At 46.9% G+C, this 230686-nt stretch carries 216 protein-coding genes and 1 other RNA gene (2 of these 217 only partly in view); 80 read left to right on the forward strand and 137 right to left on the reverse strand.

The genetic code is table 11. From position 1 onward, the window contains the following. Both tolC and lpxL read left to right on the forward strand, forming a co-directional pair. On the forward strand, window positions 1-656 hold the 3' portion of the coding sequence (tolC, locus tag NJR55_RS05960; RefSeq protein ID WP_253618674.1) for an outer membrane channel protein TolC. Its footprint begins 730 nt before the window's first position; 656 of the gene's 1386 nt are visible here — the last part of the coding sequence; its start codon lies beyond the left edge, outside the window; the stop codon is at window positions 654-656. A 100-nt stretch (window positions 657-756) separates the two neighbouring features. Then, a complete protein-coding gene (lpxL, locus tag NJR55_RS05965) occupies window positions 757-1698 on the forward strand; it encodes an LpxL/LpxP family Kdo(2)-lipid IV(A) lauroyl/palmitoleoyl acyltransferase (protein ID WP_253618675.1) in 942 nt (313 codons plus the stop codon). Here the strand turns inward: lpxL and glnE are convergent. Both glnE and NJR55_RS05975 read right to left on the reverse strand, forming a co-directional pair. Further along, window positions 1674-4523 carry a bifunctional [glutamate--ammonia ligase]-adenylyl-L-tyrosine phosphorylase/[glutamate--ammonia-ligase] adenylyltransferase gene (gene glnE / locus NJR55_RS05970; protein ID WP_253618676.1) on the reverse strand — a complete coding sequence of 950 codons (2850 nt, stop codon included), beginning with the start codon at window positions 4521-4523 and terminating at the stop codon, window positions 1674-1676. The genes lpxL and glnE overlap by 25 nt on opposite strands. A gap of 7 nt (window positions 4524-4530) precedes the next feature. Further along, on the reverse strand, window positions 4531-6030 hold the full coding sequence (locus tag NJR55_RS05975; protein WP_253618677.1) for a CYTH domain-containing protein: 1500 nt from the start codon (window positions 6028-6030) through the stop codon (window positions 4531-4533). A 225-nt stretch (window positions 6031-6255) separates the two neighbouring features. Between NJR55_RS05975 and putA the strand changes: the two genes are divergently transcribed. Next, window positions 6256-9423 (forward strand): bifunctional proline dehydrogenase/L-glutamate gamma-semialdehyde dehydrogenase PutA, encoded by a 3168-nt coding sequence (putA, locus tag NJR55_RS05980; RefSeq protein WP_253618679.1) that lies wholly within the window; start codon window positions 6256-6258, stop codon window positions 9421-9423. A 49-nt stretch (window positions 9424-9472) separates the two neighbouring features. Here the strand turns inward: putA and NJR55_RS05985 are convergent, their stop codons facing one another. From NJR55_RS05985 to NJR55_RS06000, 4 genes are all read right to left on the reverse strand, one after another. After that, complete coding sequence (locus NJR55_RS05985; RefSeq protein WP_253618681.1) at window positions 9473-9922, reverse strand: hypothetical protein; 450 nt, start codon at window positions 9920-9922, stop codon at window positions 9473-9475. Next, a complete protein-coding gene (locus tag NJR55_RS05990; RefSeq protein ID WP_253618690.1) occupies window positions 9912-11696 on the reverse strand; it encodes an acyl-CoA dehydrogenase C-terminal domain-containing protein in 1785 nt (594 codons plus the stop codon). Before NJR55_RS05990 ends, NJR55_RS05985 begins: the two co-directional genes overlap by 11 nt. 108 nt (window positions 11697-11804) lie before the next feature. Then, complete coding sequence (locus tag NJR55_RS05995) at window positions 11805-12515, reverse strand: general secretion pathway protein GspB (RefSeq protein ID WP_253618692.1); 711 nt, start codon at window positions 12513-12515, stop codon at window positions 11805-11807. A 12-nt stretch (window positions 12516-12527) separates the two neighbouring features. Beyond that, a complete protein-coding gene (locus NJR55_RS06000) occupies window positions 12528-13946 on the reverse strand; it encodes an ExeA family protein (protein ID WP_253618694.1) in 1419 nt (472 codons plus the stop codon). A gap of 109 nt (window positions 13947-14055) precedes the next feature. Here NJR55_RS06000 and NJR55_RS06005 point away from each other — a divergent pair, with 109 nt between their 5' ends. Further along, window positions 14056-15168: a tRNA nucleotidyltransferase/poly(A) polymerase-related protein gene (locus NJR55_RS06005; RefSeq protein ID WP_253618696.1), complete on the forward strand. Its 1113-nt coding sequence runs from the start codon at window positions 14056-14058 to the stop codon at window positions 15166-15168. Here NJR55_RS06005 and folK read toward each other — a convergent pair. After that, the gene (gene folK / locus NJR55_RS06010; RefSeq protein WP_253618698.1) at window positions 15165-15674 is read right to left on the reverse strand and encodes a 2-amino-4-hydroxy-6-hydroxymethyldihydropteridine diphosphokinase; all 510 of its coding nucleotides are present in this window, start codon (window positions 15672-15674) and stop codon (window positions 15165-15167) included. The genes NJR55_RS06005 and folK overlap by 4 nt on opposite strands. 11 nt (window positions 15675-15685) lie before the next feature. Then, window positions 15686-16069, reverse strand: coding sequence for a dihydroneopterin aldolase (folB, locus tag NJR55_RS06015; RefSeq protein ID WP_253618700.1), 384 nt, complete (start codon window positions 16067-16069; stop codon window positions 15686-15688). Between the two features lie 97 nt (window positions 16070-16166). Between folB and plsY the strand changes: the two genes are divergently transcribed. Next, window positions 16167-16757, forward strand: coding sequence for a glycerol-3-phosphate 1-O-acyltransferase PlsY (gene plsY, locus NJR55_RS06020; RefSeq protein WP_253618702.1), 591 nt, complete (start codon window positions 16167-16169; stop codon window positions 16755-16757). On the opposite strand, the gene tsaD is transcribed toward plsY, so the two are convergent. Next, window positions 16741-17775, reverse strand: a complete 1035-nt coding sequence (tsaD, locus tag NJR55_RS06025; protein WP_253618704.1) for a tRNA (adenosine(37)-N6)-threonylcarbamoyltransferase complex transferase subunit TsaD — start codon at window positions 17773-17775, stop codon at window positions 16741-16743. The genes plsY and tsaD overlap by 17 nt on opposite strands. A gap of 85 nt (window positions 17776-17860) precedes the next feature. Between tsaD and NJR55_RS06030 the strand changes: the two genes are divergently transcribed. Beyond that, on the forward strand, window positions 17861-19459 hold the full coding sequence (locus NJR55_RS06030; RefSeq protein WP_253618706.1) for an amidase: 1599 nt from the start codon (window positions 17861-17863) through the stop codon (window positions 19457-19459). Here NJR55_RS06030 and NJR55_RS06035 read toward each other — a convergent pair. Together NJR55_RS06035 and NJR55_RS06040 are read right to left on the reverse strand one after the other, a co-directional pair. Then, complete coding sequence (locus NJR55_RS06035) at window positions 19437-20477, reverse strand: metallophosphoesterase family protein (protein WP_253618708.1); 1041 nt, start codon at window positions 20475-20477, stop codon at window positions 19437-19439. The two genes, NJR55_RS06030 and NJR55_RS06035, sit on opposite strands and share 23 nt — an antisense overlap. Beyond that, on the reverse strand, window positions 20477-21511 hold the full coding sequence (locus tag NJR55_RS06040; RefSeq protein WP_253618710.1) for a type IV pilus twitching motility protein PilT: 1035 nt from the start codon (window positions 21509-21511) through the stop codon (window positions 20477-20479). The genes NJR55_RS06035 and NJR55_RS06040 overlap by 1 nt, the downstream gene beginning before the upstream one ends. 36 nt (window positions 21512-21547) lie before the next feature. On the opposite strand from NJR55_RS06040, the gene NJR55_RS06045 reads away from it, so the two are divergent. The 4 genes from NJR55_RS06045 to NJR55_RS06060 are packed head-to-tail and all read left to right on the forward strand — an operon-like array spanning window position 21548 to window position 24064. Beyond that, window positions 21548-22258 (forward strand): YggS family pyridoxal phosphate-dependent enzyme, encoded by a 711-nt coding sequence (locus tag NJR55_RS06045; RefSeq protein ID WP_253618712.1) that lies wholly within the window; start codon window positions 21548-21550, stop codon window positions 22256-22258. Beyond that, entirely contained in the window at window positions 22258-23082 is an 825-nt protein-coding gene (proC, locus tag NJR55_RS06050) for a pyrroline-5-carboxylate reductase (protein ID WP_011235203.1), read from the forward strand. The genes NJR55_RS06045 and proC overlap by 1 nt, the downstream gene beginning before the upstream one ends. An 8-nt stretch (window positions 23083-23090) precedes the next feature. Continuing rightward, window positions 23091-23618: a YggT family protein gene (locus tag NJR55_RS06055; protein WP_253618714.1), complete on the forward strand. Its 528-nt coding sequence runs from the start codon at window positions 23091-23093 to the stop codon at window positions 23616-23618. Window positions 23619-23641: 23 nt separating this feature from the next. Continuing rightward, complete coding sequence (locus NJR55_RS06060; RefSeq protein ID WP_253618716.1) at window positions 23642-24064, forward strand: DUF4426 domain-containing protein; 423 nt, start codon at window positions 23642-23644, stop codon at window positions 24062-24064. A 2-nt stretch (window positions 24065-24066) separates the two neighbouring features. Here the strand turns inward: NJR55_RS06060 and NJR55_RS06065 are convergent, their stop codons facing one another. Then, window positions 24067-25791, reverse strand: a complete 1725-nt coding sequence (locus NJR55_RS06065; RefSeq protein WP_253618718.1) for a potassium/proton antiporter — start codon at window positions 25789-25791, stop codon at window positions 24067-24069. A gap of 130 nt (window positions 25792-25921) precedes the next feature. On the opposite strand from NJR55_RS06065, the gene rdgB reads away from it, so the two are divergent. Together rdgB and hemW are read left to right on the forward strand one after the other, a co-directional pair. Then, window positions 25922-26533, forward strand: coding sequence for an RdgB/HAM1 family non-canonical purine NTP pyrophosphatase (rdgB, locus tag NJR55_RS06070; RefSeq protein ID WP_253618720.1), 612 nt, complete (start codon window positions 25922-25924; stop codon window positions 26531-26533). Next, a complete protein-coding gene (hemW, locus tag NJR55_RS06075) occupies window positions 26530-27681 on the forward strand; it encodes a radical SAM family heme chaperone HemW (protein ID WP_253618722.1) in 1152 nt (383 codons plus the stop codon). Before rdgB ends, hemW begins: the two co-directional genes overlap by 4 nt. Before the next feature lie 17 nt (window positions 27682-27698). On the opposite strand, the gene trmB is transcribed toward hemW, so the two are convergent. Continuing rightward, entirely contained in the window at window positions 27699-28415 is a 717-nt protein-coding gene (trmB, locus tag NJR55_RS06080; RefSeq protein ID WP_253618723.1) for a tRNA (guanosine(46)-N7)-methyltransferase TrmB, read from the reverse strand. A gap of 111 nt (window positions 28416-28526) precedes the next feature. Continuing rightward, window positions 28527-29618 (reverse strand): OmpA family protein, encoded by a 1092-nt coding sequence (locus NJR55_RS06085; protein WP_253618725.1) that lies wholly within the window; start codon window positions 29616-29618, stop codon window positions 28527-28529. A 115-nt stretch (window positions 29619-29733) separates the two neighbouring features. Here NJR55_RS06085 and mutY point away from each other — a divergent pair, with 115 nt between their 5' ends. The 4 genes from mutY to NJR55_RS06105 all read left to right on the forward strand — a co-directional run bounded on the left by mutY (window position 29734) and on the right by NJR55_RS06105 (window position 33580). Then, the gene (gene mutY, locus NJR55_RS06090) at window positions 29734-30774 is read left to right on the forward strand and encodes an A/G-specific adenine glycosylase (protein WP_253618727.1); all 1041 of its coding nucleotides are present in this window, start codon (window positions 29734-29736) and stop codon (window positions 30772-30774) included. Window positions 30775-30785: 11 nt separating this feature from the next. After that, on the forward strand, window positions 30786-31058 hold the full coding sequence (locus NJR55_RS06095) for an oxidative damage protection protein (RefSeq protein ID WP_253618729.1): 273 nt from the start codon (window positions 30786-30788) through the stop codon (window positions 31056-31058). 156 nt (window positions 31059-31214) lie between these two features. Then, the gene (proB, locus tag NJR55_RS06100; protein WP_253618731.1) at window positions 31215-32327 is read left to right on the forward strand and encodes a glutamate 5-kinase; all 1113 of its coding nucleotides are present in this window, start codon (window positions 31215-31217) and stop codon (window positions 32325-32327) included. After that, a complete protein-coding gene (locus NJR55_RS06105) occupies window positions 32327-33580 on the forward strand; it encodes a glutamate-5-semialdehyde dehydrogenase (RefSeq protein WP_253618733.1) in 1254 nt (417 codons plus the stop codon). The genes proB and NJR55_RS06105 overlap by 1 nt, the downstream gene beginning before the upstream one ends. 67 nt (window positions 33581-33647) lie before the next feature. Here the strand turns inward: NJR55_RS06105 and waaA are convergent, their stop codons facing one another. Further along, window positions 33648-35663: a lipid IV(A) 3-deoxy-D-manno-octulosonic acid transferase gene (gene waaA / locus NJR55_RS06110; protein ID WP_253618735.1), complete on the reverse strand. Its 2016-nt coding sequence runs from the start codon at window positions 35661-35663 to the stop codon at window positions 33648-33650. Continuing rightward, window positions 35639-36415 carry a glycosyltransferase gene (locus NJR55_RS06115; protein WP_253618737.1) on the reverse strand — a complete coding sequence of 259 codons (777 nt, stop codon included), beginning with the start codon at window positions 36413-36415 and terminating at the stop codon, window positions 35639-35641. Before NJR55_RS06115 ends, waaA begins: the two co-directional genes overlap by 25 nt. Before the next feature lie 123 nt (window positions 36416-36538). Here NJR55_RS06115 and NJR55_RS06120 point away from each other — a divergent pair, with 123 nt between their 5' ends. Together NJR55_RS06120 and NJR55_RS06125 are read left to right on the forward strand one after the other, a co-directional pair. Continuing rightward, on the forward strand, window positions 36539-38095 hold the full coding sequence (locus tag NJR55_RS06120) for a cryptochrome/photolyase family protein (RefSeq protein WP_253618738.1): 1557 nt from the start codon (window positions 36539-36541) through the stop codon (window positions 38093-38095). Between the two features lie 12 nt (window positions 38096-38107). Beyond that, window positions 38108-38644 carry a lipocalin family protein gene (locus tag NJR55_RS06125; protein WP_253618740.1) on the forward strand — a complete coding sequence of 179 codons (537 nt, stop codon included), beginning with the start codon at window positions 38108-38110 and terminating at the stop codon, window positions 38642-38644. On the opposite strand, the gene NJR55_RS06130 is transcribed toward NJR55_RS06125, so the two are convergent. Continuing rightward, on the reverse strand, window positions 38637-40421 hold the full coding sequence (locus tag NJR55_RS06130) for a DEAD/DEAH box helicase (RefSeq protein WP_253618742.1): 1785 nt from the start codon (window positions 40419-40421) through the stop codon (window positions 38637-38639). The genes NJR55_RS06125 and NJR55_RS06130 overlap by 8 nt on opposite strands. Window positions 40422-40764: 343 nt before the next feature. On the opposite strand from NJR55_RS06130, the gene NJR55_RS06135 reads away from it, so the two are divergent. The 9 genes from NJR55_RS06135 to nspC all read left to right on the forward strand — a co-directional run bounded on the left by NJR55_RS06135 (window position 40765) and on the right by nspC (window position 53877). Continuing rightward, on the forward strand, window positions 40765-42207 hold the full coding sequence (locus NJR55_RS06135) for an NAD-dependent succinate-semialdehyde dehydrogenase (RefSeq protein ID WP_253619249.1): 1443 nt from the start codon (window positions 40765-40767) through the stop codon (window positions 42205-42207). Next, window positions 42204-43577 (forward strand): aldehyde dehydrogenase family protein, encoded by a 1374-nt coding sequence (locus NJR55_RS06140; RefSeq protein WP_253618744.1) that lies wholly within the window; start codon window positions 42204-42206, stop codon window positions 43575-43577. Before NJR55_RS06135 ends, NJR55_RS06140 begins: the two co-directional genes overlap by 4 nt. Before the next feature lie 82 nt (window positions 43578-43659). Continuing rightward, window positions 43660-44511: a thioredoxin gene (gene trxA, locus NJR55_RS06145; protein WP_253618746.1), complete on the forward strand. Its 852-nt coding sequence runs from the start codon at window positions 43660-43662 to the stop codon at window positions 44509-44511. A gap of 93 nt (window positions 44512-44604) precedes the next feature. Next, the gene (gene zapE, locus NJR55_RS06150; protein WP_253618748.1) at window positions 44605-45726 is read left to right on the forward strand and encodes a cell division protein ZapE; all 1122 of its coding nucleotides are present in this window, start codon (window positions 44605-44607) and stop codon (window positions 45724-45726) included. A 249-nt stretch (window positions 45727-45975) separates the two neighbouring features. Further along, window positions 45976-47394: a sodium-dependent transporter gene (locus tag NJR55_RS06155; RefSeq protein ID WP_253618750.1), complete on the forward strand. Its 1419-nt coding sequence runs from the start codon at window positions 45976-45978 to the stop codon at window positions 47392-47394. A 1-nt stretch (window position 47395) separates the two neighbouring features. Further along, the gene (locus NJR55_RS06160) at window positions 47396-49234 is read left to right on the forward strand and encodes a tRNA(Met) cytidine acetyltransferase TmcA domain-containing protein (protein WP_253618752.1); all 1839 of its coding nucleotides are present in this window, start codon (window positions 47396-47398) and stop codon (window positions 49232-49234) included. A 65-nt stretch (window positions 49235-49299) separates the two neighbouring features. After that, window positions 49300-51456 (forward strand): prolyl oligopeptidase family serine peptidase, encoded by a 2157-nt coding sequence (locus tag NJR55_RS06165; RefSeq protein WP_253618754.1) that lies wholly within the window; start codon window positions 49300-49302, stop codon window positions 51454-51456. Between the two features lie 72 nt (window positions 51457-51528). Further along, window positions 51529-52728, forward strand: a complete 1200-nt coding sequence (locus NJR55_RS06170) for a saccharopine dehydrogenase family protein (RefSeq protein WP_253618756.1) — start codon at window positions 51529-51531, stop codon at window positions 52726-52728. Between the two features lie 15 nt (window positions 52729-52743). Then, window positions 52744-53877 carry a carboxynorspermidine decarboxylase gene (gene nspC, locus NJR55_RS06175; protein ID WP_253618758.1) on the forward strand — a complete coding sequence of 378 codons (1134 nt, stop codon included), beginning with the start codon at window positions 52744-52746 and terminating at the stop codon, window positions 53875-53877. 34 nt (window positions 53878-53911) lie between these two features. Here the strand turns inward: nspC and NJR55_RS06180 are convergent, their stop codons facing one another. Genes NJR55_RS06180 through acs form a run of 7 tightly spaced genes read right to left on the reverse strand, consistent with a single transcriptional unit; the run spans window position 53912 to window position 63405 of the window. Then, window positions 53912-54538 (reverse strand): tetratricopeptide repeat protein, encoded by a 627-nt coding sequence (locus NJR55_RS06180; protein WP_253618760.1) that lies wholly within the window; start codon window positions 54536-54538, stop codon window positions 53912-53914. 37 nt (window positions 54539-54575) lie between these two features. Continuing rightward, window positions 54576-55364 (reverse strand): type III pantothenate kinase, encoded by a 789-nt coding sequence (locus tag NJR55_RS06185; protein ID WP_253618762.1) that lies wholly within the window; start codon window positions 55362-55364, stop codon window positions 54576-54578. Further along, window positions 55351-56346, reverse strand: a complete 996-nt coding sequence (gene birA, locus NJR55_RS06190) for a bifunctional biotin--[acetyl-CoA-carboxylase] ligase/biotin operon repressor BirA (RefSeq protein WP_253618764.1) — start codon at window positions 56344-56346, stop codon at window positions 55351-55353. Before birA ends, NJR55_RS06185 begins: the two co-directional genes overlap by 14 nt. After that, complete coding sequence (gene murB / locus NJR55_RS06195; protein WP_253618766.1) at window positions 56343-57344, reverse strand: UDP-N-acetylmuramate dehydrogenase; 1002 nt, start codon at window positions 57342-57344, stop codon at window positions 56343-56345. Before murB ends, birA begins: the two co-directional genes overlap by 4 nt. Further along, window positions 57341-60814 (reverse strand): PAS domain-containing hybrid sensor histidine kinase/response regulator, encoded by a 3474-nt coding sequence (locus NJR55_RS06200; protein WP_253618774.1) that lies wholly within the window; start codon window positions 60812-60814, stop codon window positions 57341-57343. The genes murB and NJR55_RS06200 overlap by 4 nt, the downstream gene beginning before the upstream one ends. Further along, the gene (locus NJR55_RS06205; protein ID WP_253618776.1) at window positions 60811-61443 is read right to left on the reverse strand and encodes a response regulator transcription factor; all 633 of its coding nucleotides are present in this window, start codon (window positions 61441-61443) and stop codon (window positions 60811-60813) included. Before NJR55_RS06205 ends, NJR55_RS06200 begins: the two co-directional genes overlap by 4 nt. Before the next feature lie 21 nt (window positions 61444-61464). Next, on the reverse strand, window positions 61465-63405 hold the full coding sequence (gene acs / locus NJR55_RS06210) for an acetate--CoA ligase (RefSeq protein ID WP_253618778.1): 1941 nt from the start codon (window positions 63403-63405) through the stop codon (window positions 61465-61467). A 185-nt stretch (window positions 63406-63590) separates the two neighbouring features. Between acs and NJR55_RS06215 the strand changes: the two genes are divergently transcribed. After that, complete coding sequence (locus NJR55_RS06215; RefSeq protein WP_253618780.1) at window positions 63591-64790, forward strand: DcaP family trimeric outer membrane transporter; 1200 nt, start codon at window positions 63591-63593, stop codon at window positions 64788-64790. A gap of 59 nt (window positions 64791-64849) precedes the next feature. Here the strand turns inward: NJR55_RS06215 and NJR55_RS06220 are convergent, their stop codons facing one another. From NJR55_RS06220 to xseA, 4 genes are all read right to left on the reverse strand, one after another. Next, complete coding sequence (locus NJR55_RS06220; RefSeq protein ID WP_253618782.1) at window positions 64850-66361, reverse strand: Ppx/GppA phosphatase family protein; 1512 nt, start codon at window positions 66359-66361, stop codon at window positions 64850-64852. Continuing rightward, entirely contained in the window at window positions 66336-68426 is a 2091-nt protein-coding gene (gene ppk1, locus NJR55_RS06225) for a polyphosphate kinase 1 (protein WP_253618784.1), read from the reverse strand. Before ppk1 ends, NJR55_RS06220 begins: the two co-directional genes overlap by 26 nt. 124 nt (window positions 68427-68550) lie before the next feature. Further along, complete coding sequence (locus NJR55_RS06230; RefSeq protein ID WP_253618786.1) at window positions 68551-69858, reverse strand: alkaline phosphatase; 1308 nt, start codon at window positions 69856-69858, stop codon at window positions 68551-68553. A 75-nt stretch (window positions 69859-69933) separates the two neighbouring features. Next, complete coding sequence (xseA, locus tag NJR55_RS06235; protein ID WP_253618788.1) at window positions 69934-71244, reverse strand: exodeoxyribonuclease VII large subunit; 1311 nt, start codon at window positions 71242-71244, stop codon at window positions 69934-69936. A gap of 151 nt (window positions 71245-71395) precedes the next feature. Between xseA and NJR55_RS06240 the strand changes: the two genes are divergently transcribed. Both NJR55_RS06240 and NJR55_RS06245 read left to right on the forward strand, forming a co-directional pair. After that, window positions 71396-72304 (forward strand): alpha/beta fold hydrolase, encoded by a 909-nt coding sequence (locus NJR55_RS06240; RefSeq protein ID WP_253618790.1) that lies wholly within the window; start codon window positions 71396-71398, stop codon window positions 72302-72304. Beyond that, window positions 72301-73569 carry an O-acetylhomoserine aminocarboxypropyltransferase/cysteine synthase family protein gene (locus tag NJR55_RS06245; RefSeq protein WP_253618792.1) on the forward strand — a complete coding sequence of 423 codons (1269 nt, stop codon included), beginning with the start codon at window positions 72301-72303 and terminating at the stop codon, window positions 73567-73569. The genes NJR55_RS06240 and NJR55_RS06245 overlap by 4 nt, the downstream gene beginning before the upstream one ends. A 54-nt stretch (window positions 73570-73623) precedes the next feature. On the opposite strand, the gene NJR55_RS06250 is transcribed toward NJR55_RS06245, so the two are convergent. From NJR55_RS06250 to gspC, 13 genes are all read right to left on the reverse strand, one after another. Continuing rightward, window positions 73624-74442 carry a mechanosensitive ion channel domain-containing protein gene (locus NJR55_RS06250; RefSeq protein ID WP_253618794.1) on the reverse strand — a complete coding sequence of 273 codons (819 nt, stop codon included), beginning with the start codon at window positions 74440-74442 and terminating at the stop codon, window positions 73624-73626. An 80-nt stretch (window positions 74443-74522) separates the two neighbouring features. After that, a complete protein-coding gene (locus NJR55_RS06255) occupies window positions 74523-75269 on the reverse strand; it encodes a type II secretion system protein N (protein ID WP_253618798.1) in 747 nt (248 codons plus the stop codon). Further along, on the reverse strand, window positions 75266-75784 hold the full coding sequence (locus NJR55_RS06260) for a type II secretion system protein M (protein ID WP_253618800.1): 519 nt from the start codon (window positions 75782-75784) through the stop codon (window positions 75266-75268). The genes NJR55_RS06255 and NJR55_RS06260 overlap by 4 nt, the downstream gene beginning before the upstream one ends. Continuing rightward, window positions 75781-77001 (reverse strand): type II secretion system protein GspL, encoded by a 1221-nt coding sequence (gene gspL, locus NJR55_RS06265; RefSeq protein ID WP_253618802.1) that lies wholly within the window; start codon window positions 76999-77001, stop codon window positions 75781-75783. Before gspL ends, NJR55_RS06260 begins: the two co-directional genes overlap by 4 nt. Window positions 77002-77004: 3 nt before the next feature. Further along, window positions 77005-77991, reverse strand: a complete 987-nt coding sequence (gene gspK, locus NJR55_RS06270; RefSeq protein WP_253618804.1) for a type II secretion system minor pseudopilin GspK — start codon at window positions 77989-77991, stop codon at window positions 77005-77007. After that, a complete protein-coding gene (gene gspJ, locus NJR55_RS06275; RefSeq protein ID WP_253618806.1) occupies window positions 77981-78664 on the reverse strand; it encodes a type II secretion system minor pseudopilin GspJ in 684 nt (227 codons plus the stop codon). The genes gspK and gspJ overlap by 11 nt, the downstream gene beginning before the upstream one ends. After that, entirely contained in the window at window positions 78654-79046 is a 393-nt protein-coding gene (gene gspI / locus NJR55_RS06280) for a type II secretion system minor pseudopilin GspI (protein WP_253618808.1), read from the reverse strand. Before gspI ends, gspJ begins: the two co-directional genes overlap by 11 nt. Window positions 79047-79048: 2 nt before the next feature. Further along, entirely contained in the window at window positions 79049-79615 is a 567-nt protein-coding gene (gene gspH, locus NJR55_RS06285; protein WP_253618810.1) for a type II secretion system minor pseudopilin GspH, read from the reverse strand. Further along, window positions 79590-80027: a type II secretion system major pseudopilin GspG gene (gene gspG, locus NJR55_RS06290; protein WP_253618812.1), complete on the reverse strand. Its 438-nt coding sequence runs from the start codon at window positions 80025-80027 to the stop codon at window positions 79590-79592. Before gspG ends, gspH begins: the two co-directional genes overlap by 26 nt. A 2-nt stretch (window positions 80028-80029) precedes the next feature. Further along, window positions 80030-81256: a type II secretion system inner membrane protein GspF gene (gene gspF, locus NJR55_RS06295; protein ID WP_253618814.1), complete on the reverse strand. Its 1227-nt coding sequence runs from the start codon at window positions 81254-81256 to the stop codon at window positions 80030-80032. Window positions 81257-81259: 3 nt separating this feature from the next. Further along, window positions 81260-82744, reverse strand: coding sequence for a type II secretion system ATPase GspE (gene gspE, locus NJR55_RS06300; RefSeq protein WP_275978067.1), 1485 nt, complete (start codon window positions 82742-82744; stop codon window positions 81260-81262). Continuing rightward, window positions 82737-84827, reverse strand: coding sequence for a type II secretion system secretin GspD (gene gspD / locus NJR55_RS06305; RefSeq protein WP_253618818.1), 2091 nt, complete (start codon window positions 84825-84827; stop codon window positions 82737-82739). The genes gspE and gspD overlap by 8 nt, the downstream gene beginning before the upstream one ends. Window position 84828: 1 nt before the next feature. Beyond that, on the reverse strand, window positions 84829-85704 hold the full coding sequence (gspC, locus tag NJR55_RS06310; protein ID WP_253618820.1) for a type II secretion system protein GspC: 876 nt from the start codon (window positions 85702-85704) through the stop codon (window positions 84829-84831). Window positions 85705-85854: 150 nt separating this feature from the next. On the opposite strand from gspC, the gene hslR reads away from it, so the two are divergent. Beyond that, window positions 85855-86256: a ribosome-associated heat shock protein Hsp15 gene (gene hslR / locus NJR55_RS06315; protein ID WP_253618823.1), complete on the forward strand. Its 402-nt coding sequence runs from the start codon at window positions 85855-85857 to the stop codon at window positions 86254-86256. A 30-nt stretch (window positions 86257-86286) separates the two neighbouring features. After that, a complete protein-coding gene (hslO, locus tag NJR55_RS06320) occupies window positions 86287-87111 on the forward strand; it encodes an Hsp33 family molecular chaperone HslO (RefSeq protein WP_253618825.1) in 825 nt (274 codons plus the stop codon). A 47-nt stretch (window positions 87112-87158) separates the two neighbouring features. On the opposite strand, the gene der is transcribed toward hslO, so the two are convergent. The 9 genes from der to ndk all read right to left on the reverse strand — a co-directional run bounded on the left by der (window position 87159) and on the right by ndk (window position 96227). Beyond that, window positions 87159-88598, reverse strand: coding sequence for a ribosome biogenesis GTPase Der (gene der / locus NJR55_RS06325; protein ID WP_253618828.1), 1440 nt, complete (start codon window positions 88596-88598; stop codon window positions 87159-87161). Window positions 88599-88601: 3 nt separating this feature from the next. Further along, a complete protein-coding gene (gene bamB, locus NJR55_RS06330; protein WP_253618830.1) occupies window positions 88602-89843 on the reverse strand; it encodes an outer membrane protein assembly factor BamB in 1242 nt (413 codons plus the stop codon). Next, window positions 89843-90457 (reverse strand): YfgM family protein, encoded by a 615-nt coding sequence (locus NJR55_RS06335; protein WP_253618832.1) that lies wholly within the window; start codon window positions 90455-90457, stop codon window positions 89843-89845. The genes bamB and NJR55_RS06335 overlap by 1 nt, the downstream gene beginning before the upstream one ends. A 4-nt stretch (window positions 90458-90461) precedes the next feature. Beyond that, complete coding sequence (hisS, locus tag NJR55_RS06340) at window positions 90462-91739, reverse strand: histidine--tRNA ligase (protein WP_253618834.1); 1278 nt, start codon at window positions 91737-91739, stop codon at window positions 90462-90464. A gap of 72 nt (window positions 91740-91811) precedes the next feature. Further along, the gene (gene ispG / locus NJR55_RS06345) at window positions 91812-92930 is read right to left on the reverse strand and encodes a flavodoxin-dependent (E)-4-hydroxy-3-methylbut-2-enyl-diphosphate synthase (RefSeq protein WP_253618836.1); all 1119 of its coding nucleotides are present in this window, start codon (window positions 92928-92930) and stop codon (window positions 91812-91814) included. 16 nt (window positions 92931-92946) lie between these two features. Continuing rightward, window positions 92947-94032: a RodZ domain-containing protein gene (locus NJR55_RS06350; RefSeq protein ID WP_253618837.1), complete on the reverse strand. Its 1086-nt coding sequence runs from the start codon at window positions 94030-94032 to the stop codon at window positions 92947-92949. A gap of 20 nt (window positions 94033-94052) precedes the next feature. Beyond that, window positions 94053-94508 (reverse strand): tetratricopeptide repeat protein, encoded by a 456-nt coding sequence (locus tag NJR55_RS06355; protein ID WP_253618840.1) that lies wholly within the window; start codon window positions 94506-94508, stop codon window positions 94053-94055. Window positions 94509-94541: 33 nt separating this feature from the next. Next, window positions 94542-95678 (reverse strand): dual-specificity RNA methyltransferase RlmN, encoded by a 1137-nt coding sequence (gene rlmN / locus NJR55_RS06360; protein WP_011235265.1) that lies wholly within the window; start codon window positions 95676-95678, stop codon window positions 94542-94544. A 117-nt stretch (window positions 95679-95795) separates the two neighbouring features. After that, on the reverse strand, window positions 95796-96227 hold the full coding sequence (ndk, locus tag NJR55_RS06365; protein ID WP_011235266.1) for a nucleoside-diphosphate kinase: 432 nt from the start codon (window positions 96225-96227) through the stop codon (window positions 95796-95798). Window positions 96228-96393: 166 nt separating this feature from the next. Here ndk and msrA point away from each other — a divergent pair, with 166 nt between their 5' ends. After that, a complete protein-coding gene (gene msrA, locus NJR55_RS06370) occupies window positions 96394-96939 on the forward strand; it encodes a peptide-methionine (S)-S-oxide reductase MsrA (RefSeq protein WP_420844458.1) in 546 nt (181 codons plus the stop codon). On the opposite strand, the gene NJR55_RS06375 is transcribed toward msrA, so the two are convergent. From NJR55_RS06375 to trmJ, 3 genes are all read right to left on the reverse strand, one after another. Beyond that, window positions 96936-98093, reverse strand: a complete 1158-nt coding sequence (locus NJR55_RS06375; protein ID WP_420844459.1) for an IscS subfamily cysteine desulfurase — start codon at window positions 98091-98093, stop codon at window positions 96936-96938. The genes msrA and NJR55_RS06375 overlap by 4 nt on opposite strands. 30 nt (window positions 98094-98123) lie before the next feature. Further along, window positions 98124-98603 carry a Fe-S cluster assembly transcriptional regulator IscR gene (gene iscR / locus NJR55_RS06380; protein ID WP_253618842.1) on the reverse strand — a complete coding sequence of 160 codons (480 nt, stop codon included), beginning with the start codon at window positions 98601-98603 and terminating at the stop codon, window positions 98124-98126. A 66-nt stretch (window positions 98604-98669) separates the two neighbouring features. Further along, window positions 98670-99392, reverse strand: a complete 723-nt coding sequence (trmJ, locus tag NJR55_RS06385; RefSeq protein ID WP_253618843.1) for a tRNA (cytosine(32)/uridine(32)-2'-O)-methyltransferase TrmJ — start codon at window positions 99390-99392, stop codon at window positions 98670-98672. A 108-nt stretch (window positions 99393-99500) separates the two neighbouring features. Here trmJ and suhB point away from each other — a divergent pair, with 108 nt between their 5' ends. Continuing rightward, complete coding sequence (suhB, locus tag NJR55_RS06390) at window positions 99501-100277, forward strand: inositol-1-monophosphatase (protein ID WP_011235271.1); 777 nt, start codon at window positions 99501-99503, stop codon at window positions 100275-100277. Window positions 100278-100350: 73 nt separating this feature from the next. On the opposite strand, the gene NJR55_RS06395 is transcribed toward suhB, so the two are convergent. From NJR55_RS06395 to NJR55_RS06420, 6 genes are all read right to left on the reverse strand, one after another. Continuing rightward, a complete protein-coding gene (locus tag NJR55_RS06395; protein WP_088767582.1) occupies window positions 100351-100521 on the reverse strand; it encodes a DUF3545 family protein in 171 nt (56 codons plus the stop codon). Window positions 100522-100690: 169 nt separating this feature from the next. Next, a complete protein-coding gene (locus NJR55_RS06400; protein WP_253618845.1) occupies window positions 100691-101143 on the reverse strand; it encodes a hypothetical protein in 453 nt (150 codons plus the stop codon). Window positions 101144-101150: 7 nt separating this feature from the next. Continuing rightward, a complete protein-coding gene (locus tag NJR55_RS06405) occupies window positions 101151-101849 on the reverse strand; it encodes a nuclease-related domain-containing protein (protein ID WP_253618847.1) in 699 nt (232 codons plus the stop codon). Window positions 101850-101925: 76 nt separating this feature from the next. Further along, window positions 101926-102933, reverse strand: a complete 1008-nt coding sequence (locus NJR55_RS06410) for a virulence RhuM family protein/type II toxin-antitoxin system death-on-curing family toxin (RefSeq protein WP_253618849.1) — start codon at window positions 102931-102933, stop codon at window positions 101926-101928. A gap of 123 nt (window positions 102934-103056) precedes the next feature. Beyond that, window positions 103057-103356 carry a Rho termination factor N-terminal domain-containing protein gene (locus NJR55_RS06415; protein WP_253618851.1) on the reverse strand — a complete coding sequence of 100 codons (300 nt, stop codon included), beginning with the start codon at window positions 103354-103356 and terminating at the stop codon, window positions 103057-103059. Between the two features lie 29 nt (window positions 103357-103385). Next, on the reverse strand, window positions 103386-103583 hold the full coding sequence (locus NJR55_RS06420) for a hypothetical protein (RefSeq protein WP_011235277.1): 198 nt from the start codon (window positions 103581-103583) through the stop codon (window positions 103386-103388). A gap of 215 nt (window positions 103584-103798) precedes the next feature. On the opposite strand from NJR55_RS06420, the gene NJR55_RS06425 reads away from it, so the two are divergent. Together NJR55_RS06425 and NJR55_RS06430 are read left to right on the forward strand one after the other, a co-directional pair. Continuing rightward, window positions 103799-105151 carry a serine hydrolase domain-containing protein gene (locus NJR55_RS06425; RefSeq protein WP_253618853.1) on the forward strand — a complete coding sequence of 451 codons (1353 nt, stop codon included), beginning with the start codon at window positions 103799-103801 and terminating at the stop codon, window positions 105149-105151. Window positions 105152-105210: 59 nt separating this feature from the next. Next, window positions 105211-105462: a TIGR03643 family protein gene (locus NJR55_RS06430; RefSeq protein WP_275978062.1), complete on the forward strand. Its 252-nt coding sequence runs from the start codon at window positions 105211-105213 to the stop codon at window positions 105460-105462. A gap of 11 nt (window positions 105463-105473) precedes the next feature. On the opposite strand, the gene NJR55_RS06435 is transcribed toward NJR55_RS06430, so the two are convergent. Genes NJR55_RS06435 through NJR55_RS06445 form a run of 3 tightly spaced genes read right to left on the reverse strand, consistent with a single transcriptional unit; the run spans window position 105474 to window position 107411 of the window. Next, the gene (locus tag NJR55_RS06435) at window positions 105474-105998 is read right to left on the reverse strand and encodes a cytochrome b (protein ID WP_253618855.1); all 525 of its coding nucleotides are present in this window, start codon (window positions 105996-105998) and stop codon (window positions 105474-105476) included. Next, window positions 105991-106971, reverse strand: coding sequence for a catalase family peroxidase (locus NJR55_RS06440; protein ID WP_253618857.1), 981 nt, complete (start codon window positions 106969-106971; stop codon window positions 105991-105993). Before NJR55_RS06440 ends, NJR55_RS06435 begins: the two co-directional genes overlap by 8 nt. Window positions 106972-107012: 41 nt before the next feature. Continuing rightward, entirely contained in the window at window positions 107013-107411 is a 399-nt protein-coding gene (locus NJR55_RS06445; protein WP_253618859.1) for a thiol-disulfide oxidoreductase DCC family protein, read from the reverse strand. Window positions 107412-107605: 194 nt separating this feature from the next. Between NJR55_RS06445 and NJR55_RS06450 the strand changes: the two genes are divergently transcribed. From NJR55_RS06450 to NJR55_RS06465, 4 genes are all read left to right on the forward strand, one after another. Beyond that, on the forward strand, window positions 107606-108481 hold the full coding sequence (locus NJR55_RS06450) for a DNA ligase (protein WP_253618861.1): 876 nt from the start codon (window positions 107606-107608) through the stop codon (window positions 108479-108481). An 82-nt stretch (window positions 108482-108563) separates the two neighbouring features. Next, window positions 108564-108842, forward strand: coding sequence for a type II toxin-antitoxin system RelE/ParE family toxin (locus NJR55_RS06455; protein ID WP_253618863.1), 279 nt, complete (start codon window positions 108564-108566; stop codon window positions 108840-108842). Next, the gene (locus tag NJR55_RS06460) at window positions 108842-109138 is read left to right on the forward strand and encodes a HigA family addiction module antitoxin (RefSeq protein WP_253618867.1); all 297 of its coding nucleotides are present in this window, start codon (window positions 108842-108844) and stop codon (window positions 109136-109138) included. Before NJR55_RS06455 ends, NJR55_RS06460 begins: the two co-directional genes overlap by 1 nt. A gap of 89 nt (window positions 109139-109227) precedes the next feature. Continuing rightward, entirely contained in the window at window positions 109228-109374 is a 147-nt protein-coding gene (locus NJR55_RS06465) for an ATP-binding protein (RefSeq protein ID WP_253619252.1), read from the forward strand. On the opposite strand, the gene NJR55_RS06470 is transcribed toward NJR55_RS06465, so the two are convergent. After that, a complete protein-coding gene (locus NJR55_RS06470; protein ID WP_253618869.1) occupies window positions 109358-109933 on the reverse strand; it encodes a hypothetical protein in 576 nt (191 codons plus the stop codon). The two genes, NJR55_RS06465 and NJR55_RS06470, sit on opposite strands and share 17 nt — an antisense overlap. Window positions 109934-110111: 178 nt before the next feature. Here NJR55_RS06470 and NJR55_RS06475 point away from each other — a divergent pair, with 178 nt between their 5' ends. Next, the gene (locus NJR55_RS06475) at window positions 110112-111422 is read left to right on the forward strand and encodes a methyl-accepting chemotaxis protein (protein ID WP_253618871.1); all 1311 of its coding nucleotides are present in this window, start codon (window positions 110112-110114) and stop codon (window positions 111420-111422) included. 44 nt (window positions 111423-111466) lie between these two features. On the opposite strand, the gene NJR55_RS06480 is transcribed toward NJR55_RS06475, so the two are convergent. Both NJR55_RS06480 and NJR55_RS06485 read right to left on the reverse strand, forming a co-directional pair. Further along, window positions 111467-112609, reverse strand: coding sequence for a DUF819 family protein (locus NJR55_RS06480; protein WP_253618873.1), 1143 nt, complete (start codon window positions 112607-112609; stop codon window positions 111467-111469). 9 nt (window positions 112610-112618) lie between these two features. Next, entirely contained in the window at window positions 112619-113725 is a 1107-nt protein-coding gene (locus NJR55_RS06485; RefSeq protein WP_253618875.1) for a mandelate racemase/muconate lactonizing enzyme family protein, read from the reverse strand. Between the two features lie 192 nt (window positions 113726-113917). On the opposite strand from NJR55_RS06485, the gene NJR55_RS06490 reads away from it, so the two are divergent. Genes NJR55_RS06490 through NJR55_RS06500 form a run of 3 tightly spaced genes read left to right on the forward strand, consistent with a single transcriptional unit; the run spans window position 113918 to window position 118398 of the window. Beyond that, window positions 113918-116182 carry a TonB-dependent receptor gene (locus tag NJR55_RS06490; protein ID WP_253618878.1) on the forward strand — a complete coding sequence of 755 codons (2265 nt, stop codon included), beginning with the start codon at window positions 113918-113920 and terminating at the stop codon, window positions 116180-116182. A gap of 37 nt (window positions 116183-116219) precedes the next feature. After that, window positions 116220-117272 carry an N-acetyltransferase DgcN family protein gene (locus NJR55_RS06495; RefSeq protein ID WP_253618880.1) on the forward strand — a complete coding sequence of 351 codons (1053 nt, stop codon included), beginning with the start codon at window positions 116220-116222 and terminating at the stop codon, window positions 117270-117272. Continuing rightward, window positions 117259-118398: a hypothetical protein gene (locus tag NJR55_RS06500; protein ID WP_253618882.1), complete on the forward strand. Its 1140-nt coding sequence runs from the start codon at window positions 117259-117261 to the stop codon at window positions 118396-118398. The genes NJR55_RS06495 and NJR55_RS06500 overlap by 14 nt, the downstream gene beginning before the upstream one ends. Here the strand turns inward: NJR55_RS06500 and NJR55_RS06505 are convergent. Continuing rightward, window positions 118387-119052 carry a GntR family transcriptional regulator gene (locus NJR55_RS06505; protein WP_253618884.1) on the reverse strand — a complete coding sequence of 222 codons (666 nt, stop codon included), beginning with the start codon at window positions 119050-119052 and terminating at the stop codon, window positions 118387-118389. The two genes, NJR55_RS06500 and NJR55_RS06505, sit on opposite strands and share 12 nt — an antisense overlap. Before the next feature lie 214 nt (window positions 119053-119266). On the opposite strand from NJR55_RS06505, the gene NJR55_RS06510 reads away from it, so the two are divergent. Continuing rightward, entirely contained in the window at window positions 119267-120838 is a 1572-nt protein-coding gene (locus NJR55_RS06510; protein WP_253618886.1) for an amidohydrolase family protein, read from the forward strand. A 64-nt stretch (window positions 120839-120902) separates the two neighbouring features. Then, complete coding sequence (locus NJR55_RS06515; protein ID WP_253618888.1) at window positions 120903-122819, forward strand: serine hydrolase domain-containing protein; 1917 nt, start codon at window positions 120903-120905, stop codon at window positions 122817-122819. A 60-nt stretch (window positions 122820-122879) separates the two neighbouring features. Here the strand turns inward: NJR55_RS06515 and map are convergent, their stop codons facing one another. The 6 genes from map to NJR55_RS06545 form a co-directional block, all read right to left on the reverse strand. Next, window positions 122880-123653, reverse strand: a complete 774-nt coding sequence (gene map, locus NJR55_RS06520; protein ID WP_253618890.1) for a type I methionyl aminopeptidase — start codon at window positions 123651-123653, stop codon at window positions 122880-122882. After that, on the reverse strand, window positions 123646-123852 hold the full coding sequence (locus NJR55_RS06525) for a ParD-like family protein (RefSeq protein ID WP_253618892.1): 207 nt from the start codon (window positions 123850-123852) through the stop codon (window positions 123646-123648). The genes map and NJR55_RS06525 overlap by 8 nt, the downstream gene beginning before the upstream one ends. A 72-nt stretch (window positions 123853-123924) precedes the next feature. Further along, a complete protein-coding gene (locus tag NJR55_RS06530) occupies window positions 123925-124266 on the reverse strand; it encodes a gamma-glutamylcyclotransferase family protein (protein WP_253618893.1) in 342 nt (113 codons plus the stop codon). A 73-nt stretch (window positions 124267-124339) separates the two neighbouring features. Continuing rightward, on the reverse strand, window positions 124340-124651 hold the full coding sequence (locus NJR55_RS06535; RefSeq protein ID WP_034822333.1) for a cupin domain-containing protein: 312 nt from the start codon (window positions 124649-124651) through the stop codon (window positions 124340-124342). An 81-nt stretch (window positions 124652-124732) separates the two neighbouring features. Continuing rightward, window positions 124733-125092: a GNAT family N-acetyltransferase gene (locus tag NJR55_RS06540; RefSeq protein ID WP_338034530.1), complete on the reverse strand. Its 360-nt coding sequence runs from the start codon at window positions 125090-125092 to the stop codon at window positions 124733-124735. Then, window positions 125089-125853, reverse strand: a complete 765-nt coding sequence (locus NJR55_RS06545; RefSeq protein ID WP_253618897.1) for a TetR/AcrR family transcriptional regulator — start codon at window positions 125851-125853, stop codon at window positions 125089-125091. The genes NJR55_RS06540 and NJR55_RS06545 overlap by 4 nt, the downstream gene beginning before the upstream one ends. 17 nt (window positions 125854-125870) lie before the next feature. On the opposite strand from NJR55_RS06545, the gene NJR55_RS06550 reads away from it, so the two are divergent. Beyond that, window positions 125871-126839: an alpha/beta hydrolase family protein gene (locus NJR55_RS06550; RefSeq protein WP_253618899.1), complete on the forward strand. Its 969-nt coding sequence runs from the start codon at window positions 125871-125873 to the stop codon at window positions 126837-126839. 360 nt (window positions 126840-127199) lie between these two features. Here NJR55_RS06550 and NJR55_RS06555 read toward each other — a convergent pair whose 3' ends face one another. From NJR55_RS06555 to NJR55_RS06580, 6 genes are all read right to left on the reverse strand, one after another. Next, the gene (locus tag NJR55_RS06555; RefSeq protein ID WP_253618901.1) at window positions 127200-127850 is read right to left on the reverse strand and encodes a DUF4272 domain-containing protein; all 651 of its coding nucleotides are present in this window, start codon (window positions 127848-127850) and stop codon (window positions 127200-127202) included. Between the two features lie 31 nt (window positions 127851-127881). Further along, window positions 127882-128220, reverse strand: a complete 339-nt coding sequence (locus tag NJR55_RS06560; RefSeq protein WP_253618903.1) for a thioredoxin family protein — start codon at window positions 128218-128220, stop codon at window positions 127882-127884. A 104-nt stretch (window positions 128221-128324) separates the two neighbouring features. Next, the gene (locus NJR55_RS06565; protein ID WP_253618905.1) at window positions 128325-128624 is read right to left on the reverse strand and encodes a hypothetical protein; all 300 of its coding nucleotides are present in this window, start codon (window positions 128622-128624) and stop codon (window positions 128325-128327) included. Window positions 128625-128682: 58 nt separating this feature from the next. After that, entirely contained in the window at window positions 128683-129201 is a 519-nt protein-coding gene (locus tag NJR55_RS06570; RefSeq protein WP_253618907.1) for a DUF4269 domain-containing protein, read from the reverse strand. Between the two features lie 154 nt (window positions 129202-129355). Then, window positions 129356-129895, reverse strand: a complete 540-nt coding sequence (locus tag NJR55_RS06575; protein ID WP_253618909.1) for a ClbS/DfsB family four-helix bundle protein — start codon at window positions 129893-129895, stop codon at window positions 129356-129358. A 510-nt stretch (window positions 129896-130405) separates the two neighbouring features. Beyond that, a complete protein-coding gene (locus tag NJR55_RS06580) occupies window positions 130406-130900 on the reverse strand; it encodes a GNAT family N-acetyltransferase (RefSeq protein WP_253618911.1) in 495 nt (164 codons plus the stop codon). A gap of 239 nt (window positions 130901-131139) precedes the next feature. Here NJR55_RS06580 and NJR55_RS06585 point away from each other — a divergent pair, with 239 nt between their 5' ends. Beyond that, window positions 131140-131487: a VOC family protein gene (locus NJR55_RS06585; RefSeq protein ID WP_253618913.1), complete on the forward strand. Its 348-nt coding sequence runs from the start codon at window positions 131140-131142 to the stop codon at window positions 131485-131487. A gap of 97 nt (window positions 131488-131584) precedes the next feature. On the opposite strand, the gene NJR55_RS06590 is transcribed toward NJR55_RS06585, so the two are convergent. After that, window positions 131585-131869, reverse strand: a complete 285-nt coding sequence (locus NJR55_RS06590; protein WP_253618915.1) for a helix-turn-helix domain-containing protein — start codon at window positions 131867-131869, stop codon at window positions 131585-131587. Between the two features lie 206 nt (window positions 131870-132075). Here NJR55_RS06590 and NJR55_RS06595 point away from each other — a divergent pair, with 206 nt between their 5' ends. From NJR55_RS06595 to NJR55_RS06605, 3 genes are read left to right on the forward strand one after another with little or no spacing between them, the layout of a single operon-like run. Continuing rightward, a complete protein-coding gene (locus NJR55_RS06595) occupies window positions 132076-132291 on the forward strand; it encodes a DUF4177 domain-containing protein (protein ID WP_011235308.1) in 216 nt (71 codons plus the stop codon). A gap of 8 nt (window positions 132292-132299) precedes the next feature. Then, window positions 132300-132524, forward strand: a complete 225-nt coding sequence (gene yidD, locus NJR55_RS06600) for a membrane protein insertion efficiency factor YidD (RefSeq protein WP_253618917.1) — start codon at window positions 132300-132302, stop codon at window positions 132522-132524. A 14-nt stretch (window positions 132525-132538) separates the two neighbouring features. Beyond that, the gene (locus tag NJR55_RS06605) at window positions 132539-132934 is read left to right on the forward strand and encodes a TM2 domain-containing protein (protein ID WP_253618919.1); all 396 of its coding nucleotides are present in this window, start codon (window positions 132539-132541) and stop codon (window positions 132932-132934) included. 7 nt (window positions 132935-132941) lie between these two features. On the opposite strand, the gene NJR55_RS06610 is transcribed toward NJR55_RS06605, so the two are convergent. The 13 genes from NJR55_RS06610 to NJR55_RS06665 all read right to left on the reverse strand — a co-directional run bounded on the left by NJR55_RS06610 (window position 132942) and on the right by NJR55_RS06665 (window position 149589). Beyond that, a complete protein-coding gene (locus tag NJR55_RS06610; protein ID WP_253618921.1) occupies window positions 132942-134267 on the reverse strand; it encodes a type II toxin-antitoxin system HipA family toxin in 1326 nt (441 codons plus the stop codon). Beyond that, the gene (locus tag NJR55_RS06615) at window positions 134264-134584 is read right to left on the reverse strand and encodes a helix-turn-helix domain-containing protein (RefSeq protein WP_253618924.1); all 321 of its coding nucleotides are present in this window, start codon (window positions 134582-134584) and stop codon (window positions 134264-134266) included. Before NJR55_RS06615 ends, NJR55_RS06610 begins: the two co-directional genes overlap by 4 nt. Window positions 134585-134857: 273 nt before the next feature. Next, window positions 134858-135781, reverse strand: a complete 924-nt coding sequence (locus NJR55_RS06620; protein WP_253618926.1) for a hypothetical protein — start codon at window positions 135779-135781, stop codon at window positions 134858-134860. Between the two features lie 102 nt (window positions 135782-135883). Continuing rightward, the gene (locus NJR55_RS06625; protein WP_253618928.1) at window positions 135884-136546 is read right to left on the reverse strand and encodes an HNH endonuclease; all 663 of its coding nucleotides are present in this window, start codon (window positions 136544-136546) and stop codon (window positions 135884-135886) included. A 37-nt stretch (window positions 136547-136583) separates the two neighbouring features. Then, complete coding sequence (locus NJR55_RS13785) at window positions 136584-136979, reverse strand: TIR domain-containing protein (protein WP_420844461.1); 396 nt, start codon at window positions 136977-136979, stop codon at window positions 136584-136586. Then, window positions 136964-137410, reverse strand: a complete 447-nt coding sequence (locus NJR55_RS06630; protein ID WP_253618930.1) for a hypothetical protein — start codon at window positions 137408-137410, stop codon at window positions 136964-136966. The genes NJR55_RS13785 and NJR55_RS06630 overlap by 16 nt, the downstream gene beginning before the upstream one ends. Window positions 137411-137781: 371 nt before the next feature. Further along, a complete protein-coding gene (locus NJR55_RS06635) occupies window positions 137782-138339 on the reverse strand; it encodes a hypothetical protein (RefSeq protein WP_253618932.1) in 558 nt (185 codons plus the stop codon). Between the two features lie 406 nt (window positions 138340-138745). Then, complete coding sequence (locus NJR55_RS06640; protein WP_253618934.1) at window positions 138746-144574, reverse strand: DUF4011 domain-containing protein; 5829 nt, start codon at window positions 144572-144574, stop codon at window positions 138746-138748. 263 nt (window positions 144575-144837) lie between these two features. Further along, complete coding sequence (locus tag NJR55_RS06645) at window positions 144838-145395, reverse strand: hypothetical protein (RefSeq protein ID WP_253618936.1); 558 nt, start codon at window positions 145393-145395, stop codon at window positions 144838-144840. Window positions 145396-145716: 321 nt separating this feature from the next. Then, window positions 145717-146901 carry a DUF3800 domain-containing protein gene (locus tag NJR55_RS06650; RefSeq protein ID WP_253618938.1) on the reverse strand — a complete coding sequence of 395 codons (1185 nt, stop codon included), beginning with the start codon at window positions 146899-146901 and terminating at the stop codon, window positions 145717-145719. Between the two features lie 523 nt (window positions 146902-147424). Continuing rightward, window positions 147425-147721, reverse strand: a complete 297-nt coding sequence (locus NJR55_RS06655) for a hypothetical protein (RefSeq protein WP_253618940.1) — start codon at window positions 147719-147721, stop codon at window positions 147425-147427. Further along, window positions 147711-148379 (reverse strand): hypothetical protein, encoded by a 669-nt coding sequence (locus NJR55_RS06660; protein ID WP_253618942.1) that lies wholly within the window; start codon window positions 148377-148379, stop codon window positions 147711-147713. The genes NJR55_RS06655 and NJR55_RS06660 overlap by 11 nt, the downstream gene beginning before the upstream one ends. Before the next feature lie 385 nt (window positions 148380-148764). After that, window positions 148765-149589, reverse strand: coding sequence for an alpha/beta hydrolase (locus tag NJR55_RS06665; protein ID WP_253618944.1), 825 nt, complete (start codon window positions 149587-149589; stop codon window positions 148765-148767). A 445-nt stretch (window positions 149590-150034) separates the two neighbouring features. Here NJR55_RS06665 and NJR55_RS06670 point away from each other — a divergent pair, with 445 nt between their 5' ends. After that, window positions 150035-152734 (forward strand): ATP-dependent DNA helicase, encoded by a 2700-nt coding sequence (locus NJR55_RS06670; protein WP_253618946.1) that lies wholly within the window; start codon window positions 150035-150037, stop codon window positions 152732-152734. A 372-nt stretch (window positions 152735-153106) separates the two neighbouring features. Here NJR55_RS06670 and gcvP read toward each other — a convergent pair whose 3' ends face one another. The 3 genes from gcvP to gcvT all read right to left on the reverse strand — a co-directional run bounded on the left by gcvP (window position 153107) and on the right by gcvT (window position 157640). Beyond that, window positions 153107-155995, reverse strand: a complete 2889-nt coding sequence (gene gcvP / locus NJR55_RS06675) for an aminomethyl-transferring glycine dehydrogenase (RefSeq protein WP_253618948.1) — start codon at window positions 155993-155995, stop codon at window positions 153107-153109. A 125-nt stretch (window positions 155996-156120) separates the two neighbouring features. Further along, window positions 156121-156510, reverse strand: a complete 390-nt coding sequence (gene gcvH / locus NJR55_RS06680) for a glycine cleavage system protein GcvH (protein WP_153849677.1) — start codon at window positions 156508-156510, stop codon at window positions 156121-156123. Window positions 156511-156560: 50 nt separating this feature from the next. Then, window positions 156561-157640 carry a glycine cleavage system aminomethyltransferase GcvT gene (gcvT, locus tag NJR55_RS06685; RefSeq protein WP_253618950.1) on the reverse strand — a complete coding sequence of 360 codons (1080 nt, stop codon included), beginning with the start codon at window positions 157638-157640 and terminating at the stop codon, window positions 156561-156563. A 141-nt stretch (window positions 157641-157781) separates the two neighbouring features. On the opposite strand from gcvT, the gene NJR55_RS06690 reads away from it, so the two are divergent. Then, complete coding sequence (locus tag NJR55_RS06690) at window positions 157782-158624, forward strand: LysR family transcriptional regulator (RefSeq protein ID WP_034822298.1); 843 nt, start codon at window positions 157782-157784, stop codon at window positions 158622-158624. 171 nt (window positions 158625-158795) lie between these two features. Here NJR55_RS06690 and NJR55_RS06695 read toward each other — a convergent pair whose 3' ends face one another. Genes NJR55_RS06695 through NJR55_RS06710 form a run of 4 tightly spaced genes read right to left on the reverse strand, consistent with a single transcriptional unit; the run spans window position 158796 to window position 163031 of the window. Continuing rightward, window positions 158796-159974 carry an FAD-dependent oxidoreductase gene (locus tag NJR55_RS06695; protein WP_253618952.1) on the reverse strand — a complete coding sequence of 393 codons (1179 nt, stop codon included), beginning with the start codon at window positions 159972-159974 and terminating at the stop codon, window positions 158796-158798. Next, entirely contained in the window at window positions 159971-161137 is a 1167-nt protein-coding gene (gene ubiH, locus NJR55_RS06700; protein WP_253618954.1) for a 2-octaprenyl-6-methoxyphenyl hydroxylase, read from the reverse strand. The genes NJR55_RS06695 and ubiH overlap by 4 nt, the downstream gene beginning before the upstream one ends. Beyond that, window positions 161119-162441, reverse strand: a complete 1323-nt coding sequence (gene pepP, locus NJR55_RS06705; protein WP_253618956.1) for a Xaa-Pro aminopeptidase — start codon at window positions 162439-162441, stop codon at window positions 161119-161121. The genes ubiH and pepP overlap by 19 nt, the downstream gene beginning before the upstream one ends. Before the next feature lie 23 nt (window positions 162442-162464). Then, the gene (locus NJR55_RS06710) at window positions 162465-163031 is read right to left on the reverse strand and encodes a UPF0149 family protein (RefSeq protein ID WP_253618958.1); all 567 of its coding nucleotides are present in this window, start codon (window positions 163029-163031) and stop codon (window positions 162465-162467) included. A gap of 133 nt (window positions 163032-163164) precedes the next feature. Here NJR55_RS06710 and zapA point away from each other — a divergent pair, with 133 nt between their 5' ends. Both zapA and ssrS read left to right on the forward strand, forming a co-directional pair. Then, window positions 163165-163476, forward strand: a complete 312-nt coding sequence (gene zapA, locus NJR55_RS06715) for a cell division protein ZapA (protein ID WP_011235328.1) — start codon at window positions 163165-163167, stop codon at window positions 163474-163476. Window positions 163477-163511: 35 nt separating this feature from the next. Then, a non-coding RNA gene (gene ssrS / locus NJR55_RS06720) (6S RNA) lies at window positions 163512-163696 on the forward strand. 3 nt (window positions 163697-163699) lie between these two features. Here the strand turns inward: ssrS and NJR55_RS06725 are convergent. Then, on the reverse strand, window positions 163700-165271 hold the full coding sequence (locus NJR55_RS06725) for an amidohydrolase family protein (RefSeq protein ID WP_253618961.1): 1572 nt from the start codon (window positions 165269-165271) through the stop codon (window positions 163700-163702). A 50-nt stretch (window positions 165272-165321) separates the two neighbouring features. Here NJR55_RS06725 and NJR55_RS06730 point away from each other — a divergent pair, with 50 nt between their 5' ends. The 3 genes from NJR55_RS06730 (at window position 165322) to serA (ending at window position 167880) form a co-directional block, all read left to right on the forward strand. After that, window positions 165322-165909 carry a 5-formyltetrahydrofolate cyclo-ligase gene (locus NJR55_RS06730; RefSeq protein WP_253618963.1) on the forward strand — a complete coding sequence of 196 codons (588 nt, stop codon included), beginning with the start codon at window positions 165322-165324 and terminating at the stop codon, window positions 165907-165909. A 73-nt stretch (window positions 165910-165982) separates the two neighbouring features. Next, window positions 165983-166654, forward strand: coding sequence for a ribose-5-phosphate isomerase RpiA (gene rpiA, locus NJR55_RS06735; RefSeq protein WP_253618971.1), 672 nt, complete (start codon window positions 165983-165985; stop codon window positions 166652-166654). Then, complete coding sequence (gene serA / locus NJR55_RS06740) at window positions 166654-167880, forward strand: phosphoglycerate dehydrogenase (RefSeq protein WP_253618973.1); 1227 nt, start codon at window positions 166654-166656, stop codon at window positions 167878-167880. Before rpiA ends, serA begins: the two co-directional genes overlap by 1 nt. Here serA and phoU read toward each other — a convergent pair. The 15 genes from phoU to NJR55_RS06815 all read right to left on the reverse strand — a co-directional run bounded on the left by phoU (window position 167877) and on the right by NJR55_RS06815 (window position 183889). Beyond that, the gene (phoU, locus tag NJR55_RS06745) at window positions 167877-168596 is read right to left on the reverse strand and encodes a phosphate signaling complex protein PhoU (protein WP_253618975.1); all 720 of its coding nucleotides are present in this window, start codon (window positions 168594-168596) and stop codon (window positions 167877-167879) included. The genes serA and phoU overlap by 4 nt on opposite strands. 10 nt (window positions 168597-168606) lie before the next feature. Continuing rightward, a complete protein-coding gene (pstB, locus tag NJR55_RS06750; RefSeq protein WP_253618977.1) occupies window positions 168607-169425 on the reverse strand; it encodes a phosphate ABC transporter ATP-binding protein PstB in 819 nt (272 codons plus the stop codon). 46 nt (window positions 169426-169471) lie between these two features. Beyond that, window positions 169472-171127, reverse strand: a complete 1656-nt coding sequence (pstA, locus tag NJR55_RS06755; protein ID WP_253618979.1) for a phosphate ABC transporter permease PstA — start codon at window positions 171125-171127, stop codon at window positions 169472-169474. Between the two features lie 23 nt (window positions 171128-171150). Beyond that, a complete protein-coding gene (locus NJR55_RS06760; protein WP_253618981.1) occupies window positions 171151-173415 on the reverse strand; it encodes an ABC transporter permease subunit in 2265 nt (754 codons plus the stop codon). A 162-nt stretch (window positions 173416-173577) separates the two neighbouring features. Beyond that, window positions 173578-174555 (reverse strand): PstS family phosphate ABC transporter substrate-binding protein, encoded by a 978-nt coding sequence (locus NJR55_RS06765; RefSeq protein WP_253618983.1) that lies wholly within the window; start codon window positions 174553-174555, stop codon window positions 173578-173580. Window positions 174556-174652: 97 nt separating this feature from the next. Further along, window positions 174653-175948 (reverse strand): phosphate regulon sensor histidine kinase PhoR, encoded by a 1296-nt coding sequence (phoR, locus tag NJR55_RS06770; protein WP_253618985.1) that lies wholly within the window; start codon window positions 175946-175948, stop codon window positions 174653-174655. Between the two features lie 17 nt (window positions 175949-175965). Then, complete coding sequence (gene phoB, locus NJR55_RS06775; protein ID WP_011235339.1) at window positions 175966-176652, reverse strand: phosphate regulon transcriptional regulator PhoB; 687 nt, start codon at window positions 176650-176652, stop codon at window positions 175966-175968. A gap of 94 nt (window positions 176653-176746) precedes the next feature. Next, the gene (locus NJR55_RS06780; RefSeq protein WP_253618987.1) at window positions 176747-177664 is read right to left on the reverse strand and encodes an AEC family transporter; all 918 of its coding nucleotides are present in this window, start codon (window positions 177662-177664) and stop codon (window positions 176747-176749) included. A gap of 89 nt (window positions 177665-177753) precedes the next feature. After that, complete coding sequence (locus tag NJR55_RS06785; RefSeq protein WP_253618989.1) at window positions 177754-178728, reverse strand: porin; 975 nt, start codon at window positions 178726-178728, stop codon at window positions 177754-177756. A 135-nt stretch (window positions 178729-178863) separates the two neighbouring features. Then, window positions 178864-180120: a tetratricopeptide repeat protein gene (locus NJR55_RS06790; RefSeq protein ID WP_253618991.1), complete on the reverse strand. Its 1257-nt coding sequence runs from the start codon at window positions 180118-180120 to the stop codon at window positions 178864-178866. A gap of 11 nt (window positions 180121-180131) precedes the next feature. Next, the gene (locus tag NJR55_RS06795; protein WP_153849692.1) at window positions 180132-180740 is read right to left on the reverse strand and encodes an energy transducer TonB; all 609 of its coding nucleotides are present in this window, start codon (window positions 180738-180740) and stop codon (window positions 180132-180134) included. Beyond that, window positions 180741-181148, reverse strand: a complete 408-nt coding sequence (locus tag NJR55_RS06800; protein ID WP_253618993.1) for an ExbD/TolR family protein — start codon at window positions 181146-181148, stop codon at window positions 180741-180743. A gap of 21 nt (window positions 181149-181169) precedes the next feature. Further along, entirely contained in the window at window positions 181170-181700 is a 531-nt protein-coding gene (locus tag NJR55_RS06805) for a MotA/TolQ/ExbB proton channel family protein (protein ID WP_126782485.1), read from the reverse strand. Between the two features lie 2 nt (window positions 181701-181702). Further along, complete coding sequence (locus tag NJR55_RS06810) at window positions 181703-183082, reverse strand: MotA/TolQ/ExbB proton channel family protein (RefSeq protein ID WP_253618995.1); 1380 nt, start codon at window positions 183080-183082, stop codon at window positions 181703-181705. Window positions 183083-183094: 12 nt separating this feature from the next. Then, window positions 183095-183889 (reverse strand): DUF3450 domain-containing protein, encoded by a 795-nt coding sequence (locus NJR55_RS06815; protein ID WP_253618997.1) that lies wholly within the window; start codon window positions 183887-183889, stop codon window positions 183095-183097. A gap of 177 nt (window positions 183890-184066) precedes the next feature. Here NJR55_RS06815 and NJR55_RS06820 point away from each other — a divergent pair, with 177 nt between their 5' ends. Together NJR55_RS06820 and rdgC are read left to right on the forward strand one after the other, a co-directional pair. After that, on the forward strand, window positions 184067-185800 hold the full coding sequence (locus tag NJR55_RS06820) for a sensor histidine kinase (RefSeq protein WP_253618999.1): 1734 nt from the start codon (window positions 184067-184069) through the stop codon (window positions 185798-185800). Between the two features lie 73 nt (window positions 185801-185873). Further along, window positions 185874-186764, forward strand: coding sequence for a recombination-associated protein RdgC (gene rdgC / locus NJR55_RS06825; protein WP_253619000.1), 891 nt, complete (start codon window positions 185874-185876; stop codon window positions 186762-186764). Here the strand turns inward: rdgC and NJR55_RS06830 are convergent. Then, complete coding sequence (locus NJR55_RS06830) at window positions 186761-187609, reverse strand: HDOD domain-containing protein (RefSeq protein WP_253619002.1); 849 nt, start codon at window positions 187607-187609, stop codon at window positions 186761-186763. The two genes, rdgC and NJR55_RS06830, sit on opposite strands and share 4 nt — an antisense overlap. Before the next feature lie 97 nt (window positions 187610-187706). On the opposite strand from NJR55_RS06830, the gene NJR55_RS06835 reads away from it, so the two are divergent. From NJR55_RS06835 to srmB, 8 genes are all read left to right on the forward strand, one after another. Further along, entirely contained in the window at window positions 187707-189371 is a 1665-nt protein-coding gene (locus NJR55_RS06835; RefSeq protein ID WP_253619004.1) for a dipeptidyl-peptidase 3 family protein, read from the forward strand. A 386-nt stretch (window positions 189372-189757) separates the two neighbouring features. After that, on the forward strand, window positions 189758-190489 hold the full coding sequence (locus NJR55_RS06840; protein ID WP_253619006.1) for a metalloregulator ArsR/SmtB family transcription factor: 732 nt from the start codon (window positions 189758-189760) through the stop codon (window positions 190487-190489). After that, window positions 190476-191519, forward strand: a complete 1044-nt coding sequence (gene arsB / locus NJR55_RS06845) for an ACR3 family arsenite efflux transporter (protein WP_253619008.1) — start codon at window positions 190476-190478, stop codon at window positions 191517-191519. Before NJR55_RS06840 ends, arsB begins: the two co-directional genes overlap by 14 nt. A gap of 129 nt (window positions 191520-191648) precedes the next feature. Continuing rightward, window positions 191649-192644, forward strand: coding sequence for an ArsJ-associated glyceraldehyde-3-phosphate dehydrogenase (locus NJR55_RS06850; RefSeq protein ID WP_253619010.1), 996 nt, complete (start codon window positions 191649-191651; stop codon window positions 192642-192644). Beyond that, window positions 192644-193852 (forward strand): organoarsenical effux MFS transporter ArsJ, encoded by a 1209-nt coding sequence (gene arsJ / locus NJR55_RS06855; protein WP_253619012.1) that lies wholly within the window; start codon window positions 192644-192646, stop codon window positions 193850-193852. The genes NJR55_RS06850 and arsJ overlap by 1 nt, the downstream gene beginning before the upstream one ends. Before the next feature lie 270 nt (window positions 193853-194122). Next, complete coding sequence (locus NJR55_RS06860) at window positions 194123-195613, forward strand: SulP family inorganic anion transporter (protein WP_253619014.1); 1491 nt, start codon at window positions 194123-194125, stop codon at window positions 195611-195613. A 17-nt stretch (window positions 195614-195630) separates the two neighbouring features. Then, a complete protein-coding gene (locus tag NJR55_RS06865) occupies window positions 195631-196479 on the forward strand; it encodes a universal stress protein (RefSeq protein ID WP_253619016.1) in 849 nt (282 codons plus the stop codon). A 34-nt stretch (window positions 196480-196513) separates the two neighbouring features. After that, window positions 196514-197743, forward strand: a complete 1230-nt coding sequence (gene srmB, locus NJR55_RS06870) for an ATP-dependent RNA helicase SrmB (protein WP_253619018.1) — start codon at window positions 196514-196516, stop codon at window positions 197741-197743. Here srmB and NJR55_RS06875 read toward each other — a convergent pair. The 4 genes from NJR55_RS06875 to pomA all read right to left on the reverse strand — a co-directional run bounded on the left by NJR55_RS06875 (window position 197740) and on the right by pomA (window position 201317). After that, window positions 197740-198072, reverse strand: coding sequence for a VanZ family protein (locus tag NJR55_RS06875; protein WP_253619020.1), 333 nt, complete (start codon window positions 198070-198072; stop codon window positions 197740-197742). The two genes, srmB and NJR55_RS06875, sit on opposite strands and share 4 nt — an antisense overlap. 18 nt (window positions 198073-198090) lie before the next feature. Next, window positions 198091-199542, reverse strand: a complete 1452-nt coding sequence (thiI, locus tag NJR55_RS06880) for a tRNA uracil 4-sulfurtransferase ThiI (RefSeq protein ID WP_253619022.1) — start codon at window positions 199540-199542, stop codon at window positions 198091-198093. Between the two features lie 66 nt (window positions 199543-199608). Then, window positions 199609-200547, reverse strand: a complete 939-nt coding sequence (locus NJR55_RS06885; RefSeq protein WP_253619024.1) for a flagellar motor protein MotB — start codon at window positions 200545-200547, stop codon at window positions 199609-199611. A 2-nt stretch (window positions 200548-200549) separates the two neighbouring features. After that, window positions 200550-201317: a flagellar motor protein PomA gene (gene pomA / locus NJR55_RS06890; protein ID WP_253619026.1), complete on the reverse strand. Its 768-nt coding sequence runs from the start codon at window positions 201315-201317 to the stop codon at window positions 200550-200552. 202 nt (window positions 201318-201519) lie between these two features. On the opposite strand from pomA, the gene NJR55_RS06895 reads away from it, so the two are divergent. The 3 genes from NJR55_RS06895 to dxs are packed head-to-tail and all read left to right on the forward strand — an operon-like array spanning window position 201520 to window position 204504. Beyond that, the gene (locus NJR55_RS06895; protein ID WP_011235364.1) at window positions 201520-201756 is read left to right on the forward strand and encodes an exodeoxyribonuclease VII small subunit; all 237 of its coding nucleotides are present in this window, start codon (window positions 201520-201522) and stop codon (window positions 201754-201756) included. After that, a complete protein-coding gene (locus NJR55_RS06900) occupies window positions 201753-202640 on the forward strand; it encodes a polyprenyl synthetase family protein (protein ID WP_253619028.1) in 888 nt (295 codons plus the stop codon). The genes NJR55_RS06895 and NJR55_RS06900 overlap by 4 nt, the downstream gene beginning before the upstream one ends. Window positions 202641-202644: 4 nt before the next feature. Continuing rightward, entirely contained in the window at window positions 202645-204504 is a 1860-nt protein-coding gene (gene dxs, locus NJR55_RS06905) for a 1-deoxy-D-xylulose-5-phosphate synthase (RefSeq protein WP_253619031.1), read from the forward strand. Between the two features lie 26 nt (window positions 204505-204530). Here dxs and NJR55_RS06910 read toward each other — a convergent pair whose 3' ends face one another. The 12 genes from NJR55_RS06910 to NJR55_RS06965 all read right to left on the reverse strand — a co-directional run bounded on the left by NJR55_RS06910 (window position 204531) and on the right by NJR55_RS06965 (window position 214763). Further along, the gene (locus NJR55_RS06910; protein WP_253619033.1) at window positions 204531-205013 is read right to left on the reverse strand and encodes a phosphatidylglycerophosphatase A family protein; all 483 of its coding nucleotides are present in this window, start codon (window positions 205011-205013) and stop codon (window positions 204531-204533) included. Between the two features lie 23 nt (window positions 205014-205036). Beyond that, a complete protein-coding gene (gene thiL / locus NJR55_RS06915; protein ID WP_253619035.1) occupies window positions 205037-206032 on the reverse strand; it encodes a thiamine-phosphate kinase in 996 nt (331 codons plus the stop codon). 3 nt (window positions 206033-206035) lie between these two features. After that, window positions 206036-206455 carry a transcription antitermination factor NusB gene (gene nusB / locus NJR55_RS06920; protein ID WP_253619037.1) on the reverse strand — a complete coding sequence of 140 codons (420 nt, stop codon included), beginning with the start codon at window positions 206453-206455 and terminating at the stop codon, window positions 206036-206038. 10 nt (window positions 206456-206465) lie between these two features. Next, a complete protein-coding gene (gene ribH / locus NJR55_RS06925; protein WP_011235370.1) occupies window positions 206466-206930 on the reverse strand; it encodes a 6,7-dimethyl-8-ribityllumazine synthase in 465 nt (154 codons plus the stop codon). 55 nt (window positions 206931-206985) lie between these two features. Continuing rightward, window positions 206986-207579, reverse strand: a complete 594-nt coding sequence (locus tag NJR55_RS06930) for a GNAT family N-acetyltransferase (protein WP_253619039.1) — start codon at window positions 207577-207579, stop codon at window positions 206986-206988. 50 nt (window positions 207580-207629) lie between these two features. Beyond that, window positions 207630-208232 carry a 1-acyl-sn-glycerol-3-phosphate acyltransferase gene (locus NJR55_RS06935; RefSeq protein ID WP_253619041.1) on the reverse strand — a complete coding sequence of 201 codons (603 nt, stop codon included), beginning with the start codon at window positions 208230-208232 and terminating at the stop codon, window positions 207630-207632. A gap of 4 nt (window positions 208233-208236) precedes the next feature. Beyond that, a complete protein-coding gene (locus tag NJR55_RS06940) occupies window positions 208237-209121 on the reverse strand; it encodes a DUF3014 domain-containing protein (RefSeq protein WP_253619043.1) in 885 nt (294 codons plus the stop codon). Window positions 209122-209132: 11 nt separating this feature from the next. Further along, a complete protein-coding gene (gene yaaA, locus NJR55_RS06945; RefSeq protein ID WP_253619045.1) occupies window positions 209133-209909 on the reverse strand; it encodes a peroxide stress protein YaaA in 777 nt (258 codons plus the stop codon). A 39-nt stretch (window positions 209910-209948) separates the two neighbouring features. Continuing rightward, the gene (gene secF / locus NJR55_RS06950; protein ID WP_253619047.1) at window positions 209949-210896 is read right to left on the reverse strand and encodes a protein translocase subunit SecF; all 948 of its coding nucleotides are present in this window, start codon (window positions 210894-210896) and stop codon (window positions 209949-209951) included. An 8-nt stretch (window positions 210897-210904) separates the two neighbouring features. Then, complete coding sequence (gene secD / locus NJR55_RS06955; protein ID WP_253619049.1) at window positions 210905-212749, reverse strand: protein translocase subunit SecD; 1845 nt, start codon at window positions 212747-212749, stop codon at window positions 210905-210907. A 28-nt stretch (window positions 212750-212777) separates the two neighbouring features. Next, complete coding sequence (gene yajC, locus NJR55_RS06960) at window positions 212778-213113, reverse strand: preprotein translocase subunit YajC (protein ID WP_253619051.1); 336 nt, start codon at window positions 213111-213113, stop codon at window positions 212778-212780. A gap of 138 nt (window positions 213114-213251) precedes the next feature. Continuing rightward, window positions 213252-214763 carry a sigma 54-interacting transcriptional regulator gene (locus NJR55_RS06965; RefSeq protein ID WP_253619053.1) on the reverse strand — a complete coding sequence of 504 codons (1512 nt, stop codon included), beginning with the start codon at window positions 214761-214763 and terminating at the stop codon, window positions 213252-213254. A gap of 144 nt (window positions 214764-214907) precedes the next feature. Between NJR55_RS06965 and NJR55_RS06970 the strand changes: the two genes are divergently transcribed. Both NJR55_RS06970 and NJR55_RS06975 read left to right on the forward strand, forming a co-directional pair. Further along, window positions 214908-215522, forward strand: a complete 615-nt coding sequence (locus tag NJR55_RS06970) for a trimeric intracellular cation channel family protein (RefSeq protein WP_253619055.1) — start codon at window positions 214908-214910, stop codon at window positions 215520-215522. A gap of 44 nt (window positions 215523-215566) precedes the next feature. Further along, window positions 215567-216859 (forward strand): GntP family permease, encoded by a 1293-nt coding sequence (locus tag NJR55_RS06975; protein ID WP_253619057.1) that lies wholly within the window; start codon window positions 215567-215569, stop codon window positions 216857-216859. Between the two features lie 9 nt (window positions 216860-216868). On the opposite strand, the gene NJR55_RS06980 is transcribed toward NJR55_RS06975, so the two are convergent. Beyond that, complete coding sequence (locus tag NJR55_RS06980; RefSeq protein ID WP_253619059.1) at window positions 216869-218620, reverse strand: TIGR03545 family protein; 1752 nt, start codon at window positions 218618-218620, stop codon at window positions 216869-216871. Window positions 218621-218622: 2 nt separating this feature from the next. Further along, window positions 218623-219129 carry a DUF2062 domain-containing protein gene (locus tag NJR55_RS06985; protein WP_253619061.1) on the reverse strand — a complete coding sequence of 169 codons (507 nt, stop codon included), beginning with the start codon at window positions 219127-219129 and terminating at the stop codon, window positions 218623-218625. Window positions 219130-219272: 143 nt separating this feature from the next. Between NJR55_RS06985 and NJR55_RS06990 the strand changes: the two genes are divergently transcribed. Continuing rightward, on the forward strand, window positions 219273-220733 hold the full coding sequence (locus NJR55_RS06990; RefSeq protein WP_253619063.1) for a RimK family protein: 1461 nt from the start codon (window positions 219273-219275) through the stop codon (window positions 220731-220733). Next, window positions 220723-221190 carry a GNAT family N-acetyltransferase gene (locus NJR55_RS06995; protein WP_253619065.1) on the forward strand — a complete coding sequence of 156 codons (468 nt, stop codon included), beginning with the start codon at window positions 220723-220725 and terminating at the stop codon, window positions 221188-221190. Before NJR55_RS06990 ends, NJR55_RS06995 begins: the two co-directional genes overlap by 11 nt. Here NJR55_RS06995 and glpQ read toward each other — a convergent pair. Then, a complete protein-coding gene (gene glpQ, locus NJR55_RS07000) occupies window positions 221165-222184 on the reverse strand; it encodes a glycerophosphodiester phosphodiesterase (RefSeq protein ID WP_253619067.1) in 1020 nt (339 codons plus the stop codon). The two genes, NJR55_RS06995 and glpQ, sit on opposite strands and share 26 nt — an antisense overlap. Next, window positions 222177-223229, reverse strand: coding sequence for a cysteine synthase A (locus NJR55_RS07005; RefSeq protein WP_253619069.1), 1053 nt, complete (start codon window positions 223227-223229; stop codon window positions 222177-222179). Before NJR55_RS07005 ends, glpQ begins: the two co-directional genes overlap by 8 nt. A gap of 221 nt (window positions 223230-223450) precedes the next feature. Here NJR55_RS07005 and NJR55_RS07010 point away from each other — a divergent pair, with 221 nt between their 5' ends. The 3 genes from NJR55_RS07010 to cfa all read left to right on the forward strand — a co-directional run bounded on the left by NJR55_RS07010 (window position 223451) and on the right by cfa (window position 226172). Further along, window positions 223451-223789: a P-II family nitrogen regulator gene (locus NJR55_RS07010; protein WP_011235392.1), complete on the forward strand. Its 339-nt coding sequence runs from the start codon at window positions 223451-223453 to the stop codon at window positions 223787-223789. Between the two features lie 10 nt (window positions 223790-223799). Next, window positions 223800-224981 (forward strand): ammonium transporter, encoded by a 1182-nt coding sequence (locus NJR55_RS07015; protein ID WP_253619071.1) that lies wholly within the window; start codon window positions 223800-223802, stop codon window positions 224979-224981. Between the two features lie 75 nt (window positions 224982-225056). Next, window positions 225057-226172, forward strand: coding sequence for a cyclopropane fatty acyl phospholipid synthase (gene cfa, locus NJR55_RS07020; protein WP_253619073.1), 1116 nt, complete (start codon window positions 225057-225059; stop codon window positions 226170-226172). A 21-nt stretch (window positions 226173-226193) separates the two neighbouring features. Here cfa and NJR55_RS07025 read toward each other — a convergent pair whose 3' ends face one another. Beyond that, complete coding sequence (locus tag NJR55_RS07025; protein WP_253619075.1) at window positions 226194-227228, reverse strand: AI-2E family transporter; 1035 nt, start codon at window positions 227226-227228, stop codon at window positions 226194-226196. 111 nt (window positions 227229-227339) lie between these two features. On the opposite strand from NJR55_RS07025, the gene NJR55_RS07030 reads away from it, so the two are divergent. Beyond that, entirely contained in the window at window positions 227340-229028 is a 1689-nt protein-coding gene (locus NJR55_RS07030) for an EAL domain-containing protein (protein WP_253619077.1), read from the forward strand. After that, window positions 229028-230686, forward strand: partial view of an EAL domain-containing protein gene (locus NJR55_RS07035; protein WP_253619079.1) — the 5' portion only. The gene runs 603 nt beyond the window's last position; only the first 1659 of its 2262 coding nucleotides appear in the window; it begins with the start codon at window positions 229028-229030; its stop codon lies beyond the right edge, outside the window. Before NJR55_RS07030 ends, NJR55_RS07035 begins: the two co-directional genes overlap by 1 nt.

Below are 230686 nucleotides of genomic sequence, written 5' to 3' on the forward strand. Positions count from 1 at the left end.
TATGGGTAAAAAAAGCTGAAAATGCTAACTTGAGTTTACTGGAGAGTCAGGTACAGGTAGAAATTGCAGAGCAACAAATAAAACTGCAGCAAAGTGGACACTACCCTACTGTATCTTTAGAAGCACGCTATTCAACAAGTGATAATGAGCGCACAATTACCGGCGATAATGGACAAGAGCAGACAACGAATTTGCCCCGACTCGACAGCCGTTCGATTGGCCTGAATGTCAGTGTTCCTATTTTCTCCGGGTTCCGCACGTCATCTGAAATTGCGCAAGCGCGGGATAACTACGTTGTCAGCAGTCAACAAATGGTGCAGACCCGCCGTAATGTAGAGCGTCAAGTTCGTAACTCTTTTTATGAAGTCTCTGCATCAATTGCCAGTATTAAAGCATTTCAACAGTCAGTTGTTTCTGCCGAAAGTGCTTTAAAAGCGACAGAAGCAGGGTTTGAAGTAGGTACTCGTACTATTGTTGACGTGCTGGACAGTACCCGTAACCTTTACAACGCGAAACGTAACTTGTCAGAAGCGCGCTATGGCTACATCCGCCAAGTGCTGACTCTGGAAAAAGCCGCTGGACAACTGCAGGAACAAGACCTGATGGCGATTAACAGCAGTCTTTCTGAAAACGTACAAGGCACTGCCGCAGACTAGTTGCGCAGACCGTGGCACCGCCTGACTATTGGCGGTGCCTCATTTTAGAATTTTTATGTTACTATCCGCGGCAAATAGCGAATAATAAGCGACATCAGCTGTGATCGAACCTCCCAAATTTAAATTCTACTTTTTACATCCTAAGTTTTGGCTTACCTGGCTCGGTGTTTTCATCCTGTATAGCGTGTCATGGTTACCTTATCGGCTGCAGCTTGCCATGGGTCGCGGGTTGGGCTTGTTGTTTAAAAAACTCATGCCGCGCCGGGTGAATATTGCCCGTACCAATTTAAAACTTTGCTTCCCGGAATACAGCAATGAGAAAATAGAGGCATTGCTAACCGAAAATATGAAAAATACCGGAATAGCATACTTCGAAGTTGGTATGGCCTGGTGGTGGCCGAACTGGCGGATTAAACGTAAATTGCATGTTCATGGTGAAGAACATTTACGTAAAGCGCAGGAAGATGGCAGTGGTGTTCTGCTACTGTTGTTTCACTTCCTTAGCCTTGAAGTTCATGCCCGCTTACATGGCTTTGTGGAGCCGGCTGTAGGTCTTTATCGCCCACATAATAATGCCGTCATGGAGTTCTTACAAACCCGCGGCAGGGGGCGTTCAAACAAATATATGATCCAGCGTCGCGATGTTAAAGCCATGATGAGATCGCTTACCGAAGGTGATATCGCCGGCTACCTTCCAGATCAGGATTATGGCCGTCGTCGCGTCGAGTTTGTTAAGTTCTTTGAAGTACCGGATGCTTCAACAACCTTGGGTACTATGCTGTTTGCCCGCAACCCGAACTGTAAAGTCATGGTAAGCCGTTGCGTCAGACGTGAGGATGGAAGCGGTTACGATCTCTTTTACGAACCACCTCTTGAAAATTTCCCCACGGGCGACAAGAAAGCGGATGCCGAACGCGTTAATGGTTTGGTGGAAGACGCCATTCTAAAAGCTCCGGCACAGTATCTTTGGGTTCACCGCCGGTTTAAAACCCGTCCCGACCCTGACATGCCAAGCTACTATAAGTCATCTTCCAATAAATGATTCCAGCAATTGAGTACAGCCTGACGTTCGCTGTCCAGGTTGTGCTCCTCCAGTAGCTGTTCCCCCTGTAACGCCAGCGAATGGCTTTCACAGCGAAAAATTTGAAATGCACTAATTAAATTTTGAGCATCCACTTCTGTTAGTAAATGTAACTGTTGCGCTTCAGTAAGAAGCCTGACGTTATCACTGTATTTGCATAGCTCTGGATATTTATGCGCATAACGCAAAACCAGATACTGAGTAATAAATTCAATATCAGCGATACCGCCCGGGTCTTGCTTTAAGTCGAACTTCCGACTGTTTCTTTGCGTCAGATGCTCACGCATTTTCTCACGCATACTCACAATATTCTGACGCAGTTCATGTTCATCTCGTTGTTGAGACAGAACACTCCGGCGTATATCCATAACCGTATCCCTTAAAGCCGGCACGCCGAATACAGGCCGCGCGCGCACCAGAGCCTGTAACTCCCAAGTCCAGGCGTCATCGCGCAAATAACGGGCAAATGAATTCACCTGCGTCACCAACAAACCGGCCTGTCCTGACGGCCGCAAGCGTAAATCCACGTCATATAAAATGCCCGCAACAGTACGGGTCGTGAATAAATGCAGGATCCGTTGCGCCAGCCGTAAGTAAAACTGCTGAACTTCAATCGGTCGTTGACCGTCTGTTTGCCCCTGATAGTTGGCATCCGTTACAAAAACTAGATCAAGGTCGGAACCATAACCCAGTTCCTGCCCACCTAACTTGCCATAACCCAGCACCGCAAAGCCCGTATTGTCGAGACAAGTTCCCGCCGGTTTACCGTGTTTTTGAGTCAGATGTTGCCAGGCCAGACCGACCACTTCAGAAATAATGGCTTCTGCAAGCGCACTTAAATGATCACTAACGTTCATCAGTTCTAAAACGCCATTAATATCAGCTGCGGCAATTTTCAGTTGTAGTGCCTGCTTAGCCTGACGCAACGCATCCATCTGCGTTTCCAGATCTTGTTCAGGAATACGCACCAGATACTCGCGCAGCACTGCCGCATAGTCCTTTGACTCAGGCAGGCTGTAAAGCTGCTGCGGGTCAATCAGTTCATCCAGAAGTATAGGGTGCAAAGCCAGCTGTTCAGAGATCCACGGACTGGCCATACATAATTTACAAAGCTGCTCGCGGGCACCGGGGTTTTCCGCCAGCAATTCAATATACGCCGTTCGGCTCATAACCGCTTTAATAATAGAAAGCAGTCTTTCCAGCAAGCGTTCCGGGTGCTGATGCTGAATAGCATGTCGGAGCATTATCGGCATTAACCTTGCTAATGCTGAACGCCCTCTAGGGCCCGAACTGCGACGGCGACTCTCCTGGCGAAAGTTTTTAATCAGAGTCCATAATGCCAGGGGTTCATCAACGCTCTCGCTTTCTATAATTTCTATAGCTGCATCATCATCCAGCATGTCCTGCCATAAAACCTGCAACCCTTGTTCATCCTCGTCATCTTCAGACTCCGCGCCAACTACCTGTTGGAACTCGGCATGAATGCGCTCCATGCACTCGTCAATTTTTCTTTGCAAGGTTTCCCACTCAGGTACATTCAGCATTGTGCATAATCGCATGCGACCAGTTTCATCTGTGGGTAATTGCTGAGTTTGCTGGTCATCAATTTGTTGCAGCCGGTGCTCGATAACCCGCAAATATTCGTAATCTTTTAGTAGCTGTCCGGCACGCTCGGGATCTATCAAGTCCAGTTCCACCAAGCCGTTCATAGCAGTGTAAACTGAACGTGTCTGCAGCGACTTTTCCTGCCCCCCACGGATAAGCTGATGCGCCTGTACAATAAACTCAACTTCGCGAATCCCGCCGGCACCCAGCTTAATGTTATTTTTAACACCCTGTCGGCGGGTTTCCTGGGTAATTAAAAGCTTCATTTTACGCAGCGCTTCAATGGCGCCAAAGTCAATATAACGACGGTAAACAAAAGGTCGTATCAACTGCTGAAACGCTTGCTCATATTGTTCATCAGCCCCTATCATACGAGCTTTAACCATGGCATAACGCTCCCAGTCACGCCCCTGCTCCTGATAGTAATGTTCCAGAGCATTCAAACTGGTTACCAGCGGGCCCGACTGCCCAAAAGGTCTTAACCGCATATCGACCCGGAACACTTGCCCGTCCGCAGTCGTCTCGTCAAGTAACCCAATAAGTGACTGCGCCAGCCGCTTGTAAAAAACCCCGTGCTCCAGATTACGTCCGGGCCCCTGCGTTTCTCCTTGTTCAGGAAAAGCAAAAATAAGGTCAATATCGGACGAGAAATTCAGCTCCTTTCCACCCAGCTTTCCCATGCCAATGACCAACATCGGCATTAGCTGATCATTAGCATCAAGCGGTTTACCGTGGCGTTGAACAAAGCGTTCAAACAACCACTCAAGACTTTTATTGATTGCCGCATCAGCAAAGGTGCTGTAATGGTGTAAAGACTCTTTTAATGACACTTGTTGCAGGATGTCGGCTGCTGCCAGCTTCACCATCCAGCAATGCCGTAGCCTGCGAAGGCACTTTTTTGCCTCATCTTCGTTCGTTATTTGACTCAACGACTCAGCTATACGGTCACCATAACTGTCAGCATCAATCAAACGAACTGTGCTTCCACTGCCGTCAAAAAAATCGGCTACAAGATGCTCAGGGTAACTTTCTGCAACTCTTCCAATGAACGGGCTGACAGCGAATAATGCCCGTAATATTTGCTCCTGTTCAGCTGTGAGTGTAATGCTTTCTGCAACCTCTTTATAACGTTCCCAGGCTGTTTCAGTTTCGCTCATCAATTTATTGTCGGGAGTCAGCATAACCACCTTAGTTCAACCAGTACGGTTCACGTTTCAACGCGGCTTTGCGAGAATATTCAAGAGCTTTTAACAGAGACTCTCGCTGTACTTTTTGCCAGTCCATCAGTTTTTCATCCATTTCGTCGTCGCGGTCCCGAATACGCTCATGTAAAATATGCAATGCGGTAATTTCACGAATACCCCGGGCTAAATCCTGCCACGGCAAGCGGAAGCTTTCTCTCAAATCCGCATCAAACAAATGTCCGAAACAAGTCCCCATCAAAAGGCTATTTTGCAAAGGTGTCAACAGCTTAAGATACCCTTCTTCACTGAGCTTTTCATGCTCAGAAAATGCCGTTTGCACCAGTTGCCAGTCGCTTTTCAAAAGTTGACTGCTCCAGGGCAAAACCGGCTGTTCCAGCTCCTCTGTCATTTCTTCTTTCAACAGAAACTCTGACAACCCCAGTACGGTTTTCTGGTATGCGGCAGAGTGTACCAGTTCAGCAACTTCATTCAGGCGGATAACATCCTCCTGACTGTTGACCAAAGACTCATACAATTTACTGTACCGCTTCAGCGCACGATGATAAGCACCATCTTCAGCCGTTAGCTCATCCAAGCCTTCGAAGCGCTTCAGCCACTGCAGTTTAGCGGTTATTTGCGATATGCCGGTCAGCAACCTCCGTTCACCAACACCGTTCTCAATTAGCTGCTCTAACACAACTCGCACCATTTGCATGCCGTCCGCCATTCCCTGCACCGCCCGGACACTGGGTTGGAAGTCCAGACAAGCTTCATTATGCTGCCAATGACGTAACCCTGACTCCAACGACCGATAAAGCGCCTGGCCAACATTTTGCTCAGAGTGGATTGGTACGTAGTGCATTTGAGTAAAAGGCTCCAGCAAGCTTTTTCCGGCCAGCAGATAGCCTCTTGCAGCTTTACTTAAAGAGCCTACCCGCGCACCGGCTTTTTTCACCAGCTCCTGTGCCAGTCGATAAGCCTCGGTTAAAGAGCCCCCCTGTAACTCCAGTTCAATTTCCGCTATTGGCTCGCGCTGCTCACCCGACTCTATGTGTCCCTCATCAAACACCATTTCAATAATACCTTCGCCACTGGGAAGCCGCCAACGGGTACGGGTAAAATCGGTAACAAACAAGGTGTTCAAATCGCGCTGAATATCATAAACCGGAAAGTCCTCCGGCCATATTTCGTTATCAAAAAGGGTTAAGTCTGGTTTGTCGCTATCAATGTCAATATTATACTCAGGCCTTTGGTGCATGCCGCCCATAACCCGACCAGCCAGTTTCACCGTCTGCTCTTTATGATCTTTATCGCTACGTATCCGTAATCCAATATCGAACTGACGTAAACGTAAATCGGACGTGTCAAAGTAAGCATTTTTGAGTTCAAACTGCTCTTTGCGGGGTTTTGCCTGATGAGAATCCGCCAACGACTGGCAGACTTCGAGCGCTTTTTCTCGCTGTTCTGGAGCAATTAATAATTTGAGCTCAACTTCTTGTGACATAAATCGATTCCGATGCGTTTAATAAGTTAGATTAAAGGTACTGGCTTGGCGGCTAACGGTCAACAAACACGGGCATTTAGTTCACTTGACAGCAAGGGTGAAAAGTTGCAACGTGAGATCCGACCATGAAGGGTCTTTACCCGCGCAAAAATAAGCTTATACTTGCGCCGATTCCCAACTTTGGGGAAGCACGCCGAGCTTCGGCCTGGCTACACAGGAGATGCTATGTTCAAAGCGAGTGAGGTGCTATCCAAACAGCATCAGGCTGAGGACTTAAAGTCCTTACAGCAGGCAATTACTGACAATTATATTGTTGATGAAGACGAATATATGCGTGAGCTGTTGCCGCTGGTTCCTGCCGATGATGATACGGTTAGCGCAGTAACCGAGCGCGCAGCTAAATTAGTTGAGCAAGTGAGGGAACAGGCAGATAACGGCGTCGTCGACGCATTTCTGCAAGAGTACAGCCTAGATACCAAAGAAGGTATTATTTTAATGTGCCTTGCCGAGGCACTATTGCGAATTCCTGATGCTTATACAGCCGACGCGTTAATTCAAGATAAACTCTCCGGCGGAGACTGGCAGAAACATATGGGCCAGAGTGCGTCCTGGTTAGTTAACTCAGGTACCTGGGGGCTGGCACTGACAAACAGTGTGACAAACCCTACGGGTAAAGCCATGGAGACGCCGCGTGGTGCGTTCCGTCGCCTTGTTCGCAAACTCGGTAAACCCATTATTCGCAAGGCTACCTACACAGCCATGCAAATTATGGGTAAGCAGTTTGTACTGGGACGTACCATTGAGGAAGCCTTGAAAGAAAGTCGCGATAACCGTGACAAGGGCTACACTCACGCTTACGACATGCTTGGCGAAGCCGCATTGACAATGAAAGATGCGGAATACTACAAGCAGCAGTACGTCAACTCAATCAAGACGATAACCAAAGAAGAATTCAATAACCCGGATGCGCCGCGCCCGACAATTTCAATTAAATTGTCAGCATTGCACCCTCGTTATGAAGCATCAAATCACGAACGTGTGCTGACTGAGCTGGCCACCACTTTGACGGAATTGGTCAAGCTGGCTAAAGAAGCCGACGTTGGTGTAACCATTGATGCTGAAGAAGCCGACCGCCACGAGCTTTCAATGGAGCTGTTTGAGAAAGTCTACCGCAGCGGCGTCTGTAAAGGCTGGCCACGTTTTGGTTTGGTTGTACAGGCTTACTCGAAGCGTGCACTACCAACCTTGTGCTGGATAACCGCACTCGCCAAAGAGTGTGGCGATGAAATTCCTGTACGCTTGGTAAAAGGGGCTTATTGGGATAACGAAATTAAGTGGACCCAGGAAAATGGTTTGCTTGGCTACCCGGTATTTACCCGTAAGTCACACAGCGATATTTCATACCTGGCCTGTGCCCGTTACTTACTGAGTGACGACACCGACGGTGCTATCTACCCGCAATTCGCGACTCACAACGCGCAAACCTTTATGGCCATTCAACAAATGAATGAGACCCATCAGCGTCGCATTGAGTATCAGCGTTTGCACGGTATGGGTGATAGCTTATACGACACCATAATGGAACAAAATCCAGGTATGGTGGTACGTATCTACGCACCGGTCGGGCCTCACAAAGATTTGTTACCGTATTTAGTTCGCCGGCTTTTAGAGAACGGTGCTAACTCGTCGTTTGTCCACAAGCTGCTAGATGCAGACACCCCGGTCAATGACTTAGTCGAGCATCCGATGAAAACCGCGTCCGGCTACGAAAAATACGCAAACAGCAAAATTCCACTTCCCTCAGAAATGTATGGGGATCGCACAAATTCATTAGGATTGAATATGAATATTCACTCACAAGCAGATGATTTTATTGCAGCGGTTCAACAATACCGTGACAAACAATGGCAAGGCGGCCCCATCGTTGATGGGAAAACCATAGAAACCGACCACCATGTCAGTATTACCAGCCCTCAGGAAACCTCTAAGCAGGTTGGCAGTATCTACTGGGGTGATAAAAAGCTTTCGGAGCAGGCACTGAAAAGTGCGAACGCTGCCTATAAATCCTGGCGTAACGTTCCTACCGAAGAGCGGGCGAAATGCTTAGAAAACTTCGCTGACTTAATGGAAGCGAACCGTAACGAGCTTATCGCTCTGTGCTCGGTAGAAGCAGGTAAAGGCTTACAGGACGGTATCGACGAAGTTCGCGAGGCAGTTGATTTCTGTCGCTATTACGCCAATCAAGCGCGTGAACTCATGGGTGGCCCTATTCAGTTACCGGGTCCAACAGGCGAAGACAATGAGTTATTTGTTGAAGGCCGTGGAACTTTCATCTGTATTAGCCCCTGGAACTTCCCTCTTGCGATTTTCGTGGGTCAGGTTGCAGCCGCTTTGGTTACCGGTAACTCAGTTATTGCTAAACCGGCAGAGCAAACTGGGCTTATCGCATACCGCGCAGTGCAGCTGGCTTTAGAAGCGGGTATTCCAGGTAACGTACTGCACTTTATGCCGGGCAGTGGTGCCGAAGTCGGTAGCTACCTAACCAGTCAGGAAGATATTGGCGGTGTTTGCTTCACCGGTTCAACTTATACCGCTCAGGCCATTAACCGCGCGCTAGCGGCTCGCACGGGCCCAATTGTCCCATTGGTTGCTGAAACCGGCGGACAAAACGCTATGATGGTTGACTCCACCGCTCTGCCGGAACAGGTTGTTACCGATATCGTTGCCAGTGCCTTCCAGAGTGCAGGACAGCGCTGTTCAGCCCTGCGAGTTCTGTTCGTACAGGATGATGTCGCTGATCGTGTTCTCGACTTACTGCGTGGCGCTATGGAAGAGCTGAAAGTTGGTGATCCGCTGTTGCATGAAACCGACGTTGGTCCAGTTATTGACGGCATTGCAAAAACCAACCTGGAACAACACATATCTGATATCCAGCAAGCTGGCCGTCTGATTGCTCGCGCGCCGCTGCCAGATTACGCTATGGGCGGTACCTTTGTTGCGCCGACAGCAATCGAAATTGACAGTATCAGCCAGTTGGTGAAAGAAAACTTCGGTCCTATTCTGCACGTTATTCGCTTTAAAACGAGTGAAATTGACGAGGTTATCGAAAGCATCAATAACACAGGCTTTGGTTTAACTTTCGGTATTCACAGCCGTAACGAAACCTTTGCTCACGACGTGGCTAGCCGTATTGATGTGGGTAACGTCTATATTAACCGTAACCAGATAGGTGCCATTGTCGGCGTACAACCATTTGGTGGTCGAGGCATGTCAGGTACCGGACCTAAAGCTGGTGGTCCACACTACCTTACTCGTTTTATTACCGAGAAGACGCGTAGTGATAACATTACGGCCGTTGGTGGTAACGCCACCTTGTTGTCTTTGGACGATTAAAGACCAGCAAGAGACAAAAAAGCCAGCGAGAAATCGCTGGCTTTTTACTTTATTCTTCGTTTATTTCTTCGTAACGTTTTAGCTCTATCTGGTAATTTTCCAGTTGCTGCCTGAGGCTGTCATTTAAAACGACAATAATTTCCTGCCTGCGCCCTTTTTCATCAACAAAACTCAAACCGGCTAAATCCTTTTCATACTGCTGCAATACCGGCGGGCTTTCCAACTGGTAAGTTCTGGGAGGTAAAATTAAGCGCTTTTCCGTTAGCTCAAGGCCTTTATAAAACGCGGCTGGTTGCAATGGCCTGAACTTCACTACAATTGCCATAATAATAGCCATGGTCAATAGTGCGCCTGTAACGATAATCCACAAGGGAACCGCATCGCCGATGTAAATTGCCATCCATATCGCTAAAAAGAAGCCGCCCCAGGCCTGGGGACGGCGACTATCACGATAAAACGTCAGTGCATTGCTTTCTTTTTTTTCGTTTTTAGAATTCATCGTCACTATGTAAGTAAAGGCTTTCACTACCATCTTTTATCGCAGCTGCCAGGCTATGAATGCGAGGCAAAATGCGGGCAAAATAGAAGCGTGCCGTTTTTGCTTTAGTTGCAAGGTATGGCTTGTCGTTTAACAGTGGTTCTGCGGCTATTGCCATTTTTAACCACAGGTAAGCGTACGAAACATAACCTACCAGATGCAGATACTCAACCGCCACACTGTTCACTAAGTTCTCATCACCAGCCGCTTTTTGCAGTACTTCCTCACTGACACCATTGAGGATATTCAGCGCCTGCTGCAATTGCTCACGCTGCTTTATCCATTCATTGCCAGTAGCGCTTTCATCCAGAAAGCTCTGAATTTCTTCGTTAAACGGCTGCAGTAGCTGGCCTTGTGAACCAAAAACTTTACGACCCAGCAAGTCCAGAGCCTGAATACCATTAGTGCCTTCGTATATTTGAGCGATACGCGTATCGCGAACCAGCTGTTCCTGGCCCCATTCTCTGACATAACCATGCCCGCCAAAAACCTGTTGGCCATGAATGGTCGACTCCAGTCCGGTGTCGGTTAAAAACGCTTTCGCAACAGGCGTCAATAAAGCCACCATGGCATCGGCTTTTTGTCTAACCTTGTCATCCCCGGCGTATTTTGAACGATCGAGCTGCTGCCCCACCCAGGTCGAAAACGCGCGACCACCTTCGGTCAAAGACTTCATGGTCAGCAACATACGGCGCACATCGCCGTGCACTAAAATTGAGTCAGCTTCAGCACTGTCGTTACGAGTTGCTTTTGCACCACGGCCCTGAATACGATCTTTAGCGTATTCCAGAGCATTCTGATACGAACGCTCTGCTGCGCCCAGCCCCTGAATACCAACGCCTAATCGCTCATAGTTCATCATGGTAAACATAGCAGGCAAACCTCGATGAGGCTCACCCACCAGCCAGGCCTTTGCACCATCAAAATTCATCACACAGGTTGCTGACGCGTGAATACCCATTTTGTGTTCAATAGAACCGCAGCTAACATTGTTGCGTTCGGTCAGGTTACCCTGCTCGTCGGATAAAAACTTAGGCACAACAAACAACGAAATACCTTTTGTACCCGCCGGTGCATTAGGCAGTTTAGCAAGCACCAGATGTACAATATTGTCGGTTAAGTCGTGCTCACCGCCGGTAATAAATATTTTGGTACCGCTAAGCGAAAAACTGCCATCCTGCGCAGGAATAGCCTTGCTACGAATAATGCCTAAATCCGTTCCGGCATGCGGTTCGGTCAGGCACATGGTGCCTGTCCATTCACCCGATACCATACGTGGTAAGTAATGATTTTTTAGTTCTTCGCTACCATGCGAGTTAATTGCCATGATAGCGCCGGAGGTTAGGCCCGGATAAAGAGAAAAGGCTATGTCCGCGCTGCAAAGCATTTCTTCGTATTGAGCAGATAAAGATTTAGGCAGACCCATACCGCCAAAATCGGGATTTGCCGTTACACCAACCCAGCCACCTTCAGCCAGCTGGCGAAAATTCTCTTTATAGCCTTTAGGTGTTGTCACCTCCCCGTCCTTAAACTTAACACCTTCTTCATCCGCTTCACGGGCTATAGGCGCGACCAAGTTTTCCGCAACTTTTGCACCTTCATCAAGAATAGCGCCAGCGGTTTCAACGTCCATCATGTCGGCAAGTTCCGGAGTCTGCTGCCAGTCATCAGCAACGCGGAATACATCATGCAATACAAAATCCATGTCGTCGCGGGGAGCTCTGTAGTCAGCCATATCATTACCTCTTGTAGAAATTACAAAGCGTTCAAACTAATAATTTAAACGCCTGTTTAAACTTTATCGCACAAGAGTATGAATCCCTTTGCAGGATGTCAATAATTTCTATGGTTGCCAGTCTTCTAAAGCTGGCTGGGAGAATGCCTGTGAGTCTTTAACCAAAACCACCTTTTGCGGCTCTATTCGCAATATTGTCAGCTGATTTAACGCGTCGCCCTCGTACAGTCTCTGGCCATTCAGTTCAATCCACCGCTGCGACGCGCTGGAACGATACATGTGGCTGTCATAACTAAAGGCTGGTATTTGGCTCTGAAACGAGCGTGAAAGTTCACTTAATGAGGGTATCACACTTGTATCGCCTCTATTATCATCGCTACTACTGGTATCATTCACTGCCGCTTCAAAGCGCTGCAACAAGTCTGGCGAAACAGTCGAGAGATCCAGCGCTTGCCGCTGCGACCTCGCTTGTCCAGTTGGCTCCGATTCTAACGATTGCTGTTGACCACCGCTTTGCGTTACTTCAGGCTCTTCCTCCGGAGCGGGTTCGGGTTCAGCTTCCCATTCAACCAATTCAATACTGGCGGTTTCCCCCCACCGGAAACCTTCCGCTTCAGGACCTTGAGACTGGTTTGTTTCACCAAGCCAAACAGCTCCGGCAGAGCCCAGCACTGCGCCGAGAATAAGCGCCAAAGGCCAAAGTAACCAACTCCAGCTACGGCTATGTTTATCGTTAGCCATAAGCGAGGCATCGAGCACCGAGGTTTGTTTTAATAATGGCGACTGTTGTTGCTTTAACGCTTTTAATAAGGATGACATTACTTGCTCTCTTTACTCGCTTTCTTTACCCAATCGGGGCCCAAAGTCAGACGCGCGTGATGCCAGCCATGCCATTGTCGCTTCATCCAGCTTTCCGGTTACCCGCAGCCCCTGGCTTTTTTGCAGTGCTTTAAATTGTTCAGCCGATGACTGACTTTCCCATTCAGGACTCAAGTGTTTTGCCATCTGTTCACGAACCCACTGTTGATGTGCGTCGCCGTTTTCAGCCAACGGCTGTTGATACAAAATAAGAAAAGCACCGTTCCAGCCATTAGTATCTATCGCCGTACCATCGGTTATTAAATCGGCGCTTTTATTTCGCTTATAAAGCAATGCCGGATAGTTAATGCTGCGCAGCTGCTGCAGGCTCTGGTTTAACTCAAGGCAAGCGAGATCATATTGTTCTACCCACTGACAAAAATCCGCATCTACCGGCGGTTCAGGCAAGCCCCAGACACTAGCCAGCTCCTTTGCGGCCTGATATTGACTGCTGGTAGCATCATCCGACGGTCTTTCCGTATTGTTAATTAGGGTGTAACTGCCAATAGCGCTGGCGACAAGAAGCACAAAAGCCCCCGTCCAGCGCCATAAAGCCGAGTGTGGCTGCCGATTTCTGCTATCGGTAGTGCCATTCAGTTCAATATGCGCTTGCTGTATATGCCTTGGCAACACTTCGCTACTGGATTCCGTATAAGCGGCCAGCAATGCCCGGTCACAATAAAGGTTTAATAAACGGGGAATGCCCTGAGTTAACTGATGTGCCTTCCGCCCTGCAGCTGAACTAAATAACGGACGGTTTGCGCCAGCCACCTGCAGGCGATAAGCAATGTAGCGTTGCGTATCCTGCTCGGTCAGCGGCAAAATATGATACCGGGCGGTAATACGCTGTGCCAGTTGACGAAGCTCCTGCCGACGCAGTAAGTCCTGTAATTCCGGCTGACCAATGAGAATGACCCGAAGTAATTTACGATCATGAGTTTCTAAGTTGGTCAGTAACCTCAGCTGCTCCAGAACCTGTGGTCGCAGATGCTGAGCTTCATCAATAAGCACCACACACTGGCGACCATCATCATTGGCTTTCAGAAAAAACTGGCTGAGCTTATCGGTCAGTGTTTTGCGGGTCGCGGAGCGTTTTTGATAACGGATACCAAATTCATCGCACAGGCTGGCAAGCAGTTCATCTTCATTCAACATCGGGTTGAGGATGAACGCAGTTTCTGTTGATTCAGGCAACTGCTCCAGTAACGCTCTGGAGACTGTGGTTTTACCGGTGCCCACTTCCCCGGTTAACAGAATAAAGCCGCCACTGCCTTGCAGCCCTTGCGTCAGGTGTGCCAACGCCTCCTGATGCCGCTCACTCAAATAAAGGTAATTCGGGTCCGGAGCAATAGAAAACGGCTCTGCCTGAAGACCAAAATAGTTTTGATACATATCGGTCCGCTACTGTGCTGATAGTATTATTTGTTCAACAGTGTAACGACTTGCTTGCACATCGACCAGTGATTCGACATGATCATGCCAAACAAAGTTGAGGTGAACAGTGGACGTATACTTAGTCGGCGGCGCAGTACGCGATAAACTCCTAAAATTACCCGTGCACGAACGTGACTGGGTAGTGGTAGGTTCCCGTGCAGAAGACTTGCTCAAGCAGGGGTTCCAGCAAGTTGGTAAAGACTTCCCGGTATTCCTGCACCCCAGTACCCGTGAAGAATACGCGTTGGCCCGTACAGAGAGAAAGTCCGGCAAAGGCCACACCAGCTTTGACGTTTTTGCCTCCCCCGATGTAACTCTGGAGGATGATTTAGCCCGTAGAGATCTTACTATTAACGCCATTGCGCAAAGTGAGGACGGTGAAATAGTCGATCCATACAATGGCGTTCAAGATATTAAAGAGCGCAAGTTACGCCACGTTTCTGAGGCTTTTACTGAGGACCCGCTACGGGTATTAAGAGTGGCACGCTTTGCCGCACGTTTTGCCCACTTAGGTTTTACCGTGGCCGATGAAACTCTGCAACTGCTGCAAGAAATGTCTGCCAGCCAGGAGCTCAGTCACTTAGTCCCGGAGCGGGTCTGGCGGGAATGGGAGAAGTCGCTGGTAACCCAGACACCAACCGTTTTTTTAACTCTGCTTAAAGACATACAGGGGCTTTCTCAGGTGTTGCCCGGAATAACCGCCGATGATTCACAATTGCAGCGTTTGCAAAGAACATCGACTTACTCCGATTCGGCGACACTGAGATTTGCCAGCTTGTTTATAGAGCAGACAACCCCTGAGAGCCTGAAGCAGTTCTGTCGGCAACTGGCTATTCCGAATCACTACCGTGACTGCGCTTTGCTGGCTAGAAATCATGAGGATTTTATTACTTCACCGGAGCTCCCCGAAAAAGTCCAACTGGCAGCAATACTGAAACAAATTGACTACTGGCGTCGTCCCGAAAAGCTCGAGCAATTACTGCAGTTAAGGCAAGCTGAATATAGTGAATCTACGCAACAGCAAAGTATCGCTGTTCAGCATAAAAAGTTACGTTCGGGGGCAGAACAAGCAGCAGCGCTTAATGCTGAGACTTTGCAGCAACAGGGCTTTACCGGTAAAGCCCTGGGCGATGCCTTACGCGAACAGCGTGAGCAGATACTTGCTGAAGCATTGAATTAGTCATCCAGCCAATGAGTATCACTAATCGGCTCTAATTGTTGCGGCGAGTCTTTATGGGTCTGCTGGTATTGTTCCCACAACTGCTGGTAACTTACATTTAAAAGCGGATGCAGACGGCTTCCGACAATTTCAGCCAGCGGCCAGAGCACAAAAGCATTTTCAAGAATTTCGCCACGGGGTAACTGCGGCTGTTGCTCCCGAATGACGTCATCATACAACAATACATCAATGTCTAATGTTCGCGGACTGAACTTGGCACTGCCCGGAATCCTTCCGTTTTCCTGCTCAATGCGCTTACATTCAGCCAGAACTTCGGTAACAGAAAGGTCAGTTTCTACTTCGACCACCAGGTTGTAAAAATCACTGCCGGAAAACCCCACCGAGGCACTGCAAAAAATTCTGGAGCGTTGCTGCCAGGTAAAGCTCTTTGCAATGGCTTTCAGCCCTGCCCGAATGTGCTTTTCACGATCCGTATTAGAGCCTATTCCGAAAAAAACTTGCGCCACAACTTATCCTCTTACCCAAATGGACTGTCAAAAACGCTTCGGCGAACTGTTACGGCGACCGTTTTAGCATTAGCCACAGCTCCGGGTTTAGCCACCCGAACTTCAACGTTTTGTACTCCAAATTCATTCAAAATGAGGCCGGCAACACCTTCCGCAACCGTTTCTATAAGCTGACGCGGTTTTTCAGTTACCCAGGCAGACACCCGTTCGCTCACCAGTGCATAATCTAAAGCGTCATCGATATTGTCGGTGGTTGCCGCGCGCTGGTTGTCCCAGCTCATCTGAATATCCAGCACCAACTGCTGCTTTTTTTCTTTTTCCCAGTCATAGACACCAATGATGGTCTCTACGGTTAAGCCTTCAATGCTAACGACATCAATATCTGCTTGTTCCATTTGTGTTAACCCGTGGTAATTGCCCAAAAAACCGCTTATTCTAGGGGCATTGACTTTTAATCGCAGTCTACCTTAATCAACGAGGGATTCGTACCCCATGACAGCGCTTACTTTACTGATGATACTTTCAGCCTACCTTCTGGGCTCTATCAGTAGCGCTGTGGTTATCTGCCGACTTTGGGGCTTACCTGACCCGCGCAAAGAAGGCTCGGGCAACCCCGGAACAACCAATGTTTACCGGGTTGGCGGGAAAATCCCTGCGTTATTAACCCTATGGTTTGATGTTTTAAAAGGTATGGTTCCGGTCTGGGGGTCTTATTTTTTAGGTATAGAGCCGTTTTTCCTGGGCCTAATTGCTGTTGCTGCCTGTCTTGGCCACATTTTCCCGCTCTACTTCCATTTTCGTGGCGGCAAAGCAGTTGCTACCGCATTAGGGGCTATGTTTCCGGTAGCCTGGGAGATGGCTTTGCTGCTTATTGCAACCTGGTTACTGGTTTTCCGTATAAGCCGGGTATCTTCTTTAGCGGCTTTAGTAACCGTTTGCCTGGCACCCTTTTATGCCTATTGGATAAAACCCCAATACACGGTGCCGGTTATTATGATTTCACTATTGATACTATGGCGTCACCAGGCCAATATTTTACGTTTGACCTCCGGCGAAGAAAAAGCCTTTAAACGGCGTCGCTAATATTCGCCATCGGTTTCAAATCTGTCATCGGCCATCTTGGATGTGTTTTTACTGCCAATGACTCACGTTCCCCCGCTTGTAAACGCAGAGCGCCAGCTAAGGCGATCATTGCGCCGTTGTCGGTACAAAATTCCGTGCGGGGATAAAACACCTGACCCTTCTGTTTTTCTAGTAAAACTTCAAGTTTTGCGCGTAAATGCTTATTGGCACTAACACCACCGGCAACGACCAAACGCTTGTAGCCGGTTTCTTTTAGCGCCCGGCGACATTTAATCACCAGCGTATCAACCACCGCATCTTCAAATGCCCGCGCAATATCCGCCAGGGTCTGCTCATCACTGTCATTAGCAGCCAAAGTGTTGGCCGCGGAAGTTTTCAAACCACTGAAGGAAAAGTTAAGGCCAGGCCTGTCTGTCATTGGTCTGGGAAAGGTAAAGCGGTCGCTGTTGCCCTGTTCAGCCAAAGCCGCCAGTCGCGGTCCTCCCGGATAATCCAGCCCCATTAGTTTGGCGGTTTTATCAAAAGCTTCACCGGCGGCATCGTCTACTGATTCGCCCAGTAACTGGTATCCGCCTATACCTTTTACTTGTACCAGTTGAGTATGCCCACCTGATACAAGCAAAGCGACAAAAGGAAATTCGGGCTGGTTTTCTTCCAGCATGGGCGCCAGCAAATGGCCTTCCATATGGTGAACCCCAACCGCCGGTAGGTTCCAGCCAAAAGCCAGGCTGCGGCCGATGCAGGCACCAACTAACAACGCACCAACTAATCCCGGACCCATAGTATAGGCAATGCCATCCAGTTGTTGATGTGTGATACCCGCTTCTTTTAGAGCAGCTTTAATCAGCGGTAGGGTTTTACGTACGTGGTCACGAGATGCCAGTTCAGGTACAACGCCACCATAGTCAGCGTGCAGTTTCACCTGCGAATACAACTGGTGTGCTAATAAGCCCTTTTCGGTGTCGTACACCGCAACGCCAGTTTCGTCACAAGACGTTTCAATACCCAATACCCGCATAGTACTAACCAATTCTGCTATTTACCGACAATTGACGCTATTTTACCTGATTTTCATTCTCATGACTCGCCTTACAGGAAAAGTTATGCCACTTTATAAAAAACATAAAAACAACAAAGGCTTTAGCATGAGACAACTCTTTGCATTTCTATTTATTCTGACCTTATCGGCCTGTCAGACATCACCGACAGAGCAGCACAAGTTTTCCTGGCAGGACGCCTCTGTTATCGAATTGCAAAACGCCATGACCAATGGTGATTTAAGCGCCGAACAACTCACACAATATTACCTGCAGCGTATCAATACTCATAATCGTCAGGGTGCTAACTTGCGAGCGGTAAACAGCGTAAATAAGAACGCTCTGACAGATGCTAGACGGCTTGATGAGGAACGCGAACAAGGCAAGATTCGCGGTCCATTACACGGTATTCCTGTTCTTTTAAAAGACAACATTGATACCGCCGACGGTATGGCAAATACCGGGGGTTCATTATTGTTCGCAGAAAACTACCCGGAAGATGATGCATTTCTTGTACAACAACTACGTGATGCCGGCGCTATTATTCTAGGTAAGGCCAACTTAAGTGAGTGGGCGAATTTTCGTTCGACCCGCTCGAGCTCGGGCTGGAGTGCTATCGGTGGTCAGGCGGTCAATCCGTACGACACAACTCGTTCCACTTGTGGCTCCAGTGCAGGTTCCGCTACCGCCGTTGCTGCCGATTTAGTCGCACTTGCGGTAGGTACCGAAACCGACGGCTCGCTAACCTGTCCGGCCGCGGTTAATGGTATAGTTACCATCAAGCCTACGCTGGGCCTTATCAGTCGTGATGGCATCATTCCTATTGCACACAGCCAGGATACCGCAGGCCCGATGGCCCGTAGCGTAGCCGGAGCCACCTTAATGCTGGATGCGATGCAAGCTTACGATCCGGATGACCCCGCGGGCTATCGTACTGAAACGAATTTTGCTTCGCATTTAAAAACAGACGGACTCAAAGGCAAGCGTATTGGTGTGGTTCGCAACTTAATGGGTTATAACGAATTACTAGACCAACAGTTCGAACAACAACTTTCGGTTTTGAAAGCTCAGGAAGCTGAAATTGTTGACGTTGAGATGGCAACCTACGGTGAATATGGCGGTGATGAATTTACCGTGCTGCTGTATGAGTTTAAACAGGATATGGCGGCTTACCTGAGCAGCACGAATCTGCCCTATAACAATTTAAGCGATATGATAGCGGCAAATAATGAATTGCCTGAGCAGGAATTGTCACTATTTGGTCAGGAACTTTTTGAAATGGCAGAGGCTCAGGATGACGAAGCCGCTTACCAGAAAGCGTTGGCCAAAAGTAAAAAACTGGCGGGTAAAGAAGGCATCGATGCCATGCTTCAGGAGAACAATATCGACCTACTAATAGCTCCGACAACAAGCCCAGCCTGGAAAATTGATCACGTAATTGGCGACAACTATTCAGGCTCGGCCAGTTCACCGGCGGCCGTTGCCGGATATCCGCACATATCAGTGCCAATGGGTTATATCCAAATTGGAGACGAACCCGCCCTACCGGTAGGTATCAGCTTCTTTGGTGCCGCACGCTCTGAGGCCACGCTCATAGAAGCGGCATTCGCCTACGAACAAGCGACAAAACACCGTAAACCACCTAATCTGGTTGTAACTGACTAAGGTTGAGTTTACGAGTATCGAGCGGCCGGCCGTCGACATCGCGGAGTGTTAGTTCCAGTTCCGGCTGCTCTTTCCAAATAACTTCAATTTGACCGTAACGGCTTTCAGCATAAGCCTCACCGTCGCGATAACTAGATGAGTAAGGCGTTTCACCATCAAAGTTAATGGACCCAGGCGTCACCTGCCAGAGCGGATAAGACAGGAATTCATCTGACTTAGCGAACTCGCCGAACAAGCGGTCACCACTGGCCAACAGTACCCCCGAAGGCTTCAATTCAGTCAGCAACTCTTTTAAACGTTTCTGTTCACGCAGATAAAGTGCCCAGCTGTCATAGCCGTTAGCAGGAGCTATGACTGGCGTAGAACTCATAATAATGCGGACTTCCGCGGGCTTTTGTAATTGCTCCGCAAGCCACTGCCACTGTTCATCACCCAGCAAATCGCCCGTATTATTAGACTGATAGGGGCCTAGGTCAGCATTAAATCGGCGAGTCTGACGCTCTACCCAGCCCACCTGACTCAGTGGGTCACGGTTCCAGCGACCGTCCAGAACAATAACCTGCACGCGTTGCGGTTCATTACCAAAAATTACGCTCTTTGCAATACCATGACTTTGAAACAGCCGTTCCGAGGTTGCCGGCTCACGCCAAAAGGTCAGAAAGTGGTTGCGAACGGCATAGCGATTGGGGTTATCTTTTCCGCTCTTGCCATCCAGACTGTAATCGTTACGGTTCCAGACCGACATAACCGCAGAGTTGCGCCGCAGAACCCGTGGCCCGCGGTAACGGTTAAACACCTCATAAGCATCCAGTAAATCATCCATGTCACCGGCGTTCTCATCGATAGTATCGCCCAGAAACACAAAGACTTCAGGCTGCGCATGATTAATAGCATCCCAGACTTCCTGTCGCTTGGTATGGTCAATGCAACAGCCAAAAGCCACTCGTGTTGTCTGCTGCGCGGGCGCACTAAACGCCACAGCCAACAGCAGAAGCAGCCAAACGCTCCGTATTAGCATTAGAAATCCTCTTTAGTCACCGCACAGCGGCGTGCCTCTTCTGCATCTATATCGCCACGAGCCAGTAATTTCTTGAGTGCCTGATCTAATGTTTGCATGCCCCGCTCTGCTCCAGTTTGAATAGAGGAGTACATTTGCGCCACTTTGTCTTCTCGAATCAAGTTTTTAATAGCTGGCGATGACAGCATAATTTCATGTGCGGCAACACGACCACCGCCAACTCGTTTTAGCAAGCTCTGCGAGATAACCGCACGTAAAGATTCTGACAGCATGGAGCGGATCATCGGTTTATCATCGCCCGGAAATACGTCAATAATGCGGTCGATAGTTTTAGGTGCAGAAGTTGTATGCAAGGTACCTAAAACTAAATGCCCGGTTTCGGCTGCCGTCATAGCTAAACGGATGGTTTCTAAATCGCGCATTTCACCCACCAGAATCACATCAGGATCTTCACGCAGTGCTGAGCGCAGGGCCGCACTGAAACTGCGAGTATCCCGATGAATTTCACGCTGGCTGACCAAGCTTTTCTGGTTATCGTGCACAAATTCAATAGGGTCTTCTATGGTCAAAATATGCAGCGCCCGGTTTTGGTTCAAATAATTAACCATGGCCGCTAGTGTGGTTGATTTACCCGAGCCGGTCGGTCCGGTTACTAACACTAACCCCCGGTTGGCACTGACAATGTCCTTAAATATTTCCGGAGCATCCAGTTGCTCTAAAGTGGTGACTTCGGCAGGTATCATACGAAAAGCGGCGGCAATGCCTTTGCGCTGGGTAAACACGTTGGCACGGAAACGCGCAACGCCTTCTATTTCAAAGGAAAAATCACACTCAAATTTTTCCTCGAACTCCTGCCACTGGCCTTTGGTCATCACCTCAAACAACATGTCTTTCAGCTCATCCGGCTGATGCTCGGGTTGATTTAGCGGACGAATGTCCCCATCCACTCTAATCATAGGGACACTGCCGGAGGACAAATGTAAGTCCGAGGCATTTTGTTTCACACTGAAGGCCAGTAATTCGTTAACATTCATATATCTTATCCCTGAATAAGTGAGATGCCGGTGGCAATGACAACTAAGGTAGCAGAAAAGATAACAAATAATCTCGCGAAAATACGTCAGCAATTGCAGATTTTATCTGAAGAATCGCCACACCAGCAGTCGGTCAAATTGCTGGCGGTGAGTAAAAAACATTCTTTAGAAGCGATAAAAGCCGCTATTGCCGCCGGGCAAATGCATTTTGGCGAAAACTATGTTCAGGAAGCCGTTGATAAAATTACTCAGCTAAAAGAACAAACTACTGAGCCGGTGCAGTGGCATTTTATCGGCCCGGTTCAGTCGAACAAAACAAAAGACATAGCTCAGCACTTTGACTGGGTACAGAGCGTAGAGCGGGAAAAAATCGCTCGTCGTCTCAATGAGCAGCGCCCCGACGATTCGCAGCAGCTCAACCTGTTATTGCAGGTTAATATTGATGATGACGACAATAAATCGGGTTTAGCTCCCGAGCAGGTTGATGCTTTAGCGGAATACGTTATGAATTGCCCTAAACTAAAGTTACGCGGTTTAATGACTATTCTTAAAGCTGGGACAACAGAAGACGAACGGAAAAAAAGCTTTCAGCACATGTATAAGCTCTACCAACAGTTGCAGCAAACTTATGGCGAGCAAATTGATACCTTATCTATGGGTATGTCCGCTGATATGCGACAAGCGGTGCTTGAGGGTGCTAACATGGTACGTATTGGAACAGCAATTTTTGGAGAACGGGAGTCCTAATGAACGACATTCGGAATATTGCCTTTATTGGCGCAGGAAACATGACACAAAGCATTGTCGGCGGTATGTGCAAAAGCGGTTACCCTGCTGACAAAGTCTGGGTCAGCAACCCCAGTGACGCCAAGTTAGAAAAAATGAAGTCCGAACTGGGTGTGAACACCAGCAACGATAATCTGGAAGTGGTGAATAACGCTGATGCTATCGTACTGTCGGTTAAACCTCAGTTAATGGCAGAAGTTTGTGCTCACTTACGTGAAAACGTGCACAATCTGACTGACAAGCTCATTATCACCATTGCTGCAGGTATCCGTATTCCTAAGTATCGCGAGTATTTAGGCGAAAACATCCGTATTATCCGGGTTATGCCAAATACGCCGTCACTGGTAGGCCAGGGCATGTCAGGTTTAGTCACAGATGACTCTGTTGACGAAGCGGATAAAAACTTTGTAACCGAAGCCTTTAATGGCGTAGGTGAAACACTCTGGGTTAGTGACGAAGATCAACTCGATATTCTTGGCGCCGTAGCAGGCAGCGGACCAGCTTACTTTTTCGAGTTTATGGACAGCCTGGCAAAAGCCGCGACTGAGCTTGGTTTTGATGCAGAAAAAGCGCGCGCTATGGTTCAGCAAACCTGCTTAGGTGCCGCTCAAATGGCCAAGGAAAGTGAATTGTCGCTGGAAGACTTGCGCAAACAAGTCACCAGTAAAGGCGGCTCCACGGCTAAGGGTGTTGAAGCTTATCAAGACTCAGACTTACACGGTATTTCGGAAAAAGCGGTAAAAGCCGCCGTTAACCGTAATCAGGAAATGGCGAAACTCTTTTAGGAGTCATTATGAATAACGCCCTTACATTTTTAGTCGCAACCATAATTGACCTGTATTTGGTCATAGTACTTTTGCGACTATGGATGCAGTTAACTCAAGCTGACTTTTACAACCCGGTCAGCCAGTTTGTTTATAAGGCAACCCAGCCTGTAGTGGGTCCGCTGCGAAGCTTTATGCCAATGCTGGGCAAGCTGGACACAGCTAGCTTAATTTTTGCATTGGCATTAGGCATGCTGAAAGTAGCGGCTCTGGTCTGGCTTAACAATTTAGTTGTCGACCCGCTGGTGATTGTTATTCAGGGAATATTAACGGCTGTAAGCAGTTTGCTGTCAATGTTGTTCTGGGTACTGGTTATTCGGGCAATACTCAGCTGGTTCTCACAGGGGTACAACCCGGTAGAAGCCATGCTACACCAAATCACAGAGCCGTTATTAGCGCCTGTACGTAAAATTCTTCCTCCAATTGGAGGCTTAGATTTATCGGTACTGGTTGTCATTATTGCACTGCAATTTTTACGCATATTAATTGGTGTTTAAAGCTACTGGTGGAGGAAAAAGTGATGAGTAAAACATTCTTTGTTAAAACAGTAATGACTATGTCTTTGCTATTTTCAGGCATTGTTATGGCCGAACAGAAAGAGACGCTCGGCGACTGGGATGTTCACTACAGCGCTTTTAACTCCACCTCTTTATCTCCCGCTATTGCGACGCAATACGACTTAACCCGTAGTGCATCGAAAGGCGTTATCAATATTGCGGTATTGGATAAAAAGACTCAAAAAGCGCAAACACCAGAAGTAACAGGGCAAGTGGTTAATCCGCTGGGACAAATACAGGAGCTCGATTTTCAACAGGTGACTGAAGGTGATGCCAGTTATTACCTGGCTCAGTTTGAGCACTCTAATGCCGAAACCCTGCGTTTTACCATTCAGGTTGGTGAACATCAGTTTAAATTTAACCAGGAGTTCTGGTTAAACGATTAGCTTTAAACCGGCTTAACGCCTATTGACTGAATATCACCTTTATCACTGATTTTCCTTACCGTCAGAATGACATCGCCCAAACGTATCATATCGCCAATCACCACACGGCGGTGGAACTTCAGTAAAAAGTAGTCAGATATCGTGGTGCTCAATAAGCCTTCATTGAGTTCCCCTACGGGATAGAAACTACCAACATCGGCCAGGGTAAGATCTCCCCGTAAGGTGAAATCACCAAAGAAGTCTTTTTCCGATACTTTTAAGCCCTTACCACCTGAAGCTAGAATTCTGCTCACTTCATCAATATCGTTTACCGTCGCGGCGACCAGTAGGCCATCACCCTCCTCCACCATGGGCTGAGTTTCTGGCTGTAACCATTCGCCATCTCGGATGAGCCCCACGAAGGTAGCCGGAGCCGTTAGTTTTAGCTCCTTCCAGGTATGGTCACAAGCTGGCGAGTTTTTGTCGATTTGATAAAGCCAGACTTCCAGGGCTTCCTTACTGGGAACTGAGGATAGTGGCATACGCTGCTGAGGTTTAGCTTTTAACGGTACCTCAAGCCCTAACCAACGCGCTACCGGTGCAATACTCCACCCCTGGATAATGAGTGAAATCATGACCACCACAAAGGCAATATCAAAATACAGTTCTTGATCAGGTACGCCACTCAACCAGGGGAATAACGCCAGTATAATAGGAACCGCACCTCTTAAGCCCACCCAGCTAATAAACACCTGTTCACGCCAGGGAAAGCTAAACGGCAGTAAGCTAACAACGACAGCTAACGGGCGGGCAATAAAAATTAAGGTAAAGGCAATACCAATGGCTACCGGCGCATTAGCCACTAAATGAGAAGGAACAACCAATAACCCCAGAATAAGGAACATGGCTATCTGACTTAGCCAGGCCAGCCCATCCTGCACTTGCAGTATATGCACTAGTTGAGGCAGTCGCGCATTGCCAATAACAAAGCCCATTAAATAGACAGCCAGAAACCCACTGGCATGGAGTTTTGCGGTTAGTGCATAAATGGAAATAGCGCAGGCTACCGCTAGCAATGGAAAGAAGCTGAAACTAAGAGGCAACTTACGTGCCGCAATAATGAATAACCGACCACCTAACCAACCTATGGTCAGGCCGCCAATTAGCTGCCAGATGACATCAAGGCCTACCCAGTACCAGTCAGGGAAGCTGCCACTGGCTACGGCACCGGTCATGGTTAAAGTCAAAATAACGGCCATGGGGTCGTTACTGCCCGACTCTATCTCAAGGGTAGATGCAACCCGCTCTTTAATCTGCAACCCGCGGGACTGAAAGATACCAAACACCGCAGCAGCATCTGTAGAGCTGAGTATCGCCCCCATCAGTAAAGCCGCAGGCCAGGGTAAACCAAACCAATACACCGCTGCAGAAGCCACCAGAGTACAGGTTAATGCAACACCTATGGTCGCCAGACTAATAGCTGGCCAGAGTGCTACCCGAAACCGCTCAGGGTGCGTTCGCATCCCACCATCAAACAAAATAATAACCAGAGCCGCAGAGCCAATAAAAAACGCAATATCCGGATTGTTAAATTCGACACCTAATACACCTTGCTCACCCGCGAGCATTCCAATCAACAAAAAGGTCAGCAGTACAGGTGCACCCAGCCGGTTGGATGCTACAGCAGCTAAAATACTGACAACCAGCAGCAAGCCACACAATAAAATCAAGGTGTTAGCCGAATCCAAATAGAATCTCCTTATCTTTGTCTCTGCTTGTTCATCATAGCAGGTTTCACTTAGAGGCTAATGTTAGATTTCAAATCCCGTTAAAACCCTTTATCCTGTGCCCCTTGATAATTAGGGTACAGGTTCGCTTATGACGTCACAAAAAACCTTAGTGCTGGCTACCGGCAACGCAGGAAAAGTTGCGGAGTTGCGCCACATGTTAAGTCAGACACATGCCACTGCCGACTGGCAAGTTCGTCCGCAGTCAGAGTGGGACTTCGCTGAAGCTGATGAAACCGGCACAACTTTTGTTGAAAATGCCATTATAAAAGCTCGCCACGCTTGCCAGCAAACGGGTTTACCTGCTATTGCTGATGACTCAGGTCTGGCCGTTACGGCTTTAAAAGGCGCCCCCGGGGTTTACTCGGCTCGCTACGCTGGCGGCAATGCCACCGACTCCGACAATATCAATAAACTACTGCAAGCCTTAGAGGGCGTTGAAGAAAGCCAGCGTCAGGCCAGTTTTCATTGTGTACTGGTTTATATGCAAAATGCGGAAGATCCGACACCAATAATCTGCCAGGGTCGCTGGGACGGACACATATTAACTCGCTCGGTTGGAGAAGAAGGCTTCGGCTACGACCCGGTGTTCTGGGTTAAAGAAAAAAACTGTTCCGCAGCGCAATTAAGCAAAACAGAAAAACAAGGGCTCAGCCACCGCGGACAAGCGTTAAAGCTGCTGCTGGAGCAGTTAGCTGAATGACTTCTCCTCTGACTCTTCCCCCGCTGTCTCTGTACATACACATTCCATGGTGTATTCAGAAGTGCCCTTATTGTGACTTCAATTCCCATAAGCTGACCGGTGATGTGCCTGAAGCGAGCTATGTCGGCCGTCTTTTAGAAGACTTACGAGCCGACTTTGACTGGGTTCAGGATCGGGAAATTCAGTCGATATTTATCGGCGGAGGAACCCCAAGTGTATTGTCCGCAAAAGCAATACAGCAGTTAATGGACGGCGTTCGTTCAATAGTGACTTTAAGTTCCGATTGTGAAGTCACTATGGAAGCGAACCCGGGAACCTTTGAGACTGAAAAATTCTCTGCTTTCGTTGCTGCAGGCATCAACCGCTTGTCTATTGGTGTTCAGAGCTTACAGGAACATCAGTTACAACGCTTGGGGCGTATTCACAATCCGCAACAGGCAAAAGATGCGGCCGCGCACGCAAGTGAATTACCGCTATCCAGTTTTAATCTCGACCTTATGCATGGCTTACCGGATCAAACCGTAGAAATGGCATTAGACGACTTACGTCAGATTATTGCCCTGAACCCACCGCATATCTCCTGGTATCAATTGACTATTGAGCCGAATACCTTGTTTGCCAGCCAGCCGCCCGAGCTACCGGATGACGACACACTGTGGGAAATTTACCAGCAGGGTCATAAACTTCTGGAAGCAGCCGGTTATTCTCAGTACGAAGTGAGCGCTTACGCTAAACCAGGCCATCAGAGCAGGCATAACCGTAACTACTGGCAATATGGCGACTATTTAGGTATTGGCTGCGGAGCCCACAGCAAAGTGACTTTGCCCCAGCAAAATAAAATTCTGCGTTGCGAAAAAGTGAAGCACCCCAAAGGCTATTTAGATTTAACCAAGCCTCTGCGTTATCAATTAAAAGAAGTCGCAGTAGATGACCGCTTGTTTGAGTTTTTCATGAACCAATTCCGCTTACTGGAGCCGGTTAGTAAAGGTAACTTTGAACAAACCACAGCTCTTTCTGCAGAGGCAGCCTCAAAGCAGTTAGCGAAAGCGAAAACTCTGGAACTTGTAACAGAAGACGAGCTTAACTGGCAATTGACTCAACGCGGCCACAGATTCTTAAACTCGGTTCTGGATACGCTTCTGGATTAACCCAGAAGCGTGGCAGGTTAGTTGATTTTAAACTGAAGGTCCCAAACGCCATGGCCTTTTCCTTCGCCCCGGCGTTCAAACTTGGTTTTTGGGCGATTGTCAGGACGAGGCACATAATCGCCTGAAGACGACAAATTCGTTAAGCGGGGTTCGTCATTCAGAACTTCCAGCATATGCTCGGCATAGTTTTCCCAGTCAGTTGCAAGATGAATAACACCGCCAGTCTCAATTTTCTGAATTAATAATTGCACAAACTCGGGCTGTACGATGCGGCGTTTATGGTGACGCTTCTTGTGCCAGGGGTCGGGAAAGAAAATTTGAACACAGTTCAGACTTTTATCCGGAATACATTGTTTTAATACTTCAACAGCGTCTTCATGAAACACCCGAAGGTTTTTCACCTCAGCTTCCTCAGCAGCCATAAGACAAGCCCCGACACCTGGTTCATGCACTTCTATACCAATAAAGTCACGCTCGGGGGCATTAGCCGCCATCTCGACTAACGAATGTCCCATACCAAAACCAATTTCCAGAGTTACCGGCGCTTGCCGACCAAAAACACTAGCCAAGTCCAGTCGACCATTTTCCAGCGTTAAACCTACTGAAGGCCACAGACGTTCAATTGCAGCAGCCTGTCCTTTCGTCAGTCTTCCTTCTCTTTTCACAAAACTGCGCACGGTTCTTACGTATTTACCCGCGGCGGCGGCTTCTTCTGCGCTCTTAAAATGGCTCATGACCTTCCTGCAAATTACTCATTAGCTGATACGAAAAAAACAGGCCTGAAAAATCAGGCCTGTTTAAAGTAGAGCTATTATCGCTATTTCAAGCAATCAATACAATCGGTATTAACGAGTTTTAGGTACCCGGTTTACGACTTTCAATGTTGCTTCGATGCGACGGTTGTCTTGACGATCAGCTGCACTGTTTTCGCGAACTTTCGGTTGAGATTCACCGTGACCTTTAAAGTCGACGCGGCTTTTCGCTATACCGTATTTATTCACTAGCGCATTAGCTACCGATTCAGCGCGACGCTCAGATAACCACTGGTTATACTTAGCTTCGCCCGTGCTGTCTGTATGGCCATGAATAGTAATATCCAGCTGTGGATGTTCTTTCATGAAATCGGCCATGTCTTCAATTTGAGAAAATGCATTATCTCGAATTTTCGATGAATTTAAATCAAATTCAACAAGTAATTCCTCAGTAATGGTCTCGTTTTCATAAAGAATACAACCGTTTTCGTCTACCGAATAATTTCTGGGTGTGTTGGCGCATTTGTCTTTTGAGTCAACAACGCCGTCACCATCAGAATCTACAGGTTTAGACTCCGGCGCAGGTGCCGCTTTTTGAGGTTCAGGACGTGGCTCCGGACGTGTTCTTGGTTCAGGGCTGGTATCGCGGCCACCAAAGAACCATTGCAAACCAACGTTTGCGAACATTTCCGTGTAGTCTTCTTCCCAACCACGCTGAGCACCACCTTCTATACGCCAGGCCAGGTTATCGGTAATAAAGCTACGATGACCAAGTGTGGCTCGTGCGGCAACATCCGTAACATCACCAATTTCAGTGTTGTTTACACCTAAACCAGCATAAAAGTTGTTGTTGAAGTGGTATAGCGCATCAACACCGTAGCTGTCGCCGTAGGCATCGCCTGCGCCAACCAGATCAGCTTCCATGTAGTCATAATAAATACGGGCTTCCCATGCTTCAGTAAACATCATGCCCGCTTCGACACCCGAAGTGATGGTTTTAAATCCGTCATCAACGAAAAATGCTTGACCATTTTTTACCGCAACGCGATCATCGTCGGCAGAAAATGCCCCTAAACGCGCGCCCAGATAAAAGTCGTTTTGCTCAACCTCGGTCTGCTGCGCAAAAACTGGAGCGGTTAATCCAGCGGTTAGCAAAGATATAGTGATTAAATTTAAGGTTTTCATTGCAAAGCTCCTTTTAATTGCAATAACAATCATGCTCGGAATATGAGACACTGTGTATGTCATAAAGAGTAGTACATTCTTCAGTTAAGTCATTTTTATTTGCAGAGATTTACAGTTGACTCAGACATTCAGCTCACAGGTTCTCAATTGGTTTCAGCAATACGGGCGTAAGCATCTGCCATGGCAGAAAAACGTCACGCCGTATCGCGTCTGGGTGTCAGAAATTATGCTGCAACAAACCCAGGTCACTACCGTTATTCCGTACTTCGAACGTTTTATGGCAACCTTTCCTACGATTCAGGAACTGGCCTCAGCTCCACAAGACAAAGTATTGAATTTATGGACTGGATTAGGCTATTACGCAAGAGCCCGTAACCTTCATAAAACTGCAAAACTTGTTTGCACTCAATATAACGGTGAATTTCCCAAAAAAGTTCATGAACTCGAACAATTACCTGGGGTTGGTCGCTCAACAGCCGGTGCAATTCGCTCACTTGGACACAGTGAGTACGCACCTATTTTGGATGGCAACGTTAAGCGTGTATTAGCACGTCATTTTGCTGTTTCTGGCTGGCCTGGTAAGGCAGATGTTTTGAAGCAGCTGTGGCAACTGAGTGAACAGTTGACCCCGAAGCAAGACTCCGGCGCATACAATCAGGCAATGATGGATATCGGTGCAATGATTTGCACTCGCAGTAAACCGCTTTGCGAGCAATGCCCTGTCAATAGCACCTGTACCGGCAGAGCAACGGACACAATAGCACAGTATCCGGGAAAGAAGCCGAAAAAGATTAAACCAGTAAAAGCAACCCACATGCTGCTTTTTCGGCATAATCATCAGTTTTTGCTCGAGAAGCGCCCGCAGTCTGGTATATGGGGCGGGCTTTGGTGCTTTCCACAATGTGATGAGGAAACGGATATTCCTTCATTAGTCCAACAATACGGTCTCACTGAACTGGCAAGACAGCAACTACCACCTTTTCGCCATACCTTTAGCCATTTCCACCTTGACTGTAAGCCACTGCTAATTGACGTTGCTCCCTCTGAGACTTTACTTAACGAAGCTCAACACTTATGGGTAAAGGCTGATACCAATCAGGACTTGGGCTTTGCTGCACCAACCGTTAAACTGATGGGGCAGTTAACTACTAAATAGGTGAACACAGCATGAGCCGTACCGTATTTTGTGAGCATTTTCAAAAAGAAGCCGAAGGTCTCGACTTTCAACTCTACCCCGGCGAGCTGGGCGAGCGTATTTTTAACCACATATCAAAAGAAGCCTGGGCCGAGTGGCAGAAAAAACAAACCATGCTGATAAACGAAAAACGTTTAAACATGATGGATCCCACCGATCGTGAATTTCTTGAAAAGCAGATGACAGCCTTTCTATTCGAAGGCGAAAACCCCGAAATTGAAGGCTATACCCCACCAGAGAATTAATGTATTACATTAACGAATTTCCTGACTCGACTCTTTTTTCTTGTAAATCGAAATTATTGTCTAATATATTGACAATAGGTATGGCTTATGAGCCTCGCTGGAGCTTAGACAGCCAATCTGTTAGACTACTAACGAATTCAACAAAAGGGAGTCTCTATGAAAGCGCCATCCTGGCGAAGAGCCGTACTGAAAGTGGGGAGTGCGCTCATCGCGCCAGATGAAACTGGGGTTAGCACCAAATACCTATTACCCATAGCTCGTTTTATTAACGAGTGCCGAGAACGCGGACAAGAAGTTGTCTTAGTCTCGTCAGGCAGTGTTGCTGCCGGCCGCAAACATTTTAACTTCGAACACAAGAAAGTACCGGTTGCCGTGCGCAAAGCAATGTCGGCGGTTGGTCAAAATGAAATGATGGGTTACTGGTCACGCTTTTTCGATTCCCCCTGCGCCCAGTTGCTTATGACCCACAGCGACTTACGCGACCGAGCTCGCTACGTCAGCATTAAAAACACCCTAAACAGATTGTTAGAGCACGACATTTTACCAGTGGTAAATGAGAACGATGCTCTTGCTACCGACGAAATGAAAGTGGGTGATAACGATAACTTGTCGGCCATGATCGCAACTTTGGTTGATGCCGACGCCCTGTTTATTTGTTCAGACATCGACGGTCTGTATGACTCAGATCCGAATCTGAATCCGGATGCGAAAAAAATACCGGTGGTTGAACAAATTGACGAAAGCATTTATTCGCTTGCCGGTGGTTCCGTAAGTTCCGTCGGTACAGGGGGAATGCGCACTAAAGTTGAGGCGGCAGAGAAAGCCACTTCACACGGTATCGATACTTACATAGTTAACGGTCGTAAAGGTGAAACTTTTGAATCGTTACTACAAGGGGATATCCCCGGCACATTATTCCGTCGCCAATCTGATCCAATTAGCAATAAAAAGCATTGGTTAAGACACACTCTGGTCGCCCAGGGTGAAATATTGGTTGATGAAGGTGCTGAGAAAGCATTAATTGAGAACGGTGCCTCACTACTCAGTTCAGGCATCGTTGATGTACAAGGTGACTTTGATCGCGGTGACGCCGTGCTGGTTCGCAGTGCCAACGATACTGACGCTATCGCAAAAGGTATTTGTCAGTACAGCGCGCACGAACTGATGCACATTAAAGGGCAGCAAACTGAAGATATAGCAGAGAAATTTGGCTATAGCCCGATAACGGAAGTTATTCACCGTGACGACCTAATGATTTTGGAGGACTAATGAGTCAACAAATAGCAAAAGAAATTTCACAACGCGCGGCGAAAGCCGCACGGGCAGTAGCCACCTTATCTGAAGCAGATAAAAACAGCGTACTGCAGAAAATGGCTGACGCTATTCGTGCACGCCAAGATAAGATTATTGAAGTAAATAAGAAAGATCTGGTCGCTGGTAAAGAAAAAGGCCTGAGTGATTCTATGATGGATCGTCTTGAGTTAACGCCTGAACGCATTGAAGGTATGGCTTCTGCCATTGAAGAAATCATTGCGTTGAAAGATCCTGTAGGCGATAGCTACGTTCTGGACGAGCGTCCTAACGGAATGAAAATTGAGAAAATGCGCATTCCTCTGGGCGTTATATGTATGATTTACGAAGCTCGTCCTAACGTAACTGCTGATGCTGGAGCACTGTGCTTCAAATCGGGTAACGCCGTTATCTTGCGTTGTGGGCGTGAAGCAATTGACAGCAGTAAAGCCATTGCTGAAGCATTGCACGAAGCTTTAGAAGCCAGCAATCTGCCTAAAGACGTTATCACCGTGGTGCCAACACCTGACCGCGAACTGATGACTGAACTTCTGCAACAGAAAGACTATATTGATCTGGTTATTCCTCGCGGCGGTGAAGGCTTGATTCACTTCGTTAGTGACACCAGTAAAATCCCAGTCATTCAGCATTATAAAGGTGTTTGCCACCTGTACGTTGATAAAGATGCAGACCTTGATAAAGCTCTGGCTATTTTGCTTAACGGTAAAACTCAGCGTACCGGCGTTTGTAATGCGCTCGAAGGTCTACTGGTTCATCAGGACGTTGCTGATAAGTTCTTGCCTATGGCTGCTAAGGCTCTGGCTGAAAAAGACGTAACCATCCATGCAGATAAGCGTTCAGTAAGCTACTTTGATGGCGCTGATGAGATTGCAGACGATGCTTTTGGTGAAGAATACCTGGCTCTTGAAATTGCGGTTCGCACCGTCGACAACTACGAAGGTGCTATTGAGCATATTCAGGAGTTTGGTAGCGGTCATACCGAAGTTATTATCACTGAAAACGATGAAACGGCTAAGCGTTTCATTCGTGAAGTAGATTCAGCCGTTACCATGGCAAATGTCTCTTCTCGCTTCTCTGATGGCGGCCAGTTAGGTTTGGGTGCTGAAATTGGTATCTCTACCAGTAAGCTACACGCATACGGACCAATGGGTCTTGAAGCACTAACAACTGAGAAATTCGTGGTGACCGGTAACGGTCAGGTCCGCGACTAGTATTTCACGCATTAAAAAGCCCCGGTCACTTCACTTAGTGGCCGGGGCTTTTTTTATGGCTTAAAGCTTAACGACGGTAGCCAGTTAATAATTCAGGCCAGTCACGTGACTCCTTCCAGTAGAACGTCTCATTCTTCTCTTTTTCTTTGCGTAAAGAGCGCAATAGCCGTTGGATATTGGCTTCTTTCCAGTCACCATTTTCACGGAAATCGCATTTATCAAAATCGACAATCCAGGCTTTGTCTTTGTCATCCAGCATAAGGTTGTGACAATTTAAATCTGAATGGTAGACACCGGTATCGTGCAGCTCTTTAATAACACTTCCCAGCTTTTGCCATAACTCTGCGGAGAGTTTCTTTTCACGCAGTAAGCGAAAAACATCGACAGCCCCCGGTATAACTTCTACCAGAATGTCGGCTTTGTAACTGAAAACCGCTGTCTTTTCCATACGAGCTGCTACTGGACGAGGAACGGGCAAACCAATTTCCCGCAGCTTCAATAGCAAATCGAACTCATGAATAGCCCGGCTTTTTTCCGCAGGTTCACGTAAAAAACGATCTTTATTAATTTTACCGACTAAACCACCACGATAATAATGGCGCAGTAAAAGTCCCAAATCACCCTGCTGAATAAACCAAACTGTTGCGCGTCCCGTTGAGTTTCCCGCAATCGACTTCTGTTGCTGCCAATACTGGGCTGTAAAATGCTTGTCTTCTATCGTTTCAAAAATATCGCTGTCGTAGCGAATAAGCCCTTGGGGACTCTGCTCTGTTTTTATCATACCACTTCCTGTCAGAGTATATTCCAGTGCCCGCTTTAATACTCTTAACGTAGCACCCTGGTGCGTTTGTAAAACGCTTTTAGCAGCTTCATGTTGCGCTTTCATGACAGCTGTCTGCTGCATCAACTCCACAGCTTTTTTAATTTCTCCGGCATTACTGACCCACTGCACAGCGCCCGCCTTTGCCAACTCACCATAAACTTGCGGGAAATTGAACACATGCCGCCCTGACATAACATTGGAGCCAGCAGCAATAACTTCAAGGGGGTTGTGCCCTCCTCGCTTAATAATACTTCCGCCGACAAAGCTCACCGAGGCTAATTGACCCCAAAGCATCATTTCCCCCATGCTGTCAGCGAGAAAGACATCACAGTCTGTAGGTATAGCATTACTTTGGGTTCTACGAGCAAGCTTAAGTCCGGATTCCTGTATCATTTGTGCTACCAGCTCAAATTGCTCAGGGTGTCGAGGCGCAATGATAAGGCATGAATTCGGTAAGTCCTGTTGAATAAGTTTATGTGCTTCTAACAGCACCTCATGCTCACCCGGATGGCTGCTACTAGCCAGCCACACATGTCGCGATGCACAGCTATGCTGCCATGCCAGAGCTTTTTCAATGTCAGTAGCACAAAGCTCAACGTCGTATTTAAGATTTCCATCCACAAACAGCACACTATAGGGGACACCTAAAACCTTCATTCTGCGCGCCGTTTCTTTATTCTGAACAGAAACTAATGTCAGTTGTTTCCAAACCGTCTTCATCAACCAGTGAAACCGCCTATAACCCGCCGCTGAACGAGCCGAGAGGCGTGCATTTAACAATGCAACGGGAATATTAGCACTGGCACATTGATGTAACATTTGCGGCCAAAGCTCGGTTTCCATTACCCACACGGCTTTAGGTTTAAACTTACGTACAAAACGCTTCGCAGCACCCGGAGTATCTATCGGCCAGTAGCGACAACTAACAGCGTCGCCAAAATGCTGCTGGATAAGTTCCCGGGCCGTTGGTGTCATACAGGTAATGAGTATTTTTTGACACGGTTCCTGACGCAAAAGCTGCTCGATTAACCGTTTCGCCGCCAAGGTTTCGCCAACGGAAACGCTATGAATAACCACACAGCCGTGCTGTCTTTTATCAACAGAGCCCAGCGCAAGCCGTTCTGACCAGTTCTGACGATAGCGGCTGTCTTTTCTGCCACGCAACCACAACCAGACAAAAACGGCTGGAGTGACCAGCCGTATTAATACTCCGTAGATCCACAATCGCATATCATTTAACGCCAGTATTCGGCTATCCACTTGGTTGGCAGAACCTTACGGTACCACTTGCCGCTTCGGCCTTCCAACGCATCATCCGGGTGCGGTTTGCCGTGGAAAATAATAACTTTCGCTTCTTCCGGAATACGCGGCTCCTGAAAAAAGCTAAGTGGAAATGGACGCAGACAATGGCGCTTAAAGCTACGACACCACTTTTCCGGCCAATACGTCAGCTTGTTTTGGCGATCGACAAAGTGCGTAATATATTCTTGTTCATTTCGTACGTCAGCAATAGCCGCTTTCGGGTCTTTTTTCAGATGCTCTAACGCATCTTCATGAGCGCCAATATCAAAACGAAATACCGATGTATTCCCGGTAGCGTCAGATTTATCCCACTCTTTGATCACCATAAACTCGCCTTCCGGCTCAAAGAATTCGTCCAGGCTGCCAACAATAATAATATCCAGATCCAGGAATAAGGTTGGGCCTTCAAGATCATAAAGCGGGTTCGCAAAGCAGGTAAGCTTTAACCAGCCGTGACCTTTTGTCCACGGAACTTGTTCATCAAAGTCTTTAAAGCCAATTTTAGGAATAGCTTTTACTTCAATCTCGTCATTGATACCCTCAAAGTCATCGGTAAAACAGACAAAACGGAACGGTCGACTAAGGTGCCGACTGACCATTGAATGCAATGTATTGACGTAATCGGGGCCATACTTTTTACCCCATTTAATGCAAATGACGTTGACCGGTTTTTGCTCTGATGAATTCTCGTTATCCGTTACCTGACTCATAACTACTCCAATCTGAAACTGAAACTACCGCGCATAATGCCATATTTTGGTGCATTTAGGTATGTCGATCTGAATCCCTGAATAGAACGTAATGAAGCTATCAACCCTAACCCCTCACTACTTATGAAAATTCATACTCTACGGCTAATACTTGGCGACCAACTCAATGCCAGACATTCGTGGTTCAGAGAAAAGAACGCGGGCGTACTCTATGTGATGATGGAGCTCAAACAAGAAACTGGCTACGTTGTTCACCATCGGCAAAAAGTATTAGCCTTTTTCGCTGCAATGCGGGCTTTCGGTAACGCACTGAGTACTGCAGGACATCAAGTAAACTATATAAAACTTGATAATGACACTAATAACCAAAGCCTGACCCAGAACCTTCAGCAATTAATGCAAGACCACGAAGTGACTACTTTGGAGTGCCAGCAACCCGACGAATACCGTCTCGATCATCAACTTAAAAGCTGGGCCGGCGCCAATAAAATTAATATAAACTGGTTTGATACAGAGCACTTTCTTACTGGCCGCAACTCGCTAAAAGAGTATTTCCCCAATAGCGAAAACTACTTAATGGAAACCTTCTACAGAAAGGTACGTAAGCAATACGATATTCTGATGGAGGATGGACGCCCGACCGGAGGCCGCTGGAATTACGATAAAGAAAACCAGAAAAAGATTCCCGCAAATCATGACCTAGAACCGCCTTTAATCTTCTCTAATGACGTATCAGATATTGATGAGCTGTTGCACAACAGTGAAGTTAAAACCATGGGGCAAGCGAACGCGGCTCAACTGATATGGCCGGTTAACCGAAGACAGTCTAAGCAGTTGCTTGAACATTTTTGTCAGTTCGGACTCCCCGACTTTGGTCGTTATCAGGACACCATGGCAACAGAAAACAACGTTGGTGAATCTCACTGGAGTCTTTATCACTCACGGCTTTCATTTTCTCTCAACACCAAAATGCTGCATCCGTTAGAAGTGGTTAACGCTGCTATTGATGCCTGGTCGAAAAATAAAGACAGCATTTCACTTGCCCAAATTGAAGGCTTCTGTCGGCAAATTATTGGCTGGCGAGAGTTTGTGCGGGGCATTTACTGGGCGCATATGCCTGACTATAAAAACCTTAACGATCTTAACCACACTAGAGCGCTACCGGAGTTTTACTGGAATGCCGACACCAAAATGAACTGTCTGCACTATTCCATTAAGCAGTCGTTAGACTATGCCTACGCACATCACATACAGCGGTTAATGGTAACTGGAAATTTCGCACTACTGGCCGGTGTATCACCGGATGCTTTGGACGACTGGTATCTTGGCATTTATATTGATGCCATTGAGTGGGTGGAACTGCCCAATACGCGCGGCATGAGCCAGTATGCCGACGGCGGATTGATAGCAACCAAACCCTACATTGCCAGTGCCAACTATATGCAAAAAATGGGGCACTATTGTAAAGAATGCTATTATAATCCGAAGAAGAAAACCGGTGAGAAAGCTTGTCCTTTTAACAGCCTGTACTGGCATTTTATTGAACGTCATAAAGAACGCTTTAAAGACAATCACAGGATGAGCATGATGTATCAGGTCTGGAATAAGAAACCCGAAGAAGAACAGCTGGCGTTAATCAAACAAGCCGAAACTTATTTAGATAATATCAACGATTTATAAAAGGAAGCACTAATGAATAAATGGATGGTGTCATTGTTTTTTACGTTTCTACTGAGTGCCTGTAACTCTCAACCAACGCCGGTAGCTGATGTTGTTGACGACTTTGAGGCCGAGCGCTACCTGGGTAAATGGTACGAAATAGTCCGCATGCCACACAGTTTTGAAGAGGGCCTTCAGGGTGTTACGGCAGAGTATCGGTTAAATGGTGATGGCACACTGGAAGTGACCAACCGGGGCTACCATGTCAAAAATGAAGAATGGCAAACCGCCATTGGGTTGGCTGAGCCGGTCGAAAATATGGACGCCGCATATCAGGTTACCTTCTTCTGGCCCTTTTATGGCGGTTATTACGTGAGTTGGTTAGGTGGTGATTATCAGCAGGCAATAGTAACCAGCGACTCACACGAGTATTTCTGGTTTTTATCGAGAAGCCCGGATGTTGCTCAGGCAGATATTGATTACGCCTTAGCCAAGGCTCATGAGTGGGGATATGACATCGACCAGATGATCATTGTTGATCATCCGGCCGAGTTAAGAGACTTTAATTAAAGCGGCGCGCGGCACCTTTACCAGAGCTGCGCTTAGGGCCACTACGAGCATCACGGTCACGCGGCGGACGTGGCGCGCGTTTAACTTGCTCGTCACTTAGCTCAAGGCCCATAGGCTGTTGACGCACGCGAGCTTTTTTCAGTACATGCACGATGTCTTTTGGCATGCCTTTTGGCAGTTGCACTAAAGAGTGATTATCAAACAACTGAATTTGCCCAATATATTTGCTGTCCATTGAAGCTTCGTTAGCAATAGCCCCAACGATGTCACCCGGACGAGCACCATGCTCACGGCCTACCTGAATTTTGTAGGTTTCAAAATCTACATCCGCTGCACGACCACCACGTTCTGCACGAGGTTTACGTTTATCGCCACGGTCACTACGTTCATTACGACCAGAACGTTCGCTACGCTCACCGCGAGCTTCACGTACCGGACGGTCTTCTTTCAGGAATAACGGACGCTGCTCATTATGCTGAGCCAACAACGCTAATGCGATTTCTTCAGCGCTTAACTCTGACTGTTCGAGCCACTCGCCTAACAGTTTCTCTAGTTTAGGCTTATCAGCGCTTGCAGTTTCAGGAGCCAGTGACGCCTGCAACTTCTCTAACAATTGTTGCTGACGGTACTTGCTCAGTTCATTGGCGTTTGGTACTTCAAAGAACTCAACCGGAGCATTGGTTAAGCGCTCATAGTGACGCAACAAATGACGCTCTTTTGCACGGAAGAACAAAATCGCTTCACCTGTACGGCCGGCACGACCAGTACGTCCAATACGGTGAACATAAGATTCAGTATCGCTCGGTAAGTCATAGTTAATAACGTGCGTAATTTCAGGAACGTCTAAGCCACGGGCAACAACGTCGGTTCCTACCAGAATTTCGATGTGTCCACTACGTAACTGACTAACAGTCTGCTCACGCTGAGCCTGGTTCAAGTCACCGCTTAATGGCGCCGCTTTAAAGCCATTGCGTTGCAGCAATTCAGCCACATCCATCGTATCCTGACGGGTACGTACGAAAATTAACGCACGTTGGTAAGGAGTCACTTCCAGTAACCGCGTCAGAGCGGTCATTTTCGTCATGCCCTGAACTTTCCATGCTTTCTGCTTAATCGTCGCTTTTTCGCGGGCAATAGCTTCAATCTGAATATTCAGCGGATCTTTCAGGAAGGTTTTTGCCAGTTTACGAATTGCATTCGGCATAGTTGCTGAGAATAACGCGCGTTGCGCCGTATTCGGTACAGCTTTTAAAATCGTTTCGATGTCTTCAATGAAACCCATGTTCAGCATTTCATCGGCTTCATCCAGAACGCCCACTTTCAAACCATCTAGTTGCAGGACGTTTTTATTCAATAAGTCGATAAGACGACCCGGGGTACCAACAACAATAGCGGTCCCCTGCTTCAGGGCTTTAACCTGAGGACCAAATGGAGCGCCACCGTAAACGGTTGCTACGCCAACGCCACGCATTTTCGCAGCAAAGCCTTCAAGCGCTTCAGCTACCTGAATAGCCAGCTCACGAGTTGGAGTTACGACTAATACTTGAGTTTGCTTAACCGACGCATCAATTTTTGCCAGTGCAGGCAGACCGAATGCAGCAGTTTTACCGGTACCGGTCTGAGCTTCGCCCAGCACGTCCTGCCCTTCAAGCAGTGCAGGAATAGCCTGTAGCTGAATAGGAGTCGGAGTTAAAAACTGCATTGCGTTTAATTGTTCAAGCACAGCACTAGGTAAGGCCATGTCGTTAAACGACAGACCCGTTTGGGTATTTGACATATTTGTCTCACTTTATTCCCGTTTGCCCATTGGCAAACACAATAAAAAAGGGGTTATGGCCCGGCAACAGGAATCAGTGTTCAGTCTCTAAACTGTCTGGACTGGAATCAGGCGCTGCAACCCCACGAATCAAGGGTGACCGCTGCCTCATCAGTTATGCGGTGTTCCTTGAGGAACGGCGGATTATACGTTTTTTTACTCAAAAAGCAATGCCTTTGAGCTTTTTTTCACCAAACGCATCTATTTCCATCAAAATAATCGAAAAAGTTGAACCATTTCTTTTTATATTGCCTACATTATTAGAGTTATTCTCAAATTTGGAGGAATTATGTCAGCACATTCTATGTCATCCCTGACTAAGAAAGACTGCTTTATTGAAGGTCACTGGGTTCCTACGGACAAACGTTTCTCAGTAACTAACCCGGCAACTGGCGAAGTAATAGCCGAGGTTGCTGACGCTGACGAAGATTTAACTCAACGCGCCATAAATGTTGCAGAAACAGCCCTGAAAAGCTGGCGCAAGAAAACGGCTCGTGAGCGTGCGATGCTGCTGCGTAAATGGTACGAGTCCATGATGGACAACAAGCAGGCTCTGGGTGAGTTAATGAGTGCAGAGCAAGGTAAGCCGGTCGCTGAAGCCATTGGCGAGGTCGAATACGGCGCCAGCTTTGTTGACTGGTTTGCCGGTGAGGCTGAACGCATCGATGGCGATATATTGCCTAACGCCGATAGCAGTAAGCGCGTAATGGTCACTAAAGAACCGGTTGGTGTCTGTGCAGCCATTACGCCCTGGAACTTCCCCAACGCGATGATCACTCGTAAAATTGCGCCGGCATTAGCGGCTGGGTGTACCATCGTGGTTAAGCCACCGCAATTAACTCCACTTTCCAGTCTGGCATTAGCCCAACTGGCTAGTGAAGTTGGCATTCCCGACGGCGTTATCAATATTATTCCGACCAGTGATGCCAAGAGCGTAGGTAAGCGTTTAGCGACCTCACCACAGGTTCGCAAGCTGTCATTTACCGGTTCTACAGGTGTCGGAAAAATTCTAATGCAGCAATGTTCGGAGCACGTCACCAAATTGTCTCTTGAGCTTGGCGGTAACGCTCCGTTCCTGGTCTTTGACGATGCCGATATAGAGCAAGCCGCGGAACAGCTAATAGCCTGCAAATTCCGCAATGGCGGGCAAACCTGTGTTTCAGCGAACAGGATACTGGTACAACAGTCAGTAGCCGAAAAATTTACCGACGCGGTTGTCAGTAAAGTGAAAGCTCTGAAAGTAGGGCCCGGTACAGAAGAAAATGTCGACCTAGGTCCGCTTATCGATCAGGACGCTGTTGATAAAGTACAACGTTTAGTACTTGCTGCTAAGTCTGACGGTGCAACCATAGAAACCGGCGGCTCAGTAATGACCGAGTTAGGCGATTTATTCTATGCACCAACCGTCATTACAGGCGTAACCGAAGAAATGGATATTAGTGAAGAAGAAATCTTTGGTCCGGTAGTGGCTATTAATACCTTTGAAACAGAAGAAGAAGGCATTGAGAAAGCCAACAATACTCCATTTGGCCTGGCTTCTTACTTCGCAGCCAAAGACACCGCTCGTATTTTCCGCGTAAGTGAAGCGCTTGAATACGGCATGGTTGGTGTGAATACCGGTGGTATCTCTCACGCCTACAACCCATTTGGCGGAATTAAAGAATCCGGTGTTGGTCGTGAAGGTTCTAAGTACGGTATTGACGAATACCTTGAGTTAAAAACGGTGACTCTTGGCGGGCTTGGATGAACCCATTTGAACAAACGCTTAAGCAGTTAAAAAGCCATTTTGACAGCGGGCTCACTCGTCCGCTGTCATGGCGTTTAAACCAACTTCAGCAACTTCAGCGCTTTCTCATTGAAAACGAAAAACCAATACTGCAAGCACTGAAAGCAGACCTCAACAAACACCCAAGCGAAGCGCGCTTAACCGAACTACAGTTCCTACAAAACGACATCAAACATACTATTAAAGCTCTGCCAAAGTGGAGCAAGCCTCACAAAGTTGGTAACCCTTTACTGGCCTGGCCGGCGAAAAGCCAGCTAGTACCTGAGCCGCTTGGTACGGTGCTAATTTTAGGTGCATGGAACTACCCTTTACAGTTACTTCTGGCGCCTTTAATTGCAGCCATTGCGGCCGGCAACTGCGCCGTCATAAAGCCCTCTGAACATGCGACGGCAACAGCAGACCTACTGGCGCGCCAGTTACCAGACTATCTGGACAATGCCGCGATAAAAATTGTGACCGGAGCAGCGACTGAATCGCAACAACTGACAGCACTGCCCTTCGATCACATTTTCTATACTGGCGGTGAAAACGCAGCCAAAGCTATTATGGCCGCTGCGGCCGAGAATTTGACCCCGGTCACGCTTGAACTTGGCGGTAAAAGCCCGGCGGTAGTTTTAGCCGATGCGCCAATACGAGTCACAGCTCGGCGTATTGTCTGGGGTAAATTCCTTAACGCCGGGCAAACCTGTATAGCACCAGATTACGTGCTGGTAGAAGACAGTGTTAAAGAACAGCTCATTGCCGCCATACGGGAGGAGCTAATTCAATTTTATGGCGAAGACCTTCAGCTCAGCAATGATTACGGCAGGATCATTCATCAGACTCACTGGCTGCGATTGACGCAAATGCTGGAAGGCGAAAACGTAGTTGTCGGCGGCGACTCTGATAAAAGCGAGCTTTATATTGCGCCCACAATAGTCGATGGTATAAAAGACGGCAGTGCGCTCATGCAGGAAGAAATTTTTGGTCCGTTACTGCCGGTTATAACCATTAAGTCTGCAGCGGATGCCATCGAGGAAATCCGTCGCCATCCAAAACCGTTAGCGCTCTATGTGTTTAGCAACAATCAGCGCCTGCTCGATTTATTTACACAGCAAGTGTCTGCCGGCAATGTTTGTTACAACGACACGCTCATGTTCATGCTGAACGATGAATTGCCTTTTGGTGGCGTTGGTCGCAGCGGTATCGGCCGCTACCACGGTAAATGGGGCTTTGATACCTTCAGCCATTTAAAACCCGTGATGAAACGCAGTTTTCGCTTCGATGTCGCTTTACGCTACCCGCCTTACAGCAAGTTAAAAGATAAAATCTTATCCTGGTTTAGTCATTAACCATTGAAATTATGGACTCGCGTCAGCATATCCCTGATAACAGAGATTAAAGTGGCTTATTAAAACAGGAGCGTCGCAGCTGATGTCCGAATCCAATATCGTTAACCTTGACTTGCAGAACTTTCAGCAAGTTTTGCTGGAAGGCTCAAAAGAGAAACTCATTATTATCGATTTTTGGGCTGACTGGTGTGAACCCTGCAAACAACTTATGCCAGTGCTTGAAAAGCTGGCTATACAATACAGTGATCAAATTATTCTCGCCAAGATAAATTGTGATGAGCAGCAAGAATTAGCCGCCCAGTTTGGTATTCGCAGTTTACCTACCGTAGCCTTTTTTAAAGACGGTCAGCCAGTTGACAGTTTCGGTGGAGTGAAAACCGAAGGTGAAATTCGGGAAATACTGACGAAACACCTGCCCAGCCCGTCAGATGACTTAATTCAACAAGCTCATGTCGCTATGGGCGAAGGTGACACGAATACGGCTTATACTCTGGCTAAACAAGCTTACGATTTAGACAACACCAATATGCAGGCTCTTAAACTCTTAGCCGAAGCCGCAGTCGATGCCGGTCGCCTGGATCAGGCCAAAGAGCTGGTCGCTAAGATTCCACTGGTCGAGCAAGACAGTGATTATCAGCGTATAAAAGGCAAGCTTGAGCTGGCCGAAGATGCCGCTGACTCTCCGGAATTACGTGCGTTGCAGGAGCAAGTAGAAAATAACCCCGACGACCTGGCTTTAAAATTACAGTTGGCACTTAAATTTCATGAAGCAAATCGTGATGAAGAAGCCCTGCAGCAGGTTTTCATTGTGTTGGGTAGAGACGTCAATTTCGCTGATGCGAAAAAATACGCCCTCGATATTATCAATTCGTTACCCGATGGTGATCCTCTGGCAGCGACCTATCGTAGAAAATTGTACAGCACAATGTATTGAAGACCTGCATTGGTGGTTGTTCACTAGCAGCAGTGTTTGGCCGGCTTCCCCAGCCGGCTTCTTTTTGTCCTGACGTTTTGTAATAATGAACTCATGCAAGAAAACTATAAGCAAAGCATTCAGTCCGGTGCGCTCCAGCCCGATAAATATCAGTTAAAGGCGGTAAAAGCACTACAGCAACGACTGGACTCACTTGCACAAGGACATAAACCGAAAAGTCTTTACTTATTCGGCCCGGTCGGCCGGGGAAAAACCTTGCTGATGGATATGTTTTATCAGCATCTTTTTGAAAACAAGGCCATTCGACTGCATTTTCACCATTTTATGGCCAAAATCCACGAAGAACTTAATCACCTTCAGGGCGAAGCTAACCCTATGCAAATTATTGCTAAGAGGTGGTCACAGCACTATTCGATAATCTGTCTGGATGAGTTTTTCGTTGAAGATATTGGCGACGCAATGATTTTAGCCGGGCTATGGCATGCATTGTTCAACGAGGGTGTTAGTTTAATAACAACCTCGAACGTCCCACCCAATGAGCTCTACAGAGATGGCTTGGCGCGTCATCGCTTCGAACCTACAATAGATTTATTGAATAAAGAGTGTGACTGCCTGGACTTAGGTATGGGCGTTGATTATCGCCGACTGCACGAAACAGATTTACCTTATTACCTTAAGCAAGGCACTCTGCAACAACTCCGCTCACTTGCAGAAAGCTGTTTCGGTAGCACAAAAGAAACCCCCTCCGTTAGGATAATGAACCGCGAAATCCCCTGTTTATGGCAAAATAATAAAGTGATTGGCTTTGATTTTATGTCACTCTGCTCAGGTCCCAGAAGTCAGCGCGACTATATGGAGCTGGCCGATAGTTATGCTGCTATTGCAGTACATAAGGTTCCGGCCTTTTCTTATATACCGGATAAAGACCTGGTACATGGAGTAGAGGAAACCTACCAACGCGAACATCAGACAAATATTGTCAGCAAACTGGATAACGAAGCCCGCCGTTTTATTGCTTTAGTCGATGAGTGCTATGACCGAAAGTGTCACTTATTGGTAACCGCTGAAACCGACATTGATAGATTGTATCAGGCCAGACAATTGGCTTTTCCTTTCCGGCGTTGTGTTTCACGGCTTTTTGAAATGCAGCAATGGAGCGACTCAATTCAGGGAAACACGCTGGTAAAAAGACGCCAATCTGTTCCAGAGAGTTGAATTCCCTGTATTTACCAGCGTGTTAAAACTGAGTTAATGAAATGTTATCTAATTTGCAACAAATTCCAATATTACAATTGTCATGGATGTTAAAATAAGTTTTGTTTCCAAGCCGGATTTCCCGCATTCTGCCGCACAAACAGTCATTAGCTGCTTGCCGTTAAATTAACGCCTTGCTAGGATTGCTGGAATTTGCTGAACAGCAGCGCTTAAAAAGCGTAAAACAAAAACGATAAAAGAAGGTTCAGAATGAGCGAACAACGCGATCAATTTAGCTCTAAGATTGGCTTCATATTAGCAGCGGCAGGTTCTGCCGTCGGCATTGGTAACTTAGTTGGGTTCCCCGTTGCTGCCACCAAGAATGGCGGTGGGGCATTTTTAATTATCTATGCGTTATTCGTTGCCTTTATCTGCGTGCCAGTTATGTTGGCGGAAATGGGTCTGGGCCGGCGCGCTCAAAAAAGCCCTTTAGGTTCATATAAATCTCTGGCACCAAACAATAAAGGCTGGCATCTTGCCGGCTTACTGGCCGTTATCACTCCGTTTATGATTGCAGTTTTCTACATGGTCATTACGGTGTGGATCTTCGGTTACCTCTGGCATTCAGTCACTGGTAACCTTGATATGCTCGCTGACGCCGAATACTTTGGCCAATTCGTAAACGATTATGGTTTTGTTGGTTTTCTTATTGCAGTGACAATAATCGTCAATGTCATCTTACTCGGTGGTGTTCGTCAGGGGATAGAGAAAGCCGCGAAATTCCTGATGCCAGCATTGTTTATTATGCTCATTTTGCTGGTTATCTTTGTACTTTCGCTGGATAACGCCGTGCTCGGCCTTGAGTTTTATCTGGTTCCCGACTTTTCAAAAATTGATGGTTCGGTAATAAACGGCGCATTATCGCAGGCATTTTTCTCGTTATCGCTCGGTATGGGCATTTTAATAACCTATGGCTCTTATTTCAGCCGTAATGATGACATTGTCACCTCAGGTAAACTGGTCGCTTTAACAGATACAGCTGTTGCCTTTACCGCCGGTTTAATGACTCTGCCAGCCATATTCGCCATCAATCCAAATACTAATCCGAACTCGTTGAGCGACTCTTCGGTTAGTATGATTTTCTCTTTCTTTCCGCAAATATTCATTGCTCTGGAAGGCGTTGTGGGCTATGTCGGCGCAAGCATTGCCGCTACTATCTTCTTCCTCTTAACCTTTATTGCGGCCATTACGTCTTTGGTTTCTATTCTTGAAGTACCAACCGCCGCGGTCATTGAGCGAGCGAAGATAAGTCGTAAAAAAGCTCTGCTGTTCATGGGTATTGCGGTAACGGTATTGACGCTTATTGCCGCTACCTCTTTTGGTTTTGTTCCGGCATTCACTGAGTTTACTTTCTATGCTGACACGCCTAAGTCAGTTTTCGATGTAATCTATGATGTTTTTTACGACACCATCTTGCCGCTGAATGGTCTTTTAATTTGCTTATTTGTCAGTTTTCACTGGCGCCGTAAGAACCTGGATTCGGAACTTGCTGAAGGCAACCCCGGTTATCCAAATACACTACTGGCCAAATATGTGCGCTTATCTATCTGTACCTTCATTCCGTTGATATTAGCGGCGGTATTTATTAATACGGTGCTGACTAAATTCTTCGCTTACCCTATTTTCTAAAATGTCAGAACGCAGCGGTTACCGACAACTCCAACTGCTGCAAGATGCGAGCCTCTGGCGCGAATACTGCGAGGCTCGCTCTGACAGTTCTATCTACTTATCAAACCAACAGACTCATGCCGATGCCGTACTCTCCCGTTACCGGGATTATCTGGGGCATGAGTTTGAACAAGTCTGGATAGACTGCCAAGACGGTTTGCACGCCGACGCCATAGCCGCACTTTGTGGCACCGTTACCACCGGTGGTCTGTTGTCTATTTTACTTCCGGCTAAGAGCAGCGCCATGAGTCACCGCATGGAGCGTTTTGCCGAAAAGCACTTTGCCGAGTCAAATACCCACATGCAGTCATCGGTCAGCGAACCCGAAACACGTTCAGCAAATGAGACGCTACAGCTAACCAATGAGCAGAGCTCTATTTTTAACGCTCTTACGCAAAGCACAGAAAAACCATACGAAACTCATATCATTACCGCCGAACGCGGTCGCGGTAAAAGCACCTTGTTGGGTCAGGCGCTTGCCCAAGCAAAAGAGCACAGTTCGATTATCGTAACGGCACCACGAAAGGCCAATGCTAAAATTTTGCTACAGCAGGCGCCGGAAGCTCATTTCGTTGCCTGGGATAAGCTACTGGAACAACCCAGTAATTCGGAAATAACATTAATTATTGATGAAGCAGCGGGTCTGCCATTGTGGGTAACAGAACAGCTATGCCAAAAATTTAATCCCTGGCTGCTTGCCACAACCGTTGCTGGTTATGAAGGTTGTGGTCGTGGTTTTGCCGTGCACTTTACTGACTGGGCTAAGAAAACCTTGCCACAGATATCGGTTCACCAGCTGACTCAACCATTACGCTGGCCCGTAAATGATCCGTTAGAGCAATGGCTGACCGACACTTTTCTCCTTAACGAACAGCCAGTAACACAATTCGGGATCCGGGAGTCCGGCACTTTTATTAAACACGCATCGGAACTTGAAGAAGATATGCTGCAACAGTGTTTTCAACTTCTTCTCAACGCACATTACCAAAGTAGCCCGAATGACCTTAACCTGCTGCTGACCGAACCCGGACATAGGCTCGCATATCAGTCCACGAACGGAGAAGTTACTGCGGTTGCCTGGCTTATGAGTGAAGGGCCCATTTTATCGCCATTAAAAGAAGAAGTCAGACAAGGGCAAAGACGCCCCAAAGGAAATTTACTGCCTCAGGCCATAGGCTACTTTCTGCAACAGGACTGGGCTATGGATTTACATTGGCTCAGAGTTGCACGTATTGCGGTACCAGCAGCGAAAAGACGACGTAAAATCGCCTCCGAATTGCTGGCTGAGATTTACCGGTGGGCACTGGACAACAATTACCAAATGCTGGGCACCAGTTTTGCCTGGTCACCGGGACTGGATAATTTCTGGAAGAAGAATGGCTATGCCCTTTGGCGCCTCAGTAGCCGTATAGACAGCGTATCCGCACGGCCAGCGGCTATTTATGTCCAACCTCTATCAAATGAGTTCACTGGTTTATGCCAAGTATGCCAATTGCTCAACCAGTGGGGACATAACCAGCTACAATGGTTGTCAGGTGGCAAAGAAATGCTGCAACTAACAGAAGAAAGCAATGAGATAAGAACAAGCCTTATTCAAGCATACCGTGTTAAGGCAATACCTTTTGACGCGGCACATTTTGCCTTAGCGCAGTGGTTTTATTGGCAACATAATCAACACCCTTTGACCGAACTGCTATGTAACTCATCAACAACACTCAAACATCTGGGCGAGTATTGGGGGGGAATATCGCAGCGTCTGGCAAATGAAAATCTCTGTAAAGAAGTGCTCTCACTACACTAATGTGACTTGTTGTTTTGACAGCAAATTCCTATGATCACCGCAGAACCTAAACAGGAAGCCCAACCATGACTCGTTATTCAGCTTTTATTCTTTGTTCAACTGTGTTGATACTGAGTGCCTGTAGCTCTTTCGAACAGGAAAAAGAACAACCTGACGGCCCTTACCCCGAAACTAAAACCGTCGAGCAGCAAGATGATTATCACGGTACCCGGGTTGAAGATCCTTACCGCTGGCTAGAGCAGGATAACCAGGAAGTGTCTAATTGGGTGGATGCGCAAAACCAGTTATCTACTCCTTTATTGCAAAATCTTCCGGCGTTCGCGGGCATTAAAGACCGCATGACTGAACTGTGGAATTATGAAAAAGTCAGCACGCCTTTTCGCTATGCCGACCGGTACTTTTATTTCTCAAACGACGGCCTTCAGAATCAGTCCGTGCTTTACACCATGACAGATTTAAACAGTGCCCCAGATGTTTTGATTAACCCTAATAACTTCAGCGACGACGGAACCGTCTCGCTGGCACGTATTAATGTTTCTCCCCGCGCTACCTATGTTGCTTATGCCACTTCTGACGGAGGCAGTGACTGGACGGAAATAAAAGTCCGTAATGTCGAATCAGGAAAAGACACCAGTGATGTTATTGAAGGGGTAAAATTTACCGAAGTCGCCTGGCTGCCAAACGAACGTGGTTTTTATTACAGCCGCTATCCTGAAAATAAAGACGGCAGCTTTGATGATACAAAACCTGTCAGTGTCTATTTTCACAAACTGGGAACGAAACAAAGCGACGACGAGCTGATTTTTGCTTTTGATAACCAACCCGACCTAAACCCTTACGCAAAAGTATCGGACGACGGTAAGTACTTACTTATTGATGTCTTTAAAGGCTACGATGCTAATGCAGTATACCTGCGTCCGCTAGCACAGGAAGATGCACCTTTTGAAGGGCTTTTCACCAAGTGGGACGGTCAATATCAATACGTTACCAGCCAAAAAGGCCAGCTGTATTTTAAAACCACGAATGAAGCGTCGACAGGTCGTGTCGTTGCCGTTGACCCCAAACAACCTGAACCTGAGAACTGGAAAGAAATTATTGCCGCTAAAACCCATACACTGAAAGACGTACATGCGGTAAACGGCCAACTATTTGCACATTATTTTCAGTCAGCGCGCTCACGAGTGGCTATATTTGATATAAAAGGAACCATGCTTCAGGAGCTGGCTTTACCCGGTATTGGATCAATTAGCGGTTTTGAAGGCAGCCATAAAGCACCCGATGTATTCTTTTCCTTCAAAAGCTTTACCGAGCCGGGAAAGATCTATCGCTACCAGCCTGACCAACGACGTACCACCTTGTGGTATGAAACCAAAGTGCCGGCCGAGTTAGATCAATATACAACCGAGCAAGTGGTATACAACAGTGCCGATGGCACCGAAGTCCCAATGTTTTTAGTGCACCACAAGAACATTGAACTTAACGGCGAAAACCCAACGCTGTTATATGGCTATGGCGGCTTCAATATTTCTATTACGCCAGATTACGACACAACCCGTCTTATCTGGTTAGAAATGGGCGGCGTACTGGCCATTCCAAACCTTCGCGGCGGCGGCGAATTTGGTGAAATGTGGCATCAACAAGGCACTAAAGAAAACAAGCAAAACGTCTTTGACGATTTTATTGCCGCCGCTGAATGGTTAATAAACAACAACTACACCAACAAGAATAAGCTAGCTATTCAGGGACGCAGTAACGGCGGTTTATTGGTCGGCGCCACAATGACTCAGCGTCCTGAATTGTTTGCCGCGGCCCTTCCTGCCGTTGGTGTTATGGATATGCTGAGATACCAACTGCCCAGCGCCAATGCTCGAGGCTGGAGTAGTGAATTTGGTTTAAGCGAAAATAAAGAGGACTTCAAAACTCTTTATGCTTACTCGCCGGTGCATAATACCGAGAGCGGCACCTGTTATCCGGCAACCTTGATCACTACCGGCGACCACGATAATCGAGTGGTTCCGTGGCACAGCTACAAATTTGCAGCTGCACTGCAACGTGACCAAAGTTGCGATCAGCCCATACTGTTAAACGTAGAGACTCGCGCTGGTCACGGAGCCGGTACACCAACATGGATGCGCATTGAAGAACATGCCGAAAACTGGGCCTTTTTACATAAGCATTTAGGTATGAATTCAGAGGTAGCAGAAAGCAACGCTTCTGAATGATGATTTCATAAAAATATGCTATCTTTCGCAGCAACTTTATTAGTTAAAAGATTTCTGTGAAGGATAGCATTCATGTCTAAAGTTCTAATTATTGGTGCCGGCGGTGTTGCTGGCGTAGTCGTACAAAAATGTGCAGGCCTACCTGAAGTATTCTCTGAGATTCATCTAGCCAGTCGCACTCTGTCAAAATGTCAGGCGTTGCAGGAAAAAGCCGGTAAAGACCGCGTTGTCGGTGTGTATCAGGTCGATGCCGATGATTCAGCCGAAGTTGCTGAGCTCATTCGCGGTATTAACCCGTCATTGGTTATTAACGTCGCGCTTCCATATCAGGACTTACCTATCATGGATGCTTGTCTGGAAACCAACGTGCACTACCTTGATACCGCAAACTACGAACCAAAAGACGAAGCGAAATTTGAATATTCGTGGCAGTGGGCTTATCAGGAACGCTTTAAAGAAAAAGGTTTAATGGCCTTGTTGGGAGCCGGTTTTGATCCGGGTGTTACCAACGTATTTACGGCTTATGCCGCCAAGCACTACTTTGACGAAGTGCATTATCTGGACATTGTTGACTGCAACGGTGGTGACCACGGTCAGGCGTTTGCGACTAACTTTAATCCGGAAATTAATATTCGCGAAATTACCCAAAAAGGTAAGTACTGGGAAAACGGCGAGTGGCATGAAACCGATCCTATCAGTGTGCGTAAAGATCTGGACTACCCCAATGTTGGCGTACGCCCTTCTTACCTGCTGTTTCACGAAGAGCTGGAATCGCTGGTTAAGCACTTCCCGACCATTAAACGTGCGCGTTTCTGGATGACCTTCGGTGAGCAGTACCTGACGCATTTACGTGTACTTGAAAACGTTGGTATGACGTCTATTCAGCCAGTTGAGTTTGAAGGTAAAAAGATTGTACCACTGGAGTTTTTAAAAGCCGTGTTACCTAACCCGGGCTCTCTGGCTGAAGGTTACACCGGCAAAACCTGTATTGGTACTTATGTCACGGGTATGAAAGACGGTCAGGAAAAAACCATCTTCATCTACAACAACTGTGACCACGCCGAAACTAACAAAGAAGTGGGCGCTCAGGCCGTTTCTTACACCACCGGCGTACCGGCGATGATTGGCGCATCTATGATGCTGCAGGGTCATTGGATGGAACCAGGCGTCTGGAATATGGAACAGTTTGACCCGGACGAGTTTATGGAACGGCTGAACAAATATGGCCTGCCATGGCAGGTTATGGAATGCGATAAGCCATTTGAGAAGTAACAGAGAAGACAACGCATGAGTCAATATACATCGCCGGAAATTCCGTCTCCCTGCTATGTGCTGGATGAAAAACTGCTGCGCAAAAACCTCGAGCTGATGCAAAAGGTACAAGAGCAAAGCGGTGCCGACATTATTCTGGCACTGAAAGGCTACGCCATGTGGTCAGCTTTTCCGCTTATTCGTCAGTATCTCAAAGGCTGCACAGCCAGCTCTGTCTGGGAGGCAAAGCTGGCAGCGGAGGAGTTTTCGCGCGAAGTTCATGCTTATGCGCCAGCTTATAAACAGGACGATATTGATGAATTGCTGCCGCTGGTGAATCACCTGTCATTCAACAGTGTTTCACAATGGCACAAGTACCGTGAACAGACAGCAGCTGCCGGTGTTTCCATTGGTCTTCGTATTAACCCCGAGCATCAGGAAGCCGAAACCGAGCTTTATGATCCCAGTGCGCCCGGTTCACGCCTGGGTATTCGCGCCAGCGAACTTAAGCAGCAGGACTTAACCGGCGTTGAAGGCTTGCACGTTCATAACCTGTGCGAGTGCGACTCTTTTGCCCTTGAGCGTACCCTGGAAGCCGTTGAAAGCCGTTTTGGCGAACAGCTAAAACAAATGAAATGGCTGAACTTAGGCGGTGGCCATCTCATGACCCGTCAGGGCTACGATGTCGACCATCTGATAAAGCAGCTGAAGCGCCTGCGTGAAACCTACGACCTACAAGTGATACTGGAACCCGGCTCGGCCGTTGCCTGGCAAACGGGTCCGCTGGTCTGCGAAGTGGTGGATATTGTTGAGAACCAGGGGCAAATTGCTTTACTGGATATTTCAGCTACCGCGCATATGCCGGACGTGTTGGAAATGCCTTATCGCCCGGTCATTACAGGAGCAGGCTTACCGGCAGAAAAAGCCTTCAGTTACCGCTTGGGTGGCAACAGTTGCTTAGCCGGGGATGTTATCGGCGAGTACAGTTTTGATCAGCCGCTGGCTGTTGGTGACCGCTTAGTATTTGAAGACATGATGCACTACACCATGGTGAAAACATCATTCTTTAACGGCGTTCAGCATCCGGCTATTGGTATTTTGCGGGAAAATGGTCAGTTTGATTGTATACGACAATTTAGTTACGAAGATTTCCGCAACCGGTTATCCTAACTTTTCGTTAAGCTAAATCTAAACAAAAAGGCCACTAATCCAGTGGCCTTTTTGCTTTTTCAACTACCGAAGGTGGCATCCGTTCAGCCAGCTTCGCAAGTTTTTGTTCAATATCGGCATAAGTCCGCTTATCGGCCGTAATTGAGTTATGCAGCCAATGATAGGCTTTTTCGTAATCATAAGGACTTCCCTGACCAGACAACAGGATATCGGCAAAGCGTCGTTGTGCCGGTAAATTCCCTAACGATGCAGCTTCACGAAGGTACAAAATGGCGCGCTCGATGTCTTTCTGCACCAGAACACCTTCGTGGTAATAGCGACCTAACTGCTCCAGAGCTTCCAGTAAGCCATGCTGAGCTGCTTTCTCCATATACAGCAGGCCAAGTTCAGGGTCACGGTCATAACACACTCCCCAGGCCATCATGTCGCCATAAAGAAACTGATAAGTCGGTCGGCGCTCAAGCTCAGCCTGAGCTTCAATATCCTGTGCCAACTGGCAGCGATCGGTATCGCGTACTCGTTTCAGATGCGCATTAGTTGCAAACATCTCAACCAGTTCCGCGTCTGAATATAGCTGTACCGCTTGAACGTCCTGAGCATGTGCTTTGTGTATAGCGGTCAATCCGGCTACAGCAATCAGCATTGGAATGACTATCTTCATAAAGTTGCCTGTGGTCTCTGTGAATATGCCTAAAAGCTTAACTGTTTAGGTTATCGGCACAGAGTCGCAAACCCTTAAACAACAAATCGTCATAACGGCAAAATTCAACCGACAACGTTCTCATCAAATGTTCACCGTCACCACCGGTGACCACCACATCAAAAGGCTGGTCGGAAAAATAGCGGCCGGACAACTGAATCGCTTGTGCGATAGCACCGGTTAAAGCCGCTTCGGCCCCTTGAGTAATGCCGTCAAAAGTATCCAGCCCGGCAGCTAAACCATCACGCTCAATGTCATTTACCGTAATGCCCTTTAAATTAGCCGTACCCTGACCCAGCGCATTTAGCATTAACTGCCGTCCGGGAACAATCCAGCCACCAAGATGACGACCATCAGCTGTCAACCAGTCAATGGTCAGCGCAGTACCCGCATCCACAATCAGTGCGTTCTGCTTCACTTGCTCATGACAACCGAGTAAGGCCATCCAGCGGTCCGAGCCAAGGCGTTCTGGCTCTTTAGTGTAACCATTAGTAACCCCTGCTTGCTGTGCTCTGGTTTTTTGCCAGAAAACTTTTATACCCAGTTCCGCCAGCGAGTTATTTAACGTATCCATAACCTGAACGGCGGCTACACTGCAACCAATAGCATGCTGCTCACGTTCTATCTGACGACCGCTGACAACTTCAAGTAACAAATCTTTTAGCGGCTGGCTTAAATCGTTTAGCCAGCTCTGATGAGGAATAGCTCCCAGAATCTCTATTTTATCGGTGTCAGCATCCCACCATGCAAATTTGCTGCGAGTATTGCCCGCATCAATTAGTAGCATCTTGCGCCCTCAATGAAACTTCACCTCCAAAATAACGGCGTACGCCCTGTTCATCTTCTACCAGTAACGCACCATTTTCGTCTATTCCACGACAGGTTCCCAGGCAAATTCTCTGCCCCATAATAAGCTTCACAGGCTTGTCCAAAAAGCAGTCGTACCGGCGCCAGCTTTGCTGAAACGCAGCGAGTCCATGTTGCTCGTATTGCTGTAAAGCCGACAAAACAGAAGCCCGCACCCGCGCCGCAATATGGTTGCGCGACCTCGGCTCAGGTAATTCAGAATTCAGATCCGTCCAGGCCTGATCAATGCTCGCACCAACATGCTCTGGCATGGTTAAATTAATACCAATACCAATAATGCTGTGCGCAGCACCTTCCGGCGAGGTTTCAAGATCAACCAGTATTCCCGTCACTTTCTTACCGCTAATATAAACATCGTTAGGCCATTTTACGCTAACGCCTTCAATACCCAGGTCAGTAAAACATTCAGCCAAAGCTACCCCCGCAGCAAGGCTTAACCCCATGGCGCCATGAATTCCGTCATCTAAAGGCCAGTACACGCTAAAATAAAGATTATTGCCAAAGGGCGAAATCCACTTTTTCCCACGACGCCCGCGACCGGCGGTCTGAGCTTCGGCGAAAATAGAAAAACCCGCTTCTAAAGGCCCTTCTTTTGCCAGCTCTTTAACCCGGTCGTTACTGGAATCAACCACCGACTTCACTTCAAACCCCGGTGACTGCCGCCACTTTTCCGGGCTTTCTCTTTCAATCACCCCGGCCTGCAACAGTTCTATCGGCCGGGCAAGCTTATAGCCCCGACCCGTTACCGAAAACAGCTCCAGCCCAAGCTCTTCAAGTTTATGAATGTGTTGATTTACCGCTGCCCGGGATATAGCCAGAGACTCACCAATAGCCTGCCCGGAATGAAACTCACCATTAGCCAGTAAAGTAATTAACTGATCAAGACGTTCTGCCTGCTTCATTTCTTTACCGCCAACTGCACAAGGCCATGTTGGCCGACCAGACGAACTTCAGGTTCCAGCATAATGCCACTGGCATCCACCACTTGTTTCATAATTTTCAGTGCCAACTGCGTAATATCACTGCCCGTGGCCTGTGCTTTATTAATCAATACCAATGCCTGATGCGGGTTAACAGCTGCATCGCCGACAAACGCTGACTTTAGACCTAAATGCTCAATAAGCCATCCAGCCGCCACTTTTACTTGGTTATCGGCTACTGGAAAATAGACCATGTCCGGCCATTTCTGCAACAGCTCATCAAGCTGCGCTTTGGTAATAACCGGGTTTTTAAAAAAGCTGCCGGCATTGGGTATAACTTTTGGGTCCGGCAATTTTTTCTGACGCACTTCCACAACCGTATCGAAAATTTTCTGAGCACTCACATGTCCCTGCAGTTGGTTTAACGGAGCATAGTGAGTAACCGGCTGCCAGTCTTTCGGCAACCGAAACACCACCGAAGTTATCAACCAACGGCCAGGATTTTGTTTGAAGACACTGTCGCGATACGCGAACTGGCAGGCTTCTCTGTTCATAGAAACCCAGCGTTTTTCTTTAATATCCCAGGCCGTTACCTGTTCAATAAAAGTTGCCACCTCGACCCCATAAGCCCCAACATTTTGCACCGGAGCCGCACCGACTGAGCCCGGAATTAGCGCTAAGTTCTCCAGCCCGTCGATACTTCTTACGCGTAAGTCAGCAACAAAGTTATGCCAATTCTCGCCTGCTGCGGCAGTAATTAAATACGAGTCTTCCTGTTCTTCAATGCAGACACCCAGTAGACGGTTGCAAATGACGGTTCCATAGAAGTTGTCGACAAATAAGGTGTTACTGCCCTCACCAAGCAAATAATAAGGTTCCTCAAATACTAACTGCTCAACGTCGTCGCTGCTTTTCAGTTCAATTAACGAACGGCATTGTGCCGGCAGTTTAAATGTGTGTCGCTCGGCAAGCTCTATCAACTTCTGGCTCCTCCCGCCTTTCGGGTGCTAATGTATTTTAAAAATGCTTTTAATGCGGCAGGCTTAGCCGGTTTAGGTAAAAATTGCAGACCGCTTTTGCGGGCTGCCTGCTTCACGGCATCATCGCGCATGGCTGTCACCAAAGCGGCCGGTATCTGTTGCTGCCAAATATCACGTAATTCCTGTGCCAACTGCAAGCCGTCGCCGTCACCTAACTGATAATCTAATAACAGTCCGTGCGGCGCTTTGTTCTGACTGTGAGCCTTAGCATAAGCTAAAGCTTTGCTATAACGATTAAAGGTTAGCGCTTCGCATCCCCACTTATTCAATAGCGCGCTCAACGCGCTTAAATTTTCATTGTCGTCATCGACCACAATAAGTTGTAAAGGGTCAGATAAAGCATCTTCCAGTTGTTTCTTCGGCCGGCTGACAACCTGAGCAGCATTGCCTAATGGCACTCTGACCGAAAAACAAGAGCCTTTACCTTCAACCGACTCAACCTGTACGTCACAGTTTAACTGTTCCCCCATACGTTGGGCGACACTTAATCCAAGGCCGACACCGTCTACAGTTTGATTCTGTACTCGATAAAATGCGTCAAACACCTTATTTTGCTGCTGCGCCGCAATACCCGGACCAGTATCCCATACGGCTATTTGCAGCTCCTCTCTGCGCTTGCGCACGCCCAACAACACGCTGCCTCTTTGAGTGTATTTTATGGCATTAGATAAAAAGTTCTGCACAATTCGGCGCAAATACGTTGGGTCGGTATACACTGGCCTGTCTTTATAAAACGCACGAAAATCCAGTTTCCGCTGCTCCGCCAGCACCGCGTATTCTTCAACCAGAGGCTCCAGTAAAGAGCTAAGTTGCACATGCCGGAACTGCGGTTTCAGGGCACCCTGATCCATTTTCGCTATCGACAATAAGGTAGAGAGTAAATGCTCTGTTGACCCAAGTGCAGTATCCAGCTTGCCAACCAAAGACAAATTCCGCTCCGACAGTTCTTTCTCCTGAATAGCCGAAAGGTACAAACGCGCCGCATTAAGAGGCTGCAAAATATCATGACTGGCCAGTGCCAGAAAACGCGTTTTAGAAGCATTAGCCGCTTCAGCTTCAGCCTTGGCCTTTTTCAGCTCGTCCTCAACTTGTCGACGCCTGTCTATTTCCGCTGTCAGCTCCTGGTTTATCTCGCGTATTTCCTGAGTCCGAACGTCAACCCGCTGCTCCAGGTCAATATTGGCATCTTCCAGTGCCTGCTGGGTTTCAACGTGCGACGTAATGTCGGTAAAGCTGGTAACGAAGCCTCCGGTCGGCAAAGGGTTACCTACCATTTCTATAACCCGCCCATCGGCGCGGCGACGAATAAAACGGTGTGGCGACCCCAGCTGCATATAACGCAAACGCTTATTAACCAACTCGTCAACGTCACCGGGACCACATTCACCACGCTCTGCGTTATAGCGAATAAGGGTCGCTATGGGCTGTCCGGGCTTCACCATGCCCTCAGGATACTGAAATAAATCCATATAGCGTTTATTCCAGGCCACTAAACGTAACTCGGCATCCACGACACTAATGCCCTGCGCCAAATTCTCCAGTGAGCTAAACAAAATAGATTGCTGGGTTTGCAAAGCTTGCGTTGTATCGTCAAAGAAGTGAACAACTTCCTCTAAATTCAGCTGCTTATCGCGCAGTGCCGCGTCAACCAGAGAGCGCGCCGTGGCTGACCCCAACACCCCGGCTATTGCTCTCTCCACAAAGCTGATAAAGGTTTTTTCTGCCACAGCTTCCAGCGGAAGCTCCGTATTTTCCGGACGCTGATAATATTGCATTAACTGCTGAGCCCGCTCTGCACCTAAAAAGGTTCTTAACAGCAACAACATATCAGCATTGGTGGCACTGTCGTTTTTGTTGAAATGCAAGTCGGGTAAAGCGGCTCTGGGTTTAACAAAGGCGGTTGCCTGAATACGATCAACCAAACGCGGTTTTGCGAGCAATGAAAACACAATAAACCCGAAGCTGTTTAAAGCTAAGGAGACCACAGTGCCTCGGGTTATGATTTCCACATCGGTTAGCTGTAAGTCGGTATAAAGGGGGATTAATACCGCTAAAACCCAGCCGACGGAACCCGCAGCCAAGCCGGCGTAAACACCCCGTGCGTGTCCTTTCCGCCAGTATAGTGCGGCGAGCAACGCCGGCAGCAGCTGTAACACTAGCGAAAAAGCCAACAAGCCAATACTCACTAAGTTAGTCCGGGCTGCCCAGAAGTAATAACATAAGAACGACAGCACCATAGTAACGGCAATAGCTACGCGGCGAATTAATAGTAAGGCCCGGTCGTATTCACGACGCCGATGTTTTAGCGGCAAACGAGACTCTCGTTGCAATAAAATAGGCATGATAACGTCGTTGGTTATCATGGTACTTAAGGTTACAGACGCGATAATCACCATGGCTGTAGCTGCCGATATACCACCAATAAAAATAACCAGCGATAACCAAAGCTGATCTTTGAGCAACGGCAGTTGCAGCGCAAACGTTGAGCCGTCGGTGGTTGCTGACAAGTAAAAAGTGCCCGCAATAGCAATAGGAACAATAGCAGCAGCGGTCAATGCCAGATACAGAGGGAAGCCCCAGCGGGCCGTGCGTAAATGCCGGACATCAACATTGTCCACTACCGCCACATGAAACTGTCTGGGTAAACAAAGAATAGCCCCGGCCGCCATCAGGGTTTGTACAATGAACTCAAACTCGCCAAAGGCTGCAAATGACCACTGAGGTTTCGTTGCGTCACTGAATGAACTGAATAAGTCCGATTGTGCGTCGCCCTGAATCAGGAACCAGGCAAAAACACCAGCTGCCAGCAATGCGACCAGTTTTATCATCGACTCAACAGCAATAGCCAGTATCATGCCACTGCGATATTCAGTGACTTCAACGTGGCGGGTACCAAACAACATAGCAAAAATTGCCATTAGCGCAGCGGCACCCAGTTCTTTTATCGAGAACTGTGCCATCACTCCAGTGCTTTCAGTCAGAACCGCAAAGCTAATGCCCACAGCTTTTAACTGAAGCGCAATGTAAGGAATAATAGCAACGGCAGCAATGGCGGTAACAGCCACGGCAAGCCGCCTACGCTTACCAAAGCGGGAAGAAATAAAGTCGGCTATTGAAGTAATGTTTTGTTGTTTACTAACCGAAACCAGCTTTTCCAGAATTCGGATACCAAACAAGAACAGCAAAATTGGCCCGAGCAAAATAGGAAAGAACGCCCAACCGTCAACCGCTGCATTACCCACAGCGCCGTAATACGTCCAAGACGTGCAGTAGATGGCCAGCGACATAGAGTAGACAACTGGCTTGTGACTGATTTTATTCGCCCACGAGCCTAAACGGTCGCCCCAGGTGGCAACTGCGAAGAGGAAAATCACATAAGCCAGCGAGGCAAAGATCAGTAACCAGGTCATAACTGCAGGCGTTCAGCCACCAAAACCGCCTGGGTACGACTGTACACACCAAGTTTACGAAAAATTGCCGTGATATGCGCTTTGACTGTTGCTTCAGTAATGCCCAATTGATAGGCGATTTGTTTATTCAGCAAACCTTCATGAAGAAAATGTAAAACCCGATATTGCTGTGGGGTAAGCTCCGAAACCTTTTGCGCAAGCTGCTGATCTTCGTCCGAAATCACATCCAGACGCTCTCTGTTCTCTTTGGGAACCCAAGTGTCGCCTTGCAGGATGGTGTCTATTGCTTCTGCTATTTCTGCAGAGGGTAATGATTTTGGAATAAAGCCTAACGCCCCAAAACCAATGCACTTAGCCACAATGGAGGAATCCTCACTACCGGAGATGATGGCAACGGGAAGCAGCGGGTAGTCTTCCCTCACACGAATAAGACCATACAAATCACCACTACCGGGCATGTGTAAGTCCAGCAGCAATAAATCGACATCGTCGTCGTTATTTAGCGCACTCAGAGTTGAGTCTAAGTCTTCAGCTTCGCGTAAGGTCAGCTCAGAAAAGTGATTCGCGAGAGCGCCCTGCAGCGCCTCGCGAAACAATGGGTGGTCATCTGCGATTAAAAATTTCGCCATGAGATTCCAGATTAAGTGACATTATTTATTCATTCGATTCTCTATCAAAGAATCTACCACACTTGGATCGGCAAGCGTAGAGGTGTCACCGAGGTTTTCATACTCATTAGCGGCAATTTTACGCAGAATACGACGCATAATTTTACCGGAACGAGTTTTCGGTAAGCCTGTAGTCCAGTGAATTAAGTCAGGTGTTGCTATCGGGCTTAATTCAGAACGAACCCAGTTACGAACTTCTTTGGTGAGCTCGTCAGTAACTTCCACGCCTTCCACAGGCGTTATATACACGTAGATACCCTGACCTTTTAAGTCATGCGGGTAGCCAACAACGGCCGCTTCGGCCACCGCTTTATGGGCTACCAGGGCACTTTCAATTTCAGCCGTACCCAAACGGTGTCCTGATACGTTCAGAACATCGTCCATGCGGCCGGTTATCCAATAGTAGCCATCGGAGTCACGGCGGGCGCCGTCACCACTGAAATACATGCCTTTAAAAGTAGAAAAGTAGGTTTGCTCGAAACGTTCATGGTCGCCCCAAAGCGTGCGCATTTGGCCCGGCCAGGAGTCTTTAATAACCAACCCGCCTTCGGCTTCACCTTCCTGAATGTTGCCTTCGCTGTCAACCAGCGCGGGCTGAATACCAAAGAAAGGACGAGTCGCAGACCCTGGTTTCAAATCAGTTGCGCCCGGCAGAGGAGTAATCAAAATACCGCCGTTCTCGGTCTGCCACCAGGTATCCATAATAGGGCATTTGCCGTTACCAATAGCGCGGTGATACCACTCCCATGCTTCAGGGTTAATTGGTTCACCAACACTTCCCAGAATACGTAAGCTTTCACGAGTCGAGGTTTTGGCCGCTTCGTCGCCTTTAGCCATTAACGCACGGATAGCGGTTGGTGCCGTATAAAGAATATTCACTTTATGTTTATCGACAATTTCACCAATACGACCAACACCCGGATAAGTGGGAACACCTTCAAACATCAGTGTAGTTGCGCCATTAGCCAATGGCCCGTAAACAATATAAGAATGGCCTGTAATCCAGCCAACATCGGCTGCACACCAGTAGACTTCGTCTTCCTGATAGTCAAAAACATACTCGTGGGTCATTGATGCGTACACCATATAACCACCGGTGGTATGTACAACCCCTTTAGGTTTGCCGGTTGAGCCCGAGGTATAGAGAATGAATAGCGGATCTTCAGCGTTCATCACTTCAGCCTGACACTCATCACTCACTTCACCAACTAATTCGTGCCACCAAACGTCACGGCCCTCTGTCCATTCAACCTCACCTTCGGTAACACGGCACACAATACTGTGCTCTAACGACGGGCAGGCATCATCTGACAATGCTTTATCAACGTTAGCTTTCAGACCAATGGTACTGCCACCTCGCCGACCTTCGTCAGCAGTAATAATGGCTTTTGCCTGACAGTCGTTAATACGGTCAGCAATGGCATTAGGTGAAAAGCCACCAAAAATCACCGAATGCACCGCGCCAATGCGTGCACAAGCCAACATGGCGTAAGCCGCTTCCGGTACCATGGGCATATAAATCGCGACGCGGTCACCTTTGCCAATACCTAATTTTTTCAGGCCATTAGCAAAACGGGATACCTCTTTATGTAGCTCGCGATAAGTGATGTGTTTGTCTACACTAGGGTCGTCGCCTTCCCAGATAATCGCAGTTTTATCTGCATTATTCGCGAGATGGCGGTCGACACAGTTATAACAAGCGTTTAAAGTGCCGTCTTCGTACCACTTGACGCTGACTTTTCCTGATTCAAAACTGGTGTTTTTTACTTTGTTGTAAGGTGTGAACCAAGTAATACGCTGTCCGTGTTCACTCCAAAACCCTTCAGGATCGTCTATAGACTGTTGGTAAAGTTTTTTGTAACCGTCATTATCGATTTTGGCTTTTGCTTTAATGTGTTCAGGAACTGAATAGAGTTGCGACATTACCTCTTCCTCCTTAATTCGCAAGATGGTATCTGTTGTACGTTTTAAAGGGCTTAAACACTATTAGACCATAGTCTAGATTGATAAAAATTGACCAGTTAACGAGAATTAACAGCGTTTATACTTGGCATGACTAAAAAGTGCACAATCAAAAAATGACTATTTGGCTTACAGGGGAGAACACCATGGCTAAAACAAGTACCGCAAAAAAATTCACCTTAACGGCGGCAAGCGCTGCTGTACTAGGTGTTATGAGCTTAGGCGCTCAAGCTGACCAGACAGATATCGATTTCGGCGGTTACGTAAAACTGGATATGTTGGTATCTGATTACGCTGATGGGCAAGCACCTGCAAGTGCAAACATTGGACGTCAACAGTACATCCCAAGTATCACTCCAGTTGGTGGTGAAGGCGATGATCTGACTACAGACTTTCATGCTCGGCAGTCGCGTTTCTTCCTGACCAGTAAAACCGAATTAGATAATGGTGAAACACTGACCGGCCATATTGAAATGGACTTTCAGTTAACTCCTGATGGCGACGAGCGTATTTCAAACTCATACAACCCGCGTCTGCGTCAGGCCTTTCTTAAATACGGCAAATGGACCTTTGGTCAAACTTGGTCAAACTTTCAGGATCTAAACGTTCTGGCTGAATCTGTCGATTTCATCGGTATCACCGACGGTATTATCTTCGTTCGTCAGGCGCAGATTCGTTACACCTCAGGCGGCTTTAGCGCCTCTATCGAGAACCCTGAAACAACGGTTACAGAAACCAGAACCGGCGGCGTTGCGGCTCCGGGTGGGCGTATTGTCTCCAGCGATGGTTTTGTTCCGGATGTAACCTTTAAATACACCGGTAAAACAGACAACTTAACCTGGCAGGCATCAGCACTTTTACGCCAGCTGGCTTACGATGTTCCACAAACCGGCGATGACGAAACAACTTTTGGTTATGGTGTTAGCCTTGGGGCTAAATACACCTTCGGCATGGACGACATTCGTGCGTCAATCACCACAGGTTCTGGCTTAGGCCGCTACTTAGGTCTTAACACCTGGAATGGCGCCTACATTGACAGCAATGGTGAACTTGAAGCCATTGATTCAACGGGTGTTTCGTTTGCTTACCGTCACTTCTGGACTGAGAAATTACGCTCTAACGTTGTTTACTCGCGTGGCTGGGCAGATAACGATGAAGAGTTATTAGCATCTGTCAACCCAGCGACTTACACTGAATACACTCAGCGTCTTGCGTTTAACCTGATGTATTCACCAGCGTCTAACCTGACTTTTGGTGCTGAAATTTCACAAGCGAACCGTGAAACTGAAGCCAATGTTGACGGTGACTTAAACCGTTTACAGCTGATGGCTATGTATAAGTTTTAATCAATAAAGTAGATACGGGCGCACAAAGAAATATGTTCTACTTTGTGCGTCTGCTGTTTTCAACAGACTAGCAGTTCGTAACCTAATTTATGGATAATTTTGGCCTCGGACTCAAGTTGCATAGTAAGTACTGAATCCTCTTTAGCTGAACCTTTCAGTTGCAGTTTCAACGCCCCGTCTTCAACAATCGCCTCATCCAATGAGCTCGAGTTTTGCCTATCGCTGTTTAAAATAACGCCCAGACGCATAATTATCAGCATTTTAATGAGCTGATTCTGGCTAAAAAGAATCAGATCCGGGAATTCTGCGGTTTGTATTTTTTTACGAAAGTACCGAACAATGGTTGATAAGAACCGCTGTTCTTCGGCATTAAACCCGGGCATATAAGCGTGAGCTAAAATATAGCCAGAGTGCTTTTGGACACCACTGGCACTAATGCTTAACCCAACCTCGTGTAACTTAGCCGCACCTTCTAATAACACTTCCAAATCTTGTCCGGTGAGTCCCCAGCTTTCAGCTACGCTACCCCAAATTTGCTGAACCGTAGATAACACCCGCTGGGCTTGAGCCGAATCAACCGAGTAGCGTTGCGCTAAACTGTTGATGGTGCGCTCACGGACGTCCTGATGCAGCAAGACTTCGCCTGCCAGTTCATACAACACGCCTTCTCTTAGCGCAGAGTCGTGAGGAACCAGACGTTCAATTCCCAGTTCTTCGAAAATACCCAACAGCACCGCAACACCGCCAGCAATAGACTCTCTCCGCTCTGGTGAGACCCATTCTTTATTCAGTTTTTTTACCGACTCAGCTGCAATAAGATCCGTTCGACACCCCTGAAGCTGGGAATAAGTTATGCCCAGAGGTTGCTCGCCATCACGTTTCACAATCCACTGATAAATAGCCTTAATGGTTCCCGACGTACCGAAAACACTTTCTACCGGCTGCTCCGCCAAATAATTCGCTATAGGCTCAACATGCTGACGAGCCGATACAACCGCCTTATCAAAACGTTTGGGGGTGATTTTCCCTGATGAGAAAAACTCTTTTGAAAAAGCCAGGCTTCCAATACTTCGCGAGCTTAAGAACTTCGGTTGGCGATTTTTTCCAATAGCGAACTCAGTACTGCCTCCGCCAATATCAATAACCAGCTGAGAACCAGTAGATTCGGAACTGGTTTCTGCTACGCCACGAAAAATTAACCGGGCTTCTTCCCTGCCTGAAATGATTTCGATAGGAAACGGCAAGACTTTGGCGGCTTCAGCCAGAAATCGTTTACGATTCTTAGCTTTTCGCAAGGTGTGTGTAGCCACAACTTTAACGGTATCGCGATGGAAACCTTCCAGCCGAACAGCGCATTGCCGGAGTGCTTCAACACCACGGTAAAGCGCAGCATCACTCAGGTGTCTATTAGAGAGGCCTTCTCCCAGTTGTACGGGTTGCTTGAATTTGAAAATAGGCTGAAGCTGACCTTCCACTAAACGCGCAATAATTAAATGAAAGCTATTGGAGCCAATATCCAAAGCAGCAAATTGCTTCGGGTCATTATTAGAGGTCTTTTTGTTGGCTTTCATAATCTCTCTTACGTCGCTTAAGATATCGGTGAATAGCGACTTGTGAAGGCACCAGCGAACGGCCTTTAGGAGGAGCCAGCCGATCCGACTCAAAACAGTATTTATTCTGTTGTTCCGCATCAATAAAGCGTGACTTCGCTTTATCCTGCCACTGCAAATTCATAATTTTCAAAATATCAGTTTTCACCTCATCATCATAGATGGGTGCGGCAACTTCCACACGATGATCCAAGTTACGTGTCATTAAGTCGGCCGAAGCAATGAAGACTTCTTTCTTGCCTGCGTGCTCAAACACGTACACCCGGGCATGCTCCAGATAGCGGTCAACAATACTACGAATTTCAATGTTCTCGCTGAGGTTTTCGATTCCAGGACGCAAAGAACACATGCCTCGCACTATGCCTCTAATTTTAACACCGGCACGCGACGCTCTATACAGTTGCACAATTAGGCTTTCGTCTTCTAAGTTATTCACTTTAAAAAACAGTTCTGCGGGTTTACCGGCTTTAGCCTGATCTATCTCGAACTCGATAAGATCATTTATTCTCTGTCGCATATTTACCGGCGCTACCATTAAATGACGGAACTTATGTGCCCGGTAGGGTTGCTCAAGATAATGAAATACCGACTCAACATCGGTACAAATATCCGGCTGACAGGTAAATAAACTAAAATCGGTATAAATTTGTGCCGTTCCCTCGTGAAAGTTACCGGTTCCAATTACCGCATAACGCCGGTCAAGGTTACCCTCATTGCGATGAATCAGCACCAGCTTTGAGTGCACTTTAAGCCCATGAATGCCAAAGCTGACACGGACACCTGAGTCGGTTAATTCCTTTGCCCATTCAATGTTTGCTTCTTCATCGAACCGAGCCTGAAGCTCAACCATAACGGTCACATGCTTCCCGTTTTGCACCGCATCCATCAAGGAACGTATTACCCGTGAATTGGGCGCCACCCGATAAATACACATTGAGATTCGGGTCACTTTAGGGTCATAAGCAGCCTGCCGGACAAATTCGGTAAAATGCGAAAACCTGTGGTACGGGTAATACAAAGCGATATCGCTTTTCTGAATGGCATCAAACACATTATCAAAGTGTGAGAATTTCGGATGAAATAACACCGGCAAAGCTTTGTGCGTCAGTGATTTTTTGCCTAAGTGCGGAAACTTAGCGAAATCCCGTGTATTGCGATAACGCCCCCCAGCTACAAAAGAGTCAAATTGCGTTAGCTGCAGCTTTTTGCTTAGAAAGGCGAGCATTTCTTCCGGCATTGCGCGGTCGTAAACTAAACGTACAGGATCAGCCTTCACCCTTTGCTTTAAGCCTTCTTCCATACGTTCAAGCAAGCTTTGTTCAATATCATCTGAAGGGCGGTATTCCGCGTCCCTGGTGGTTTTAAACGAAAAAGCCCGCAGTTGCTTGAATGGAATAATTCCCTTAAACAGCACCTCTAAATTCAATTGCATAATATCATCTAGAAAGAGGAGCTTATGCTTCTTACTGTGCCCCTTAGCAGGCAACTTAATAAAGCGATCCATCTGATCAGAAGGCACTTCCAGCAGCGCATATTGTTTGTCATCAGAGTTTATAATTTCAACACAAAGGTAGGTTTCATCTTCGCGGATAATATTAGAAAGGTTCCCTTTACCATTAACCCATATAGGCACAATAAAACGCTGTACTTTTTCTGTGAAAAAGCGCTTCAGCCTTTGCTTTTCTTCCTCGTTCAACTGGTCAATGCTTAGTAGCGAAATACCATTTTTTCTTAAAGTTTCTAATACTTCTTCCAGTACTTCATCAAAACGTTTTTGCAGCAACACAACCTTTTTTTGCAGCTGTGCCATTAGCTGCTCATATTGTTCACGCTCTTCTGTCGCCTGACTAAAGAAAATACGGCGCTTTACATCAGCCACGCGCACCTGAAAAAACTCATCCATATTACTGGAAAAAATTCCGAGAAAGCGAATTCGTTCAATTGCCGGAACCGTGCTGTCAGCAGCCTCTTGCAACACCCGTTCATTAAAGGAAAGCCAGCTTAGTTCTTTATTAAAAAATTTCATAGCGTAGACATGGCAACAGATACATCATGCGACTAGCCTAGCGTATTCGGGCTGTATTTTTATGACAGTAATATGACAGTCGCGTTATAAAACGCGACTGTCGGAGGGAACTTACAAAAAGGGGTTATTTAACGACTTTTATTAACTGCTTGCCAATATCAGTATTGTCCATATAGCCACCGAAATTCTCGCTATACGGGCCGGCGGCAAAGACCGGAACATCAACACCGGTGTGCCCGCTGGTTGTCCAGCCGGTACCAGTAATATCACCAGTTATATAGACCAACGCCTGATGCAGGGCCTCTTGTTGCTCTTCACCTTCTGCTTCCGCGGCAATAGCAAGCTCATCAAGATATTCCTGAGTCAGCTCAAAGTTAACTTTGTCGGCTACATACTCCGCCCAGTTATCAGTATCCATGGTAGCCATTTCCTTACTCATGGAGGCAATAGAGCTTTCAATTTTCATAACACGGTCAGAATGCCAGGCATACTCACCGTCTCGCCCTAATGTCAGGCCGCCAGTTGAATGATCAGCCGTCATAACAATTAAGGTATTGGGGTTCTTTTCGCGGTACTCGCTCACCACTTTCAATGCGCGGTTTAGCCCGTCCATTTCGTGTACGGCACAAGCGATGTCATTAGCATGACCACACCAGTCAATTTCGCTGCCTTCAATCATTAAAGCGAACGGCTGCTGCTTTTTATCTAGTAAACGCAAAGCGGTACGTGTCATATTGGCCAACGCATCAACATCGCCATCAATAGCAAAAGGCAGACCTTTTTCCGCAAAAAGCCCCATCACAGGCGTAGTCTCAACAGAGCTCAGCTTTTGCATATCGGTTACTACCTGCATACCGTGCTCCGGCAATACATCCAGCCAGTTTTTGTCGTCACGGTTAAAATAGCTTTGTCCGCCACCTAGCATCACATCAAAAGACGGCTTACCTTCAACCACCTGAGTCGCAATTTTATCGGCTATTTGGTTATATTCGTAGCGCGACGGGTGATGAGTGAAAAACGATGCCGGTGTTGCATGGTTAACTTGGGATGTGGATACCGAGCCGGTTGACCAGCCATTCTCACGAGCCAGTTCCATAATGCTTTGCAGTGGGTATTTATCTGAATCGACCGCAATAGCCCCGTTATAGCTTTTCACACCCGTGGCCAAAGCGGTTGCACCTGCGGCTGAGTCGGTAACCCAGGTATTATCATCCGGATAGGTGGTTGCGGCGCCTTTCAGCATGGCATCAAACTCAGTTTCAGCAATAGTTTTGCTGTCTAAATCAGACATGGCATAACGGTACGCGCTAATATATTCAAACCCCATACCATCACCAATAATATAAATAATATTGGGTTTCTGTTCTTCTGCCTGCACCATTGTTGATGCCAAAGCCAGTCCAATACCGGCTGCCAATGCTTTGAGTTTCATACCACGACTCCTTTGTGAATAACCTAACCAGTATACCAAAGCGCGAATGTCAGGAATATGACGATAGCCGCAGAATCATTGCCGTTTAGCGGTAATATTACCGTCAGCCAGACGAACTTCTATTGATTCACCCACAGCCACTTGCTTTTCGCTACGAACAACATCGCCGTTTTCTGTAAGGACGATAGCGTAACCCCTTTCCAGAGTATTCAAAGGACTGACAAGGTTCAGAGACTGCATCAACTGTTGCTGCTGAGTTCGTTTGTCTTTTAAAACTCGTTGCATAACCTGCGGTAATCGTTGCTGCTGCGTCTGAAGTTTTTGCTGCAAACGCTGTAACTCTTTTTGCGGATGCATAGCCTGCAGGCGACCGTGTAAATAAGACGCTTGCTGCTTCTGTCGCGCCAGGCGGTTCTGTAACGCCCGGTTAGCTCTGGCTTGCAGTTCATCGGCCAACTGCGACTGTTGTTGCAACTGTCGTTGCGGGTGCTGCTGTTGCAGCCGGGTTTGTAAAAATTGCCAACGCTGCTGTAAACGCTGCAACAATCTTTGCTGCGCCAGACCTAAGCGCTGTTGCAGTGCCTGTGCCTTTTGCTGTTGCTGCTGTTGGTCTCTGGTGACTAACTCAGCGGCTGCGGACGGTGTCGGAGCGCGGACATCAGCAACAAAGTCGGCAATAGTAAAGTCAATTTCATGACCCACAGCGCTAATGGTTGGCATGGGCGCTGTCGCCAAAAGACGCGCAAAAATCTCATCGTTAAAACACCACAAGTCTTCCAGAGAACCACCGCCACGGCTGACTAACAGTACATCCACTTCATTACGTTCAAATGCCGTTTTTAGCATAGCCTGCAACCGCGGAACAGCTGCCTCTCCCTGTACCGCGCTCGGATAAATAACCACTTCCACGCCGGGATCCCGGCGTTTCATCACCGCCAGTATGTCTTTTATCGCAGCACCGGTGGGTGAGGTCAGCACGCCGACTTTGCGAATATGATCGGGTAGTAAGCGCTTACGTTCCGCCGTAAATAACCCTTCAGCGGACAGTTTCTCTTTTAGTTGCTCATAACGCTGCTGTAAAAGCCCCTGACCGGCGTCTTCAACCTGCTCAATAATCAGTTGGTAGTCGCCCCGCGGTTCGTAAACCGTGACTTTAGCGCGTACCAGTACCTGCATACCATTTTGCGGCCGAACCTTTGCACGCTGATTCGCATTGCGGAACATAGCGCAGCGAACCTGAGCCCGCTCGTCTTTTAAAGTGAAATACCAGTGTCCTGAACCCGGCGCGGCAAAATTTGAGATTTCTCCAACCAGGCTTATTTGGCCAAAGCCTTGCTCTAACAGTTGTCGAATCTCAGTATTTAACTGGCTGACCGAATACACCATGGGCATCACTCTTGTTTCGAAATTAAAAATAAATCATACCATATTCCGCTGACAACGAAATAAACCCACCTAATTTAGACGTCTAAATGTCTTGACGGCTTTATATCTATTTATTACAGTCGAAGCATCACTCAGAATATTGAGGTTAACTATGGTTCAGCCAGTTGCCCGCAGTTTTTACGCAGACACTCCTTTCGCACGTCTTAAAGGTTATCGCTATGGCGATCCTGATAAACCGGTCGTTGTTGTTCAGGGCGGGATTAGTGCCAGTGGCCTAATCTGGAAGCCTGATAAGAGCGGTTGGTGGCAGTCACTGCATCCGCTCTTTTCAGAGCTGACTGATGTGCAAGTCATCAGCTTCGACTACCCCGGAGGCATAGGAGGCTCAGAGTGTCCGTCCGTGCCTTTAACGGTACAGCAACACAGTGAAGCCATACGACACGCACTGAAGCAGGAAACCGACAACCTACAGGCGTGGATCGGGGGATCTTTTGGCGGTGTTCTGGGACTTCAGTATGCAGCTGATCACCCAGCTGAATTGCTACGTTTAAGTGCTATTGGCGCGGCTCATAAACCGTCAGTTCATTCCGCTTTATTACGCTACTTTCAACAGGCACTCATTCAACGTTGCGATGATAAACAATCGGGCATTATTCTGGCACGCGCGCTGGCAATGCTGAGTTACCGTACCGCGGAAGAATTCGAACAACGTTTTAACCATGCGGACGATGCCTTTGAATACTTACTGTATCAGGGCGAAAAACTCTTGAAGCAAAACGGCAATGGCTGCCGCAGCTTATTTACGCACCTTACGCCGATACTCAACGATTACGCCATTGACCCAACCCGTGTACAGGCAAAAGTGCAGCTAGTCGATTTTAACAACGACGCTATTGCCCCGCCCAGTCTGGTTAATGAACTGGAAAACTTGCTTCCTAACACTTTTGGCCGGGTCACTATTGAAACGCCTTTCGGTCACGATGGTTTTATCAAGAATGTTGAACAATACCAATCGGCTTTAACGCATTTTTTAACTGAATCTGAACTGGAGTCTGTATGAAAGACGAAACACTGGCTATACACCATGGCTATGAAACTGATCCAACGACTAAGTCAGTAGCTACCCCCATTTACCAAACCGTTTCCTACGAGTTTGATAACGCACAGCACGGCGCTGACCTGTTTGACCTGGCAGTTGAAGGGAATATTTATACACGCATTATGAACCCGACCAACGATGTTCTGGAAAAACGTGTCGCAGAACTGGAACATGGTGTGGCGGCACTTGCCGTAGCTTCAGGTATGGCAGCCATTGAGTACGCATTAATTACGCTTGCCCGTCAGGGCGATAACATAGTGACGACACCACAACTCTACGGCGGAACCTACACACTATTCCAGCATATGTTGCCTTCATTTGGCATTGAAGTCCGTTTTGCCGAATCGGATAAAGCCGAAGACATAGGCAAACTTATAGACGATAAAACTAAGGCGGTATTCTGCGAGAGTATTGGCAACCCGGCGGGAAACATCGCCGATTTAGAAGGCTATGCTGAGGTCTCCCACCAACATGGCGTTCCGCTGGTCGTGGACAACACGGTTGCTACACCGATACTTTGCAAACCCATTGATTTTGGCGCTGACATTGTGGTGCATTCACTGACCAAATATATTGGAGGTCATGGCAATTCAGTTGGCGGACTAATAGTCGATAGCGGACGGTTTGACTGGGTTAAGCAAAAACAACGCTTTCCTCAGTTTAGCTCACCGGAACCGGCTTATCACGGCGTGATTTATACCGATGCGTTCGGTCCGGCGGCCTTCATAGCCCGCGTTCGCACTGTCGCCTTGCGTAACACCGGAGCCTGCTTGTCACCCTTTAATGCTTTCCTGTTATTGCAGGGTTTAGAAACTTTACCTTTGCGTATTGAACGCCACTGCGAAAACGCGCTAAAAGTGGCTGAATACTTACAGTCGCACCCGGAGGTAGACTGGGTCAACTTTGCCGCACTACCGGAGCACACTAACTACGAACGGGCAAAAAAATATATTAAAAATGGAGTTCCTGCGTCGCTGCTAACCTTTGGCGTTAAAGGCGGCTACGATGCAGGTGTTGCCTTCTACGATAAACTAAAGCTGTTTAAGCGACTGGTCAATATTGGTGACGCAAAGTCGCTGGCCTGCCACCCGGCTTCAACAACTCACCGCCAGCTGTCTGCCGAAGAACAGGCCTCTGTTGGCGTAAAACCAGAAGCCATTCGTTTATGTGTTGGCATTGAAAATGCGGAAGATATTATTGCCGATATCTTTCAGGCACTCGCTTAAGCGCCCACAAAAAAGGCCACTGTTGAAGTGGCCTTTTGTCAGAACAACAATAAGTTAATCGTCTTTTTTCAGGTGAACGTCCATTTGGGGAAAGGGAATACCAATGCCCTCTTCGTCCAGACGGTCTTTAATACGCTCTAATAAGTCCCAGCGGGTCGGCCAGTAATCCTCGTTTTTCGTCCACGGGCGAACGTTAAAGTCGACTGATGAATTGCCAAGATTAGTCACCGTAACAACAGGCTCGGGATCTTTTAATACCCTTTCATCGCTGGTAATAACATCCATCAGGGCTTTCTTCGTCTGCTGCAGATTCGCGCTGTAACTTACACCAATAACCAGGTCGATACGGCGCAGTTCCTCGCGATTATAGTTAACAATAGGACCACCGATAATCTCAGAGTTAGGTACAAAAACTACTTTTCGGTCGGGGGTTTTCATAATGGTCTGAAAAATATTAATTTGCTCAACGGTTCCAGAAACACCACCAGCATCAACGTATTCACCCGCACGAATTGGGCGGAACATAATAAGCAGGACGCCAGATGCAATATTAGACAGTGAGCCCTGCAACGCCAGGCCAATTGCCAGGCCAGCCGCACCTAATATGGCAATGAAGGAAGTGGTTTCAACGCCCACATGCGACAGTGCCATCATAATAGCGGCAATGAATATCACCGTTTTTAAGATTGCACCGACAAAGCTGATAACAGCACCATCAACCTCGCGCTTTTTCATACCTTTGGTCATGACACCCGTCACGGTGTTAGCAACAATTTTACCGACGATAAGTATCGCAATAGCGATGATAAATTTAATCGAGAAGCCGATCAGCATGTCCTGATTATCGTTAATCCACTGGACGATGTTATCCATACAAATTCCTTATTTCGCAAAGACTTTAATTAGTGATTTATTATTACAGTAATCATAAACGTTTTTGCCCGCAAGTGGGATCACAAGCGAAATGAGTAACGTCCACGCGAATCTGGCGTTCCCATGTATTGCATCATTTTAGCCAGCCCTTCCGGGGTTTCCAGAGTCGGCTTAACTGTCCCCTCAGCACTGAAACTTTGGCTGTTAATGCTACCTTTAAAATCTAACCCAAGACTGTTGTTGCCATTCATGGCTAAGCCCACCGAGTTATTGTCATTACAGCTAAGTTCCACCGGAAAGTCTCCCAACGACTGCCATTGATTATTCACCAACACCCGAATTTGCTCGCCTTGTGCCTTACCTTTTAACTCGTCACACCAACGTACCGGCCCGGGAGCAGTAACAACAAAACTGTCTAATGACAAACGCCAGTTTCCCCCGGTCTTTAAAGGTAAGCGTGTATTTGCCAACTGCAACAGAGCATTAACATCACCACTGGCGGTAATATCTTTGGCCCCGACTTTAGTGGACCCCGCCAGCAGACGTCCATTCAGCGAAAACGGATTGTTCTTTGCAGGCAAATTGACATCCATCACCAGCTCGCCCAGAAATACCGACGACACCTGCCAGTTCCAACTGAGGTTAGTCAGTACGATATCGTCAACTGCCACCTGCCCGGCAACACCATTCCACAAACTCCCACTGACCTGAGAGAGCCGGACGTTATCCGGCAAAGGAAACCAGTAGATGACCCTTGCCGGTAACATTACCAGCATGGCAACCAGATACACGACCACTAACCAGGGTATCCAGCGTTTTAAATTCATGAAGCCTCACTTACTAATAGTTTACGTAAACGCACCTGTCCGGGCGTATTTAATTTTGCAATATCTACAGCTTTTAGTGCTAACCCCTGGCGTTGCTCCAGTTCAGCTAAAAAGCTTAATAAATCAGAAAAAGCCACCTCATCAACACTTAACAGATACTCCTGCCCCTGAGGCTGCAAACGCGCAATTTGAATATCCTGTGCCGCTGCAGCACGATTAATGCGTTGACTGACAGAACCCGATGCACTTTGTTGCTGAGAGTTGCTCTCTTCCAGCTTTTTATAGCGCGCTATTGCCCGCTGAACCCATTGGTACTGCTGCTGTTGAGCTGCAAGCTGACGCTCTGCATTGGCTACTGCCTGGGAGCTGGGCTGCCAAATGACAAAGTACAGAAAAGCAATAAACAGTACTCCTGCCAAAACAGCTAACAAGCTCTGCTCGCGGTGGTTAAACTGCTGCCAGCGTTGCTTACCTAAATCCAGATAAGGCGTTAAATGACGACTAATTCTTTTCATGACTGCGCCCCCTGAGCATCGAGTTGCACGGTTAAAGACCCCGAAACTTGTTCACCCCGGTTGCTCATGGAGCCGGCTTCAACAGTTAACCCTTCGGCTTTTGCCGCCTGTTGAAAAGCCTCAAATTGAGAAAAGCTGCTGGCGGTTGCCTGTAAGCGCAATTCATTGTTTTGAAAGCGAAGTAACTCAAGCTGCAGTTCAGGCTGCGACTTAAACGCAGGAGCCAGTTGCTGCAAAACCGCGAGCACTGACGCTTCATCCGCGCTACCCAGTCCAAGGCTTTCCAGTTGTCGTTGTAACTGTACTTTTAAGTTCACAATACGAGTCTGACCGGGAAAGGCATCACGATAGAGTTCCTCAGCCTGCGCTTTTAAAGTGTCACGCTGAGACTCCAGTTGCCAATAGCGTACGCCGTTTAATAACACGGCCAAAACAAAGAGTACACTCGCGGCAGTAGCCAGCCCCTTCCAGGGCAAGTCAACTGAACGTTTTGCCCGTTGTGAGCGATAAGCCCCCTGCCTTAAGTTAATACAGTTCCCTGTCGCGATACTTTGCACGGCAATAGTAAAAGGCACCTCAATATCAGCAGGTGTTAAAGGTGCTGGCGATTGCGGCCAGTTTAACGCGCCATAGTGAATAATTTCCGTTGGACTGTCTTGTTCAGCAGCAAAAGCTGGTGCTAACTGGGCAAACTGGTCTTTTTCTATAGTAAAGCCCTGCCATTCAGCGGTTCTGACAATAACACTGTCGGCGAGCTCTATCGCCTGCCAGGTATCGTTCTGATGCGGCAACAGAAAACAGTCGGGCACCCAGAAAGCCGAATCAATACCGGCTTCGGTTAATACCTGCAACCAGTAATTCATTCGTTCTTTAGCAACTACAGCAACCGGCAATTCTGTGCCTTTTAGATCCGGCCAGGCAAAGTGCAACTGCTCAATATCTGTCGCCAGCTCTTCTTCCAAAGCATAAGGAATAATGCGTTGTAAATGCCTTTTTGTGCCTGCGGGCAATGTCACTTTCGTCATCGAAACATCTTGCCCGGGCAAGGCTACAATGACTTCGCAACGGTTGGCTTTGTCTTTTAACTGAGCAAGCTCTGCTACCGAACTCAGCTCTCCACTGGCAATTAATTCTTGCTGTCCTTTGTGCCAGACCAACCAGGGTATGGGTTCGTTGGTACCATAAGCCGGTAACCGCAGAATCAGTGTTTCATGCATAAACTAATCTCCCATCGCCCGGTACAAAGTTTGTACTCGACCTTCGTTTAAATGTAATACCGAGCGCGCTCTCATTTCTACTTCGCCCCACTGAATCATCGCAATCAACTGAAAATACTCACTACTCACGGTCAGTTCCGACAACTCACCTTCTAATTCCGATCGCACTCCCGAAAGCTCAGCTAACTCAGCGAGTTCTTCATCGGATTCGTAGCCTTGAGGCGGTCGATTACTCAGCAACGCCATAGCGTCAGCAAGTGCTAACTTACCTTCGGTAATCCCGGTTAAAATCGCAGCCTGATCCTGTTCCAAAGTATTAATATTAACTTTTAAATCTGTCTCATTCGGAATAACGCAAGCAACAGAGTGTAGAGTATTGACAATTTTAGCGCTGTATCCACGCACCATTCTTAGCTCGCTCATCTCAAGGAGTTGGCTGTTTGCGGCCAAATAAGGCTTAGGTAAACTCTCGTAGTCAGGGTCTTCGGCACCGTTACTGCCCGACAACTGACTGTCTTCATCCAGCCAGTCTACCAGACTGTCGGTTAAAATCTCGGCCTGATAGTTATCAATCTCCAGTGCTTCCAGCAGCGCTTTGTATTGTCGTTTGCGTTTTTCCAGAGTCCCGGGGTCTTCTGCATCGGTAACCAGGCTATTAAGGTTAAAGCAGCTGTATAAATCCCTGACTTTCGCGGCAATCTGCCCACCTTCTACCGGAAAAGGTCCGCTGCGCTGAGCCCAGTTTTGTTCTTTATGCGCAACTCCATCGTTCTCTTCCAGCTCAGTTTGCAGCACTTCTTTTAGAACATCCTCTGCGCTTAACCACATCCAGTAGCTTTGTTCAGCTTGCTGCAAGTTACCCATACGAGTTATTTGCAACTGTAGCTTTCCGCCTAAATTCACAGCAATAACCGACACAATAGCAATAACCAGCAAAACCGTTATCAGTGCAGCTCCGGTCTGTAATGACTTACCCCGGCTAATTTGCACGTTGCAGCCCTCCGCTATTACTTTCCACTTGCTGTCCTACTGCGGCTATCAAAAACACGCGTCTGATGGTGCCAAAGTTTTTGCTACGAATGGTCACTTCAACGGCTTGAGGTAAATCGCCGGAGCTTTCCCAGCTGTCGCTCCAGCCTTGTTCTAGTCCCTGATTCGCGTTACTCACGCCATCACTGCGGTAAAACCGAAAAGACAGTTCTTCAACGCCTTCTAATAAGGTCTGAACGGATGGCTCTGAGGAGCGATCATTAACGAAAGTCTCGGTTACTCGCTGCAAATTCCCATCCCATAAACGGTAAACTACCGGCTGCAATTCGCTTCGGGGCATCATGTTACCGGGGTTATCAAAACCACTTCTGACAAAGGCCAGCACACCGCCGTCAGAATCGAAGTAACCCGGATCATTACTCAGGTATTGATGGGTAACCTCGACACCAGATGGCCGCGTTGGTTTAGCGACCATTTGCCGAATATCCTGCTGTATCAGCAACTGGCTGAACTGCAGACGCTCCAGCTGTTCACGCTGTTTTTGAGATTGCTCTTCGGTATTGACCATCTGGTTCAGAACCTGAAAGCTGGCAATACCGATAATGGCAAATATCACCATGGTCACCAGCACTTCTACTAAGGTAAAACCTTTGTTTGCGGCGTTAACGCTCATTGCTCGTTTCCCCCGCTGAATCGGGTTTACGCACATAACGGGTTAACCGAAAGTGTTCGCGACCGTCCTCGTTTTTCATCACTTTCACCGTTACTGCAACAACATTTGGCGTTACCGTTTCAACCACCTGTTGTTGCCAGTACCAGGTAACACCAGCCTGCTCCTGCTGGCCGCTACGTTTATCTTCAAGTGGCCACTTGTTCTCAAGCGACAATTCCGCGAGACGATTAGAAGCTACGTACTGAGCAAAGGTTTTATCCTGTAAAGCGCTTAGCCCAGTCAGGTGCCCACTTGCGGCCTGCAATGCGGCAAGCGCCGCCAGACTGAATACCGACAAGGCGACCATCACTTCAATTAAGGTAAAGCCGCGTACCCACCGCATAGTTACTCCGGAGCCTCGGCAGAAATACTAACTTGCCAGCTGTTTTCAGCAATAAGCCAACGATCAGCATCGGGGTCGTTTAAATACTCAATATGCACTTCAAATAGTGTCATTTCACCGCTGGGTAGAATCAGAATATCGGGAATTATGCTGTCTTCGTCACTTTCCTCAGCAAACAACCCGCTACTCAACGACTCGTTCTGTTCCAGTATTTCCAGACCCCGGCTAGTGAACTGCCAGCGTAGTGGACTCTCTGTTTCCTGAGCGCGTAAACCACGAACGTGCTCTTCGCGCCATTGCTCGTCTTTCCAGAACAAAAAACGATAGCCATCTTCTTGAAATTTTAATCCGAGAGGTTGTTGTCGAACCATAGCGTATTCGCGGGCATAGTTTAGCTGTTGACGTAAACTCACGGCCGCATTTTGAGGGGAGTCCTGGCCCCGTTCACCGCCGGGCAGCGTAAACATAACAGCGCTGGCGATGAGACCGAGAATGGCCATCACCAGCATAACTTCAATTAAAGTAAAACCAAATTGACAACGCTTATTGATCACGGTCGTTGTTGCCAATCATCCAGTTGCCAAAATCATCATCCGTTCCGGGCTGACCATCCTGGCCTGGGGAAAAAATATCGACGTCATCGTACTGACCGGGATTCAGTAGCAAATAATCGTTACCGTAGGGGTCCTGAGGTAAACGACGAATATAACCACCGTTACGGTAGCTGCGTGGCTGCGGATCCATGTTCGGTTCATTGACTAAGGCTTCAAGACCCTGCTCAGTCGTCGGGAACATACCGTTATCTAAGTGGTACTGAGCCAGTGCGTTTTCTAAAGCGACAATATCAGCTATCACTTTTTGTTCATTCGCTTTTTGCTGGTTACCCAGTACGTTCGGCAACACCATAGTGGCCAAAATACCGATAATGGCAATAACCACCATTACTTCGACCAATGAAAAACCTTGTTGATTACGTCTCATAGCTAAAGCCCTACACTATTATTTAATTGTAAAATGGGTTGAATGATAGACAGCACAATAAAGAACACGATACCTGCCATCGTCACTATCAGCACCGGCTCAAATACTTTTAAACTAACCGACACCAAGTTTTCAAATTCTTTATCCTGATTATCGGCCGAGCGTTTTAACATTTGTTCCAATTCACCGGATTTCTCGCCTGCAGCTATCATGTGCAGCATCATTGGCGGGAACAACCCCGTTTCCTGTAACGCACCACGCATTGATGCCCCTTCCCGGACGCGTCCGGCCGCTTCATCTACCGCCTGACGTATGGCTAAATTACCAATGACCGACGAGGTAATACGCAACCCGTCAAGCAAGGGTACCGCTGAAGAAGTCAATATGCTTAAAGTCCGGGCAAAACGGGCAGTACTTACCCCTCTTATGACCTTACCCAGCATGGGAAGTTTTAACAGGCTGCGATGATATTTCAGGCGGTTCTTTTCATTTCTTAACCACTGGTTAAAAGCCACCAGTACCAGAACAATACCAATAAGTAACCACAGCCCCCAGTTTTGCAGAAATTCACTAATGGCTATCATAGCCAGAGTGGTTGGCGGCAAGTCCTGGCCCATAGTGGAAAAGTTATCCACTATTTGCGGTACAATAGAAACCAACAGAAAAACCACAATGCCGATAGCAACCAAAGTTAGCATAAGCGGGTAGATAAGCGCCTGGGTCAGTTGGCTTTTCATGTGCTGGCGTTGCTCAGTATAGTTTGCCAGCTCATCCAGTACAGTATCTAAATGACCAGACTTTTCCCCGGCAGCCACCATAGCAGTATATAAAGAATCAAAAACACCGGGAAACTCTGACATCGCTTCGGCAAGGCCATAACCTTCAACCACTTTACTGCGCACCGACATCAGTAATTTTTTCAGGCGCGGCTTTTCAGTTTGATCAGCAACCGCCAACAATGCCTGCTCAATGGGCAACGCTGAACCTACTAAGGTGGATAACTGACGGGTAATTAGCGCTAAATCCTGTGCTTTAACCTTTCGTTGCGGAAGCCCAAACCGGGGCTGTAGCGTTTTCTTTCTGTCTTGATCCGCTGCCGGCTCAATGGTTAAAGGCATTAAGCCTTTTTCACGCAATAACTGACGTACCTGTCGCTCAGTATCGGCTTCCAGTACACCTTTTTTCTTTCTGCCATTAGCTTCAACGGCTTGGTATTCAAATGCTGCCACCCTCTACTCCTCGCGGGTAACCCGCAGCACTTCTTCCAGCGTTGTTTTGCCTTTCAGTACTTTTGCTAATCCGTCCTGGCGAATACCGGGCGTCGACTGCCGAATATACTTTTCAATAGACTGTTCACCGTGACCGTTATGGACTAACTCACGTACATGATCGTCCACCAGCAGCAGTTCATGAATACCCGTACGCCCACGGTAACCGGTATAATTACATCGCTCACAACCCGCGGCACGATAAATCACACTGGTATCGGAAGCAGCAAGTCCCAGCATATTCTTTTCTTCATCATCAGGCTCGTGAGGCTGTTTGCACTCGCTACAGAGTGTCCGCACCAGGCGCTGTGATAACACAGCTAATAAGCTTGATGAAAGCAGGAAAGGTTCTACGCCCATGTCTTCCAGACGAGTAATAGCGCCGGCGGCCGTATTGGTGTGCAATGTAGACAAGACCAGGTGACCGGTAAGCGACGCCTGCACCGCAATTTGCGCGGTCTCTACATCACGTATCTCACCAACCATTACTACGTCCGGGTCCTGGCGCAAAATAGCGCGTAAGCCGCGGGCGAAGGTCATATCCACCCGAGGGTTAACCTGAGTCTGCCCAATACCATCAATGGCGTATTCTATCGGGTCTTCGACTGTCAGAATATTACGGTCTTTAGAATTAATTTCGCTAAGCCCGGCATACAACGTCGTACTTTTACCTGAGCCCGTGGGGCCGGTTACCAAAATAATGCCGTGGGGTTTGTAAATCAGTTCCTGGAAAATTTTTCGGTTGCCGTCAGTCATTCCCAGTTCAGTCAGGTTGAGCCGCGCGTTGTTCTTATCTAATAAACGCAAAACAACCCGCTCACCATGGTTCGACGGCATAGTCGACACCCGGACATCCACTGCCCGGCCAGCAATAAGCAAAGAAATGCGCCCATCCTGTGGGACACGCTTTTCGGCAATATCCAGCTGTGCCATAACTTTTATGCGCGACACCAGCAGCGATGACAACTTACGATTTGGTCGCAACACTTCGCGCAAAACGCCATCTATACGAAAACGTATGAGCAAAGCTTTCTCAAAAGTCTCAATATGAATATCTGAGGCGCCCTCTTTTATCGCTTCGCTCAGCATGGCGTTAATCAGCTTAATAATAGGCGCGTCGTCTTCACTTTCGAGCAAATCTTCGGTCTGCGGCAGCTCATCAGCCAGAGAGAATAAATCGGACTCGTTGCCAATATCTTCCATTAACTGCTGGGCTTCCGATGAGTCTCGTTGATAAGCACGGGTTAACAGGCTTTCAAAGTCGCTTGCGGCATGCTCCTGAAGAGTGACCGGTTGACCCAGCGCGCGCCTCACTTCTTTTAACGCAGCAGCCGAAATACCGGCGCGGCAATGCAAAATTAACGGCTCACCCTGCTCAACCACCACGCCAAAGCGCTTAGCAAAGCTGAAAGGAAGGCGAGCTGTTGCAATGGCACTGGCTTCAGTCATTTTGCGGCTCTTCATTCTGTTCGTCGCTCTTCTCACTACCCTGCTTTTTCAGGTATTCGTCAAAGCCCGGCGGTAACGTCAGTTCACTGTCCCAGTCGTTAAGCAACGGTGAGTCTTCAGAAGGCATTAGCGAGATACCGCGCGAACGTTCATCCAGTTGCAGCGCCCGCATATAATTGTATTTTGCCGAACTTAACTCACGCATACGGTTCCCGTCACGGACTATGGTGGGACGGATAAAAACCATCAGATTGCGCTTTTGCTTAGAGGTTGAAGTTGAGCTAAATAATTTACCCAAAATAGGGATATCGCCCAAAATAGGAACTTTAGATACAGATTCCTGCACGTCTTCATCAATCAGACCGCCCAGTACAATGGTCTCGCCATCGTCAGCCATAACTGTAGTTTTCAGCTCACGCTTATTAATAATAACGTCAACCGCAGTGGCACCACTTAAACTGGACACTTCCTGCTCTATCGTCATTTGTACGGCGTCACCCTCGTTAATTTGAGGCGTTACTTTTAACTTAATACCTATCTCGGTGCGATCAACCGTCTGGAACGGGTTATCGTTGTTATCACCCGTAGTAGAGCCACTAATAGTAGGCACTTCCTGACCAACCAGGAAACTCGCTTCTTCGTTATCGACGGTAACAATACTTGGAGTGGCCAGAATATTTGAACGCTTATCCTGAGTAACGGCCTGAACCACCGCAGCCCAGTCATTCTGAATGGTACCGAACATCATACCGTTTACCGAACCCAATAAATTCGCCAACAACGAAACATCGCCGGGTTCATCCGGTTCTGTCGTCGTCACCTCGACCCCTCCATCTGTTATCCGAGTCGTCGTTGTACCTTCCCTTTCACGCGCCTGATAAGCACCCGCAGCCAAACTTCCAATAGGTACCTGATTACCATTATTATACTGAACCATACCGCCGTCTTCACTGATCCACTGCACACCAAAGTCAACGTTATCGCCTTCCATAATCTCAACAATAATGGCTTCAACCTGAACCTGAGCACGGCGAATGTCTAAGTCGTGAATCACTTTTTCCAGCGACGCCAGCATATCTTTTTGGGCGGTAATGACCACTGAGTTTGTCGGCTCATGCGGGCTGATACTGACCGTTTCATCACCTCCGGTACGACGGCGCTGAGTTGCCCCACCGCTACTTGACTGTTGTTCAACTTCAGCCTGAATAGAACGGCTGACATCTTTCAACACTTCAACCACTTCAGGCGCTTTCGCATACTTTAAGTAGAAAACACGAGTGTTACCTTCGGTTTTTAAGTCCTGATCAAGCTGTTTAATCAGCTTGACGACTCTGGCACGGGCACGGGGCTCACCGCTAACAATAACGCTATTACTACGATCGTCGGCAACAATTTTAGGAATAAGCAATGCCGGTACGCCTTCATTATTTTTCTCGAACAGCGACTGAGCTATACGAACAATTTCACTGGCTGACGCATACTCCAGGCTAATCATATCAACATCCTGATCGCCAGCCCGGTCTACCCGTTCAATAATCTCAACTAAACGCTGCACTGTTTCAGCGCGCCCGGTCATCATGATCACATTTGATGGGTCATAACTGACGACCATGCCACCACCGCTTTGATCATTTAACTGACGCAATAAAGGAGCAAGCTCCCTTACGGAGACATTCTCTACCGGCACAACCCGGGTCACCATAGTGTCGCCCATAAGTTTTGTGTCACTACCAATAACAGGCAGCGAAGAGGTTTTTGCGTCTTTATCACGAATGACTTTCAGGACGCCGGACTCCATTTCAACGGTGGCAAATCCGTAGACCTCAAGAACATTAAGAAAAAACTGATAGTACTGCTCTTCATCCATCACATCGTAGCTGCGCACATCAATTTTACCCCGCACGTTAGGGTCAATAATGATGGTTTTGCCTAAGTTTCGGCCGACAACCTGAATAAACTCGTTAATATCAGTATTTTTAAAACTGGCGGCATATTCTTCGCTGCTTAATGGTGAACTCATCAGTGTTAATGCCAAACCGAGAGCTCCCAACCATGCTTTTAAGCCACTCTTTGCCACTGTCATATCAATTATCCTGTTTTACCGGTAGCTCAAACGACAGTTCCATCCTTTCACCGCCGCGCTCAATTTCTATGGTGACCCGCTCTTGTTCCGACAGTTCCTGACTAGCAAGCATGGCCTGCTCCATGTCGGTCAAATCGAACCCGTTAATAGCCACTGCAAGATCACCGTTCTGGAATCCAGCATCCCGAAATAACTCGGGGTTCTTGCCTGAATTCAGTTTGTATCCTTTTAACTCGCCATTAATTTGTACTGGCGAAATATTCACGTAATCGAGTAACGACGAAGGATTATCAGCAACCTGTGCCAACTGTTGTTCGACAGTTGCATCATCATTAACCGGATTGCTGTCATCACTATCGACAGGTACCAGCGCACCGCTGTTATCTGAGTCACCTACAATTAGAGACAGTGCAGGCCTGTCTTCACCAATGTCTTCCATTTTCAAAGTTTCTAATCGGCCGTTATTATCAAGAATAACGCGATCTGCATGAATCTCTTCTACAGTCACAGATGAACTGCCAAGGCTCTCACCAATAATGTAGGTTTGTTGCTTGCTGCCTTGCTGAATAATAGCCGCAGAACGTTCAGGGTTAGAACTGGCAGATACGCCTATCAGACGGACGTTTAATGATGTTTTCGGCGCATTTTGAACGCTTTCAGAACGGTTTCCCCGCTCTGCTGCTCCAAAAAGATTCAGCGCTGTTAAAGTCTCTAAATTCATCGAGCCAGTTGCAGTAGAGTCAACCGTAACTATAGGTAACACTGCGCTGTCGTCGGGCTCTGCAGGGTTAATTAGTGACCAGGTAAACCGAGCCAGCAATACCGCAACCAAAAACCATGCGAAAGCCGTTAGCGCTTGCATTAAGCGGCGCCACATTTGAGTATCTTTAAATATTTGTTGGAGTCGGGCAGTCACTTTATTCTTATTCTTGTTACACTGACAAAAGGCGATTCATGCATTCTAGCGCAGGCGACATGAGTCAACAATCGGTTAACACAAAGTTTATAACGAATTCGTTGCGTTTTTATGACAAAAACTCGAAAAGAAAGTCCCATTCGTCTGGATAAATGGCTGTGGGCAGCAAGATTCTACAAAACCAGAGCACTTGCCCGACAAATGATTCAGTCAGGCAAAGTACATTATGATGGGCAACGTAGCAAGCCTTCTAAGGTTGTGCAGGTTGGCGCTATTATCACTTTGCGGCAGGGCTTCGATACAAAAGAAGTTGAAGTCATGGAGTTAAGTGAACAACGCCGCGGCGCCAGCGAGGCGCAATTACTCTACAGGGAAACTCCTGAGAGCGTAGAAAAGCGCGAAAAAAATGCGGAAGCAAGAAAACTTAATGCGTTGTATAATCCGCACCCGGATGGACGGCCAGATAAGAAACAGCGCCGTCAACTTATCAGAATGAAAGACAGCGGTGAGTAAACCGCTTGTTGTCGATAAACAGGAGTGCCCATGGAATACCCAACTGACCAATTGTCACGCTACACCTTTGAAGAGCATGATGTGCGGGGTGAGCTCGTTCAGTTGACCAGCAGCTATCAAACCTTGCTCCGTGGTCATGACTATCCTGCACCTGTTCAGGAATTGCTTGGGCAAATGATGGCAGCAGTATCATTACTAACCGCCACTTTAAAGTTTGAAGGCCATATTGCAGTGCAACTTCAGGGCGACGGGCCTCTTAACTTTATTGCCGTTAATGGCAATCATAATCAAGAGTTAAGAGGCATCGCACGATTAAAATCCGAGCTTGGTGCAACGGATTTACAATCGATGATAGGAAAGGGTCAGTTGGTCATTACCTTAACCCCGGATACTGGTGAACGTTATCAGGGCGTTGTCAGCGCGGATGCCGACTCCATCTCTGCCATGCTAGAAAACTACTTCGAACAGTCAGAGCAATTGCACACCCGGGTTTGGTTACACGCCGATGGCGAACACGCCGCAGGCATGTTGTTACAGCGCCTGCCCGCTACCGGGAAGGACTTAACCGGGTTCGAACATCTGGCAACTCTGACCAATACAATTACCGCCAAGGAAATTTATACGTTACCCGCAGAAGAGTTACTGCACCGCTTGTATCACGAAGAGAAAGTGCATTTATATCCATCGCAATCCGTCAGTTTTGTTTGTGGATGCTCGCGTGAACGTACGTTAGAGGCATTGGCTTCAGTAAGCCCGGAAGAAATTCAGGAAATTTTAGCCGAGGAAGGCGAAATTATGATGAGGTGTGATTATTGCCTGACCGAGTACCGCTTTGCGCCGGCAGACTTCAATTAACAGAGACAAAAAAGCCTGCATAATTAGCAGGCTTTTCTCGTTTAAAACTACTTTTTCTTTTTCAGGAACTTCATCAGGCGTCTGCGTTTTCGCTGCTGCGACAAAGTAAGCTGGTTTTTCTTACCTTCATACGGGTTAACCGGTTCACGGAATTCTACTTTTATTGGCGTACCCATAACGCCCAAAGACTTCCGGAAGTAGTTAATTAAATAACGCTGATAAGCGCCCGGCAAATCTTTTACCTGGTTACCATGAATAATAATACGCGGTGGATTATAGCCACCCGCGTGCGCATATTTAAGTTTCACCCGGCGACCACTAACCAACGGCGGCTGATGTTCTTCCTGCGCCATTTCCATTATTTTCGTAAGCTTAGAGGTACTAATTCGTTGCGTTGCGCTGGTGTAAGCTTCTTCAACCGACTCAAATAAATGGCCAACGCCCGTACCGTGCAGTGCGGAGATAAAATGCAAGCGGGCGAAGTCGACGAAACCTAAGCGTCTATCCAGCTCGCGCTTTATCTCTTCTTTGTGGTCATTTTGCAAACCATCCCACTTGTTCACCGCTATAACAATTGAACGACCGGCATTTAACGCAAAGCCAATTAAGTTGAGATCCTGATCACTGATGGTTTCGCGTGCATCAACCACAATAAGAACAACGTTTGCGTCTTCAATTGCCTGCAAGGTCTTAACCACCGAAAACTTCTCAATAGCCTCACCAATACGCCCACGACGACGGACTCCTGCGGTATCAATCAGAACATATTCACGCTCGTTCCGCTGCATAGGAATATACACGGAATCGCGAGTAGTGCCGGGCATGTCATAAACGACAACCCGCTCTTCACCCAGTATACGATTGATTAAGGTTGATTTACCGACGTTCGGACGACCGACAATAGCCAGTTTTAATGGCAGTTTGTCGTAGTCAATTTCATCATGCTCCAGCTCTTCAGACTCAACGTCCTTGGGGACGATAACATCTGGGTATTCTTCCGCTATTGGCTTAAAGCAAATCTCTAGTAACTGCTCAACCCCACGACCGTGAGCCGCCGCAATACCGTAAAGTTCGCCTAAAGATAACGAATAGAAGTCGGCCATTGCCGAATGGGCATCTATACCGTCAATTTTGTTACAGACCAGGTAAACTTTCTTATTCTGTTTACGCAAATGGTCGGCAATGGCCTGATCGCCAACGGTGACTCCGTCACGCGCATCGACCATGAAAAGAACGACATCGGCTTCGTCAACAGCAAGCAGTGACTGCTTTGCCATTTCCTCGTCAATGCCTTCTTCATCACCATGAATACCACCGGTATCAATAACAATAAATTGATAACCGTCGTAATTTGCCTGACCGTATTTACGATCCCGGGTTAACCCGGGAAAGTCCGCTACCAGTGCGTCGCGAGTCCGCGTTAAACGATTAAAAAGCGTGGATTTCCCCACATTTGGGCGCCCAACCAGCGCGACAACAGGTAACATCTCTTATTCATTTCCTGATTGAGTATCGAGCGCGATGATATCACCGTCCCGAGTTTGTACATACATAATGTTGTTATCTACGACAGGAGCAACATAGACTCCATCGCCGCCAACTTCATAACGACCCACAATGTTGCCGGTCTCGCTATCTAACCAATGCAGATAGCCGTCAAAATCGCCAACAACAATATTACCGCGATGCCATGCCGGTGCGCTCAACTTACGCCCAAACAGCTCAGTGTTACTCCAACGCTCAATACCACCGCTCTGGTCAAGTGAGTATACGTGGCTGTTCACATCGGTTAAGAAAATTCGGCCACTAGTCACCAACATGTTCTCAAACGCTTTGTAGTCGCGTTTCCAGCGCACTTCGCCACTCATGAGTTCAAGCGCGACCAGCTCTCCGTTGAACGCAACCATATACAGGGTAGTTCCCTGCGTAGCGGGTCTTGCGTCAACGTCGGCTAAACGTTCCAGTTCTGTACTTCCACTGGGCTTACCAATAGGCTGACTCCAGGCTTGCTGCCCACTGTCTGCAATTAGCACCATACCGGAACCGTTGCTATCACCAACTACAACACCACCACTAATAATCGCCGGAGCGGAGGCACCACGAACAGTCAGCATGGGGGTCTGATACTCATATTCCCATTGTTCTTCACCGGTTTCGGCATCCAGACTAATGACCTTTCCACCTCCAGTGTGAACAACAACACGACCTTCGCCGACGGCTGGGTCTGACATGACCTCGTTATTCACCTCTGTATGCCAAACAAGATCGCCAGTCTCAGCATCTAAAGCAACAACATCACCATTTTCAGTACCAAGAAAAACACGATTATATTGAGCAACTAAGCCACCAGATATGCGCGCCGGGAATGGGCTAGCAAATAAGCCGCTAAACCAGCCTTCATCCGTTGCTTCATCAAATCTAATACGCTGACGCAAATCAATTCGCCACAAGCGCTCACCTGTGGACTTATCAAATGCGCTGACGATGCCATTTCGGTCAGCGGCGAAAACCTTGCCATATTCAACCACAGGATTCAGTCGGGAGAAGTGCTCACCAATACCGCTTCCGACAGAGGCGTCCCATAAAACTTTTGCTTGTACTTGCTCGGAAATAGGCTGAAGTACAGCAAACTTAGGCTCTTCATCATCGTCACCGAAAATGGAGCAACCACTAACAAGAACTGCAGCAGTCAATAACAAACTGCCTTTGGTAAAGCGTTTAATCAATTGCATTATGACTTAACCAGGCTGTTGAGTTTCATTTGCAGCGCCGGAGTCAATGACTCACCAGCCTGCAATGCGCGTTCGTATGCGGCACGAGCTTCTTCGGTATTACCCTGCTCAGCCAAAATGTCGCCTTCAAGCTCTGCGGCAAAGCCCGCATAAGCTTCTGGCAAAGGTTTCTTAACCAAGCTTAAAGCAGCGTCAAGCTGTTCCTGAGCAATTAATACCCGAGCTAGGCGGATACTGGCTAAGGCCGACATGTTTTCATCTTCAGCGCTGTCGACAACCGACTGCAGTGCTGTAACCGCCGTTGCTAAATCAGCGCGCTCCACCGCGTGCTGAGCCAACTGCAAAGCCACCAACTGCGCGTAAACATTTTCAGGGTTTTCGCTAACAAACTCTTGCGCTTTCAGTACCGCATTTTCGCTACCTTCGGAGAGCTCGGCCGTCAATTGCTCATAGTTTGCTGAAGCACGCTGCTGAGTTTCCAGCGTATGCTGATCATAATAACGCCAGCCATAAAACAAACCAAAGCCAATTACCACACCGGCAACAATACCTTTACCGTGTTCTTTCCAAAACTCTTTTAAACGTTCTACTTGTTGTTCTTCGGTATTATCCACCTGACTACCCTCTTGTCAGCGGCTGCAGAAACTCAATAAGTGCCTGCCAGCCCAGAGTTTGTTGTTCTTCAGCAGTTCGTAACGGTTTTACGGTTACCTGCTGCTGAGCGATTTCATCTGCACCGATAATCAGTGCCACTTGTGCACCCGACTTATCCGCTTTCTTCATTTGTTTTTTCATAGAACCGCCACCACAGTGGCTTACCAGTCGAAGTTCCGGTAACTCATTTCTCAGCTGTTCGGCAATTCGCGGGGCATTTAGTTCCGCTTCTTCGCCTAGCGGCATTAAGTAAGCATCTACCACTCGTCTTGGGGTCAGCTTACCTTGTTCTTGTAACAACAGTACCAGGCGTTCCATGCCCATCGCAAAACCGACCGCCGGCGTTGCCTTACCACCTAACTGTTCAACCAGCCCGTCATAACGACCGCCGGCACAAACGGTACCCTGAGCGCCCAGAGCCGTGGTAACCCATTCAAACACGGTACGGTTGTAATAATCCAGACCACGAACCAAACGTTCGTTTAAAGTATATGAAATACCAGCCGCTTCCAGGCGAGCCGTTAATTGCTCAAAATGCTCTTTAGATTCAGCGTCCCAGTATTCAGATAAACTAGGTGCACCTTCCAGAATCTTCTGAGTATTTTCGTCTTTACTGTCCAGAATACGCAATGGGTTGCTTTCGAGCCGGCGTTTACTGTCTTCATCCAGCTCGCTTTCATAGCCAGACAAGTAAGCTTTTAACGCATTGCGATAATTCGCCCGGGCTTCATTAGATCCCAGAGAGTTCAGTTGCAGCTCGACCTGATCGGCAATACCAAACTCGCGCCATAATCTGGCTGAAAGCAGAATGACTTCCGCATCAGCATCGGCGCTATCTAAACCAAAGGTCTCAATACCAAACTGATGAAACTGGCGATAGCGACCTTTTTGCGGGCGTTCGTAACGGAACATAGGGCCCATATACCACAACCGCTGAATTTGGTTGTACAACAAACCATGTTGATTCCCCGCACGCACGCAGCTCGCTGTCCCTTCTGGGCGCAAGGTCACGCTTTCGCCGTTGCGGTCATCAAAGGTATACATTTCTTTTTCAACAATATCGGTAACTTCACCAATAGAGCGTTTAAACAGTTGTGTGCTTTCCAGCACCGGCATGCGGATTTCGCTATACCCGTAGCTTGCAGCAACACGCCGTATTACTGCTTCAACCTGTTGCCAGGCCGGACTCTGCTCTGGCAACAAATCATTCATGCCACGAATTGCTTGGATTGTATTCGCCACGGAACCTTCTCGTCTGGTTATCGATACAGAAAATAAGCGGGTATTATAGGGACTTTGTCGATGCGGGTAAAATCAACCGTTAATTTCTTTTACGTCAATTTTATTAGCTTCAATGAACTTAACCTGTTCGCGAATTTGAGCTTCCAGTTCATCCACTAAATTTTGGTTGTCCAGCCGGAGTTTTTGACGTGCTCCGCCAATGTACAAGCCACTTTTGTTTTTCGCACCGGCAAGGCCGACATGCGATACCAGAGCCTCGCCCGGGCCATTAACCACACAGCCTATTATTGAAACATCCATTGGAATAGTAATATCTTCCAGACGCTCCTCTAAGGCATTAACGGTGTTAATAACATCGAATTCTTGTCTGGAACAACTTGGGCAGGCAATAAAATTAATACCCCGTGCGCGAATACGCAGTGACTTTAATATATCAAAACCTACTTTAATTTCTTCAACCGGGTCGGCAGCGAGCGAAACCCGTAGCGTGTCACCAATACCCTCAGCCAGCAACATGCCTAAACCAACGGATGATTTCACCGCGCCGCTGCGTTTCCCACCGGCTTCGGTAATACCTAAATGCAGTGGTTGATCAATTTCTTTCGCCAATAAACGATAGGATTCAACGGCTAAAAATACATCGGAAGCTTTAACGCTGACTTTAAAATCGTAAAAGTCCAGCTTATAGAGAATATTGACATGCCGCATTGCCGATTCTACTAACGCCTCAGCTGTCGGCTCCCCGTATTTTTCTTGCAGATCTTTTTCCAGCGAACCGCCATTGACCCCAATACGAATTGGAATGTTGCGTTCACGTGCTGCATCTACTACGGCTTTAATTCTGTCTTCGTGACCAATATTGCCCGGATTAATACGTAGGCAATCCGCGCCATATTCGGCAACTTTAAGCGCAATACGGTAATCAAAATGAATGTCAGTGACTAAAGGCACTGGACTGCGCTGCTTTATTTGCTTAAAAGCTTCGGCAGCTTCCATTGTTGGTACAGACACACGAACAATATCGGCACCAGCTTGAGCCAGGGCTTCGATTTGCGCTACGGTCGCATCAACATCGGTTGTTTCGGTATTTGTCATGGACTGCACAGCAATCGGTGCGCCATCGCCAATAGGCACATTACCTACATACAAGCGGCGGGAAGGGCGGCGTTTAATTGGATTTTCGTGCATCATAACCTTAAATTGACCTCTACTGCTCTTCTGACGGTACGGTAAAGCGCGCGACACGACCAGTCCGGAACTGGTCCATATTAAAGGCATTACCGTTAAAGCTGACATTAACAGCTTCAGGTTTACACAGTGTTACTGAAAAAGGTGCTTCGCCCGGAACCGGCATACGGTAGCCCGCAGCTTTTACACCAACAGCCTGAGTTTCACCGGAAGCATCATCAATTTTAACCCAACATTCTTCGTTAAACTCTAACACCAGGCTGGCTGAAACAGCTTCTGGTTGCGGCGACGGCTCAACAGCTTCTGACTCGACCGAAGTTTCAGCTTGGTTATCTGTCTGCTCGACACTTTCAGTTGGTAACTCTTGGGTATCGCTAACATCATTAGCCGCCGACTCAGTGTTAGCGGCCTGCGATTCGTCGTTATTCTCGCCGCTTTCACTAACGGGCTCTTGTACCGACTCGACCGCAACATTAGTGTCATCAGCTTCAACTTCTGACTCTAATATAGCTTCATCTTCATTCGGCTCAATTTGTGGTTCTGTCGGTTGGTTTAAAATTTCAATTTCACCAAGGTTACCAGCTTCACCGTCAGTATCTGCCGGGGAAATCTCTGAACTTCCCTGAGTACCTGTTTCGCCTTCACTAAAACCAAGATCCGGCTCTTGCCACCACCAAATAACCAAGGCCACAACAATAATGATAACCACATAAGTAATTAACATTAAGCGGTTGTCGCTCTCTTCATGCTTTTTCCGTCTTGAGAAGCTTTGCATCTGACTGCTTTCAACTTCTTTATAGCCTCTGGCTTTATAAGCTTCAAACAACTCAGTGTCGTCTAAATCAAGCAGTTTAGCGTAGGAGCGCAAATAGCCTTTAATAAAGGTTGCCGTAGAAAAAGTTGAATAATCATCAGCTTCCAGCAATTCAATAATCTGCTTTCGCAAACGCAACTGGTCTGCAACCTCGCGTTGCTCTAAACCTTTGGCTTCACGGGCTTCTCTCAGAATTTCGCCAGGACCTTTACTCGGCTTTTGCTCTGTTTCTTGTGCCGCTTCCGCTTCTGGCTTTTTGTTATCTTGTGTTGATTCGTTTTCAGCAGTCATGATTGTAAGGGGTTTCCCTGTTATGGTTGAGCTGCGTCGTGACTTACCTGTGCCAGACATTCGGCTCTATTAGCCTCAGCTCTGGCATGATGTGGATACGCTGGATCCAATGCCACTTTATCAAAATACCTGAGTGCTTTTTTCCAGTCACCAGCCACACACAGTGCAACCGCATAGTTATTGTACAATGCACCGCTCATAGGTTGCCATGATAATGTCTGTTGGTAAAGTGACAAAGCTGAATCAACGTCATTTGTCGCTAAATACCATTGCCCTAAGGCAAGATTGGCATCCAGAGACAGGGGGTTGTTCGTCAATGCGGTTTGCAAATGCGGATACGCAAGCTTCAATTTCCCTTGCGCCAAATAAGCAAGTCCAAGCTGCAACCGTACATCATTACCCACAGATACCGACTGTTCAGGGTTAGCGGTACAACCATATAGCGCTGCGGCTATCAATAATAAAGCGGTTCGCATTATCACACTCCTTGTGCCTGCGACTCTGTAAATTTACGTGGTCTTTACAGCTATTGCCTCTCCACCACGCTGTTTCTGCTGACGTTTCAGTATGCGTTTTGTACGATCGATGACATCGCCCACTAATTGCCCGCAAGCTGCATCGATATCATCCCCACGAGTTTTCCGTACCATTACCGTCAAACCGTACTCCATAAGCACTTTGGCAAAACGGTCAATTCTCGAATTACTGGAGCGTCCGTAGTCCGAGCCAGGGAAAGGGTTAAATGGAATAAGGTTAATTTTACTCGGGGTGTCTTTTAAGGTTTTTGCCAGCGCATGTGCCTGATCGGTTGAATCATTAACATGGTCCAGCATGACATACTCTACCGTTACTTTACGCTGAGCTTTTGACTGCTCAACATAACGACGGCTCGATGCCAGAAATTCTTCAATATTGTACTTCTTATTAATAGGTACAATTTCGTTGCGCAGCTCATCGTCTGGCGCATGCAACGAAATAGCCAACATCACATCAATGCGTTCACGCAATTTTTCCAACGCAGGAACAACACCTGAAGTACTTAAAGTAACGCGGCGTTTAGATAAACCGAAACCCAGGTCATCCAACATTAACTCCATTGCCGGAACAACATTGTTTAAGTTAAGCAATGGTTCACCCATGCCCATCATGACAACGTTCGTTACGGGTTTAATTCCGGTTTTGCCATAAGCACCTAAAAGCTGGTTCACCCGCCATACCTGACCGATGATTTCCGCCACACTGAGGTTACGGTTAAAGCCCTGAGCCCCTGTTGAGCAGAAAGTACACTCTAATGCACAACCAACCTGAGAGGACACGCACAAAGTAGCGCGATCCCCCTCGGGTATCCACACTGTTTCCACGTCCTGACCGTCAAACAAGGTCATAGCGAACTTAATAGTGCCGTCCGATGACTGCTGCTGTTCACGAACTTCAGGCGCGCGTATTTCAGCGACTTGCTTGAGCTTTTCACGCAATGCTTTATTAAGATTGGTCATCTCATCAAAGTCATCGACACAAAAGTGATACAGCCACTTCATTACCTGTTCAGCACGAAATGGTTTCTCACCCATCTCACGAAAGAACTCTTTAATTCCCTCACGATTCAGGTCGAGTAAGTTCACTTTTTTATCTATTGCGTTGGTCATAAAGCTCCGGTTTTCTGATGTGCCTCGACATTTTTGTAGCCTGACGTTTAAATCAGGATCTCACCTGACGTAAACGTCAGGCTACCTAAGAACATCAGGCTACATTCAAATACAGTCTTAGCGAGTGCGCTGGCAAACTTCTTCGTCGCTGAAGAAGTAAGAGATTTCACGTGCAGCAGATTCAGTTGCATCTGAACCATGTACCGCATTTTCGTCTATAGTTTCAGCATAGTCGGCACGAATAGTTCCTGCCAGTGCTTCTGCAGGATTCGTAGCACCCATGATGTCGCGGTTTTTACGTACAGCGTCTTCACCTTCAAGAACCTGAACAACGATAGGGCCTGAAGTCATGAATTCAACCAAAGCACCAAAGAAAGGACGTTCTTTGTGTTCTGCGTAGAAACCTTCTGCCTGTTCTTTGCTTAAGTGCATCATTTTAGCACCAACAATGCGAAGACCAGCAGATTCAAAACGGTTGTAGATAGCGCCGATTAAGTTTTTTGCAACTGCATCAGGCTTGATAATTGATAGAGTGCGCTCTAAAGCCATGGTTATAAACTCCAATAAAATTAAGGGATAAATCAGTCGCGCGGATTATACGTGAGATCGGCGCAGAAATCGAATACCCAGTGATTGTTTTTTCATTCATTCTCAGCTAGGATGAGTGAACTTATATAGCCATATAGACGTCTATTTGACGATAAGGAGTTCTGACATGGCGAACAACGAATATGAACAAGCCACTCTTGGCGGAGGTTGCTTCTGGTGTGTTGAATCAGCCTTCTTGCAGGTAAAGGGCATTCAGTCAGTAAAGTCCGGTTACACGGGCGGTCATACCGTTGACCCAACTTACGAGCAGGTTTGCAGCGGCGAAACAGGGCATGCCGAAGTTGCACAACTCCAGTACGATCCGGAGCAGATCTCTTACCGTCAAATCTTAGAAATCTTTTTCACTCTGCACGATCCAACTCAGGTAAATCGTCAGGGCAACGATGTGGGTACACAATATCGCACATCAATTTTCTATCATAACGACGTGCAAAAACGCGAAGCTGAAGACATTATTGCTGAACTTGAGGCTGACCGGACCTTTACTGATCCGATAGTGACCGAAGTCTCTAAGCTGGAAACCTTTTATCCGGCCGAGGATTATCACGAAAATTATTACGCCAGAAACCCGGAAAACCCCTATTGTCAGGCGGTAATTTCACCAAAGCTGGCTAAATTCCGTAAAACTTTTGCAGGTCTGCTTAAAGACTAAGCTGCGCCTCTTAAGGTTCCGATAGTGCGGTGGATAAGTTCTATCGCACTGTCAATGTCTTCTTCGGAAGTATAACGGCCAATGCTAAAGCGCAATGAACTCATTGCCAGCTCATGTTCAACGCCTAATGCTCTTAACACATACGAGGGTTCAACACTGGCCGAAGTGCAGGCCGAGCCCGATGAGAGCGCAAGATCTTTTAACGCCATTAGCAACAGTTCACCATCAACTCCGGCAAAACTGATATTGGTAATATGCGGAACCCGTTGCTGGTCAGAGCCATTCAAAGTTACACCTTCTAACTGGCTAACCCCTTTCCATAGTCGCTGACGCAAGTTTTCAACTCGTGCCGGCTCCAGTTCCAGCTCGTTACGGGCAAGTTCCGCAGCAACGCCCATACCCACAATCTGGTGAGTTGGTAACGTGCCTGAGCGCATGCCACGTTCATGACCACCGCCATGCATTTGCGCAAGCAGCCGAACTCGCGGAGTGCGGCGTACATACAATGCGCCAATGCCTTTAGGTCCATACATTTTGTGAGCAGAAAGCGACAGTAAATCGACCGGTAATTTCGCCATATCCATTGGCACTTTGCCGGATGCCTGAGCGGCGTCAACATGAAATATGGTGCCGTTTTCACGACATAAATGGCCAATGGTGGTTATATCCTGAAGCACACCTATTTCGTTGTTAACCAGCATCACGCTCACTAACACCGTATCTTCACGCAAGGCTGAGCGGAACAAATCCATATCCAGCAAGCCGTCAGTTCCGACATCCAGATAAGTCACTTCAAAGCCTTCTTTTTCCAGCTGCGCGCAGGTATCTAAAACCGCTTTGTGCTCGGTTTGAAGTGTAATAACGTGTTTGCCTTTATCTGAGTAATATTGGGCGGCGCCTTTTATGGCAAGGTTATCTGATTCAGTAGCGCCTGAGGTAAAAACAATTTCGCGCGCGTCGGCGTTAATAAGATCTGCAACCTGATTCCGGGCAATATCCACAGCTTCTTCTGCCTGCCAGCCGTACTTATGGGAACGCGATGCCGGATTACCAAACAAGCCATCCTGCGTTAAACAACCCATCATTTTTTCTGCTACAACAGGGTCTACTGGCGTGGTTGCAGCATAATCAAAATAAAGGGGTAACTTAGACACTTGCTTGCTCCTGACAACTTAAAGGCAATATTATAGGTGAGAGTTTAACTTAATCTCTTCTTCACTGTGGTTATGCAACGCATTTTGTCTATTCAGAACGTCACCCACGTCCTGCTTTTTCATCAACTCGGCCAGAGTAATACCGTCCAGAAAGTCAGATATTCTGTCGCTTAACCCTTCCCACAGAGAGTGGGTCAGACAGCGTTCGCCGCCCTGGCAGTTAGCTTTACCCTGACAACGTGTTGCATCAATTGACTCGTCCACCGCATGAATGACGGCACCAACAGAGATATCACTTGCGGCACAGCCCAAGCGATAGCCACCACCCGGACCTCGCACACTGTCCACCAACCCGTGCTTACGTAAGCGCGAAAACAACTGCTCTAAATACGACAGAGATATTCCCTGACGCTCAGAAATATCCGCTAACGGCACGGGACCATTTGCCGTAAAAAGCGCAACGTCCAGCATAGCTGTTACTGCGTATCGACCTTTTGACGTCAGGCGCATGGTGGTTTCCTCTGCTGTTTAATTCATCGTTAATGTATTGAGATTCTACATTCCCGACTATTTTAGTCAAGTATTGCCTGTTGATTTGTCCACAGAGGCTAAGATGCCACGTAAAATATTAATTTCATTTTCTTCCGGGCGAGCGCGGTTAAATAAACGACGCAACTTCGTCATGACTTGTCCGGGGTGCTGACGAACGATAAATCCGGTTTGACCCAGAGTTCTCTCCAGATGCTCGTAAAAACGTTCTAAATCCTCAGCGCGCGGGTATTCGGGTAAGTTTTCCGGGGCACGTTGTTTCGATTCAAGCCACTGCATACGTAGCTCATAACTCACCGTCTGCACCGCCATAGCCAGGTTCAGCGAGCTGTAATCCGGGTTGGTTGGTATATGTAAGTGGAACTGGCTTTGCTGCAGCTCTTCGTTGGTTAATCCACTGTTTTCACGACCAAATACCAGAGCAACCTGATGCTGACTGGTTTCCTCTAACACCTTTGCTGCACATTCCCGCGGGCCTAACAGCGGCCAATCCAATGTTCTGTTACGAGCGCTGGTGGCAATAACCAGACCACAGTCGGCAATGGCCTCCTGCAAAGTATCCACAATAGTCGCCGACGCTAAAATATCGGTTGCGCCCGCAGCTAACGCCGATGCGTGACTGTCAGGCTCCTGCACAGGGTCGACTAAGGTTAGTTTAGACAACCCCATAGTCTTCATGGCACGGGCGACAGAGCCTATGTTTCCGGTATGAGACGTATTCACCAGAACAATACGAATGTTATCAAGCATGGCGTTTCCCTTGAGTTTTTCTCGGCTTATGGAAAAGTTTGGCATGATACCGTAACACTGGTATGATCCGCGACCGAAAATTGTTCTTTTACAGCACAGGTAATTGGTATGCATCCGATGTTAAATATTGCGGTGCGCGCAGCGCGTGCGGCCGGCAAAATTTTAGTTAAAAATTTCGACCAGGGCAGTCCTGTTGAAGCCGAATCAAAAGGTTTGAACGACTGGGTTACTGATATGGATAAAGCCGCAGAGCAGGCTATTATCAACACAATCAAAAAGTCTTACCCTGATCACGGCATCATCGCAGAAGAAAGCGGTACTCAGGCTGGAAAAGAAAACGACTTCCAGTGGGTTATTGATCCGCTAGACGGCACGACCAATTACATGCGCGGTATCCCTCATTTTTGTATCTCTATAGCGTTACTTCACAAAGGTTCTGTTCAACAGGCCGTTGTTTACGATCCTATGCGCGAAGAATTATTCACGGCTACACGCGGCGCCGGTGCGCAGCTAAATGGTCGTCGTTTACGTATTTCACCTAAAGTGGAATTAAAAGGCGCTATTTTAGCAACGGGTTTCCCGTTCAAAATGAAAAACCGTTTACCGGAATACCTGGAAATGTTCAGCAAGTTGTTTGAGCACTGTGCCGATGTTCGTCGTGCAGGCGCAGCAGCACTAGACTTAGCTTACGTTGCGGCAGCACGCCACGACGCCTTCTGGGAAATGGGTCTTAAGCCGTGGGATATGTTGGCTGGCGAATTATTGGTTCGCGAAGCCGGTGGCATAGTCAGTGACTTTCAGGGTGGCCACAACTACATTCAGTCAGGCAACATAGCAGCCGGTGCGCCAAAAGCATTAAAACAAATGCTGGCACAAATTCGCTAAGCTCTTTCTAAAAACAAGAGCAGTAAGCCCAAAAGCAAAACGCCGTCTGAGGTAACCCAGACGGCGTTCTTTTTTATAATTCGATTTCTTCTAAATCGAGGTCTAGCGAGTAATCCATTTCAGAGAGTTCTTCCCGCAACCGGTACTTCTCTTTTAGTTGTTCTATTTCACGCCATTTACGTTTTGCGGCGCGGCCCTTTCCAGACTTGTCATTTACCTTTTGCAGTTCTTCTGAATGATCCATGGTATGACCCTCTGCTTTTTTTGATACAACTTTTTTAATTATGGTATTAGCGCTGCAGTTAATCTGTTTGTTAACAAAAAAACCACAACTCATAAGTACCACACACCAGGCCACATTAAAAGAACTTTGTTACGCTTTTGTTAACAAATGATGGCGAAGGTGTGAAGAATTAGGTGATCAACTCAACTTGAGGGTAATGCGTCTTAAAGAAGTTCTGAACGGAGTCAAATTGCTGAATCGGAAACACATAATGATGGCTAATTTGGTAGTTAAAAGGAAAACTCAAAATAGCTGAGTTTTTATCATATTCACCAACAGCCACTCGCTTTAACTTTTTAGCCGGCACCTGCTCAAGTCCTACACGCAATTGCTCACCCTGTACACCCAGCAACGCCATCATATTTTTTACTTCGCTTCGGTTGTGCGACCGATTCCCAAAAGCGTCAGGGGTAATATAAAAAGCCAACAACACAAGCATAGCCCCATACAATTGTCCCCAAAATCCCAACTCAAAATAAAACAAGAGAAAATAGGGAAGAAAGATCAAAGCCAATCTTATCCATTTAGGAATTTTTAGCATGTGCTCATTAAGTTTCTCTTTGAAGCTAAGGTGTTTATTCATTTATCTGTCATTTTTTAAGCGTTACTAACTGCTGCACGACGGCATCAATATTCGAAGGTGCCCGTTTGGGCTGATAGTTCAAAATATACTCGACCAGTCCTTTACGTTCAAGAATGGCCACGCTGGGAGGTGAAGACAACTTAACCCGAGCGCTGCGGTGTGAAAAAAATACAACGCCGTCTATCCAGGTAGATGCGCGGTTTTTCTTCAAATGCTCTGCCAATACATGTATTTGCTTTTTTAACTGCTTTATTGGATTTCGAACTTTGGCTGTATACCGGCCACCTTTGCGCCCTACTTTATGGGCTACCCAATTAGAAGATTGCTCATCTCCCGTTACTTTAGAGTTGTTGTTTTTTACTTCCACAACAAACACACCGTTAGGGCCCACCACGATTAAATCCAGCTCCGTGAAGCCGCGTTTTGCTCGCGAATTGGGTACGTCGACCTGATTAAACAGCACATAGCTATCGGGGAGCTTTTTTAGCAGCTTCAGTGTTTTTAATTCGCCTCTGGCACCCGAACGCTTAGTAGATGCCGCCCCAATAATACTGAAGAGGTAAATTAATCCGACAATCCACCAGAGATTTGGTAATTTGTACATTAAAAAACCCGCAATAGGTGCGCCAATAATAGCGACCCATACGCGGGCTTTATTCACTTCTTGCGAAAGACGATTTTTGGTTATGTACTGCGTGTCGGCCATGACAATTTGACTGCTTTATTTCCCAAACTGGTGGCTATATTAAACCACCAAAACAGACATTCGTCAGCTTTAATCCTTAGTTATCGGCTGGCTCCTTCAGCAGAATAAAGTGTTCTATCAAACGAATCATCGGCTCTTTTTGATTTGGTAAGCTCTCAGCTACCAGTAGTGCCAGAGCCACGAGAGTGTTGTCGTTAATCAACCGCTCAACGGGCTTAGCTAATAAATGCTGATTTAATCGCAGATACCACAAAAATAGGAAAGAACCGGAGCGTTTATTGCCGTCGGCTAGTGGATGGTTTTTAATTACAAAGTACAATAAGTGGGCAGCACGGCTGGCTATGTTCGGGTAAAACAGCTCATCTGCAAACCCTTGTTCTATGGTCGCTAATGCCGAGGAAAGCCCGATCCCACGAACCTGTCCGAATAATTCAGTGGCTTCGCCTTTAGCTATAAGTGTTTTTCTAAGCTGTTGAATGGCATCGGCTGCATTATCTGGATCCAGAGCCTGCATACCATTTTGTCTGGTGCCTATTTCCGCTAAAACTTGCTCGTCATAACCTTGCAGCAGTGACCAGGAACGAGCGTACTCACTTATAACCTGAGCAACGGCTTCACCAGCTTCAGATACCAAGCCTTGGTTGCTCAGTGTACGACTGAGTAGATTCAGAGCCTGTTCAAACTCAACGCCCCGCTCTTGCAGCCGACGTTGGTTTAAAGTGTAGCCTTCAACCAGGTGCTCTTTTAATATTCGGGTTGCCCATTGGCGGAACTGTGTCGCGCGTTTGGAGCTCACGCGGTAGCCCACAGAAATAATGGCATCAAGGTTGTAATGTTTTACACGACGGCGGACTTGTCGTTTACCTTCTTGCCGAACTACCGAGAAATCCTCGGTAGTTGCCATTGCTTCCAGTTCACCTTCCCTGTAAATATTCTTCAGGTGCAAACCGATGTTATCGGTCGAGGTATCGAATAGTAATGACATCTGAGCCTGGTTCAGCCAAACTGTATCCTGTTCCAAAGCCACTTCCAGTTGTGCCTGCCCATCCTGGCTCTCAAATATTTGAATTTGCTTGTCATTCACGCTTCATCCCTCATCCTTGAGCTTTGTGTCTTCATCAAGCGCTCTAGCATAGTCGGCATTTCTTCATTCGGTCACAATGCTTTCATTAAACCACCAAAGCAGTCAGACGTCAGCTTAAAAGCTCTACTGCTTTTGTCTTATAGCCTCAATCAATTCATCTTTACTCTTTTGACTGCGGTTATCAATATTGAGCTGCTGCGCTCTATTGTATAACTCATCTTTAGTGCGCTCTTCCAGACGGGTATTGGGGTTACCTGTCCCCTGAGTAGTGGTGTTATCGGTAACCCCCTCCTCGCGTCGCTGCTTATTCACAGTGCGACTGGCAATTTCCTCTGCTTCGTCTTCACTCTTTCCGTCATCCAGCTGTGACTGCTTAATATGCTGATACATACGCTCGTCTTTGTCGCGCCAAACGTCTGGCATGGTTGCCTCCTTTCTCAATCAGTTGTTAATTACTGAGAGTCCCGGCCACGTTGCTCTGGGGCAATCTGCTTATCTTTCTGCGAGTGAGTGTCATGAGTTGAATTTGGCCGACGGTGGTCTTCACGGCTCTGATTTTCTTTGTCCTGCTGTGACTGCAGCTTCCGCTTTTCTTCTTCGCTAAGATCCTGCTCGTCTTTTTTAATTTTCGGATTCATTGGCCCGGTCATAAAGCCTCCTTAATCGTTAGAATGTCAGTGCGTTTTCTCAACTTCTTAATTATTAAGTGTAGTAAAAAAAGAAATGAAATAAAGGTTCGTTGCCCCCTGACTTTAAAGATCCACATCAATTGCTATGCAACACCTATTTAATGGCAGAGCTTATTAGACTCAACTAAGATTAGGAGCAACCACAACAAAGTGGTTTCGGCTATTAAGGGATTCTCATGAAATGCTTAAGTCATAAAATGTTCAGCTTATTTGCAGGTGCTGTGGTGCTAGTGAGTCTTTGTTCTCATAGCTACGCGCAAACAGCTTCCTACTCCGATGCAAAAGCGACTGACCCAGAAACGCTAGGCTGGATGCAAGGCTTCCCGCCATCGCCAGAGAAACTCATCATGCAGCCTGAATCAGACTTCTTTAGCTTTCCGAAGCTGCGTTGGACGGTATGTCATATTCGCGAACTCATGCCGACGAAACGCGTGAGAAAGGGATCCGAACCTCCATTATCGTTAGAATACGCTATTGATAAAAATATCGATTCAGTGACTTTCAACACTATGGGTACGGAACAAACCATGACGTGGAGGGACTCTCTTGGAGCAAATTATACCGACGGCATTCTTATACTTCATAAAGGCAAAATTGTTTATGAACACTATTCGGGGTGTCTGGACGAGGGGGGTAAACACGCTGCTATGTCGATGACTAAGTCCATGACCGGACTGCTGGCAGAGATACTCGTTGTAGAAGGTGCGCTTGACGATACCGTAAAAGTTTCATCAATAATTCCCGAGCTTATCGATAGTGCTTTTGGTAGTGCAACTGTACGTCAGGTTATGGATATGACCACGGCACTAGATTATAGCGAGGATTACTCCGATCCAAACGCAGATATATGGATCTACTCAAAAGCTGCCAATCCCTTGCCGAAACCCAAAGAATATAAAGGCCCGAACGGCTATTTCGAATATCTACAAACCGTCAGACAAAAAGGCATTCACGGAGAAGCCTTTGGTTACAGGACGATTAACACTGATACTCTTGGCTGGATCATTTCGCGGGTCACGGGTAAAGATTTAACCCAACTATTATCTGAACGTATCTGGAGCAAAATAGGGGCTGAGCAAGACGCTTACTTTACTGTTGATGCAAAAGGAACTCCCTTTGCAGGCGGCGGACTTAGCGCAGGCCTGCGTGATCTCGCACGTGTTGGCCAGTTGGTGCTAAACCGCGGAAGAATCAACGATCAGCAATTATTTCCAGAAGAGGCGGTCGCCAACATACAAGCCGGCGGCGATAAAGAGGTTTTTGCTAAAGCAGGTTACAGCACGCTAAAAGGCGGAAGTTACACAAGTATGTGGTGGGTTTTACACAACGAGCATGAAGCTTTTGCAGCACGAGGCGTTCATGGGCAGACCATTTATATTGATCCAACGGTAGATATGGTAATAGTGAGGTTAGCGTCTTTTCCTACCGCTGCAAATGCCAAGATTGACCCAACCTCGCTACCGGCTTATCAAGCGGTTGCTGAGTACTTAATGGGAAAAGGTGAATCCACAGAGGCAGCGTCAGAATAACAAAGATCTGATTCACAAAGGCTAACGTAATTGAATAAAAACAACTAAGTAGCCTGTTTATGAACCTGACTGAATCTGAAGTATCACGCGTTATAGAAATGGCGTGGGAAGACCGCACGCCATTTGAAGCTATTGAAGAGCAATTTGGCCTGCAGGAAAAGCAGGTTGTGAAGTTTATGCGCTCGCAACTTAAGCCGGGCAGCTTCCGCTTGTGGCGGGAACGTGTGTCGGGGCGCAATACCAAACACCGCAAATTACGCCCCGCGGGAGTTTTACGAGGCTACTGTCCAACACAATATAAACAGCGTTAGGCAATAACCTACTAAAGCATACTTTTCAGAACCTTGTCCTTGCGAATAAAGTGATGATGCAAGGCCGCAGCAACGTGCAAAGCAACCAGTGCCATAAGTGCTATTGCCAGCCAGCCGTGCAGTTCCCGGAATATGGCATAGTTCTCAATATCGACATTAAGCGCAGCCGGTAAGCGGAACCAGCCAAATACGTCAATTGGACGCCCGGCAAAGTACTGCATTAAATACCCTGAAATTGGCATGGCGAACAACAGCAAATAAAGCAGCCAATGAGAAGCCTTAGCGACAAATTTCTGCAAGCTTGATAAGTCTCCGGGTAGTGCCGGAATTTGATGGAACAAACGATTCACTAAACGAGCAATAACCAGTACGGCAGCTACAACTCCAAAAGCTTTGTGCACGGTTAAAATGCTTAACTGCCAAGGCTCTAAAGAACGAACCATCAATAGACCAGCCGCCAGCATCGAAATAACCAAAGCCGCCATAGCCCAATGAAACAAGCGCATCGACAAGGAAAATTTTTGTGTGTTACTCATTGCCCTGTTCCTCCAGCTCGCCCATTAACGCTTCTTTTGCTCTGCGCCGATAAGACTCGGCATAAGCCGCGGAACGAGCCCGTAGTATGGGATCACGGGTTGCTTCAATACCAGTTGGTAACACCAGAGGGTCGTAATTTATACCGTGGCATTCGCCCTGTAACTGCGGCGTTACCCCGGTAATAACAATTTGCCCCGCCGTAATCTGCTCACGGCTGTCCGGCCATGCCTTTGCAGGATTGTTCTCGTCATCTTTCTCATTTGCCAACGTAAAAACCCAGTCGAAAATGACATTTTCTTTCGCTACCCGGTTGGTAATTTCTTGGTGCAGAGCATCCACACCTTCTAAATTGCCAGCAGAAACTGAAACCGTCGGTTGCATAGTCCAGCGTACGGCTTGCTTTTCACCCTTTGAATTCACCAAATAAAACGCGTTAATGCTGTTATAAGTTTCGGCTGCAAAACTCCCACTGGGTTGGTACTGCGCTTTCCAGCTTAAAAAGTCATTGCTCTCAGGGTGTTCGGCAAAAAACGCTTGTATTGCTTTGGGGCCTGCCTGAATCGCCTGAATTTGCTGGTAAAACGTATGCGGGTCTTTAACCGCCATAACGGGGGGCGTATTCATCGCGATCCGCCATTGCTGGGTAGGGCTCATGGCAAAGCTCAAGGCCAAACTGCGCACCGGTGCCTTTAAATCGGGAGCCGTTGGATTATTCCCTGCAACAGAAAAACGCCCAATAAAAGGCATGGATCCCGTTTCAAATAGTGCCGCTTTTGAATAGCTGGCTAACTGTCCGTTTGAACGAAACTCACCACTAAGGCAAATACCTTTTGCGTGAGCTCTGCGGAAGCCTTCATGGGCGGTTTCTCCCTGCTGTAAATTAACAAACTCTTGCGCACTAACTTTGGGGGGATCATCGGCTGCCACGCTCATTATTGGCGCCAACAATAATGCCAGATATTGTTTTTTCATGTCGAAAGTACTCTTGTTATCATTCTTTCGGTTAGAGTATATCAGTCAATCGAGCACTGCGAGCAGCGTTCTTTACCTGTTAATAGCTTGGAAATGCGGTTGCGGTATCGCGCGAAAAATAAGTAGGCTTTATCGGCAAACCACCGAATGACAGGCCAGCGTAAAGGCGCGATCATCCAGCCTTTACCCACCTGCGACCAGGCTGCATAGGTTACATCCAGGCCATAAATCATTTCACCTGAACGGATCTGCCCGTGTAAATACTGGTTAGCCTTAGCAACGTCTACCGCAGGGTAACGCTGATTAAAATCCGGCTCGTTAATATTCTCAAACTGGATGCTTCTTTGTTCATCCAGTTTCCTTAAATGCCGCATTTCTTTCACGCACAACGGACACCCACCGTCGAAGAAGATAACAAGTTTCGAACTTTGTTCTGACATTAGAACCACCGTTTTGCGAATTACACCTTCTTATACGCTGTTTTTGCGTATTTGATTCATAATGTAATGCGAAAATCGGTTTGCTTAGCTCATAATACGACATTGCCAAGCAGCCAGACTTAATAAGCAGTGCTAGTCTTTTTATGACATATGGCGCAGACGCGCTGCAATTCGCTCCAAAATAAGAGGCAAGGATGCCAGAACTCTCTAAAATTCGTTTCGTTTACTTAGCGGTATTTTTTATCGCTGTCTTTTGTGCCTTTCCTGCAGCCGCGTTACAGGCCTCAACACAAACCCAACTGGCAAAAGTGTACGAACAGGACACAACCAATCCCATCAGCGACTATCTGGTGAGTGAAAAGTACGACGGTATCCGGGCCATTTGGACAGGCTCGCAACTACTGACCCGACAAGGCAACCTGATATCGGCTCCGGAATGGTTTACTGCACCACTACCCGCCGTTTGGCTTGACGGTGAACTGTGGACAAAACGTCAAAACTTTGAGGTGCTAAGCTCTATTGTGCGCACCCAAACACCAAAGCACAGCCGTTGGCGGCAAGTGAAGTATATGGTGTTTGATATGCCTGACGCACAGCTACCTTTTGAGGAACGATACAAAAACTACTCAAAGTTAATTGAGCAAGTAAACGCTGAACATATTAAAGCAGTACAACAACAGCGGTTTCATTCCAATCATGAGTTAAGCGAACACCTGAAAGCTATGGTTGAGCATGGTGCAGAAGGCCTGATGCTGCACTTAGCTACAGCGCTTCATCAATCCGGCAGAAGTGACGCTTTATTAAAATTAAAACCCTATTTCGACGAAGAGGCCGAGGTAATTGCGCATTTACCGGGCAAAGGCAAATATACAGATATGCTCGGTGCGCTGCGCGTGCGTAATCAGCAAGGCATTGAATTTTCTATTGGCACCGGATTCACCGACGCTGAACGCGCAAACCCTCCGCCTGTCGGCAGTATTATTACCTACAAGTACCACGGCTACACCAAGAATAACGTGCCACGCTTTGCCAGCTTTTTACGAATTCGGGAGGGTGTGGAAGGTGAATAAGCTTTTAGACACGGTGCGTATGCAAAAAATACAAAGAAACCACGAATTGACAACGTTGCGCAACACGCTACACTAAGAGCTCATGATCAAAACTTTCAAGCACAAAGGACTGAGGCTTTACTTCGAAAGTGGAAGTACTCGCGGAATTAAAGCGAGCCATACTGCGAGATTACGCATGCAGTTGGTGGCATTAAATACCGCTATGAAAGTTTCAGATCTCGACATTCCGGGATACAAACTCCACCCGTTAAAAGGTAGTCGAAAAAATATTTGGTCGATAGCGGTTAGTGGCAACTGGCGTTTAACCTTCGAGTTTCGTGATGGTCATGTATATCTGCTTAATTACGAGGATTATCACTGATGTCTATTATGTTTGACCCCGCTCACCCAGGTGAATTTATTCTAGCAACCTATATGCAGCCTTTTGGCTTGAGTTGCCGGTATTTAGCTACAAAGTTAAATGTTTCTCCATCCACTTTAAACAGAGTTTTAAAATGCCAAAGTGGCATAAGCCCTGAAATGGCGTTGCGTTTATCGAAAGCTTTAGGCAGAAGCCCGGAGAGTTGGCTAGCGATGCAGGATGCGTACGATTTATGGCATGCTGGAAAAAACTTAAGTTTAGATAAGGTTCAGAAGCTTGATCTTACAGTCGCATGATAAATGCCTAACAGGCTCGCGATAAGCTGAGTTTTGAACAGAGTTCCCGCATCCAATCAATTCACCGCCAGCAACTTGAACATGCTCTCATCCCCTTTTACAGCACTAAAGTCAACGGCTCAGGCATTGGCTTAACACTGTGCCGAGATATTGTTGAAGCTCACGGCGGTAGCATTAACTTACGTAATCAACCGGAAGGGCTCGAAGTTAAGCTGTTGCTTAAACTCCCATCATAACGTCCCAAAACGAGTATTGATATTTGTACTCCAGTGGAAGCGTATAAGACACCGTCTTTTCTTGTCCATTAATGATGAGCTTAAAACTGACTTTTTCCAGGAGCTTTTCAGGCATGCCCTTTTCGTAGTGCAGAACAACAGACTCCCGGCAACCCACCTTACCCGAGCATTTTGATACCGTTGACTCAACCTTTGACGGCATGATGCGTACACCCGATTCAGAATAGTGCTCCAGAACCACCGACTCGGGTATCACCTCTACGCCGGACTCATCACTCAAATTGAAGCTTAAAAATGATTTTCTCCAGGTCGACTCCGGCGTTCCTTGATGACTATTGTACACATCGTTCAAATGCGTAATCTCGACCAGATCGCTAAACCGACTGTCTGCGTTAACTTTATAAAGAGTGCTGTAAAACTCGTACTGGTTGTCATCATTGTCAGCATACTTATTTTTATAGGGAACAGGTGACCCATCCCGCTTTACGGCATAGTTGTAATGCCCGCAACCAGCGATCAATAAAGAGGCCAGAGCTGTCAAAATTGTCAGTCGTTTCATAATAAGGTTTCGACACCGTGAAGCCGATTTTCAAATATTTTAAAGTACGCAGTCACCTGCGCAGGAGCAACATCTTTTACAATAAAGACTACATACCCATGCAGTATTCTTGCCCATGGGCTCAAGAGCTGGTTAGACCTGCCGATAAAGATGGATTATTGTTGGCTGGAATATCCAGATGTTTAATCGCCGCCTCAAAAATGAACTCGAAGATCAGCGTAAAGAATTAGCGATGCTCCGCCAACTGGCTAGCCAGATGGATCGTGGCATGCTGTCCATCACACTGAACTCCGACTTCTGCATATCTGCCGTAAACCAAAGCTTTGCTGATGTTCTGGGCTACCAGCGCGAACAGCTGTTAGGGCGACCCATGTCGGAGATTGTACCAGCTTACGTCCCGAAGCTAGCTTGTTTTCGAGACTTTAATCAGGCCGTGGCAAAGCTCGCACCGATAAGCGATGACTACCGCTACTTGCGTGCTGACGACTCCCTCGCCTGGCTTCGTATCAGTTGGCTTCCGATACAAAACGCTGACGGCAAACTATCCCATGTACAGGGATATGGTCGCGATGTAACCAAAACAGTTGAAGGCAAAAAAGAGAGTGAAGCATTCATTGATGCGCTGATCCGCTCCACTGCGGTTATTCAGTTTAACCTTGATGGCACCGTAATCACCGCAAACGAACAGTTTCAGCAGGCCATGGGCTACCGGCTCGAACAAATTGCAGGCAAACACCACCGTATATTCTGTACACCAGAAGAGGTTCAGTCGCCCGAATACGCCGCCTTCTGGAAAAAACTAAACAACGGCGAGTACGTAGCGGACCGTTTCAAACGAGTCGACAGCCGTGGCGAAGAAGTTTGGCTTGAAGCCACTTATAACCCGGTTTACGACGCCGAGAACAACTTATCTAAGGTTGTGAAATTTGCCAGCGTGGTCACCGACCAAGTGGAACGGGAAGCTCAGGTAAGAGAAGGTGCAAGCGTCGCCTACGACGTTTCACAACAAACTGATGTAAGCGCCCAAAAAGGCTCCGCTGTGGTTCAGAAAACGGTAGAAACCATGCAGCAGATAGCCAGACAAATGCAAGGGACGAGCGAGAGCATTGAAGCGCTGGGTAAACAATCCCTGCAGATAAACGCCATAGTGCAAACCATCGGTGGCATCGCAGAGCAGACAAACCTGCTGGCACTAAACGCCGCTATTGAGGCCGCCAGAGCCGGTGAACAAGGCCGCGGGTTTGCCGTGGTTGCCGACGAGGTTCGGAATCTGGCTGCCCGCACCAGTAAAGCCACAGAAGAGATTGTAAGAGTCGTCGAGAAAAACCAGACTCTCTCTGATGAGGTGATGCGTCAAATGTCCAGTACCCGAGAGGAGGCAGAACAAGGCCTGGAATTAGCCAACCAGTCGGGAGCCGTCATTGTCGAGATTCGGGAAGGAGCTAAACAGGTGGTCAACGCTGTAGAACGCTTCGCTAATGAATTATAGTAGCGATGAGGTGCCCGATTGCTCCCTAAGCTACTCCTGTTTACTCAAGACAGTACCGCAGTAATCGTTATACCAATGAAAGTGGCTATGGCATAACCCAACACACCGACCAGCATACCGGGGGTGACAAGGTGACGCCAACCTTTACTGGCAGCCAGTGCCGCAGCGGCGGCCGGGCCGAGGATGCAAGCACTTGAGGCTATCATCATTTCCGCCAGGCTGAACCTGAACCGGGCACCAAGCCAAACCAGCAAAATAATATGCACCATAACGAGAATAACCAGGAAAGCCACCATGGGCAGCGCTACGTCTACCATTGCGCCTAAGTCGGCGCCAAACCCAATGGTAGCGAAAAACACGTACATAAAAATGGTTCCTAAATGGTAATCAAACTGAATTTTCCTGGTGACTATAGCGGGCATGAAGTTAGCAACTATCAGTGACAACAGCGTTATCGCAATAATGAACATACCTGAAAATGGGAGTAGCGAAGCGACAAACAAACCTATGGTGCAAATGACCGCGCTCAGTAGTAAGGAAAAAATGACCCCGACTTCTGAAATCTTTTCTGGCTGAATACCATTATCTCCCTGCTCACCGGCTTTACTTAAGTCAACGGTTCGGACACGCTCCCTACTTTTAAAGCGAGCAGCGACAAAATTTATCGCCGGTAATGCCATCAATAAGGTAAGAAAGACCATAGCCCCCAACGCATCAGCAGTGAGTGCTGCAGTATAAAGCGATGAATCCGCAAAGTTCACCGCCGCCGCAGTTGCCACAAAGTTAGCGCTGCCACCAATATAGCTGGCGGAGAATACTCCTACCAACTGGCTTTCTGCCGCTCCCATATCAATCGCAAAAGCACCCACCACCGCACCAATTAGAGTAAATGCGACAGCTAACAAAAAGGCAATAAGCATAAAACGGCTTTCGCGAAATGCCAGGCGCAGATCGGCGCTAAATAACAGCATGGGAATAGCTAATGGCACCAAAACCGCTTGAATAGTGCTGTATAACGGTGCCTGATTAGGCAGAATACCTAAATTTCCCACCACAAAACTCAGCAGCAGTATGATTAAGGGTGCCGAGAGTGTGCTGCCCAGCTTGGTTTTCTCGCTCTGGTAGCCAATAAAAACAAGCAATAGCAAGCAAGCCAATAGCGCCATGGTGTTTTCTGGATCAATCATGTGCTGCCCCTAGTTTATCGTTATTGCGCGGTCGAGTTCCGATTCGATAAACTCAGCACCATGACCTACTCCGTCAGGTAATACGATTTTACCGCCCTCGTTCGCAACATATTCAAGTCCGCCTTTAACCGGATCCGCACAATAGTGCAGCGCAGAATCCAAATCTATAAACTGAATATTTGGCCGGGCGCAGGCCACATGAGCAGCTGCCGAAAGCCCTAAGCGGCTCTCACCAAAACACCCAATCATACAGCGCACACCAGACGCTTCGGCAATACTGTTAATTTTCAGTGCGGTATTAATTCCTCCAGATTTCACCAGCTTAATATTCAGAAAGTCCACCGCGTCGGCTTTAATCAAACGCAACGCATCAATATGGTTAAATACGCTTTCATCAGCGCAAATGGGCATTCTTGTATTCGCACGCAACTGCGCGAAGCCGTCCACGTCCCACGCAGGCAATGGCTGTTCAAGGTACTCTATGTCCAGCTTCTCTAAGTAATGCAGGTTTGCCATTGTCATGGGGTAATCCCAGCCCTGATTACAGTCAATACGCAGCTTAATAGTCTCACCAACTGCCTCACGCACCGCAGCAACATGCTCCACATCAATCAAATCAGCTCGGCCGGTTTTCAGTTTTATCGTCGAGAACCCTTCGGCTACCAGGCGCTTTGCCATGGCTACGGTTTCTTGCACCGAATCCTGATGGCCGATGGTATGGTCGGTTTCCAGCGGCCGCCTTTGCCCACCTAAAAATTGATAAAGCGGCATGCCTGCTTGTTTGGCTGCTAAGTCGTACATCGCCATATCAAACGCGCAGATCATACTGGTCGCCCGGCCACTGTAGCGCCTTAACACCGCTAAATTATCTTCCATGGCTAACGCGTCTTTACCCACCAACAGGCGTGCCAGATCTTGCCCCAGCGCATAACTACTCTCCTGTGTGTCACTGGTTATCGCTGACATTGGACTGGTTTCACCCCAGCCATACAGGCCGCTATCGGTTTCAATTTTCACCACCACATTGCGGGCTGCAGCAATCACACCTATGGGTGTTTTAATCGCGTGATGCATCTCGACATTCAATAGTGCCAGCTTAATCGCGCTGATCTTCATAGTTTTTCCTTTAGTGAATCAAAACATTCTTGATGAACTATAAGGCTGTTAAATTTAAAAATAAAGCTGTACAAGATGTTTTTTGTTGATTATTGTTTAACCACTAAGGCAGTAATGATCACGAATAATTAACGAAAAAATCACCAAAAAGTAACCAGAATATAATAAACAACAGGTGAAAGTAGGTATCCTATGAACAACAAAATCAATTACTTAACCCGTAGTATTCGAATTTTAATTTATGGTATGTCGGTCGTTTCAGTCAGCGCTTTGGCTCAGCAAGCAGAAGAAAATGACAAACAATCGGTTGAGGAAGACAGTTTAGAAATCATTGAAGTCACCTCCTCCCGACGTGTCCAGACCATTCAAGATACCCCCGCAGCAGTTTATGCCGTCGACCCAGACTCCTTTATTCAACGTGGTTTAACCTCCATATCCGATGTGGTTGAAGAAGCGCCGGGATTCAGTTTCAGTAGTGCAACGGGTCAGGCAGGACGCGGCTCTATTAGTGCCCGCGGTGTAAGCCAACAAAATGACTCGCCGGTAACGGCCATATACTTAGATGACGTACCACTGACCAGTAGCACCGGCTTTGCCGCTGGCGGTCGCTTATTCTTTGACGGCTTACTGGGAGACGTGGCCCGGGTTGAACTCGTTAAGGGCCCGCAAGGTACACTATTTGGTGCAACCGCCATTGCCGGAGCGGTGCGTTATATTACTAACAAACCTGAAGTGTACGACTCACGCGGTAAGTTCACCGTCGATTACTCTCAAACCAAAGGGGGCGATTTAAACCAGCTGTATCGCGGTTTTTATAGCTTTCCGCTAATTGAAGGCAAGCTGGGTCTTACCTTAGCAGGCTTTTCTCAGGATAACGGCGGCTACGTTGATCAGGTGAGTCCAGCAACGGGTTCACTGATTCGTGAAAATGCCAACGACTCCGAAAACCACGGCTATTCCGCCGATCTTTATTACACCCCAACCGATAAGTTTGATATTCGCCTGAAAGCAATGAAACAGGAGTCATCCTTTAACTTAAGCTCCGCGGTGCGCATTGCTTCTATCGACAAAGACGAAGCCTATGGTGAATTTTTGTCTGACGCGGCCTATGGCTCCGATGAGCTGACCCAAACCTTATACTCAGTCAGCGCCAGTTACGAGATGGAAGGAGCAGTGCTGGATTTCACCAGCAGTAAAGCGGAGTATGAAGGTGCTGCAGCGGAGGATGTCGTATCACTTTACGGACCTATTATCGAACAGTTAGAGGGACTACCTGCTGGTAGTGTCGAATCAGCTCCCCTCTCACGCGATGTGGGATCCGACAAGTCGGTGCATGAACTTCGACTAACATCGACCACTGAAGGAAATTATGAATGGTTGGTCGGACTGTTTTATTCAGATGAATCGACCCAAAACTCACAACGCTTAACCGGCATGCCACAAGATATTCTGGCACTCAACGCCGAGTTCCCAAGTGACTACAACGAACTCGCAGCTTTTGGTAACTATACCTATTACCTAACCGATAATTTTGATGTTACCGCAGGCTTGCGAGTATCAAAAACTGAGCAGTCACTTATTTTTGTTCAGGAAGGTCCGCTACTTGGTGGCGGCAGCGTTGTTGAAGAACTGGAAACAGCCAAAGAAACAGTTGAAACTTACCTGTTAACAGCGCGATACAGACCAACTAATGACACCTCGTTTTATACCCGCATCGCAAGCGGCTACCGGCCAGCTTCGTCGAACTTAAGTGTGAGAAACCCTTTTACCGGTGAAATACTCTCACAACCAGTTGTCGAACAGGATGATTTATGGAGCTATGAAGTTGGTGTGAAAGGTTCGTTAGCCGACGACAAGTTTAACTATGAATCAGCACTTTATTACATTGACTGGAAAAACTTCCAGACCATCGTCACCTTTTTTGGTATTGGTACCGACGGCAACGCCCGTAACGGCATTACGGTGCAGGGTTGGGAAGGCAGTTTCGATTACCAAATTACGCCGAACTTAGCCTTCAAAGCAGCGGCTGCTTACAATGAAAGCACATTGAATGAAGATGAACCCGAACTGTTTGGCTTAAAAGGTGCCACGGTGCCAAACACACCAAAATGGACCTTTAACTCCAGCGTTTTTTACGACTACCAACTGCCTTACAACATGAATGGCTGGATTAGCGCTAGCGCAAACTATAAAGACAGCATGAACTCAGCCTTTGTTAATGGTGACCCGGAAAACCCCTCGGTTAATTTACCCAGTGATGACTTCACCACAATCAACCTGACCACCGGCGTTGAAAAGAATAACTGGCTATTCACGTTGTACGTGAACAACCTGCTGGATAAAAAGGCCTACACCTTCTTTAACGCTAATGCCGTACCGGGCAGCGATGTCGTGGATATCACGGGTATTCCCCTGGAACCCCGTACCATCGGTGTATCGGTCTCGTATTCATTTTAATCCATCGTTAAATTTCAAGAAGTAAGGCAGGTAGCGTATGAGTACTATGAAGATTAAGTTGCCCTATGTCATTTTCCTGGGCGACGTAGAGGATAAAACGCTGGTAAAGACAGGAGCGGGTCTTGCTAAGTGGTGCGGCGATGACGTTTTGGGACAACTTAGACTAGCCTCTTGTGCGGTCGATCTTGGCCTTACAGAATTAACGCTCACCGAGGCTATTGCTAAAGGTGCAAAGAGCTTGGTTATTGGTGTTGCAACGGTAGGCGGTAGCGTCAAACCAAGCTGGTTGCCTACCTTCGTGCAGGCATTGGAGGCAGGCTTGGATATTATCAATGGACTACATACAAACCTGAGTAATATTCCCGAATTGGCAGAGGCTCAACAAAAAAGTAGTGGGCAAATTATTAATATACGTCAGGTCACCGGAGAATTTCCTATCGCAACAGGCAAGAAGCGCCGGGGAATGCGGCTGCTGACGGTTGGAACCGATTGTGCAGTTGGCAAAAAATATACCGCCCTGGAACTCAGTTTAGGCCTGAACACGGCGGGAATAGACGCCACGTTTAGAGCCACCGGCCAGACCGGTATTATGATAGCAGGCGAAGGTCTGCCGGTGGATAGCGTAGTCAGCGACTTTGTCAGCGGTGCAGCAGAGCTCATCTCGCCAGATAATAATGCCGACCATTGGGATATTATTGAAGGTCAGGGGTCGCTCTTTAACCCGTCATTTTCAGCGGTCAGCCTCGGTTTACTGCATGGCTCACAGCCTGATGCCATTATTGTTTGTCACGATGTCGCCCGCGAAACTATTAGTACCTGCCCTGACTATCAATTACCGACTCTGCAAGCCTGTATCGATCTGCATTTGCAATGCGCCCGAATTGTTAACCCCACCGTCCGTTGTATTGGTATCAGCGTTAATACCTCGTCGCTGAACCAGGACAAGCGAGAGGAATACTTGCAGGCACTCGAACAAGAATTAGGTTTACCCTGTGTTGACCCGTTAATCACCGGGTGCGACACTCTGATTAAAGAGCTGATGATGCAATTTTATCCGCAGCAAACCAGGCTGGCACATGCCGAATTATAATCGTTGGATTCGTGGGTTTAGTATTTACCTGGTACCAGGCCTGGTATTCCAGTCGGTTATTGTTGGTGGCGGTTATGGCACAGGACGCGAAATAACTGAATTTTTCTTAGTTCACGGCGTGCTCGGCGGCTTCTTTGGTATGCTCATATCCTGTCTGGTGTGGGGCGCTGTTTTAGCCGTCGCCTTCGAGTTTGCCCGCATTACCAAAAGCTACAACTACAAAAGCTTCTTTCAAGCTCTGCTCGGTCGCTTTTGGTGGTTATTTGAAGTTATTTACTTATTAATAGCCTTATTGGTACTTGCCGTACTCGGCTCAGCCGCCGGCGAAATTATCAGCCAGCTACTGGACGTTCCTGCGGTAATTGGCGTACTCACACTAATGCTGTTTGTCGGCATACTCACCTTTTTCGGTAGCAAGCTTATAGAACGTGTTTTTGTCGGCTGGTCGGCGCTATTATTTTTGACTTACATAGCGCTATTCGCCAGTACGTTCACCAATTTTAATGACGAAATTATTGGCCATTTTAATGCAGCAACAATAACGGGAGCCTGGGCTGTCGATGGTGTACGTTACGCAGCCTATAACCTGAATGCTCTCGCTGCCGTGCTATTTATTGTACCGCGCTTTGTTAAAACTCAACACGCGGTCGGTGCCGGTTTATTGGCTGGTGTAGTCGCCATAGTGCCAGGAATTTTTGTGTTTTTAACCTTGTTGGCGAACTATCCGGGCGTATTGACTGCGCCCGTCCCTGTCACTCAGGTGTTATCTGCACTTAATCTCGTTTGGCTGTTAGTGCTGTTTCAGGTGATGTTATTTGGCACTTTTATTGAAACGGGTACCGGTGTCATTCACGCTATTAACGAACGCGTTGCCGGAACCTTTCAAACGAACCGCAAAGCCTTTCCACAGTGGTTACGGGCAGCTATAGCGCTCAGCTTTTTATTTATTGCTACGTTTTTAGCTAACAAAATAGGCATTATCAGCCTAATTGCCAGCGGCTATGGTCTACTCTCTTACGCCTACATTGCGGTAGTCATTCTACCCTTGCTAACCGTTGGCCTGGCCAGAATACTCCTGCACCGGCGCAGGCAAGAGCAACTGGCAACCAACTCTCTAAACAATTAGATCCTGAGTGTAAAACTGCTTGTTCTGGAACACAGCGTCCAGCACCCGTTCTTCAGTTTGCACTATCATGTCGTTAATACAGGCGTGAATGCGTTTGCGATCATCGGTGCGCATCACGTCAATAATGGTGCTTTGCTGATCACTCGAATAAGGAAATGCTTCCTTAGTTTTTATGTAGAGCCAATAAATACGCATAGCGGTATCTTCTAATTGACGCACCCAGTCAATCATTAATGGATAGCCAATAGGCTCACATAGCGTGAGGTTAAGCTCTTTATTTACTTTCAGTAGCTCAAGCGCCGTCTCGTCATCTTTGAAAGGAAGCAGACTGGATATTTTTTTATTCAACGCCGTTATTTTATCGAAATCAACTTTAGACGCGCCAGCAATGATCTCCGGCAACAGCATGCGTCGCAGCATAAAGTTTTGCCTTATTTCGAGCAATGTCAGCGGTGCTACCTGAGTGATCCGAGGAGATAGCGTGACCAAAAAATGTTGCGCTGCCAGACGTTCCATCATATTTCTCGCCATTGCGCGACTAATACCAAAAGTCTCACTCAGAATATTTTCTGACACTTTTTGGCTGGGTGGCAATGCCTGAGTAACGATGGCATCCATAATCATGCCATACGGATCCGCAGCTTCTTGTTTCATGATGGCCTCTTCTCTCTGCTAAAACCAGATAGCTTATTATTAAAAACTTACCCGCTAGTATAACAGCATGTCATTAAATTTAATCCTGTACGGCAAGTATTTAATTTTGACGGAATAGAACAACTAATAAATCAGCCATAATTAAATATAAAGCTGTACAAAAAGAAATGAATGTGGTTAATTAATCGACAAGAGCAATAAAGGAAGCACGCAAATGTGGCAATACAATAAACGCTCCTTGTTGAACGTACTGTTTATTATAAGTTTAAGTTTGAGCTTCGGAATTCCGAGAGCTTTCGCTCAAACCACTTCAGCTGAAGAATACGATATCGTGTTACTCGGTGGTCGCGTCATTGATCCCGAAACTGGATTGGACGATATTCGCAACATAGGCATTAACGACAGCAAAATTGCCATAGTTACGGACGACTCTATTACTGGCGAACAGAAGGTAGATGCCAAGGGGTTAGTGATAAGCCCCGGCTTTATTGATATGCATGCCCACGGACAAACCATTCTATCCGGTCGGGTACAGGCCTTTGATGGTGTCACTACCGCACTTGAGCTGGAATCAGGCACTTTTCCTGTGGACGAATTCTACGAAATACGCGCGCAAGAGGGCCGCCCCATTAACTATGGCGCTTCGGTCAACTGGCTCAGCGCCCGCATTGCTACCCTACTGAATGTTGAACCCTCTAGTGAGGCCAGCTGGTTTTCAGAAATGATGAACCGTAAGGGTTGGCAAAATTCAATTGCCACCCGTGAGCAGCTCAGTGAAATTGAACGCCATGTGAGCGAAGGTTTAGACGCCGGAGGCCTGGGTGTGGGATTTCTGACTGGCTATGCGCCGGGCTCTGGACAAAAAGAATACTACCACGTGAGCAAGCTTGCCGCAGAGCGCGGAGCTCCAACGTTTACCCATGCACGTTACTTATCAATGGCCGAGCCGCAGAGTTCATTTGAAGCCATTCAGGAAATTATTAGCGTAGCCGCCAGTACAGGTGTCCACGCACACATTGTCCATTTAAACTCTATTAGCCTGAAAGATATTAAACTCATAGCAGACATGATCAGCACGGCACAGGAAGCTGGGGTAAAACTTTCCACTGAAGCCTACCCTTACGGTGCTGGTGCCACCTCCATTGGTGCGGAAATGTTCCGTGGAAAAGGTTGGCGTGAACGTATTGGCAATATCAGCGCAGAGAATTTTGCCGTTGACGGCAAGCGCCTTTCCGAAGTTGAGTTTGCTCAGTTACAGGAAGAAGCACCAGGCACCGATATTATTATTCACTTTCTTGAAACCGAAAACCTTGCTGAGCGGGCTTTTATCGATCATGCGCTGCTCATGCCAGACGGTGTCATCGCCTCTGATGGCGGTGACTGGCTGAATGATGGCGAGCCGGTTGATGAACTCACTTGGCCACTGCCAAATTCGGCCTGGTCACACCCTCGCAGTGCCGGCACATTTACGCGCTTCATTAGCCAATACGCCGTGCAGCGAGAACAGCTACCACTAAGCGATGCTATCGCAAAAGTCAGTCTTCTACCGGCGCAGCTACTGGAAGACTACGTGCCCTCCATGAAGCATAAGGGCCGAATCCAAGTCGGCAGTGATGCCGATTTAGCGGTGTTTTCACTCACAGAACTGGCGGATGCCGCCACTTACGCCAATCCAGCTCAATTGTCTCGTGGCATGAAGTACCTGTTGGTAAACGGCCAATTTCTTATTCACGACGGTGTGTTAAACACCGACGTTTTACCAGGCAAAGCAATACGTAATAACTGATAAGTAACACCCAAAAATAATAAAAAATTAAAATAATAAAGACAGAACAACCAAGGAGAAAGTTATGCAGGTTCATCAAAAAATAAGCAGCGGTGCGCAGTTTTTTGCACTGTGCAGCTTGTTACTGATTACCTTGTTATTCAGTATTCTGACAAGTGCTCAGGCAAGCGCACAAGAGCAGCTAGAGAACATCGATACATATATAGACGGTACAATTGAAGCCCAAATGATTCTGGAGGACATCCCGGCTGTCACCGTATCCGTGGTGAAAGACGGCGAGCTTTTATTCTCCAAAGGCTACGGCTTGGCGGATATTGAAGAGCAGGAACCGGTGAGTGCAGAGACCTCTCTCTTTCGCATTGGCTCTACCTCTAAGCTATTTACCTGGACCGCCGTCATGCAGTTGCATGAAAAAGGTCAGCTTGATCTGGATGCCGACGTTAACCAGTATCTGGATTTCGAAATTCCGGCTACCTACGAGCAACCTATTACCCTGCGCCATATTCTATCGCACACCGCTGGTTTCGAAGATGGTGGTTTAGGCTATTTAATTCACTATTTCCCGGACAAAGGTCCTGAATTAGCCGACGCAATGAAAATGTACATCCCAACCCGCGTCAACCCACCGGGTGAAGTATCATCTTATTCCAACTACGCGACCGCGCTGGCTGGTCTGATAGTACAGAACGTATCCGGCACACAATTTAATCAGTACGTTGAAGAAAATATTTTTGCACCACTGAATATGAAATACGCGAGCTTCAATGAGCCTCTGTCCGACAGCATGAACGAGCATATGGTCAAAGGCTACACCCGTGAGATGGGTAAGTTTGCGGAGCAACCATTTGAAATGATCAACGCCTTTGGGCCAGCCGGCGGGGCTTCCGCAAGTGCCGATGCTATGGCCAAATTCATGATCGCCCATCTGAACAATGGTGAGTTCAACGGCAACCGGATCCTCCAGAAAGAAACCGCAGAGCAAATGCATTCGCTCTTATTTACCGCGGATGAACGCTTCTCGGGCGGCATGGCACACGGCTTTTACGTCAGCGACTATAACGGTCATCGCGTTATTGGCCACGGTGGCGATACCATGCAATTCCACACCGACTTAGCCATAGATAAAGACCAGAATCTCGGTATCTTCGTCTCTTATATGTCGACTGTGAGTAATGCCGCACGCAATAATTTTGTAAAACAAATTTATGATCATTACTTCCCGCAACCACTTAAGCAGCTAAAACCTCCGAGCGACTTCGCCGAGCGTGCTGACAAGTATGCTGGCTCTTATACCTTCTGGCGCCGTAATATTAGCTCCATTGAAAAGGCCTTAGGCATTATGGGTGGCACTATTGATGTTGTTCCAACCGAAGATAATACCCTGATGGTCACGGGTCTTTATCATCCGCGCCAGTTTGTTGAAGTGGACGATAACTTATTCCGTCAGGTTGACGGTGACGAGCAGATAACCTTTGTGTCCCGCAGCGGCGATGGCATTGATACACTGTATTTCGAAAGCTTCCCGTTTATGGGCATGGAGCGTACCCCAACCTTTGAAACCGGGTTATTCAAGCTGCTATTACCAACCTTCATTTTACTGCTGTTCTTACAGGTTGTGATTAGCTGGTTCTACAAGCGCAAACACTACAAAACCCTGCCTTCGGCAAACCGTTCGCTGGTGTATAGCGCACTATGGATGAGTCTGTCTCATTTAGTCGCTGTTATCTTGTTGGTTGGCATTGTGCTGGGCTATCAGGATGCTCTGTATAGCGGTATTCCGTTCATACTAAAAGCGGCCCTAGTACTGCCTATTATCGCCGTGCTGCTGACGCTGTTTAGCATTTACACCTACGTTAAGCGCATTAAAACAGGTGAAGCCTCTACGCTAAGCCACATTTACTACAGCGTCGTCATATTAGCCGGAGTTTATATGGCGGTGTACTACTATTACTGGAACATCCTGGGCTGGAACTACTACTAAAAGCTCTTAGTGTGACTTACACAGCCCTCCACCGGAGGGCTTTTTTGTGTTAACTCTTTATCAAACACTCTCTTCAGTTCTGAGCGTCAGTACCTCGTAACCATCTGAAGTAACGGCCACTGTATGTTCCCACTGAGCAGATAATTTCTTGTCGCTGGTAACAACCGTCCATCCATCTTTCTTAACTTTAATCTTGGCTTTACCCTGGTTAATCATGGGCTCTATTGTAAACACCATTCCTTCTTTCAGAACCAAACCCTTCCCCGGCTGGCCGTAGTGCAAAACTTGCGGTTCTTCATGCATTTCCCGGCCTATACCGTGACCGCAATACTCGCGCACAACAGAATAGCCATTCTTCTGGGCATAGCTCTGAATAGCATGACCAACATCGCCCAGTGTCGCGCCAGGCTTTACCTTCCGTATTCCCTGCCACATTGCCTCATAGGTTTTATCAACTAAGCGTTTGGCCAGTGGACTGACATTGCCAACCATATACATTTTGCTGGAGTCGGCAATGAATCCATCCTTTTCCAGGGTAATATCAACGTTGATGATGTCTCCGGATTTTAGCTTTTGCGTGGTCGAAGGCACACCGTGGCACACAACCTGGTTGACCGAGCTATTAAGAACATACTGGTACCCATACTGACCTTTACTCGCTGGACGAGCGTTCAACTGATCTATGATGTACCTCTCCGCCAGATCGTTGATGTCCATGGTTGAGATACCGATTTCAATGAAGTCATCCAGGTAGTCAAAAACCATTGCAAGAAGACGGCCTGACTCCCGCATAACATTTAATTCGTCAGTACTTTTCAGCTTTACACTAGCCACCGACAGCCTTCCTTATGTCCACGTCGGCCAACTTCATCTGGTCACGCAAGATATCCGAAAAAGACATGCTGGGGTTCGCTTCGGCTAGCATACCTACTTTTATCCAGTACTCGGCCTGAGCATTAATAGAGCGAACCATAACTGAACTCGCCTTGCGAATTTCCCCATGCAGTTCGTCATCAATTTTGACAATTCCCATAGCAGCCTCTGAATATATAGAGTGTATATGAATCATATATTCAAAATGGGAGTCTTACAATATTAGCGCTTATTATGCCTTCTCAGCGGCTGCATAGATCCACGTTTCCTTGCCCGACTTTAACTTCGCAGCTATGCGAACGTAATCAACCACTTCGTAGTCATCCGCTTGCGCTAACTCTGCATCCGTAACCTCAAATACTGTACCCTCAATTTCGTCTTGCCGGGAACCAGTAAAACGTAAAATCGGATGAATTGATTTACCGCTTTCACGAAGCACGCGCTCATCAGTAATTGTAATTTCGCCGACAACGTAGCACTGCAGAACATCTTTGCTGCCTGCCAATTCTCGACCAAAATTAGCAATCTGTACTTCTTTTTGCTGAAGTGTCCCATACGAAAACAATAGTGGCATCGTTACTCCAATATTTGGGTTGCATTAAAGGTATAACGCCCCGGCATAAGCGGAACTGAGTTAAACGCCTTGGTTATACGCTGCCTTCACGTTCTACCACCAGAATTCGAGCCTGGCCTTTGGGGTGAGCAACATGCTCGGTACCAATTGAAGCAAAGAAAATGTCTCCGGCGTTTAGTGTTGCCGATTTCACTTCGTTGTTTTCTTTGTACAACATTTCTACAGTGCCATCCATTACAGCAAAAACCTCTTCGCCGTCATTTACGTGCCACTTATAAGGTTGATCTGTCCAGTGCAACCGAGTGGTAACGCCGTTCATGTTGGCAATATCCTTTGCACCCCATGCCTTATCTGCTGTGAATTGCTTACTTCTAATGACTTCCAATTTATTATCCTCCTTACTACTACTTTTAAAAACGCATCGGCGAAGTGGAAACGAAAATAAACGTCGCCTTAACTGGCTAAATTATAAGGAATGTCGCTCCCACTGGCCTCTGTTTATCTTATACAAAACATGATCGCAAAGCGGGTGAGAAGGTTCTAAGTCTGGGTGCTTAAAATTACAGGCATAAGACATTCCAATTTTTTTCATTACGGCTTGAGAACGTATGTTGTGCGCTGTTGTAAAAGAGACCACCTCTTCTAAACCCAAGTGAGTAAAAGCATAGCGCAGTGACGCTTTAGCAGCCTCGGTTGCGTAACCCATGCCCCAATATGGTTTCGCCAGGCGCCAGCCAACTTCAACACATGGTGAGAATGGCATATTTTCTTTGGGGGTGTGCAGCCCGACAAACCCTATAAATTTACTCTGACCAGGGTGCTCTATCTGCTGCGGCCTGCGCCATAGCGCAAACCGTCAACTAACAGGTCCAACATGCGATGAGTGTGGGCAATGCCGTCATCCCCTTTGGCCACAGAAAGGTTGCCAATACCCCGCAGCAGATCGTAGGCCTCGACATCCCCGCGGATGTCGCCTGCCGCCACCGACGCCTCAAGCAGTGAAACCAAAGCAGGCTCAAACCGGGAGCGGAAGTATTCGGGCAATTCATTAAACGCAGGGTCGCCGGAGTGCAGCGCCGCAGCCAGCCCTTTCTTGGTGGCAAGAAAGTCGGTGTAATGCCTCAGCCAAAGCGTAAGGGCAACGTCTGGCGGGTGTTGCGTCGACAGCACTTCCGCCTGAGCGGCACAGCCGTCCACCTCTCGGCGAAACACTCCAGCCACCAGGTCGGAACGCTTAGGGAAGCGCCGATACAGCGTACCAACTCCAACCCCCGCCTTAGCGGCGATATCCCTGACAGGAGCATCCACCCCCACTGTAGTAAACACCTCTTTCGCCGCTTCAAGTACGGCATCCTCATTGCGCACGGCATCCGCGCGCAATGATCGTTTCGGTGACTGTTCCCCTACATTTTTTTGTTTAGGCCCCCCAGACACGTACTTCTCCTCTTTCAAAAGCCACAATACACCATTGAACCACTTGACAAACGGATCATTGATCCGAATAATATTATCAAGCGGAACGCCGATCCATATATAAACGGTGGGACGCTCCGTTTCTACTATAGGCGAATATTGCCCCTCACCCAATACTTTGGAGTTTCGACATGAACAATCTTATTAATGCCTCCCGTCATATCCCCATTGATACTGCACGCTCGATTCTCTCTGTCAGTCCAATCACGCTGACCACACCGCAACGGAAGCAGCCGCTCGAATTACGTATTACGGCACCAGTCACCGGCAACAAACTGCCAGTGATTTTATTGTCCCACGGTCATGGCCCTTCACTGTACCTTCCGTCGAAAGATGGCTACGGTCCGCTGGCTAACTTCTATGCGGAACAAGGGTTTGTCGTCATTCAACCAACCCATGCCAATTCCAAAGTCGCAGGCTTTGCTTCAGACGCACCGGGCGCGCCGCTATTCTGGCGAACACGGGTTGAGGAAATGCAGCTCATTCTGGATCGGATGAATGACATCGAAGACCAGGCACCTGCCATTGCTGGCCGTCTTGATCACAACAGAATCGCCGCAGTCGGCCACTCAGCAGGCGCTCACACTGTCGGTATGCTGCTGGGAGCCCGGCTCACAGACCCAAAAGACACGTCCGCGACAGACGTCGATTTACTTGATCCACGCATCAAAGCAGGGGTTCTACTCGCGGCTCCTGGAAATGGAGGTGACGACTTGAGTGAGTATGCCCGTGAGCATTTCTCAGAATTGAACCCAGATTTTACTTACATGACCACCCCCACGCTGGTGGTTTTTGGAGACGCCGATGTGAGTCCCCATTTGACCTCCCGGGGTGCTGACTGGCACGCAGACCCTTACCACTTCAGTCCAGGCAGCGACTACTTGCTAACGCTCTTCGGAGCCAAACATGGGCTGGGCGGCATCGCTGGTTATGATGCCAAAGAAACGGACGATGAAGACCCGGATCGATTAGCGGTCACCCAACGCATGACCTCCGCCTATCTGTATTCAGCCCTTTATGAAGGAGACACCCGGTGGACCGCAGCATGTAACGCCCTGAAAGCCCATGCTCATCAATGGGGTCAGGTAGACTCTAAATAATCTATCGCTTTAAACTAAATGCTTATCTCTTTTACTATTGCCCACAAGGATAAGACTATGCTGGCAATAAAGCCAAGGGCCACGAGCCCTAATAAGGTGTAGAACCCGAATCGAAAAGCGTTCAAAATGCATTCGTAAACTACGGACAGCGGTGGCTTTGCTTTTAATAGAAGGCTTCCTGTCCGAGAATTCGCGCTGAAATAGGCTGTGTAAATTGAATACAATACACCCACCGCCATCCCAACATAGGTGACTGAGAAATATGCTTCAAGAAAATGTATCCAGCCCACTTTTTATCCTATATACATGTAACGCCACGAACGCCGGCGATAAAAATTATGCTAAACCGCAACTCTAGCCCTATGTGTCCAATGAGATATTGTCCCATTCTTTCTCTGCATCGCAGATCCACTCAAGAGCCTTCCTCCGCTCCATAACGATATCCAAGTCAACAAGCGCTGATTTCTCACCCTCAAGATTTCGTTGCCGTGCAAACCAGTGTGCACGGTAGAGCATATCCAGATTGGAAAAGAGCTCTTTTTTGGATCTCAGGTGATATGAAGCAATAAAACTGTGAGCCGCTTCCTTTTCTGCAAAGTTTGGAAGCATTGATGCCAGGCTATCTTCAACACCTGTGCTCAACGAAAATGAATCGTGCTTCTGGCCAGCCCAGGCAAAAGCCCAAATGGCTTCTATAGTCCAGTACAGATCAGTCTTCTGCTGATCATTTAAGCTTTCATACCCGGAGTCAAGAATCTCTTTTTCTTTGGGCGACAAAGCTTCTAATAAATCGTTTTCATCCAAGTATTCTTTGATGAAGGTTTCAGGTGCTTTGAAATGCAATTGAAGTAAAGCGCCCATCGCAATCCACCGTTTGGCAACAACATCTTCAGTTCTGTTCTCAGAATCATCCAGAGCGGGTAGGTGGTCGATGACTTCAATACCAGCCCTGCGTAGAGCCGCAGTATTCTCAGACTTTATTTTGTGTAGGCTAAATTCCAAATTGGACATTATAGTTCTCCAACGCATCAGTCAGCCCATTCTAATCGACCTTCGAAATGAATTCACGAACCTCGTCAGAACTTAATGGCCTCACTAGACGAGCCACTTCATTGCCATTGTGCAAGAGTATCAGAGTCGGCCAAAGCTTTACCTTGAACGCACGCCCCAGTGGTTTGCCCTTGCCGTCGTATATTTTAATATGACGTAGCCCTGAATGTTCAGTTACTGCTTCTTTTATCGCAGAACTTGCCGCCTGACAGTGCCCACACCAGGGCGCGCCAAACTCAAGTACAACGTCACCGGATAACTCGCCAGTTTGTTCAAAGGTAAACGCTTCTTCTGCGTAATCGGAGTTAGAGCCAATATCATCGGTTTTCATTCCACCTACTCCTGAATAGAATTTACAAGAATGCCCAATAAAGCTATCGCTGTGTTTGGCTTTGTTAAGTAATTACAGCTGCCTAGTAACAGGTACCTTAGTCTTTATTTAGCATTTTCGATGCGTCTTAACATAATACTTCCCATGAGCGTTGGGATCTTTGACTGCCGGGAAACCAGCATTTCCTCGTAGCCCCCAACCGCCTCCATGCCATGCACCGCCGACCAAAAAACACCCTCCCCATCATCTTCCTTATTACGCTCAAATACAGCGAATATGGCAGGGTAGAATTTCTGTGGTTCACCCGACGCGAAAACTCGCTCAAGTAAGCCTTCAAAAGCCAGCCAATTACCATCTACTGGCTCAAAATTCTCTATTTTTTCTATGAGTTCAGAAGTTTTCATATTCACTTAATCCCTGCAGCAAGCGCACTGCATTTTGGCGTTGGTTTGCCTGCGAATTTTATATGCAATTTGCAACATGCACTTTGAGCTCCTTTTCAGACCAGTTCTCCAGTTCAAGAACTGCAGCGTAGGGGTCTCCAGAAATTCCCATAACCTGACAAATAGCAGGTTCTGTTTTGAGACCGCTCTCTTTAAGCTGCCGTATCCTGTCGATGAACTCATTGCCCCCGATTTTTACAAGGCGTTTCATTACCTGATAGTGGCGATATGCAGCCTGCAACTCCACTGGCGTTTTCGACGCATAGACTTCAATTAAAAATTGGTTACAGTGAAACTGACCTAAAGCGTGATCTTTGCGTGGGCGCATGCTGTAAGCTTCATAGCCAGAATAAGCCGATTCAAATGCCTCGATAAACGCTTCCTGTTCCTGGTACGTACAAACGATATCAATGTCGCTTTCCTTCGTATCCAGAGAAACAAATATCGTACTAACGACTTCCGGCGAGTATGCGTTGAGCTTAATCAGAATTCCCGATTCTTCTATCGCTTTGTTGGCACCGGCCATTTTGCTATTCATTCCAACCTATTATTATCTTTTTTTGATTTAAACACATAGAACCTAAATACTAGAGCCTGAAGCGTAGCTGCCACACCAAAAACGATACATCCCAATTACCCATTAACGCTGACTCCTGGTGAAATAAACGCCCACAGCATGGTTATGTGATATTTCACAGTAGCCCTTTGTTTTTCTTAAATCGCCTAACCTTACTACGCATGTTTTTCATTGGTGATGATGTATTGAACTGAATCATGCGGCCCAACGTCCATTTATCGTACCAAGTAGTTTCGTAGAGAGCATAGTTACTTAAGCTTGAAATCAGCGAAAGCAGTTCATTAACTGTCGATTCAAGCTCCTTTAGCAGGGCTTCATATTTCCAATCAGCATATTGTTCATGGAAATGCTCTGCAAGCAAACCCAACTGATTCCATTTAAAACCGGCTTCTGGAAATTCAACTGGCAGCCCTTGAGCCTTCAACCTATGCCATTTCAATACCAACTTACCCCAACCAATAAGGTAAGCAACCGTGTCACAGACGCTTACTTGCGTGCCTTTTATGTTCCCCTCAACATTACGCTCTCGTGTCAATTCGACAGGTATTGTCAGATAGTCTGCCATGAGCTTGTCAAATATTGAGTTGATAGCAAGTTCCAACTCTTCTTTTGATTGTGGAACAGATGAAAACGGCTTGTTATGTGTTTTTCTCATAACCAGAACCTTGCACAAAAAATTTGAACGCTAAAAGTGGTGGCAACAAAATGGCTGCCCAAATAGTTGATAGAAACAAGATAGCCATGAGGATGGATATACCACCTCCCTCCAGCTCAAAATTAATGGTGTATGCTGTGATCACAGATAAAACCACGCATAAAAAAGTCATTTTAATAGGTGGAAAGTAATACTTCTCAGGAAGCCATTTAGCTGATAGTGACCAAACCAGCAAACATGGCCCAGCCGAAAGACATGCCAGTAAAACTATAAAGCCTATGAATATGATTATTTCCAACTACAGAATTCTCCCTGAAAAATAACGCCGCCACACACGCGAGCAACCTGTTGCGAGTCGAGCGTCGCAGGCGCGTCATATTGGCGTTTGTTAGAGCTCATACGTTTCAGAGACCCACATGAAAAACCTACAGGTTTATCGTTCTGATATATGGCTATGCAGGTATACCCTTCGCAATAAGGTGATACTCATCGCCTCCATAGCTTATTTTTTTAGATGTTTTTAATCACATATTCATGAAAACCTTCCGTTTCAGGTGGATCAACTTTCATGATATGCACATTAATTAATCTCGCAAAAAACCTATCCCAAAATTTTAATGCCTCGCGGTCTTTTTCATAAACGGCTACATGCCATTGCATTGAATCATCTAACATTAACTCACTAACAACGTGCATAGCGATGCCTTGCGAACGGTACTTGGGTAGGATAAAAATATCTGACAGCTCTGGCATTTCACGATCTAATATCTCAGTTGGCTCCACAGTTACAAAGCCAGCTATATGATCATCAACAAGAATCATGTAAGCATCGCAATCTTCTTCACCAGCAGCGATATCACTAAGGTATTCTTCATCAATATCAAACCTACCTGAACTATCAAGATCTTCTTTATCAAAAGCACTTTGATGGTATTGATAGAATTGCCACAGCATAGAAAATGCAGCTAAATCAGTTTTCGTTAATTTACGCAGTGCGATGTTCATTCTAACGCCTTCATTAAGCCGCTCCGCGCAGCGGCCAGTAAAAAACTTAGATGCCAGCACGCTTTATGTTTTGAGAAGGCTCAATATCCAACTTACGGTTTTCTTATGTATCTGACATTAAACGAGTTAATTAGCCGATACAACAATAAATGAGCAATAATACTGATAAAAATGAGCGTTAGGTTAAACTAGAACTAAAGGTAAAATCGTTTATCAAAAAGCCCTATGCGAGACACACCATGAACTCAACTAAAATTAATTACATTGAACTTCCGGCGCGGAGCCTTGAAGCAACCAAGCGCTTTTTCCAACAGGCTTTTGGCTGGGAGTTTGTAGACTATGGTCCGGAATACGCGGCTATTCAAAACGCCGGAATTGACGGCGGCTTTTACCAATCCGACTTAGTTGCTCAAACGTCGAGCGGCAGTGCGCTGGTGGTGTTATACAGCAAAGACCTTGAGCAAAGCCTGAAAAGTGTCGAGGACGCGGGCGGTAAAATCCTCAAGCCTATATTTGATTTTCCCGGTGGTCGACGTTTTCAATTCACCTGCCCTAGCGGGAATGAGTACGCAGTATGGTCGGAATAACAGTTGATGAACTTATTGAATACGGAAATCTGGTTGTAGATTCTGCCAATGAGTTCACACTATCTTTTTATGGGCCTCAGCCATACAGCCATAATTTTTAGTCCTCTAAATGCTTATTCTTATTTGACCAAAAATCATCAGCCGGGCGGGAAGGTTCAACGGTTTGACTGCTCTCTGCCTGATCCGGATCAGTAATCGATAATTCAAGCCTTAAACCAGCCAGGATACGCAGTAAAGTCGAGACTTTAAGATCCTGACCAGACTCAACTCGTTGATATTGTTGCTGCGACATACCAATAAGCATCCGCATATCTTTTTGAGATAAGTTCTGCTTTTTTCGCTCTGCAATCAATCGTTCTGCAATGTCTTCTATCTTTTTCATAAAACAACTTATAAATTGTACTTTAATTCAATATACAACATTTAAATTGTAAATCAAAATAGAAACTACTTTTAAGTTGTTATTCTAAAAAGATCGACAAGCCAGACGACGCTGGCATCGGCTATTTCATAGAAATTGACGCTACATAGCTTTTTACGTAAGTTACTTACAACTAAACCGAAGTAATCAAAAACAAGGAAGAAAGCATGTCTAAGTTTACGGAATACAAAGTCATTCATATTGCGGAAGGTGGCTGTGGTACTTTGCTTCTGGGCTCAAGTGGTCTGCCGTTAAAGAAAATTGAATCCACTTTGAACCAGGAAGCTGCCGACGGCTGGCAAATGGTGTTTCAGGTACTGGAGCAAAAACGCTTTTGGCTGTTCTGGACACGTGAAGCGGCCATTGTCACTCTGGGTCGATAAAACCGAGCATGATAAAGCGGCTCATTTTAGCCTCAATTCGCTGGTATCAGCGTCGTGGCGGTTCGCGCCACTTCTTTAATACCGAGTGCAATTTTGAGCCATCTTGTTCGCAGTATACTTATCAGGCCATTAGCCAATACGGTAGCTGGCGCGGTATAAAGCTTGGTGTCGCGCGCATGAAGCGTTGTAACGACCCTGACTGCGTGCATAAAAAACATGACCCAGTTCCCTAAATAAGGTAGCCCTTATGTCTTACGAAATGTCTTCTGAGCAGTTGCGAGATGAAGAAGAAGCCCTGCGTAACCAAATACGCGAGCTAACGCCTGAGCAGCGAAAAGAATACTACCGCCTTGAAGGTCAGAAAATTAAAGACCCTGACACCTACGCGGTACTGAACTGGTTCATTATGGCGGGCCTGCATCATTTTTATTTAGGCAACACGCAGCGTGGTGTTATCAACCTTTGTGTCATGCTGGTTGGCCTGGTTTTCTTACCTTTCTTACCCATAGTCGGGGTTATCATTCTTGTCGGTATTGTCATTGTCGAGCTGCCGCAGTTGTTTAAGTCACAACAAATTGTTCATGCTTACAACAATAACGTTATGCGCGAGCTCATTCATAAAGTGAAGTCAAATAACGCCTAAACTCCGTTCAGGCAAAGTCTTTCAGCCTGAGATGCCCCTCTATTGAGTCGGCAAGTGCTTGGGGCACCTCATGTTCAGTGGCTAACCCCCGCCACTGAGACACCGCGTTAATCACATCATCAATAATTGCATCAATTTCTTTGCGCTCTACCTTTGGTAACTGAACGTCTGCCAGCGCGTAAAAGTCGGCGCGGGTATGGCCGCTGCGCTTGCCATTTAACGACATCCAGTGCTGCTCTACCCAGGGGTTTCCGGGCTTATAGCTAAAGGCAACATCGTAAGCCGGGCTCAACCGCCATTGCTTGTCCTCCAGCATAAAACCAAAGTTCTTGGAGTGATCATCGTGGTTGGTTGCTACGTGGTTAAACACCATACGGCGAAACAAGTCTATAGCGTCCGCCCGTGGCAACCTTAGCTGGCGAGCAACCTGAAACAGCTCTTCATAAGAAAACGCGCCAATATCGTGATAGTTCACGTGCTTAATAGCGGTAAGCGTTTGAATGTGCTTTTTCTCATTGCCTATTCTGTCAAAGCGCTTGGTCACAAAGTGGCGTCGGTTGCCTTCATCCAGCAAATGACATGGCATCATATGAATGCCGGCTTTTGTGGCCATTAAGTAATACACATACTCCATGGCACCGTAACCTAACGGGTCACCAAAGGTTTGCTGAGAAGGGTCGCGCTCCTTTACTCCGTCAAACTTCAGCAGATAATGCTCAAACCCTTCGGGCACAACTCCCTGCCCTGAACGAACCTGCCTGAAGTCCTTATTAAATGCCAGAACCGCTTTTGGCCTTGCGCCACCGGCGCTGGTGCCAACCGCTAATAAGGCCTGCATCATTTCTTTGTCTGCCGCGTCGTCAAAGTGCGTGCGCTGACGAAAGCCCTTTCGTGCATCCAGCACTTCCTGCGCTAACCTCATTAAGCTCTCAAGCTCTATGTCTTTGTTCTTGGCGTTGGTTTGATTCTTACGCGCGGGGTGATACTCAAGAGCGCCCATACCCCGCTCGCCGGTATACTGAAGCCGCTCAAGCGGGCTCAGAGGCTCGGTGCGATCGGGCTGTTGCGCAACCCATTGGTTCAGTACCGCATTACCAAAGTCATCAGGCAAAGAGTCTGCCAGCATACCCGGCAGTCCTCTGAACGTATCCCAATTTAACCCCGGAAAGGAGTAAATTCGTCCCTTCTCGGCAGGCATAGTTAAAGGCGCAAGCGGAATGTTTTTTTCAACAAATTCAGATAAATACTCGAACCGCGCAGCCGTGTCGCCTTTGTTATAACTTAAGGCACCGACAGGCTCACCTTTGTAGCGAACTTCAATGGTATTAATCACCAGTCCAGCTCCTCATTGTCAGCAGGTTTCACACGCGTTTTACCGCTCGCCCGCTTCTTCTGTTTGGTGCTACTTTTGAGTAGTTGCACAGGAGAAACGCCCTCGTCCGGGAACGCAGCCAGTAAATTGTCGATATGACCCAAAGCCTGAAGAATAGCGACATAGGTCGGTAAGGTGCTTTTACCACCCTCGGCAGATTTAACGGCATTCAGTGAGACATTCGCTAAGGTCGCTAAGTCCTCCTGAGTTAAATCCTGGTTCAGCCGATACTGCCGGACCCGCTGACCAATGAGTGAAGGAACACGATCAAAATCCATATAAAGAACCTTAAATAGGTTTTAAACTGATAATTAGAGTTTAGCAGACTATTTAAGGGATGTAATTATATTTATATAAAAGTCTTTATATGGACTATAAAGTGGTTAATTCATGTAGGAAGCCTTTTTAAGGGCTATAAAAATATACTTGAAAGAGGGTTGTTAATAACACTTGATTTGAGTATGAATCGATAGTCCGCTTCGTGCCATCAACGGTAACTAGTGAGCTTAGCGAGTAATTTATTAGTGTGCAGCTCATTGTTGTGCATTGGCCTAATATGCGAATTGCACAATATTACTAACAACAATATGTTTCCCAGGTTTAATAGGATTGGGTTGGCGAATTTCTACGCGAGCATTTTTCATCGCGAAATCTGCTTTCTTTAGCTGAAAATCGGTGCCGTGAAGCTCCCTGCTTGAATGCCCGTCAAATACCCATAAAACTTGATTCGGTTCAAGCGGTTCTGAAATCTCAACTTGAACTGATATTTCATCTTCGTATTTATAGCTATCTTCCAGCTTAATCACACTTACTTCTCCTGGCCCTTCTTTCTTGATATGACTCCCCAGCACATAATCCTTATCGCCTACCGTCAGCTTCACTATTTTCTTCAACGATATTTTTCCTTCATCGGCAAATTTATTCAGCTCTTCTCCCAGTTTGATTTTATTTTCTACCACACTTTCAGTTTCTTTTCGTGGTCGCACCGACGATGGTGTAGATGAAGTTTGCTTCTGATTGGCTATCAATCCTTGCAAGCGAGCAATTTCACTATCTCTTTCGGTAAGATCAGAATAGTAGCGATTCTCAAGTTCATTAACCTTGCGCCTTAATTGTATGTGCTCTTCTTGAGATGCGGGAGTTTCATCCTCAACTTCGAGCTTTATTCTTTTCAATTCCTTGAGCTGAGTGCGGGTGTACCTATAAACATACTTTGCTGGAATCGGATATGCGTATAAGAACACCATACTGCTTATTAGTGGAAGCGCTATAAGATATAGAAGGCTCCAGTACCAACTGGGATATAAAACTCCTTCGATAAAAGTAATCTTTTCGGCTGGTGTAATCGAAGATAGCAATATTAGAATTAGTTTGTAGTTCCAAAATACCCACGCGACAGCGGCTGCACCAAGCAAGGGGTTTGTGATTCGCTCGTAGAGATTAGCCCGAATTGAGCGAGACAGATCATCAATCATTACAAAATGGCTCCTTCTGGTGTATAACGCTTTGCATAAACGGCGATCCTACAAGAGCGTCCGGTCGAGGCCCATTGGGCCGCAACGAAGTTAATACACTTGTTAAGCATGCAGAGCTCGAATATCAAAATTTGCATCGCCATGATGATGACCTGAGATGGACATGAAGAGCTTTCCCGTTAGCTCCACATTTGTGCGGACGATTTCTCTGTTAGATTTATAGAATTCTGAATCCACACACAACTGTAGCTTTTTTATGTTTTCGATTTTTATCGTCTCTTCAGTCTCGAAACTATTAGTGAATAGGGAAATTGGTTCTGGAAGAACTAACATCCAATAGGTTTCGATTCTATCGGTTTCAAAAGAATCATAATTTGGAGGACCAGGAAATGCTTCTCGCCAGACAAACCCCTTTAACGTGACGACTTGATCTTCGTAAACCTCTTCAATCTGCTTGTTCTGACTTTCTTTCCATTTACTCTCTAAGAACTCAAGCTCTTTTACAGCCTGATACCAGCGGTCTCTATGCTTTCGAAGCTCTTTTGATGAGTATTTGGTACCTTTAGGGTGTTCGCTATTGTAATGGCCCGCCTCAGCATGGCAATTAAAGCAAAGCGGTATGCAATTATCGAAGTTAGAATCACCACCTTTCGACTCCATCAAGATGTGATGGAGCTCTATATTTCGCCCACAAAACATATGACAGACACAGCAATGTCTCCCACAAGCAACTAGTACATTTTCTTTAACTTTTTGAGGCCACATATCTTTTTTTTGGCTTATTTTGTTGTCTAACGAAAAGCTAATCGACGTGCGTTAGCACGTCCTTGCTTAAACGCTTTGGTAGCTTATTAAACTCCAAAGCTACCTTATATTTTAAATTATCAATAGTTTCTTTCGGGTTTATAGATGCTTGAACTGTAATTATAGGAATACCAGTTTTTTTGGCCTCACTCAATTCCCACTGAACCCATTCAGATTTTTGAATAGACCGCGAATTTATCAAAATCATGAGCTGAGCATGAAATAGCATCTTTTCGACATGACGTTGCTTTTCAGAAGCGTCGTTATGCAGAAGGTCAATATAATGCGGCCCATAATTCGACAACACGTCTGACACCATTTCTAATGTATTAAGGTCAACATAGTTATCCCTAGTGGTATAGCTGACAAATATAACCATTATGATCCAATCCATTTTATGGCATATGCTATCCAGCCAACAGTCCCGAAGATCGCCAGCGCAAAATAAAGTGCCATTGAATGATTAAGTGCCGCACTAAACCAAGTTACAGCTAAATCCCCATCAGGATAATTACTAATGGAGTTTCTCTGTGCAATCGCAAGTAATTTTCGATTCATAGCACTTCGTGTTTTTCTTTGAAAATAGTACGCAGAAAAATCCGCAACCCAAAATCCAAAACAAATTAGAAGCGGGATAACAAAGTAGGAATGATCAAGGTGATTATCAGTTAGCTTGGCTAAGATCGCCAAAGCGGCACCAATAAGCCCCACGCAGATTTTCTTGAATTCAAAACAGCTCTTACTTATTTGTAGAGTCGCTTCGTGAAGCTGATCCACACTTGCCCAATCTAGCTCATCCTCACATGATCTCTTATATTCTGTCATCTTTTTATATGTCTCCAGACTGCCATAGGAATCTAACGCCGCCAGTACGAGCGGCTTTGTAAGAAAGCAGCCACAACGAAAAAAACGTCGCTGTACCTGGCCTTATTAAGGCTACACAGCCCTTCCAGAAAGACTGGCATTGTGCTGTGTTTCCATTCTCCCAACTAGATAAAGCTCAAGCGCGTTTGCTAGATAGGCATATTCTTGTGGAAAGCCGATAGTAACCATACTCCCTGCCCTTTAAGAAAGAAAGACATACACACCTTGCATATTATGATTCGGAAGCGAACCTTCGAAGGCATACCTCTCCGACCAAACTGGTGGTTCGCTTAACTTTCCTCGATTCCAGTGCTTGAATGGCTCGTTATGTATTACTTACTACGATTTCCGTAAGCTGCAAATAGTATAAATAATATAAGATTAAAACCTACTGGGTATAATCCAAACAGAATCCAATCACTCCAGTTTGTTGGTAAAAAATAGCCAACGGTACCAGTAAAGACCCCTATAATTAGGCAACCAACTATACCAAATATGTCGTTATTTTTATTTTCTCGAAATGCCCTAGGAATAAGAAAAAGTGCAAACAAGATCCAAATAATTGAACCTGCGATAGCCTGCTTAACCTCTTGTTGGATTTCAATATCTAAGCTTGTGTCGATATTTTTCTTAGAAGTGATCTCAACCAAGCCTCTATGCACATTTTCTACAGCTTGATTTGCTAATTTATCTTTATGATCAAACTTATCTGTTTTTTCTAATAGCGCTATAGTACGTTCGTATGCAGTCAACTCGTTGTTAAAGGTTTGTGATTCATAAAAAAAGAATGCAAAGCCAATAATAACTATCAAAGTAAAAAATATAATCAATCTCCGCCATGAAAAGTCGGTAGCGAATTTTTCTATAAAATCAAAGAAAGGTTGAATCATAACGACTTAAATCCTGTAATACATAACATCTATGGACGCTCCCAATTGTGCGTGCACACTTTATAACTCGTTCAATTTATAGGTGCTGAGTCTTAAGTTACTGAAATAGTGAAGGTTCCGACCTTGAAATTCTCTGAATAAGCGAAAGCAATCTGAGCATGCACTCGACCAGCGCATAATACTCAATTTTAATTTTTTTATATAATTGACAGTAAACGACTTAAATACACAACACAATAACAAGACGGTGAGTCAACAGTTGAAATCCGAAAGTCCGCTCTTCGCACTTTACAGACCGTCGGCAAAGTGCCAAGAGCAGACACTCAGATACAGCTTCAGGGTATATAAAAGTTTCCATAAACTTTAAGCTATCAAACCGAGTGTCTCATGCTGTCTATTAACTATCTTAGGTATTATCTTCTAACTGCCTCAGCCACTGATTAAATTTAGAGACGGTTGTTTCGTGCCGCCTTTTCAGTTTCAGTTCCTCACACATTACTTCCACAGGTGAATTAGGATCTTTGCTTCGAGCAAACTTTGCTAAACCGAGAGCTTCTTCATAAGCTAACTCACTCCACTTCCTGTCGTAACCGAATGCTTCCACACCACGCCATTCAATCAGATTAACTATTTTTTCTGGGGCGCTCCAAAGAGTTGGGGAGTAATCTTCGTTCTCTTTAATTCCAGCGAACTGTTCCACAATTGTCCGAAGGTAGTCGACTTGCTTTTTACTTGTTTTCGCTAGACCATGCAAATCTGCCAATTCTAGAGCTAATGAATGTAGGGTAATACCCGGACGTTCAGTCAGAACTTCTTTTGCAAGTTGAGCCAATTTCTCAGCATACTCCGGCTTAAAGTAATCTGCCGAATTTAGCGTTTGTTCATGTAAAACTTTGTTACCGTCAGAGTCTTGTGGTATTACATTGTCAGTAGGTGCACTTTCAGATTTAGAGCTAATGGAAACACTCTTGGATAAGATGGCTGCCTCTGCTTCCGCCTCTTCAAGAGTATCTTTTTCCATCTCGGCCTCAAGTATTTCTCTTAGCTTTAAATCAATCTTTTCTATAGCAGACTTCGAGTCTACGAAGTAGTCGGTTGACCATAATCGAACTATATTCCAACCAAGGCTTTCGAGAATTATTTGTCTTACTCTATCCCTGTCCCTGGCAGCTGGAGATCCGTGATATGTAGCTCCATCGCATTCAATTCCAGCTATATATTTTCCAGGCCTATCTGGATGCAAAACCCCCAAATCGACTCTGAATTTACTCACGCCAACTTGAGTTTGAATCTTCCATCCTTTAACTCGAAGTTCCTGCGCTACGGCTTCTTCAAAATCACTGTCAAACTGATCGACACCATGATCAGCCGATGCTATTTCAGCCAGAGCAATGGGTCCTTTTTCAGCGAATTCTAAGAAGTGTTTTAGGTGTTCAACCGCTATCGAATTGGTTCGGCTCAAGTCAATCATCGAGGCGTCAAAGCTACTGAAAACAACAATTTCAGTTGTAGCGCGAGTTATAGCAACATTTAGACGCCTTTCTCCTCCGCTTTTATTGAGAGGACCAAAGTTCATACTCATTGTCTTAGCACCAGGCTCCGTTGGGCCATAAGCTAAACTAAGCATAATGATGTCTCTCTCATCTCCTTGTACCGATTCTAAATTTTTGACAAATACAGGCTCTTTATCCGTACCATCTTGAAAATACTCTTCGATAGCGGAGTGTTGCCTTCTCGCATCATCTAAGAGATCTTCAATAGTCCGTTGTTGATCAGTATTGAGTGTTACAACACCGATAGATTTTTTACACTCATTTTTATCAAGCAGCCTTCTAACAATTTCATCCACGATTGCTTTCGCCTCAATAGGATTGTTTCTTCCTGTTCCTTTCGCGTAAATTCCGTCTACACGATGCAGCGATACAGCAGATTCTTTTGTTTCTGAAGAGGGGTAAGTAACAAGCGAGTTCTCATAATACTTACTGTTTGAGAACGCAATAAGCGTTTCATGCTTGCTCCGATAGTGTCCCATAAGACGCTTAAGTGGAAGTCTGGCAGCTAATGCCTGATCTAAGATTGACTCCAGATCTTCTTCATCGGGATCATCTGAACTGCCACCAGCAGAAAAGAAGTTAGTTGGTGGCATTTGCTTTGGATCACCAACAATTATCACATTTTTTCCTCTCGCTATCGCCCCTACAGAGTCCCACGTTGTCATTTGTGAAGCCTCATCAAAGACAACCAAGTCGAAGCCTTTAAAGTCGGACGGTAAAAACTGTGCGACTGACAAAGGTGACATCATTAGGCAAGGAGAAAGATCTAATAGGGAGTTCCCCAATTGATTAATTAAAGCGCGGATTGGAATATGTCTTGTCTTCTTCTGTAGCTCTTTTGCAAGCACCCCAAACTGTCTGGGATTATCCTTAGCGCCCTGAACAGGTTTTGTCTCTGATACTAGAGCAACAATGTATTCGCTCGTAATTTTCGCAACTCTCTCATCAAGTTTTTTGAAAGTTTCAATTGTCTGTTCATGCGTTGATGCCTTGAATTGGCGAAGTTCATCTTTTGCATCAATAAGTAGCGGAGCAAGCCACTGGCAGAAAGCAACTCTAAATTGCTCACTTAGCTCCTCCGGGCTCACTACACCAGATTCCAACCCTTGACTAAAAGATTGGAGGTCAAGTGCAGTCACCTTTTGCTTTGCCGACTGCCATTCACACCAGCTTTTCAGTTTTGGCGAGTGTGAGCTTATTTCACTGAGATTATTGATTAAACCTGATAGCTCAGCATCAGAGGGGACTTTTAATCCCACTTTATTCAGTTCGGATTTAGAGTCCTGAAGTTTTTCTAGCACCTTGTTGTAAATCGTTAACGCGGAATAGACCTTTGAGTCCTCTAAAAACTCTCTGCCGTCAATAAACCACTTTTTAACAGGAATCAGTATTTCAGTTGGGTCCTCAGTAAGGTTGACTAGCTTTGAGACACAGTCCCTCACTTCATCACCTATATCAGCCATTTCCTCTAAGCTTTCAGGGCGTGTCTTCCAGCCCGACCAAATCGAGTACTTCTCAAATATTTTTAGCCTATCTTCGATGTTTAACTTTAACTCCTGACAATTGGCAATCTGTTCAATAATTGACAAATCATCTATTTTTGATAAGCCAAGAGCTACCGCTTCACTATTAATTTTTCTTCTTCTGAAAAATGACTTAAGCCACCCATTTTTGGCTTCTTCAGCAAGTTTATGCCAATGTTCAACTGGCACTTTAGAAACGTTTTCACTTGTTACACCATGTGATATCTCTTCTAGAGCTGCATCAAATTCCATTTTAAGATTTGCGATTTCTCGAAGAGCAGCGATACGTTCTTTTGCCCCATTATCGATAGCAAAAGCAATATCGTGTTTACAGGCAAAGTCAGCAAGATGATTTAATCTTCCAATTGATTCAAGATTATCTACGGTTTTTAAAGTTGCCTCTAAAGAAAAATATGGAAGCAGTACAGATAAGGCCTCTTCCACAGCTTTTTGATTTTCCTTCCAACTATCAATTGCGGATAGGAGCCGGGACTGCCAGACATTAGACCACTCAACTGCTGTAACGAGCACAAATGCCTCTATATTCAGTGTTCTTACGTCGGAAAACGCTAGAGCTAGCTGACCAATTAATTCCTTAGTTTTGTTTAAATCTTCTTCAGACGAGATTGGAGCGGCTTCAATATCCGGCTGCCAATTAACCTTTACCTTCAATGATTCGCTATTTATAGCTAATGCTGAAATAGTATCTCGCGCAGTAAGACCAAAAATGGACTTAGCATGCAGGGCTCGCACGTAGTTATTTAGCAGCTCTTTCTTTTTCTTCAATTCTGCAACATTCGTTTCCCACGTTCTGGGATTCAGACCCTCACGCTTTTGCCATGCTTTGTTTAGTTGATCTAACACGGCCCGCTTATTTGCTTTATTACTGTGAAGTTCCAAACATAAATGGTCTAAACCAGCTTTTTCCAGTCTCCGGTAAACCACATTTAACGCAGCCATTTTCTCGGCAACGAACAGAACCTTTCTACCAAGACCAATGTTGTGGGCTATGATATTCGCTATTGTTTCAGATTTTCCTGTACCTGGAGGTCCTTCTAAAACAAAGTCTTGAGCACGGGCAGATGCATCGACTGCCACCAGCTGCGAGCTATCGCAATTCAGTGGTGTATAAATAGAGGCTGGATCAAGCTTTTTGTCGATCTCATCCCGTTCAATAAATGTACTTTCTTGCGGATACGGATCTCGCGGGTTATCAACTAAGTGCTTCACGAACGGATTTTGCTTCAAATCGTCCAATCGGTCTCTAAGATCTTTCCACATCAGATATTTTGCAAATGAAAACGACCCAAGCACCAACTCTTCGACTAACTCAAAACCCGCCTGTTCTTTAACTGCATCTCTCACCCGCTGCCATACATACAAAACATCTACGCCACTGTCATCTTCAGGTAGCTCCTCCTTAAATTCACTCAGATTGATATCATGCTCTGATTGCAAAAACTCAATGAGAGTGAGATTGAAGATAGGATCTTCCTCTTGCAATTGCTCTACGTAAACCGGCGCCCGTGCACTACGTCTCGTTAATTTAACGGGCACCAACAGTAAGGGAGCTTTATAACTTCGAGAGTCCTCAGGATTTTCTTTCCACTTTAGAAAACCTAGCGCGAGAAATAGAGTATTGGAGCCGCCCTCTTCAAGATCGTTTTTTGCCTTCCGGAAAAGTTCAACGGAGTTTTTATCCAGCTTTTTAGTTGGTTGATTAGCAATAAGTACTTTATTTCTAATTTGGTTTAGAGCGTACTCCCGGTGAACATCAGATCCTGTTTGCAGCCTGAACATTTCACTGTCACGGCTAGCGTCGAAATAGGGGCTTTCCTGTGCAGATTGAAATTTAAACTTCGTGCCATCCGCCAGCATATCTTCCATTGCGGCGATATCTGGACAATAGAGCTTGATGGCAATAGCCCTATCATTGAAATTAAGTAGACGATTTTTTTTGGTAAGGTCAAGCAGCTTCCGCGACCACGTATCTATTCGAGTTTCCGGCGTATCATCTACTACCTGCTCGTCTTTTCTTACTGGGGGTAACGGAGGAATAACGGGCAACTCAAGGTCAGCAAAGTCTTCTTCCGATGTTTTTTCTTCTTTCTTTTCTTCTACCGTCGAAAGTGGCTTTATTGACTGTGTTCTTGCTTGGGCAACATCAATAACCATAACAAACTGAGATTCTAACTCTTCAGCCAACAAGCCTCTTGCATGGTCTCTAGCTTGTTCAAAGGTTACAGAAGAATCATTCGTCACCAATGTAGTTTCAAATAAGACTAAATCTCTGTTATCTACGCGCTTACGAACATCCTGAGGGTCATCGTTAGTTAAAATAGGCAATTTCTCATCTATAAGCCATGCGCCTGCGAAAGCGTGCTCTTGAGTCACAGCTATTACAGGGTTTAAACCCATTGCCTCAATGCAGCTCGCGAATAACAACGATGAATCCAGACATGCTGCCATCCTGGAGTGACTTATATCAGCCGCCAGTCTTACCCGTTGCCCACGTTTTGCAAAGCCTTTAGGAGGGCTTACGTACGCGAGCTTTACTTGAAAAATAACATTCCAAAGCGCCGCCAGCATTAAATAGGGTTTGTCTCGAGTATTAGATTGATACCCGTCCACTGAGCGCCCATAACCGGCTTGCTCAAGTGTAAGAGCCACTTTTCTGACTAGAGACTCTACGTACACACCGTTAGGCTTTACAAAAGCAGCAAGTAGAGCAGGTTGTCTCTCTTCCCCTCCCCAATAGTTGGCAGGTAACACATTTAGCTTTGTCTTATACTCTGCGACTGCTTCTCCATCTTCGCTGAGAAGCTTAAACGATAATTCTTGACTGATTTCCTCGGTAATACCGTAAAGTTTTTCGAAAGGAAAACGGAGTTCTTTTATTTTTAGATTAACCGATTGACCAGGCTCCAGCCTGTCTATGTGCCAACTTTCCTCTTCTAGCCAATCATTTATGCCAGACAAGTTGAGTTTCAATGAATTCAACGGCTGGAGTTCTTGTTCATCACTTTTTGGATAACTTATGCGAATCGATTTTAATATAGGATAGGAGTTTTGCTGAGCTGCAAGTGAAAAAGTAGGCGTAACATCAATTGCTAGTTCGATATTTTTGATAGTTGTATTTTTTATATTTTTGTCTTCCATTTTCGATCCCTTTCGAACAAGGTTCCTAACGGCAATTCAAGCTGATTCTCCCTTTTTACTCTTTCATTCAAATTAAGTCCAATTTTGAACCTCCGTAGCCATACATTATGAGCAAAAACCTGCCATCAGTTTTGACAGGCTGGTAATTGCCAGGAGCAGACGTTAACGCAGAGTGCAGCGGCAGTTCGTGGAGTGATATTTGTGCTAGCTTAGCGACCAACACGAAAAAGCCACGGAACAAACTGTCCGACTGGCACGTATTGTTATGCCTTTAACCATTGCCACGTAATTCCGCCGACGATCACCATAGCCACGAGCGCAAAGAACCCAGCAACCACCTTACTTCCGAAAGAATTCCATTCCGTTCCAAATCTTTCATCCAGAAGAAGAACCAGTTTGTATGTGCCAATTTCGGTTTTATTGAAGGTGATGAGAAAAATGTGATTTGCACAGACGGCCAAAACCACTGAAGAAATCATCAGCACAACGGGAAGCCAAAACACTGAAGATAATAGAAAGTATGCTGCGGAGAAACCGGCGACCCCCATCGCTAACTCCATAAACTGTCTTGAACTGTTGTATAGAAATTTTAGAAATTTACTTTCGCTAGGCTTGTCTTCCCATAGAAAAGAAAGCCATAAGGCAGCCATTGAGAGCACAAATGCCAAAACCAGCCCAAACTGAAGGGTTGTAATCGAGACATTGTCGCTATTTAAAAGCGTCGAAGGATGAATCCACTGAGCAATCAAACCTATAGAAAGCCACCACAACATAGGTAGTGGGCTTATCATTTCAAAATTGTTAAAAATCGCTTTTACCATTTAACTGAAAATTTCCCCTAGTGAAACATTGAGCCATAACGCTCCGCTAATGTGCGCCGCTTGCGGCGTAACCATTGAGCGGCTTGTTAGACGAAATCTTTGGAACACCTCCCAATGGGGTAAAATCAAACCCATTTTCTCCCTTGCTTGCAATTATTATTTCTTCATTATTGATATGGATGACCCTGTCCCCTGCAGGGACATTTTGGCACCTAGAGAATCTGGGTCTTTTCGAACCAGTTCCTCAAGTTAACTACTATGGACAAGTTCGGTACTCCTCCCTAATGGCAGTCTTCGTATAACGCCTTGCTAAGCGGCTACTTATTCCCCACTTTCCCTTGCTTTCATAAGGTAGTGAGCCATACTATCTGCGGGGTTTATTCCACCATCATACTCTGCTCCTAAACTTTTCGGTGTTACATCGAGAGTTGGCCAAATTTTATTTCTCGTAGTTAATTTATCCAAACCAAGCTTATTCAATTCTAAAAAGAAATAATCGTCTTCTTCGCCTTTACTTACCCCATTTGCCCAATAAGCAAGCGAGCTGGCAATAATATCCGCAACTTGAAGTTGAGCGTATTCTTCAGAGCTTGAGAATTTCAAGCTTTTCCCTTTAAGAGGTAAGTTGAATTTCCTACGGTCATACCCTAATTCAATGGTGTCTTGAGTCCAGTCCATGAACTGCGCGAATAGAGCCTTCTGTTTCTCTAATGTTTGTGAATCGTCATGAATAATATGAAAACCTTTAGGATGTACATCCCCCCAGTTTAAACACTGGGAAAAGAGTGCAGGAATTGAAGGATCAAGAGCCTCTTTTTCTATTCCGCCAAGAGCACCCTGAATAATAGATCTCGTACTCAAAATCATATCGATATCACTTTTAAAGCTGTCGTTTGAACAAGTATCGTTCAAGGCTTCAACATCAAAGTAGAACTGTTCAATAAACTCATCAGTTTGAAATTTAATCATTTTAACAAATGACTTATACATTTTCAGAACTGGTTCTTCACCGCAAAAAGTTGGCAAGCAATAAAACCACATATTTGACAGAGCAATATTGGCTCCATTTAGATATAAGTCTTTCCCCTTCAAGTGCATCATATGCTCAATTAAGAGGTCTACAATTTTTGTCGTAACCATAAATTTTTTATGGAACAACTCAACCCTAACTCTATTTTTGTTGATTAATGAGTGTTTCATTAATCTAACCATGCCATCCTGACCTGACTTTTTTCTCTTTAGCTGTTTAAAGTGTGCTTCTTTAGGCGAGCGAGAACCAGTTAACTCTATAAGTCGAAGGGCTTCTTGTTCAGTAAACTTACAGCCTGAAAGTGTAAATATGGGTTGGTTTTCATCAATGATATTAGAACCTGTATTTCCAGATTCATCTAAAAATATAGTTGCTATTTTTAAGCTTTCTGATGCTTTGATTGCCAGCTCTGCTGACCGTTTTTTCTTTTTATCAGCAATCTTCTTTTTTCTTTTAGCTTGACTATTTCGACTCATGCCGACTCCTTGGCCTTTTAACGCCCTAATTTGGTGGCGCAAACGCGTAGGTTATACTGCAAAGCAGAGCCCACGTGTTCGTGTCCCCAACATTTGATTGTTATGTGCCTAACTTTTTATAAAACCGTACAACGCAATAGCCAATAACACAAAGATTGCAGTTGGCGTAACAAGAGAAATTGGGGCCTGAATTAATATTTTAAGCCACAATGGTATCGCCAACTTGGATAACCATTTATTTAGAGTGTCTAACAAGCTACGCACCGCGGTCCACCACGCGAGCACAGTACAAATAGCGGCCAAAAAATACAATACCGTGGCACTGGTTTTATTAGCGGCTATGTAAAGTGCGGCAGTTAATGTTAGCGCTTCAACCCAAGCAAACCAGTTTCGAATAGAGCCATCATGATGCATTTTGTCTAACAAATTAAACAATGTTCAAATTCCTTTGGCACATAACGCCCCCATCAGCTGCGCGCGTTAGCGCGTCTGCTGCATGGGTTTGTTCGCAATTGATTCTTCACTAACTGCTCATGTTTTCAAGTAATAATCGCGTTTCAGGATCAAGATCTAACTCATCAACATAGCTCTCTATTGAAATAGTTGTCATAGAGTCCGATTTTTTTGTTGCGTGTAATTGCTTTGCCTTAGCTAACATAGATTGTGCACTCGGTGGATTATCCGGAATATTTCCAGATCTATTTGGGTGCCTTTTTCTCAACGCGACGAGGTTGCTCCGGGCACTTTCAAGCGAAACCTCAAGCTCTTCATCATCCCACTCCGGCAACTCAGAGTTACCAATAACATCTTCAATCTTCACGCACACCTCCAAAATTTATGAGCAAAGGGATAAGTCCAAGAACGCATAAATACCCCAAAACACCGACAATCACTACAGAGAAAGAACTCCCCAGCAATGAGTTTGCAACAATATGCCCCAGTGCAATAAAGCTAGCACCAAGCGACATAAATGATGCCAATAAGCATTTTCTGTAGTGGCGCTGATTTTTACTAAGAACATCGCCTAACGACTTAATCTCTTCGTTAACCTTGAACAAAATATTGAGACCAACAACTTGAGATATGCAGTCAATAGACATATTGTCATCAATTTGACTTGAGACCTCCTCTTCAACATTTTCATAAACAGTTGCTGGATCCTTTAAAACTGAAGCGGCCTTCGGTTTAACCACTTGGTAAGTGTAAACAGAAGCGAAGATCAGATATATGAAGGAAAATAGAAATGCTAGGTGAAAAGAATATGCAAAATTACCAAGTTGCCTCAGAAACTCTTCTACATTAGATAACTGGCTTGTTACTGCCACCAATAAGCTTGCAATTATCGCAATAACAGTAAGCACGCCACCAGCACTAGCCTGCATGTTGCCTATTCTCTGCCAGTGAGCCCCGTACTGCTGATACGCCAAGTCCAATATTGTGGCTACTGCGTGAGCTGTAGCGATTTCCTTATTACTCATTACTTACAAGTTTCCTCTATCATGCGAACATTTGTATATTGTGCGTACTTGGTAACTCGTTCAATTGATAGTTATTGACTCTTAAGTTACTGAGCTAACCAATAAAGCGAAAGCAATTGGAGCATGCTCAGTTACACTTTAATGGGCGCACAATATCCAACTTTTATTTTTCGTTATGTAATTGACACTAAACGACTTAAATCCACAACACAATAAAAAACGCGCAATATTGCAGAGATAAGAGTCTTGCCTAATCCACACTTAGTAATAACGGTGAGGTGAGTCACTAGTTGAGTCAGGTAAAGAACGAAGATCCGCTTATCACTCATAGCTGCTGACTAAGCTCAAATAACTGGTTAGTGAGAAATTTCAGCGCTGCTCTACCTTAGGGCTTTCCATAAATCCAATCTAAACCTTGAATTAAGGTGATCGGAAATGCGGTGGCGTGCTTTGCATCCTCAATTATATTAAACTTGAGGGTGACAGATTCACCAGCTTCGGTAACAATTTTGTCCTTCAGTTTGGTAGCTCCGGAAACCATATCCTGCTTTTCTCCAAACTGCGGACGCTCAAGGCTTCCAACTGATATATAAACTTTAATGGGGCTGCTTGACTCGTTCAGCTTTAAATTCAACAAATCATGGCTGTTGAACCAAATTGACGGGCTACCAAGCACATAACTACTGAACATACTAGGGTGTCCAAACAGTATATAAGCACCAAATAATCCGCCCAACGAGTTTCCCACGTAGGTGCGCTCATGTGCGCTTACCCGATAATTAGCCGCCATATAGGGGAAAACCATTTCTCGTATGAAACGCGCGTGCCCCTCAGCATTGCCAGTTGGCAACTTCCAATCATCTGCGCGGCTTGGGGTGTAGTCTCGAATACGGCTCGATGCACCTTTCGACCCTTTGGAGTATGACAAGCTGACAATAAAGGCTTCCTCCATTGCTCCACTATTCATCGGGAATCGTGTGGCGCCAGAGGCTATTTGAAAGCTATACATGCCATCGGTCAGGTAAATAACGGGATAGACCTTGTCGGTATTAGATCTATATGAGCGCGGCGTCTTAATAAAAACTGGATAAACAAGTTTACTCGCGGGGTCGGTTAACTCAACTGTCTTGCTTCTGGGAATTTCTACAGCGTCATTGGCGAAGGTTACTGGGCAGAAGATGAATAGGATGAACACCCAAACTAACTTCATTATTGATTTCCTATAAGCTTGAGCAAGGCGCTCAGAATGGTTAACGTACTTAACCAGTTTTCACTCTTGCATTCAATAGCTTTTAGCTCGACCTATACTTCTATCAATGAATAACCTTTTGCTTACGTCCGCTGAGAGCGAGGAACGGACGTTGGCTAGAAATTCTGGTAGCTTAGCTAACAGCCTGTATTACTGGCAAGGGTATTAATGAGAATCTGGCCCTGAAGAATACCGAATATTAACTGAAACTACGCGAAGGCTGTCGGCTGGAAAAGAACAGATAGTAATTAGCCAACATTCGGGAGAGTATTAAAACAGCTTGAGCGAAAAATAGGCATTGTACACAATGCATTAACTGATTATGGGACATTTTTAATGTTAAATTAAATAAAAACAAGGCCAGTTTAGACAACCGTCTTAAGTAGATAAAAGGAATTTACAATTCATGACTACCATCAATGAGCAAATTATGAGTGCTGATTATACAATCAGTCAAAATATAGATCGGCTAACTGATCAGAGAGACTTGCTCTCCCAGAATATACTTTCACAGTTAAGAAATCTGGTAGAAGGGGTAGTGGTTCTTTTTAATAACGGCGCTTTGGATAATGAGTTTAACTATGATTTGGTTAACCCAAGTATTCGCGTAATCAAAAGCGACGGTCGTCTTAATTTTTTAACCAAATTTCATCGTCTTCTGCAAATTAGTGTCTCGCACTATACCGTTGACGGCGACAGTTCTGAGCGCTTAATGCTCAAGTACTATGAATATTTGCATCGCATCAGAGATTTACTTCGCAATCGTTTAAACATCCAGATATTGGCAAACCTTGAATTATTCCCTGTTGACCTCGACCCCTCTCTTAGAGAATACCATGAAAAAATTGCCAATAAGATTGATGCACATATCAATGTTAGCGGCAGTAATACTACCTCTGAGCGATATTACATCCACAAAAAAAGACCGTTTTTTTGCTTTGGTAGAATTTACTATGAGGTTACCTTTTACAGAGCAATCAATAAATCAAATAAATTCGATCGAATTATAGCGTTTACCCATTTCGATATTGCTGACAAACACGCGGCGATGCTCACTTTACAAAGAGAGTCAATCCAAGTACTTGGACAAACTATGCCTATAACGGTAATTCGGGGCTGGAGGGTATCTATAAGGCCTTGCGAGTTCGATAATTTCGCCAAATCGTTGGGAGTACGCGCGAAGGTCAGAACGAATTCATCTGAATACAGTCACGTGATGCAGTGTCTAACATCAAATTCAGAAAGTCTTCTCGATTTTGTACTGATGTCGGACAATAGTTATTCAGCAATTAAGCTAGCTGCAACAAGCAAAGTTAAAGCACCACAAATTTTTCCTATTTTGGATAAAGCCCGCGGGTTAGTTAAAGCGAATTCACAAGGCCATAATATCATTCGCTATCTATTACTTCGCATGAACAACCAAATCATAAAAGCACAATATTCGAGACAACGGTGTTATAAATTATCTAATTTAAATTTCGCATTTAGCTGTATTCCATTCGATGAAATGCCTTTCTGCACTTCTTTATATGGTCACAACCCCCGTTTTATCGATATTGTAGAGAGCATTGACGCGACAGGAAGAAGTCATGAGATTTTAGCAAGAAAGGTAAAAACTAATGTTGAACGCCATGGGATTCTGTACACGTCTATAGCGGACTTCCCCAATGAAGATGTCGCTGCACTCATTCGCGAATACAATAGTCGCCTATACTACTTGCATGGAGAACGTAAATTAGTCTGTGATAAGGGACACATATTCGAATGTGGATATGAAAACCAGACTGTTTCTATCATTGAAAAGCTGCAAGAAAATACAGGTAGAGGAATAGCAGGCTATAAGCAAGCTGTGGAAAAATGGTTAAATGAGAACCCTAGGTTGATCGATGACCCTACGAAAGCGGAGGCTCTAAAGCAACTGTTTTGTCAATCGTGTGTAGCTCTTATTTATGGAGCTGCTGGGACTGGGAAAACTACGATGGTTCACCATATAGCCCAGTACTTTAATGAAAAGAAAAAGCTTTTTCTCGCTCATACCAATCCCGCAACCGATAATCTTAAACGCAGGGTAAACGCTCAAAACGCTGAGTTTAAGACGATCAGAAAGCAGATTAAGTCACCAGCATTTAATCAAGATTATGATTTGCTCATTATAGATGAAAGCAGCACTGTAAGTAATGCGGACTTAATTAAAGTCCTTGAAAATACCTCCTTTAAACTTCTGGTTTTTGTTGGTGATATTTATCAGATAGAGTCGATACAATTTGGAAATTGGTTTAGTGTTGTTCCATCCTTCATTCCTAACTCATCAATATTTGAACTGAAAACACCATACAGAACACAAAGTGATGCGTTACTACGCTTGTGGAGCAGTGTCCGTGCTTCAAGTGACGATATTGCAGAGATTATGGCAAAAAATAGCTACTCAACGTTACTGGATAGTTCGCTTTTTGAATCACAGTCACATGATGAAATCATCCTTTGTTTAAATTACGACGGTCTTTATGGAATAAACAATATTAATCGTTTTTTACAAAGTGGTAATCAGGGGCAAGCAACGATGTGGCGCGAGTCCACGTTTAAGGTCGGCGATCCCGTTCTCTTCTCTGATAGCGAAAGATTTAGACCTGTTATCTACAATAATTTAAAGGGGTGGATAGTTGCAATCGCTAAGTCTCCAGGGTGGATTCAATTTGATGTGGAGCTAGATAGACCTTTAAGCGAATTTGATGTTTGTGAATGCGACGAACTTGATTGGATCAGTGGCTCGATCGTTAGGTTTACTGTTTATGACTATCCAACTACTAGCGATGAGGATGATGATAGTTACAACACCACAATACCTTTTCAAGTTGCGTATGCTGTATCAATCCATAAAGCACAGGGTCTTGAGTACGACTCTGTTAAAATTGTTGTGACTGATTCCAACGAAGACGATATTTCACATAGTATTTTCTACACAGCTATCACTCGCACCCGCGATCGCTTGAAAGTGTTTTGGACACCTGAGACTCAGCAAAAGGTTATAGAAAGACTGGCACGTAAAAACAACTCTAAAGACGTTTCTTTGCTCTTAAGCCGTAGAAATCTCAATAGGGTCAGTTAAAAAGTCGGATTACACGATCAAACCATCTGGAAATTGTCACTAAGCCGATTGCTGGCAGCGAGCGATTTCCCATTATTCCCGTCTTTGAGCGAGGATTTTAGCAATCAAGTAAAGATAAAGGGGTCGTAGTTGTTGAAACCAATCAGTTCACGTAATTGGTGCGCGGGACTGCTCATGCACTGCTCTCAATGACCGCTTTTGGCACAGGGCTGCCGTAGCAGCCCCCTAACAGTCAAACCTCAATTGACTCAGAAATATCAAGCGCGTCATCGACTTCAATTCCAAGGTAGCGATAAAAAAGCCCGCTAAAAGCGGGCTCCATATTCATGTCACTGAGATATCGAACCTGACGTGAACGTCAGGCCACACAGCTTACCGATACTCTTCAATGCTCGGGCATGAGCACATCAAGTTACGGTCGCCGAACACGTCGTCTATACGGTTAACGGTTGGCCAGAACTTGTCGTAACCAACAGCTTCAACCGGGTAGGTTGCCGTTTTGCGATCGTATGGGCGGTCCCATTCTGCATCGGTAATGTCGGCTAGTGTATGCGGTGCATTTACCAGTGGGTTGTTGTCTTTCGGCCATTCACCGGCGGCTACTTTCTCGGCTTCAGCTTTAATGCTGACCAGGGCTTCAATAAAGCGGTCCAGCTCAGCTTTAGACTCAGACTCGGTCGGCTCAACCATAATGGTACCCGCTACCGGGAAGCTCATGGTGGGTGAGTGGAAGCCGTAGTCTTGCAAGCGCTTAGCCACATCAATTTCGGCAATGCCGGCAGCGTCTTTCATTGGCCGCAAGTCGATAATGCACTCGTGTGCAACACGGTTGTTGCGGCCACGATACAGGATTTTGAAGTGCTTGCTTAGCTTCTCAGCCAGGTAGTTGGCGTTCAAAATAGCGGTTTCTGAGGCTTCACGTAAGCCGCGTCCGCCCATCATGGCAATGTACATCCATGAAATGGTCAGAATGCTGGCACTACCAAACTGCGCAGCAGATACCGCGCCGTTGCCTGCTTTAGGGCCGTCAATATTCACAATAGAGTGGTTTGGCAGGAATTCAGCCAGGTGCTGTTTCACACCAATAGGACCCATGCCAGGGCCACCGCCACCGTGCGGAATACAGAAAGTTTTGTGCAGGTTAAGGTGCGATACGTCCGAGCCAATGTAACCCGGTGAGGTTACACCCACCTGTGCGTTCATGTTAGCGCCGTCCATGTAAACCTGACCGCCGTAGCTGTGAACCAGGTCACAAATGTCTTTAATGCCTTCTTCGTACACACCGTGGGTGGACGGGTAAGTGACCATAATGCACGACAAGTTCTCGCCCGCTTCTTCGGCTTTGGCTTTTAAGTCGTCCATATCCACGTTGCCGTGCTTGTCACAGTCAACCACCACCACTTTCATGTTCATCATTTGAGCTGAAGCCGGGTTGGTGCCGTGGGCAGAGCTTGGAATCAGACAAATGTTACGGTGCCCGTCGCCGCGGCTTTCATGGTACTTCTGAATAGCCAGCAGCCCCGCGTACTCACCCTGTGCGCCGGAGTTCGGCTGCATAGACATAGCGTCGTAACCGGTTACGTCAATTAACCATTCAGACAAAGTAGAAACTAGCTCGTAATAGCCCTGCGCTTGCTCTGCCGGGCAGAACGGGTGCAACTGACCAAACTCAGGCCAGGTCACCGGAATCATCTCGGCGGTGGCGTTCAGCTTCATGGTGCACGAGCCCAGAGAAATCATTGAGTGGTTCAGGGCTAAATCTTTGTTTTCCAGCTTTTTGATGTAACGCAGCATTTCGGTTTCTGAATGGTACTCATTAAATACCGGGTGCTGTAAATACTGAGAAGTACGCACTAAGTCAGACGGAATAGATTCTACGTCGCCACCAGCAACACGGCTGTCTAATACGTCGATGTCTAAACCGTGGTTGTCGCCAAACAAAGCTTCGAACAAGGTTTCAACGTCGTCACGCGTTTTGGCTTCGTCCAGGCTGATACCAAATACGCCTTCGCCGTCAACGCGTAGGTTAAGACCCAGCGCTTTGCTGCGCGCCAATACGTCTGCAGCGTTTTCTTTCATTTCAAAGGTTAAGGTGTCAAACCAGTGGCTGTTAACCAGCTTCACGCCTTTGTCCTGCATACCTAAGGCAACAATGTCAGTTAACCGGTGAATGCGGTTAGCAATACGACGCAAGCCGTCCGGGCCATGATAAACCGCGTAAAACGACGCCATGTTCGCCAGCAGAACCTGCGCAGTACAAATGTTCGAGTTCGCTTTTTCGCGGCGTATGTGCTGCTCACGAGTCTGCATGGCCATACGCAATGCAGGGCGTCCACGAGAGTCTTTAGAAACACCAATAATACGGCCAGGCAATGAACGCTTAAACTTGTCACGGGTTGCAAAGAATGCGGCGTGAGGACCACCATAGCCCATTGGCACACCAAAGCGTTGTGCGTTACCGAACACCATGTCCGCGCCCATCTCGCCCGGTGATTTCACCATTAACAGGCTCATTAAGTCAGAAGCAACGGCAACAATGGCCTTTTTCTCCTGCAACTCACCAATTAACTGTTCAATGTTGTGCAGCTGGCCTTGTTTGTCCGGGTACTGCAACAACGCACCAAACACGTCATGATCGGAAGCTTCACGCGCTGGCCCAACAATAATGTCGAAACCAAAGTATTCGGCACGGGTTTTCACCACGTCAATCGTTTGCGTATAAACGTTGTCGGCAATGAAAAACGCGTTGGACTTTTTGTTTTTAGAAACACGCTTCGCCATGGCCATAGCTTCGGCGGCGGCAGTGGCTTCGTCCAGCAATGAGGCGCTGGCTAAATCCAGACCGGTTAAGTCCATGGTCATTTGCTGGAAGTTAAGCAGTGCTTCTAAACGACCCTGAGCAATTTCTGGCTGATACGGCGTGTAGGCTGTGTACCAACCCGGGTTTTCCAGCACGTTACGTAAAATAACGTTCGGCACTACGGTGTCGTAGTAACCCATACCAATGTACGAGGTACAAATTTGGTTCTTTTTCGCGATGTTTTTAAGACGAGCCAGAGCTTCGCGTTCAGTTTGCGGCTCCCCTGTTTGCAGGAACGGTTCACGCAGAATCGCACCAGGCACAGTGTCTTTGGTTAATGCTTCTAAAGAATCTACACCCAGCTCAGCCAGCATGGCTTTTTGCTCATCAGCGCTTGGCCCAATATGGCGGCTAATGAATTCATCGTGGTGCTCTAATTGCGTCAGGGTAGTACTGCTCATTTAACTCAGCCTCGTACATTTATCGGAAATTTATTGGAAACTTATTGGAGACAAGAAACAATGAACCCCGGCTAAGTTCCGGGGCTCAGGACGCTCTGTGTCATTGGTGCTATGCGCCAATGGCCTCAGTCTTCGTCGATTGAAGCCTCGTAAGTATTTGCGTCCAGCAAGTTGTCCAGCTCGCTGCTGTCATCTGCTTTTATACGGAATAACCAACCGTCACCGTAAGGGTCGTTGTTAACGGTTTCAGGCGCGTCTTCCAGGTCTTCGTTAACCGCAACCACTTCACCGGTCATTGGTGCGTAGATGTCGGATGCTGCTTTTACAGATTCAGCGACAGCGATGTCGTCGCCTGTTGCCACTTTGTCACCTACGTCAGGTAACTCAACAAACACCATATCGCCAAGAAGTTCCTGCGCGTGCTCCGAGATACCAACGGTAAAAGTGCCGTCGCCTTCATCACGAACCCATTCGTGGGTTGATGCGTATTTCAAATCTGCTGGAATATTGCTCATTTTACTTTCCTTCTAACCGGCGTAGCCGGAATGTATTGAATCTTGTTCGATTATAAAACAGATTGACCGTTTCTGACGAAACCTGGCTTAACTACCTTCACTGGCATTTGTTTTTTACGCATTTCCACTTCCGCTGTATCACCAACACTTGATGGAACGCGAGCCATTGCAACTGAGAAACCAAGTGTAGGCGAGAATGTACCAGAAGTGATGATACCTTCGCCACCCTCAACGGTTACTTTTTGACCGTGACGCAGTACACCTTTCTCTTCCATCACAAGGCCGACTAACTTGTCGTGGCCTTCAGCTTTTTTCTGCTCTAATGCTTTACGACCAATGAAGTCGCGATCAGCCGGTTCAAACGCGACGCTCCAGCCCATGTTGGCTTCCAGCGGCGTAATGTTCTCATCCATGTCCTGACCATACAGGTTCATGCCCGCTTCTAAACGCAGTGTATCACGAGCACCCAGTCCACATGGAGCAACATCGGCTTTTAGCAAGTCATTCCACAAAGCTTCAAGCTGCTCGGCCGGAACCACAATTTCGTAGCCTTTTTCGCCGGTATAACCTGTGGTCGCAATAAAGTAATCGCCAACGTCTTTACCCACAAAAGGCTTCATGCCGTCAATTTCGGCGTACTGCTCTGCGGTTAATACGTTTTGAATTTTGTCAGCGGCTTTAGGGCCCTGCAGCGCCAGCATACCCATGTCGTCGCGCTCTTTGGTGGTGACATCAAAATCGGCAGCAACTTTTTCAATCCATGCCAGGTCGCGGTCACGGGTGGCTGAGTTAACGACCATGCGGTAGGCAGTTTCTGAGAAGAAATACACAATAAGGTCGTCAATAACACCGCCGTTTTCATTCAACATACTGGTGTATTGTGCTTTGCCTTCGGTTTTTAGCTTGGCAACGTCGTTAGCCAGCAGGTAACGCAAAAACGCTTGTGCCTGTGGGCCTTCTACGTCAACAATGGTCATGTGCGACACATCGAAAACACCGCAGTCACGGCGTACAGCATGGTGCTCTTCAATTTGTGAGCCGTAGTTCAGCGGCATGTCCCAGCCGTGAAAGTCAACCATCTTTGCACCCGCTTTTACGTGTGCTTCGTACAGTGGCGTTCTGCTACCCATACCGTGTTCCTTTTCTGTTCACTTTATGTGCGTGTGTATGGGCGCAAATTATAGGCGTGATTCGTTTAAACTTAAAATCAATAATGCTTATAATGGTATTAATTTTTCAAATACCCAGTAATGACTTTATAAAGCGAACCAATGAAACATTTATCCTTAGAAGCCTTACGCAGTTTTAGTGCGGTGATTGAGCTGGGTAGTATGACACTTGCCGGCGAACGCATGGGTCGTTCTCAGCCAGCTATTAGTTTGCAGCTTAAAAAGCTGGAGCAGCAACTGGGCGTTGAACTGCTAACGCGTCAGGGCAGCGGCTTTGCTCTTACCGCCGACGGTGACGTGTTATTTGACTACGCCCAGCGAATGTTGGCGCTGAATGATCAGGCCTGGGCGCAGTTCGAACCGCAACAGGTTAGCGGTAAAGTGCGGCTGGGTATTACCAGTGAATTCGCTTCCAGTTTGTTACCTAAAGTGCTGGGGCAGTTTGCTCAAGTTTACCCGCAGGTTACGCTGCAGGTGACTTCCGCGTTGAGTAAAGACTTACTGTCCGGACTAGGACAGCAATTCGATATTATTCTGGCACTGCGCGAACAGACCAATAAAAGCGATGTTTTGATTCAGCGCGAAGAGCTGGTTTGGGTGGGCTCCCCCGCATTGGTTGAACAAGCCAGCTTGCCTTTGGTTGTGGCTCCAGAAGGATGCATTTACCGCCGCCGTGCCGAACAGAGTCTGCAACGGATACACCAGCCCTACAGAATTACCTACACCAACACCGACTTCTCAGGGCTTACCGCCGCACTACACAGCAGTTTGGGAATAACCGTGCTGGCCCGCAGCACGGTACCAGATAGTGTTTCGGTCATTGATGCGCTTGCCAATGGAAAGAAATTACCAGCCCCGGGCTCAGTCAACGTCATTATGCGCCTGGCAGGTGGCGCTTCAAGTGCAGCGTCTCAATTGGCGGATTATCTGAAAGCGAGAATTTGAACATTTCACCTGACGTGAACGTCAGGCTACATATGGGTCGGATGTCGGGTAGCCTGATGCTATTGCATCAGGTGGGATGTTTAAATGATCAGATGAGCCGTTTGAATAATAAAGCGATGGTGGTGGGTTCGATATCTCACCTGACGTGAACGTCAGGCTACGACCGTTGCATCAGCCTAACGCTATCGCTGCAAGCTTCCTTTTGAGAAAGGTGAGTTTGCTTGGCAGTGCGAAAGCCAGGGCGCGTAGGCCTTTAATTACTGGGTTTGCTGTGCCGAAACCGCGTTTGAACGTTTCCATTGCGGCTATCATGAGCTGAGCGTCGGCTTTGCGCTCCCGCTGATACGCACTCAAAGAGCGGTGCAATTGCGCCAGCGAGGATAAATCCGCACCCTCAATTTTCTCGGTTAAGGCTTTCACGTCACCAAAACCTAAGTTGGCGCCCTGCCCGGCCAGCGGGTGAATGGTGTGAGCCGCGTCACCAGCCAAAACAATACGATACTGATACCATTGGCGGGCATACTGCATTCTAAGCGGGAAGGCTTTGATATCAGAGACACACTCGCAACCGCCTAATACCCGCCCCGACTCTGTTTCCACCTGTTTTGCAAAGCGCTCCGGTGTCTCATTAAGCAAGTTTCTGGCAAGATCTTCATCGGCAGACCAGACAATAGAAACCGTATGAGAGTCAGGCGTTGGTAAAAGCGCCAGCGGCCCGGTAGGCAAAAACACCTGACGAGCCACGCCATTATGCGGTTGTTCCGTGCGAATGTTCGCCACAATGCCTTGCTGACCGTAGTCCCAGAAAGAAATTGGTAATTCAGCATACTGACGCACTTTCGAACGACCACCGTCGGCTCCAATTATTAGATCAGCTGACAGTAACCACTCACCAACTTCTATTTCTGCGGGGTGAGAACCGTCGCCGCCGTGAACCATTGTCCACTCCTGCGTCTGTAAAATCTCAACACCGGCCTGCTCAGCACATTGCCACAAAAAATGCTCCACCACGTTGTTTTCAACAATAGCGCCTAAATCTGCGGCGTTAATTTCCTTTGCGGAAAACTCAATATGCGCCGGGCTGTCTTTATCCCACACTTGCATGCTCTGGTAGGGGCCGCTTCGGTGTTCCTGCACTAAAGGCCAGGCACCGCAGTCTTTTAATACGCTGCGACTGCGATCATTCAATGCGCTCACCCGTAAAGCCAGCTCGTCAGAAAGTTCAGGCTGCGAATGTCTTTCCAGCACCATCACTCGGCGGTTCTGTTGAGCCAGACGTATCGCCAGACTCAGGCCAATCATGCCGCCACCAACAATCACAACATCTAACTTTTTGCGTTTCATGGTCATGGTTGCATCCCCATGGTTAAGCGTGCAAAGGCGGATTTCAGCGGCGAGCAATGCTGCAGTAACATCAGCGCACTGTTACGGCCCACAACAGTGGGTAAATAATGGTTTGAGAAACCACGCACCAGACCGTCGGTCAACTTAATAATGGCCTGATAGTCGCGTTCGCGGTTCTGCTCGTAGCCTTGTAAAACGCGGAAATTACCGGGGTCATCGGTTGTTGCCAGTACTTCACACAACACTTCGGTATCCCGCAGGCCCAGGTTAAACCCCTGCCCGGCTATGGGGTGTAAGGCATGCGAGGCATTACCAATAATAACACTGCGATGATGGGTTGAGCGTTTAGCTCGGCGTAAAATGAGCGGATAAAAAACCCGCTTCGATACCCCGGTAAATAAGCCTGCACGGTAGCCAAAGGCCTGCTGACAACGGTGTAGAAATTCGGTATCTGACCATTGTTCGGCGGCTTCACGTTGTTTTTCAGTAAAGCTCCACACCAATGAGGCCTGCGAATTCTGCATGGGCAACAAAGCAATGGGTCCAGCTTCGGTAAAACGCTCAAAAGCCCAGCCATCTAAGGGCTGTTTCATGTCTAAGGTGGCAATACAGCCAAACTGACCGTAGTCGTAGGTATCGGATTTTAATTCAAGCTGCTCGCGCACTAACGAGTTCTGGCCGTCGGCGCCAATCAGCAATTTAGTCTGTAATTTCTGCGCGTTATCCAGAGTGAGTTCAACCTGATCCTGCTGCTGTTCCAGTAACTCCAGTCGCACACCGGACAACCAGTTTAAATTAGGCTGTTTCTGGCAACTCAGGTATAGGTTATTGACCAGCTCTGCAGCTGAAACCACGCGCCCCAGCGCCTCAACTCTTTCATGTTCCGCGTGTAATTCGGCAGCGCCGGAAAAACCACGATCAGAAATATGAATGTGTTTTATTGGGGTAGTATCAATGCCATCGAGCGCACCAAGGCTTTGTAACCGCTTTGCTGAGGCAGCTGCCAGCGCAATAATACGTTTGTCGGCAGGCGGGCCTTCGGCGCGTGGTTCACACACCACAATACGCCAGTCCGGTCGTTGCTGCGCCAGCATTAAGCCTGTTAAGGCACCCACTAAGCTGCCTCCGGCTATAACCACATCAGCCTGAGTTACTGGCTTTTCATCCATTCTTCAATCTCTTCAATGGTTTTTGGTACGCCCGCGGTCATGTTGTCAAAGCCATCGGCTGTTACTACCAGGTCATCTTCTATACGAATGCCTATGCCGCGCCACTTTTCGTCAACCTCGGCGTCTTCCGGAATATAAATGCCCGGCTCTACCGTCAGCACCATGCCGGGTTTAAAGGAAACCGGCTCGCCTTCACTGTTGCGATAACGACCCACATCGTGAACGTCCAGACCCAGCCAGTGGCCTAATCCATGAATAAAATAGGTTTTCCAGCGCTGTTCTTTAAAATTCTCTTCGGCATCACCGGTTAAAATACCAAGCTCTGTCAGGCCATCGCTAATGACCCGCGCTGCGGCTTCGCTCGCATTAACCAGATTACTGTCGGGTTTTATTTCGGCAAAGGCGGCTTGCTGAGCTTTCAGCACTAAATTGTAAAGTATGCTCTGTGGCTCACTGAACTTTCCATTCACCGGGAAGGTGCGGGTAATGTCTGCTGCATAACCCTGGTATTCCGCCCCGGCATCCACCAGCAGTAAATCGCCGTTGCGCAGAACGTCGCGGTTGTCGGTGTAATGCAAAATGCAGGCATTTGCACCGCCGCCGCTAATAATGCCATAGGCCGGATGCAAAGCGCCGTTCATAGCAAACTCGTGATGCAACTCCGCCGCTACCTGATACTCGTGCTTACCGTCTTCGACAAAACGCATAATGCGACGAAAGGCCTGCGTGCTAATGCGTGCCGCTTCTTTCATTACCGCAATTTCTGCTGCGGACTTAATTAAACGCATGGCATCCAGGTTAGGCCTCAAGTCAGACAAGCTCTGAGGCGCCAGTTTGCCGCTTCGTCTGGCTTTAACACTCACTTCGTCACGAGCTTCGCTGACTAACTCGGCCAGTATTGAATCTTCACCCATAGGGTAAAAAACCGATTCTATGCCCTGCAACAATTCGGGTAAGCGTTCGGGCAAGGTATCGAGGTCTTCTGCGCTATCGACAGCTAAGGCTTCAACGGCATTTTCATAACCCAGACGCAACCCGTGCCAGACTTCGTGCTTTGGGTCTTTGTCCTGACAGAATAAAACACTGCGTGGGTTGCTGTCGTTGATCAGCAGCAACACAGCGTCCGGTTCATTAAAACCGGTTAAGTAGAAAAAGTCGCTGTTTTGCCGAAACGGAAACTCGGTATCGTTGCTACGGGTAACTTCACTGCTGGCGGCAACCAGTGCCAGTGAATTAGTCGGCAACAATTGCAGTAACTGCTGCCGGCGCTGGTTAAATTCGTCCTGCGGAATAACGTCTTTCATCAACGACCTCAACTCCGTCAGTATTAATGTAAAGTTTTAGGCGGCTGGTTCGCGGGCTGTTCTTTTCGGCCTAACTCGGTGTAGCACATCATGGCTGAAATACGCAGATACTCGACAATTTCGGTGTAGGCTCGTTCTTCTTCCTCATCACCGTCGTCGGTAAATTCTATTTTTGCCAGCTCGACCATGTCTTCAATGGCTTCTTTTAAATCACCACTTAAATTGGTCATATTTTCCTGGTTCACACCATAGCCCACTAAAAAGGCGTTAACCCAGCCAGCCAGCGCGTTTAAGCGGTCAGACAACGGCGTTGTGTCTTCAGGTAACAACAAGCGGTAGCCTAAATCTTCGTCGCCCAGCGAGTGCTCAATTTCTTCGGCCTGCTGTTGCAGCAAGTTCTCCAGCTCAACGGGCAAGCCCTGTCCGTCGTATGCCAAATCTGACATTAAAATCATTAATTCATTGCTTTTGGCGTCGCTACCGGTGGCTATTAGCCCGGTTAACATGCCCTGCACTTCCGACGCACTTGGCGTCATATCGTATTGTGCGTAAAGCTCAACTAAACGGTCATAATTAAAACGTGTCGACATTCACATTCTGCCTTTGGTTAATCTTGCCCTAATCCTAACACTGGCTTTACGTAATCGCTAGCTGACAAACACCGGTAGCTCATGCCATAATGCCGTTATCAACGCTGTTGAGTCAGTTGCAAGGAGTCTTTGAATGACCGCAAAAACCATGGATATAAAATTGCTGGAACGTAACTACAAGGTCGCTTGTCCTATTGGGCAGGAGAGTGCGTTACAGCAAGCGGCAGATGCGCTTAATGAAAGGCTTGAAGAAACCAAGGAACGGACCCAACTGACCAATGTGGAACAGATAGCAGTAATGACAGCCCTGAATTTGTGTCATGAATGGATTCAGGATCAAAATGAACAATCTGCAAAAACTGCTAAGCTGGAAGAGAAAATTCAGTTGCTTCAGGCAACCATTGAACAGGCTATGAGTGAGCAACGCTCACAACGTAACCGTTAACGGTTAACCTAAAGCAACAATGTAAACCCTTTTGCGGTTTCCTGGGGTGTTTGCCAGCAGGCTTATGTCCCTGAGCCGATGCTTGTATTAAAAGGGGATCACTGGCCTGCCATGAGCAAGCCCGGCTTGAACCGGGAAGCCTACGGCAGATACCATTTGCTCCCCGCCTTGAACCAATGGGTTCAAGGGCTACAGCCAGCAGCGGCACCTTGGGAAGCCACCCTTATTTTTCGCGATCCGCCTTTTCCTCAGCAACAATGGCTTTAACGTCCCGCAACAGTTGCTGAGCATCGAAAATAATACCGTCTTTAATGGTGTACTGAATGCCTTCAGTGCGCATTGGCTGGTTATTATCATCCAGTTTGAAATGCCCGGTGCCATACAGCACTTTAAAGTTATCCATCGGGTTTTCATTCACAATGACCATATCGGCCTTCTTGCCAATTGCCACCGAACCAATGTCGTCTTCCATATTCAGTGCTTCGGCACCTGCCAGGCTAGCGGCATGAACCACTTCCAGAGCGTTCAGGCCAGCTTCGCGCAGTAACTCCAGCTCGCGAATGTAACCAAAACCGTAAATTTTGTAGATGTACCCTGAATCCGAGCCGGTGGTAATACGACCACTGTTTTCATGGAAGTCCTTCAAAAAGGCCATCCATTTCTGGTAGTTCTTTTTCCACGCAATTTCGTTATCGGTGGTCCAGTCAAACCAATACGAACCGTGCGCATAGCGGCTGGGCTCAAAAAAGTCCCATAACCGGGGCAACGTGTATTCGTCGTGCCATATGGCCTGGCGCTCACGCATTAAGTCACGCGAGGCTTCGTAAATGGTTAAGGTGGGGTTAATGGTAAAATCCAGTTCAATGAGTTCGTCACGCACCGCGTTCCATTTTTCAGAGCCCGGCTCTGCCGCCTGCTTCCATAAACGCCCCGCTTCTTCAAAACGGTTCTGCTCGTTGTTGTAATTATAATCTGCCGGGTAATCCTGCACGCGCTGCTCTTCAAACAAAGCCTCCGGCAAACCATACCAGTGCTCCATTGAAGTTAGGCCCAGGCGCGCCGAATCCAGTGCGCTCATTGACATCACATTCAGTTGCGCGTGATGCATCATAGTGCCTAAGCCCTGCTTGTTGGCTTCGTCCAGCGCCGCTTCCATAACCTTACGCGAAGCACCGAAAAACTTAATGCCTTTTGCGCCCTGGTCTTTTATATAGCGAACCCACTCGCGCGCCTGTTCGCCATTATAAATGGGTTTATCCCAGCCTTGTCCGAAACCAACGTAGGGAATAATTCGCGGCGACGTAATGCGGTTGTCCGCAGCGCGTTCTTCATGCCACTGAACCCAGTCCAGACCGTTAAAGCTGCCCGGTTCGCGAATGGTGGTAATACCGTGCGCCAACCACAACTTCAACACATATTCTGCAGGAATACCTTTTGCGGAACCGCCGATATGGGCGTGCATATCGACAAAGCCCGGTAAAATATATTGTCCGCTCACATCCAGCTCTTTGTCGTTAGCGCCCGCTTCAGGCCGCCCTTCCGGCTTAATTGGCACGCCTGGGTTACCCACGCTGACAATATCGACAATGCGGTCATTCTCAATAACGATATCTACCGGCCCAAAGGGCGGCGCACCTTCACCGTTAATTAATGTGCCGCCACGTAAAATAAGGCGTTCGTATGGACCTTCACCGCGGTCACGTTCCGGGGCTTTAGGTGGCGCTTGCACAGCATAGGCTGCAACCGTAAAGGCCATGGCGACCATGGCTAAAGCTATCGTTTTTATTGTTTTCATCGGTTATCCTCAGACCATTCTTCAGCGTTTTTCTAAAAGCAGACTCTAGCATGACTCGACAGAACCTTAGACGCAAGTTACAGCAGATTCGCCGCAATTTACCCGCCGAAAAGCAACAAATGGCGGCGCACGAAGTTGCCAATAGGCTGCTACAGCGTTTAAGTCACCTGCAACCAGAGCAAACCACAGTGGCCGTATATAAGAGTTTTGATGGTGAACTGCCAACCGCTCCGGTTATTGAAAAGCTGTGGCAACTGGGGGTTAACGCCGTTTTGCCGGTACTTCATCCTTTTGCTAAAGGTCATTTGCTGTTTTTACGCTATACTCCTGATACCCCAATGACGCTCAACAAGTACGGTATTCAGGAGCCTGAATTAAACGTACAGAATGTAGTACCGCTATCTGACATTCAGGTACTGCTTATGCCATTGGTGGGTTTTGATAGCCGGGGAAACCGTATAGGCATGGGTGGCGGTTATTACGACCGAACCCTGGCTCAGTGGCATAATGGCAACAGACCGAATTTATTTCCTATCGGGTTAAGTTATAACCAGCAACAGGTTGAGCACATTCCTGTCGAGAGCTGGGACATTCCATTACCAGAAGTGATAACACCGGCAAAACACTGGCGTTTCTGAAGCAAAGAAACGTCGATAAAAACCAACAAATTCCTTATACTGGCGTATAAAAAACAAACGGAGAAAAACGCTCATGTCAGGCAACGCTGATGCACTCAAAAAAGCGGCGGCAGAAGCTGCTATGCAATACATTGAAGACGGCACTGTGGTCGGAGTCGGCACTGGCTCAACGGTAAACTTTTTTATCGATGCTCTGGCCGAACGAAAGCATGACATAGAAGGCGCAGTATCCAGTTCTGAAGCCTCAACCGAGCGCCTGAAGTCGCACGGCATTGAAGTGCTTGAGCTTAACTCAGTTGTGGAGGTGCCCATATACGTAGACGGTGCTGACGAAATTACTGAGCACGGCCAAATGATTAAAGGCGGCGGTGGCGCATTAACCCGCGAGAAAATTATTGCCGCCGTGGCGAGAAAGTTTGTTTGCGTTGCAGATGAAAGCAAAATGGTTGGCCGCCTGGGTCAATTCCCGGTGCCGGTTGAAGTTATTCCTATGGCGCGCTCTTACGTTGCCCGTGAAATTGTGAAACTGGGCGGCGACCCGGTATGGCGTCAGGGTTTTACCACCGACAACGGCAACTGGATCCTCGACGTGCATAACTTCGATATTATGGAGCCAATGAAACTTGAAGCTGAGCTGAATAACATTGTCGGCGTGGTCACTAACGGATTGTTTGCCCAGCGCGGCGCTGATATCGCTTTAATTGCTCGTGAAGACGGAGTACAAACCCTGAAGGTACGTGGCTAATGCAGATATCACTGGCAAAAGATAAAATCAAAGTTTTGTTGCTGGAAGGTGTTCATGAAAGCGCTATTCAGCTGTTTCGGCATCATGGCTACCATAACCTGGAAATTCTGCAGACGTCGTTGAATGAAGACGAGCTGTGCGAAAAAATTAAAGACGCCCATATTCTGGGCATACGCTCACGCAGCCAGTTAAATGACCGAGTGTTTGCCGCTGCCGAAAAGCTCATTGCCGTGGGTTGCTTCTGTATCGGTACCAATCAGGTTGATTTAGAAGCGGCGAAAAAGCACGGTGTTATTGTTTTTAATGCGCCATTTTCAAATACCCGCAGTGTTGCTGAGCTGGTTTTAGCCGAAATTATTATGTTGTTGCGCGGCATTCCGGAAAAAAATGCCGTAGCCCACGAAGGCGGCTGGCTGAAGTCAGCAAAGCAGTCCTACGAGGCTCGCGGAAAAATACTGGGTATCGTCGGCTATGGTCATATTGGCAGTCAGCTCAGCGTATTGGCCGAGCAACTGGGCATGCACATTCGTTACTTTGACGTGGAAGACAAACTGCCCATGGGCAATGCTCAGTCCGTTCCCACGTTGGACGACTTACTGGCGCAGGCTGACATCGTCACTCTGCATGTGCCGGAAACCGAGCAGACTCAATGGATGATAGGCCGTCGCCAAATTGAGCGGATGAAGCCTGGCAGCCTGCTGATTAACGCTTCGCGCGGAACGGTTGTAGACATAGACGCTCTTGCCGAAGCCTTGTCGTCACGGCACCTGGCCGGCGCTGCTATTGATGTGTTCCCGGTTGAACCCAAAGGCAACAGCGATGAGTTTCTGTCGCCTTTGCGCGGCCTGAAAAACTGCCTGTTAACCCCCCACATTGGCGGCTCAACCTTAGAAGCTCAGGAAAACATTGGCGTTGAAGTGGCCGGCAAACTGGTGCGCTATTCCGATAACGGCTCAACGCTGTCTGCAGTGAACTTCCCTGAAGTTAGCCTGCCGACACACGCAACGGCACAGCGCCTGCTGCATATTCATAAAAACCAGCCGGGTATGCTAAACGCCATTAACCGCATTATTAGTGACAACGAAATTAACGTGGTAGGTCAGTACTTACAAACGGATGAGAAAGTTGGCTATGTAGTGATGGATATCGACAGCGATAACGGTGCCGATGTATTGCAGCAACTGAAAGACATTCCGGGCACAATTCGTGCCCGGCGCTTATTCTAGTCTTTTTTACCCATAACCGTGCGTTCCATGCTCTCTGGTGAGACATGGCGCACGTCTTTGCCTTTCACAAAGAAGATAATGTACTCGGCAATGTTCTGACAACGGTCGCCAATACGCTCTAAAGAACGTGCAGACCACAGAACATTCATAATTTTTGGAATAGAACGAGAATCTTCCATCATGTAAGTCATAAGCTGGCGTGTCAGCGCTTCATATTGACGGTCCGCCTGTTCGTCCTGCTGATGCACGTCGTAAGCCGATTCAAGATCCATGCGCGCGAAAGCATCCAGAACTTTATGCAACATGCTCAACACTTGCTGTCCGAGGTTTTCCAGACTCACCAACAGCTGTTGCTGATCGTTGTTAAAGCTTTCTTTTGCGACCTTAGCAATGCGTTCCGCTTCATCGCCAATACGCTCTAAATCAGCAATGGTTTTAATAATCGCAATAACCAGACGCAGGTCACTGGCAGCGGGCTGACGCTTAGCAATAATATGTACGCACTCTTCGTCAATCTGCACTTCCAGCTTATTGACTTTGTGGTCACTGCTCAGCACTTTTTCGGCCAACTCGGCGTCGCCTTTCTGAATTGCCAGCAGCGCATCCTGCAGCTGTTTTTCAACTAAGCCACCCATGCTCAATACACGGTTACGCACAGCCTCAAGTTCTTCGTTGAACTTGCCGGAAATGTGCTTATTCATATTCATCTTATCCATGACACTCTCCTTAACCGTAACGACCGGTAATATAATCTTCTGTTTGCTTCTCAGACGGGGTCGTAAACAGAGTATCAGTATCGGCGTACTCAATCAGTTTACCCATATACAAAAATGCTGTCTGGTCTGAGACACGCGCAGCCTGCTGCATGTTATGCGTAACAATTACCACGGTGTATTTTTCTTTCAGATCGCTAATCAACTCTTCAATGGTCAAAGTCGAAATAGGATCCAAAGCGGATGTTGGTTCGTCCAGCAACAGAATTTCCGGCTCAATGGCAATAGAACGCGCAATAACCAGACGTTGCTGCTGACCACCCGACAAGCTGAACGCACTGGCGTTTAACCGGTCTTTTACCTCGTCCCATAAGGCCGCGCCGCGCAATGATGTTTCTACCGCTTCATCCAGCACACGTTTGTCTTTTACACCCTGTAAGCGTAGACCATAAACCACATTCTCATAAATAGACTTAGGGAACGGGTTCGGGCGCTGAAACACCATACCGACACGACGACGCAGAGCAGCAACATCGACATTCTTGTCGTAAATATTGTGGCCGTGCATATCAATCTGGCCTTCAATACGACAAATTTCAACCAAGTCGTTCATGCGGTTAATGCAGCGCAGAAGCGTTGACTTACCACAACCCGATGGTCCGATAAACGCCGTTACGCGGTTATTCGGAATGCGCATAGAAATGTCATACAACGCCTGATCTTCACCGTAGTAAAGATCCAGGTTTTTAATATCTAAAGCAGTCTGTTCTGCTGGCAAGTTGTGTAAGTCCAGCTTTTCTAAGTTGCTTGTACTCGGATTTACCGAAATCATAAGTTCAGACCTTTTCGCTAATTCATCAAAACTTTCATGCTCAACTTTAGTGCTCAAGTGAGCGGTATTTTTCACGTAAGTGGTTACGCACGCCAATGGCTGTTAAGTTCAAACCGACAATAATGGTAATCAGTAAGAAAGAGGTGGCGTAAACCAACGGCCTGGCCGCTTCAACGTTTGGACTCTGGAAACCAACATCGTAAATGTGGAAACCCAGGTGCATGAATTTTCTATCCAGATGGAAGTAAGGGAAGTTTCCGTCCACCGGCAGCATAGGTGCAGACTTAACCACACCCACCAGCATCAGCGGAGCGACTTCACCCGCTGCACGGGCAACTGCCAGGATCAAACCGGTCATAATAGCCGGTGACGCCATGGGCAGAACAATACGCCAAATAGTTTCCCACTTCGTTGCCCCCAAAGACAAACTGCCTTCACGTAACGTCGGTGGGATGCGCGAAAGCCCTTCCTCGGTCGCGACAATCACCACGGGCAACGTCAATATAGCCAGAGTAACAGCAGACCACAAAACACCCGGCGTACCAAAAGTAGGATTAGGTAAGGCCTCCGGGTAGAAAATTTGATCGAGACTGCCACCCACCATATAAACAAAGAAGCCTAAACCAAATACGCCGTAAACAATCGACGGTACACCGGCGAGGTTAATGACAGCAATACGAATTAATTTAGTAACCGCATTTTTGCCCGCATATTCATGTAAATAGACTGCCGCAATAACGCCAAACGGAGCGACAATAATTGACATCAACAGCACCATAAATACGGTACCGAAAATCGCAGGGAACACCCCACCTTCGGTATTTGCTTCGCGTGGTGGCTCTGACACAAATTTGCCAATTTGCTGGAAGAAGTGACCCAGCTTGGCAAAAAAGCCCATGTCGTTAGGGAAGTTCACATCCAGCACCTGATACATCGGCACCTTGATTTCCTCACCGCGCATATCGCGCATGATCAAAGAGTCGCGTCCCGCTTTATCACGAAGTGCAAACAGCTCTTTCTCATACTCCAGATACTGACTCTGCAATTGTTCACGACGCTGTTCAATATCGTTTATCGCTTCTTCAGTCAGGCTGCCGCTAAGCTCAAGGCCACGGCGCTGGAGGTTTAATTGCGTTAACTCATAGTTAATAGCACCAATTTCGCCTTCCTGCAGCGCCATAGCTTTTTCATTAAGCTCTACCGCCCGTTCCATGCGTTGAAACAGCTCTTCTCGCAAGTTGCCTTGTGTCGCAACTCGCTCCCCCTGCTGCTCAATCGCAACGGGATAGCCATAGAAGTTACCATCTTTGGTTCGTTCAATAACGGCAAGGCCAGCTGGCGTTTCGTCGGCACGAATCGCTGGCCCTAATACCCAGGCAAAATCGAGAGGCACATACTCACGGTTACCAATTTTCATTAAGTAACGAGTAACCTTCTCGCCCTCATAGCCGTCCATGATAGTGCCGGCGTCACTCACTCGTGAAGTTGGCACCGACTCGCTTTCATAGATTTCGCCAATTAACGTGCGCGTTGAGCCATCAGCCTGTTCAATAGACATTTCGTGAATAGCTGAAGGCCAGAAAAATGACAGCCCGCGCCAGCCAATCATAAGCACCAGCCCGACAACAGCTATCAGGCTGACACTGACCGAACCGGCGGTTAACCAGATCCAGGGCTTTCCGGATTTAAACCATTTATTCATTGCTATAAACCTCTGTTCCGGAATTACATCGAGCTGTATTTGTCACGCAAGCGTTGACGGACAAATTCAGCAATGGTGTTAAAGAAGAAGGTAAATATGAACAGCACGAAAGCCGCCAGGAACAAGATTCGGTAGTGCGAGCTACCAACCTCAGACTCCGGCATCTCGACCGCAATGTTGGCAGATAAGGTGCGCATACCTTCGAAGATGTTCCAGTCCATAATTGGCGTATTACCGGTTGCCATCAGTACTATCATTGTCTCGCCTACGGCACGTCCCAATCCCATCATGACCGCTGAGAATATACCCGGACTGGCTGTTAGCAGAACCACTTTAGTTAAGGTTTGCCATGGTGTAGCGCCCAGCGCTAGCGAACCGTTAGATAAATGTTTCGGTACACTGAACACGGCGTCTTCCGCAATTGAGAAAATGGTCGGGATAACCGCAAAGCCCATCGCAATACCAACAACCAGGGAGTTACGCTGGTCAAAGGTTATGCCCAGTTCATTGGTTAAATAGCCACGCACGTTACCGTCAAACAGAACTTCCTCAACCCATGGACTAAGGCCGAAAGAGAACCAGCCAACCAGCAACACCACAGGTATTAGCAGTAAAGCCGCACGTCCGTCGGTAACGGTGTTACGAATATGGGAGGGTAACCTCGACCATAAGAATGCCGTCAGTATTATCGCTGCCGGCACCAGCAGCAAAACGGCTATCAGACCCGGAAGATACCTCTCGATTATCGGTGCCAGCCAAAGACCCGCCAAAAAGCCGAGAATAACCGTCGGTAAGGCTTCCATAATTTCAACGGTCGGCTTGACGTATTTACGCACCGACGGAGACATAAAGTACGCCGTGTAAACAGCCGCTGCCAAACCAATAGGCACAGCAAACAACATTGCATACGCTGCTGCCTTGATGGTACCAAAAGCAATGGGTACCAAACTGTATTTAGACTCGAAGTCATCGGAACCAGAGGTCGACTGCCAGGTGTAGTCAGGCTCTGGGTAACCTTCGTACCAGACTTCCTGCCACATAGCACTCCAGGTTACCTCAGGATGTTCGTTCTTAATATCAAACACACTGAAGCGATTACCACTTTGCATAATGAGGTAGTTGGCACGTGGGTCGACCATGACATGCTCTACACCGGTCTCAAGAGGATTTCCCCGATACAGATCCGCCTCTGATGTCGTATAGAATATGCCCAGCTGTCCGTTTTCTGAAACGGTGTAGAAAGTACGTCGATAGTATTCAACTTCAATATCTTTAACTGGCGAGCCGGCATCAAATGAGCGAATATATTGATATTGTCGACCTTCATCTGTCGCTACCTGGAACCACTGTGTTACCAGCCCGGTATCATGAGTCACCAATATAGAACTTGCCCCGGCTAGTAAATAGAGGCCCGTGGCATTACCCTGCTCACGCGCATTAACCAGCATTAATTCACGCTCAGTCACCTGGCCTGAAATTCCGACATCGAATACGTGAATTCGGTTACCGCGACGTGCCATAACCTGACGTAAGTCCGGCGTGACAATTAAGTCATCGATAGTACCGTTTAGAGTCACTTTATGAAAAACCGGCTTTAATGTCGTTTCACCCGTCATAAAGTTTTCTTCTGCTGCGTATTTGGTAATAAGCAGGTTATTACCGCCCTGCACAGCAGCAAACATCATGGTGTCACCATCGCTCTCGTAAGCCAGCTTTTCTAGAGCCTGACCACTTTCATCGACAACTAATGGTTCGCCATTATTCAATACCTCTACACGCGGCGTTATAGTGCGCTCAAGTGCGCCTGTTTGAGGGTCTTCAGCAAAAGACACTTTAAATTTAGGCTGAACCACCATCGCCGTACCATCGTTCAGACCGTATGCGTACTGCTTGTTGACCGGCAGAGTGCTGGCAAAACTCGTTATTTTGTCATCAGAAACCACTTCTTTTGAGTCGATGATATCGCCGGCCTTGCGCTTAACGATAGATTTATCGGCCAGCGCAAAGAACTCAAATTTTCCCGATTTCATTAGACGGTAGCCAATTTCGGCCTGCTCTTCCATGCCAAGTGCTTCTACATCATCACTGTTTGGCAAAGAAAAGCTCTGTTCCTCTTTTAAGGAAACCGATTCGAAAATAGGCTGAACAACATAAAGCAGATAGAAAAAGATAAGCAACAGCGCTACCAACACCATAATGCCACCTAAAGTGACACCATAGCGTGCGGCACGATCTTTAAATAATCGGCCCCGATTAGCGGCTAGTTGTTGAGCTGACAGTGATGCCATCAGAAACCTCAAGTTTGAATACGCGTTACTAAAAGTCTGCAGACAGTTTAGTTGAATAATATGACAGTATTGTTACACCGCTGTCATATTTTCTTAATAATGCAGTAATAGTTATAAAAAAAGCCGGCAGCAAGCTACCGGCTATTTGTTTTCAGGGACAAATTATTCTAAGCCAAGCTTCTTCAGTTCGGCTTTAACTATCGCATTTGGCAAGCCTATGTAACCGTCTTTATTGACGATATCCTGACCTGTTTTTGACAAAATCATGCGCAGGAACTCGCCTTCCGCTTTACCCAAAGGTTTAGTCGGATGCTTATTCACATAAATGTATAGGAAGCGAGCTAATGGATACTGACCTGCCAGCGCATTTTCAGCGGTTGCACCAATAAACTCCTGACCTTCGGCTTTGGCGATAGGTACCGATTTAACGCCTGAAGTCACATAGCCTATGCCGGAATAACCAATCGCATTAATTGAGGTAGAGACTGACTGCACCACAGAAGCTGAACCCGGTTGCTCGTTCACGCTAGAACGGAAGTCGCCGTCGCATAATGCTATTTCTTTAAAATAACCGTAGGTGCCGGATACCGAGTTACGGCCATAAAGCTGCAAGTCGCGGTTAGCCCACTCATCTTCCATGCCCAGGTCGCCCCAGCGATTAACTTGCTTGTTCAGGCCACACTTACGTGTTGAGGAGAAGATAGCGTCAACTTCAGGAATCGTCAGACCTTCAATCGGATTATCTTTATGTACGAATACGGCCAACGCATCGATAGCAACACGAACCGGAGTTGGCTTGTAACCGTGGCGTTTTTCAAAAGATTCGATTTCTTTTGACTTCATTGCACGGCTCATAGGGCCAAAGTTTGATGTGCCTTCAGTTAAGGCCGGAGGAGCTGTTGAAGAACCTGCCGCCTGAACCTGAATGTTCACGCTTGGGTAGTTGCGCTTAAACTCTTCACTCCAGAAGGTCACCATATTAGCTAAGGTATCAGAACCAACTGAAGATAAGTTGCCTGATAAACCGCTGACTTTTTCGTATTCTGGTAAATCGTCAGTTGCCGCAGCTAACGAGCTGAACGCCAGTGAACCTGCAACCACTAAACCGGTTAATGTTTTGTTCAAAGTTGATTGAAACATAGTGTATTCACCTCTAAGGGTTATTGAACTGTTTTCGAATTGTGGTCAGTTTAAGACGGTTATGTGACAACTTTATGACAATATGAAAATTTTATGACTAACTGACTAATAGTCCACTCGGTATTCGAAATGAAAAGCGACTGCCCTTTTCCAGCGAGCTATTAATGTCTAATTGCGAGTTGTGATGTTCTATTGCGTGCTTAACTATCGACAGCCCCAAACCAGTACCACCACTGGCACTGTTGCGATCATCCTCAACCCGGTAGAAACGTTCGGTAAGGCGCGGCAAATGTTCTGCAGCAATGCCTTTACCGTTATCTTTCACGCTAAACTCAACACCACCGGCTACGGTTTTCCAGGTGACTTTTATTTCACCGCCGCTGGGTGTGTAATTAATAGCGTTCGTTATTAAGTTCTGCATCGCACTGCGCAGCAAGTTTTCTTTGCCGTAAATCCGCACTGGCGCAACGTCAAACTCAATCTTATGTTGTTTCGCTTCGTTTAAACGCTTCGCTTCAGACTCTAACTGTTCCAGCAAAGCCGGCATGTCAACTTCGTGGTCAAAGACATCGTTGCTTGGCGTTTCCATGCGCGACAAGGTGAGCAACTGATCTACAAGGTTAGCCATGCGGGTGCTTTGGGCATTCATGTTTTCGACTGCTTTTTTCAGCATGGCCGGCGGCGTCTGTTCAGGCTCATCCATCATTTCCAGATAACCCTGCAATACTGTCAGCGGCGTTTTCAGTTCGTGAGACACGTTTGCCACAAACTCACGACGTAAGTTCTCCAGACGTTTCACCTGAGTTACGTCACGGGCAACCAGAAGAAACTGGTCTTCACTGTACGGCATAATGCGAATTTCAATATCCAGACTTTCACGAATGGGCGAAGGAATCGTCAGTTCTTCGTCAAAATTGCCTGCGTTCAGGTAGGCATAGAATTCGGGGTGCCGAATCAGGTTAGATAACCGCTGTCCGGCATCGTCTGGCCAACGCAAACCGAAATAAAACTGCGCCAGCTTATTACTCCACAGCAATGCACCGTCGGCACGGAACACAATAGCAGCGTCAGGCAAAGCTTCAGCAGCTTCACGAAAACGTCGTAATAAGCGAGCTAAAGATTTACGTCTTTTCTGACTGCGTCGCTGCGAGCGATAAATGCCATCGTAAATATAAGACCAACTGCCCGGCGCAGAAGGCGGCATTAAAGTGCGGCTTTGCCACAACCATTTAATGAGCTTTTGCTGATAATAATAATGCCAGCAGACCAGTCCTAATAACACCAGAGCCATTACCGGCCAGAACAGGTCAAACAGCCAGCCAATAAATAAAAAAGGCAGCAGGAATAAGCCCAGGCTGGTCAGTGACTGCCAGTTAGAATAGTTCCTGTCCATACTAAATCAGCCTAAACTTAACGACTTGAGAAACGATAGCCAACTCCACGAACCGTCTGAATCAAACGGTCATAACCATGTTCGGTCAGAGCTTTACGCAAACGACGGATATGCACATCGACAGTCCGGTCTTCAACATAGACGTTAGTGCCCCAAACATGGTCAAGCAGCTGTTCACGGCTATATACGCGCTCAGGATGTGTCATAAAAAAGTGCAGTAACTTAAACTCTGTCGGCCCCATGTCGATGCCTTTGTCGTCGACCGAAATACGGTGCGAGACAGGATCGAGTTTTAAACCTTCAACTTCCAGCGGTTCATCAAGCACCGTTGGCGCAACACGGCGAAAAACAGCACGCATACGAGCCATAAGCTCTTTAGGAGAAAAAGGTTTGGTAATATAGTCGTCAGCGCCTACTTCCAGACCTTTAACTTTATCTTCTTCTTCGCCTCTTGCGGTGAGCATTATGATAGGAATATTACGGGTAAAATCATCGCCCTTAATTTTCTTAGCCAGTTGCAGACCTGAACCGCCCGGAAGCATCCAATCCAGTAACACCATGTCCGGATATGGTTCAGCAATTTTATCGACAGCAGCGTCAAAGTCGTTGGCTTCCACAGCTTGGTAACCGTGTTGTTCCATAACAAAGCTCAACATCTCACGAATAGGCGCTTCATCTTCAACAATTAGAATTCTACGTGACATGCATTGTTTCCCTAATATGAACTGATGGTTCAATTATTACCAAAGAATATGACACTTTTATGAATTGGGACACATCTCTGTAAAATTTCTTATATCAATGCGCAGAGAGTAACTGCAATAATTGGTAAACAATGGGTAAGGAAACAAAGGCAAATAAGATACCGTAGCCAACCATAGCCGCCGATAAACGCGGCGCCAGCCCAGCCATAATAGCTACTGCGCCCGCCGTTATCATAGGCGGCATGGCACTTTCAAAAATGGTGACCTGTACCAACGTGCTGTCAAAACCAAAGCCATACAACAAGCCAACTGTAATCAAAGGCATTAGAACCAGTTTCGTCAATAAACCGACAGTTAATGGTGTTTTACTGCCCTTAGGCAGGCGGAATTTCAACTGAAAACCCACTGCTATCATAATGACCGGCACTAATGTCACCGCCAACGAGTCAATGAGCCGCTGAAAAACTTCCGGATAAACCAAAGATTTCGTTAACAACGCAATAATTAGCGCAATAAAGGGCGGAAAAGTCACAATTTGACGCGTAACACTGCCCACTGTGGGTTTATTGTCCTGCTCACGGTACAGGGCGATAACGATGGTCGAGTAAATTGCCAGACCAAAAAAGGAACCAAACTGGTCGTACAGTAACCCATAGACAATAGCGTCACTGCCATAAAAGGCTTCTATCATTGGGAAACCAAAGAACGAGGTATTGCCCAGTGGCACACAGATAAGTAACGCGCCTACCACTTCCCGGGGCCATTTAAAGGCCCGTCCTAACAACCATATAAAAACAGCACTAAAGGCTAAAAGAACCCAGGGAATAACAACTGGGATCAGCAGATCAGTGGAAAATTCCAGAGCCGGAACTTTACTAAAAATAACGCCGGGCAATGCAGCATAAATAACGTAGAGATTAAGAACTTGCGCTGTGTTGTCCGGGCATTTGCCGGTACGCTTCAGGATAAAACCAATGAGTAAGTAGAGCCCCAAGACAGCGAGGTTGATCATAGCGTACAGATAGGTTGAGAGTGACCGCTATAGTGTAGCCTGACAGAGAGTGTCAGGCTACTTTTGTGTTTTTCTTTAGTAGAAAACGATTACCAGGAAAAGTCGTGGCGGATACCGACAGCAACAAAGTCTTGCTCGATACCCGGTGTTGCGCCGCAACCCTTAGTGGAATAAAGGCTGATGTCGCATTCACGACCGGTGTACCAGGCATAAACGCGAGTGTCGCCGCTGAAGAAGTAATCGGCACCCACAGATAATGAAGCGTCATTATCTGTGTCATCATCTATGGCCTGATACTGCGCTTTAAAAACCCAGTTATCATATGGATGAGCAGCACTAATCAGGTAACCGTCAGAGTCATACGAACCATTTATGGTTTCAAACTGCTGCAGTACAACACCGACCCGAGTTTTTCCAAACTTAGTGGCACCTGTTAGCTGAGTAATATCATAACCATTCACGTCGCGATCAAAGGCTAGCGCAGCGTAGTAATTGGTTTTCTTTAGCTTGCTGTCACCGTATAACAGACCGAACGAAAAGCCGTCATCAACATTGTCATTTTCTGACGCTATGTAAGTAACACCAAAACTAAACCCCTGATATGACGGAGAATAATAAGTCAAAGTATTGTCCGGGCGGTTTTCCCCCTTGAACAAACTTTTTAAGTCAGCTTCAAAATCTTTAAACTCATCGACTGAACCTTGAGAGTCTTTTAGAAAGGTATCGTAACGGCCTATCATTACTTTACCAAAGTTACCGCGCAAGCCGACAACCTGTTCACGGTTAGTCACTGCGTCTTCGTCATCATCTGAGTCGGCTAAATCAACACCAAACTCAATTTGATAAAAAACTTCTAAATCGGACTCCAGTTCGCTGGCACCTTTAAAACCAAAACGCGATGAATTACTCACCACCTCGGTTTCAGAACCAAAACCATAGTCATTACTTTGAAACGAAACATTTGCCCGGCCGTAAACCGTTAAACTGTCATCATTATTAGCGAAAGCCGAAAAGCTGGCTGCGGTGGCAGCAATCAATAACGGAACCGAGTACTTATTCATCATTATCCTCACCCAAAAAACAATAAAACTGTATAAATTTCGCGCACATTATAATGAATGAAAAAATTATTACAGTTTTTTTTCGTTTTTTAGTCAATCAAATGACACTGTTGTTAGGATAAGGTTACAAATACTCGTTTACTGTAAGTTTGCCATTTGCTGTTGTTGCTTCTGCTGGCTTTTCGCGTATTTAAGCCATTGTTTTGCAGAGCGTTCTACTCCTTCAATCTCCACCGCCTGCTCAAAGGACTCAATAGCCTGCTCGTAACGATTTAAATTCAGTAATGCCATGCCGTTAGCCAAATACAGATTACCTTCGTTGTCCAGCTCACCTTTATTGATGGCCTGTTTCGCGTATTCTACAGCTTCTTCATTGTTATCCAGAGTCAAATGTAGCTGTGCTATTTGCGCCGCAAATTTTCCATGCTCAACTTTTGCGGAGGCCTTCTTGTAAGCACCAATGGCTTTTTCGTATTCTTTTGCCTGCGTATAGGCCTGAGCCATAAACTTTAAATTATCAACAGAAGCATCAACTTTGCCTTTAGACATTGCTTCCTGCATGGTTTCTGCCGCTTTATACGGTAATTCATTGAAGTAATAAGCCTGCGCCAATTGACGCCACTCACTGCCTGTTTCAATATAACCTTGCTGATGTGCGGCTTCCAGTACCGCCAGCTGCTTCGCATCCTGTTCCAGCTGCGCATAAACCCCCGCCAGTTGCACCCAATATTCCGGCTTACTGTAACTGGTGACTAAACGCTCCATAACCTTAGCTACCTGCTCCGGCTGCTCAAGTTCATAATGCAATGCGCGTTTTAAAATCAACCAGTTTTCATCTGGTATTTTATTTTCTGCGTCGACAGCTGCAATGGCTTTATCAATTAGAGGCAAAGCTTCCCGGTGTTTATCAGCCTGGTAATAAGCCTGTGCTTTTAACACCCATGCCTTACCCATCTCACCTTCTTCAGCAAGGCCTTCCCATTGGTCTAAAAAGCTAATTGCGCGTTGGAACTGGCCATCACTTAAGGCCAACTGAGCCAGGCTGTACAGTGTGCTTTTTTCCAAAGATTCAGGAATAGGCGACTCTTTCACTACTTTTTCAAAGTAGTTAATAGCTTGCTTAGTATTGCCCTGTTCGTAATACATGAAACCGTAAAAGTTCCACATCATGGCGCGCTCGTAACTGTTCATGCTATCGGCTTTTTCCGCCACTTCGGCCAGTATCGAAATACCTTCAGCAAGGTTACCGTTATCGGCCTGTTCCTGAGCGCGGGCCAATTGTGCGTAGACTTTTTCCCGTAACGCCGGAACCCGTTCGGTCTGCTGTGCCAGCACCGGGTGAGCAAAAGCCAGCCAGCAACTGCAAGCCGCAAAAGCAATAAATTTAAATTTCATAAGTCACCCAATCAGTTCATCTCAAAGGTCATGCGGTTGCGAACACCGTCCACTTCCACCGCCTCACCATCAATAACCCGAGGTTTGTATTTAAACTTCAGTACGGCATCCATCGCGGCCTGATCGAAAATTCCTTCGGGGTCAGCTTCGACCACGATAGGGTCTCGTACCGAACCCTGTTTTGTTACGGTAAACTCCACCACCACGTAACCTTCTATACCGCGCTGCAACGCCCGGCGAGGATACGCAGCCTGAACTTTCACTATAGGCAGATATTCACCGTCGCTTGCTTGTAGCGACATGCCACTGCCAATGTCCGCACCGCTGTCCATATTGGCTGAGAAGTCATAACCAGCCCCACCATCAGTTTCCGCAATATCATTGTTCATCTGCGGCTGGGGTAAGTCTTCCGGTGGCTGCTCGGGTTCTGGAGGGCGTTCAGGTTTGCGCTCCTTTTCCTGCACTTCTTCAGGTTCAGGCGTGCGCACAAAGTCCAGCACGCTGCCTCGCGGCGGTTCGCTCATTGCCCCTTCGCCACCACTGATCAAGGACTGCATCAGGTAAAACAAACCAATGGTGACAAAAGCTGCAACCAGTAATGCTGCCAGGAATCTCATCATTTACTCTTCATCCGTTGCTACAGAAACGTCGTAAACCCCCGCTGAGCGGGCTGCATCCATTACCTTAATTAACACCCGGGTGTTTGATTCCTGATCCGCCTGAATCACCACAGACCCCTGCGGGTTCTCCGCGTACAAACGCTCTATGTTAGCCTGCACTGCCCGTACATCCACCTGGCGCTTATCAATCCAAATTTCGTTGTTTTCGCTTATTGCGATTAAGATATTGGCGCGGTCTTTCTGCACTGCGGTGGCCGCATCAGGGCGGTTCACATCAATACCCGCTTCTTTGACGAAAGAAGCCGTGACAATGAAGAAAATCAACATAATGAACACCACGTCCAGCATCGGTGTCATATCGATAGCACTTTCTTCTTCTTCAATTAAATTGGCAAAATGCTGCTTCATAATCCTGTCCTCAACATCACCTTAGTGACGTTCCAATAAAATTTTGTCTTCCAGCTTCATGCGTTCACGTCGTGTGGTGCGCTGTAGCCAGGTTGCGGCAAACACACCCGACAAGGCACCAACCATACCGGCCATGGTAGGAATGGTGGCTTTTGAAACACCCGACGCCATGGAGCGTGCACTGCCGGTTCCGGTCACAGCCATCACATCAAACACTTCAATCATGCCGGTTACCGTACCCATCAGACCCAGCAGCGGGCAAAGCGCAACTAAAGCTTTTATCACCGGTAGGTTTCCACCTAATGCCAGGCTTACGCGGGAAATCATTGCCTGCCGAATTTGCTCTGCATTCCAGGACGACTTGTCTTCACGCTGCTGCCAACGTTGCCGCGTTTCTTTCACATTTTTACGGTGCCCGTTGAGATAATAAAAAATGCGTTCAAGAATCATCAGCCACATAGTAAAAATGAGGATTCCGATAACCAGCAGAACTTGTCCGCCGGCCTCGATGAAATCTCTAATTGCATTACTGAATTCAATGAGGAATAACACGGTTACTCTCCTCGCTCAGACCGCTCCGCAATAATACCGGACGCTTGTTCCTGCAATATGTGAATCAGGTTCTTGCTGCGTGTGTGCAATGTCGCAAACAGTAAGGTCATTGGAATTGCTACCACCAGACCCAGTACCGTTGTTACCAGTGCCTGTGAAATACCGCCCGCCATGAGTTTCGGGTCGCCCGTACCAAACAAGGTAATAGCCTGGAAGGTATTGATCATACCGGTTACGGTTCCCAGCAGACCCATCAGCGGTGCAACCACTGAGATTATTTTAATAAACGTCAGGTTGCGGGTGATTTTAGGCACTTCGCGTAAAATACCTTCGCTCAGCTTCAGTTCCAGTGTTTCAGTATCAGCCTGCGGATACTTGTCTTTCAGCAACATCACCCGGCCCAGCGGGTTATCATCACTGGGTTTATCTTTTTTCAGCTGACGCTTCACTTTATTACCCAGCAGCATCAAAGAAACAAAGCGTTCCAGTGCAAACAGCAGACCAATAGCACCCAGTGCTAAAATGATGTAACCAACGGTTCCCCCCTGATCAATACGTTCACCCAAACTTGGCGCCTGAACTAACAGACTCAGAATTGAACCACCGGTGGGGTCAAGACCAAAAGTCACAACGCCGCTGTCAGTTTGCTGAATTTCTTCTGCGGTACTGAGGTAACGTCCTGATGGCTGACGAACCAGCTCTGCAACCGAACCAGTAGAACTCATACGCTCTAAATATTTGCCGTCAGACACTAAGTTAAACGAACCAACACGAACAACTTGCTGCTCTTCTTTGTCACCATCAGCCTCAGTTACCTGAGTGGTGAATTCCGCAATTTTTCCTGACTCGGTCATTTCCTGTTGTAGCGCAAACCAGACACTTTCAATGTCTTCAATAGAGGCCAGCTTAGACGAAGACCCCATGCGCTCAGCAAGTTCGGATAACCGCTCTGCACGATTAGGGAACTGAGCAGAAATAACCGAGTTTTCAAAGTTACTGGAGGCATCGTTAGCTACCTGCTGCAGCACACCGAATAGCTCTTTTAGTGAGCCCATACGCTGCGTTAAAGTATCGCTCAAGTTGCCCAAATCAACTTCGTTCTGTTCAAACTCAGTTTCCAGTTGCTCTGCACGTTTTTCTAAACGGTTACGCTCAGCAATAGCAGCCTCAAGCATGGCCTTTTGTTCTTGCTCTCTTTCACGAAAACGCTGTTCACGTTCTTTATTGTTCTGCGACTGAGAAAACTTTCCCTGTTGCAGTTGCTGCAAAAGCTCATCCAGGTTAATTGGGTCTTGCGGAGCCGGTGCTGCTAAGGCGGTAATAGAAGTGACTGCCAATACCGTCGCTGAAAACCATTTTGCAATATGCTTACTTAATCTCATGGCTATCACCCCTTATTGCCCGGCGTTGTTGTTAGTGGAACTGGTCGATTTATTTGCGAACAAAGGCATCATCAGTAAATCTGGTGCCAGTTGTTTTCTGGCAATACGAATAGCTTCTTCAACTGCAGGTAAGTGCTTGCTATCAAGCTCTTCCCAACTGCGCGTTTCCTGATTCCATAATCCAAGATGTTCACCGTCGCGGGTTTTATAAATTAACGCGACACGACCCACACGCAGGAAGGTCACGTCTTGTTGCTGACCATCAATTTCGTGCTCGGCGGTATAAGCTTCAATGTTGCGACCGTAGTCAGCCTCTATCTGATAAGCTTCCATAACCCGACGAAACTTCTCAGAGACGTCAACGTTAGCTCTTTCCATCAGGTCGTTCAGTTGCTGTAAGCGTTCACTTCGCTCTATCTGCAAAAACGGCACATCCAATTCAACAAAAGACTCAAGCGAGTCAATCATACGTAACATCAATGGAGTAATTTGACGCTCAACATAACTGACCTGATCAATAGAATTATTGATGTCGCTTTTTTCGCTTTCCTGACTCTCGATTTGCTGCTCGACTTGTGCGGTATAAACCTTTAGCCCATCAATTTCTTTCATGATGCGTTTATACTGTTGCAGTCGTTCCTGCATATCATCGGAAATTTGGTCTATAGTCAGCTGCGACTGACGGGCAGATTCATTGATAGAAGAAGCCTGCTCAACCACAGGTTCCAGTGTGTCCTGTTGCGAATAAGCCGGAGCCGCGACTAAGGCTGCAACAGCTAAAGCGCCAGCAGAAGTAATTAACTTCATAAGTTATGACCTTTGTGAATTAATTTGTGGCGACTTTAGTCACTTTTCGTGACAGCTTAATGACTGTAATATGTCATTTTTGTGTCAGTGCTTTTTATTGGGCTGGATTGCTTTATTGCGTTATTTCAGTCAATGAATTAGTTTATCCCTATCTGTACAACTCGTTGACCTCAGTCTATGGCAATCAAAAGTATTTCATCCTCCTTATTAACTCGCGTGCTTTCCGTCTACTTTTTGTTGACGTTAATTGTGACCGCGATACAAATTGGAGCTGAATATTTTGATACTAAACGGGTACTGATTGCCGAACTGCAGAACCAGCAAAGCACCTTTAATGGCTCTCTTACCCGTTCGCTTTGGGAATTCAACAGCAATCAAATTGATACCATTGCCGACGGCCTTATTAGTATTCCAGCTATTGCCGGTGTTCTTATCCGCGACGATGCCGGTAATATTTTGGTGCAGCTGGGCGAAACCACAACCATGAGCGACTTGCCTGACGACAATAGCGAAGGTGCTCTTCTACCCGAACGTAACGGCATTTTTGGCTACTACGATTCACTCATATTTGAATTTTCCGGCCACTCCACCAAAGTCGGCGATGTCAGCCTGTTTTCAACCCGCGACATTGCTATTGACCGTATTAAAGTGAGCCTCGGCTTTATTATCGGTAACGCCATTATTAAAAGTATCTTCCTTATTGTACTTTTCACTATTGCCTTTAACCGCATGCTGAACCGGCCGCTCAGCGACTTAACTCAGCAAATTAAAGGTTTTCGGCTGGATAACTTAGAACGCTCCAGAATTCGCTTAGCCGACCAACACAACAATGAGCTGGTACTGGTAGAGCAGGCCTACAACCAGCTTCTCGATAACATTGAAGAATATCAGGCCGACTTGGATCGTACCCAGAAGAAACTCAAAGCGGCTAACCGTCAGCTGGACGAACAAAATGCCATTCTTGAACAGGAAGTGGCGCGCAAAACATCCAGTTTAAGTCAGGTTATGCTTGACCTTGAGCAACGCAAGAACGAGCTGGAAATGCGCCAGGAGAAACTGGAGCGCGAAGTTGGCCAGCGCCGCGCCATTGAAAATACATTGCGTCAGTCTAACCAGCGGCTGGAGTCTTCGCTGAATAACTTGCGGGAAACTCAGCAGCAACTTATTGAGTCGGAAAAAATGGCGTCGCTGGGTGGGCTGGTTGCCGGTATTACGCACGACGTGAATACGCCCATAGGCATTAGTGTTACCGCGTCTTCTTATTTACGCGAAAAGCTCGACACTCTGGATCAGTCGCTGCTTAATAAAGAACTGACGCAAACGCAACTGAAGAAGTTTATAGAAGAAGGCCGCGAGAGCCTTAACTTACTCGACAGCAACCTGCACCGCGCGTCTGATCTTATTAGCAGCTTTAAACAAGTGGCTGTCGACCAGGCATCGGATGCTATCCGCGACATTAACCTGAAAAGTTATATCGAAGACTTAGTTCAGTCTTTGCAGCCTCATCTTAAAAAGACCAACCACCAGGTGCGTCTTGAATGTGCCGATGACATTTTCATACGCTGCCCGGCCGGCGCTTTATCGCAAATTTTTACAAACCTGATTCTTAACTCGCTGCGGCATGCCTTCGACGGCATTGATGAAGGCCTCATGACCATTTCCATACGGCTTGATGGCGAGACCCTTCAGGTGCACTATTCTGACAATGGTAATGGTTTATCTGAAGCTCAGCTTAAACGCTTATTTGACCCCTTCTTTACCACGAAAAGAGACCAGGGCGGCAGCGGCCTGGGTACGCATATTGTCAGAAATTTGGTCACTCAGACACTGTCTGGTGAAATCAGCGCTGAAAGTGAACCCGGTAAAGGCTTAAGCTATTTCTTTTCATTTTCTGTACAGGTTTTAAACTGACAGCTCTGCCCTAACGGGCTACAATCCCTGCCCTTATTTTTGTTTTATTTGTTGCGACAGGAACAGCTTACCTATGTGGTTTAAAAATCTTCGTTTTTATCAATTCAGCGAAACCTTTTCCCTGCCTGATGACTTCTCTGAGCAATTAGCTGAGCACAGCTTTCACCCCTGTTCGCGCTCGGACCAAAGCTCATTTGGCTGGTCTTCACCTTTTGGCGCAGACAATGAAGTACTGACTCACAGCCTGGGTAATTGCTGGTTGCTCTGTGCCAAACGGGAAGAAAAAGTGCTTCCCAGTACGGTTGTTAACGCCCAGCTAGACGAAAAAGTACGCCAGATAAGCGAAGCTGAAGGTCGTTCGGTGCCGCGCAAAGAAAAACAAAACTTAAAAGAAGACTTAATTCACCAGCTGCTGCCACAGGCATTCAGCCGTTTTCGCCAAAGCTGGGGGTATATCGACCTCGACCGCCAAATTATTGCTATTGATGAATCTGCTGCCAATAAAGCCGAAGACTTTTTAGGTTTGCTGCGCTCATCCGTTGGTTCGTTACCTGTGCGCCCGGTAAGCCCAAGCGACGCAGTTGAAACCTACCTGACGGCCTGGTTACAAAGTGCTGAATTACCGAATCCATTCGAGTTTGGTGATGAAGCAGAACTGCGTTCACCACAAGCGGACGGCGGCATTATTCGCTGTAAGCAGGAAGACTTAACCCGTGAAGACATTCAGGCGCACTTAGCCGGTGGCAAGCAAGTCACTCGTTTAGGTCTGGTATGGCAGGAAAATTTAGAGTTTATTATTGAGTCGGATATGGCTTTGAAACGAGTTAAGCCGACGGACCGTCTGCTCGACGCCAAAGACGATTTAGTTGACCCTAGCCCGGAAGAAAAAATCGACGCCGACTTTGCCCTGGTCAGCGCCGAAGTCGGGCTTTTATTTGACGATTTAAAGAAAGCTTTTGGCTAAGACAGCAAGTCCAGCATTTGGCGGTAGGATTTCTGCACAGACTCCTGCTGCCAAAAATCATCGGTCTTAATTACCCCCAGCATTTGATACTCAACCAGAGTCACACTGTCTTTGCCAGGTTTCACATTTCCGGTTAACAAGGCAGCCAAATGCACAATGTCACAATAGTTCACGGTTATCGCATCGTTTAAGCTCATTCTGCCGTTATAATAGTGCAGCGGCACCTGCACCAGGTTTGGTGTAAACTGCCAATAACTGAGAATATTACTGCCTAAAGTGGAACTAAACTGGGTAATGCACTCTTTGATAAAAGAAGGGTTAGCAAAGCTATCTGCAAACTCATTCGCCATATGCAAAATTGGTGCAACCCCAATGCGCGACACCATACCGGCTAACAGTGCAACGTCCTGATGCAACCGGTGACCAATTCCTCTGCGCTGTAAGTCTTCGGTTATAACAACGGCTGCCGCCGCAATTTCCCTGCTTTCAACAATAAACTGCTGAGAAAACATTTGCACTATGTCATTGTCCGGTTTAAACACCTGCTCCATTGCCATTGCCAGTGCCAGTGTCCGAATGCGGCGCATACCTATGCGAGTTAACGCCTGCATCAAACTCTCAGCTTTATTTCTACCACCAAGGTAGGCACTGTTGGCCAGGCGAATAAGCCGCGCTGTCAAAGCGGTATCTTGCTGAATAATATGACTGAGATCGTGCAGGTTGCAGTCCGGATCCATGGTTGCATTACGCACTTGCTCTGCCGTTTCAGGTAAGCCGGGAAGTTTTAGTTCATCACGTCTGAGTCGCTCGTCAATTAGCAGGTATAGTGCATTTTGCGATGACATTTTATTTCCTTATTATTATGGTTTTCTTGCTTCTGAAAAAGCTTGGAAGTAGATTAACAGAACTTTACAACAACTCAATTTCCAGAAACGTCATATTATGAAAAAAACACTTTTTAGCTTAGCACCACTAGTGCTGGTTTTAATGGGTTGCAGCGAACCGCAAACCACAACACAAAATCCTGATGGCGAACAACAAAATAACTACGAATTAGTTGAGGGGGCAGAACAAAGACTTGATATCTACACACCCTACCAACTAAAAACTGACCTGTCGCATTTATCGGGCGAGCAGAAAGAAATGGTTGGTTTACTCATAGACGCTTCGAAAATTATGGATAACCTGTTTTGGCAGCAGGCGTTTCCAGGTGATAAAGAACACCTTTTAAATCACGTTGAAGAACAAGCCCATGAATTTACTGTTATTAACTACGGACCATGGGATAGGCTAAACAATAACCAGCCCTTCTTAACTGGTTTTGAAGACAAACCAGCAGGCGCTAATTTCTATCCTGCCGACATGACCAAAACGGAATTTGAAAACGCCGAGCTTGCGGACAAAGACAGTTTATATACGTTATTGCGTCGCGACGACGAGGGCGAATTGAAAACAGTTTCCTACTCAGAAGCTTATAAAGAGTCTTTAACTAAAGCTGCTGATTTACTTCGCCAGGCTGCCGATTTAGCAGAAAACGAAGATTTTTCAGAGTACCTGCGTTTGCGCGCCGATGCTTTTTTAAGCAATGAATACCAGCCTTCCGATATGGCCTGGATGGACATGACAGGTAACGATATTGATGTGGTTATCGGTCCTATTGAGAACTACGAAGACCATTTATTTGGTTACAAAACCGCTTTTGAGTCTTACGTGTTAATAAAAGATAAGGCCTGGAGCCAGCGTCTGGAAAAATATGCTGAGTACCTACCGCAGTTACAGCAAGGCTTACCGGTTGAGTCAGCTTACAAAGCAGAAAAACCTGGCGCTAACGCTCAGCTAAACGCATACGATGTTGTTTACTACGCCGGCCATTCAAATGCTGGCAGCAAAACCATTGCCATTAACCTACCTAATGACGAAGAAGTTCAGTTAGAAAAAGGCACACGTCGTTTGCAGCTTAAAAATGCCATGCAAGCTAAGTTCGATAAAATACTGGTACCAATCGCCGAACAGCTAATTGTGCCAGAGCAACGTGAAGACATTACCTTTAACGCCTTTTTCGCTAACACCATGTTTCACGAAGTGGCTCACGGTTTAGGCATTAAAAATACCCTGAATGACAAAGGCACCGTACGCTCAGCATTAAAAGAGCACGCCTCTGCTTTAGAAGAAGGTAAAGCAGATATTCTGGGTCTGTACATGGTGACTCAGTTGTTCGAACAAGGCGTTTTAGCCGAGGGCGAACTGAAAGACTACTACACCACCTTTATGGCCAGTATTTTCCGCTCAGTTCGCTTTGGTGCCTCAAGTGCACACGGCAAAGCCAACATGATCCGCTTTAACTACTTCGCCGACGCAGGTGCCTTCGATCGTAACGCCAGCGGTCAATACGCCATTAATATGGACAAAATGCGCGAAGCCATGAACAGCCTTTCGAGAAAAATTCTGACTCTGCAGGGCGACGGCGACTACAACGGCGTAGCTGAGCTGGTTGCAACGCTAGGTGTTGTCAGCCCACAGCTAAGAGCCGATTTGGACAAATTAACCGACGCAGGCATACCGGTTGACGTCACCTTTGACCAGGGCAAAGAGGTGCTAGGCCTTTAACTGGCATCGCGATACGTAGCCTGACATTTATGTCAGGTGGGATGTTGGAGCTACCACAAATGCGTAAATAGGCCTCATCTCACCTGACGTAGAATGTCAGGCTACAAGGACGCCCGTGAATACATCCCTGTAGGGCTTGGGCAGATAGGGTCGGTTGCTCACTTGTAAGCGTTATGAGTGTTGAACCTCCTGTGTAGCCTGATGCTATTGCATCAGGTGAGATAGTTGAACACCTCACCTGACGTAGAACGTCAGGCTACTTAGTCTCCGCCACAGGAGGTTTAATGCTCAAGCGAAACAAGTGACAACCGGCCCCTTCTCACTGTTGCACCATTTATATATTCGATCTACCATATATATGAAATATCGAATATATGGTGATACCCATGACCATAAAGGTTCTGTTTCTCTGTACCGCCAACTCGGCTCGCTCGTTAATGGCCGAAGCCATTTTGCGACAGTTTGGTAATGATGAGCTGGAAGTTTACAGTGCCGGCACTGAACCTACCCAGCCTGAACCTAAAGCTCTTGAGGCGTTGCAAGCCCTGGGGGTCAGTACCGAAGGGTTATGCTCAAAGACCATCTCGGATTTAAGTATTGATGAATTTGATTACGTTATCAGCTTATGTGACCGCGCCCGTTCTGAATGCCTGCTACAATACAAAGAAAATCATTTTATAGCCTGGGACTTTCCCGATCCGGTTAGCAGCAAAAACTCCAACGCCTTTACGAAAACCGCTCAGGAACTGAGCAAACGCATTAAGATGTTTTTGCTCATTTTGCGCAAAGATAAGGGCAAGCCGCATTTATTTAATGCACCGGAAGACTTTTTCAAGATTATGGCGGACCCGCTGCGCTTAACCATGATAAGCCTGTTAGCAAAACACAAAGAGCTGTGTGTGTGCGAGTTTGTTGATGCTACCGCCATGTCGCAGCCTAAGGTTTCGCGCCACCTGGCACAGCTGCGCGAATATGGGCTGCTGATTGACCGCAAAGACCAGCGCTGGGTTTACTACCAGCTGAATCCGGCACTACCTGACTGGATGCGTAAAATCATTATCACCACCGCCGACTATAACCCCCAACTGATAAAGGACATCGATAATGGGTGTGTTTGAACGTTTTCTCTCTGCCTGGGTAGCCTTAGCTATTATTGCCGGAACCGCCCTGGGGAGCTTCTTTCCCAACATTTTTGAATGGCTTTCGGCTTTTGAATTCGCGCAGGTTAACTTAATTATTGCGGTACTTATCTGGCTGATGATTTACCCCGTCATGGTGCAGGTGAATTTCGGCGCTATCACGCAAATAGCGAAAGAGCCCAAAGGTTTAATTCTGACGGTTGTTATTAACTGGCTGGTGAAACCTTTTACCATGGCCTTGGTGGGCTGGTTATTCTTCAAAGGTATATTTGCCGACTTTATTGAACCCGAGACCGCAAATGAATACCTCGCCGGAGTCATTTTATTAGGTGTTGCGCCCTGTACTGCCATGGTTTTTATCTGGAGCCAGCTGACCAAAGGCGATGCTAACTACACGCTGGTACAGGTGTCGGTTAACGATATTATTATGATTTTCGCGTTCGCGCCCATTGCCGCCCTGCTGCTGGGTATTACCGACATTATTGTGCCCTGGCAAACCTTGCTGTTAAGTGTTGGTCTGTACGTAGTAGCGCCGCTTATTGCCGGGCTGCTAACGCGCCAGCGATTAAAGAGCAAAGCAACGTCGCAGCGGCAAGACGTCGAATCGGCACTGAAAGCCTTTGATACGCGCATGAAGCCCTGGTCTATTATCGGACTATTGCTAACGGTCGTACTGCTGTTCGGCTTTCAAGCGGAAGTTCTGCTTACACGTCCATTGGACATTGCCATGATTGCTACGCCATTATTGGTACAGACGTACGGCATTTTTGCTATTACCTTTATTATTGCGTTACTCATTAAGCTGCCTTACCGCATTGCGGCTCCGGCCTGCTTAATTGGTACCTCAAACTTTTTCGAACTGGCCGTTGCTGTAGCTATTTCATTATTTGGTTTGCAGTCCGGCGCAGCGCTAGCCACGGTTGTTGGTGTGCTGGTAGAAGTACCTGTGATGCTCTCATTAGTCTGGTTCGCGAATAAAACCAAACACTGGTTTGCCAGTAATGAGTAATGACGTAGCCTGACATTTATGTCAGGTGAGATATAGGAGCTACCACAAAGGCGTAAATAGGCTCCATAAAATAGCATCTCACCTGACATAAATGTCAGGCTACGTCAGAAATATAAAAAGGAGTCTTTTATGACTATTAAGGTTGGAATTAACGGTTTGGGTCGTATTGGTCGTTTGGCGCTTCGCGTGGCATGGGAAAACCCTGACCTGGAAATTGTTCAGGTGAATGACCCGGGCGCTGATGCGGCGACTTTTGCACACTTGCTGAATTTTGACTCGGTACATGGTCGTTGGGGTTATGAAGCCGAAGGTCAGAACAATGCCATTCAAATTGGTGATGAACGCATAGCTTTCACTCAACACAAAACCATTGCCGAGAACGACTGGAGTGTTTGTGATGTGGTTCTGGAAGCCTCCGGCAAGATGAAAACAGTGAAAGTGCTCAACGACTACCTGGCACAGGGCGTTAAGCGTGTGGTGGTATCAGCTCCGGTCAAAGAACCCGGTGCTCTGAACATTGTCCTAGGCGTTAACGACCACCTTTACGATCCGGAAAAGCATCAAATACTCACCGCCGCGTCCTGCACCACCAACTGTCTGGCACCTGTGGTTAAAGTTCTGCAGGACAAAATTGGTATTAAGCACGCGTCAATTACCACCATTCACGATTTAACCAATACGCAGACCATTCTGGACGCGCCGCACAAAGACTTACGCCGTGCCCGTGCCTGCGGTATGAGCTTAATTCCTACATCCACCGGTTCGGCAACCGCCATTGTGGAAATTTTCCCGGAGCTGAAGGATAAAATTGACGGCCACGCAGTACGTGTACCTTTAGCCAACGCGTCATTAACCGACTGCGTGTTCGAGGTGGAAAAAGCCACTAGTGCGGAAGAAATTAATGGCTGGATGAAAGAAGCTTCTGAAGGCGAACTCAAAGGCATTCTTGGCTATGAAGAGCGCCCGTTAGTGTCTATAGATTACAAAACCGACCCTCGCTCAAGCATTGTCGATGCCCTCTCCACCAAAGTCATTAACGGCACACATGTGAAAATTTATGCCTGGTACGACAATGAGTGGGGTTATGCCAACCGTGCGGTTGAACTGGTCGAAAAGGTCGGCTAATGCTGAGTCAGCTGTCGCCGGCTATACGCCAATACTTAATTGTTACGGGTAATTACTGGGCTTTTACTCTGACCGACGGCGCACTGCGCATGCTGGTGGTGTTGCACTTCCACCAGTTAGGCTACAGTGCGCTGGAAGTGGCCATGCTGTTTCTGTTCTACGAGTTTTTCGGCATAGTCACCAACTTATTTGGTGGCTGGCTGGGGGCTCGTTGGGGGCTCAACAGGACCATGAATATTGGGCTTGGCATACAGATTGTGGCGCTTGCCATGCTGCTTGTGCCCGCTTCAATGCTAACGGTAGTTTGGGTTATGGCGGCTCAGGCGCTGTCTGGCATTGCCAAAGATCTCAATAAAATGAGCGCCAAAAGCACCATTAAACTGCTGGTGCCGGACGACAAACAAGGTCAGCTGTATAAATGGGTCGCCATACTAACGGGCTCAAAAAACACCTTAAAAGGCGTTGGCTTTTTCCTTGGTGGCTTGTTGCTTACGTTAATTGGCTTCCAGGGTGCGGTGCTCGCCATGGCGGTTATGCTCAGCCTGGTCTGGGTAGGCAGTTTAATTTTCCTGAAAAAAGAGTCGGGCAAGGCAAAGTTCACGCCTAAGTTTAAGGACATTTTATCCAAAAGCCGGCCTATCAATATTTTATCGGGGGCTCGCTTTTTACTCTTTGGTGCCCGCGACGTCTGGTTTGTGGTGGCCTTACCGGTGTTCTTAGCCAGCCAGCTGGACTGGAACCACTGGCAGGTCGGCAGCTTTTTAGCCTTGTGGGTTATTGGCTATGGCTTTGTACAAAGCGTTGCTCCTAAATTCACGAAAAGCGACCAGGACGTACCAAAAACTCAGGCCGTGGTTTGGAATGCGCTACTGACTATTAGCCCCCTAGCCCTTGCTCTGGCACTTTGGCAGGGCTTACCTGTTACCCAGAGCATTATTATTGGCTTAGGGCTGTTCGGCATTCTGTTTGCCATTAATTCGTCGCTGCACAGTTACCTTATTGTCTCTTACTCACGCGCCGACGGGGTGTCTTTAGACGTAGGCTTTTACTACATGGCCAACGCAGCCGGGCGTCTAATGGGTACCGTTTTATCCGGTTGGGTGTATCAGCAATGGGGGCTGGTTGCATGCCTAATGATATCAACGCTGTTATTGCTATTATCCACCGCCGCTATTAGCTTTTTACCAGCGCGGGAGCAGAGTTTGTAGCCTGACATTTATGTCAGGTCAGATATCGCACCTGACATAAATGTCAGGTTACGCCGATGTGGAAAGCGCTTGTAGTTGGCACATTTTATGCTAAAATTCGCGCTCTTTTTTTGACCAGCCTCAAACCATAAGGAGCCACCTACGTGCTGACGCGTATTACACCACCCTAGCCGTCACTTTCCTGTCACAGGTGCGCAGTAGGCTGTTCTCTGCTTTTCTGGCCATTCCGGCCGCTTTATATTTACGATTAAAATTTGGTGTTATCTATCTATGTTGAAGTCTATCCAGCAGAACTGGTTTTCTAATATACGTGGTGATTTGTTGTCAGGTATTGTGGTCGCTTTAGCGCTTATTCCTGAAGCCATCGCATTCTCTATTATCGCGGGCGTAGATCCGAAAGTGGGCCTGTATGCCTCTTTCTGTATTGCCGTTGTGATTGCTTTTACCGGCGGTCGTCCGGGAATGATATCTGCCGCAACCGCAGCCATGGCGTTGCTTATGGCGTCGCTGGTCAAAGAGCATGGGCTTGAGTACTTGTTAGCGGCCACCTTACTGACCGGGTTGCTGCAAATTGCTGCCGGCTACCTTAAACTGGACGAGCTGATGCGCTTTGTCTCGCGCTCTGTGGTCACCGGTTTCGTAAATGCTCTGGCCATTCTTATTTTTATGGCGCAGTTGCCCGAACTGACCAACGTCACCTGGCATGTGTATGCCATGACGGCAGCCGGTCTGGCCATTATATACGGTTTCCCTTACATTCCGGTGATTGGTAAATTCCTGCCGTCGCCGCTTATTTGTATCGTTGCGCTGACTATTACCTCAGTTCTTTTAGGACTAGATATTCGTACCGTCGGTGATATGGGTAAATTGCCGGACACCCTGCCTATTTTCCTATGGCCTGACGTTCCATTGAACTTCGAAACCTTAGCCATTATCTTCCCTTACTCGTCGGCGCTTGCCGTCGTAGGTTTACTTGAGTCCATGATGACAGCGACCATTGTTGACGACTTAACCGACACTTCCAGCGACAAAAATCGTGAATGTAAAGGTCAGGGCGTTGCTAATATTGGCGCAGGTCTGTTAGGCGGAATGGCCGGTTGCGCCATGATTGGTCAGTCCATTATTAATGTGAAATCGGGCGGTCGCACGCGGTTGTCTACATTAGTTGCCGGTATCTTCCTGCTGATTATGGTTCTGGTTCTGGACAAGCTGCTGGTACAAATTCCTATGGCCGCGCTGGTTGCCGTAATGATCATGGTCTCTATTGGTACCTTCAGCTGGAGTTCTATTAAGAACTTAAAGAAACATCCGCTGTCCACCAATATTGTCATGGTTGCAACAGTTGCGGTCGTTGTCGCAACTCATAACCTGGCTTATGGTGTACTGGTTGGTGTGCTGTTGGCTGCTATGTTCTTTGCGAACAAAATTGGGCATTACCTGTACATTAAGTCAGAAATTGACTCTGACGGCAAAAAACGTACTTATCGGGTCATTGGTCAGGTATTTTTCAGCTCATCTGAAAAGTTTCTTGGCGCATTTGATTTCAAAGAAGGGGTCGAGCAGGTTGTAATCGACCTCAGTCAGGCCCATTTCTGGGATATCACCGCCGTCGATGCTCTTGACCGTGCTGTAGTGAAATTCCGCCGTGAAGGTGCGGAAGTGGAAGTTATAGGGCTTAATGAAGCCAGCGCGACCATCGTTGACCGCTTTGGCGTGCATGACAAACCTGACGCTGTCGATAAGCTGATGGGCGGACACTAATGGAAAAGGATTTAATAATGAAACATGTTGTTGCTTGTATTGATGGTTCTGCGTCAACTCAATCGGTCTGTGATTACGCCAGTTGGGCAGCATTACGCTTACAAACGCCATTAACGCTTTTTCATGTTCTGGACGAAGCGCGCTACCCTACCGAAACCAATATGACCGGAAATATCGGCTTAGGCAGCCGGGAAGCTTTGCTTGAGCAACTAGCAGAACTTGATCAGCAACGCAGCAAGTTAGCCTTAGAGCAAGGCCATCACATGTTGGAAAGTGCCAAATTGCGCGCGACACAAAGTGGCGTCGAACATATCAACTTACGCCAAAGACACGGCGACCTGGCGGAGTCCTTGTTAGAAATTGAGGACTCCATGAGATTGCTTGTTATGGGTCTTCATGGCGAAGAGACAACCCGTACGAATCGCGTTGGAAGCCAACTTGAAACCGTTGTAAGAACCATGCACAGACCTATTCTGGTCGCACCGGAGGAATTTATTGAGCCTAAAAATGTGATGTTAGCATTCGACGGCAGTGATTCTTCCCGTAAAGGTATTCGCATGCTTGCGGAAAGCCCTATTTTCAGAGGTCTTCCGTTACATTTGGTTATGGTCGGAGCTGATACCAACGACAGTCGCGCGTCCATCGAAGCGGCATCTAACCACTTACGGGAGCTTGGACATAACTCCCGGTTTGAAATACGTTCAGGCGAAGTAGAGCCCGCACTTCATGCGTACCAGAAAGAACACAATATTGATCTTCTGGTGATGGGGGCTTATGGTCACTCGCGTATTCGTCAGTTTTTAGTAGGCAGCACCACAACTAGCCTGCTACAGACAACTAACTCCGCTTTATTGCTGCTACGTTAATTGCAGCAGACAAGACGACTTCAAGGAAAATAACATGACGCCAGACTGGGAAGAGTTTGATCTCGATGACCGCTTAATTGCGGTTCTTCGCGATGCTGAACTGAACAAACCAGCAAAAGTACAACAACAGAGTATTCCTGCCGCCCTGGATGGTCGCGACCTACTTATTAGCGCACCAACCGGAACAGGTAAAACTTTGGCTTTCCTGCTGCCGGCACTGCAGCATTTGCTGGATTTCCCGCGTCAGCAACCGGGACCAGCTCGTATACTGGTGTTGGCGCCAACGCGCGAACTGGCTGAACAAATTCATGAACAGGCAAAACAGTTTGAAGGCAAAACCGGATTAACCTCTGTGGTTGTCACCGGAGGCATCAACTATGGTTCGCAGCTGTCCGTATTAGAGAAGACACACGACATACTGGTTGCTACACCCGGCCGACTCATGGATTTGCTCGAAGCCGAGCAATACAACCTGGAAGGCATTGAGTGGCTGATTATTGATGAAGCCGACCGAATGCTGGATATGGGTTTTGCCGCTACAGTAAAAGAAATGGCGCTGCAGGCGCGTCATCGTCAGCAGTCGTTGTTGCTCTCGGCAACGTTAAACAGCTCTGGCGTTATTAAGTTCTCCCGCGAATTATTAACTGAACCCGAGTACATTGATGTTCAGCCACCCAAACGTGAGCGCGGTAAAATTCTTCAGTGGGTTCATTTAGCGGATACCGATGAACATAAGCGTAAACTGTTAATGAGTGTTCTGCAGACGCATCCTGGCCGGCAGTTTGTCTTTGTCAGAACACGTGAACGCGTGGAGCTTATTGCAAACTTTCTGCGCAGCCAGTTTGGTACTGGCCGTAAAATTGTGACGCTACGGGGCGATATGCCGCAAAGCGATCGTCAGCGCATTATGAACGAGCTTAAGCAAACTACAGACATTACTCTGGTTGCTACTGATATTGCAGCGCGAGGGCTGGATGTAGACGACATTACCGTAGTGGTTAATTATGACTTACCTAAGCAGGCTGATGTTTATCTGCACCGTATTGGGCGCACAGCCCGTGGCGGACAAAAAGGAACAGCCATATCGTTGGTAGAAGCACACGATGCTTTACTACTGGGGCGTGTCGAGCGTTATCTGGACGCCAAACTCGACAGACGGACAATTGAAGGGTTGAAGCCTCAATATAAATTCCCGTCGACAGAAAAGTCCCGCTCGAAGAAAAAAGTAAAAAAGAAAAGTGATAAAAAGAAGAAGTCGCGTTAACGCGACTTCTTGCTTAGTAAATGGTGCAAAATAAAGTAAACAACAACGCCACTGGCATCTGCCAACCAGTCGTAAACATCGGCACTACGGCCTGGCGCATAAGACTGGGCTATTTCTATCAAGAAGCCATAGCAAACTAAAATCAGTAGCGACAGTTTAACCGACAACGCAAAAGCTCTGTGAAAGGTCAGTGCTAAGACAAAAAAGATTCCAAAGTGAACCAACTTATCCAGATGTGGAATGCTCTGAGCTCCCGTACTTGGAAATTGCCACAAAAAAAGAAAGGTGGCTGTCGATAACACAACAAAAAATAAGGCTCTTGCCAGCATAGTTTACTTCTCTCTAAATTAGGGCTTATAAACCGATACGTTGTTATAGCCACTTTCGTGCAATAACAAAGCCTGCATTCGACTCATAATGCCTTGATCACAGTACAGCAAGTATTCTCGGCTTTGATCCAGTTCAGCAAACTGAGAGGCTAACTTAAAAAATGGAATTTCAATAACCTCAACTTCTACTGACAAGGGTGCTGTTTCAATTTCTTCATCGTTTCGAATATCTATGATGATTGTCTGGCTACTGAGTTCCGTCGTGGTATCCGGCAGTGCCAGTTCCGCGTCTGTTTGCGTCGCTATATCCTGCATGCTCAGTACGTTTGACGCCTGTACCACCTGCTCGAGTAAATCTTTGTTAAGCTTCGCTTCTTCGGCTTCGATAACCGCTGGAATGGCTTTTACTGTGGGCTTATTAGAAATAACACCACAATATTCAGGAATGGATTTAGCCAATGGTTCAGTACCAATGCGCTTTGCTTCATCCACAATTTCCTGTTTGTCTTTGCTTATCAGCGGGCGTAAAACCAGCGCCGATGTCGCCTGATCAATGACTTTTAAATTAGACAGAGTCTGACTGGATACCTGCCCCATGGCCTCACCGGTCACCAACGCCTGCGCTTTCACATAACGAGCGACTTTATCCGCAGCTCGCAGCATTTGTCGTTTTAAAACAACACCCATTTGACCGTTATCCACGTTTGTCAGAATGTCATCAACAATAGGGGCAAAATCAACACTAATAAATTTAATAGGGTGCGAGGAGCTGTAACGCTTCCATAAGTAATAAGCGATTTGACGTACAGCGACTTCATGAGCGTCACCGCCTAAATTAAAAAAGCAAAAGTGAGTTCGCGCACCGCGCCGGATAAACTCATAGGTTGCAACACCGGAATCAAAACCGCCACTTAACAATGACAGTACGGTTTCCTGAGTAGGAATAGGGAAACCACCTAAGCCATTCACTCGTTCCCCGACCAAGTGCACAATCTTATTAGTAATTTGCAGCGCAATATCCAGGTCTGGATTAGAAAGGTTTACAGAAGTATCAGGAACACGCTCCAGCAAATAGCCACCGATATAGCGTTCTAGCTGCTGTGAATTAAACTCGTGGTTACCTTTACGTTTAACCCGCACAGCAAAACTGTTTCCCGGTAAACGCTTTAACCAGTGTTCACCAACCAGCTCGGCAATAGCATCAAAGTCGGTTAGAGGCCGCTCTATAACTTCGGCAAACCAGGAAATACCGGGGGTGTTTTGCAGAATTTCATTGATTTCACTACGCACCTGAGAGTCATCGCCATCAGCAGAAACTTCGATGCGATCCCACAGCCATTTGACGTATACCGAGTCGTCGACCGGAGCCAGAATTTTACGCAGGTTATTGGTCAGTACTTTACCGTAACGCTTACGAACAGAACGGCTTTTAATGGTAATTTCAGCGTGCAGGCGAACAACAAACTTCATAGCTAAATCGTCAAGTCTTTAGGAAAGTGGGCAATTATACGTGTCCTGCCCGGCAGAAACCAGCGCTCAGTCTATAACATCAACCGGGTCAGATTCTGCAGCTTTACCCTGCATGACAGATATTTCAACACGACGGTTTCGCTCACGGTTCTCTTCCGAGTTATTCGGCACCAACGGTTTCGTGTCGGAATAACCCATCACCACCAGCCGATCTTCGCTAAAGCCGTCCACTTTCAGCATTTCTTCTGCAACAGCAACGGCACGCTTACTGGAGAGATCCCAGTCTGATGAGTAGATTTCCGATACCAGCTTTTCATTATCACTATGGCCAGAAATAGTCACCTCACCGGGAATATCTTTCAGCGCCCCGGCGACCTGCTGAATAATAGGCCGGAACTGTGGCTGCAAAAATGCAGACCCTTCTGGGAATGAACCTTGTTCGCGTATGCGAATAATAATTTGTTGGCCGTGCTGCTCAAGCTCAATAGTGCCGGCTTTAATCTCATTCTCAAGCTGCTGTTCGATACGACGCATAAGCTCCTTAGATACCTGCGTCATAGCTTCCGTATTTTCTGCCTTCGCCTCTTTTGCGTCTTCTGCGCTGTCAGATTCCTGACCGCCACGCTCGGTTTGCTGGCCACCGGCAAAATCGGACTCACCTTCCTGGAACTCCAGCATCTGTTGTGTCATTTCAACAGTTTGCTGCTGGATAGTTTCAATTGGTGTTGGCTCCGGCCGCCCGGGACGGAATTCCTGGGCAATAACACTGGTGCCTTTCGGTATGTCTTTGACTTCTATTTTATTTTGCACGCCCAAAGCGTACTTCATTGAACCCGCTATTTGCTTAAACTTCAGCACGTCCATTTCGGAGAAAGCCAACAACAGCACGAAAAAGCACATGAGCAGGGTCATGAGATCGGCAAAGGTTGCCATCCACATAGGCAATCCCGCTGGCGGACAGTTGCAGTCCTCTTCTTCTTCGTCTCTGACTTTCTCTGAGGCCATAACTACTCGTCCTCATCCTCGTTACCAATACGCTTAGATTCAGCTAAGTAATTACGTAAAATACCTTCAATAACACGAGGGTTCTGACCATCCTGAATACCTAAAATGGCGTCCAGTATCAGTTGCCGGTTCAGCTTTTCCTGTTCGGCCCGTAGCAATAACTTATTCGCAATAGGAATGGCAATAACGTTAGCTAAAAAGGCACCATAAAGGGTGGTTAACAAAGCAACGGCCATGGCAGGGCCTATCGCTTTGGGGTCATCCATATTAGACAGCATAGCCACCAGGCCAATTAGGGTACCAATCATACCCATAGCCGGTGCTACATCGCTCAGTATTTTGAATACCCGGGCGCCCTCTTCATGGCGGGCAAAGCTCATTTTTATGTCTTTCGACAAGGTTTGGCGAACAACTTCAGCATCGTGACCGTCAACCAGCATGTCTACGCCTTTACGAAAGAATTTGTTCGGAATTTCCGCTTCTTCAAGCGCCAGAAAACCACCTTTACGCGCAGAGTCGGCCATCTCAACAGCAGTATCGATAAGCTCTTGTGGATGTTCAATTTTAAAGAAAAACGCTTTAACGACCACTTTCCCCGTGCCCAGAAACTGGCCCAGAGAAAAGTTCGCTAAGGTTATAAATAATGAACCGCCAAATACGATAAAGAACGATTGGGTATCTAAAAACAGGGTTATGTCCCCACCCAGAACCATAGCAACGACGACAAAGCCGATGGCCCCTATAATTCCTAAGAGCGTTGCTATATCCACTCAGCCTTCCTCCCCGATTTGAGTTTTCATTTATGCTGTTGTGCTCATTCTTAAACAATCGCGTCGCGCTTACAAGCGACATCTGTTCATCTTACACAGGAATAATGAGATCATCGGCTGACATTCCGGATTCTTTATCGGATAATTAACTTTCATTCTAGTAGCAACGCGGCTCATCACAGATTTTAAGGCAGACTTAGCTATGGCAGACGAACAAAAACAGCAATCCTTCGAACAGGCTCTGGAGCAGTTAGAGCAACTGGTTAATGAACTGGAGCAAGGCGACTTACCGCTTGAGCAGTCGTTGAAAAAGTTCGAACAAGCCATTGCCTTGTCACGTTCCAGCCAGCAACAACTGCAGCAAGCCGAGCAAAAAGTGACAACTTTGTTGGCTGAACAGCAATCTGGAAATGATGAAAGTAATGGAGAACTGATGTGACGATTAACTCGTTAACAGCAGCGACAAGAGAACAAGTCGATACTTTTTTAAAGCAAACACTCGCGCAGTTAAGCCTGAATTCACGTCTGAATCAGGCCATGCAGCACGGAGTGTTAATGGGCGGAAAACGCATTCGCCCCTACCTGCTGATGACCGTTGCTGATATTTGTGGTGCTAATGAAAACGATGCTCTTAGAGCCGCCGCTTCAGTGGAATTGATACACGCGTATTCGTTAATTCATGACGACTTACCCGCAATGGATGATGACGACTTACGCCGTGGTCAGCCGACTTGTCACATTGCTTACGACGAAGCGACAGCCATTTTAGCCGGAGATGCTCTGCAAACATTGGCTTTTGAAGTGTTAACCGAAAACAGCATGGAACAGTTATCCAGTGAGCGACAGCTGCAATTGGTTCAGGTACTGGCTAAAGCCAGTGGTGCCCGAGGAATGTGTGCGGGTCAGGCAATTGACTTACAGGCGACAGCTAAAATCGTCACTGAAGACGCACTAGAACAAATGCATTTAAGTAAAACCGGCGCGTTGATAACAGCCGCCGCCACTATGGGTGTATTGTGCGGTATGGAAGACTCACAACAATGGCGAGAGAAGTTTGAACTGTTTGCTCGTTATCTGGGGCTGGCATTTCAAGTACAGGATGATATCCTCGACGTTACAGGTAACACTGAAGCTCTGGGAAAACCTCAGGGGTCAGATACCGCGTCTGAAAAGTCAACTTACGTGCGTTTGCTCGGTATTGAAGGTGCTCAGCAACGCCTGCAAAACTTACACCATAAAGCACTACAGTCGTTAAGCGATATCCCTTACAATACAGACAGACTTGAACAATTTTCCGACTTGCTGTTAAAGCGGGACCACTAACTGAATGACTCAACAATATCCGTTACTTGATAAAATTAACTCCCCCGCTGACCTGCGCCGTTTACCGCGGACGCAATTGCCGGAACTGTGTGCAGAAATTAGACAGTTTTTATTGACCTCAGTGAGCCAAAGCAGCGGCCATCTCGCGTCAGGTTTAGGCACCGTAGAGCTGACTGTTGCCCTGCATTATGTGTATCACACACCAGAAGACAAACTGGTATGGGATGTCGGCCATCAGGCTTACCCACATAAAATACTGACCGGGCGTAAGCAACGATTGCACTCTATTCGCCAAAAAGACGGGCTTCACCCTTTCCCCTGGCGTGAAGAGAGTGAATACGATGTGCTCTCAGTCGGGCATTCAAGTACGTCTATATCGGCAGCTTTAGGAATGGCGGTCGCAGCGCAACGACAAAGCCTGAGACAGAAAGTCGTTTCTATTATCGGTGACGGCGCAATGACCGCAGGTATGGCATTTGAAGCCATGAATCATGCCGGTGATATCAAACCGGATATGCTGGTTGTACTGAACGATAATGACATGTCGATTTCAGAAAACGTTGGTGCTCTGAACCATCATTTCGCTCGCTTATTGTCAGGTCGTTTTTATACCTCGCTGCGGGAAGGCAGCAAAAAATTACTCAGCCCGCTCCCTCATATTCGCCATTTTGCCAGCCGTGCCGAAGAACATATGAAAGGCATGATGGCACCGGGCACTATTTTCGAAGAACTGGGGTTCAACTACATCGGTCCGATAGACGGCCATGATGTTGATACCCTGGTCGACACGTTATCGAACATGCGCAGTTTAGGCGGCCCGCAGTTGCTGCACATTGTGACGCAAAAAGGCAAAGGTTACCGACCTGCAGAGAAAGATCCTATTGGTTACCATGGCGTGCCAAAGTTTGATCCCACAGAGTCCAGCCTGCCTGAGAAAGCACCGGGTATTCCCAGTTATTCTGAAATTTTTGGCCAATGGCTGTGCGATACCGCAAGTAACGACAAGTCACTTATGGCCATAACACCGGCTATGCGTGAAGGCTCTGGTATGGTGACGTTCTCACAGCAATATCCACAACAGTACTTTGACGTGGCTATAGCTGAGCAGCACAGTGTAACTTACGCAGCGGGCCTGGCTATTTCAGGACTGAAGCCGGTTGTCGCCATTTACTCCACCTTTTTACAGCGCGGTTATGATCAGCTCATTCACGATGTCGCTCTGCAAAATCTTGATGTGCTCTTTGCCATTGACCGGGCAGGCATTGTCGGTGCCGATGGCCCCACTCATCAGGGCGCGTTTGACTTAAGTTACCTTCGTTGCATACCGAATATGGTGGTAATGGCTCCCAGTAACGAACAAGAATGTCTGGATATGCTAACCACGGGATATCAGCACAAAGGTCCGGCAGCGGTTCGTTATCCCCGTGGGGCGGGCGTTGGTCTGGAGCTTCGTCAGGGTAAAGTTATTGAGATAGGAAAAGCTCAACCCCTTACTCAGGGACAAAATATTGCTTTCCTTAATTTTGGTACCCTGCTGCCGGAAGTGGAAGCAGCGGCAGCCAAATTTAATGCCACCGTTGTCGATATGCGTTTCGTAAAGCCTCTGGACACCGCGTGTCTGGACCAGTTAATGACAACCCATTCAGTGCTGGTAACCGTAGAAGAAAACGTAGTCGCAGGCGGCGCAGGCAGTGCTGTGAGTGAATACATAGCCCGACACAAAGCAAGCCCGCAAGTGCTAACAATAGGCTTACCGGACGAGTTTATTAAACATGGTTCGCAAGGTGAAGTTCGTGCCGAACTGGGTCTGGATGCCGCAGGTATTGAGCGGCAGGTGAATGACTTTATTAAGAAAAAGAGCTGAAGTACTACGGCAAGGTCAGGTTTGCTTTAGCCCAGCAGACCTGACAACCACCAACCTAAATGCAGTAATACTGCCGAGAAAATCCCCGCCAGCACGTCATCCATCATAATACCGTTGCCGCCGCTCAGTTTTTTATCTGCCCAGCCAATTGGCCCGGGTTTCCAGATATCAAAAATACGAAACAACACAAACGCGGCCAACAACCAAAATGGCTCTGCAGGCAATGCGAACATGGCAACGGCGTAGCCAACTATTTCATCCCAGACAATTGAAGGATGGTCATGCTCTCCCATTGCCTTAGCGGTATACTGGCATATCCAAATACCGGCCAGCGTCATTACCACCAGAGCCAGCAGATATTCCCACCAGTTAAGTTGAGCTAATAGAAAGACAACCGGAATACCAATAAGCGTTCCAAAGGTACCAGGGGCTTTAGGAGCAAGACCAGAGCCAAATCCCAACGCAAGCCAGTGTATGGGGTTAAACCATGAAAGTTTTGCATGAGACATGGACTTGTGGCTCCTTAAATCTCTTATTTAGTGGCTTGATTCTGCGGAAAATGATTAAAGCTACTATAACCTTCAGCCAGCAACCAGTCTTCGCCATTATAGCGTAGCTGAATGTCACCGGATTCACCGTTCGCTACACGACCAATACACACAGGTCTTGTTTTAAGGTGAGTCGTTAAGGTTTCCATACGCCCCCGATGTTCCTCGGGTAGGGTAAAGCAAAGCTCGTAGTCGTCTCCGGCAGTCAAAGCCAAGGCAAGTGCGTCATCCACCTGAAGTGTTTCGGTTAACGCCAGTGACAGTGGCAGCTTTTCCAACTCCAGTTGCGCCTGAGTGCCAGCTTCTGTCATTAAATGCCTTAAGTCGGCCAGCAGACCGTCAGAAACATCAATGCAGGAACTTGCTACGCCCCGCAGACTTTGCCCTAAAGCTACTCTGGGGGTGGGGTAATGCAGGCGTTCTATCACCTGCTGCAAATGTCGTCCGGTTGTGCTCACTTTATTTTGCGTAACCTGCAAGCCTAAGCCCGCATCACCTAAAGAGCCGCTAACATAAATCCAGTCGCCCGCTTTGGCACCGGAACGCGGTATCGCGCTACCCGAAGGCAGTTGTCCATGAGCCGTAATGGTTATTGTCAACGGGCCTTTGGTTGTGTCACCGCCAATTAACTGGCAATCGTAATAACTGCAAATTTCATCCAGGCCACCACTAAATTCCTGTAGCCAGTCTTCGTCCATACGCGGCAGCGTCAGAGCCAGGCTAACCCAACACGGCTGAGCGCCCATAGCCGCTAAATCGCTTAGATTCACGGCAACACTTTTATGACCAATAGCACGTGGTGGCGTGGTCATATCAAAATGCACACCTTCAACCAGAGTATCGGTAACAATGACCAGGTCATGCTCAGGCATTGGCCGGACAACAGCGCCGTCATCTCCAATGCCCATAGCAACATCGCCCCGTTTTGCGGAGCGATGAGTGAAGTATTCATTAATTAGCGAAAATTCATCGCGGGGCATAATTTACTGCCTGGTTGGGCGGAGAGTGTCTACTGCTTTATCGAGTACGCCGTTGACAAAACGATGGCTTTCATCGGCACCAAAAGACTTAGCCAGCTCTATCGCTTCGTTGATAGCCACTTTATAAGGTACATCAACGCGCTCACGCAACTCGTAAGCTGCCAATCTCAAAACGGCCAGTTCGATAGGATCGAGCTCTTTAATTGGTCTGTCTAAAAACGGTTCCAGCGCTTCGTCCAGTGTCCGGTAATGCCCGCCAACACCACGCACTAACTCTAAAAAGTAGTCAACGTCCACTTTGCTGGTGTCATTTTCCGTTAAAAATTGAGCCTCAATATCGCTAAAGCTATTTTGCGATAGCTGCCATGAGTAAATTGCTTGCACGGCCAACTTGCGGGCCTTTCTTCTTGCTGCGGGTTTCATTTGAAGTATCTCAGAGTTGTTTCAGTACATTGACCATTTCAAGCGCGCTTAATGCGGCTTCCGAGCCTTTATTTCCGGCTTTAGAACCACTGCGCTCAATGGCTTGTTCCAGGGTATCGGTAGTGATAACACCAAATGCGACAGGTAAATCAAACTCGGTCGCAACCCGGCCTAAACCACTATTACATTCACCGGCAACAAACTCGAAGTGTGGTGTTCCACCGCGAATAACCGCACCGACCGCAATAATTGCGTCGTATTTACCAGAGCTGGCCAGACGTTTTGCTGTTACCGGCATTTCATAAGCGCCGGGAACACGCACAACGGTTATATCGTCGTCTGCTACTTCGCCATAATGCTTTAATGTTTGCACGGCACCGTCTAATAAGCTTTCAACCATAAAATGGTTAAAGCGAGAAACGATAATGGCAAACTTTTTACCAGCCGCGTTTATTCCACCTTCAATTACCTGCATGAGTTTTCCTTATTAACCGTTCGTTAATTGCGCGCGATCATAGCACAATGTGGGGCTATTTGCGTGAAATTGAGTAGGAGAAATACCTTTCCTGAGCATCTAAGTCACGACCCAGCGAGCGGGCACTACTACTTTCCAGTAGCTGCAAAGCTGTTTCGTTATTTTCTGATACCGGAAACAGCACTTGCCGCCAGGGCCAACTTGCTTTCAGCCAGTCTTTCAAAAGCACGAAAAAATCGTTATGTAAGTTATCGCTTATCGCCGACTCTAAAAGCCACCAACTGACCTCGGCGTTATAAGCATTACGTGAAATACCATTTCTTTCTTGTCTACTGGAAGCCACCGGTACCATATACACGGCGCCAATAATGGACTGATCTTCTTTATCAATTACCAAATAAGTAAAAGCCGTTTGCGCTTTTGCCTGCTCCAGATGGTAGTTCACCATGGTTTCGTTTTGCTGAAGAGTGCTTTTTTCAGATGGCCAGGACCATCCCAGTCGCTTATAAAGCCACTTCTGCGACGTCATATAGCTGTGAAAGAAACGATCGGCATCAGAGCTTTTAAGAGGACGAATAATTAAGCTATTACCTTCGGCATATTCGGGGACAACCCATTCTTTTTGCCAGAAGTCTGCTGCTACTGCCACATTAAATAGCGGCAGTATTAACAGGAGCTGAAAACTACGGAAAAGCGTTCTCAACACGCTTCTCCGTGCTTACCTTGCGCATGCTCAAAATAAGATTTAACCCGGGCGAGCTCTTTTTCCAGCTCATCGCCAATCATCAGCGCAGGGCCTATATCGATAGCTTTACGTGCATAGTCAAAAGCTACGGGGACAACGGGTACACGAGCTTGCTGTGCCATATGTAAAAAGCCTTTTTTCCACTCTTTTACGCGCTTTCTTGTGCCTTCAGGAGTTATCACTAAAATCAGTTCATTTTTCTCCCGAAACTCTCTCACCATATTTCCAACCACGCCATTTGCGCTGCTTCTGTCTATGGGGAGACCGCCCAGTTTGGTTAGCAAACCTTTCAGCGGAAAGCGGAACAGGCTACTTTTGGCTAAATAGTTAAGCTTTAGCCCCATAGCTAACATGACACAGGCCCCAACCGGAAAGTCCCAGTTAGATGTGTGCGGCGCAACAGGAAGAATCGCTTTTCTCACGTGAGGCATTTCGCCATTAATTTTCCAACCGCCCAGTACGCGTAAGCCAAAACGACCCACCCAGCGCAAAAAACGGTTATGGGTAACAGGAAATTCGCCTTTAACAAATTCCGGGATTACTTGTTTATCGGTCATAAAATTACTGTAGTACCCGTCTTATCTCTCGTAATTTTTCTTTCACTCGCTGAATGTTCTCAGGACCCATACGAATCAGTTGTTTCTGCGCTGCAGGCAATGACTCATAAGACTCGTTAGCAAAAGTATACATAACACTGTCGTCTTCTACCTGAACCAAGCCCTCTGGCACTGGGGTATCAAGCATCACATTAATGGCTTCTATTAAGGTGTCATCAAAGTCCGACTCCGGATAGCCAATTTCTGCGTAGGCTTCTTGCACTAAAGGTTTAAATAACTCATAGTTTTCTACCAATGCGTCAGGTTGCAAACTTACAAACCAGTCAACTAAAGCGTCGTATCGGCGATAGCTGCTTTCATCAATATAAAGTTCACCATCCACTTCCAGTACACTAAAACGACCGTCGGGACGCTGAACAATAGTCCGTTCACGAACAATGCTGCCGTTGCTGATATTGTCCATCAGCACAACCGCGTCACGAATAATCTGAGAGCTTTTTAATGGACGAATGTTAACGTCTGTTGAGTCAAGATTCTGAAGCACCGTTGGTGTGCTGTTATCCAGCTCCGGTAAAGCAATAGGCTCTGGCTCAGGTTCAGCGGGCTCCGGTTCCGGCTCGGACGCTGGCTCTGTCGGAATTGGTTCCGGCTCAATTTCAGGCTCAGTCTCTTCGGACTCTTGTTCATAACCCTCAACCTGAACTTCTGTTGATTGCTGCTGATCAACCTCTACCGTTTCGGTTTGTTGCTTCTTGTCTTCAGAAGCCGGCAGCCACCACCATACTATGGCAGCGATAACCGCCAGCACAATAAGCGTAACAACAACCCAAGTCGTTTTGCGACTCGCTTCTTCTGTTGGTGTTGATGTTTCAACCTGATCGTCACTCATTGTGCGCTCCTTTATTTTTGCTCAGCACGACAAAAAACCAATTGTTTATCGCTGGACATAGCTTCATTGAAACTATAGCCATTTGCATCAAATTCTTTTAGATCAGACACGGATTTTGGCTTTTGGTTCAGGATAAATCGTGCCATTAGTCCCCGCGCCTTCTTGGCATAAAAACTGATGACTTTATATTGACCATTTTTTTCATCTTTAAACACTGGAGTAATAATATCCGCATTAAGCACTTTTGGCTTGACCGCCGAGAAATACTCATTAGAAGCTAAGTTCACTAAAGTTGAGCTATCCAGCTCAGCCAAGTCTTTATTTAGCATCTGCGTAATGCTATCGCCCCAGTATTCATATAGGTTTTTGCCGTTTGGATTATCCAGCTTGGTACCCATTTCTAATCGGTAAGGCTGCATCAAATCCAGTGGCCGTAAAACACCATAAAGACCAGACAAAATCCGCAATTGCTTTTGTGCCGTATCAATTGCGGATGAATCCAAGCTGGCGGCATCTAAGCCAGTATAGACATCACCGTTAAATGCATACATAGCCGGGCGTGCATTGTCCTTATTAAAAGGCCGTTGCCATTGCTCAAAGCGAGCCGCGTTTAAGCCGGCCAACTTATCGCTAATTTTCATTAGCGACCCTAATTGTTGTGGGCTTAATTGCCGACAAACCTGAACCAGTTCTTCGGCGTTATCCAGCAACCTTGGCTGAGTAACATTAAGTTCCGGCAAATCACTTTCGTAATCCAGGTTTTTAGCAGGTGAAACAACGGCCAACATGTCTATGCACTCCATTTATCTTATACAATAATACCGGCATTAAGGCAGAGGATCTTGATCCGCACCTTCTTTTTCCACTTCCGGCGGCATTAAGTCCTCTCGGCTAACACCAAATTTCAGGGCTACAGAGCTGGCGATATAAATGGATGAATAGGTACCAATAACCACACCAAATAATAACGCCGTAGCAAACCCATGAATTAATGGCCCACCCAGGAAAAACAAGGTCAATAACACGAGTATCGTTGTTATTGAAGTAATTAACGTTCGACTCAGCGTATCGGTTAATGCCCGGTTAACGGTTTGAACTGGTGTTAACTTAACAAACTTACGGAAAGTTTCCCTAATTCGGTCACAAACTACGACCGTATCGTTAATTGAGTAACCGATAACCGCCAGCAAGGCCGCCAAAACCGTTAAGTCAAACTCTAACTGCAATATGGAGAATAACCCTAAGGTTAAAATAACATCGTGCGCTAGTGCTGCCACAGCACCTACCGCTAAACGCCATTCAAAACGCATCGCAATGTAAAGCAAAATACAGATTAACGCGGTTAGCATAGCCAGCCCGCCCTGCTCTATAAATTCGTCGCCCACATTCGGGCCAACAAATTCGATACGACGCATTTCAACGGTTTGGTCAAACTCGGTACGCAGAGACTCAAGTATAGTGGTACCCAGTTGCTCCGCTTTTACTCCTTCACGAGGCTCCAATCGAATCAGAATGTCTTCCTGTGAGCCATAATTCTGTACTACAGCATCACTGAAGCCACTTTCATTCAACGCACCGCGAACACGACTTAAATCAGCTGCACCTTTGAAGCCTACCTCAAGTAAGGTTCCGCCAGTAAAGTCCAACCCAAAGTTGAGCTTGTTAACTGACAGCGAAACGATGGAAGCTACTACCAGTAATGCACTGATAAGACCCATAATTCCGCGGAAGCGCATGAAGGGAAGTCGTTCATCAGTTTTTATAATCTCTTGCATGGCTCCCCCTAAATAGACAGTTTAGACAGCTTTTTGCCGCCCCAAACTGAGTTAACAATGGCACGGGTTCCAACTATCGCGGTAAACATGGACGTTATAATTCCGATAGCAAGAGTGATAGCAAAGCCTTTAATAGGACCGTTACCAATAGCGAACAAGATAAGCGCTGCAATCAGCGTTGTTACGTTCGCATCGGCAATGGTCGACAAGGCGCTGTCATAGCCGTGATGAATTGCCTGTTGAGGGCTTCGTTTGGCTTTTATTTCTTCGCGTATGCGCTCGAAAATAAGGACGTTAGCATCGACTGCCATACCAACCGTCAGTACAATACCGGCCATACCCGGTAAGGTTAGCGTTGCGCCCGGAATCATCGACATCACGCCAATAATAAGCACCAGGTTTGCCGCCAGAGCACAGTTGGCAACCAGACCAAACTTTTTGTAGTACAACAACATAAAGGCGAGAACTAAAACAAAGCCCCAAAAAATAGCCTGAGTACCAGCATCAATGTTCTGCTGACCTAAGCTTGGCCCTACGGTACGTTCTTCGACAATTTGAATAGGTGCAATCAATGCGCCAGCGCGAAGTAACAAAGTAAGGCTTTTAGCTTCCTGAGCACCGACGCCGGTTATACGGAAGCTACTAGGCAAACGTGATTGAATAGTCGCCACGTTGATAACTTCCGCGTTCTTAGTGAACTGTAAGTTACCTTCTGCGTCGCGCTCGTCTGTGGCTTTATACTCAATAAAGACCGTCGCCATTGCTTTACCGACGTTATCTTTAGTTGCTAAGGACATTTTGTTACCGCCAGCACCATCCAGGGTAATATTAACCTGCGGACGGTTGTACTCATCGTAACCAACGCTGGCGTTCACTATGTGATCACCCGTAACAATAACTTCTTCTTTCAGCAATTGATCCGGACCGTCGCGCATTGGCATTAATTCGCTGCCAAAAGGTACCCGACCGTTCTGGGCGTCACGCACATCGTTCTCGGAATCAACCATACGGAACTCCAGCGTTGCTGTAGCCCCTAAAATCTCTTTCGCTCGTGCTGTGTCCTGCACGCCAGGTAATTCCACCACAATGCGTTTTGAGCCCTGACGCTGGATAACCGGCTCGGCAACACCTAATTCGTTAACCCGGTTACGCATAATGGTAATATTTTGAGATACCGCGTAATCACGTGTTTCAGCAAGCTTTTGCTCGCTCATCTGTAGTTGCAGCAGTTGGTTTTCATCGTCTTCCAGAAGCGTATACCCCTGATAACGACCATCCAGATACTCAGCAGCCTCTGCGTAAGCTTCTTCATTACGAAGTTCAATTTCAACCGTCGTGTCATTAACGCGAACAGCACTGTAACGAATACGCTCTTCACGCAGTTCGGCACGAATCGTGTCCTTCATACCATCGACAATTTTACGGACGGCTTCGTCCATGTCGATTTCCATCAAGAAGTGCACACCACCACGTAAATCCAGCCCTAACTTCATTGGCTGAGCGCCAACACTTTTCAACCACTCGGGTGTTGCTGGAGCAAGGTTTAAAGCGACTATGTAGTTATCACCTAAACTCTCCATGATAGCTTTCCGAGCTTCTAACTGCTCATCATCGGAGTTAAGTCGAACTAAAAGCTGCTCTTCTTCTAAAGCAATGCTTTTGGGTTGTATGCCAACGTTTTCCAGACTGCTCTTCACGCGATCCATGGTGCTGGTATCGATGGTCGCATTTCGGTTTGCGGAAATTTGAACTGCTGGATCTTCACCGTAAATGTTTGGCAGCGCATAGAGCGCTGCCACCAATACGACAAAAATAACCAGCAGATTTTTCCACAACGGGTATTTATTTAACACGTCGTGCCCCTGTTTCTAATGTCAGAGATTAGAGAGACTTCATTGTCCCTTTCGGAAGAACGGAAGTCACAGAACCTTTCTGAATGGTTACTTCAAGCTCGTCAGTCAAAGCAATAACGAGAAAGTCTTTGTCTTCGCTTACTTTAGTGATTTTACCGACCAAACCACCTTGAGTCAGCACTTCATCACCCTTGCTCAAAGCACCCATCAGCTCTTTATGCTGCTTGACACGTTTTGCTTGTGGACGATAAATCATGAAGTAAAAAATTAACGCAAACATGACCAGCATGAAAATCAGTTCCATACCGCCACTGCTCTGGCCGCCGGCCTCTTGCGCATATGCTGAGCTAATAAAAAAGTCCATAAAATTCCCTCAGTTAATTTAAATTTATTATTAAATTTCGGATAACCATCTCACGATATGGGGACAGTTACTCCAGAATGCAATTCAATTTTTCTAAGGCGGCTATACTATCAGAAAGTTTAACGCCGCTCAGTATTATCAAATATCATATCCCAAACTTTTAAGCCGACGCCGTAAACCTATTTGAGACACTTGCAAATCCCACATCATTTTTTCAGTATCGGAACGGTTCTGCTCATAACTCTTTTTAATCTCTTCTTCGGATAAATCCTGCGCTGTGCGAACCCCTTCAAAGCGCTGAATCAGCTGATATACCGATGCCCGTGAGATGCCCAAAGCTTTTGCTGTTGCCTGCAGCTCAAACCGGCAACTACGCAATGTTTCCAACAGCTCATCTCTGCTGACGCTGTTGGGCTTACGATGAACGCTGGTTTCATCTTCCCAATGCCCGGGGTTGCTCGGCTTAAGCATAGATAAAAGTTGCGGGTCAAGGTGCAGTTGCTCTTGCTCGCGGCTATCAATAACGACCTGCCGCGCGACATTTCGCAACTGTCGTACATTACCCGGCCAATGAAAGGTCAGCAGTTGGCTCATCAATTCACCGGGAATTTTGACATCATGAGAGCGGTCAGCGTAAAGCTTACGCCACTGCTCACGTACAAAATAATCGAATAACAGACCGATATCTTCACGGCGCTCGGTTAATGGCGGGATGAATAATTGATAAGCTGAAAGCTTTTCAATTAGCATGGACAGCGTTGAATTCTCTTCAAAGCCGCCAGAGTCCTGATGGCTGGTCAGCATAATACGGCAAGTAATTGGCAGCGTTTCCTCTGTCCCAACAGGTACTACAGATTTGCTTTGTAGAACAGTATAAAGCAAACGGTGTAAGCTCGGCGAGGCATCCTCGATGTCTTCCAGCACAATAGTGCCGCCACCGGCTTGTTGGAAATAGCCGGGTTGTCGGCTACCGCCACGATAGCTACCAAACAATTCAGCTTCTGCAACCGCATCGTGTATTGCAGCCAGATTAACACTAATAAAGGGTTGTTCCCGACGCTCGCTGGCCTGATGAATAGCGTAGGCCGCCTGTTGTTTACCCACTCCGGCAGCACCTCTAATCATAACCGGCAAGTCCATTCCAGCCAGTTGGGCAACGCGATTCCGAATGGCGCGAATATCCGAGCTAATACCAAACAGCACATCGTTGTCATCTACCGAGGAATCTTGCAGCGGCAATAACTTTAAAAGTAAAACGATACGGTGGTTTAGGCCAATAACGACACCGTTATCCAGGTCACTTTCTTTCAGAATATATTCGTCCTGAACACCGCGCCCGGCAATAGTGACTGTTGTTTTGGTGCTATGCGCCTTTAGCTTAATACGGCCACCTGATTCGCGCTGAAAAATGATTGGAGAACGGCTGATAAATTCATCAAGCAATGCTCTGCCGGCATTACCATTTTTGGCGAATTCAGGTTTTACCCTGCTTAGGTAGTCACTTCCCTGACTGTGTAAATCCATTAACGCTGCGCGTTCACCAATCCGCGACCGATCAGGATGCGCTGCGATCACTAACATTGGAACTCGCTGGTAGCTACTAACGAGATCATCAACTACATGTTTTGTCGTGTACTCGGTTGCACTCATTCTCGCTGATCCTTAGCCCAACAGCAGCTTTTAAATTGATGCCATCATAAAATTATGAAGTCTAAATAGCCAATCAATTTGTGCTGGGAATCAATAAAGGTTAATGACAAACTAAGTTATACCACTGCTACTTTTTGATGACTCATGGAATTGATATTTTACTGGACAGATCACGCAGGTGTCGCGGTTTTTGCGGTAGCTGGCACTTTATTAGCGTTTCGCAAAAAGATGGATGGTTTTGGTGTACTTGTTTTAGCCTCAGCGACAGCGATTGGCGGCGGTACAACGCGCGATCTCATTCTTGGTTTACCGGTTTTCTGGACACATGACCCTGCCTACCTCTACACCATAATTGTTGCAGCTCTGCTCACCATTATATGGCTGCGGTTCAGAGCCTATATTCCTATGAACACACTAATGGTTGCAGATGCTATTGGTCTGGCCTTTTTTGCGACTATGGGCGCGGAGAAAACCCTATCAGCCGGTTTTCCACCCTTTATCGCTATCATCATGGGCACCATATCCGCCTGTTTTGGTGGCATGCTGCGTGATGTTCTGGCGCGCGATATTCCAATGGTCTTAAAAAGCGAACTGTACGCCACCACCTGTATTATAGGCGCAACCGTTTATGTCATGCTCGTGCCCTATCAACCTTTAATAGCATTAGCTGCGGGCATGACTTCAACATTGCTCATTAGACTTGGAGCAATAAAGTTTAACTGGTCACTGCCCGTGTTCCGGGATCATCAGGACCATTAGTTATGTTGAGCATGGTTTATTTCTTTAATTCGCGGGGGTAACTCATGTTAAGTATGATTGGTCTGGTTGGCGGCCTTGTGTTGCTTATCGTACTCACTCTAAAAGGGGTAAACCTGTTTATCAGTGCCCCTCTGTGCGCCTTTATAGTCGCGTTGTGTAGTGGAGTGCCGCTACTGACCGGTGAGGTCAATTTCGTTAGCGCCTATATGGACGGCTTTGCCAGCTTTGTTGCCGCCTGGTTCTTTATGTTCCTACTCGGTTCTCTGTTTGGTAAGTTTATGGAGGATACCGGAGCAGCCGACAGTGTTGCGAGTTGGATCATCAATAAACTCGGTCGCAAGCAGGCAGTTCTGGCGGTGGTACTGGCCTGTGCGATTCTAACCTATGGCGGTGTCAGCGTTTTTGTTGTCGCTTTTTCGGTTTACCCAATGGCGCTCAGTTTATTCAAAGACGCCAATCTACCACGGCGTTTTATTCCGGCAGCACTGGCCTTTGGCTCCGTCACTTTTACTATGACCTCGGCGGGCTCACCGGAAATCCAGAACTGGATACCCGTGAAATACCTCGGTACATCACCTTATGCCGCATGGGAGGTCAGTCTGGTGGTCGCGGTACTAATGGCAACCTTCGGCTACTGGTGGTTAAGAAAGATTATTAACCGCGCTATAGCCAATGGTGAAACGTTCGAAGCACGTGAAGGCGACCCGATATTGCTGGAACGCAAGTTGCCTTCACCCATTAGTGGCTTAATTCCACTGTTAGTTGTTCTGGGGCTCTCTTTCACCTTTCACGACACCCTGCAGCAGAACGCGTTAATTGTTGCTTTGCTGGGCGGTGTAATTGCTATTGCAGTTATTAACTTTAAGCATTTTCACAAACCCCAAACCGCCATTCACGAAGCAACAACAGGAGCTTTAGTGGCTATTGGTAACACTGCTGCGGTAGTCGGGTTTGGCAGTATCGCTAAAATTACGCCGGCCTTTGACGCTGCGGTCACCGCCATGACCAGCTTGCCGGGCAATGAATTAGTGGGGGCAGCGGTTGCAGTGAGTGTTATTGCCGGGTTAACCGGTTCAGCATCCGGTGGACAGGCTATCGCCTTACCTGAAGTAGGCCCGCACTACATGGCTGCGGGCGTTAACCCTGAGCAATTGCACCGTATTGTTTCGATATCTTCAGGTGCGCTCGACTCTTTACCTCACAACGGTTACGTGGTCACTACTATTCGCGCTATTTGCAACGAAAAACACAGCGCCGCTTACTGGGCCGTTGCCGCGGTAACTGTTGTAGTGCCGTTAATGGGCCTGGCCGTGGCTATTGGACTGTTCATGCTGTAAACATGGAACTCAAGAGCCGCCCAACAGGCGGCCTTTGAGCTTATCTTTAAGACTGTCTCCAACTTTGGCTTTTAACAACTCTTCCAGTTGCTGGCTTTGTTCACCTGACTCATTGTCCCATTGAGTCAGGTTTTCAAGCAGGCCTTGCTGCCCACCTAATTGCTCTGAAACTTTGGCAGTAAGGTCGGCTTTTATTTCGGCCAGTTTTTCATCGGCTTCACTCATCGCGGATTGAGTCAAGGCATCACCTAGCTGGTCATCTAAATCAGATTCAAAACTCAGCGATGGCCGCTGAATATCGCCGCCAATATTGGTAGTAATATCTAACCGCTCTAGTTGCTTTAAAGCACCTGCAACCGCAGAGGTCAGTTTGCTGCTGCCCTCGGCTTCTAAGTCAAGGTTCAGCATCCGTACCATGGCTTTCCCGTCCAGTTTGTTCTCTCGCACTAGCACGGTTCCGTCACTGTCCATCATAGATGATAAAATATTGGCACTGAGCGCGCTGCTGTTACTAAGCCCCAGATTGTTCAGTTTTGCACCTTTTAACTGCCATTGTTGTTTCGCATCAATGCCCAGGTCAGTCAGCGACAATTCACCATTCAGGTTAAACGCATTCCACAAGTCGCTGTTATCAGCCCGAGCCTGATACGTCGTCGGCTGACCCAGTAAATTATGCTGGTGGGTAATATTTTGCCAGTCGACATCAATAACCGTACCGCCGACCATAAATTCAGTGCGCGCCTTCTTAATTAAAAACTCCGGCGGTGCGTTATCATCAGCAAAGGAAATTCTCTGCCCCTCGCCGCGAACAGGTTCTACTGTTGCAGAGTTGTCCGAACGAGCCAGCATAGGACCCAGCTGTTCATAGGCAAGAAGTACGTACTTACTCCACTCCCGGGCTTTTTCGCCTAATAACAAGCCAGTCACGTTCTCTAAACCACTTCCGTCCAGACTGAAAAACGACTTAATTCGGTCAATATCGTTACCCGGCGCGTTCTTAAGTTCGGTTATTTGCTGTTGCACTACCTCTTTCGCTTGCTTCACTTCATCACGAAAATTACTGACAGCTTCTTTGTCTGCCCGAATCGAGTCTTTTAACTCATCTAAAGCCTCTTTTCTCGCCGCAATATCAGCCAAACCTTCTACTTTGCCTTCGGTAATTTGCTTAATTTTCTCTTCGTATTCTTTTGTTTTGTCCTTACTGGGCAAAGCTTCTCTAGCTGCTTTAACCTCTTGTTCTTGCTGCTCATAGGCTGCTTTGGCTTCATCAATCACCGTTTCTGTACGCAAATCAACCTTGCTGACAATTTCGTCTACAGAAGGTAAGGACGTGGTCAGTTTATCCCAGGACTGATTAGCCCAATTTTGTACGTCTTCTTCGTCCGGCATGACATACACGTCACCTTCGCTTTCCCGGGGTTGATTAACGCGTACTCCGGTCATAGTAAGCTGTTCAATTAAGGTTCGGCCAAGCACAATTTCTGTAGGGCTAATGTCAGCCGACGCTTCACCAACCTGTACCCGGTTATTTTGCGGTGCATTAGGGTCGGTAACCTGAATACCAGCCAAAGTCAGAGATAGAGGTACCCAGCTATGCTCAACACGCTCAATATTAACTTCAGCGCCGTTCAGTCTTCCCAGCGTGTGCTCTAGTGTGATTTTTATAATGCCGTCCAGAAACAACCAGGATATAGCAACCAACAGCAATACGAACCCGGCAAAAACGGCCAGCCCCGGCCAGCGAATGATACTGCGTTTCATACTCACCCCCTCAAGTCCGTATAGATCTGCCAGAAACGGCTACCGCGAATAACCTGCACCACGCGTAGTTTCATTATTTGAGCCTGAATTCTTTTACGGTAATTGGTAATAACCCAGTAACTCAACGCAGCCACTACCGGCGCGGCAATCAACGCGATAACAAAGCTGCCCATAGTAATGGTGTGATTAAACATGGACAGGCGTCCTAGTGCGGTCGCATACAGTGCTTCATAAATGCCCTGCCAGCCCGATGCCTCTAATAAGCTCAAGCCGACACTGTGGAACCAGGGGTCCAGCAGGTAAGCGATACCAGAGAAAATACCAAAAGATACAATGAATAAACTGAGGTTTACGCGGAATATTAATGCCGCCAACAAAATAATTAAGTTATGAATTCGCCATAGCGGGGTTAACCCCATAAACATTCCTAATACTACAGCTAACGCAAGTGCCCAGGCACTGGTTTCAGAATTCAAAGCTTTTAACAGCTTTGCCAGAATTGTCAGCATTCACCTGACTCCTTTGAAAAAGATAAAATAGCAAATCTGCTTGTTATCCGTCATCTTTCTAATATAGTGTGAGTTGCATTTATTACGCAAATAATAAGCAAATAACTTACATAATTTTTAACGACTTCTGAGTACTTTACGACATGCAGCAACACGTTCACCTTATCATAGATAACGCCGCCGACTGGCAGCCTTATTACCCTAGTCAAAGCCTACTCACCGCAAGTGAATACTTACAATCGGCACACTTGCAGAGTCGTTATCACGTCTTAAATTTGTGTAACGACTTATCTTACCTGTCAACGGGCTACTACGTCAGTCTGCTGGCAGAGGCTCGCGGACAAAGAGTCATGCCATCGGTAGCGACCATTAATGACCTGACTAACTTTTCTCATTATCAGTTACTGATTAATACCGCCGACCGATCACTCACTAAATATTTGCAAAATCGTGACGAAAAATCTCTGTCGTTACTGATTTGTTTTGGCTTATGCGAGCAGCCCGAGCTGGCGTCTTTTGCGCGCCAAATTTTTGAGCGCTATCCGTGCCCTATTCTAAAAGTTGAGCTGGAATTTAACGGCCGCTGGCACATCAACAAGCTGACATCAGGTGCACTGAATCAGTTAACTGATGAGCAACAAAGCTTTTTTGGTAACTCACTGGATCATTTCAGTAAACGTGTATGGCGCAAAGCGCGCACCCGCAAAGAATACCGTTTTGATTTAGCCATTCTGTATAACCCGGACGAGGCCATTCCGACCAGTGACAAAAAAGCATTGTCATTGTTTATTAAAGCCGCGAAAGAAGCCGATATCGAAGCTGAACTGATTACCGCAAACGACTTCAACCGTTTGCTGGAGTTTGATGCGCTTTTTATACGGGAAACCACCCGCATTAACCACTATACCTACCACTTTGCGAAAAAAGCCGAAGCCAACGGTATGGTAGTGATTGACCACCCGGACTCCATTGTTAAATGTGCCAATAAAGTGTTCTTAAAAGAGTTACTGGATAAACATAAGGTGGCGACACCAAAAACAGAACTCTTGTTGAGCCAATCAGATATCGACTACGAAGCAATAGGCGAACGTTTGGGTTACCCGGTTGTGCTGAAAATTCCTGACGGCTCATTTTCTATTGGCGTAGAAAAAGCAGAAGACTTAGCTCAGTTTAAACAAGTGGCAACGGAGCTTTTCAAGCAGTCCACTATATTGCTGGCACAAGAGTATATGAGAACCGACTACGACTGGCGTATTGGTGTGCTGAATAACCGCCCCATTTACGCTTGTCAGTACTTTATGGCGCGTAATCATTGGCAAATTTATAACCACAGCGAGTCCTCTTCGCGTGGTAAAAGCGGTTCTTTTGCCACTTTAGGCGTGCATCAGGCTCCTAAAGATGTGGTGCGGCTGGCATTACAGGCAACTCGCTTAATTGGCGACGGCCTGTACGGTGTGGATATTAAACAAACAGCGCAAGGTCCGGTTGTTATCGAAATTAATGACAACCCGTCAATTGAATCTGGTGTGGAAGACAAACACTTAGGTTATGAGCTTTACCGGCTAATAATGGCTGACTTTGGACGACGCCTGGATGAATACTGAGTTTCGCATTGAGCGGGCAGATAAGAACGACCTTGAACAATTAGTTTCTTTAGAACGTGCAACTTTTAATTACAGTTGCATTAGTCGTCGCAGTTTTAAGCGGGTAATTGAGTCCAACCACAATTACTGCTGGGTGGCGCGCTCAGGTAACGATTTAGCCGGGTATGCTATTGCCTTTACCCGGCGTAACAGCAAAGTATGGCGCCTGTACTCAATAGCCGTAGCTCAGAGCTTTCGCGGTTTAGGGGTAGGTAATCTGCTTATGAATGAAGTGCTGAATTCGGCGAAGAGCAGCGGTGCTGTTGCCATGTCGCTGGAAGTAAAAAGCGACAACAAGGCCGCTATTCACTGGTATCAAAGCTGTGGTTTCGAAACCATCGATATTCTGCCGGAATACTACGATGACGGCAGCGACGGTTTCAAAATGCGCTTTACTTTTTGTCCGGAAAGTCAGTAAACACGCCCTCTACGCCAGCTTGTTTTAACCACTGGCGTAATTGCGCATGAGACTCCACGCCTTTGGGTAAGTCATCCGCCCGCAAGGTATAAACATGAACATCCAGACCTTTCTCTTCCGCTGACTTTAAAACACTGTCCCATTCCGGCTCACCGTTTTCATTAACTCCGGTCAATACGTGGTTTACCCACAAGCCGACACCTTCAGCGTAGCTTTTTACTGACTCCAGCCCGGCACCCGTGCGCATTGCGCTGTAATCAATATCGGTTTCTCCCCACTCATTGTCACCCACCAGCTGAATTAACGGAAAGTCCCAGTTAAATTCACGCTTTAAGCGACGTAACACTTCCGGGTCAAAAGACTGCAGATAAACCGGTGTTGGCCGTTTGTCATGGTATCCGTTGTGAGCTAAAACAGACATCACTGCCGCCGTCGCGTCGTACCCTTGCTGCTGATACCAGCGCGGAGATTTGATCTCGACATAAATGCCTGTCGACATATCCCGAACGCGATTCAGCTCCTGAATCAGTTTGATTTCCTCATCCAGCGTTTGTATCGGAAACTGAACTTCGGGGTGAGAAAACCGCTTAGGGTAAACCAGCTCATAATCTTTATGCCGGGCGACCATAGTTAACTGTTTAAGCTCTTCCAGCGAAAAATCGACCACATAGTATTTCCCATCGGGTCGGTGCTTTTCAGGGAATACTTCGGAGACATTGGTTACATGATCCAGAATTTCATCATGCAGAACGACCGGAACGCTGTCACGGCTCAGTTGCACGTCCTGCTCTATATAATCCGCTCCCAGCCCATGAGCCATAACGGTGCTGGCCTGAGTGTGTTCCGGCAAATAACCGGAAGCACCGCGGTGCGCAATGTCCAGAAACTGCGGAACTTGAAGGTCATGGAACGGTGCATCCGGCGTCTCGTCCTGCGCCTGAACTGCGGTTGCTGCTACCAATAAAAACAAACACCCAAAAATACGTTTAGTCATTGTTCCAGTTAACCTCTAGTACCTTATCGCCAAGCTCGCGATAACGTGTCATTAATACGTCAATGGGTTCCGGGTCAGGGTTTAACCCGCGTCCGCGCAAATATTCCGGGTTATACAGTTTACTTACTGAGCGCTCACCTAAATCACAGGAGAAGGTCACAATGCGGTGTCCCGGCCCTTTTCGTAAAGCTGCCGCCAGTGCGCCAGCAACATTCAGCGCCGAGCTACTCCCCAGAACAATACCATCTTCGTCTCTGATATAACGTGACAAAGTCACTAAATCTTGATCGGGCAAATTAACCGCGTGATCAATACGTGCCTGGCGGAAATTATCCACTAACCGCATAATACCAATGCCCTCCGTCATAGAGCCGCCATTCGACACATACTCGCCGCTGCGTAAAAACTCATAGATACCGGAACCATCCGGGTCAACTACCCAAACATCCAGCTCCGGGTTCTGCTCTTTTAAGAAACGTGAGTTACCGCCTATAGTGCCGCCAGTGCCTGCCACAGACACTAAAACGTCTATTTTCCCTTCGGTTTGTTCCCATATTTCCGGGCCGGTGTGAAGGTAGTGCGCCCGGGCGTTACTGGTGTTTTCAAACTGGTTGGCCCACCAGCAGTCATCGCGTTCTTCCGCTAAACGGCGTGCCGTATGATAAAAGTGGTTTTCATTTTTAAAAGGAACCGGATCAACGGACATAAGCTCACCGCCATGTAAACGGATCATACGCTCCTTTTCCGGTGTCTGGTCATTGGGCATGACCGCTAACATACGCAAGCCGTAAGACTTTGCCACAACAGCCAGGCCAATACCTGTATTACCGGCTGTACCTTCAACCACCGTCATACCCGGCTTTAATTCGCCGAGTTCCATAGCGTCATCAATCAGTTGCTTAGCCGCGCGATCCTTAATGGAGCCGCCCGGATTCTGGAACTCACATTTAATAAAGATATCGCATCCGGTTAAATCAGACAGCGACGGTATACGAAGTAAATCCGTCTGCCCGATAAGATCGCTCTGCCGCGCGCCAACTCTCATGCCACTGCACCTTTAATCATTCGCTACTGTAGGTAAATAGTATCTCCCCTGTACCCTTTTGGTTCAATAGCACTTTTGGTGCAATGCACAGAAGGAGCGCACAATTTTTGTGCAGAAAAATCCAGAAAATATTTTTTATTTATAAATATCATGAATTTAAGTTATGGCACGCTTCATGAAGTAAAAGGGTTGCTTAACAATATTTTAATAAGGAAAGCACCATGAAAATGCTCGTTGCGTTAATCAAACCCTTCAAGCTGGAGGATGTGAAGCAAGCGCTGTTTGAAATTGGCTGCAAAGGCCTGACAGTAACCGAAGTCCGGGGAGTAGGACGTCAAAAAGGGCATACCGAACTGTACCGGGGCGCCGAATATCAAGTCGACTTCCTGCCCAAAATGAAAATTGAGCTGGCGGTTCCCGACGAAACCGTCGAACGAGCTCTGGAAGTCGTCATTGCCGCTGCTCATACCGGCAATATCGGCGACGGAAAAATATTCGTTATGCCGCTGGAGCAATGCGTTCGCATACGCACCGGCGAAACCGACCAAGACGCCCTTTAAGGAGCCCATCATGGAAGCACAAAACTTACAACAACTCACTTTCGCGGTAGACACCTTTTACTTACTCATATCCGGGGCGCTGGTTATGTGGATGGCGGCTGGTTTTTCCATGCTGGAGGCGGGTCTGGTCAGAAGCAAAAACACCACCGAGATTCTGACCAAAAACATCGTGCTCTACGCCATCGCCTGTATTGTTTACCTGGTTATCGGCTACAAAGTCATGTACCCGGATCCTTCAACCTCAGCTTACGCGGCTGACGCCAATTTCTTTTTCCAGATGGTGTTCGTTGCCACCGCTATGTCGATAGTCTCAGGTGCCGTTGCCGAGCGTATGAAGCTAATGAGCTTTCTGCTGTTCTGCGTCGTGCTTAGTGCGGTCATTTATCCGGTACAGGGCTTATGGACCTGGGGTGGTGGAATGCTGACAGAATGGGGCTTTGTCGATTTTGCCGGCTCCAGCATTGTGCATTTAACCGGTGCATCAGCGGCACTTGCTGCGGTTCTTTTACTTGGCCCTCGCTCCGGTAAATACCTCAGTGACGGCAGTATCAACGCTTTACCGGGCTCAAATATGCCGCTGGCAGCGCTGGGTACCTTTATTCTATGGTTTGGCTGGTTTGGTTTTAACGGTGGTTCACAGTTAGCGCTAAGCACCGTTGACGACGCCAATGCCATAGCCCGCGCCATGGTAAACACGAACACCTCGGCCGCAGCCGGCACTATCGCCACTCTGTTGTTGACTAAACTGCTTTGGAAAAAAGCCGACTTAACCATGATTTTAAACGGTGCCTTAGCCGGCCTGGTTGCCATTACCGCACAGCCTGTTACCCCAGAGCCCTGGCTTGCCGCCGTTATCGGATTTATTGCGGGACTTATTGTCGTGCTCTCCATTATTGGGCTGGATAAACTTCATATCGATGATCCGGTCGGTGCTATTTCGGTGCACGGTGTGGTCGGTATTTTTGGCACTCTTGTGGTGCCGCTCAGCGATGACGGTGCCAGCTTTGTTATTCAGTTAGCCGGTGTCGGTACCATTTTCTGCTGGGTGTTTTTCAGTAGCCTTATTGTCTGGGCTATACTCAAGCTAGTATTGGGCATTCGTGTGACTAAAGAGCAGGAGTATATCGGCTTAGATCAAGTCGATTGCGGCGTTGAAGCCTATCCTGAGTTTACCTCGAAAAAAGACGGGTAAAAGGCTCTTTATTGCCAGTTTCGCCCATTCTTGATAACGTTTTTAACCATCATTTTCCGGAATGGGCGAACAAATATGTCGACATCACGAGAGTATGTTGAAGAGCTTTTAGCGAAAGCAGATATTCGCATTAACGGTGACAGAGCCTGGGATATGCAGGTTCATGATGAAACCGTATTTGATCAGGCACTGTCGCGCGGTAACCTTGGCTTGGGTGAATCCTATATGGCTCGTTTGTGGGACGCCGAGTCACTTGACCAGTTTTTCTTCCAGCTACTGCGCTCCGGCATTCAGGATGAAGTTAACCCCGCCCGCCTTATTTTCCATTCCTTAAAAAGCCGAGTCTTCAACTTACAAAGTAAATCCAAAGCCTGGGAGGTTGGTCAGCATCATTACGACATGGGCAACGACCTTTATCAGTCGATGCTCGATGAACGTATGGTGTATACCTGTGGTTACTGGGAAAAAGCCAAGGACGTTGATGAAGCACAACGACACAAACTTGAACTGTGCTGTAAAAAACTGGGATTGAAACCTGGTATGCGCGTTCTTGATATTGGTTGTGGCTGGGGCAGCTTCATGCAGTATGCCGCGGAAAATTACGGTGTCGAATGTGTTGGGGTCACTATCTCTAAAGAGCAGGTAGCCCTTGGCAAAGAACGCTGCAAAGGCCTTCCAGTAGAATTCCGGCTACAGGACTACCGCGAGCTTGATGAACAGTTTGATCGCGTTATTAGTTTAGGGATGTTCGAGCATGTCGGTCAGAAGAACTACGACGACTATATGGATGTAGCTCTGCGCTGCACCAAAGAAGACGGCCTGTTCCTGCTGCATACTATTGGTAAAAACGTCAGTGATACCGCAGCCGATCCGTGGATCAGCAAGTATATTTTCCCGAATGGCGAAATTCCGTCTATTTCACAAATTGGCACAGCATTGGAAGAAAAGTTTGTCTGCGAAGACCTGCACAACTTTGGTGCCGATTACGATAAAACCTTAATGGCCTGGTTTGAAAACTTCGATAAGGCCTGGCCATCTATTAAGTCACAATTTGATGACGAATTTTATCGTATGTGGAAATACTATTTGCTGTCCTGTGCTGGTGCGTTCCGGGCGCGTGACATTCAATTGTGGCAATGGGTGTTATCGCCCAAAGGCAGGGTTGGAGGATATTTACGGCCTCAACTTTAAGAGGCCGTATTAACCTAACCGCTAAAATTCTGTCATAAAGATATTCCAGAAAACCAAAAACAGGGCTGCAATCAGTGGCCCTAAAACGAAACCCGTAATTCCAAATAAGGACATACCGCCTATGGTGGAAAACAGCACCAGATAATCCGGTAATTTGGTATCACGTCCCACCAAAACTGGACGCAACACGTTATCGGCTAAACCAATCACTATGGTGCCATAAGCCACTAGTATGGTTGCCTGTATCCAGCTTCCTGTAGCGTATAAATAGATAGCCACTGGTGCCCATACAAAAGCAGCTCCCACAGCCGGTATCAGTGACAAAAACGCCATAACCACACCCCAGAGTAAAGCTCCGGGAATACCAAGTAATGCGAGAATAATGCCACCTAAAGCACCCTGAACTATGGCGACGACAATGTTTCCTTTTACCGTTGCCCGCGTAACGCCCGCAAACTTGCTAAAAAGTTTACGCTCCCGGTCATCACCCAAAGGTAATGCCCTCACCATAAGGTCAATTAAATACTGTCCATCTCTTAGCAGAAAAAAGGTTAAATAAATCATCAAACCCAGGCTGAGAAGAAAAGAGAAGGTATTTTGACCAAAGGCTAACGCCTCTTCAGCTAAGAATTTACTAGCAGTAGCTGCGCCTGACGATATTTTCTCCCGCACATCGCTGGCTTTAATATCAAACTGCGCAAGTAAATCATTAATTACCGGGAACGCATTTTGGATGTCATCGAAGCGCTTACCCGGATTAATCTTACCTTCGTCCAGTCGCTGATAGAAGCTAACGCCCTCCTGCACGAAGGAGTACGAAATACCCAGCGCCGGAATCACCACAATAACCAATGCAATCAACAAAGTTACAAGAGCCGCTCTGTTTGGTTTGTCTCCAAACTTATTTTTCAGTTTTTGTTGTAGCGGGTAAAAAATAACAGCCACCACACAAGCCCAAAAAATAGCGCCCCAAAACGGTATAAGCACCCAGGCGAAGGCGATACTGACTAAAACCAATGTCAGTAAAAATGACCGCCGTTCTAAAGATTCCCGCATAGCTCGTTCCTTGATGTTAATGATTCTCGGCTTAAAGACTTGACAGAAGTTAATATTGATAACAACCTCAAGATAGCTAACTGCCTAATTTATCACAACTGATAAGAATAAATGCCTAAATCAGAAGATCCAAACAGCTTTACTAGCTGGCTTAAAGAAAGTGTAGTCAACTTTACGGAAATGAACGCCGAAAAACAGGTGTTCATTGGCTTTGTGTTGGCGATACTTATAGCGGCTATTATCAGAGTCATTGAAATAACTGGCGGCCTCCCGAGCCTTTACGAGCACCTACTTTACTTTCCCTTAATTTTTGCCGGTTTACTGCTGGGATCACGCATTGGTGCCTTGGCCGGTTTCATGTGTGGCGTATTACTCAGCCCATTTTCTTTCTCCGAGTCGCTGATAAGCAGCAACGAAATTGCTGGCGGCTGGGTGCTTCGCATGGTCGCTTATACTCTTGTGGCCACTATGGCGGGGATGATTGCCAAAGTCATAAAAGAATTGAGCGGCGCCGAACAAACTGCCAAATTCAAATATCAGGGAACGGATCTTCCCAATATCAACGCCCTTCTAAAACAGTTAGAAACCATCGGCCATAGAAAAGGCAGCTCACCCGATGACCTGGTCGATATTTTCAACTTCCGCTTGCAGAATATGGATAAAATTCAACAGCAAGTCGGAACCGAAAAAGCCAACGAACTGGTTAAGCAAATGGCTGTTCAACTGAAAAAACTCCTTGGAGACCAGGTTCAGGTTGGTCAGACTTCAAGAAATGAGCTGGTTGGGGTTCGCTCTGAAGCTGAAGAAGACTCAAAAGAACTAAAACAAAAAATAGAAAACTTTTTGGAAAAACCCATAGTCATTGACGGCGTTTCTTATCAAATGGACAGTACCGCCGGCGTGCTTCGGGTGAAAAAGGAACAGCTTAAAGAAGACCACCAGAAAGTTTTCGACGAAGCTCAGTCACATGCCTTTAACGCTTTTCAAAAGAAACAGCAGTTTTCGTTTCTGGAGCAAAGTGAGGCCATTGACCAAATTGAAGAGGTCACTTTTTCGCGTCAGTTTAGCGAGGCAATGAAGAATAACGATATTCAGCTTTACTACCAGCCTCGCCTCAATACCAATTCCGGCTATTTCTCCGTACTGGAAGTTTCAGCCAAATGGGTGCATCCCAAGCGCGGCAGTATGAGTTTGGAAGAATTTAAACCAATGATAGAAGAGGCTTCTTTAACACAGCAATTTACGTCATGGATTATTCAACGCACCTTTAAAGACTTGCGGGTATGGCAAAAACAAAAAGTCACTGTGCGCGTCGCCATTAACGTCACCATTAATGACGTTGTCGACCCACTTGTGCTCAATGTATTAGCGCACGAGTTGCAGGAAACCAAATTTCCGGCACAGAATATTAATATAGAGGTCAGTGAGCGAGCCTTAATGTCACTTTCCGACAAATCGAAGCGCTATCTGGAACGTCTACGTAGCATTGGCTGCAACGTCATCGCCTCGCATTTTGGGGAAGGCCGCTCCACAATACAGTCGCTGTTTGTTCTGCCTGTAGATGCAGTAAAGCTGTCTGAGGAACTAGTGCAAAAAGCCACTTCCCACAGCGATCAAAAACGAGAGCTGGCGTCTATGGTCAAAATGGCCAGAGCCCGTGGTTTAACAACCATAGCTACGGGCATCAATGACCGCGCTAAGCTGCTACTGTTAAAACAAACAGGATGTGAGGAATTACAAGGTTCTATTCTTAGTAAGTCATTGAAGAAATCAGAAATACCCTGGGCACGGATACGATAATGAAAGACGAAAGAAAATTAATAATACACAGAAAATGGCGTAAACCCTTTTTCAAACGCCCGGAAGTTATTCTGGTGCTTATCTATATTGCTGCCGCAATTGCCTGGGAACTAGGCTCGAAAGCGTTAATTCCACAACTACCGCTAGAGGCGAAAACAAAATACGGGCTTATGCAGTGGGAGCCGTGGGGGTTCGTTGCGTTATCCGTCATTTTCTTGTTTTTTTATACTCGTATCTGGGTCTTAAGACTCAAAAAATCACGGGAATTACTACACAATTACCTTAGCAACAGTCCGACAGTCCATTATGAGCTTAGAGCACTGGAATCGGGTTTTCGTGTGGATTGGGTTAGCCCTAACTGCGAGCGTATTATGGGTTACTCACCAGAAGAGGTCATGGCGCCAGGCTGGTGGTTAAGTAACATTCATTCTAATGACGTACAGGTCGCTAAAAAGACCGCTTTACGGGGACTTGAAGAAGATCAGTTTGTTTATGAATACCGATTTCGGCATAAACAAGGGCATTTCGTCTGGGTGCGGGACGAACTACGCCGCAGCGGTAAGCGTCCTCTTCGCTTTCAGGGTTCCTGGACAAATATCTCTGCCGACTACATTGATAATGCCAATATCAATACCGGCAAACTCTCAGAGCACGGGGTATTATCCGGAATAGCACTACTTGATAACCAGCGCCGGGTCATCGCTGTTGATTCACCTTTTACTGAAATTTCAGGCTTAAGTGAGGCTATTTGTCTTAATTCAAAGCTTGAGGAATTACTGGCGGCAACCGACATTGATAATGTTGACGGGCACTTCCCTTGTGAACAGAGTATTCTGATTGTTGGACGTAATGCTGAAAAACAACGTTACTCAGCCATTTTAACCGTCAGAGAAAGTGCCAATGGTTTTCCTGGACAAGCGGCTTACATTGCCACTTTAAGCGATGTCACCCGAATGAAGTTGCAGCAGCGGCAATTGCAAAAACTGGCCTTTTTTAATGAGTTAACCGGCTTACCTAATCGCAACTCACTTTCTTTAGACTTAGCCCGATTGTTGGATGAGTTACCCAGCGATCGGCTGGCCGCCGTAATCGTAATGAACGTTGATCATTTTCATCAGGTGAATGACCGGTATGGTCACCATATTGGCGATAAAATTTTACAGCGCCTGTCACAGAGACTAAAGGATGCAATTCCTTTTGGCACCAAGCTTTATAACCTGGGCGGTGATGAATTTGCTGTCGTTTTGAACCATATTGTTGAATACATTGATATTCAGAACATCATTTTGCAAATTCAGGCCGCGTACGAGCCTCCATTCTTATTGTCCGGCAGCGAGCGACAAGTGCAACTGGCTGCCAGTATTGGCGCCAGTGTCTACCCACTTGACGGTTACGATGCCGAAAAGCTTCTGGCTCAGGCCAATTTAGCCATGAACTCAGCTAAAGACGAACATAATGAAAGCAACACTTACTTTAAACAGGAACTGGAAACTCGCTCTTACGATGAAATTCAATTAGAAGAAGACGTCCGCAGTGTGTTGCAAACCGAGCAAATGCAGCTGGTGTATCAACCCGTGCTTAACATGCAACAGCAGATGGTCGGCGTTGAGGCTCTGCTGCGCTGGGAGCACCCCGATCTTGGTACATTGAAACCCGAC

The organism is Idiomarina rhizosphaerae, assembly GCF_024159085.1.
In the GTDB taxonomy this organism is placed as follows: Bacteria; Pseudomonadota; Gammaproteobacteria; order Enterobacterales; family Alteromonadaceae; genus Idiomarina; species Idiomarina rhizosphaerae.

Bases quoted from the DNA above. Each gene is read 5' to 3' on its own strand.
- NJR55_RS06580 (WP_253618911.1), bottom strand. From the start codon at position 130,900: ATGAACATCGCACTGCGTAAATTAACGAAAACTGATTTAGCTGCATTT.
- secF (WP_253619047.1), bottom strand. From the start codon at position 210,896: ATGCAAGAGATTATAAAAACTGATGAACGACTTCCCTTCATGCGCTTC.
- NJR55_RS06560 (WP_253618903.1), bottom strand. From the start codon at position 128,220: ATGAAAACCGATGATATTGGCTCTAACTCCGATTACGCAGAAGAAGCG.
- NJR55_RS06200 (WP_253618774.1), bottom strand. From the start codon at position 60,814: ATGACCTGGTTACTGATCTTTGCCTCGCTGGCTTATGTGATTTTCCTC.
- yaaA (WP_253619045.1), bottom strand. From the start codon at position 209,909: ATGTTGGCCGTTGTTTCACCTGCTAAAAACCTGGATTACGAAAGTGAT.
- tsaD (WP_253618704.1), bottom strand. From the start codon at position 17,775: ATGCGGGTATTGGGTATTGAAACGTCTTGTGACGAAACTGGCGTTGCG.
- NJR55_RS06455 (WP_253618863.1), top strand. From the start codon at position 108,564: ATGATCAAAACTTTCAAGCACAAAGGACTGAGGCTTTACTTCGAAAGT.
- NJR55_RS06450 (WP_253618861.1), top strand. From the start codon at position 107,606: ATGCCAGAACTCTCTAAAATTCGTTTCGTTTACTTAGCGGTATTTTTT.
- hslO (WP_253618825.1), top strand. From the start codon at position 86,287: ATGGAATACCCAACTGACCAATTGTCACGCTACACCTTTGAAGAGCAT.
- rdgB (WP_253618720.1), top strand. From the start codon at position 25,922: ATGACGTCACAAAAAACCTTAGTGCTGGCTACCGGCAACGCAGGAAAA.
- NJR55_RS06810 (WP_253618995.1), bottom strand. From the start codon at position 183,082: ATGAGATTAAGTAAGCATATTGCAAAATGGTTTTCAGCGACGGTATTG.
- NJR55_RS06990 (WP_253619063.1), top strand. From the start codon at position 219,273: ATGCAGCAACACGTTCACCTTATCATAGATAACGCCGCCGACTGGCAG.
- ispG (WP_253618836.1), bottom strand. From the start codon at position 92,930: ATGATGCACGAAAATCCAATTAAACGCCGCCCTTCCCGCCGCTTGTAT.
- arsJ (WP_253619012.1), top strand. From the start codon at position 192,644: ATGCTGAGTCAGCTGTCGCCGGCTATACGCCAATACTTAATTGTTACG.
- NJR55_RS06135 (WP_253619249.1), top strand. From the start codon at position 40,765: ATGTCATCCCTGACTAAGAAAGACTGCTTTATTGAAGGTCACTGGGTT.
- phoR (WP_253618985.1), bottom strand. From the start codon at position 175,948: ATGGACAGGAACTATTCTAACTGGCAGTCACTGACCAGCCTGGGCTTA.
- NJR55_RS06570 (WP_253618907.1), bottom strand. From the start codon at position 129,201: ATGAATAGCAAAATGGCCGGTGCCAACAAAGCGATAGAAGAATCGGGA.
- NJR55_RS06620 (WP_253618926.1), bottom strand. From the start codon at position 135,781: ATGATTGATGATCTGTCTCGCTCAATTCGGGCTAATCTCTACGAGCGA.
- NJR55_RS06695 (WP_253618952.1), bottom strand. From the start codon at position 159,974: ATGACCATGAAACGCAAAAAGTTAGATGTTGTGATTGTTGGTGGCGGC.
- NJR55_RS06215 (WP_253618780.1), top strand. From the start codon at position 63,591: ATGGCTAAAACAAGTACCGCAAAAAAATTCACCTTAACGGCGGCAAGC.
- NJR55_RS06405 (WP_253618847.1), bottom strand. From the start codon at position 101,849: ATGGCCGACACGCAGTACATAACCAAAAATCGTCTTTCGCAAGAAGTG.
- NJR55_RS06565 (WP_253618905.1), bottom strand. From the start codon at position 128,624: ATGAAAACTTCTGAACTCATAGAAAAAATAGAGAATTTTGAGCCAGTA.
- NJR55_RS06480 (WP_253618873.1), bottom strand. From the start codon at position 112,609: ATGATTGATCCAGAAAACACCATGGCGCTATTGGCTTGCTTGCTATTG.
- NJR55_RS06250 (WP_253618794.1), bottom strand. From the start codon at position 74,442: ATGGATAACATCGTCCAGTGGATTAACGATAATCAGGACATGCTGATC.
- NJR55_RS06395 (WP_088767582.1), bottom strand. From the start codon at position 100,521: ATGGATCATTCAGAAGAACTGCAAAAGGTAAATGACAAGTCTGGAAAG.
- glpQ (WP_253619067.1), bottom strand. From the start codon at position 222,184: ATGACTAAACGTATTTTTGGGTGTTTGTTTTTATTGGTAGCAGCAACC.
- NJR55_RS06690 (WP_034822298.1), top strand. From the start codon at position 157,782: ATGAAACATTTATCCTTAGAAGCCTTACGCAGTTTTAGTGCGGTGATT.
- NJR55_RS06940 (WP_253619043.1), bottom strand. From the start codon at position 209,121: ATGAGTGACGATCAGGTTGAAACATCAACACCAACAGAAGAAGCGAGT.
- suhB (WP_011235271.1), top strand. From the start codon at position 99,501: ATGCATCCGATGTTAAATATTGCGGTGCGCGCAGCGCGTGCGGCCGGC.
- birA (WP_253618764.1), bottom strand. From the start codon at position 56,346: ATGAAGCAGGCAGAACGTCTTGATCAGTTAATTACTTTACTGGCTAAT.
- NJR55_RS06185 (WP_253618762.1), bottom strand. From the start codon at position 55,364: ATGCTACTAATTGATGCGGGCAATACTCGCAGCAAATTTGCATGGTGG.
- NJR55_RS06130 (WP_253618742.1), bottom strand. From the start codon at position 40,421: ATGTCAAATACCCAAACGGGTCTGTCGTTTAACGACATGGCCTTACCT.
- zapA (WP_011235328.1), top strand. From the start codon at position 163,165: ATGACCGCAAAAACCATGGATATAAAATTGCTGGAACGTAACTACAAG.
- pstB (WP_253618977.1), bottom strand. From the start codon at position 169,425: ATGATTTCGGTAAATCCGAGTACAAGCAACTTAGAAAAGCTGGACTTA.
- NJR55_RS06495 (WP_253618880.1), top strand. From the start codon at position 116,220: ATGAGTACTATGAAGATTAAGTTGCCCTATGTCATTTTCCTGGGCGAC.
- thiL (WP_253619035.1), bottom strand. From the start codon at position 206,032: ATGCCCCGCGATGAATTTTCGCTAATTAATGAATACTTCACTCATCGC.
- NJR55_RS06780 (WP_253618987.1), bottom strand. From the start codon at position 177,664: ATGATCAACCTCGCTGTCTTGGGGCTCTACTTACTCATTGGTTTTATC.
- iscR (WP_253618842.1), bottom strand. From the start codon at position 98,603: ATGCGCCTGACGTCAAAAGGTCGATACGCAGTAACAGCTATGCTGGAC.
- NJR55_RS06490 (WP_253618878.1), top strand. From the start codon at position 113,918: ATGAACAACAAAATCAATTACTTAACCCGTAGTATTCGAATTTTAATT.
- NJR55_RS06220 (WP_253618782.1), bottom strand. From the start codon at position 66,361: ATGAAAGCCAACAAAAAGACCTCTAATAATGACCCGAAGCAATTTGCT.
- NJR55_RS06260 (WP_253618800.1), bottom strand. From the start codon at position 75,784: ATGAAAAGAATTAGTCGTCATTTAACGCCTTATCTGGATTTAGGTAAG.
- gcvH (WP_153849677.1), bottom strand. From the start codon at position 156,510: ATGAGCAATATTCCAGCAGATTTGAAATACGCATCAACCCACGAATGG.
- msrA (WP_420844458.1), top strand. From the start codon at position 96,394: ATGGCGAACAACGAATATGAACAAGCCACTCTTGGCGGAGGTTGCTTC.
- gcvP (WP_253618948.1), bottom strand. From the start codon at position 155,995: ATGAGCAGTACTACCCTGACGCAATTAGAGCACCACGATGAATTCATT.
- NJR55_RS06505 (WP_253618884.1), bottom strand. From the start codon at position 119,052: ATGAAACAAGAAGCTGCGGATCCGTATGGCATGATTATGGATGCCATC.
- NJR55_RS06120 (WP_253618738.1), top strand. From the start codon at position 36,539: ATGAAAATTCATACTCTACGGCTAATACTTGGCGACCAACTCAATGCC.
- NJR55_RS05975 (WP_253618677.1), bottom strand. From the start codon at position 6,030: ATGTCACAAGAAGTTGAGCTCAAATTATTAATTGCTCCAGAACAGCGA.
- NJR55_RS06125 (WP_253618740.1), top strand. From the start codon at position 38,108: ATGAATAAATGGATGGTGTCATTGTTTTTTACGTTTCTACTGAGTGCC.
- NJR55_RS06240 (WP_253618790.1), top strand. From the start codon at position 71,396: ATGGTTCAGCCAGTTGCCCGCAGTTTTTACGCAGACACTCCTTTCGCA.
- folB (WP_253618700.1), bottom strand. From the start codon at position 16,069: ATGGAACAAGCAGATATTGATGTCGTTAGCATTGAAGGCTTAACCGTA.
- plsY (WP_253618702.1), top strand. From the start codon at position 16,167: ATGACAGCGCTTACTTTACTGATGATACTTTCAGCCTACCTTCTGGGC.
- rpiA (WP_253618971.1), top strand. From the start codon at position 165,983: ATGTCAGGCAACGCTGATGCACTCAAAAAAGCGGCGGCAGAAGCTGCT.
- NJR55_RS06255 (WP_253618798.1), bottom strand. From the start codon at position 75,269: ATGAATTTAAAACGCTGGATACCCTGGTTAGTGGTCGTGTATCTGGTT.
- NJR55_RS06515 (WP_253618888.1), top strand. From the start codon at position 120,903: ATGCAGGTTCATCAAAAAATAAGCAGCGGTGCGCAGTTTTTTGCACTG.
- NJR55_RS06615 (WP_253618924.1), bottom strand. From the start codon at position 134,584: ATGGATTTTGATCGTGTTCCTTCACTCATTGGTCAGCGGGTCCGGCAG.
- NJR55_RS06980 (WP_253619059.1), bottom strand. From the start codon at position 218,620: ATGAAACGCAGTATCATTCGCTGGCCGGGGCTGGCCGTTTTTGCCGGG.
- ribH (WP_011235370.1), bottom strand. From the start codon at position 206,930: ATGCAGGTAATTGAAGGTGGAATAAACGCGGCTGGTAAAAAGTTTGCC.
- proC (WP_011235203.1), top strand. From the start codon at position 22,258: ATGAACGACATTCGGAATATTGCCTTTATTGGCGCAGGAAACATGACA.
- NJR55_RS06660 (WP_253618942.1), bottom strand. From the start codon at position 148,379: ATGAGTAATAAGGAAATCGCTACAGCTCACGCAGTAGCCACAATATTG.
- rdgC (WP_253619000.1), top strand. From the start codon at position 185,874: ATGTGGTTTAAAAATCTTCGTTTTTATCAATTCAGCGAAACCTTTTCC.
- NJR55_RS06725 (WP_253618961.1), bottom strand. From the start codon at position 165,271: ATGAAAACAATAAAAACGATAGCTTTAGCCATGGTCGCCATGGCCTTT.
- NJR55_RS06035 (WP_253618708.1), bottom strand. From the start codon at position 20,477: ATGCTAATACGGAGCGTTTGGCTGCTTCTGCTGTTGGCTGTGGCGTTT.
- NJR55_RS06765 (WP_253618983.1), bottom strand. From the start codon at position 174,555: ATGTTTCAATCAACTTTGAACAAAACATTAACCGGTTTAGTGGTTGCA.
- NJR55_RS06835 (WP_253619004.1), top strand. From the start codon at position 187,707: ATGAAAAAAACACTTTTTAGCTTAGCACCACTAGTGCTGGTTTTAATG.
- NJR55_RS06460 (WP_253618867.1), top strand. From the start codon at position 108,842: ATGTCTATTATGTTTGACCCCGCTCACCCAGGTGAATTTATTCTAGCA.
- NJR55_RS06640 (WP_253618934.1), bottom strand. From the start codon at position 144,574: ATGGAAGACAAAAATATAAAAAATACAACTATCAAAAATATCGAACTA.
- NJR55_RS06860 (WP_253619014.1), top strand. From the start codon at position 194,123: ATGTTGAAGTCTATCCAGCAGAACTGGTTTTCTAATATACGTGGTGAT.
- NJR55_RS07025 (WP_253619075.1), bottom strand. From the start codon at position 227,228: ATGCGGGAATCTTTAGAACGGCGGTCATTTTTACTGACATTGGTTTTA.
- thiI (WP_253619022.1), bottom strand. From the start codon at position 199,542: ATGAAGTTTGTTGTTCGCCTGCACGCTGAAATTACCATTAAAAGCCGT.
- NJR55_RS06155 (WP_253618750.1), top strand. From the start codon at position 45,976: ATGAGCGAACAACGCGATCAATTTAGCTCTAAGATTGGCTTCATATTA.
- hemW (WP_253618722.1), top strand. From the start codon at position 26,530: ATGACTTCTCCTCTGACTCTTCCCCCGCTGTCTCTGTACATACACATT.
- NJR55_RS06575 (WP_253618909.1), bottom strand. From the start codon at position 129,895: ATGAGAAAAACACATAACAAGCCGTTTTCATCTGTTCCACAATCAAAA.
- NJR55_RS06815 (WP_253618997.1), bottom strand. From the start codon at position 183,889: ATGAAGTTAATTACTTCTGCTGGCGCTTTAGCTGTTGCAGCCTTAGTC.
- bamB (WP_253618830.1), bottom strand. From the start codon at position 89,843: ATGCAATTGATTAAACGCTTTACCAAAGGCAGTTTGTTATTGACTGCT.
- NJR55_RS06760 (WP_253618981.1), bottom strand. From the start codon at position 173,415: ATGGCATCACTGTCAGCTCAACAACTAGCCGCTAATCGGGGCCGATTA.
- NJR55_RS06585 (WP_253618913.1), top strand. From the start codon at position 131,140: ATGAACTCAACTAAAATTAATTACATTGAACTTCCGGCGCGGAGCCTT.
- NJR55_RS07005 (WP_253619069.1), bottom strand. From the start codon at position 223,229: ATGAGAGTTGGCGCGCGGCAGAGCGATCTTATCGGGCAGACGGATTTA.
- NJR55_RS06485 (WP_253618875.1), bottom strand. From the start codon at position 113,725: ATGAAGATCAGCGCGATTAAGCTGGCACTATTGAATGTCGAGATGCAT.
- phoU (WP_253618975.1), bottom strand. From the start codon at position 168,596: ATGGATAAGATGAATATGAATAAGCACATTTCCGGCAAGTTCAACGAA.
- nspC (WP_253618758.1), top strand. From the start codon at position 52,744: ATGAGTCAATATACATCGCCGGAAATTCCGTCTCCCTGCTATGTGCTG.
- gspG (WP_253618812.1), bottom strand. From the start codon at position 80,027: ATGAGACGTAATCAACAAGGTTTTTCATTGGTCGAAGTAATGGTGGTT.
- NJR55_RS06795 (WP_153849692.1), bottom strand. From the start codon at position 180,740: ATGATGAGATTCCTGGCAGCATTACTGGTTGCAGCTTTTGTCACCATT.
- gspI (WP_253618808.1), bottom strand. From the start codon at position 79,046: ATGCGGTGGGTACGCGGCTTTACCTTAATTGAAGTGATGGTCGCCTTG.
- NJR55_RS06055 (WP_253618714.1), top strand. From the start codon at position 23,091: ATGAATAACGCCCTTACATTTTTAGTCGCAACCATAATTGACCTGTAT.
- xseA (WP_253618788.1), bottom strand. From the start codon at position 71,244: ATGGTGTATTCGGTCAGCCAGTTAAATACTGAGATTCGACAACTGTTA.
- proB (WP_253618731.1), top strand. From the start codon at position 31,215: ATGAAAGCGCCATCCTGGCGAAGAGCCGTACTGAAAGTGGGGAGTGCG.
- NJR55_RS06435 (WP_253618855.1), bottom strand. From the start codon at position 105,998: ATGAGTAACACACAAAAATTTTCCTTGTCGATGCGCTTGTTTCATTGG.
- NJR55_RS06180 (WP_253618760.1), bottom strand. From the start codon at position 54,538: ATGAAGATAGTCATTCCAATGCTGATTGCTGTAGCCGGATTGACCGCT.
- NJR55_RS13785 (WP_420844461.1), bottom strand. From the start codon at position 136,979: ATGGATTGGATCATAATGGTTATATTTGTCAGCTATACCACTAGGGAT.
- ubiH (WP_253618954.1), bottom strand. From the start codon at position 161,137: ATGGATGAAAAGCCAGTAACTCAGGCTGATGTGGTTATAGCCGGAGGC.
- NJR55_RS06670 (WP_253618946.1), top strand. From the start codon at position 150,035: ATGACTACCATCAATGAGCAAATTATGAGTGCTGATTATACAATCAGT.
- NJR55_RS06975 (WP_253619057.1), top strand. From the start codon at position 215,567: ATGTTAAGTATGATTGGTCTGGTTGGCGGCCTTGTGTTGCTTATCGTA.
- NJR55_RS06205 (WP_253618776.1), bottom strand. From the start codon at position 61,443: ATGGCGAAATTTTTAATCGCAGATGACCACCCATTGTTTCGCGAGGCG.
- gspJ (WP_253618806.1), bottom strand. From the start codon at position 78,664: ATGAGCGTTAACGCCGCAAACAAAGGTTTTACCTTAGTAGAAGTGCTG.
- NJR55_RS06140 (WP_253618744.1), top strand. From the start codon at position 42,204: ATGAACCCATTTGAACAAACGCTTAAGCAGTTAAAAAGCCATTTTGAC.
- NJR55_RS06400 (WP_253618845.1), bottom strand. From the start codon at position 101,143: ATGAATAAACACCTTAGCTTCAAAGAGAAACTTAATGAGCACATGCTA.
- NJR55_RS06085 (WP_253618725.1), bottom strand. From the start codon at position 29,618: ATGAAAACCTTAAATTTAATCACTATATCTTTGCTAACCGCTGGATTA.
- NJR55_RS06230 (WP_253618786.1), bottom strand. From the start codon at position 69,858: ATGAAACTCAAAGCATTGGCAGCCGGTATTGGACTGGCTTTGGCATCA.
- srmB (WP_253619018.1), top strand. From the start codon at position 196,514: ATGACGCCAGACTGGGAAGAGTTTGATCTCGATGACCGCTTAATTGCG.
- NJR55_RS06350 (WP_253618837.1), bottom strand. From the start codon at position 94,032: ATGACTGCTGAAAACGAATCAACACAAGATAACAAAAAGCCAGAAGCG.
- NJR55_RS06630 (WP_253618930.1), bottom strand. From the start codon at position 137,410: ATGACAGAATATAAGAGATCATGTGAGGATGAGCTAGATTGGGCAAGT.
- NJR55_RS06665 (WP_253618944.1), bottom strand. From the start codon at position 149,589: ATGAAGTTAGTTTGGGTGTTCATCCTATTCATCTTCTGCCCAGTAACC.
- zapE (WP_253618748.1), top strand. From the start codon at position 44,605: ATGCAAGAAAACTATAAGCAAAGCATTCAGTCCGGTGCGCTCCAGCCC.
- NJR55_RS06550 (WP_253618899.1), top strand. From the start codon at position 125,871: ATGAACAATCTTATTAATGCCTCCCGTCATATCCCCATTGATACTGCA.
- NJR55_RS06115 (WP_253618737.1), bottom strand. From the start codon at position 36,415: ATGAGTCAGGTAACGGATAACGAGAATTCATCAGAGCAAAAACCGGTC.
- NJR55_RS06415 (WP_253618851.1), bottom strand. From the start codon at position 103,356: ATGCCAGACGTTTGGCGCGACAAAGACGAGCGTATGTATCAGCATATT.
- rlmN (WP_011235265.1), bottom strand. From the start codon at position 95,678: ATGACCAACGCAATAGATAAAAAAGTGAACTTACTCGACCTGAATCGT.
- NJR55_RS06105 (WP_253618733.1), top strand. From the start codon at position 32,327: ATGAGTCAACAAATAGCAAAAGAAATTTCACAACGCGCGGCGAAAGCC.
- NJR55_RS06785 (WP_253618989.1), bottom strand. From the start codon at position 178,728: ATGATGAATAAGTACTCGGTTCCGTTATTGATTGCTGCCACCGCAGCC.
- NJR55_RS06710 (WP_253618958.1), bottom strand. From the start codon at position 163,031: ATGTCGACACGTTTTAATTATGACCGTTTAGTTGAGCTTTACGCACAA.
- NJR55_RS06555 (WP_253618901.1), bottom strand. From the start codon at position 127,850: ATGTCCAATTTGGAATTTAGCCTACACAAAATAAAGTCTGAGAATACT.
- nusB (WP_253619037.1), bottom strand. From the start codon at position 206,455: ATGAAACCCGCAGCAAGAAGAAAGGCCCGCAAGTTGGCCGTGCAAGCA.
- NJR55_RS06500 (WP_253618882.1), top strand. From the start codon at position 117,259: ATGCCGAATTATAATCGTTGGATTCGTGGGTTTAGTATTTACCTGGTA.
- NJR55_RS06170 (WP_253618756.1), top strand. From the start codon at position 51,529: ATGTCTAAAGTTCTAATTATTGGTGCCGGCGGTGTTGCTGGCGTAGTC.
- NJR55_RS06800 (WP_253618993.1), bottom strand. From the start codon at position 181,148: ATGAAGCAGCATTTTGCCAATTTAATTGAAGAAGAAGAAAGTGCTATC.
- yidD (WP_253618917.1), top strand. From the start codon at position 132,300: ATGATAAAGCGGCTCATTTTAGCCTCAATTCGCTGGTATCAGCGTCGT.
- NJR55_RS05995 (WP_253618692.1), bottom strand. From the start codon at position 12,515: ATGTCATCCTTATTAAAAGCGTTAAAGCAACAACAGTCGCCATTATTA.
- ndk (WP_011235266.1), bottom strand. From the start codon at position 96,227: ATGGCTTTAGAGCGCACTCTATCAATTATCAAGCCTGATGCAGTTGCA.
- NJR55_RS07010 (WP_011235392.1), top strand. From the start codon at position 223,451: ATGAAAATGCTCGTTGCGTTAATCAAACCCTTCAAGCTGGAGGATGTG.
- NJR55_RS07015 (WP_253619071.1), top strand. From the start codon at position 223,800: ATGGAAGCACAAAACTTACAACAACTCACTTTCGCGGTAGACACCTTT.
- phoB (WP_011235339.1), bottom strand. From the start codon at position 176,652: ATGTCACGTAGAATTCTAATTGTTGAAGATGAAGCGCCTATTCGTGAG.
- yajC (WP_253619051.1), bottom strand. From the start codon at position 213,113: ATGGACTTTTTTATTAGCTCAGCATATGCGCAAGAGGCCGGCGGCCAG.
- glnE (WP_253618676.1), bottom strand. From the start codon at position 4,523: ATGCTGACTCCCGACAATAAATTGATGAGCGAAACTGAAACAGCCTGG.
- trxA (WP_253618746.1), top strand. From the start codon at position 43,660: ATGTCCGAATCCAATATCGTTAACCTTGACTTGCAGAACTTTCAGCAA.
- der (WP_253618828.1), bottom strand. From the start codon at position 88,598: ATGTTACCTGTTGTCGCGCTGGTTGGGCGCCCAAATGTGGGGAAATCC.
- NJR55_RS06635 (WP_253618932.1), bottom strand. From the start codon at position 138,339: ATGATTCAACCTTTCTTTGATTTTATAGAAAAATTCGCTACCGACTTT.
- NJR55_RS06030 (WP_253618706.1), top strand. From the start codon at position 17,861: ATGCCACTTTATAAAAAACATAAAAACAACAAAGGCTTTAGCATGAGA.
- NJR55_RS06885 (WP_253619024.1), bottom strand. From the start codon at position 200,547: ATGGCCTCAGAGAAAGTCAGAGACGAAGAAGAAGAGGACTGCAACTGT.
- putA (WP_253618679.1), top strand. From the start codon at position 6,256: ATGTTCAAAGCGAGTGAGGTGCTATCCAAACAGCATCAGGCTGAGGAC.
- NJR55_RS06790 (WP_253618991.1), bottom strand. From the start codon at position 180,120: ATGAAATTTAAATTTATTGCTTTTGCGGCTTGCAGTTGCTGGCTGGCT.
- trmJ (WP_253618843.1), bottom strand. From the start codon at position 99,392: ATGCTTGATAACATTCGTATTGTTCTGGTGAATACGTCTCATACCGGA.
- NJR55_RS06605 (WP_253618919.1), top strand. From the start codon at position 132,539: ATGTCTTACGAAATGTCTTCTGAGCAGTTGCGAGATGAAGAAGAAGCC.
- ppk1 (WP_253618784.1), bottom strand. From the start codon at position 68,426: ATGAAATTTTTTAATAAAGAACTAAGCTGGCTTTCCTTTAATGAACGG.
- NJR55_RS06625 (WP_253618928.1), bottom strand. From the start codon at position 136,546: ATGTGGCCTCAAAAAGTTAAAGAAAATGTACTAGTTGCTTGTGGGAGA.
- pepP (WP_253618956.1), bottom strand. From the start codon at position 162,441: ATGAAAGACGTTATTCCGCAGGACGAATTTAACCAGCGCCGGCAGCAG.
- NJR55_RS06040 (WP_253618710.1), bottom strand. From the start codon at position 21,511: ATGAATGTTAACGAATTACTGGCCTTCAGTGTGAAACAAAATGCCTCG.
- NJR55_RS06875 (WP_253619020.1), bottom strand. From the start codon at position 198,072: ATGCTGGCAAGAGCCTTATTTTTTGTTGTGTTATCGACAGCCACCTTT.
- NJR55_RS06355 (WP_253618840.1), bottom strand. From the start codon at position 94,508: ATGCGAACCGCTTTATTATTGATAGCCGCAGCGCTATATGGTTGTACC.
- NJR55_RS06160 (WP_253618752.1), top strand. From the start codon at position 47,396: ATGTCAGAACGCAGCGGTTACCGACAACTCCAACTGCTGCAAGATGCG.
- NJR55_RS05985 (WP_253618681.1), bottom strand. From the start codon at position 9,922: ATGAATTCTAAAAACGAAAAAAAAGAAAGCAATGCACTGACGTTTTAT.
- NJR55_RS06095 (WP_253618729.1), top strand. From the start codon at position 30,786: ATGAGCCGTACCGTATTTTGTGAGCATTTTCAAAAAGAAGCCGAAGGT.
- cfa (WP_253619073.1), top strand. From the start codon at position 225,057: ATGTCGACATCACGAGAGTATGTTGAAGAGCTTTTAGCGAAAGCAGAT.
- gcvT (WP_253618950.1), bottom strand. From the start codon at position 157,640: ATGGGTAGCAGAACGCCACTGTACGAAGCACACGTAAAAGCGGGTGCA.
- NJR55_RS06645 (WP_253618936.1), bottom strand. From the start codon at position 145,395: ATGGTAAAAGCGATTTTTAACAATTTTGAAATGATAAGCCCACTACCT.
- gspE (WP_275978067.1), bottom strand. From the start codon at position 82,744: ATGACTGAAGCCAGTGCCATTGCAACAGCTCGCCTTCCTTTCAGCTTT.
- NJR55_RS06420 (WP_011235277.1), bottom strand. From the start codon at position 103,583: ATGACCGGGCCAATGAATCCGAAAATTAAAAAAGACGAGCAGGATCTT.
- NJR55_RS06985 (WP_253619061.1), bottom strand. From the start codon at position 219,129: ATGCTGACAATTCTGGCAAAGCTGTTAAAAGCTTTGAATTCTGAAACC.
- NJR55_RS06445 (WP_253618859.1), bottom strand. From the start codon at position 107,411: ATGTCAGAACAAAGTTCGAAACTTGTTATCTTCTTCGACGGTGGGTGT.
- gspL (WP_253618802.1), bottom strand. From the start codon at position 77,001: ATGCATGAAACACTGATTCTGCGGTTACCGGCTTATGGTACCAACGAA.
- arsB (WP_253619008.1), top strand. From the start codon at position 190,476: ATGGGTGTGTTTGAACGTTTTCTCTCTGCCTGGGTAGCCTTAGCTATT.
- NJR55_RS06045 (WP_253618712.1), top strand. From the start codon at position 21,548: ATGACAACTAAGGTAGCAGAAAAGATAACAAATAATCTCGCGAAAATA.
- dxs (WP_253619031.1), top strand. From the start codon at position 202,645: ATGACTCAACAATATCCGTTACTTGATAAAATTAACTCCCCCGCTGAC.
- NJR55_RS06730 (WP_253618963.1), top strand. From the start codon at position 165,322: ATGACTCGACAGAACCTTAGACGCAAGTTACAGCAGATTCGCCGCAAT.
- NJR55_RS06165 (WP_253618754.1), top strand. From the start codon at position 49,300: ATGACTCGTTATTCAGCTTTTATTCTTTGTTCAACTGTGTTGATACTG.
- NJR55_RS06525 (WP_253618892.1), bottom strand. From the start codon at position 123,852: ATGGGAATTGTCAAAATTGATGACGAACTGCATGGGGAAATTCGCAAG.
- NJR55_RS06060 (WP_253618716.1), top strand. From the start codon at position 23,642: ATGAGTAAAACATTCTTTGTTAAAACAGTAATGACTATGTCTTTGCTA.
- NJR55_RS07030 (WP_253619077.1), top strand. From the start codon at position 227,340: ATGCCTAAATCAGAAGATCCAAACAGCTTTACTAGCTGGCTTAAAGAA.
- gspC (WP_253618820.1), bottom strand. From the start codon at position 85,704: ATGTGGCGCCGCTTAATGCAAGCGCTAACGGCTTTCGCATGGTTTTTG.
- NJR55_RS06590 (WP_253618915.1), bottom strand. From the start codon at position 131,869: ATGAAAAAGATAGAAGACATTGCAGAACGATTGATTGCAGAGCGAAAA.
- NJR55_RS06895 (WP_011235364.1), top strand. From the start codon at position 201,520: ATGGCAGACGAACAAAAACAGCAATCCTTCGAACAGGCTCTGGAGCAG.
- NJR55_RS06530 (WP_253618893.1), bottom strand. From the start codon at position 124,266: ATGCCACTATTGTTTTCGTATGGGACACTTCAGCAAAAAGAAGTACAG.
- NJR55_RS06475 (WP_253618871.1), top strand. From the start codon at position 110,112: ATGTTTAATCGCCGCCTCAAAAATGAACTCGAAGATCAGCGTAAAGAA.
- NJR55_RS06830 (WP_253619002.1), bottom strand. From the start codon at position 187,609: ATGTCATCGCAAAATGCACTATACCTGCTAATTGACGAGCGACTCAGA.
- NJR55_RS06425 (WP_253618853.1), top strand. From the start codon at position 103,799: ATGAAATGCTTAAGTCATAAAATGTTCAGCTTATTTGCAGGTGCTGTG.
- NJR55_RS06650 (WP_253618938.1), bottom strand. From the start codon at position 146,901: ATGAGTCGAAATAGTCAAGCTAAAAGAAAAAAGAAGATTGCTGATAAA.
- NJR55_RS06470 (WP_253618869.1), bottom strand. From the start codon at position 109,933: ATGAAACGACTGACAATTTTGACAGCTCTGGCCTCTTTATTGATCGCT.
- NJR55_RS06000 (WP_253618694.1), bottom strand. From the start codon at position 13,946: ATGTATCAAAACTATTTTGGTCTTCAGGCAGAGCCGTTTTCTATTGCT.
- serA (WP_253618973.1), top strand. From the start codon at position 166,654: ATGCAGATATCACTGGCAAAAGATAAAATCAAAGTTTTGTTGCTGGAA.
- NJR55_RS06510 (WP_253618886.1), top strand. From the start codon at position 119,267: ATGTGGCAATACAATAAACGCTCCTTGTTGAACGTACTGTTTATTATA.
- gspD (WP_253618818.1), bottom strand. From the start codon at position 84,827: ATGACAGTGGCAAAGAGTGGCTTAAAAGCATGGTTGGGAGCTCTCGGT.
- trmB (WP_253618723.1), bottom strand. From the start codon at position 28,415: ATGAGCCATTTTAAGAGCGCAGAAGAAGCCGCCGCCGCGGGTAAATAC.
- NJR55_RS06820 (WP_253618999.1), top strand. From the start codon at position 184,067: ATGGCAATCAAAAGTATTTCATCCTCCTTATTAACTCGCGTGCTTTCC.
- NJR55_RS06910 (WP_253619033.1), bottom strand. From the start codon at position 205,013: ATGTCTCATGCAAAACTTTCATGGTTTAACCCCATACACTGGCTTGCG.
- NJR55_RS06995 (WP_253619065.1), top strand. From the start codon at position 220,723: ATGAATACTGAGTTTCGCATTGAGCGGGCAGATAAGAACGACCTTGAA.
- pstA (WP_253618979.1), bottom strand. From the start codon at position 171,127: ATGAATAAATGGTTTAAATCCGGAAAGCCCTGGATCTGGTTAACCGCC.
- NJR55_RS06965 (WP_253619053.1), bottom strand. From the start codon at position 214,763: ATGAGTGCAACCGAGTACACGACAAAACATGTAGTTGATGATCTCGTT.
- NJR55_RS06865 (WP_253619016.1), top strand. From the start codon at position 195,631: ATGAAACATGTTGTTGCTTGTATTGATGGTTCTGCGTCAACTCAATCG.
- NJR55_RS06970 (WP_253619055.1), top strand. From the start codon at position 214,908: ATGGAATTGATATTTTACTGGACAGATCACGCAGGTGTCGCGGTTTTT.
- NJR55_RS06440 (WP_253618857.1), bottom strand. From the start codon at position 106,971: ATGAAAAAACAATATCTGGCATTATTGTTGGCGCCAATAATGAGCGTG.
- NJR55_RS05990 (WP_253618690.1), bottom strand. From the start codon at position 11,696: ATGGCTGACTACAGAGCTCCCCGCGACGACATGGATTTTGTATTGCAT.
- NJR55_RS06430 (WP_275978062.1), top strand. From the start codon at position 105,211: ATGAACCTGACTGAATCTGAAGTATCACGCGTTATAGAAATGGCGTGG.
- NJR55_RS06245 (WP_253618792.1), top strand. From the start codon at position 72,301: ATGAAAGACGAAACACTGGCTATACACCATGGCTATGAAACTGATCCA.
- acs (WP_253618778.1), bottom strand. From the start codon at position 63,405: ATGTCGCAACTCTATTCAGTTCCTGAACACATTAAAGCAAAAGCCAAA.
- NJR55_RS06840 (WP_253619006.1), top strand. From the start codon at position 189,758: ATGACCATAAAGGTTCTGTTTCTCTGTACCGCCAACTCGGCTCGCTCG.
- NJR55_RS06850 (WP_253619010.1), top strand. From the start codon at position 191,649: ATGACTATTAAGGTTGGAATTAACGGTTTGGGTCGTATTGGTCGTTTG.
- NJR55_RS06595 (WP_011235308.1), top strand. From the start codon at position 132,076: ATGTCTAAGTTTACGGAATACAAAGTCATTCATATTGCGGAAGGTGGC.
- NJR55_RS06935 (WP_253619041.1), bottom strand. From the start codon at position 208,232: ATGACCGATAAACAAGTAATCCCGGAATTTGTTAAAGGCGAATTTCCT.
- hslR (WP_253618823.1), top strand. From the start codon at position 85,855: ATGACAAAAACTCGAAAAGAAAGTCCCATTCGTCTGGATAAATGGCTG.